Raw genomic sequence first — 230,686 nt, forward strand, 5'->3', positions numbered from 1 at the left:
CGAGTAGTACTAATAACCCATAGGCTTATGTACGTATCCCGGTCTTCGGACCGGGAGCAAACTCTTTTAGATAAAAAACTATGATGTAATTTAGGATATGATTTTACCAATATGTTAACTTATAAGTAGTATATAGCTTGTATTGAAATACAATACTTATTTAAGCTAGATACTATAAAAACTTAAGGTGATTATTGCAATGGGGCTCACCTCTTACCATTTCGAACAGAGAAGTTAAGCCCATTAGCGCTGATGGTACTGCCAATAGGTGGGAGAGTAAGTCGTTGCCTTTCTTTTAAACCTCATTACATCCGTAATGAGGTTTTTTGTTTTTTATAAACGTATAAAGATTAATTTTGTAAACAAGCTTCTTTATAAATTAATACTTATAAACAATCTAAAAAATTAGATGAAAAGCAAGTGTACTGCAGTACAAACGATATATTTTAGCATTATTAGTAATGCTGTTTTAGCTTTAATTAAAGGGCTTGCAGGCTTTTTTGGAAATTCGTATGCTTTAATTGCAGATGCTATTGAATCAATAACAGATATATTTTCGTCTATACTTGTTTTGTTTGGGTTAAAATATGCTAAACGACCAGCAGATAAAAATCATCCTTATGGACATGGTAAAGCAGAACCATTAATTACTTTTTTAGTTGTTGCCTTTCTTATAACTTCTGCAGTTGTTATTGCTTATGAAAGTATTAAAAATATTCAAACACCACATAAGGTTCCAGAACCATGGACTTTAATTGTTATAGGGGCTATTATTTTGTGGAAAGAAATATCTTTTAGAATAGTGATTAACAAAAGTAAAGAAACCGATAGTACGTCTCTTAAAGCTGATGCATGGCATCATAGAAGTGATGAGATAACTTCAGTAATGGTATTTATTGGAATTTCTATTGCATTGTTATTTGGTAAAGGATATGAAACAGCAGATGATTGGGCTGCTTTGTTTGCTGCAGCCTTTATTCTTTATAATAGTTATCTAATTTTTAGACCTGCGTTGGGAGAAATAATGGATGAACACTTATATGATGATTTATTGAAAGAAATTAGAGAAGAAGCTATAAAAGTTAAAGGAGTTATAGAAACAGAAAAGTGTTTTATTAGAAAAGCGGGAATGAAGTACCATGTTGATTTACATGCGGTGGTTGATGGAAAAATTTCGGTTAAAGAAGGTCATGACATTTCTCATCAGCTTAAAGATCATTTAAAAAATAAAATACCAAACCTAGAACATATACTAATTCATATTGAACCAGATGTTTAAATAGTGTGCTTGGGTTTAGTTATATAAATATTAATAACTATGCTACAAAAATTAACCTCTAATAAGACCTCTTGAAATAACAATTTTTTGTATTTCAGAAGTGCCTTCGTAAATTTGAGTAATTTTTGCATCACGCAGTAAGCGTTCTACATGATATTCTTTAACAAAACCATTACCTCCGTGTATTTGTACTGCTTCGACAGTTTGTTCCATGGCAACTTTAGAGGCATATAATTTTGCCATAGCGCTTGATTGGTCGTAATTTTTTCCTTCATCTTTATCGCAAGCAGCTTTTAACACTAACATTCTAGCGGCTTCAATTTCGGTAGCCATGTCGGCTAGTTTAAAAGCAATGGCTTGGTGGTTACAGATTTGTGTACCAAAAGCTTTCCGTTCTTTACTATATTTTAAGGCTAATTCGTATGCGCCAGAAGCAATTCCAAGAGCTTGAGAGGCAATACCAATACGTCCGCCAGAGAGTGTTTTCATAGCAAAAGTAAATCCAAAACCATCATCACCAATTCTGTTTTCTTTTGGCACTTTAACATCATTAAATTGTAAAGTATGCGTATCGCTACCACGAATACCTAGTTTGTCTTCTTTTGGTCCAATAAAAAAGCCTTCCATGCCTCTTTCTATAATAAAGGCATTAATGCCTTTGTGTTTTTTGGCTTTATCGGTTTGTGCTATTACCAAATAAATACCAGCACGTCCACCATTGGTAATCCAGTTTTTGGTACCGTTTAAAAGGTAATAATCGCCTTTATCTTCTGCAGTAGTAGTTTGTGAGGTAGCATCACTACCTGCTTCAGGCTCACTTAAACAGAAAGCGCCAAGTGTTTTGCCTGTTGCTAATTGGGTTAGGTATTTGTTTTTTTGGTCTTCATTTCCATATTTTTCTATTCCATAACAGACTAATGAATTATTAACAGAAACCATTACTGAAGCAGAAGCATCTATTTTAGATAATTCTTCCATAATTAATACATATGAAATAGTATCCATACCGCTTCCTCCATATTTTGGATCAACCATAACTCCCATGAAACCTAATTCACCCATTTTTTTAACCAGTTCGTCAGGAAAGGTCTGGGTATTATCGCGCTCAATAACTCCTGGTAATAATTCGTTTTGAGCAAAATCACGAGCGGCATCGCGAATTAAAATGTGTTCTTCGGTTAAATTAAAATTCATTTTTTATGTATTTTGTTATATCCGTAAAAAAGGAATTCAAATATACTCTTTAAACAGTAAATTTTCAATAAAGTTTTTTGTTTTTCAGTAATATGATATTAAATACAATGTTTAATGAATTATTTTTTTGCAAAATGAATTGAATGAAATACGATAAATATTCTTAGGAAATTTTATGTTTACATATTTTTAACAAGTGTTTAAAATTTTGATAATCAGAATGTAAACTGTAAAATGTTTTTCTTTTAATCTAATTTCACCTCTTCTAATTAAATAACTGTTTGAGCAATGATTTTTTTATGCTAAGTTTGTAGCAAACCAAATTAAAAACTGTCTAAAATGAATCAGCTTTAACGTTTCTATCTTTTTAATGTTATTTAAAAACTTATTTAATAAGTAAAAAATAAATTATTATAAAAATAGAAATGAAACAATTATTAAAAAAATACGAGGAAAAACAACCTGAAATAATTTTTAGCTGGAAAGACCCTGAAACAGAAGCTGAAGGTTGGACTGTGATTAACTCACTTAGAGGTGGTGCGGCAGGAGGCGGTACTAGAATGCGAAAAGGTTTAGATAAATACGAAGTGATTTCGTTGGCAAAAACCATGGAAGTAAAGTTTACGGTGTCAGGACCGGCTATTGGAGGTGCAAAATCTGGTATAAATTTCGACCCGTATGACTCTAGAAAAAGAGGGGTTTTAGAGCGTTGGTATAAAGCAGTAGCACCTTTATTAAAGAGTTATTATGGTACAGGAGGTGATTTAAATGTAGATGAGATTCATGAAGTCATTCCTATTACAGAAGATAGTGGTGTATGGCACCCTCAAGAAGGGGTTTTTAATGGTCATTTTAAACCTACCGAAGCTGATAAAATTAATAGAATAGGTCAATTAAGACATGGCGTTATTAAAGTTTTAGAAGATGCAAACCTGTCTCCAGATATAGCCAAAAAGTATACTGTTGCAGATATGATTACAGGCTTTGGAGTTGCTGAAGCAATTCGCCATTATTATACGATTTATGGTGGAACCGTTGTTGGTAAACGCGCTGTTGTTCAAGGTTTTGGTAATGTGGGTTCTGCAGCAGCTTATTATTTAGCGCAAATGGGCGCTAAAGTGGTAGGTATTATTGATATTGCAGGAGGTGTAATTAATAAAGAAGGGTTTTCTTTTAATCAAATAAAAGAATTTTTTATAAATAAAAAAGGGAATACATTAGCGTCAGAAAATTTAATTCCGTTTAATGAAATAAATCAGCAGATTTGGAATTTGCCTTGTGAAATTTTTGCTCCTTGTGCAGCTTCTAGGTTGATACAACAAGAACAAATAAATCAAATGATTGATGCGGGACTAGAAGTTGTTTCTTGTGGGGCAAACGTGCCTTTTGCTGATAAGGAAATTTTCTTTGGGTCAATTATGGAAGCCACGGATAAAAAAGTAAGTCTTATACCAGACTTTATATCTAATTGTGGCATGGCTCGGGTATTTGCTTATTTTATGGAACGTAGAGTAGAAATGTCTGATACGGCTATTTTTAACGATACCTCTGAGGTTATAAAAAAGGCAATTCAGAATGTGTATAACAAAAATAAATCAAAAACAAGAATAAGCGAAACTGCATTTGAAATCGCTTTAAGTCAACTAGTATAAAATTATGGAAACACTTATTATTATTGTATTTGTATTGGGCTATTTAGCTATTACTTTAGAACATAACCTGAAAATAGACAAACTTATTCCAGCTTTAGTTATGATGGCTATTTGTTGGGCTATTATTGCTTTAGGGATAGATTATTTTCCACACTGGTTCGATTCAGCAAAACACCACTTGGTAGAAACGTTTAGTTCGTTTAGTCACGATCAAAAAATTGAGTTGATGGAAGAAACTCTTTTACATCATCTTGGTAAAACAGCAGAAATTTTAGTGTTTCTTTTAGGTGCGATGACTATTGTTGAAATTATTGATTATTTCGATGGATTTTCAACAATTAAACAAGTGGTAAAAACTAAAAAGAAAACCAAAATTTTATGGTTATTTTCTTTTTTAGCCTTTTTTCTTTCATCAATAATAGATAACCTAACAGCAACAATTGTATTAATTTCAATACTACAAAAAATAGTAAAAGATAAAGAACTGAGAATGTGGTATGCAGGATTAATTATTATTGCAGCGAATGCAGGAGGTGCTTGGTCACCTATTGGAGATGTTACAACTACCATGCTTTGGATTGCTAAAAAGGTAACAACAGGTCATTTAATAGGGTATCTGTTTGTTCCTTCTCTTTTATGTATGCTTGTGCCTTCGTTTATAGCTTCGTTTTTACCTGTTTTTAAAGGCGATTTAGAAATCAAGGAAGATAATCAAGATAAACCGCCAGTTAAGTATAGTGGTACCATGTTGTTTTTAGGTTTGGGAGGTATTATTTCGGTTCCAATTTTTAAAACCATTACTCATTTACCACCTTATGTAGGTATGATGTTAGCTTTAGGGGTAGTTGCTACTTTTGCAGAAATATATAGTAGTGCGAAGTTTAGTATTACCAATGGAGATTCGGAAGAGAGTGATGAAAATGCACACCATAGTCCAGTACACAGTTCGTTATCTAAAATAGAATTACCGAGTATTTTATTCTTTTTAGGAATATTAATGGCGGTGGCTGCACTAGAATCTTTAGGTATTTTATTTGAATTTGCTTCGTATTTACAACACAATATGCCAATGTTAGGTACTGAAGTACACTATGCATATGAACCTGCAGGAGGTGTTTCTGATATAGTTGTACTATTAATAGGGGTAGGTTCTGCAGTTATAGATAATGTGCCTTTGGTGGCAGCTAGTTTAGGAATGTTTTCAGAGCCAATAGATAATGAATTATGGCATTTTGTAGCGTATTCGGCAGGTACTGGAGGTAGTATGCTTATTATAGGTTCGGCTGCAGGTGTTGTGGCTATGGGAATGGAAAAAATAGACTTTTTTTGGTACTTTAAAAAAATATCATGGTTGGCTTTAATAGGCTTTTTAGTTGGTGCTGTAGCTTTTATGATTACTAGAACTATATTTTAATTTTATCAAAAAATTATACGTAAATAAAAAATTATACGTTATTCGATTAGTCGGATTGGTTTGGTGCTTTTAAAAAATATAAAAAGTAAATCCAGTATTAAACTATTAACCCTAACTCAGTAAGCAAAAACAAATTATGATTAGTATTGCACCTCAACAGGCTTCAGATGCTATAGAGCAACTTACAGATCAACCTATAGAAAAAACACTATCTATTTTTCAATTAATAAAAGACGGTGGTTTAGGGGGGCAAATTATAATAGCCGTATTGTTTGTTTTATTAGCAGTAGCCTTGTATATTTATTTTGAACGTTTTTTTGCTATTAAAGCTGCTTCTAAAGTCAATAAAAACTTTATGAATCAAATTAAAGACTACGTAACTAATGGAAAAATAGAAGCTGCAAAAGATTTATGTACCAATACAAATTCGCCAACTGCCCGATTAATAGGAAAAGGCATTTCAAGAATAGGTAAACCTTTAGAAGATATTAATACAGCTATTGAAAATGCAGGCAAATTAGAAGTATATCAGTTAGAAAAAAACGTTTCAGTTTTAGCAACTATTGCTGGTGCGGCACCTATGATTGGATTTTTAGGAACAGTAATAGGTATGATTGTTGCTATTCATGAAATTGCTAATTCAGGAGGACAAATAGATATTAAATTATTATCTGGCGGATTATACACAGCAATGACAACTACGGTTGCTGGATTAATAGTGGGTATTATTGCTTATATAAGTTATAATCATTTAGTAGTTCGCACCGATAAAGTAATTTATCAAATGGAAGCAAAATCGGTAGAATTTTTAGACTTATTAAACGAACCTGCATAAACAAAATAATAAAGATTTGTTTATTTAACAATCAATCTTTTAGTCTTTTTAATTTCTAAATATAATATGAATCTAAGAGGAAGAAATACAGTAAATCCAAATTTCAATATGTCGTCGATGACTGATGTTGTTTTTTTGTTATTGATATTTTTTATGCTCACCTCTACTTTAGTAACGGTAAACGCTATTGATGTTTTGTTGCCTAAGGCAGGCGGAAAAACAGCAAATAACACTTCTGTTGCCGTAACTGTTACAGATAATAATACATATTACATTGGTAAAGATAAGGTTGCCGAAGAAAATTTGGAACAAGAATTGCTAAAACATATTGCAAACGACACAAAAAAAACAGTTGTTATACGAGGTGCTCAAAATGCAACTTATAAAAATGTAATGCGAGTTATTGATATTGCCAATAAAAACAAACTTAAAATGATTCTTGCTGTAAAAGGTAAATAGAGTAACTTCGGTAATTTGTTAGGTGATATTGGTGTTAATCATTGTTTAATGATGGGGATATTAGATACTAAATATAAACGAAAATCAGCTATTATAACCACAATTATTTTATTGTTGTTATTAGTGGCTATATTTCAATTTGGAATGAAGTATTTGGATCCTCCAGAAGAATATGGTTTGGCTATTAATTTAGGAAATTTTACTGTAGGTAGTGGTGAGCCAATTGAAAAAACAAAAATGGAACCTAAACCTCAAAACCAACAAAAAGCAGAAGAAAAACCAGTTCAACAAACGCCTAAAAAAATAGTAGATGAAAAAATTATTACTTCGTCTACAAGTAAGGAAGTTCCAGTAATAGAAAAAACAAAAACCCCTTCAGCAACTCCTGTTTCCGAAAAAATAACAGAGCCCGTTGTGAAAGAAAAACCAAAGCCTCAAAAGCCATCTAAAGAAACCCAAGATGCATTAAACAAACTATTAAATGGAAACACTTCTGATGGGCAACCACAAGGAGAAGGAGATGATGAGCAGCTTGGGGTAAAAGGAAATGAAAATGGTGATCCAAACACTAATAAATATTATGGAAATGCTAGAGATGGATTGGGGGGTAATTATAATCTTTCAGGAAGAAAAGCGGTTTCTAAACCTATTGAAAAACCTGACTGTCAAGAAGAAGGAACGGTGGTGGTTAGTATAGAAGTTAATAAAGATGGGCAAGTAGTTAAGGCAACTCCTGGGGTAAAAGGCTCTACCAATACAGCTCCTTGTTTGTTAAAGCCAGCTAAGGCAGCCGCTTTAAAAACAAAGTGGAATGCTGATTCTGATGCGCCAATAAAACAAAAAGGAACTATTATTTATCGGTTTTCACTATCTAAATAAATTTATTTTAGCCTTAACTTTTAAAATCAACTATATTTAAAGAAAACAGTTTTTTTGTTTACCATATCGACTATAAATAATGACCTATAAACAAGCTTTAGATTGGATGTTTTTGCAGTTGCCGATGTATCAAAGGCAAGGAGCAACAGCATTTAAAAAAGATTTAACAAACATTTTAGCATTTTTAAAACAGTTAGATTTTCCTGAAAAACAGTTTAAGTCAATACATGTTGGAGGAACAAACGGAAAAGGGTCTACCAGTCATATGATTGCTTCTATTTTGCAAGAAGCGGGCTATAAAGTAGGGCTTTATACCTCACCACATTTAAAAAATTTTACGGAGCGAATTCGTATAAATGGAAAAGAAATACCTAAAAGGAAAGTTTCTGAATTTATAACAACGCATAAAGATTTTTTAGAAAAACAACAGCTGTCTTTTTTTGAAATGACAGTAGGTATGGCTTTTTGGTTTTTTGCTAATGAAAAAGTAGATATTGCGGTTGTTGAAGTTGGTTTAGGTGGTCGATTAGATTCTACAAATACGATTACGCCAGAGGTAAGTGTGATTACGAATATAGGTTTAGACCACACCCAATTTTTAGGAAATACCTTGCCCGAAATAGCGTCAGAAAAAGCAGGAATTATAAAAAGAAATATTCCAGTAGTAATTGGAGAACGACAAATTGAAACCCAAGCGATTTTTATAGACAAGGCAAAAAGCTGTCAGTCTTCGATTGTTTTTGCTTCAGATTGTAACGAAAATTATACAACTGATTTGTTAGGAAGCTACCAACAAAATAATACTAAAACAGCCGTTACAGCAATAGAACAATTAACGGGGTTTTTAATTTCGAAAGAAAATATTAATAAGGGGTTGTTAAATGTTGTAAAGAATACTAATTTACAAGGACGTTGGCAAATTTTACAAAAAAAACCTAAGGTAATTTGTGATACAGCTCATAATAAAGAAGGGTTGTATTACGTGTTGAAACAACTTCAAAAAGAGGTCTACGAAAAATTGCACATTGTATTAGGAGTGGTTGCTGATAAAAATTTAGATGCTATTTTACCGATGTTTCCTAAAAACGCTCAGTATTATTTTTGCAAACCTAATATTCAAAGAGGCTTGGAAGCACTTATTCTACAAAAAGAAGCCTCGAAATACAAATTAGAAGGGATGGTATTTTCTAGTGTAAAAAGCGCTTTAAAGAATGCGAAAGCCCAAGCAAATCAAGACGATGTGGTTTATGTGGGCGGTAGTACTTTTGTGGTGGCAGAAATTTTATGAAAAAAAAACAAAAATTTATTGTTAGTTTTTAAAACTATCTTATATTTGCATCCGCAATTAAGAGTTACGGGCGCGTAGCTCAGTTGGTTCAGAGCACTTGGTTTACACCCAAGGGGTCAGGGGTTCGAATCCCTTCGCGCCCACAAAAATTAAAAGCCACCTAAAAAGGTGGCTTTTTTGTTTTTATAAAATTTTTAAGACTATTTTTTTGGGATCATTCCTAAAAGTTGTTGTTACGCAAAAATTTGAGTTAATCTATACAGGAAAAATTCTACATTTCTTACACCTCTAAATTGTGTTCTAAAAGCTTTTATCTTGGCGTTGAAAGATTCTGCTGATGCGTTTGTACTTCGATTATCAAAATAATTGAGTATAGATTGATAATTTAGGGCGATTGAGTTGGCTACAATATTAAAAGCTTTAAATCCTGATTGTTCTACTTCTTTAAACCAATGCGCTAATTTTGTGTAGGCTATTTCTTTCGAGATTGTTTTGTTGTTGAACAGATTTCTGAGCTTTTGGCAGATTCCATAAGCCTTTTTAATATCAGGATAATTTTTAAATAAAATTGCTGCTCTTTGCTGTTGTTTTTGTGTCCAATCATTTCTTGTCTTATATAGAAGATATCGACTTCTAGCTAATAATTGTTTTAAAGTGTCTCCATTCGTAAAAGTTTCAGCGGTATACGTTTTGTTATTGGTTTTAGCTTTCTTTATATCGTTATTTTCTTGGTCTATAGTTTCCCAGCGATATTTTATACGAATATCTTGTAATGCATCTAAAGCTAATTTCTGCACATGAAATCTATCGGTAACTTGTGTTGCTTTAGGGAAGCATTTTTTAGCAATTAATTTCATTGAATTAGCCATATCTAAAGTAATTTCTTTTACTGTATTTCGTTTTGAGTCTGAGATTTTAAGCAATTTGTCGATTGCATATTCAGCCTTAGTGGTTGCAATAATGGCTACTATACTACCCGCTTTACCTTTAGCTTTTTTATTGGTTACTATGGTGTATAATTTCCCTTTAGACAAGGCTACTTCGTCAATGGAAAGTTGTTTGCCTATGTTTTCTGGAAAGATGAGCCTGTCTTTAGCGTGTGGTTTTTCTTTCCATTGTTTAAAATCACTTAGATGCTTTTTAAATTGACGTTGTAGTTTTTTACCATCAAGTTTGTAAAATTTAGCAATAGTATGGCAATCATTAGAATGTGTACTGACCAAGTGCTTTTAAAAAAACAGCGAACTCAACGGTCATTCGAGTTCCCTGTGCTACTAAATTCCAATCTCTTTGAACCGCTTTTTGAGTGGTTTTATCTAGCCATCTACGACGTTTAATATGTAACAACACTGTTTTACCTCTTAGAGGAAAATCTTCAATAGTAACTTCATTATGAAAGCCATGGCAAATGATTAAATCTTTAGAAAATTCTTTAGGAATAGTAGGTTTTTCTTCAAAATATAAATGAAGCGTATCTTTAATTGTTTCGTGTTTTACAATATCAAAGTGTGTAATCAGTAATTCTGGTAATAAAACTTTCAGTAGGTCGATGTAAGAATCCAAATGTTTTTTTTACAAAAATCATCATTAAATGTGAATTCTCACACAACTTTTGAGATTGATCCTTTTTTAATATCAGGATAATTTTTAAATAAAATTGCTGCTCTTTGCTGTTGTTTTTGTGCCCAATCATTTCTTGTCTTATATAGAAGATATCGACTTCTAGCTAATAATTGTTTTAAAGTGTCTCCATTCGTAAAAGTTTCAGCGGTATACGTTTTGTTATTGGTTTTAGCTTTCTTTATATCATTATTTTGTATTTGATGTAGAAATGGTTTTTATTTAAATACTTAATCCATACCTTTGCGGACTAAAAAAACAATTTTAATTTTTATAAAATAAAATGGATATGAATCTTTCTGATAAGAAAATTTTGGTAACAGGGGGTGCTGGTTTTATTGGCTCAAATTTATGTGAAGTCTTATTGGAAAAAAAGAATCGAGTTGTATGTTTAGATAATTTTGCTACGGGGAAAAGAGAAAATGTTAAAGACTTACAAAGCAACCCTAACTTTAAACTAATCGAAGGGGACATAAGAAATCTTGAAGATTGTAAAGTTGCTGTTTCGAAAGTTGATTATGTTTTACATCAAGCCGCTTTGGGGTCAGTTCCTCGCTCTATTAAAGATCCTATTACTACGAACGATGTGAATGTTAGTGGTTTTTTAAATATGTTAGTTGCTTCACGTGATGCTGGGGTTAAACGTTTTGTATATGCTGCAAGTTCATCTACTTATGGCGACTCAGAATCTTTGCCTAAAGTAGAAGATGTAATAGGTAAACCTTTATCTCCATACGCAATTACCAAATATGTAAATGAGTTATATGCGGATGTATTTTCAAAAACGTATGGATTAGAAACTGTTGGGTTGCGTTATTTTAATGTGTTTGGAAGGAAACAAGATCCTAACGGAGCATATGCGGCTGTGATTCCAAAGTTTGTAAAACAGTTTATGAATGGGAAATCACCCGTGATAAACGGTGATGGAAATTATTCTAGAGATTTTACCTATATCGATAATGTAATTCAAGCAAATATACTTGCATTGGTTACGAATAATCCTAAAGCGGTAAATACTGTTTATAATGTTGCTTTTGGGGAGAGAAATACTTTAAATGAATTGGTCGGTTATTTGAGGGAAGTTTTGTCAAAACTAGATCCCTCTATAAACAATGTGAAAATAGAATATGGTCCAAATCGTCAAGGTGATATACCACATTCATTAGCAAGCATAAATAAAGCAGAAAAATTATTAAATTACAAGCCTCAGTTCTCTTTACAAAAAGGACTTAAAGAAGCGGTACAGTGGTATTGGGAAAATTTATAAAATAAAAAAATGAAACAACCAAAGATTGCAATTGTTGGGCTCGGTTATGTAGGGTTGCCATTAGCAAGGTTATTTGCTACAAAATATCCAGTAGTAGGATTTGACATTAACAAAGAAAGAGTGACGGAATTAATGTCGGGTATAGATACTACTTTAGAGGTTTCGGACAGCATTTTACAAGCTGTTTTAGTCGATGAATTATCTGATAAAAACGGGCTTTTTTGCACAACGTCTATAGAAGATTTAGAGAGATGTAATTATTATATAATAACGGTTCCCACACCTGTTGATAAAAATAATCGTCCAGTTTTAACTCCTTTGATAAAAGCAAGTGAAACAGTTGGTAAGGTGTTAAAAAAGGATGATGTTGTAGTATATGAATCTACGGTTTATCCTGGGGCGACAGAAGAAGAATGTATACCTGTGTTAGAAAAAGAATCTAGATTAGTATATAATAAAGATTTTTATGCAGGGTATTCTCCAGAGCGAATTAACCCAGGAGATAAAGAGCATACTGTAGAAAAAATTTTAAAAGTAACTTCAGGATCTACTCCTGAAATAGGTGAAAAAGTAGATGATTTATATAAATCGGTTATAATTGCGGGAACACATTTGGCTCCTTCAATTAAAGTTGCCGAAGCCGCAAAAGTTATAGAAAATTCACAAAGAGATATTAATATTGCATTTGTAAACGAATTGGCAAAAATTTTTGGTTTAATGAATATTAATACTCATGATGTACTAGAAGCAGCGGGGACAAAATGGAATTTTTTACCTTTTAAACCAGGTCTTGTTGGAGGACATTGTATTGGGGTGGACCCTTATTATTTAGCACAAAAAGCACAAGAATATGGCTATCATCCAGAAATTATTTTAGCAGGAAGAAGATTGAATGATAGTATGGGAGAGTATGTTGCTTCAGAGGTGATTAAGCTAATGATAAAAAAAGATGTTCGTATAAAAGAAGCTCAAGTTTTAGTGCTAGGAATTACTTTTAAAGAAAACTGCCCAGATGTTCGAAACACAAAAGTGGTAGATGTAATTAAGTCTTTAAAAGAGTATGGAATAAAAGTTGTTGTATATGATCCGTGGGCCAATGAAGATGAAGTAATGAGTGAATACCAATTAATTTCTACTCAAAAACTTCCAAATCAAAAATTTGATGCGATAGTGTTAACCGTTGCTCATGATGAGTTCAAAAATTTAGATTTCATCTCTTTACGAAAAGAAAAATCAGCAGTATATGATGTTAAAAACGCATTATCAAAAGTTATAAAAGATGAAACTTTATAATGAAAAATTTTGCCCTAATAGGAATAGCAGGATATGTAGCTCCACGTCATTTGAGAGCCATTAAAGATACAGGTAATACGTTGGTTGCAGCGTTAGATAAGTTTGATAGTGTTGGGGTGATAGACAGTTACTTTTCTAAGGCAGATTTTTTTGTTGAATTTGAGCGTTTTGATAGACATATCGAAAAATTAAAACGACAACAAAATATTCAGTTAGATTATGTGAGTATTTGTACACCTAATTATTTACACGATGCTCATATTAGAATGGCATTACGCAGAAATGCAGATGCTATTTGTGAAAAACCTTTGGTGTTAAATCCGTGGAATATTGATGCTTTAGAAGCTATTGAAAAAGAATCAAACAATAAAATAAACACGATTTTACAACTACGTCTTCATCCTAGTATTATTGCTTTGAAGCAAAAAATAGATTCAGAAAATAAAAAAGAAAAATACGATGTCGATTTAACCTATATTACTTCGAGAGGGAACTGGTATCATATTTCTTGGAAAGGCGATGAAAGTAAATCGGGCGGTATTGCAACGAATATTGGAGTACATTTTTACGATATGCTGTCGTGGATTTTTGGTGAAGTACAACAAAATAAGGTACATGTAAGGCAAAAAGATAAAGCATCAGGTTATTTAGAGTTTGAAAAAGCACGTGTGCGTTGGTATTTATCTATTGATGAAAATTCACTTCCAAAAGTAATTCAACAAAAACAACAAAGAACCTACCGCTCTATAACGATTGATGGAAAAGAAATAGAATTTAGTGATGGCTTTACTGATTTGCATACCAAAAGCTATCAAGAAATTTTAAAAGGGAAAGGTTTTGGTTTGGTTGATGTAAAACCGTCTATTGAAATTGTTCATGATATTAGAAATTTCGATTTAGTTACAGACGGAGAAAAACATCCTTTAATAAAATGAAAATAACAGTAATTGGTACGGGCTATGTTGGGTTGGTTAATGGCGCTTGTTTTGCTGCTATGGGAAACGAGGTGGTGTGCGTTGATAATGACGAAGTAAAAATTAATAATCTTAATCAAAACATCATTCCAATTTATGAGCCTGGATTAGAAGAATTGGTAACTCAACATCGAGAAAAAACTCTTTTTTTTACATCAGATGTTAAGTCGGCTATTCAAAAAGCAGACATTATTTTTATAGCTGTTGGTACCCCAATGTTATCAGATGGCAATGCTGATGTGAGTTCGGTGTTTAAAGTTGCAGAAATTATTGCAAATTCCATAACATCTTATAAAATTATAGTATCTAAATCTACGGTACCTGTAGGAACGACTTTTAAAATTAAAGAGCTTATTCAATCAAAAATAAAACAAAGAAATATTCAGGTTGAGTTTGATGTGGTTTCTAATCCCGAATTTTTAAAAGAAGGGGCTGCTGTTAATGATTTTATGAAGCCTGATAGGGTGGTTATAGGAGCTGAAAAAGAGGGGGTTTTTAGTAAAATGAAACAACTCTATAGCCCTTTTTTTAGAACACATGACCGATTTATAACGATGGATGTTTTGTCAGCAGAAATGACCAAATACGCTGCTAATGCCATGTTAGCTACTAAAATATCATTTATAAATGAAGTGGCAAATATTTGTGAAAAAGTAGGTGCCGATGTAAATAAAGTTAGGGTAGGTATAGGTTCAGACAGTAGAATTGGATATAATTTTATGTATCCAGGTATTGGTTATGGAGGTGTTTGTTTTCCAAAAGATATTGCCGCATTAATTCAATTAGGAGCGAAGAATGGGTACGAACCTCAATTAATAAAGGCTGTAGAGCAGATTAATCAGTATCAAAAAAAAATATTTTTAGATAAAATTTTATATCATTTTAATCAGGATGTATCATCTTTAACTTTTGGTGTTTGGGGCTTGTCTTTTAAACCTGAAACAAACGACATGCGTGAAGCTCCATCAGTCTATATAATTAAAGAGCTAGTAAAAAGAGGGGCAGAGGTAAAGGTGTATGATCCAAAAGCAATGGAAGAGGCAAAATCAATTCAATTAAACAAAGTTGATGTTTTTTACGGAGAAGATAAATATGAGGTGGTTGAAAATGTCGACGCATTGTTATTGTTAACAGAATGGAAAGAATTTCGTTCTCCAAATTTTGACAAACTTCGCGAATTGATGAAAAGGCATATAATTTTTGATGGGCGTAATCAGTATAAAGATTTTTCGTTACAAAAAAAAGGATTTGTGTATTATCAAATAGGGGCTGAAACAAAAATCAATTAATCCAATCCAAATTGGATTCAGTGAATATAATATAGTATATTTGCAGTCAAAAAATTAAAAGGCACTTATACTTATTAGTTTTTTATACTATTAGAATTTGTTTTTTATAAGGATAAAAGAGAATTAAAACTGAAAATGAACTATATAAAATTAACATTATTTACCCTGCTTTTTTCGCTTTTTTCACAGCAAATAACTTCGCAGAATATAAACGATATTAATCGTATTGACAATATGACCGATCAACAAGTCGCGTTGTATTGGAAAAAGGCACAAGAAAAAGGACTTACAATAGATCAATTAGAAATTGCAGCAAAGGCGAAAGGCATTTCAGACGCTCAAATTTTAAAGTTAAAACAACGAATAGCGAATTTAAATACAGCGACTTTTCAAGGTGAAGATACAACGGATAATCAAGCTAATCAAGAAGGGTTTTTTCAAGAAAAACAAGATTCTTTTGGTTTAGATGGAACAGAAAAAAAGAACGTCAAGAAAAGTGATTTATTTGGATTTGATTTTTTCTCTAACCCTAATATATCGTTTACGCCTAATTTAAATTTGGCCACTCCTGAAAGCTATCAATTAGGTCCTGGAGACGAAGTATTGATAGATGTTTGGGGAGCAGCAGAAAATAATTATACGAAAAAGATTGGACTTGATGGGGCTATACGAATTCCGAATGTAGGGCCTGTTTATGTTAGTGGATTATCTATTGCTGACGCAAAAGCTAAAATTAAAACCTATTTAAAAAAAATATATGGCGGTATAGGCGCTTCTAGTTCAAGCTACAATAAAGTAAATGTAGATATTTCGTTGGCAAATGTTAGAACGGTACAAGTTAATATTATTGGAGAGGTTAAAGTACCAGGAACCTATTCATTAAGTGCCTTGTCTTCTGTTTTAAATGCCTTATACGCTGCAGGAGGCCCTACTTCAAACGGAACGTTTAGAGAAATCAAAATATTTAGAGACGGTAATTTACTAAGTACATTTGATATATATAATTATTTAACCGAAGGTGATGAGAAAGGCAATGTGTCATTAAGAGATCAAGATGTAGTTATTGTAGAGCCTTATCAAAATAGAGTTACTGTAGAAGGAGAAGCAAAAAGACCAGGGTTGTATGAGGTAAAAGAAGGGGAAACATTACAAGATTTAATGGCTTATTTTGGCGGTTTTACATCTGATGCGTATAAAGAAATGGTTACCTTAGAAAGGGTAAATAAAGGGCAGAAAGAAATTAGCGAAGTACCATTAGCGCAACAAAGTAGTTTTAAATTAAAAGATGGTGATAAATTAACCATAGGTAAGATTATTAATCGCTTTCAAAATAGGGTGTCGATTGCAGGAGCGGTATATAGACCGGGTAATTTTGAATTAGTTAAAGGAATAACGGTTGGCAATCTTATAGAAAAAGCAGGCGGGGTTAAAGAAGATGCTTTTTTAGATAGAGGAATTATATATAGAACTCTAGACGAAGTAAATCAAGAAATAGTGCCTTTTTCTGTTAAGGATGTGTTACAAAACACTGAAAATATTCTATTAAAGAGAGAAGATAGTGTTCGGGTATTTAGCGTTAATGAATTAAAAGAAGAGTATACGGTGTCTATCAATGGTGCTGTAAATAAGCCACAAACCATTCCTTTTATAGAAAACATGCAAGTAGAAGATTTAATTGCAATTTCTGGAGGGTTTAAAGAAGGGGCAGATGTAAGTTCAATTAGTATTTCGAGAAGAGCTAATGATGGAACGTTTAAAACGGTTAGTAAAAATATACAATTAGCTACATCAAATAATTTAGAAGTTAAAAATAATGACGTAGTGTATTTGAAACCTTTTGATCGAGTTTCTGTTCGTTATATAAAAGGTTTTACGACTCAAAAAAGTGTTTCTGTTGAGGGGGAAGCCAATTATCCAGGAACCTATGCTATAGAGAATAAAGAAGATAGAATTTCTGATTTGTTAAAAAAAGCGGGCGGATTATCGCCTTATGCTTATATAAAAGGGGCGACTTTATTTAGAAAAAATAACACCAATGAAAGCGAAGGGCAAAATGATGCACTTAAGGCTATTACAAAAAAAATAGATACACTAAGTACTGTTAAAGGAGCTACTTCTGATCTAATAGAAAAAAAAGAAGATTTTCAAATCGGAATTGATTTGGCTAAAATTATGGCTCATAAGGGTTCAAAGTACGATTTGGTTTTAGAAAAAGGTGATCGGTTAGTCATTCCATCTGTAAAACAAACCGTACAAGTACAAGGAGAAGTATTATCTCCATCGATTGTTCGGTACGACAAATCAAAATCATTAAAAGATTACGTTAACAATGCGGGTGGTTTTTCAGAAAAAGCTAGAAGAGGTAAAGCTTATGTCGTATATGCAAATGGCGATATAAAGTCTACAAAACGATTTTTATTTTTTAAATCATATCCAAAACTAGAGCCAGGAGCTTTAATTTTAGTACCGAATAAAACAGTTGCTAGAGACCCATTAACAGCGCAAGAAGTTATTGGTATTACGACAAGTTTAGCTACTTTGGGGGTGTTAATTAATACCTTGGTAAAATAATTAGTTATGCAAGAGGAAAAACAACAAGAATTTGAAGATTCAGGGGAAATAGATTTTGTTAAGTTATTAAAAACAGTTGTTGAGAGTAAAAAAACAATTCTAAAAATAATTTTAATTTTTGCATTCATAGGGCTTTTTTTAGCTGTTTTTTCAGTTAATAAATATACCGCATCTACCGTTTTTTTGCCTCAAGTAGGAGGTGAAAAAGTAGGGGGAAGTTTAGGTGGTTTAGCAGCTTTGGCAGGGGTTAATATTAGTGGAGGTAGCGAAGGGTCAGAAATTGTTCCCTCGTTATACCCTCAAATAATTAACAGTATTCCTTTTCAAAGAGAATTATTGAATACCAAGCTGACCATTAAAGGACAAGAAAAGCAAGTTAGTTATGCTGAGTATTATACAGAGGTGTACAATCCAGGCTTTTTATCAACGGTTAAAAAATATACGATAGGCCTGCCTTCGTTACTATTAGCATCTGCTAAGAAAGAAAAGGGAAATAGGGTTTCATCAGATAGTATTATCGTTATTTCGAATAAAGAGAAAGGATTAATTAATAGGTTAAAAGAACAACTAAGCCTTTCGATTAATAATAAAGACAATTATGTAACCATATCTGTTGAAATGGAAGAGCCTATTGTGGCAGCAGAAATGACCTATCAAACTGAAAAATTATTAGAAAAATATGTGATAGCTTATAAAGTTAAAAAATCAAAACAGAAATTAGATTTTATAAAAAAACGCTATGATGAAAAAGAAAAGGAGTTTAAAATAGCACAAGAACAATTAGCCAGTTATCAAGATAGAAATCAATTTTCGAGTACCGCACGATCAAAAACCAGATTGTTGTCGTTACAGGCACAATATGACTTAGCATTTAATGTATATAACGATTTAGCCAAACAGCTAGAAGCACAAGAAATTCAAGTAAAAGAAAATACACCTATTTTTACGATTTTAAAACCAACATCTGTTCCAGTAAATAAATCGAATATGAGTAAAATGACGATACTTTTAGTTACTGTTTTTATAGGGTTTTTAATTGGTTTAGGAGTTGTTTTTGCAAAAAAATATTATAACGAGTTAAAATTTACTTGATGAACAATCTATTTTAGTGAAAAAGAAGAATTTAATAATTTTTGGAACAAGACCTAAAGCCATAAAATGGCGCTTTTAGTCAAAGAGTTTTTAAAGGGCTCCAAAGATTTTGAAACTAAAGTGTGTGTTGCCGAACAGCATTGTGAAATGTTAGACTAAGTATTGAGTTTTTTTGAAATGATTTATGATTATGATAAGAATTTAATGAAACTATATCTATGATGAGAACGATTATCTTAGGAATTATAATAAATTTCTAAAGGTACTTAGAAAAAAAAGGGATAGAATATTATTAGGATAGAGAAAGTATTATTTTTGTGATAGATGTGTTATTCATCTTTGAGGATTAAAAAATAAAGCGTTTTTGTACAATGAAAAAAAGTTTTTGAGATTATTTTTTAGAGAATTTTAATGATAGAAAAACAATAGATTAGTGAGGATTGACTTAAAAATAAAAAGAATTGCGGTAATCGGACAGGGTTATGTTGGATTGCCTTTGGTAATAGAATTAGGAAATTTTTATTCGGTAATAGGTTTTGATATTAACTCTAGCAAGACGAAGATTAAATGATAGTATGGGAGAATATGTGGCTTCTGGAGTGATAAAGTTAATGATAAAAGAAGATGCTCTTATAAAAAATGCTAATGTTCTGATTTTAGGAATAACATTAAAAGAAAATTGTCCAGATGTTAGAAATACTAAATTAGTTGATGTAATTAACGTACTGATTGATTATGGGACGAAGATTACTATTTATGACCCTTGGGCTAAGAAAGGGGGCGTTAAGCATGAATATGGATTAAAATCTTCAAAAAAAAACCTAATGAGAAGTTAGACGCTATTGTATTAACCGTTGCATATAATGAATTTAAACAATTAGATTTTTCAATTTTAAAGAATCAAAAGTCTGTTGTTTATGATGTGAATAATGTATTATCTAGTGAAATTACTAATAGTGTTTTGTAATACTTATTAAGATTCCACTTCAAATTTTATGAGCTTTTTGTTCGTTTTATTCTTGGCGTTTCAAGGAAAAATTAGCGTAAGACATACAATAAGCAAGTTGTTTTTTGTACGTATTAAAATCCATGACTTGATATGAAATTAGAATTTTCTTGGGTATTTGTGTCAAATTTGATAAAAGCTTTTTATCAGTGGAGTTTTGTTATTTTGCTAACTAAGTTTTTTTCTGCCCAAGAGGTAGGGCTTTATACGCTTACACTCGCAATACTATCGCCAATATTTATGCTAACAAATATGCAAACAAGGAGCGTTTTAGTAGTTGACATGGATGATAATGAGGGAGTTTTTCTCAATTACCTTCATATGAGGTTGATTACTGTCTTTTTGAGTATAATAGGTGTTTTTATCTTTTTTTTCAATAAAGAATTTGTAGGTTTATTAATGGGAGTAGCTCTTTTGAAGGGAGTTGAGGCAATTATGGATATATTTTATGGTTTTTTTCAGAGAAATAATCAGATGAAAACAATGTCTAAAAGTATTATAATTAAGAGTGTTTTATCTTTAGTAGCCTTATTGATTTGTTTGAGTTTATTTAAATCTTTGTTATTAGCATTAGGGGTTATAATTGCATTAAACATAGCTGTTTTTTTTGTGTATGATTATAAGTATATTAGAGAGAAGGTAAAACTTCATATAAGACATCTTAAAATTGATAAAATCAAAAATATCTTTTTAAATTCAATTTTTTTAGGAATAAGTGTTTTTATAATGTCTTTAATAACTAATTATCCTAGATTAAAGATTAACGAGATTTTAGGAACTAAAATGCTAGGAGTATTTGGAGTTTACGCTTTTTTTATGACAGGATTGTCTCAGGTAATTTCCCCAGTAGAGATTATACTTAGACCGAAATTTAGAGATGCCTTTAGAGAAAGAAGTTTAAAACTCTATAAAACCTATATTTTAAAAGCGTTTCTGTTTATTTTGATTATTGGATTGTTTACTTGTTTTCTTTTTTATTTTTTTGGAGATTTTTTAATATCGGTTCTTTACAGTAAAGAGTATAGTAAATATCTTAGTGTTATATTTTATTTAGTTGTAGCACAGGTTTTTATGTCTTTTTCGGGCTTGTGTAATATCATGTTACAAAGTATGCAGAAATTTAAATTTCAAGCTTTGGTTTCGAGTTTTATGCTATTATTAGTATTTCTTTCTTCTGATTTTTTAATATTAAAATATAATTTGATAGGAGCGGGATATTTAATTTTATTATACTCTGTTATTAATTTTTTATTGTATTTATCTATATTCTTAGTAAATGTTAGTTCTATCAAAAAATAATAATTACGTTTTAATTTTTCTTTCATTTGTTTTTGTAATGTTTGGATTTCTTTTTCAAGTGAATGAGAAGGTGTTATTTTTTTCCGTATTAATTTATGCAGTTTTTTTTACTATCTCCTTTAAATTTGAGTTTTTATATCCTCCTGTACTATTAATTCCAACAGTTTTTATATATAACTCATCTGTTATTATTCTTGATTTTTTAAATATAAGAGAGGCTTCCCATATAAGAGAAATTTTATTTTCTATTTTTTTGGCCATAACAGTAATTGGTTTTTATTCTGCTTTTTTTCTTAAAAATAGAGGAAGGGTTAATGTTGTAGAACTAAAATCGATGAAAATTACTACAGGGGTTTTGGGAGGTTTGTTGAATGTATTAATAATTATCCTAAGTTTGTATGTACTCAGATTTATAGTCTCAGGAGTAGCTTCGAAAGCTGAGTTGGCTATAAGTGGTAGTTTTTCAGGCTTTGGTATTATATCGAAGTTTTTTGTTTTTATTTTTTCTTTATATATCCTCAATTATTATTATGATTATCGTTCATTTCCTCGAATGAAGTTAATTATGTCATTAACAATTACTGTATTAATATCCTTAATAATTGGTGAGCGAGATGTTTTATTAACGATAGTTTTAATTTTAATGTTGATATTTTACTTTATTAAGAAACCTTCGAAAATAAGAGTAATTGTATATTTAGGAGTAGCGATTTTTTTAATTCCCATAACATCTCAATTAAAGGCTATTTTTACTAGGAATACAAAACCTAATTCAGAAAATGTTTTTATAAGAATCTTTTCTGGTGAATTTTTATCATCAGGAAGAAATTATGAGACTATTTTGAAGTATAGTAATGCATGGGATTATTTTTATGGAGAATCTTTATTGAATGATATCAAAAGATCGATTGTGCCTCCTTTTATTTACGAATTTAAAAATAGCGTACACTGGTTCAATAGTAATTTTTTTACTAACGGATTTAATTTAGGTTATGGCATAGGTTTTTCATATTTAGCTGAAGGTTATATTAATTTTGGGTATTTCGGTATTATTTTGTGGTACTTTTTTTTAATGATAGTTGTCACATATTTATATAATTCATCTTACAAATCCATATTGGGCTTGGCAATTTATCTACTAATGCTTCCCAATTTGATATATTTGCAGAGAGGGGACTTTTCATATTTGGTATCTCCTCTTTTCAAACAAGTTTTATTTTTTTATATACTATTAACATTAATAAACTCCCTTTACAGAAAAAAATGAATAGAAAAAAAAGAATCCTAGTAGTAAGTGAGCCTTATATAATAAAAGGAAAAGGAACAACTAATAATGCGTTAAATACGATTTTGGAGTATTATACAAATTATTTTGGAGAAGTTCATTGTTTAGCTCCTTCATCTGAGAATTATAATAAATTTGAATCTAACGGAGTTTTTTATCATTCAATTACGGGGTATGAAAAGAGGATTATTAAAAGATTATATTTTATTTTAGATAAAAAAACGAGATTTTATCAATTAGATAGTATTGTGAATACAATTAAACCAGACATTATTCAAATAAGAATTCCTTCTGTATTTTCACAGGTTATATTAAATTCTTTAAAAAGGTTTAAAATACCAATAACATCATATATCGCTGGTGAGTGGGATGAAGCTTTAAAGTTAAACTATAGTCACGTGCCATTAATAGGAATATTATCTAAGCTTTTATTTAAATCCCAAAATTTAATTGTTAGGAGCACAGTTCCTGTGTGTACGGGAGATAAATTAGCAGAGCGTTTCAAGTCGGTTAATCCTTTGATTCATGCATATTATTCCACAACCCATACGAGTATTCATCGTACAGATGAAAAATTAAAACAGGAGAGTAAGTTTAACTTATTAACAATTGGTAGGTTGGAAAAATTAAAAAGAGTAGATGATGTAATAAAAGCAATGAGTATTTTGATAAAGAAAGACTACAGATACAATCTGTCTATTTTAGGAGATGGTAACCAAAAAGAAAACTTGATGAATTTGGTTGAGAACTTAGGTTTATCTAAGCATGTTAAATTTCATGGTCACATATCAGGAAGAGATAATTTAGATATTTTATTCAAAGACCATGATATTTTGGTACACCCCTCGTTAACCGAAGGTACAAGTAAAGTATTACCTGAGGCGATGTCTTATGGTTTGATACCTATTGCTGTAGATAATGTTGGCAGTAATAACAATATTATAGAAAGAGGAAGCGGGTTTTTGGTAGAACCAAAATCTCCAAATAAAATAGCGAAAACTGTTTTAGATATTAATTCTATGGAAATTAACTTGCTGAGGGAGGAGTTGGAGAAAGGGTATAATTATGCTAAAAAGCATACAATTAATAAGGAGTTAGATAAAATGTGGTTATTTGTTTTTAATAGTTGTTTTTGATGAAAGTTCTACATGTTATTCCTACTCTTGAAATTGGTGGAGCAGAGACACTTCTTGTAAAAAGTATTCCATATTATTTAAAGAATAATATTAAGGTTGATATATTAGTCTTTAAGAGAACAGATAGTTTTTTATTGAAAGAATTGGAGACTAAGTATAATATTTTTGTACTGGGAATTTCTTCGGTTTATAGTCCTTTATGTGTTTTTAAAATGTTGAAATATATTAACAAATATGATATTGTTCATACTCACTTGAGTACCCCACTTTATTGGTCTTCGATAGCGAAAACAATTTTATTTTCTAGAACAAATTTAGTACATACTGAGCATAATACAGAAAATAAACGTAGAGGTAATTTTTTCTTAAAAATTATTGAATGTTTTATTTATTCAAAGTTTAAAAAAGTTATTTCAATTTCGAATCAAACAAATAAAAATTTGAAAAGGCATTTAAACCTTTTAAGAAAAAAATCTTTTTATGAAGTGGTATTAAATGGAGTTGATTTAATTGAAATAAAAAATAGTAGAACCAGTAATTTAAGAAATTTATTAAAACTTAAAAATAAGAAACTAATTATTCAAGTATCAAATTTTACTAAGCAAAAGGATCAAAAGACGGTTATAAAAGCTTTTAGTATATTGCCAAGTGACTATTACTTGGCTTTAGTTGGGGAAGGTCCAACTAAAACCGAATGTATTTCACTTGTGGAAAAACTTGATTTGCGCGATAGAGTTCGGTTTTTAGGAAAAAGATCTGATGTATATAAGTTATTTAAAGCTTGTGATTTATCAGTGCAAAGTTCTCATTACGAGGGTTTTGGTTTGGTGGCGGTAGAGGCTATGGCTTGTGGAAAGCCAGTTGTTGCAAGTAATGTAAAAGGACTATCAGATGTAGTCAATGGAGCTGGGATACTTTTTAAGAAAGGTGACTATAAAGAGTTAGCGTTCCATGTGCGGGAGCTTATAGAAAACCGTGAACATTACAGAAGTGTTTCCGAGGCATGTTTAGAAAGATCAAAAATGTTTTCAATCGAAAAAATGGTTAATGAATATGTAAAAATATATAAAGAAATATGATAAATACTAACTTATATATCGTATATACCGTAACTAGGTGGTTTTAGGATTTAGAAACTATGATAAGTTCCATTGCTAGTTCTAAAACTGATTCGTTATTTTTGTTAATTCTTTAATTTGGTTAATATTTTATCTATACTATGAAAATAGTCTTTTCTTCAAACGTCTCTTGGAGTGTTTATAATTTTAGAAGAGGATTGCTAAGTTCTCTTCAAGAAGATGGTCATGATATTTATACGGTAGCAAGTGAAGATGGTTATTCTGATAAGCTAAAAGATTTAGGATTCAATTATTATAAGGTCAACATTAATAATAATTCAAAAAATCCACTACAAGATTTGAAAACGCTATATCAATATTATAAAATATATAAACAAATCAAACCAGATGTAATTTGCCATAACGCAATTAAACCGAATATATATGGAACCTTAGCGGCAAAAATTTTAGGTATTCGTGTAATCAATAATATCTCAGGTTTAGGGACATTATTTATCAGACAAAGTTTTTCGACGAAAATTGCAAAGATTTTATATAAAATATCTCAAAATAAAGCATCTAGAGTTTTCTTTCAAAATAATGATGATTTAAATTTGTTCCTAAAAAATGGATTAGTAAAAGAGGAAATAACTAAAGTTATTCCGGGGTCAGGAGTTAACACTAATAAGTTTATACCTAATAAGAAAAAAGAAAGAAAAGGAATATTTATCTTTTTATTTGTTGGAAGATTAATTTATGATAAAGGAATTAGAGAGTTAATAGAAGCGTGTAAAATTTTAAAAAGAAGATATTCTAACTTTAAAGTTATGTTATTGGGGCCTATATACAAAAGTAATGAGACGGCAATTAATTATTATGAATTAAAGTTATGGATAGAACAAGGACTTGTTGAATATATAGGGGAATCTGATAACGTTATTAGTGAAATGCAAAAAGCGGATTGTTTAGTTTTACCTTCATATAGGGAAGGTTTGTCTAAAGTTTTAATAGAAGCATCTAGTGTTGGGCTACCTATTATTACGACAAATACACCTGGTTGTAAAGATGTTGTGATAGATCATAAAACTGGATATTTAGTAGAAGTTAAAAATGAAAAAGATTTGTTTTTAAAAATGGAAAAAATGCTTCTTTTATCTGAAAAACAAAGAGATAATATGGGAGCTGAGGCTAGAAAAAGGGCAATTGCAGTTTTTGATGAAAAAATAATTATACAACATTACAAAGATGAAATATATAGCTTATTTTAGTGTTTTAATGATTTTGGGAATTCTATCATTTATATATTTAAAAATTGCTGATAAGTTTAATATTATTGATAAACCCAACCATCGAAGTTCACATACGACGCCAACAATAAGAGGGGGAGGTATATTGTTTTTTTTGGCAATACTTATTTTTTTTATTATATCAGAGTTTAAGTATCCTTATTTTGTGCTGGGAGTTTCACTTATAGCTGTTATTAGTTTTATAGATGATATTATTACACTTAGTCCGGCTATCCGACTACCTTTTCAATTTCTAGCAGTTGGGCTGTGCTTCTTTGAGTCAGGTATTATACCAAATTCAGGTTTCTTAATCTTACCCGTTCTTTTAATAGGTGGAGTTGGACTGGTCAACGAATATAATTTTATGGATGGAATTAATGGAATTACAGGATTTTATAGTATTGTAAGTGTTTTAGGATTACTGATGATCAATTATCAAGAGAACCTTGTTGATTCAAGTCTGCTAAGTTACGTTTTAATATCAATTATAGTGTTTGGATTTTACAATTTCAGAAAAAAAGCAAGAATGTTTGCTGGTGATATAGGTAGTATTACCATTGCTGTTTTAATATGTTTTATTGGTTCTTTATTTATTTATAAGTTGAAATCACCAGTATTGTTATTACTAGTATCCGTTTATAGTGGCGATGCTATTTTAACGGTCTTTTATAGAAAATTAAATGGAGAAAAATTAACAGAGCCACACAGAAAACATATTTATCAAAAGTTAGTACATACATTAAAAATACCGCATTTAAAGGTGTCAATGTTTTATGCTTTTCTTCAATTAAGTATCAATATAATTGTTTTTTATTCTTATCGACTTAATTTTTCTACTCAACTTCTGATTTTAAGCCTTATATCATTAATTCTTATAATAACATATATTTATATCTTTAAATTAATTGCAAAGAAAGAAGTTAATTAAAATGAAAAAAATTGCAATAATAGGTACGGGAGGATTAGGGAGAGAAGTTTTAGAAATAATTCAAAGTATTAATAGGGGAAGAAAGGTCTGGGATATATTAGGTTTTTTTGATGATAATTTCTCTGATGACTTAGTTAATGATACCCTATAATTGGTACAGTAGATTCTATAAATCAAATTAAAGAAGATTTTGCAATTGTTGTAGGTATTGGAAATCCTAATGTAAAAGAAAAAATAATAGCCAGAATTAATAATCCCAAAATTACTTCCCCTTCAATTTTACATACAGCAGTAGAAATTTACGATGAAAAAACGGTAAATTTAGGAAAAGGAGTTGTAATAGGGGCTAATAGTGTTTTTAACAGTAGATATTCAACTAGATGATTTCGTTTATTTAAATACAGCGACAATTATTTCACATAATACAAAGATTGGTGAATACAGTATAATTATGCCAACTACGAGTATTTCTACTGGTGCTATAATTGGAAAGAGAGTATGTATAGGAAATGGAACAAAAATAGATATGCCTATGAGCATTAAAGATGATACAGTTATAAAAGCAGGAACAGTTCTTTCTAAGAATTGATTCTCTATTCAATATACTTTCATTACATTTACTTTCTTAAGTTATAAATTAACTCCCTAATGAAAGGCATCATACTAGCAGGCGGATCAGGTACACGTTTATACCCTATTACAAAAGGAGTATCTAAACAATTGCTCCCCGTATATGATAAGCCGATGGTATATTATCCCTTATCTGTATTGATGTTGGCAGGAATTAGAGAAATACTTATCATTTCAACTCCTGATGATTTATTTAATTTTAAAAAATTGTTGGGTACGGGTTCAAATTTAGGCATTTCGTTGTCTTATAAAGAACAACCTTCTCCTGACGGATTAGCACAAGCATTTATTATTGGAGAAGATTTTATAGGTAACGATGACGTTTGTTTAATTTTAGGCGATAATATTTTTTATGGTCACGGACTTCCAGAGATGCTTCAAAAAGCCAGAAAAAATACTCAGCAAAACCAAAAAGCAACCATATTTGGTTATACGGTAAAAGATGCACAACGTTATGGGGTGGTAGAATTTGATACCGATAAAAATGCAATTTCTATTGTTGAAAAACCCGCTAATCCTAAATCAAATTATGCAGTAGTAGGTTTGTATTTTTATCCGAATAATGTTGTTGACATTGCAAAAAACATAAAACCTTCAGAAAGAGGTGAGTTAGAAATTACGGATGTGAATCAAACCTATTTGCAAAAAAAAGCACTAAAAGTAGAACTGATGGGGCGCGGTTTTGCTTGGTTAGACACAGGTACAATTGATTCGCTAATGAGTGCTAGTCAGTTTATAGAAACAGTAGAAAAACGTCAAGGTCTAAAAGTAGCCTGTATAGAAGAAATAGCCTTGTATATGGGTTATATTAATAAAGAACAAGTAAAAGAAATAGCAAAATCGTTAAATAAAAACAGTTACGGAGACTATTTATTAAATTTAGTAAAAGACTAACATGCTTTTTACAAAAACAGATATTCCAGAAATTATTCTTATTGAACCGAAAGTTTTTCGAGATCAACGAGGTTATTTTTTCGAGTCATTTAACCAACGAGAATTTCAACAACAGGTTAAAGAAATAAATTTTGTTCAAGATAATGAATCAAAATCTATAAGAGGTGTTTTAAGAGGATTGCATTTTCAAAAGCCTCCTTTTGCACAAGCAAAGTTAGTTCGTTGTATTCAAGGAAAAGTGTTAGATGTTGTTGTTGACATCCGAAAAAACTCACCTACCTATGGTAAGCATATATCCGTAGAATTGTCAGAAGACAATAAAAAACAACTATTTATTCCTATAGGATTTGCGCATGGATTTGTCACCTTATCCGAAAAAGCTATAATTGCATATAAAGTTGATAATTGGTATGCTCCTAAATATGATTCAGGTATTATATGGAATGATGCTTGTCTAAATATAGATTGGAAAATTAGTTTAGAAGAAACGTTATTATCAAATAAAGATACAGCGCTATCAACTTTTAAAGATTTAGATACCCCATTTAATTACTAAAGATGAAAAACATTTTAATTACTGGAGGAGCTGGTTTTATAGGGTCTCATGTAGTACGATTATTTGTAAATAAATACCCTGATTATAAAATCATTAATCTTGATAAGCTTACTTATGCGGGTAATTTAGAAAATTTAAAAGACCTTGAAAGCAAGCCTAATTATACGTTTATAAAGGCGGATATTTGTGATTCTAAAACAATAGACAAAGTATTCAAAGAATATAAAATTGATAGCGTAATTCATTTAGCGGCAGAATCACATGTTGATCGATCGATAAAAGACCCTTTTTCGTTTGCAAAAACCAATGTTTTAGGAACTTTAAATTTATTACAAGCAGCTAAAAATAATTGGGTAGAAGATGTTAATAAATTATTTTATCATATTTCTACAGATGAGGTTTATGGCAGTTTAAATGATAGTGGTTTTTTTACAGAAAACACCCCTTACGACCCACATTCACCATATTCTGCTTCAAAAGCAGCTTCAGACCATTTTGTAAGAGCTTTTAGCAATACTTATAAGTTACCCATAGTTATTTCAAATTGCTCTAATAATTATGGGCCTAATCAATTTCCTGAAAAATTAATTCCGTTATTTATAAATAACATTTGTAACAATAAACCGTTGCCCATATATGGAAAAGGAGAAAATGTGAGAGATTGGTTATATGTAGAAGATCATGCTAAAGCAATTGACACGATTTTTCATAAAGGAAAATTCGGTGAAACCTACAATGTTGGCGGGTTTAATGAGTGGAAGAATATTGATTTAATAAAAGTCTTAATAAAAACAGTAGATAAATTGTTGGGGAGAAAAGAAGGAACATCTAAAAAATTAATAAGCTATGTTGCCGATAGAGCGGGGCATGATTATAGATACGCTATAGATGCCTCAAAATTAAAAAACGAATTAGGATGGCAACCGTCCTTACAATTTAAAGAAGGAATAGAAAAAACCGCGCAATGGTACTTAGATAATCAAGATTGGGTGAAAAACATTACTACTGGAGACTACCAAAAGTACTATCAAGAAATGTATAAGGAGTAATTGGGGAGATAATTACTTTAAAAAAAAGCAGGGTTAACTTTAAAATTAACCCTGCTTTTTTGTTTATAAGAAACTATAAATCTCGTTGGTTAATAATAAAACCAATTATAGTTCTAATGCTTTTGTAGGATTGTTATCCATTAATATTTCTATAGGGTTTTCTAAGGCTTCTTTAACAGCTACTAAAAATCCTACCGATTCACGACCATCAATAATTCGATGGTCATACGATAAAGCAACGTACATTATAGGTTGAATTACTACTTGACCGTCAACAGCCATCGGACGATTTACAATATTATGCATGCCTAGAATAGCACTTTGAGGTGGATTAATAATAGGCGTTGATAACATCGATCCAAATACACCTCCGTTGGTAATGGTAAAGGTTCCTCCAGTCATTTCATCAACAGTAATTTGACCATCTCGAGCTCTTAGTGCTAGACGTTTTACTTCGCTTTCAACACCTCTAAATGTTAAGTTTTCAGCATTTCTAATTACAGGCACCATTAATCCTTTTGGTCCTGAAACAGCAATTGAAATGTCTTGAAAATCGTAACTAACTTTATAATCGTCATCAATCATAGAGTTTACTTCGGGATACATTTGTAAAGCACGAACTACAGCTTTGGTAAAAAAGCTCATAAAGCCTAAACCAACTCCATGTTTTGTTTTAAAATCTTCTTTATATTGTTTACGTAAATCAAAAATAGGTTGCATGTTTACTTCGTTAAAAGTCGTTAACATGGCTGTTTCATTTTTAACAGAAACTAGTCGTTGAGCCACCTTTCTACGAAGCATCGATAATTTTTTTCGCTCACTACCTCGAGACCCAGCACCAGGTGTTCCCATAGAAGGCACAGCTTTTAAAGCATCTTCTTTGGTTATTCTACCGTCTTTTCCGGTGCCTTTAATTTCGCTAGCAGAAATACCTTTTTCAGCTAATACCTTTTTTGCTGCTGGTGATGCTGTTCCAGTTGCATAGGTTTCTTTTACAGCTTCTGCCTTTGGTGCTTCAGCTTCTTTGGCTTTAGTGGGTTGACTCTCTTTTTTGGGTGCACTAGAACCATCAGGTTTTGGTGCATCCATATCAATTAAACAAACTACAGCACCTACAGCAACAGCATCACCCTCTTCTGCTTTTAAAGTAATTACACCACTTTCTTCAGCAGGTAATTCTAAAGTTGCTTTATCAGAATCTACCTCGGCAATAGGCTGGTCTTTTTCTACATAATCACCATCCTCAACTAACCAAGTTGCTATTTCTACTTCTGTAATTGATTCTCCCGGAGAGGGAACTTTCATTTCTAAAATCATCAATTGTTTATTTTTGTTAAATGCTTTTTAGTATTATATTGGTTTTTATTTTGTTACACGACTTTTATAGAAATCGAGTAACAAAATTACTTATTTTAATCAAATACTTGATTTATTACTTTTTGATGTCGTTGTTTAAAACGAGTACTCGAACCTGCAGCAGGAGCAGAGTGATATTCTCTTGAGGCACATTCTAATTTTACCAAATCAAATCGCTCTAACATATAACTCCACGCCCCCATGTTTTTAGGCTCTTCTTGTGCCCAAACATATCGTTGTGCATTTTTATATTTTTTGAGTACAGCACTAATTTTTTTGGTGTGCAATGGAAATAACTGCTCAATTCGAATAAGGGCTACGTCATCACGATTTAATTTTTCGCGTTCAGCTAGCAAATCGTAATAAAATTTTCCCATGCATAACACCACTTTTTTTACCTTATCAGGATTAATAGTGTCATCAATTATTTCTTGAAAACCTCCTTGGGCTAATTCTTCAATAGTGTTTACTGCTTTTGGATGGCGTAGTAAACTTTTGGGTGTAAATACAATCAGAGGCTTTCTAAAATCGCGTTTTACTTGTCTGCGCAATAAGTGATACATGTTTGCAGGATTTGAACAGTTTGCAACAGTCATATTATCAATACCACATTGTTGTAAAAAACGTTCTATTCTTGCCGATGAGTGCTCAGGCCCTTGACCTTCATACCCATGAGGAAGTAATACGACTAATCCGTTTTGCAATTTCCATTTATCTTCGGCAGAGGTTATATATTGGTCAAATATAATTTGAGCACCATTGGCAAAATCACCAAATTGGGCTTCCCAAATCGTTAGGGTGTTTGGAGAAGCCATAGCGTAACCATAATCAAAACCTAACACTCCGTATTCGGATAAAAGTGAGTTGTATATGGTCATTACACCTTTATTTTTTTTGTTGGTATTTAAAAGGTTAACTCTTTCTTCTGAAACTTCATCACGTAAAATAGCGTGACGATGTGAAAAGGTTCCTCTTTCTACATCTTCACCAGAAATTCGCACATTATATCCTTCTTCTAACAGGGTGCCATAGGCTAAGGTTTCTGCTGTTCCCCAGTCTAATTGATTAGTTTCAAAAACCATTGTGGCACGTCCTTTTAAAATACGTTCTGCTTTACGAACAAATTTTACGCCTTCAGGTACAGTAGAAACAATTTTTGCAATATTTTTTAATGCTTTTATATCGTAGGTTGTGTCTACTGGTTTTAGCATATCTTCTAGTTGCTTACGCACAAAGTTTTTCCATACATTTGGCATAAACTCATGAATAGTAGAGGTAGTTTTTTTCTTAGATTCGGTAAATTCTGCTTCTAAGTATTCTTTATATTCGTCTGTAATTTCTTTTATGTAATCTTGAGATATACTTCCTTCTTCAATTAATTTAGTGGCATAAATTTCTTTGGCATTTTTATGCTTAGAAATGGCCTTATATAGCTTAGGTTGGGTAAAACGAGGTTCGTCTCCTTCGTTATGACCATATTTTCTATAGCCTAGTAAATCAATAAAAACATCACGTTTAAATTTCATTCTAAATTCTAATGCCATTTCCATAGCATGGCATACCGCTTCTGCATCATCGGCATTTACATGTAAGACGGGCGAAAGGGTAACTTTTGCAACATCGGTACAATAGGTGCTAGAACGAGCATCTAGATAATTGGTTGTAAAACCTATTTGATTATTAACTACAACATGAATGGTTCCGCCAGTTTTATAGCCGTTTAATTGCGCCATTTGTATTACTTCATATACAATACCTTGACCAGCAATTGCCGCATCGCCATGTACAACGATAGGAAGAATTTTGTTGTTGTTTCCGCTGTATTCTAAATCTATTTTGGCTCTAACAATACCTTCTGCAACAGCATCAACAGTTTCTAAGTGTGACGGATTAGGCACCAAATTCATTTTCATGTTTTGTCCGTCTTTGTAGGTTTTGCTAAGTGTTAAACCTAAGTGATATTTTACATCACCGTCTATAGATTGGTCTTCAAAATCTTTACCTTCAAACTCGCTAAATAATTCGCGAACAGGTTTTTTAAATATGTTTACTAAGGTGTTTAATCGCCCTCGGTGCGCCATTCCTATTACACACTCTTCAACATCATATAATTCGGCAGCGTTACGAAGTGCTACACTAATTCCCGGAATAAGAGTTTCACCTCCTTCTAACGAAAATCGTTTTTGCCCTACATATTTTGTCTGCAAAAAACCTTCAAAAGTGGCTGCTTGATTTAATTTGGTTAAAATATATTTTTTTGCATCTAAGCTGTAACTTGGATGGTTGTCGTTTTTATTTAATCGATTTTGCCACCATTTAAGCTCTTCTGGATTACGCAGGTACATATATTCTATACCAATACTATCGCAATAAATTTCGGTAAGGTGGGTAATTATTTCGGATAATTTTTTTGGACCGATGCCTAAAATTTCACCAGCACTAAAAACAGTAGATAAATCGTTTTTATTTAATCCGAAGTTTTCAATATCAAGTGTAGGAGAGTACTTTCGTCTATCACGAACAGGATTGGTTTTTGTAAACAAATGTCCACGTGTACGGTAACCATTAATTAAATCGATTACTAAAAATTCTTTACGAACTTCTTCTGGAATTTTAACCGATGTTTCGTCAAAACCATCATCTGTTAGTGAATAATTTTCATTAGCTAAATCGTAACCTTGGAAAAAACTTCTCCAACTGGGCTCTATTGAGTCAGGGTTTTTTTGATATTTTTCGTATAAATCTCCAATAAAACCAGTATGTGCGGCATTTAAAAATGAAAATTTGTCCATATATAATTCAATACGTTACTTGTAAAGTTTTAATTCGGACAAAAATACAACTTTTGCTAAAAATACCTTTGTTTTTTTAGTTTTAAATTAAGAATATAACAGTTAAGTTATAAAATTGATTTATAGTTGTTTTACATTTAGTCTATTTCTGAAATTCGCAAAGTATTAACCATTCCTTTTTCTTTAACGGGCATTGATGTTAAATTAATCATATAATCGCCAGTTTTTACAAAACCTTTGTTTTTAGCCATTTTGTTAATATCAGCAACGGTATCGTCTGTACTTACTTCTCGGTCGTAATAAAAAGCACGAACTCCCCAAAGTAAATTTAATTTTCCTAAAATTCTTTTTTCAGATGAAAAAGCTAATACATGCGATTTGGGTCGCCAAGCAGAAATTTGAAATGCGGTATAGCCACTATTGGTTAAGGTAGAAATAGCAGTAGCTTTTATGTCGTCGGCCATTTGAGCGGCATGATGACATACCGATTTGGATATAAATCGATTTGTGCGTATGTGAGGTGGTTTAACGGGTACTTTAATTAAAGGAGAGTATTCTACGCTTCTAATAATTTCAGTCATTTTTTTTATTACTTCTATAGGATGTTTACCAACTGAAGTTTCACCTGATAACATTACTGCATCAGCACCATCCATAATAGAGTTAGCCACATCATTTACTTCGGCTCTAGTTGGCACTGAATTTTCAATCATCGTTTCCATCATTTGGGTAGCAATGATTATTGGAATTCTAGCTAATTTAGCTTTTTGTACTAACATTTTTTGAATTAGAGGTACTTCTTGCATAGGTATTTCAACACCTAAATCACCTCGAGCAACCATTAATCCATCACAATATGGAATTAAGGCATCAATACTTTCTACGGCTTCAGGTTTTTCTATTTTAGCAATTACAGGAACTCGGTAAGTAGATTTTTGCGCTATTAAATCGCGAAGCATTCGTAAATCTTCAGGGTTTCTAACAAACGAAAGCGCTATCCAATCCACCTCTTGTTCTAAGGCAAAAATAGCGTCTTTTTTGTCTTTTTCTGTTAATGCGGGTAGCGATATGTTTGTGTTGGGTAAATTCACCCCTTTTTTAGATTTTAAAACACCGCCAACAATAACTTTGGTTTTTACTTCTTTATTTTTATCTGTGGCAATAACTTGAAACATTAATTTACCATCATCAACCAAAATGTTTTCTCCAGGTTTTACATCTTTTGGAAAACGTTGATAAGTCATATAGGCTTTTTCTTTTGTGCCTACACACTCTTCTGTTGTAAAAATAAATGTATCGCCAGCTTGCAACTCAACATTTTCTTCCATAAAACCTACCCGTAATTTTGGTCCTTGTAAATCTGCCAAAATAGCTAAATTATAACCATTTTCTTTGTTGATTTCGCGTATTTGTTTAATGCGTTGTTTAACAATGTCATAATCTGCGTGCGAAAAGTTTATTCTGAAAACATTTACTCCAGTCGCCGCCATTTTTTGTATAATCTCTTTCGTGTTCGTGGCTGGTCCTAAAGTGGCTACTATTTTAGTTTTTTTGTTATTTGGCATAGTTAAAAAATTAAAAAATCTTTCGATTTTAAGGTGTTAATGTCAATTGTATATGCAGTAATTATCTGTGCTATTTTATTTATTTTTTCTACCGATTCGGCTATGTATTGTTCGCTGTAATTTCCTTCGATTTTAATAAAATAATCTACCTTCTTTTTTTCAGGAATTAAATATGTGGTTATGGTATTTTCTTCAAATAAACTAGAATCTGTAGGTTTAAAAACAGCTTTGTGCACATTTGATAATAGGTGCCAGTGTGTATCTAGTTTTTTATCTTGATACTCGTAAAGTGCAAAAAAAGCATTATTATTTTTGTTTTCAAAATCTAAGTCTTTACTGGCTCGAGAAAATTTAACGTTTAATTGTTGATTTAACAGGTAGGTAAATTTATAATCTTTTATAGCAGTATGCACCCCTATTAAGGTGTAATCATTATTTGAAAACTCATCTATTTCTAAAGTGTATACTGGCATAAATAACACAAAATTAATTCAGGCTAAATTACGCATTGTATTGGTATTTTTCTGTAAAATTAACGAAAACGTTACCTTAACTATGAGTTTTCTATTTGATTTTGCAATGCGTAATAGGTGCGTTTTGCGGCCATTTCTTCTGCTTTCTTTTTAGAAGTTGCTCTGCCTTTGGCTATTTGCTGGCCATCAATGCTAATTTTTACGCTAAAATGTTTTTTGTTTTGGTTGCCAGTATCTTCGTAGGTTTCGAACTGATAAGTTCTTTTTTTCTTTTGACACCATTCAATAATTAACCCTTTGTAACTTGTAATTTTACCCTCTAAACGCTCTATATCTACATATGGTTTAATAAGGTTGTCGTAAATAAATTGCTTACAATAATTATAACCTCTGTCTAAATAAATGGCACCCACAAGAGCTTCAAATATATTACCGTAAATATTATTGCCAATATGTTCTTTTAAAACATTACTTTTTACATATTGTAGTAAATTCAATTCTTTACCTAACTCATTTAAATGTTCGCGACTTACTATTTTAGATCGCATTTGGGTTAAGTCGCCTTCACTGCCTTGAGGTATTTTTTTAAATAAATAGGAAGCAATAACGGCTCCAAGCATGGCGTCGCCTAAAAATTCTAACCGTTCGTAATTTATGGGGTTTCCTTTGGTGTCAACCTTTTTTAAAGAACGATGAATGAATGCCTTTTTATAAAGGCTAAGTGTTATAGGCTTAAAATTAAGCAGTTCTTTTAACTGGTAGTAAAATTCTTCGTCTTTTTTTGATTGTGGTTTTACTATTCTACGAAGAAAACTCATACATTAAATTATTCTATTTTTTTAAATGCTACACAAGCATTATGACCGCCAAAACCAAAGGTGTTACTCATAGCAACATTGATATTTCGTTTTTGAGCCTTGTTAAATGTTAAATTTAATTCTGGATTAATATTTTCATCTACAACGGTATGGTTAATTGTTGGAGGAATAATGCCATTTTCTATTGCTAAAATAGAGGCAATAGCTTCAATTGCTCCAGCAGCACCTAATAAGTGACCTGTCATTGACTTTGTAGAGTTAATATTAATGTTTTTAGCATGGTCGCCAAATACTTTTGAAATGGCTTTTAATTCGGCTACATCACCTAAAGGAGTAGAAGTTCCATGAGTGTTAATGTGATCTATATCTTCAGGTTTTAAACCAGCGTCTTCAAGGCAGTTTTTCATTACTGCTACAACTCCAATACCATCTGGATGTGGAGCTGTCATGTGGTAAGCATCTGATGATAATCCTCCACCAAGCACTTCAGCATAAATTTTAGCTCCACGTGCTTTTGCATGTTCGTATTCTTCTAAAACAATAGCACCAGCACCTTCTCCAAGAACAAAGCCGTCACGTTCTGCATCAAAAGGTCTTGATGCAGTTTTAGGGCTATCATTTCGAGTAGATAATGCCTGTAGGGCGTTAAATCCGCCAATACCTGCAATAGTAACTGCAGCTTCACTACCACCTGTAACAATTACATCGCAATGTCCTAAACGAATATAATTAAGGGCATCAATTAAAGCATTTGCCGATGATGCGCAAGCAGATACGGTAGTGTAGTTGGGGCCCATAAACCCATATTTAATAGAGATGTTGCCTGGGGCAATATCTGCAATCATTTTAGGGATGAAAAATGGATTGAATCTAGGCGTTCCGTCACCTTCTGCAAAGTTTAATACTTCGTTTTGAAAAGTTTCTAATCCACCAATACCCGCACCCCAAATAACGCCAACCTTGAATTTATTTATGGTGTCTAAATCTAGTTTGGCATTTGCAATAGCTTCATCAGAGGCAACCATTGCATATTGGGCAAACCTATCCATTTTACGCACCTCTTTTCTGTGGATAAAATCGGTAGGTTCAAAATCTTTCAATTCACATGCAAAACGAGTTTTGAACTTGGATGCATCAAAATAAGTTATCGGTGCTGCACCGCTAACGCCATTAATTAAACCATTCCAATAATCTTCAACGTTATTGCCAATTGGTGTTAATGCACCAAGTCCAGTTACTACAACTCGTTTTAATCGCATATAAATATTACTTTTTTGCCTCTTCTATATAACTAATAGCTTGACCAACTGTTCCAATATTTTCAGCTTGATCGTCTGGGATTTGAATATCAAATTCTTTTTCGAATTCCATAATTAGTTCAACGGTATCTAAAGAATCTGCTCCTAAATCGTTAGTGAAGCTTGCTTCGTTAGTTACTTCGTTATCGTCAACACCTAATTTGTCAACGATTATAGCTTTTACTCTTGATGCAATGTCTGACATAATCTTCTAATTTTAAAATTTAAATCGGGGCAAAAATACCATTTTTATCAATTCTAACTAATTTTTCCCCGAAAATGTGACACCTAAAATAAAAAAAAATGTTTAATCTTTTATAATAGATATCCTTATTTGTTAATATTTATTCTTTTTTTTGCACTTACAATAGAATTTAGCGAGTATGAAACGTCTAGTTATTTTTGCTTCTGGGTCTGGTACTAATGCAGAAAATATTATCCAGTACTTTCAAACCACCAAAACTGCTGCAGTTACACATGTGCTGTCTAACAATGAACATGCCAAAGTTTTTGAGCGTTGTGAACGCTTACAAGTGCCTGCAACTCTTTTCGATAAAAAAAGTCTTACAGTAGAAGATACAGTACTTCAATTTTTAAAACAAGAAGCTGATTATATTATTCTTGCAGGATTTTTATGGAAAATACCGTCAAGAATTGTAGCTGCTTTTCCTAATAAAATAATTAATATTCATCCTGCATTGTTGCCAAAATATGGAGGTAAAGGTATGTATGGTATGCATGTACATAAGGCGGTAAAAGAAAATAATGAACGTGAAACAGGAATTACCATTCATTATGTTAATGAGCAATATGATGAGGGAGCTATTATTTTTCAAGCAAAAACGGAGGTTTCTGCAGAAGATACACCTGAAGACATTGCGGATAAAGTACACAAATTAGAATACACGTTTTTTCCTAAAATAATTGAAGACGTTATTGGGCAAAATGACTAGGAAAAAACAAAAATATTATGTGGTTTGGAGGGGCGTAAAGACAGGGGTTTTCACGAGTTGGGAAGACTGTAAAAAACAAATAGAAAATTTTAAAGGAGCTCAATATAAGTCGTTTAATACTAAAGATGAAGCACTTGTGGCCTATAGCAAGAATTATGCTGACTATAGAAAATCAGCTAGTAAATTATTATCGTTAGCGGCAAAAGAAAAATATGGCAAACCTATTTTAAAAAGTTTATCGGTAGATGCGGCTTGCTCAGGAAATCCTGGACTATTAGAATATAGAGGGGTTTTAACAGATACAAAAAAGCAGATTTTTATTGAAGGCCCTTTTAAAAAAGGCACTAATAATATTGGTGAATTTTTGGCATTGGTACACGGTATAGCCTTGTTAAAGCGTAAAAATTTACCTGATTTCCCCATTTATTCTGATTCTAAAACCGCGATAAGTTGGGTGAAAAAAAGGCATTGTAAAACAACTCTTAAGTTTGACGCTGAAAATAGTGAGTTGTTAGCTATTATTAAGCGTGCCGAAAAATGGTTGCAAGAAAATACCTTTAAAAACCCTATTTTAAAATGGGAAACCAAAGCTTGGGGCGAAATACCCGCTGATTTTGGAAGAAAATAGTGATTTTAATATTCGTTGCTGTTATAAATAGATCTAAGAATATTTAAAAATAAAAGGCATCGGTGTTAAGTGATGCCTTTTTTAATAGGGTGTAAAATGCTATTTATGCTACTTTTAACAAAAAATAATTTTTTTTGCCTCGTTGCAATAATACATAATTGTTAGCGATAAGGTCGTTAGAAGTGATTATAAAATCTTCTTTTACCTTTTCTTTATTAACCGATATCGCATTTTCTTTTAATGCTCTACGCGCCTCTCCATTTGATTTTAAAAAGTTGGTTTTTGTAGCAAGAGCATCAATCATAGATAAACCATTTGCTATATCTTGGGTTAAAATCTCTGCTTGCGGAACACCGTTAAACACTTCTAAAAAGGTTTGTTCATCTAATACTTTTAAATCGTTAGCAGTTGATTTTCCAAATAAAATATTAGAGGCAATAATGGCTTTTTCTAATTCTTTTTTTGAGTGAACAAAAGTGGTGATTTCTTCAGCTAATTTTTTTTGCAATATTCTTAGGTGGGGGGCTGTGTTGTGTTCAGCAATTAACGACTCTATAGTTTTTTGATCTAAAAATGTAAATATCTTTATATATTTTTCAGCATCTTCATCAGAAGTGTTTACCCAAAATTGATAAAATTTATAAACCGATGTTTTATCGGCATCTAACCATATGTTACCGCCTTCTGATTTTCCAAATTTAGAACCGTCGGCTTTGGTAATTAATGGGCAGGTAGCAGCAAACGCTTTAGCGTCTTGTTCGGTAGTCATTCTACGAACTAGTTCGGTACCTGTTGTAATATTTCCCCATTGGTCAGAACCGCCCATTTGCAATTTGCAATTGTAGGTTTTGTAGAGATGATAAAAATCGTATCCTTGAATAAGTTGGTAGGTAAATTCAGTAAAACTCATTCCGCCACCACCTTCGCCTGAAATTCTTTTTTTTACAGAATCTTTTGCCATCATATAATTAACGGTAATACGTTTACCTACATCACGAGCAAAATTGATAAAAGAAAAGTCTTTCATCCAATCGTAATTGTTAACTAAAAGAGGTGCGTTTTTGGCAGGATTATCAAAATTTAAAAACCGAGCTAAGGTTTTTTTAATTCCCGCAACATTTTTGGCTAACGTTTCTTCATTTAATAAGTTTCGTTCGTCTGATTTTCCTGACGGGTCTCCAATCATACCTGTTGCTCCGCCGACTAAAGCAATTGGTCGATGCCCTGCTCTTTCTATATGCACCAATAAAATAATAGGTACTAAACTACCTATGTGTAAAGAATCTGATGTAGGGTCAAAACCAATATAAACCGATGTTGGTTCGTTTTGTAATTGTTCTTCGGTTCCTGGCATTATATCATGAATCATACCTCGCCAACGCAGTTCTGAAACTAAATTTTTGGTCATTTTTTTGTTTTTTTAAAGGCACAAAGATAAGTTTATAGAACAAAAAAAACTAAATTAGCTGTATGATTTTAGTTACTGGAGCAACAGGATTAGTGGGGTCGCATTTATTATGTTATCTAACGTTAAAAAACAATAAAGTTAGGGCAATATACAGAACAGAGAAAAAGCGTGAATATGTAAAAACAATTTTTTCGTATTATACTTCTGATGTACAAAAACAGTATGCTAAAATAGAATGGGTTAAAGCTGACATTACCGATATTTCTTCATTATACCCAGTATTTAAAGATGTTTGTGAAGTGTACCATTGTGCAGCGTTAATATCTTTTAGTTCAAGCAACTATGAAAAAATGCGTTTGATAAATATTGAAGGCACAGCAAATATTGTAAACTTTTCGATAGACGCTAAAGTTAAAAAATTATGTTTTGTAAGTTCAATAGCTACTTTAGGTGATAATGTAAAAAAAGAACCCATAACAGAAGAAAATGAGTGGAATGAAGAAAATAATGATTATGCCATTACCAAATATGGGGCAGAAATGGAAGTTTGGCGAGCCAGTCAAGAGGGGGTTGATGTGGTAGTTGTAAATCCAGGAGTTATTTTAGGAGGAGGTTTTTGGAATACTGGTTCAGGACAAATTTTTACTCAAATTTATAATGGTTTTAATTTTTATACTAAAGGTGTTACGGGGTTTGTTGGGGTTTATGATGTAGTTAAAGCAATGGTTTTGTTAATGGAGTCTTCTGTTAAAAATGAGCGATTTATTTTAGTTTCTGAAAACAAATCGTTTAAAGAAGTTATGTTTGCCATTGCTGATGGTTTAGATAAAAAACGCCCACACATAAAAATAGGGAAAATTGTAACTGCTCTTTTTTGGAGATTAAGTTGGGTAATATCTAAAGTTACAGGTAAAGAACCATTACTAACTAAAAATTCATCAGAATCATCGCACTCAAAGTCGTATTATTCGTCAGAAAAAATAAAAAAAGAAGCAAGTTTTACATTTGAATCTATAAAAGATGTAATAGCTAAAACTTGCGCTCAGTTTTTACTTGATAAGTAATTGTTTTAGTTGTTTAATGCTTCTGCACCACCAACAATTTCTAAAATTTCGTTAGTAATAGCTGCTTGACGAGCTTTATTATAAGTTAATAATAATTCGTCACGCAACTCGGTTGCATTATCGGTTGCTTTATGCATAGCAGTCATACGCGCACCATGTTCAGAAGCAAAACTATCTCTAATAGATTTGTATAATTGCATTTTTAATGATTTAGGAATCAATTCTAATACAATTTTTTCTTTAGAAGGCTCAAAAATATAATCTAAGTTTACTGAGGTGTCGCTTTCTACAGGTTTAATAGGCAAAAATTGTTCTACCATAGGTGTTTGAGTTGCCGCATTTTTAAATTGATTATAAATCAATTCTATTTTGTCATATTTTTCATCGGCATAAATACCCATTAATTTTTCAGCAATTACAGCAACGGAATCAAAAGAGAGGTTGTCAAAAACACTATTATTGTTTTCAATAACCGTGTAGCTTTTTGATAAGATATCGTTTCCTTTTTTTCCGATAGTTAATAAATCTACAGATGAGTTTGCGTATTTTTCATTAATTGTTTTTATAGTTTCTTTAATAATAGATGAATTAAAGCCACCACATAAACCTCGATTAGAAGTAATAACAACTAATAATACTTTTTTCACCTCTCTTTGAGTTGAATAAACGCCTCCAGCATCAGCATCTAATGTTGCACTTAAACTTTGTAACAGTTGAGTAAGCTTAGATGAATAAGGACGCATTGCCGTAATAGCATCTTGGGCTTTTTTCAACTTTGCAGCCGATACCATTTTCATGGCACTGGTAATTTGCATAGTTGACTTAATTGAGGTAATTCTGTTACGTATTTCTTTTAAGTTTGCCATACTTTGTAGTATTTACTATTTAATATTGAGTATTAAGAATAAATTTACCCTTAATACTCAATATAGAAGTCTTTTATTAAGCTGAAAATTTTGCTGAAATTTCTTTAGCAGCATCTGTTAAAACATCGATTACTTCGTCAGTTAATTTACCTGATTTTAAAGTATCTAATGAATCTCTATGTTTTGCATTTAAATAGGCTATATAGTCTTTTTCAAACTCTTTAACCTTTTCTACAGGTACTTCTTTTAACAAGTTTTTCGATCCAGCATAAATAATAGCAATTTGGTCTTCTACAGTAAATGGGTCGTTTTGTGCTTGTTTTAAAATTTCAACGTTTCGTTTCCCTTTTTCAATTACATTCATTGTAGCAGCATCTAAATCAGATCCAAATTTAGCAAAAGCTTCTAATTCACGATATTGAGCTTGGTCTAGTTTTAAAGTCCCAGATACTTTTTTCATCGATTTAATTTGAGCATTTCCTCCTACACGTGATACCGAAATACCTACGTTAATTGCAGGACGAACCCCAGAGTTAAATAAATCGGACTCTAAAAATATTTGACCATCTGTAATTGAAATAACATTGGTAGGAATATAAGCAGATACGTCACCCGCTTGTGTTTCGATAATAGGTAATGCTGTTAATGAACCTCCACCTTTTACTTTGCCCTTTAAGGCTTCAGGTAAATCATTCATTTCAGCGGCAATAGCATCATCGTTAATCACTTTTGCAGCGCGTTCTAATAATCTTGAGTGTAAATAAAATACGTCACCAGGATAAGCCTCACGTCCTGGAGGTCTTCTTAATAATAAAGAAACCTCTCTATAGGCAACAGCTTGTTTTGATAAATCATCATAAATAATTAAAGCAGGTCTACCTGTGTCTCTAAAAAACTCTCCAATAGCGGCTCCAGCAAAAGGAGCATATACTTGCATAGGAGCTGGGTCAGAGGCATTTGCAGCAACAATAGTGGTGTATGCTAAGGCTCCTTTTTCTTCTAACATGTTTGCTATAGCAGCTACTGTAGAAGCTTTTTGACCTACAGCTACGTAGATACAATATACTGGTTGACCAGCATCGTAAAATTCTTTTTGATTTAGAATGGTGTCAATGGCAACGGTAGATTTACCTGTTTGACGGTCACCAATAATTAGCTCACGTTGTCCACGACCAACCGGAATCATAGCATCAATAGATTTGATACCTGTTTGTAAGGGTTCTGTTACTGGTTCACGATAAATAACTCCAGGAGCCTTACGTTCTAGAGGCATTTCGTAGGTTTCACCTTCAATAGGTCCTTTACCATCTATAGGTTGTCCTAAAGTGTCTACAACACGACCAACAATACCTTCACCCGCTCTTAAAGAAGCAATTCTTTTTGTACGTTTTACCGTAGAACCTTCTTTTACGTCTGTAGAGGCACCTAATAATACTACCCCTGCATTGTCTTCTTCTAAATTTAATACAATACCTTCTAATCCGTTGTCAAATTCAACTAATTCTCCATATTGTACATTCGATAATCCAAATACACGAGCAATACCGTCACCTACTTGTAAAACGGTTCCTACTTCGTTTAAAGTAGCTGTTGCTTCAAAATTTGTTAATTGTTGCTTTAAAATTGCTGATACTTCAGCTGGTTTAATTGCTGCCATCTTTGTTTTTGTTTTGCTTTATAGGCTATATACTTTAAGCTTTTAGCTTTAATTAAATTTTTGAAATGTAATGACTGTTGTCAAACTCTTTTCTTAATTCGTTGAAATGGTTAGAAATACTTGCGTCGTATTGTATATCTCCAACGCGCAAAATAAATCCGCCTATTATTTTAGGGTCAACGATGTTTTCTATATTGGCTTTGTTGCCTGTTAAAGCAACTATTTTTGTTGCTATTTTTTCTTCGGTTTCTTTGTTTAAAGGAACAGCTGTAGTAACCTTGGCTACTTGTATGCTTTTTAAATGATCGTAAATAATGGTGTATTGTTTGGCAATAGGTAACAACATAACCATTCGCTTGTTTTCTTGTAATAAATTAAAAACACTTAAAGAAATAGCGTTTATTTTGTCAGAAAAAAGGGCCGTTAATACCTTTTTTTTGTCGGCCGCTTTTATAACAGGGCTTTTAAGCATTGTTTCTAAATCGGTACTATTAGAAATCGTTGCGGCTATTAATTGCATATCATTATTTACCTCACTTTCTAGACCTTGTTCTTTTGCAAGGTTTAGAATAGCTTTTGCGTAACGTAGTGCTGCTCTTGTTCCTTTCATCTACCTGCTTATTTTAAAGTAATGTTTTGTAACATATCTTCTACTAGTTTTGTTTGGTCACTAGAAGAAGCTAACTCTTTTTTCACTACTTTTTCTGCAATACCAATAGATAGTTCTGCTACTTGTTTTTTTATATCTGCAACAGCTGCTTGTTTTTCTTGGTTAATAGTCGCTTTTGCATTTACAATCATTTTAGCAGCTTCTTCTTTAGCTTCTTCTTTAGCCTCTGTAATGATATTGTCTTTTATTTCGCGAGCTTCTTTTAACATAGCATCTCTTTCAGCACGGGCTTCTTTTAGCAGTTTATCATTGTCTGCCTGTAAATTTTGCATTTCTTTTTTTGCTTCTTCTGCAGATGCTAAGGCATTTTTAATACCTTCTTCTCTGTCAGTTACAGCGTTTAAAATTGGTTTCCAAGCAAACTTTTTCAAAAATAAATAAAGTGCAATAAAAAGTATTAATTGCCAAAAAAATAAACCTACTGAAAACTGTTCAAATAATTTTTCCATAATCGTTTGTTATCTCAAAAATAATCTGTTTAATTTTAAAAGAACAGCTATAACCAACCGTTATAGCTGTTCTTTATTTGTTTTTAGTTTATACAGCAAATAATGCTGCGAAACCAATACCTTCAATTAACGCTGCAGCGATAAGCATAGCGGTTTGAATTTTTCCTGTAGCTTCAGGTTGGCGTGCAATTGCATCCATAGCAGAGCTACCGATTTTTCCGATTCCGAGACCTGCTCCGATTACTACTAAACCTGCTCCTACAATAGCTGGAATTTCCATAATATATATAATTAAAAATTAAACATTCAATTTATTAAACTAATGGTCGTCATGTTCTTCTACTGCCATGCCAAAATATAAGGCAGAAAGCACCGTAAAAATATAAGCTTGTAAAGCAGCTACTAATAATTCTAAAAGAGCTAATGCAAAAGCTAATAAAAAAGACAATGAACTACCTATCCAATTTTGGAATAAAAAAACCATCCCTATAATACTCATTAATACCACGTGCCCTGCCGTAATGTTAGCGTATAAACGAATCATTAAAGCAAAAGGTTTAATAAAGGTGCCTAATAACTCTATAGGGGCTAAAATTATTTTCATGGGAACAGGAACTCCTGGCATCCAAAAAATATGTTTCCAATAATTTTTATTACCTGAAAAAGTAGTAATAAAATAAGTTATTAAAGCCAAACATAGCGTTACCGCGATATTATTGGTAACATTCATGCCAATAGGAGTTAACCCAAATAAGTTTACAATCCATATAAAGAAAAATATGGTTAACAAATAAGGCATGTATTTTTTATAGTGTTTTTCTCCAATATTAGGACGTGCAATTTCATCACGAACATAAATTATAATGGGTTCTAAAAAACGTGCAATTCCTTTAGGTATTTTATTGTTTATTTTATATGATTTTGCCATACTACTAAACATGAAAAGCATTAAAGAAAAAACCATCAGTATCATCAATACATTTTTTGTGATAGAAAAATCTAATGGTTTTGTATTGGTAGGATGGTGCTCCTCGTTATAATTTATTGTTCCGTTAGCATCGGTTTTGTATATTTTACCATGGTTAATTTTGTAATAACTACCATCTACTTCAGCAACAGTTTCTCCATGGTTAAATTTTGAAGATAAAAACACTTTTAACCCATTATCCCAAAGAATTATAGGTAAAGGAAACCCTAAATATTTGTGTTCACCTGCATCTGTAGTATACGAATACAAACTAAAATCGTACGAATCTTTTAGGTGGTGCTGAATATATTCTTTTACCGCTGTTTTTTTATCGGCGCCCGAATTATCATGCTCTTTATTTGTTATACCAAACGTGGTTAAGGAGGTTAAAAGCAGTAATAATGTGATTTTTTTTACAGTTATTTTTCGATGCATATCACTTAAATATAGTGGCTTTAAAATTCCTGCAAAGGTAGCTTTTTATCTCAAAAATAAAAACTTTTTCTTCTTTTTATTTGGCTTTTTTTAGAGTGCGTTTTTTTTGGTTATTAATTAAATGAAAGTGGTTGTGGTTGGTTGTAAATTATCGTATTATTAGCTACTTATAATTGTGTAAAAACGCTTTATATCTGTATTTAAAAATGTTAGAATGGATCAATATAATTCTTTTATTCCGTTTCATTTTTATTGTTTATGTAACTTTAAGTTAAGTAAAGATTGGTTTTGTTTAAAAGAGGTGTTTATTAATGTTGTTATGTGTAAATATAAAAGATGTTTTTAAGGAATAAAAAATAAAAAAGGCTACTCATTTGAGTAGCCTTTTATTAATTTAATAGTTAAGCTATTAAATGATTATTTTGCTAATTTAATTTCTACACGTCTGTTTTGAGCTCTACCTTGCGCTGTGTTGTTGTCAGCAATTGGGTAGTTTTCACCGTATCCTATAGAAGATAATCTGTTAGCAGAAATTCCTTTACTTACTAAATAGTTTAATACTGCAGAAGCTCTTTTTTCTGATAATTTTTGGTTTAAGGTATTTGAACCTGTATTATCGGTGTGTCCTTCTATAACAAAATTAGCAGCAGGATAATCTTTCATAATTGAGCTGATTAAGTCTAATTTTTGAGTAACACCAGTTTTGAAAGAAGATCTACTTGTGTTGAAGTAAATTGCTCTTGCAAAATCGTTTAAGTTGCTGATTTGGTGAGCAGGAACTTCTTTTACTTCTGGGCATCCGTTATTTGAAGCTACACCAGGTACTTTAGGGCATTTGTCGTCTTTGTCTAAAACTCCGTCTTTGTCGCTATCTGGGTAAGGGCATCCACCATTTGCTGCAGGGCCAGCAACTTTAGGGCATTTATCTGATTTATCAGCTACGCCATCACCGTCTGTATCAGGGCAACCTTTCATAGCTCTAGAACCTTTTACGTTAGGACACATATCGTCTTTATCAGCAATACCGTCGCCGTCAGTATCAGGGCATCCGTTTAATGCCGCTATACCAGCAACTTCAGGACAAGCATCGTCAGAATCTTTAATGCCATCACCGTCTGTATCAGGACATCCGTTAAATTCTTTTAAACCAGCAACTTCAGGGCAAGCATCTTCTTTGTCGTAAATACCATCGTTGTCTGTGTCTTTTCCTCCAAATTTAAACACTAAACCAATAGAATGTTGGAAGTGATCTTGTATTTTGTTTCCAAATTCTTTTTTCCCTCCTGATTGAAAGTTTAAACCGATGTTGTCGTTAAACCAAACGTTAAATCCAAGACCAGCGTTTAATGTTCCTTCACCTTGATCATCTATAGAGGTGTAGCCTCCACCAAGATATACGTAAGGATCCCACCAGCCAGTTTGACCAAACAAATTGTTTAAGTCGTATTTTACATTAGCATCGATAGCCCAATAAAGTTCATCAACGTCATCTTTTGAATGAATAGTTTTGATCTTGTTTAAAGATCCTGCTAATTGTAAAGAGAAACCACTGTCTAAGTATCTGTCAACAGTTATTCTTGAAATTGATGGTAAGATATTCCAGTCTCCAAGACCGATATAATCTTCAGCATATTTTCCAAAGGTGTTGTTGTAGTCAGGTCTTATATCGACCGCATTAACCCCAAAACCAACCACCCACGGGTTGTCTGAATCTTGCGCGCTAACGTTTGCGACTGCAAGCATAAATAAAGCCATTACAGCTAATTTTAGTTGTTTCATTATCAATAAATTTAAATTAAAAGTTCGTTTTATTTAGAGCAAATGTAAGGTCTAAAAACCTATTTACAAAACCAAATCTACAAAAAAATATAATTTTTTTTAAGTTTTTTATAAAGATATTTATAGAATGTTTAATTCTGTCCCAACTTTCACAAATGCCTTTATAGCTTTATCTAAATGTTCTTTTTCGTGTGCAGCGGATAATTGTACGCGAATTCTCGCTTTTTCTTTAGGTACTACAGGGTAAAAGAAGCCAATTACATAAATTCCTTCGTCTAATAATTTATTAGCCATTTTTTGTGATAGTTTAGCATCATATAACATAACAGGTACTATGGCAGCATCGGCGCCTACTAAATCGAAACCTGCTTTTTCCATTTGGGTTCTGAAGTAATTAGTGTTCCATTCTAACTTGTCTCTAAGAGAGGTGTTGTTACTAATTAAATCAAAAACTTTTAGCGATGCTCCTACAATGGCAGGGGCTAATGAGTTTGAAAATAAATAAGGACGAGAACGTTGACGCAATATTTCAATAATTTCTTTTTTACCAGTAGTGTACCCTCCCATAGCACCTCCAAGAGCTTTTCCTAAAGTGCCAGTAACAATATCAACACGGTTCATTACATTTTTTAATTCTACGGTTCCTCTACCTGTTTTACCAATAAACCCAGCAGCATGACATTCGTCTACCATAACTAAAGCATCATATTTATCAGCTAAATCACAAATTTTGTCTAATTTAGCGACAATACCATCCATAGAAAAGACACCATCAGTAACAATAATTTTAAAGCGGTGATTTTTTTTGTTGGCTTCAATTAATTGTTCTTCTAAAGAAGTCATGTCATTATTATTGTAACGATAGCGTGCTGCTTTACATAAACGAACTCCGTCTATAATAGAAGCATGGTTTAAGCTGTCAGAAATAATGGCGTCTTCACTAGTTAGTAAAGGTTCAAAAACCCCGCCATTAGCGTCGAAAGCTGCGGCATATAATATGGTGTCTTCGGTAGTGTAAAAATCAGCAATCTTTTTTTCTAGTTGCTTATGAATGTCTTGGGTGCCGCAAATAAAGCGTACTGAAGACATGCCAAAACCGTGTGTGTCCATCGTGTCTTTTGCTGCTTGAATTACTTCGGGGTGATTTGATAGACCTAAATAATTGTTGGCGCAAAAATTAATTACTTCTTCACCTGTTGAAATTTTGATAACAGCATCTTGCGAAGAGGTAATAATACGTTCAGATTTATATAATCCAGCATTTTTAATGTCTTGAATTTCTTGTTGTAATTGTTCTTTAATTTTTCCGTACATAATTGTTAGTTGTATTAGATTAAAGGTTTGAAATGGAGGTGTTAAATTTTAAAGGGTGTAAAGTTACAAGTTTGAAATTTTTTAATGTACTTCTTCTACTAAAATTTCTTTACCTATATATATGAGTAGTTTTTTTTCTATTTCACAATTCATTTTTTTTAAAACTTGTTCGTACTTCAATAATTGCTGATGATAAGTGTTAGAAGGTTTACCTGTTTTGTAATCTATAATAGTTACTTGTTGTTTTTTGTTAAAAACTAATCTATCAGGAATTATAATTTGACCATCAATGGCTAAGATTTCTCTTTCATTAAATACGGTTACTTGATTAGAGAAGTAGTTTTTTAATTCGGGATGATTTACAATTTGATTAATATTTTTGGTTACGTCTATTGTTTTATCTTGTGAAAGTATGCCTTGTTGTTGGTAACGGTGTACTATAGTGTTCACATCATTTTTTGTAATAATTTTAGCCATCATTTCATGGATTAAAACACCAAAATCAATAGCTTTTTTTTGTTTTGTATTCCAAAGTTTAGAGGCGTTTGCCAACATGTAAATATTGTGTTCTTGCCAAGGAGACGAAATAAATTCTTGTTGTAAAGTAACAATTGATTTTTCTTTTTTTGGAATACTATTGCGATTTTGATTTCCAAATTTATACTCTAAAACATCTTCTTTCCAAAATTGCTTTTGCTTTAAAAAATTGATAAAAATACCTGAGTAAAAATTAGTATTTTCTTCTCCTTTAATAGTTGTCTTTTTTTCGGTAATAATGTGTAGCTGTTCTACAGCTCTTGTTAATGCCACATATAGAAGGTTAAAATTGTCTAATTCTAAAACAGCTCTTTGTTCGTGGTAAATTTCTAATCCTCTATCATTTATATAATTTATATCTTTATTGAAAGGAATTAATAATTCATTAAACGGACTAAAATTTTCGGGCAATTGGTTTAGCCAAACCTTAGGATTTATTTGTCTGTAGATATCTAAATCATACGGGAAAATAACGACAGGAAATTCTAATCCTTTTGATTTGTGTATTGTCATAACCTGTACGGCATTTGAATTTTCAGGCGCAACAATGCTTAAAACATGTTTTTTTTCTTCCCAAAAATCTAAAAACTCTTGAATACTAATTCCTTTTTGCTGTTGTTCTAATACAATGTCTAAAAAGAATTGGATGTAGGCATCAGAAGTTGTTGCCAATTTAAAAACTCGTACAATAGTTTCTATTTTTTCATAGAAAGGTAACTGCTCAAAAGCAGCTTGTGTAAACAAAATGCCGTATTCTTTTAATTGGTTAAAAATAGACCAAGGTAATTGTTTAGCAAACCGATGAAAAAAGAAATCTTTACTCTCGACTATGTTTAAATGATTGTGTAGAAAATATAAAATTTCAAATCGTGTTTCTTCATCATAGGGGTGTTGAATTATTTGTAAAACGTTTCGTATAAAATTTATTTTTGAATTATTTTTAAGTAACAGACTATCTGGCGAAACAACTCGAATTTCATTTTCCGATAAAAATTGAGCAATCTCTTGCCCTTCTTTCTTTTTTCTAGTTAAAACACAAATTTCGTTTGGTTGAAATTGGTTGAGTAAACTATGTATTTTTTCTAAAACCTTTTTAGGATATTTTATTAACTCTTCTGTTTTTTCTTCTTCTTTTTCTAAAAAAGTGAGCGATACAAATCCACCTTTTTTTTTGTTTTCGTATTGCTTGTTACCTTCTATATAAAGTTTTTTATAGCTTTCGTTTTCTAAAAAATTAGCAACATGCGTAAAAAAATGATTATTAAAATCAATAATTTCGCTATAACTACGATAATTTGTTTCTAAGGTTTTTGTTGTTTTTGCAACATGAAATGGATTTGTCGAATTTTGACCATCAGATCCTAAGTTAATAAACTGTTCTGCTTGCCCGCCTCGCCAACGATATATTGCTTGTTTACCGTCTCCTACCAATAATAAGCTACTGTTTTCTTGTGCTAAAGCATTATCGATTAACGGAACTAAGTTTTGCCACTGTAAAACCGATGTGTCTTGCATTTCATCAATAAAATAATGCATAAAACGTTGCCCAATACGTTCGTAAATAAATGGTGCAGGTTGATCTTTTATACTGTCGGAAATTAGTTGGTTAAATTCGGCGTTTAACCGTACGTTATTTTCTTGCTTTAGAGTAGTTAGCTCTAAATTTATATTATTTAAAACAGCTAATGGGATAAGACTTTTTAAAATTAATTTATTTAATGTGAATTGTTGAAAGAGTTGTTCTGATTCTTGATATAAATCTAACAATTGAGGTATAATACCTTCAATAGCTGTTTTTGTATCTTCTGATTTGCTTTTAGCGTAAAAATTGTTTTCTTCTATGCGCTCTCGAAGTTTATTTTGGTCGAAAAACTTAGCTTTTTCAATATTTTGAGTCAACGCAACAAAGTGGTTTGGTAGCATGGATCGATAAAAATCGTTATGCGCTAATCCCATTGTGTTTATTGCCTGTAGACCTTCTTCTCCGATTTTTTTTGCGTGATTTTTTATCTGTTTTTGATGTTGCGCTAGTTTTTGTCGCAGTAGGGTAAAATCAGCTATTTTTTTTTGCGTTAATTTATTAAAGTGATGGGCGTCGTTTTCGTTTAAAAGTATTTTAGAAAACTCGTATAATTCATTAGCGATATCCCATGATTTATCATCGTCTGCTTTATCAAGTGAAAAATCGATTAATGTTTTGGTAAGTTCTGGGTTGGTTCCTATTTTAGAGATAAGTAAATCAACGGCTTCATTTAGCAATAAATTAGCATCCATTTCTACTTCAAAGTTTAACGAAAGACCTAAGTCGTAGGCAAAACTTTTGATAATTTTATGGGTAAAGCTATCAATTGTGGTGATTGAAAAAGCTGAATAATTTTGTAAAATAGCGTCTATAATTTTTTTGCTTCGTTTTTTAATAACATCTCTATCTAAAGCTGTTTCTTCTAAAATTTTAGCGTGCAAATCTGTTTCAAAACCTTCGGCAAAGGCTTGTAGGTTTTTTAAGACGCGTTCTTTCATTTCGCCCGCTGCCTTATTGGTAAAGGTTATTGCTAATACTTTTTGAAATTGAAAAATATCGTTAGAGAGTAAAAGAATTTTTAAATATTCTTTAACCAGTGTAAATGTTTTTCCACTACCAGCAGAAGCATTGTACACTTGAAAAGTTGTTGAATTTTGCACAAAAATATTTTACTGCAAAATACAAAAAGGAATACAAAAATAGGTTTGCACTTTTTTATATTTTAAATCAACTAAAAATTCTCCAAATTTGGGCAACTATAAAGGTAACTATAAACCCTGCGATAAGAGGTAAAAAAGTGGCTATAAAAGTCCATTTTTTACTTTTTGTTTCTTTATATATGGTGTATATGGTAGTGCTGCACGGGTTGTGTAATAGGCTAAATAGCATTACGTTTATAGCGGTTAATAGGGTCCATCCTCCAGCTCTTAAAACTTCGGAAGTTTCTGTTATTGAGTCTAATTCAAACATTACGCCAGCACCAGCGCCAGCTGAAATTCCAGTTACAAGAACGGTTAGCATTAGTATGGTTGGAATTACAATTTCGTTTGCAGGAATTGCGATGATGTAAGCCAATATAATAACGCCGTTTAAGCCAAATAAAAATCCAAAATTATTAAAAGAATGTACCAACCAAGCTGCAATACTTTGGTTTTCAATGTTGATGTTAGAAATTAACCAAATAACGGCTCCAGCAGGAGCAGCAAATACAATAGCTCGCCATAAAACAATAAGAGTTCTATCAATTAAAGAAGTGTATATTGTTTTCCAAAAAACAGGAGGACGATAGGGGGGGAGTTCTAAATTAAATGTAGAAACTTCTCCTTTTAAAATGGTTTTTGACAGTATCCAAGAAAAGAAAAACATAAAGAATATTCCTAAAATGGCAATGCCAATTACAGCGACTAATGATAGTAGACTTGAGTATGATTTTGGTACAACAGCCCCAACAAATATGGTTGCCAGTAATATTTGTGTTGGCCAACGACCATTGCATAAAGAAAAATTATTAGTAATAATAGCAATTAAACGCTCTCTAGGGCTATCAATAATACGAGTGGCAACTACCCCTGCTGCATTACAACCAAAACCCATACTCATTGTTAAGGCTTGTTTACCATGAGCTCCTGCTTTTTTAAATAAATAATCCATATTAAAGGCGACTCTTGGCAAGTATCCGAAGTCTTCTAATAAGGTAAATAAAGGGAAAAATATTGCCATTGGGGGTAACATTACAGCAATTACCCATGCTACAGCTAAATATACACCATCGATTAAAAAACCACTTAGCCACCATGGCATAGCAATGCCATTAGCGGTCTTTTTTAAGAAAGGATGAACAGTGTCTAATAATACATTTGATAGCATAGAAGAAGGATAGTTGGCTCCAACAATAGTTATCCAAAGCACAATTGCTAAAAGAAGAATCATTATAGGGAAGCCCCATATTTTACTTGTAACAATTTTATCTATTTTAGCATCTAATCGCTCTTTGTTTTTTTTACCTTCCTTTTTTACGGCATCGTTTACAATTTTAGATGCATCGGCATAAATACTTTCTACCAAATTATCATGAAAATCATCTCCAATTTTCCATCGTAACTCTTCTGAAAGGTTAATTATATAATCTGCTGCCTTATTTGTGTTCATTGTGGTTAAATAAATTGTCCTTTTTTTAGTCTTTCAATTATTTGTGTGTCTCCTTCTAATAAGCGAAAAGCTAACCATCGGCTATTTGAAATGGTTGGAAATTCTTTTTTTATTTCGTTGCTTAACGTATTCACAATTTTTTCTACAGGAGCAGGAAGGTTTTTTATTTTTCGAGGTTTACATTGTATTTTGTTGTTTGCTAATTCGCTTATCGTTTTAATTAGTTCAGGAATGCCTTGATTAAATCTTGCGCTTGTTGGTACTACTGGTATTCCTAAGTCTTTTGCTAATGTTCGGGTGTCAATTGTTATGTTATTTCGTTTAGCTTCATCTATTAAGTTTAGACATAAAATAGCTTTGTCGGTTATTTCTAATATTTGTAGTACTAAATTTAAATTTCGTTCTAGTCTGCTGGCATCTACTACAATTACCGTAACTGTAGGTTTGCCAAAAAGAATAAAATTTCGAGCTATTTCTTCATCTTCAGAAGTAGAGAGTAATGAGTATGTTCCAGGTAAATCGATCAATTTAAATTTTTGATGGTTGTATTGAAAGGCTCCTTCTGCTCTAGTAACTGTTTTGCCCGACCAATTGCCAGTATGTTGTCTTAGCCCCGTTAGCGAATTAAAAACAGTGCTTTTACCCGTATTAGGGTTTCCTGCTAAGGCTACAACAAAGTCAAACTCATCGGTTTTTATTCCTAATTTTTTTAATCCTTCTGCCGTATGATGAATACAGTCGTTACACTGATTTTTTGTGTTGTTACTCATAGCTATACTTTTTTAATTAAAATTTTTTCTGCTTGATTATTTCTTAAAGCGATGCTTGTTCCTTTTATTAAAAATGCTTTTGGGTCTTTTAAAGGATTAAGTAAGTCGACACTTACTTTTGCATTTTTTACAAAGCCAAGGTCTAATAATCTACGTCTGTTTTCGCCTCTACATTCTTTAGAAATCCCTATTATTTCTGCAGTTTCGTTTAGTTTTAAGCTAGAAAGTCGCGCTATGTTTTCTTCATTAATTGTGTTTTTTTCTAAAACAACAACAGTAATGTTTTTAGCTACAATCGGAGCTAAGGTGAATTTTTCGCCTTCTGCATGAAAAACAATTCTTGTGTTGTTGTTTTCTACTATTCTTATTTGAGATCCTAAGTGGATGTTTTCTGCTAAAATTTGTTTGTAAATAATGTCTGGTTCATCTTCTATATGGATAATTTCGCCAATGCTATTTACGGTTAAGTTAGAAAGAGGTTTTCCTTTTTTTGAGGTTATTTTACCGGTGTTAGAGGGTATAGGGTCGCCATGTGGGTCAAATTTAGGGTTGCCCAAAATAGCAGCTAGTTTATCAGTTTCTTCTAAGCTTAATTCGTGTTCTTTTTTTTCAGCTCTTTGATGCCATTCTTCTTTTTTAAATCCTGTTTTTTCTGATAAAAATTTTTCCCAAAGGCGGTGAGCTCGTATAATTCTAAGGGCGTATTCATTGCCTGATTCGCTAAGTTTAAAGGTGTCTTTATCTTTATATATTAGTTTATTTTCAATCATTTTATCTATACTTTTAGTTAGTAAATGATTGTTGTGGGGTAGTTTTCTGGTTAAGTTGTTAAGAGTTATTTCATCACCATTTTCTTGGCTATGGTAAAGACTTTTTAAAATGTCTTCTACAGCAACTTTTAAGTTTGATTTAAGATTTTTTTTAAGTAAGTAAAACCACCCTTTAAACGGTCTAAATGTGTAATAGAGTAGTGTTGTTAAAATCAAAAACGACACGAGTAATAGGATTGGGTTTTTAGAACTCATTGTTTTTGAATATATAAATTAGCTGCTATTTTATTTGAAATAGATACTTTTTCGTGATTTATCTTGATTGATAATGAGTTGTCGAATGGCTCTTTTTCTAATACTTTTATAGTTTCTCCAAGTGTAATGCCTATTTTATCTAGGTATTGTAAAAATGTTGGCGAAGAATCGTTAACGCCTACAAAAACCCCGCTTTCATTTTTTACCAAAGTTGATAATAATGTTTTTTTTACAGAAAGCAAATCGCCTTGTTTGTTTGGTATAGGGTCCCCATGTGGGTCATATTTTGGAAACCCTAAAAAAGCATCTAATTCTTCAATTAATTTGGGAGATTTTATATGTTCTAACTGTTCAGCTACTTCGTGTACTTCATCCCAAGAAAAATTTAATTTTACAGCTAAAAACACTTCCCAAAGACGATGTCTTCTAACAATTGAAATGGCAGTTATTTTACCAAAATCAGTTAAAATAACTCCTTTATATTTTTTGTGAATAACTACATTTTTATCAGATAGTTTTTTAATCATGTCGGTAACCGAAGAAGCTTTTGTTTTTAGCTTTTTGGCAATTGCATTTGTGCTAACTCCTTTGTTTATGGTGTTCGCTAAGTGATAAATAGTTTTAATATAGTTTTCTTCAGATTGGCTAAACATAATAAAAAATAATTAACACAAAAGTACAAAATTTTTGGGTTACATAATTTATTTTTTAGAGGAGGCTAAAAATAAATTATTAAAAGTAAAAAAGTCACGGTTGTATTTTTTATAAGATAGATATTTATTTTTAAAAAAAAGAAAGATGGGTTTTTGTTTTTAGTTGATGCTTCAGTTGGTCTATTTTTTCATGCATACTGGTAAAGAATATACGTTTATCAATTTCAGCATCACCTGATATTTTTTTAGCAAATTGTAATTGGGTTTTTAAATAAGACTCAATTTCGACACATGTTTTTTTGTCATCAATAATTATTTCAGAGAGTGAGGTGTATGGTATTAAAGCAGCTTTTGTTTTAGAAGAGCTGAAAAACAATATATTGTTTAAGTTGATTAATTTATTTTGGTATATTGTATAATTTGTATGCTCTTGACTACACCAAAGCTCATTAGTTGCTTTTACCTCTATATCGTTTACTAAGGTGGTTATTTCATCGCAGAGTTGTATCGCTTCATTTTTTTGTATAAGCTTAGCCTTGTGAAAATAATAAATTTGATATAAAAAGCTGTCAATAGTGGTGGTACTCCATATTTCAGTAATATTCATTTTTTTGAAAAAACGTTTATAGTCTTTTAGGAGCTGAATTAATGAAGGTTTTACTGTAAACTTATTTAGTTCTATATTTTTTGTTTCTAAAGAATTTGAATGAATATTAGAAAAAGTGTATAGGTTAAATTTAGCTAGTAGCGTGTTGTTTGGAATGTGAAAGAGCGGTATATTTTTTAAGACAAGAAGGATATTTATATTTTCATGTTTTAAAAATTGTTTGATAAATAAATTTATATTTTCAAAATAAATTTCAATATCTTCTTGTGTGTTTTTATTTACAAAAATGGATTCGTTTTTTATAAAATCATAAAGGTTGTAAATAGGTATTTTATAATGTCGTATTAATTTTAATGCATCTTCAAAAGATAAGGCGGTTTTATTATTTATTCTTCTATAGGCGGCATCGTAACTGATGTCTAAAACATCTGATAATTCTTCAATTAAAGAGGTTTTTTTTGGCGTCTTTTGTTTAATATAGTTGAATAATTGGTCTTCTATTTTTAATTTCATATAATTTTTTTGCGTTTTTTGCAAATAAATATATAAAAAAAATGTAAAAAAAATAAAAACTTAAGTTTAAATCTTTTTACATTTGACCCAGCTTAATTGCTATAATAAAAGATGAATTGGGGGATACATCTTTATTATCCTAGAAGTCTTCTTAAGAAGACTTCTTTTTTTTATAGAGGAGTTTTGTTTGATTGTTTTTATTTAAACTTTCAAATCTTCTTAAGTTGTTCGTTTTGGAGACTCAGTATATATATTATTAAAAAGTTCTTATTTCTTTTGCTTGTGAAGCATAACATATTGATAATATATGAGTTATAATTATGTGAATTAACTTTTTTAATAGTAAACTTGTTTTTTTTTATAACTTTACAGATTAAAAAATGTTTAATTTAATTTATTTGCAGTGAATATTAAACTACACCCCTATAACCTTGAGTTAAAACATACTTTTACTATTTCTAGAGAGTCTCATAATTTTCAACCTTCGTTAATTGTTGAGTTAACAGGCAATGGCTTTTCAGGTTTGGGTGAAGCTACTTCAAACCCGTATTACAACATTACTGTTGAAAATATGACAGAAATTATTGCTAAGAATATAGATTTAATCACTTCGTTATCTCAAGAAACACCTTCTCGTTTTTGGGAAGTACTATATCCGTATTTTAAAGAAAATTTATTCGCTTTGTGTGCCTTAGATATGGCTTTTAATGATTGGTATGCGCAAAAAAAAGGAAAAAAATTATATGAGCTTTGGGGGTTAAAAACTAATAATAATCCAAAAACAGATTATACAATTGGTATAGACTCTATTGAAAAAATGGTTGCAAAAATGAAAGAATTGCCATGGCCGATATACAAAATAAAATTAGGAACTAAAGACGATATTCGTATAGTAACTGAGTTAAGAAAGCATAGTAAAGCTCTTTTTAGAATTGATGCAAATTGTGGTTGGACTACTGAACAAGCAATTCAAAATTCATTTAAACTTAAAGAGTTAGGAGTCGAGTTTTTAGAACAGCCCTTAAGAGCGGATAATACAGAAGGAGCACTTGAATTATATAAAAAAAGTGCTTTACCTATTATCGCGGATGAAAGTTGTATTATAGAGAGTGATGTAGATAAATGCTTGGGATTGTTTCATGGTATTAATGTGAAATTAACCAAGTGTGGGGGATTAACACCGGCCAAAAGAATGTTAGAAAAGGCGAAAAAATTAGGAATGAAAACAATGGTGGGGTGTATGACCGAGTCAACAGTTGGTATATCTGCTATTGCACACTTATTACCACTTTTAGATTATGTAGATATGGATGGCGGATTATTATTGAAAAAAGACATTGCAAAAGGAGTGGTTATAGAAAAAGGAACCGTTTATTATGCTAATAAAAATGGAATAGGAGCTACTTTGTTGTAATGATACAGTTAAATAAAATACCTAATACTAAAATTATTGTTAAAGATAAAGTGTATTTGTTTTTTAGTGGCACTTCGTATTTAGGTATTTCGTCACTTACAAAATTTCAAAAAATTGTTGCTAAAAAAACAAAAAAATGGGGCACAGCTTATGGTAGCTCTAGAAAAGCGAATATACAGTTAAATATATATAAAAAAGCAGAGTTGTTTTTTGCAAAATTTTTACAAAAGGAGCAGAGTGTAACCGTTTCTTCAGGTACTTTAGCAGGTATATTTTCTTTACGAGCACTAGCCAAACTAACTGATGTGTTTTTTTATATGCCTAAAACACATCCTGCTATTTTAAGAGATGGTGCAGTGCCTATTTATACGGTAAATAATGTGTTAAATACAGAATTGCTTAAACTGAAAAACAAAACAATTTGTATTTTATCAGATGCTATTGCTATGTTAGAAACAGCTCCATTTTCTTTTAATTTTTTAGATAAAATACATGCAAGCAATACTATTTATGTTTTATTAGATGAATCGCATAGTTTGGGGGTTTTAGGAGAAAATGGTTGTGGTATTTCAAATCAAATAACTAAAAATAAACGTGTAAAAATTATAATTACTTCTTCGTTGGGAAAAGCCTTTGGAATTAATGGAGGGGTTATCGCAGGAGATAAAAAAATTATTGAAATCATTAAAAAAGATTCGTTGTTTATTGGAAGTGCAGGTATGAGCGCTGCCTATTTAGATGCGTTTATGCAGGCGCAAAAAAAAGGAATATATAAAAAACAGCTGGTAAAACTAAAGAAAAATGTAGCCTATGTTTTTAGTAAATTAGAAGGTAATAATCAAATAAATGCAACCGAATCGTATCCTGTTTTTTTTCATAAAAATGAAGAGATAGGAGATAAATTAATGCTTAAAAACATAATTATAACCTCATTTTATTATCCTACAAGTAATAAAAAAATTAATAGAATTGTTATAAATGCGAATCATACCAAAGCTCAATTAAATTTATTAATAAAATCTTTGAGTAGCTAAAAATAGCTTGTTTGTTATTATAATTCTGGTATGTGTTATTTTTGTGCTTTTCAGTATCTTTGTTTTGATGTTTACACCCATTAATACGTTATCAGATCAAGCAAGGGTTTGGATTTACCCTTCGAGTAGAAAGTTTTATGCTGAAGAAATAACTTCGCTTACTAATAAATTACAAGATTTTGTAACATTTTGGAATAGTGATATTGCTAATTTTAAAGCATCTTTTGAATTAAAATACGATAGATTTATTATTTTTTATGTAGACGATGATGTCTCTGTTTCTCTTGCTGATATCAATCAACAAATTGCCTTTGTTTTAGAATTGGAACAGCAATACAGTATAACATTATTAGATAAAATGAATGTGTGTTTTAAGCAAGGAAAATATATTCAATATAAAGAGCTAAAAGACTTTAAAAAATTGATTAAAGATAGGGCTGTAACCGCTAAAACTATTGTTTTCGATAATTTAGTAAATACAAAGTTTGACTTAGAAAACTATTGGGAAACACCTCTTTCAGAAAGTTGGTATAATCGATTTTTATAAGCTGTTTACAAAATCTTCAATACTCAAGGCATTTTTAACTGAAAATTCACCAATTTTAGTACGTCGTAAAGCCGATAAGTGAGCTCCTGAATTTAGGGCTAATCCAAAATCATGAGCTAACGAACGAATATAGGTGCCTTTGCTGCAAACCACTTTAAAATCAACTTTTGGTAATGTAATATTGGTAATTGTAAAACTAGTAATTTCTATTTCGCGTGGCGTTATTGTAGTCGATTCGCCTTTTCTTGCTAATTCGTATAATCGCTTTCCGTCTTTTTTTATGGCAGAAAATATAGGGGGTTTTTGTAAAATTTTTCCTACGAACTGTTGGGTTGTTTGGTGTATTAAGTCGTCAGTAATATGGGCAGTAGAAAATGAGTTATTTACTTCGGTCTCTAAATCGTAACTAGGGGTTGTGGCACCCAAAACAAAAGTGCCAGTATATTCTTTTATTTGCCCTTGATAAGTTGTGATGTTTTTTGTTTCTTTTCCGGTACAAATTAACAATAAGCCCGTTGCTAATGGATCTAAAGTGCCAGCATGACCTACTTTAATTTTTTTAAGATTAAATTGTTTTTTTATATGCCAGCGTAATTTATTTACGGCTTGAAAAGAGGTCCACTCTAGAGGTTTATCAATTAATAAAACTTGTCCGTTTTCAAAATCTTTGACCGTTAGCATTTATTTAAATAATTAATTTACCAATAAAAAAGTGAATGATTAGTAATACAACACCTAATAAAATTCGATAATATCCAAAAATTTTAAACCCTTTTTTACTTAGATAGTCAATAAATGATTTAATAGCAAATAAGGCAACTATAAAAGCAATAATATTTCCGATAATTAAACAATTAACTTGAGTGTCATTTAATTCAAAACCAGCTTTGTAATAATCGTATAATTTTTTTGCAGTAGCACCAAACATGGTTGGTACGGCTAAGAAAAAAGAAAATTCAGCGGCTGTTTTACGGTTAATTCCTTGTGTCATGGCGCCTACTATACTGGCACCACTTCGCGATGTACCTGGTATCATGGCAATACATTGAAAAAAACCAATTTTTAAAGCTGTTAAATAACTAATTTTTGTGTGGGCTGTTGGGTTTTTAGGGTCTATTTTTTCATTTCCTTTAAACCAGTCGTCTACTTTTAGTAGTATAATTCCACCTAAAATTAAAGTAAAGGCAACAGTAATAGGACTTTCGAGTAGACTATCGATTATGTCATTTAATAAAAGACCTAAGAAAACAGCGGGTAAAAAAGCTACAAAAAGTTTTGCGTAAAAATCAAAACTTTGAAAAAATCGTTTCCAATATAGAATCACTACCGATAAAATGGCACCTAATTGAATAACGATGGTAAATAGTTTGGTAAAGTCATCTGAAGCAATTTTCATAAAAGAAGAGGCAATAATCATATGACCTGTAGAAGAAACAGGTAGGTATTCTGTAATTCCTTCAATAATTGCTAAAATAATAGCTTGTAAAATGCTCATGGTTATTTTTTAGGATTCAAAAGAATTGCATAAATTTCTAGACCAAGACCTAAAAGAACTAAAGTAGGGGCTAAACGTATTCTTCTCCAGCTATAAATAGCTTCGTTAAAAATTTTAGGGTCATCACTTCCGCCACCTGCCATTAATAAAAAACCTAATGCAATTATACCAATTCCAAACAGCATAAATTGGTAATTTTTTTTACCAAATACAAATTGGGGTTTTTCTATGTTTTTATTTTTTTTCATCTATTTTATTTTTTCGATAGGTTTTTATTTTTAAAATTTATTTGGCGAGTATTTGTTATTTATGCTCAATATTTTTAAGCATTTCATGCTAGTAATATAATTCGTCTGTTTGCAAGTTTAAAAACCGTTGAGTTGCAAAATAAGTACTTAACCAAGTAATTACAAAAGCTGTTACAATAATACCTCCAACTAGGTATGTGAGCGAAATATAATCTTTAACGAGTGCCAAAGAGGGCGCAAGTTTATTTAAATAATAAATAACAGTGCCTAGACCAATTAATGCAATTAAGGTGGCAATCATGCCTAATTTAATGCTTTGCCAAATAAACGGTCGACGAATAAAACCTTTAGTAGCACCTACCATTTGCATGGTTTTAATATTAAATCGCCGAGCATAGATAGATAGCCGAATAGAACTATTGATTAAAATAATAGCGATTAGCCCAAAAAAGCAGCTTAAAATTAATAGCCAAAAACTAATTCGTTTTATGTTTTTGGTAAGTAGTGTAATAAGTGGTTTATCGTATGAAACTTCTGCAATTAAATTGTTTTTGTCAAAGTTAACTTTGAGGTCTTCCATTTTTTCGGGAGTCACATAGTCGGCTTTTAAGTATAAGTCAATACCATCTTTTAGAGGGTTTGTGCCTAAAAATTGCAAAAAATCTTCTCCAATATCTTTGCTATAAGTTTTAGCGGCCTCTTCTTTGGTAACAAAAATAATTTTTTTGGTATAGGGTTGTGTTGATAAAAAAGTGCGTAAGTTTTGTATGCTATCTTTTTTCACATTATCTTTTAAAAACAATGTCATCGCTACTTTTTCTTTAAAATGATTGGCAACTTTAGTCGATTTTAGTAGTGTTAAGCCTAGTATTCCAATCATAAATAACACTAAAGCAATGCTAATTATAACCGAAATGTACGACGATTGTAAACGTCTTTTTTGATACGAATCGAAAGACTTAGTCATATAAAATTACGTTCTTTTTTTGCGTTGCAAGATACTAATTTAAAATAGTTGACCTTACTAGTTTATTATATTTTAACTATTCTATTTCTTGACACAATTCAATAAGCACACCGTTGGTTGATTTGGGGTGTAAAAAAGCAACCAATTTATTATCGGCTCCCCTTTTTGGAGTAGAATTTAAAATTGTAAATCCTTTTTTTTGTAGTCGTGTAATTTCTTGTTTTATGTCTTTTACAGCGAAAGCAATATGATGTATGCCTTCTCCCTTTTTTTCTATAAATTTTGCAATAGCACTGTTAGAATTAGTGGCTTCGAGTAATTCTATTTTGTTTGGACCACATTTAAAAAACGATGTTTTAACACCTTCGCTAATTACTTCCTCTATTTTATATTCATTTTTGCCAAATAAAGCAGAAAACAAGGTGTTAGATTTTTCTATATCTTTTACAGCAATGCCTATATGCTCTATTTTTTTCATAGGGATAAATTTAAATTAAATATTTTTTTGTTTGGCAAAAATTTATTTAGAGGTAAAGATATGTTATTCAAAAGTGTTTAAAAAGTAGTAATTAATAATTTTTTTAATAATTTGAACGTTTATTTTTTTATTTTAGTTCTGTAATAATAGAATTTGATTAGTTGTAAAAAAAAGCATCTAGTTAAACTAGATGCTTTGATTATACTCAAGCAATCTTCCCTGTTCTTTTACTTAAAAAAAACATAAAAAATATGTGTGTGCAAATATTTAAAAGCCATTATGCGTGTGCAACCGTTAATTGCTTGTTTTTTATACAGGAAAAACACCCTTTTAAAAAAAGCATAACCTCTTTTTTTTGTTAAAAAAATATTATAAAAAGCTGTAAATAAATTAATTAAATGTATTTTGGGAGAAATAGATTATTTGTGTTTTGGTTAAAACCGTAACTTGTGGTTTATTAACTTTAAATAATTGTGTTATGAAATCAATTAACAATTTTTTTTATCTGTTAGCTAGTTGCGTGTTTATTCTTACATCATGTGTTAATCAGCAAAATGCTGAAAATTTTGAAAAACCTAAAAATGCTATTTCATATGAAAAAGCTAAAGCATTGCAAAAAGAGTATTTAAACACTAGGGTAAAATCTATTCAAGAGGCTTATAAAGCTTTAGGGATAGAAAAGAAACCAGATGTTAGAGATGTTACCTATAGTCTTGAGGGCTTAAAGCAATATCTTGCTTATGTAGAAAAAGAGGCGGAAAAAAAAGGATTGAAAGGCTTGGGTATTCGAGTGTATTTAGGAGCTTATAAAGGGGGTGATGTAACGATGTTTTTTATGCCAACTCATCAAAAAACACCAAAAGCCAGTAATGTGAACAACTTTTTTTATGTGGCAGAAGATGAGGTTATAGAAGGAGTAGATGGCTATAATTTTGGTATAGGAGGTCAACCTCCGCGTGATATGAAATAGATAAAAATATAATGGCTTTTTCTGATTTAATTTATATAATATTAGTATTTGAAGTTTTAGCTGCAATTATAGCAACTATATATTATAAGAAATATAAAAACACTACTGAAAGGTATTTTTTGTATTATCTATGGGCTGTGTTTTTTGTTGAAATGGCAGGGTTGTCGTATTGGAAAATTTTAAAATCAGGCAATAATTACTGGATATACATTATCTACACCTACTTTAGTTTTTTATTTTTCTTTTATTGGTTTTATTCCATTTTAGAAAAAAAGAAATATAAAAAAATATTACTTTTTTTAGCTTTTATTTTTTCTGTGTATGGTATTTATAATTTTATGGTTTTAAGTTGGAATCAATATCAAATTCCTACTTTTGTTTGTGGGGCTATAATTACGATTATTTCGGCATTACTTTATTTTTCTGAATTATTAGATAGTGATAAGGTGCTTAATGTAAAAACAGAACTTCGTTTTTGGATTGCAACAGGTTTGTTGTTGTTTAATGTAGGAATGACTCCTTTTATGATTTTTTCTGATTATTTTAAGTCTGATAACCGATTATTTGTTATTATTTTAGTGTCGCTAAATTTTATTTTATATGGCTGTTATTCATTAGGTTTTATATGGTTGAAACCAAAGAACAAATAATATTTATAATTACTTCTGTATTAGTGCTATTAATGGCTTTTACAGTTATAGTTCTTTTTGTTGTTTTTCAGCGTAGAAAAAACAAATTATTAGAAGCGCAAAAAGAAGCAAAAAAACGTTTTGAAAATGAAATAGCAAAAACACAAATAGAAATTAGAGAAGAAACCTTACGTAATATTAGTTGGGAGTTGCACGATAATATAGGGCAGTTATTAACCTTGGCAAAAATTCAAATACAAACGGCTACCAAAGAAAATGTAAAAGAAGTGTCAGAAACGATTTCGAAAGGGTTAAATGAGGTTCGGTTATTGTCGAAATTAATTAATCCTGAAATAATCAAAAACATTCAGTTAAAAGAAGCAATTCAACTAGAGATTGATCGTTTTAACAGACTGAATTTTATAGCTTCTAATTTATATGTTATCGGAGAAGAACAACCGATTGATGAAAAAGCGGCAATTATTATTTTTAGAATTTTACAAGAGTTTTTTTCAAATACCATTAAACATTCTAAAGCCTCAAAATTAAATGTGATACTCGATTTTAAAAAAAATGAGTTAAATATTAAAGCAGAAGATGATGGGATTGGTTTTAATGCAGATACTATAAAAAGTAAAGGTATAGGCTTAAGTAATATTAAAAGCAGAGCAGCTTTAATTAAGGCTGAAATTAATTTAACCTCTAAAAATAATAAAGGCACAACTCTTATAATTAACTATCGTTTTTAATAGTAAAGATTTTAGAAAAGAAAGATTAAACAAATAAATAAAGTGCCAAAGAACAACGATTTAACTTAAAATTATTCTAATGACATATTCGGTTGTAATTGTAGACGATCATACATTATTATCACAAGCTATAGAAAGTATGGTTAATATGTTTGATAAATTTAAAGTTTTATATACCTGTAAAAATGGGAAAGAGGTGGTAGCAAAATTTTCTGCATCGCCTAAGAACATTCCAGATATTGTTTTGATGGATGTAAATATGCCTGTTATGAACGGTGTAGAAACTACACAATGGATTGTAGAAAACCATCCAAATGTATATGTTATGGCATTGTCGGTTGAAGATACAGATACTACTATTTTAAAAATGATACAAGCTGGTGCTGTTGGATATTTATTAAAAGATACCGAAAAAGAAGTGTTGTATAAAGCCCTGTCAGAAATTATTGATAATGGGTTTTATCATACAAAAAATGTAACTAATTTATTAATAAATACGGTTTCGGGTAAAGAAAATACAACACATCAGTTTAAAGAAAACGAGCTTACTTTTATGAAACTTTCTTGTACTGAACTTACCTATAAAGAAATTGCAGATAAAATGTGTTTAAGTCCTAAAACAATTGATGGTTATCGCGATAGCTTATTTGTTAAATTAAATGTTCGTAATAGAGTAGGGCTAGTAATGTATGCCATTAAAAATAAAATTTACACCCCATAAGTCAACTGATTTTATCCGTAATATGTAAAAGTAAAGAGCGTTATTAACTCTTTATATTTAAACATATTTTAATGCTTATTTTATTGTGTTAAAACAACTAAAATAATCATTAAATTTGCCGAATGGAAGAAACACACAGACAGCGCAAAATTGCAGGAGTATTGCAAAAAGATTTGGTAGCGATATTACAAAAAGCGGCTCAAGAAGGTATGAAAGGAGTAATTATATCTGTTTCTAAGGTTTCGGTTACTTCAGATTTAAGTATTGCTAAAGTATACTTAAGTATTTTTCCTTCTGAAAAGAGAGCGCAAATTGTTGAAGGAATAAAATCAAACACAGTACTTATTAGACATGAGTTGGCAAAACTTACTCGAAATCAATTACGAAAAATGCCAGAACTCTTATTTTTTGGAGACGACTCTTTAGATTATATTGAAAAAATAGACAAATCTTTAAAGGGAGATGATGAAAATCCAATAAAAAATCCAGAAATTTTACCCCGTCGTAAAAAAAAATAAGTATTGAACTTTCCGTTATACATAGCTAAAAGATACGTGTTTGCTAAAAGTGGTAACAATGCGATTAACATTATTACGATTATAGCCACTTTTGGTGTAATTGTAGGGTCTTTGGCTTTATTTATTATTCTTTCTGGTTTTACAGGGTTGCGAACATTTAGCTATTCGTTATTAGATGCTTCAGATCCAGATTTAAAAATTACGCCAGTAAAGGGAAAAATATTTGTGTTTACCGATAGTATTCAACACATTTTAGAAAATCATACCGATATTTCATCTTTTTCTAAGGTTGTTGAAGAGCGGGCATTGCTTCGTTATAAAGATAAAGAAGAGATTGCCTATATTAAAGGAGTAGATTCAACTTATAATAGAGTGGTTGAAATAGATTCAGCTATACAGGTAGGTACATGGCTCGATTTTGATTATAAAAATACCGCAGTTATTGGTAATGGAATTTCGTATAAACTTTCGCTTGGAATTTTAAATTTTGGCGAACCATTACAAATCTTAATGCCCAAATCAGGTAAAGGATTAATTAATCCGATGAACGCGTTTAGGAATGTTAAAACCCAAATTACGGGTATATACAGTGGTACAGAAGAATTTGAAAACAAGTTTGTATTTACCAATATTACTTTAGCGCAAGATTTATTACAATATCAAAAAAACCAAATAACAGCGATAGAAATTAAACTAAAAAACAAGGCTTTAGCTATTTCGTTAAAAAACGATTTACAAAAAGCTTTAGGTAATACTCTTAAAGTACAAACTCGGGCTGAGTTAAACGAATTGTTTTATAAAGTTATCAATTCAGAAAATGTTATTTCATACCTTATTTTTACACTTGTAATTATTATTGCGTTATTTAATGTAATTGGGGCTATTATTATGATGATAATTGATAAGCGTAGCAATTTAAAAACCTTGTTTAATTTAGGAACCACAGTAAAAGAAATTAAACAAATTTTTGTGTTTCAAGGGTTTTTACTTACGTTGTTTGGTACAGTTGTAGGGCTGTTTATAGGGGTGGTGTTAGTGCTTATACAAAAACAATTTGGGTTGTTTATGGTAACGCAAAATTTGCCTTATCCAGTAGAATTTCGTTGGACAAACTTATCAATTGTAATAGTAACGATTTCTATTCTTGGCTTTTTAGCCTCTAAAATTGCAAGCAATAGAATTACTAGTGATTTTATTACACAATAAGATTTTTAACGTAAGGATTGGGTGTGTGTTTAACTACTAAAATTCAGTAATAGTAGTATTTTTATATTTTTCTTGTACTTCATCAAAAACAGCAAACACCTCATTGGGGTGGTCTAAGGTTACCATTTTTAATCGATATTCTTTAAAATGTGGGATTCCTTTAAAATAGTTGGTGTAATGCCTTCTGGTTTCTACAACACCTAAGTGTTCGCCTTTCCAATCAATAGCCATTTGTAAATGTCTTCGAGCCATATTAGCACGCTCAGAAATAGTTGGTTTTGGCAAGTGTTTTTTAGTTTTAAAATAATGTTTTACTTCATTAAAAAACCAAGGATATCCAATAGAAGCACGTCCTATCATACAGCCATCTAGCCCAAATTTATCACGCATTTTCATCGCTTTTTCAGGTGAGTCAACATCGCCATTTCCAAAGATAGGAATATGCATGCGTGGGTTGTTTTTAACCTCGGCAATAGGCGCCCAGTCAGCATTACCCTTATACATTTGTGCTCGAGTTCTACCATGAATAGAAATAGCTTTACACCCTACATCTTGTAATCGTTCAGCTACTTCAACAATTTTAATAGAATCTTGATCCCACCCTAAACGGGTTTTTACAGTAATTGGTAAATTGGTGTGTTTTACCATGGCTTTGGTTAACGAAACCATTAAATCAATATCTTTTAAAATTCCTGCACCAGCACCACGCGAAACTACTTTTTTTACAGGGCATCCAAAATTAATATCAATAATATCAGGTTGGGTTTTTTCTACAATTTCTACTGAGCGTAACATTGAATCTAGATTTGCTCCAAAAATTTGAATTCCCACAGGGCGTTCTTTTTCGTATATATCTAGTTTCATCACGCTTTTTGCTGCATCACGAATTAATCCTTCCGAAGAAATAAATTCAGTATACACTACATCGGCACCATTTTCTTTGCACAAGGCTCTAAACGGTGGATCGCTTACATCTTCCATAGGCGCTAATAATAGCGGAAAATCAGGAAGTTCTATGTCGCCAATTTTTACCATAACTTTAATTGACTGCAAAGTTACTTTTTATTTTTTATTACGTAAATTTTTAATTGTACAGCGTTTTACAAAAAAGTATCTTTGTCGGTCACAAGAAGTTAGAATACGAAGTATGAAAAACATTAGAAACTTTTGCATTATCGCACATATTGATCATGGTAAAAGCACCTTGGCAGATCGTTTATTAGATTATACAGGGTCGGTTACTGAGCGAGAAAAGCAAAATCAATTATTAGATAATATGGATTTGGAGCGTGAACGGGGTATTACCATTAAATCACACGCTATTCAAATGGACTATATTTACAAAGGTGAAAGCTATATTTTAAATTTAATTGACACACCGGGTCACGTAGATTTTTCGTACGAAGTATCTCGCTCTATTGCAGCTTGCGAAGGCGCTTTGTTAATTGTTGATGCTGCGCAGAGTATTCAGGCACAAACCATTTCTAACTTGTATCTAGCATTAGAAAATGATTTAGAAATTATTCCAGTATTAAATAAAGTTGATTTACCATCTGCAAACCCAGAAGAGGTAACTGATGATATTGTTGATTTATTAGGTTGTACACCAGAAGAAGTTATTCATGCAAGTGGTAAAACAGGTTTTGGAGTTGAAAATGTTTTGGAGGCTATTATCGAAAAAATTCCTGCTCCAAGTGGTAATCCAGAAGCACCGTTAAAAGCCTTGATTTTTGATTCGGTTTATAATTCTTATAGAGGGGTAGAAACCTATTTTAGAGTGGTTGATGGTTCTATAAAAAAGAATCAACAAATAAAATTTATGGCTACAGGTAAACGATATGATGCAGATGAGGTAGGTACTTTAAAATTAAACCAAGTTGTAAAAAACGAAATTAAAACGGGTGATGTTGGGTATTTAATTACAGGCATAAAAGCTGCTAAAGAAGTAAAAGTAGGTGATACAATTACCGATTTTGCAAACCCAACGGCTAGCCGAATTGAAGGTTTTGAAAATGTAAAGCCAATGGTTTTTGCAGGAATTTATCCTGTAGATACAGAAGATTACGAAGAACTTCGTGCTTCGATGGAAAAATTGCAATTAAATGATGCTTCTTTGGTTTTTCAGCCCGAGAGTTCTGCTGCATTAGGTTTTGGTTTTCGATGTGGTTTTTTAGGAATGTTGCATATGGAGATTATTCAAGAGCGTTTAGAGCGTGAGTTTAACATGACTGTTATTACCACGGTGCCTAACGTTTCTTATCATGCTTATACAAAAAAACATATTGATGAGGCTATTATTGTAAATAATCCATCTGACTTGCCTGATCCGTCAAAATTAGATAGAGTAGAAGAGCCTTTTATTAAGGCATCTATTATTACAAAGGCTGATTTTGTTGGTCAAGTAATGAGTTTATGTATTGATAAGCGTGGTCAAATAGTAAACCAAACATATTTAACTCCTCAACGTGTCGAATTAATTTTTGATATGCCGTTGGCAGAAATTGTTTTTGATTTTTACGACCGATTAAAAACCGTGTCTAAAGGTTATGCTTCGTTTGATTACCATCCTATTGGTATGCGAACATCGAAACTAGTACGTGTTGATATGTTGTTAAATGGGCAGCCTGTAGATGCTCTTTCCGCTTTATTGCATGCCGATAATGCATACGCTATAGGTAAACGAATTTGCGAAAAATTGAAAGAATTAATTCCGCGCCAACAGTTTGATATTCCAATTCAGGCAGCTATTGGTGCAAAAATTATTGCTCGTGAAACGGTAAAAGCCCTACGTAAAGATGTAACCGCTAAATGTTATGGAGGTGATATTTCTAGAAAAAGAAAACTTCTTGAAAAACAAAAAAAAGGTAAAAAACGTATGCGACAAGTGGGTAATGTAGAAATTCCCCAACAAGCATTTATGGCGGTATTAAAATTAAACGATTAGTTTTATTGATAAATTAAGACTGTAAGAGCAAAGATAAAAGCATAAAAAAATCCCATTTTGATATACTAAAAATGGGATTTTTTTTATACGGTTAATTTAGATTAATCTCTGCTTGCCAGTAATCGTAATATCCAATAAGCTAACATGGCTAATGAACCTAAAGCAGATACTAAATATGTTCGAGCTGCCCACTTTAGTGCATCTTTAGAACCAGCTAATTCTTCACGAGTTACAATGTGTTTATTTTCTAACCAAGCGAGCGCTCTATTACTGGCATCATATTCTACAGGTAGTGTTATAAAGCTAAACAAAGTAGCTATTGCCATTAACACTACACCAGCAACAAGTACCCAATACCCCATTCCAGAAGCAGCTCCTAAAATTAAGCCACCCATAATCAGCCATTGTGAAAATTGAGAAGATACATTTACCATAGGCACTAATTGCGATCGCATGGTTAACCATTTATAAGCTTTAGCATGTTGTACGGCATGACCTACTTCGTGAGCAGCTACAGCTGCCGAAGCAGCGTTTCGTTCGTTATATACAGCTTCACTAAGGTTTACAGTTTTATTTTGAGGATTATAATGATCGGTTAATCTACCAGGGGTTGAAATTACTTTTACATCAGAAATACCATGGTCTGCCAACATTTTTTCAGCAATTTCAGCGCCACTTAACCCATTACGTAAATGAATTTTTGAATATTTTTCAAATTTTCTTTTTAAGGTATTGCTTACTAACCAGCTACATAAAGAAATAGCACCTATTATAATATAATATTCAAATCCTATAGCCATAATTTATATTGTTTAAAGTTTTGTTATCAATAATTGTTTGCTATGTTTACAACACAAATTATTCCAAATTGAAATTAACAATAAAAAATGACAAAATGACAAATAGACCTAATATTTTATTGCTTTATACTGGGGGTACTATTGGTATGGTAAAAGATTATAAAACGAATGCTTTAAAAGCGTTTGATTTTAATCAGCTTTTAGAAAAAATTCCAGAAATAGAGCAGTTAAATTGTAATATTATTCCTGTTTCTTTTGAAAAACCTATAGACTCATCAAATATGAATACAAGCTATTACATTAAAATAGCTGAAATTATTGAAAATAAATATCAAAATTTTGATGGTTTTGTAGTGTTAACAGGTTCTGATACCATGTCATATACATCATCTGCGATTAGTTTTATGTTTGAAAATTTGCAAAAACCAGTAATTTTTACAGGGTCGCAATTACCTATAGGTGATTTACGCACCGATGCTAAAGAAAATTTAATTACTTCAATAGAAATAGCCTCAACACGTAAAAATAATAAGCCAGTAATTAGAGAGGTGTGTTTGTATTTTGAGTACAAGTTATATAGAGCAAACAGAACTACTAAAATAAATGCCGAGCAGTTTGAAGCTTTTACGTCTATGAATTATCCTCCTTTGGCAGAAAGTGGGGTGCATTTACATTTTAATAATAATTTATTATTAAAACCGAAAAAAAATCAATCTAAATTAATTGTCAGAAAAAAATTAGACTCTCGTATTGTTATTTTGAAATTGTATCCTGGAATAACCGAAACGGTTGTAAAAAGCATCATTACTATTCCAAATTTAAAAGGAATAATTCTTGAAACATATGGTTCAGGTAATGCGCCTACAGAAAAAAGATTTATCGATTTGTTAAAACAAGCCATAAAAAATGATATCCGTATAGTAAATGTGACGCAATGTGCGGGAGGAAGTGTGTTAATGGGGCATTATGAAACGAGTGTTGCACTAAAAAAAATAGGTGTTGTTAACGGAAAAGACATTACTACCGAGACAGCTGTAGCTAAAATGATGTATTTATTAGGTGAAAATTTATCTAAGAAAGATTTTAAATATTATTTTGAACAATCTTTACGAGGTGAAATAGGGTAAAAAGTAATTGGTTTTTAGTCAGAGAAAAACAAAAATTCAGCTAAAAAGTACAATTTCAGCAATTTTTTTTTACTGTCCCAACATTTTTTTGTTACTTGGCAGTCTGAAAAAAACGAAAATAGTTTCTAATTAAGAACAGTTGTTCTTTTTTAGTAATCGTTTTCTTAACTTTTAGAATAAAATTATATCTTTAACCCGTTAACTATTAAAAATTAATTTATAACAAAGATGAAAAAAGTAGTAAATTTCCTAACTGTAACAGGATTTATGTTTTTTGGAGCAATTCAATCAACTTTTGCTCAAGAAGAGACCAAAACGTTTACCCAAGAGTTAAAACAACGTTTTATTGAAGGAGATCCTAAATTTATGGGGATTGTATTAGTGGCCTTAATTTTAGGTTTAGCAATCGTTATTGAAAGAATTATTTATTTAAATATGGCGACTACCAACACTAAAAAATTAGTAGCAAAAATAGATGATGCGCTAAGTTCTGGTGGTGTAGAAGCAGCTAAAGAAGTTTGTAGAAACACAAAAGGACCTGTTGCTTCAATCTTTTACCAAGGTTTAGAAAGAGCAGATGAAGGCTTAGATGCAGCTGAAAAAGCAGTAGTTGGTTATGGTGGTGTACAAATGGGGTTATTAGAGAAAAATGTTTCTTGGATTTCTTTATTTATTGCCTTAGCACCGATGCTAGGATTCATGGGTACGGTAATTGGTATGATTCAATCTTTTGACTCAATTGCTGTAGCAAATGATATTTCTCCTGCGGTAGTAGCAACAGGTATTAAAATTGCACTTTTAACAACAGTTTTTGGGTTAATAGTAGCTATTATTTTACAAATTTTTTATAACTATATCATCTCTAAAATAGATAGTATTGTTAATAATATGGAAAATGCTTCTATTACATTAATCGATTTGTTGGCTAAATACAAAAAATAAGAAGTCATATGAAAAATAATTTATCAAAAATATTGACTATTGTTATTTCTGCTATAGCTATTATTGGCGCCATCTTATTTGTAAGAGTAATGTCGGCTGGCGATGATGCACAAGCAGTAAGCGACTCAGTAGGTTCAATAGTAACTTTTTCGCAATGGTTATTTTACATTACGGTGTTAATAGCTGTAGTTTTGTCGATTTGGGGGATAATAAAAAACCCAGCCTCTTTAAAGAAAACCTTATTAGGTGTTGGTATTTTTATTGTTTTATTTTTTCTTTCATACTCTTTAGCTTCTGATGGAGCTGTTTCAGGTCCAGAAGGGATTATAGCTGCAGCAGGTAGTGCTACTTCTAAATGGACCAGTACAGGTATTTGGTTTAGCCTTATTTTAGGTGGTTTAGCAGGTATCTTTTTTATTGGAGATTTAATTAAAGGACTTATAAAATAAGAGATTATGGCAAGAAGAGAAAACCCCGAAATTAATGCAGGTTCGATGGCAGATATTGCTTTCTTGCTACTTATCTTTTTCCTTGTAACCACTACGATGGATGTAGACTCTGGTATTTCAAAAAAATTAGCAGAAAAGATACCGCCAAACGTAAAGCCACCAAAAATAAAGGATAAAAATCTTTTTGAAGTTAATATAAACCGTAATAACGAACTTTTTGTAGAGAATGAAGTTATGGATATAAAAGACTTAAAAGATGCAGCCTTGAAATTTATAGACAATGGTGGGGGTATAGGAAGTCCAAAAGAAGGTGAAAGTAAAGGTACACCATGCGATTATTGTAATGGTGATAAAGACCCTAGTTCGTCTGACCACCCTAATAAAGCAGTTATTTCAGTGCAAAGTGATAGAGCTACAGAATATGGTACATACATAGCAGTACAAAACCAATTGTTACAAGCTTACGCTGAATTACGAAATAAACTATCTCAAAAACGATATAATATGTCGTTTACCGAGTTAGAAGAAGCTTTTAAAGATAGCGGTCGTAAAGACGAATCGTTAAGAAAGAAAGTACAAGATATAAAAGATAGTTATCCTCTAATCATTACCGATCTTGATCCTGAGGGTACAAAATAATTTAAAAACAAATTTGTATGTCTAAATTTATAAAGAAGAAAAAAGAAATGCCAGCAGTATCTACGGCATCTTTACCTGATATTGTTTTTATGTTATTGTTCTTTTTTATGGTAACCACTACGATGAGAGAAACAGATTTAAAAATAGATAATCCGAGGTTACCCAGTGCTACAGAGGTTAAAAAGTTAGAGCATAAAAGTTTAGTAAGCACAATTTATGTTGGTAAAGCAAAAGAAACTAGTAAATATGGTTCGGGGTATAATAGAATTCAGTTAAATGATAAAATTTCTACTCCTGATGATGTGCCAGCTTTTATAATAAATGCGCGTTCTAAAGTATCAGAATCAGATATTCCTTTTATGACAACCTCTATTAAAGCAGATAAAGAATCTAGTGTGGGTACGTTAACCGATATTCGTTTAAAATTAAGAGATGTAAATGCTCTTAAGTTAAACTTATCTACACACACAGGAAGTGATATAGGTAAATAAAACCCTATCGTAATTTAAAATAATACTAAAAGAGCAACTTATCGGTTGCTCTTTTTTTATCTTTATAAATATTTTTTTAGTAGACTTAATTCCTAATTTTAGTAGCGGTAGTTATATTAGATAAATTACTAGAAGAAGAGGGCTTATTGAATTAAAAACATTAAAAAAACAAATATTTAATTTAAATTTATTTTGATGAAAAACATACTTCTTTTATGTCTTATATTATCTGCTAATTTTGCTTTTTCTCAAAAAGATTCTTTACAATTAGGCGATCATTATTTAGAAGATCAGTTGTATTTAAATATAACCTATAATGTTCTTAGAAATCAACCCTCAGATATTAATAATAGAAGTTTTCCTTATGGTTTTTCAATGGGGTTTATAAAAGATATACCGCTTAATAAAGGGGGTAATACGGCTTTAGGGATAGGTGTAGGTTATCGTTATGATTTATTTAACCATAATGTTAAAATAGTTGACAATAATGGCAACACAACTTTTCAGGTTGATAACGATTTGTCTAAACCTAATACGCTTAAATTACACGAAATAGTGTTTCCAATACAATTTAGGTGGCGTACATCTACGGCTCAAAATTATAGTTTTTGGCGAATATACACAGGTGTAAAAATTAGCTATAATATCAATAATAAGTTTCAAGAAGTAGCAACCAATACTGTATACACTAATGTTTTACAGTATCAAAAACTTCAAACAGGCTTAACCATGTCGTTAGGCTATGATATTTTTAATTTTTATGTTTATTATGGGTTAACACCTATTTTTAAAAAGAGTACCGAAACAACATCGGTTCTTTCAAAAAAAATGATGCATTTTGGTTTAATTTTTTACATTCTATAAATAAAGTATACTTACCAGATAAAAAAATCAAAAGCCAATATTAGTGTTTTAATATTGGCTTTTGATTTTTTTTTTTGATATGGTATTATTCTTCTTCCTCTTCTTTAGGAGGAATTATTTTAATTGTAGGCTCTTTAAATACTTTTTTGTTGGCGATTTTATTTTCAAAAGAAAGTAATAGCGACGGTAAGAGTAATAAATTAGATACCATTGCTAATAATAGGGTAATAGAAACTAAGCCTCCTAAAGCAATTGTGCCTCCAAAACTAGAAATCGTAAACACTAAAAAGCCAAAAAATAGAACAATTGAAGTATAAAACATACTTACTCCTGTTTCTCGCAAGGCAGTAAAAACTGATTTTCTAACTTTCCAATTATTATTCATTAATTCTTGCCTGTATTTAGCTAGAAAATGAATTGTGTCATCTACCGAAATTCCAAATGCAATACTAAAAACTAAAATAGTAGAAGGTTTTAGAGGGATACCAAAAAAGCCCATTAATCCAGCAGTTACCAATAACGGAAGTATATTCGGTATTAGAGAGATTAAAATCATTTGAGGTGATCGAAACATCCACGCCATAAAAAAAGCAATTAAAAATATAGCTAATGACAGAGAGATAATTAAATTTTTAATCAAGTAGTTGGTTCCTTTTAAAAAAACCAAAGGTTTACCTGTTAAAGATACTTCGTATCTATCGCTTGGAAATTGTTTCTTTACCACCGCATTTAAACGGTCTTGAATAATGTCCATTTTATTGGTACTAACGTCTTTCATAAACGTAGTTATTCGTGCGTAACGACCTGTGCTATCAACAAAGTTTTTAAGCATTCCTGTGTTTGTATTCGTGTTTTTTGTGTACGCAAAAATGTAACTTTTTTCTTGTGCAGTTGGTAATTGATAGTATTTAGGGTTTCCGTTATAATATGCTTGTTTAGAGTATTTTACTAAGTTTACTATTGAAATAGGTTTTGATAATTCTGGAAAAGTTTCAATAGTTTCATCGAGTTTATCCATTTTTTTCAAAGTAGATAAGTTCATAACTCCCTTATCTCGTTTTGTATCAATTAAAATTTCTAGCGGCATAATACCTCCAAATTCTCTCTCAAAAAACTTAATGTCTTTATAAAACTCCATGCCTTTAGGCATGTCGTCAATCATACTACCCGATACTTTTATTTGAAATAAACCGATTAAACCAAAAATAATAATACAAACAGTGGTAATATAAATTGTAATCCGTTTATTTTTCACCGTTCTTTCCATCCAATTTACCACGTTATTCATCCAACTTTTTTCAAGATGGTTTAAGTGTTTTTTTTGTGGAAGTGGCATAAAACTATATATAATTGGTATAATTAGTAATGCCAAAACAAAAATGCTAACAATGTTTACTGACGCCAAAATACCAAACTCTCGTAGTAACTGACTTTTAACAAAAATAAAAGTAGCAAAACCAGAAGCGGTAGTAACATTGGTCATTAAAGTAGCATTTCCAACCTTTGAAATAACACGTTGTAACGATTTAGCTTGATTACCATGTTTTTTAACTTCTTGTTGATATTTATTAATAAGAAAAATGGCGTTGGGTACTCCAATAACAATTATTAATGGAGGAATTAAAGCGGATAAAACCGTTATTTCGTAACGAAACAAGCCAATAAACCCAAAAGCCCAAATAACACCGATACTTACAACTAAAAGAGTAATAAAGGTAGCTCTATACGAACGAAAAAAGAAAAAGAAAATAAAGGCGGTAATAAATAGGGCTCCTAATACAAAAAAGCCCATTTCATCAATAATATTTTGAGAATTTACGGTTCGAACGTAGGGTAATCCTGAAATGTGAACATCTAAATTATATTTTTTTTCAAATTTAGAAATTGTAGGAATTAAGTAATCGGCAATAAAATTTCTCCTTTCTATAGTATTTACAATATCTTTTTTAATATAGATGGCTGTTTGTACAGTGCCATTTTTATTATAGAGTAAATTTTCATAAAATGGAAGTTTTTCAAATAACTGATTCTTTATTTTATCAATTTCTTCCTTTGTTTTCGGGTTTTTATTAAATAAAGGTTCAAGCACAAATTTTCGTTGTGCTCTATCAGCTTTTAATTTTTTAACATCATCAATAGATATTGTAAAATCTACCTGTTTTATGGTGTCAAAATTTTTGATTAGTTTATTCCAAGCATTAAACTTTTCAGGTGTAAATAGCGTACTATCTTTAACTCCAAGTATAACTAGGTTACCTTCTTCACCAAAAATTTTTAAGAATTTATTATAATCTATGTTTGCCTGATGGTCTTCGGGCAACAAATTTGCTTCGGTATATGAAAAACGCATGTATTTCATTTGTGAAGCTAATAATGCAGTTATTATTCCTATAATTACGAGAACGAAATATCTATTTCGTAAAATAATACTGGCAACTTTATTCCAAAAGTTCATTTGTAAAAAAATTTTCGCAAATGTAGTAAATTGTAAACGAACCCACAGTATAAAAAAGCAGTAGCGATAAATCTTTACAAAACAATATAAAAAAATGAATTACTTTTGTTTTATAATATAAAAAACAATGCAAGAAAGACCCTTAATTTTAGTAACTAATGACGATGGAATAACAGCTCCAGGAATTCGCTTTTTAATACAAATTATGAACACAATAGGTGATGTTGTAGTTGTGGCGCCCGATAGTCCGCAAAGTGGTATGGGGCACGCTATAACCGTTGATAGTGTACTGCACTGTAACCCTATTACAATTGATGAGGGCCCTCAGTTAGAATATACCTGTTCTGGCACACCTGCCGATTGTGTAAAAATGGCAATAAACGAAATTTTAAATCGCAAACCCGATTTATGTGTTTCAGGTATAAACCATGGAGCAAATTCATCAATCAATGTAATTTATTCAGGTACTATGAGTGCTGCGATAGAAGCAGGGATAGAAGGAGTTCCAGCAATTGGTTTTTCGTTGTTAGATTTTGATTGGCATGCTGATTTTAGAGCCTCGACAGCCTATGTTAAAAACATCACGTTAAATGCGCTACTTAATGGCATACCTGAAGATGTTGTGCTAAATGTTAATATTCCTAAATTAAAAGAAGACGAAATTAAGGGGGTAAAAATTTGCAGACAAGCAAATGGATATTGGAAAGAAAATTTTGACAAACGCAAAAGCCCTTTTGGGAAAGAATATTATTGGTTATCAGGTGAATTTATAAATAAAGATAAGGGCGAAGATACTGATATTTGGGCTTTAGAAAATGGATATATTTCCGTAGTACCTGTACAGTTTGATTTAACAGCTCACCATATGATTCAAAAATTAAACACATGGGATCTATAACTAAAGAAATTTGTATTGGTATATTAGTATCACTATTTGCTACTTTTGGCGGCTTGTTTTTATATTTAGAATATATTTCTCGTTATGGGTTTCATGAAACAATTAGTTTAATTAAAGAAGGTAAAATTTGGGGAGCGGTTATAGCTTTAGCGGCACTACCAAATTTGTTTGTTTTTTTTATTTTTTTAAAGAAAAACCAAGATTATCGAGCTAGAGGAGTGCTTTTAACAACCATATTTATTGCCTTATTTACACTTGTGTTAAAATTAATATAGCGAAATATTATCAAATAAATGAAATACTACATTATAGCAGGCGAAGCTTCGGGTGATTTACACGGTGCCAATTTAATGAAAGCATTGTATAAACAGGATACTGATGCAACCATACGGTTTTGGGGGGGTGATTTAATGAAGGCTGTTGGAGGTACTTTGGTTAAACATTATAACGAACGGGCCTTTATGGGGTTTTATGAGGTAATATCAAACCTCGGAAAGATTTTAAAAATGATTTCGTTCTGTAAAAAAGATATTGCAGAGTTTAACCCTGATGTAATTATTTTTATAGACAATTCAGGCTTTAATCTTCGTATTGCAAAATGGGCAAAACAACAAGGGTTTAGAACTAATTATTATATTTCTCCTCAGGTTTGGGCAAGTAGAGCAGGTCGTGTAAAAGATATCAAACGCGATATTGATGCCATGTTTGTAATTCTTCCTTTTGAAAAAGAATTTTATAAAAAGTATAATTACGAGGTGTATTTTGTTGGTCATCCGTTAATAGATGAAATCGCAGATAGAAATCAAGTAGATGAAGCCGATTTTAGAAATCAGCATAATTTAGGAACTAAAAATATTATAGCATTATTACCGGGTAGTAGAAAACAAGAAATTACCAAAATGGTAAAAATAATGCTCTCTGTTGTTGATGATTTTGAAGACTATCAATTTGTAATTGCTGGAGCACCGAGTCAAACACCACAGTTTTATAGTTCTTTTATTACAAATAAAAACGTAACATTTATTAATAACAAAACATACGATTTGTTGAGTATTTCATATGCGGCAATAGTTACTTCAGGAACTGCTACTTTAGAAACCGCTTTATATAAAGTGCCACAAGTGGTTTGTTATAAAACAAGTTTTATTTCGTATCAAATTGCTAAACGTATTATTACCTTAAAGTTTATTTCTTTGGTAAATTTGATAATGGATAAAGAGGTGGTTGTTGAGTTAATTCAAAATGATTTAACAAAAAACAATTTAAAAAAAGAACTTCACAAAATTTTAAACCCTTCATCTAGAGATAAAATTTTTAATAATTATTACGAGTTAGAACAAAAGCTTGGCGGTAAAGGGGCATCTTTAAAAACAGCTAAACTCATTGTAGAAAAATTAAAATAGATGAGGTGTTAAGAAAAATTAACTTCATATTTCTGGTCATTCCCTTTTTAATAGGTGCATGTTCATCGTCTAAAAAAGTAACCTCATCAATAAAAACAGCCTCTCCCACAATTGCAGATAAAATAGTTTGGACAGCCGTTTCGTATAAACGTACCCCGTATAAATATGGAGGAACAACTAAAAAAGGAATGGATTGTTCGGGTTTGTTGTATGTGGCTTTTAATTATCGAGGTGTTTCGCTTGAAAGAACTACCCATGAAATGTTTAAACAAGGTTATACCATTTCGTTAGGTCAAGTTCGTCGAGGCGATTTGTTATTTTTTAAAACAGTAGAAAAAAGTAATGCAAAAATTAACCATGTTGGCTTAGTAACATCGGTAAATAACGGAATACACTTTATACATTCTACAACTTCTAACGGAGTAATAGTTTCTTCGCTTTTAGAAAAGTATTGGAAGAGTAGTTTTGTAACAGCGAAACGAGTTTTATAATTTTCTTTCTCTTTTAAGGCACTTTGCAAGTTACATAAGTAAATATTAGTTATACATGTTTTAATGTAACTAGTTTTAAGATATCATTGCCCATTTTATATCAAAAAAGTATCTTTGCCCTCGTATTTTATATTTTTTTAAAATGAAGAGAAGCAGCATACAAGATTTATTACAAGCAACCCAGTTTTCACAAAAAGTACATATAAAAGGATGGGTAAGAACTTTTAGAAGTAATCGTTTTATTGCCTTAAACGATGGTTCTACAATTAATAACATTCAATGTGTAGTAGATTTTGAAAATACAGATCAAGATATTATAAAACGAATTACTACAGGAGCTGCAATTGCAATACAAGGCACTTTGGTAGAAAGCCAAGGTAAAGGACAAGCTGTTGAAATTCAAGTATCTGAAATTGAAATTTTAGGCGATAGTAATCCAGAAGAATATCCTATTCAACCCAAAAAACACAGTTTTGAATTTTTGCGTGAAAATGCTCATTTACGTATTCGTACCAACACGTTTAGCGCAGTAATGCGTGTGCGTTCGGCATTGTCGTTTGCGGTGCATACATATTTTCAAAAAAATGGGTTTTATTATGTAAACACACCTATTATCACAGGCTCTGATGCTGAAGGTGCAGGAGAAATGTTTCACGTAACTAATTTTAAAGCAAATCAAGCTCCGTTAAATGAAGCAGGAGCAGTAGATTACACAAAAGATTTTTTTGGAAAAGAAACCAATTTAACCGTTTCAGGGCAATTAGAAGCCGAAACCTATGCAATGGCATTAGGTAAAGTATATACTTTTGGACCAACTTTTAGAGCCGAAAACTCAAATACTACCCGCCATTTAGCAGAGTTTTGGATGATAGAACCCGAAGTTGCTTTTATGGATTTAGATGGCGATATGGATTTGGCAGAAGACTTTATTAAATACGTTTTAGGTTATGTTATTGAAAATTGTAAAGACGATTTAGATTTTCTAAATAATCGACTTTTACAAGAAGAAAAAACAAAGCCTCAGGCAGAACGTAGTGAAATGAGTTTGTTAGAAAAATTAAATTTTGTAGTGACTAACGATTTTAAACGTGTTTCTTATACCGAAGCTATTGATATTTTACGTAATTCAAAACCTAATAAAAAGAAAAAATTTCAATATATAATTGATCAATGGGGTGCCGATTTACAATCAGAACACGAACGATATTTAGTTGAAAAGCATTTTAAATGCCCCGTAATTTTATTTGATTACCCAGCTAATATTAAGGCTTTTTATATGCGATTAAATGAAGATCAAAAAACGGTTCGAGCTATGGATGTTCTATTTCCTGGAATTGGAGAAATTGTTGGAGGTAGCCAAAGAGAGGAGCGTTTAGATGTTTTAAAAGATAAAATGAAGGCTTTAGGAATTGAAGAAAAAGAATTATGGTGGTATTTAGACACACGTAAATTTGGTACAGCTGTACATGCTGGTTTTGGTCTTGGTTTTGAGCGTTTAGTTCAATTTACTACGGGTATGGGAAATATAAGAGATGTTATACCGTTTCCTAGAACCCCTCAAAATGCGGAGTTTTAAATATTTTTTTTGACTATAAAAGCAGTAAAGTAGTTATTTTTCTTATCTTACTTAAAATATTCTTATTCTGTAAGTGTTAAGGTTCATAAGTTAATAGTTTAACTTATCTAGTAGTTTTCACACGTTTAAGGTAGTCTGTTTTTTATTTTAGATGATTTTATATATTTGTTTTTATGCTTAAGCAAAATTTACAACAAAAATTACTTCAAAAACTATCACCGCAACAAATTCAATTAATGAAATTGATTCAATTGCCTACGCAAGCTTTTGAAGAACGTTTAAAACAAGAAATAGAAGAAAATCCTGCTTTAGAAACAGGTAAAGATGAGGCTGAAAATTTTGAAGACACCTTAACAAATGAATATGAAGATGATTTAGGTAATGAAAAAATAGATGCCGATGATATTAATATAGATGAATATTTAAGCGACGATGAATTTCCGAGCTATAAAACACAGACAAACAATTATTCTTCAGACGATGAAGAAAAACAAGTGCCTTATGCTGCTGGTACAACCTTTCACCAATCGTTATTAAATCAACTAAACACTTTTAGTATTAACGAACAAGAGCGGGGTATTGCTGAGTTTTTGGTGGGGAGTATTGATGATAGTGGTTACATTCGTAGAGAAATTAGTGACTTAGTTGACGATTTAGCTTTTACACAAAATATCTATACCACCGATCAAGAGGTAGAAAAGGTACTTACTAATGTGGTGCAAAAATTAGACCCTACAGGGGTTGGGGCTTTAGATTTAAAAGAATGTTTAATTATTCAATTAAAAGAAAAATCAGAAACACCAAGCAGGTTGCTGGCAATTAATATTCTTGAAAATGCCTTTGATCAATTTGTAAAAAAACATTATAAAAAACTCATTGAAAAATTTTCGATTACCGAAGAGCAGCTTAAAAATGCTATTACAGAAATTAGTAAGTTAAATCCAAAGCCTGGAAGTTCGTATGCAGGAAACAATAAGGTAGCTGAACAAATTATACCTGATTTTACTATAAAAATTATTGATGGTGAGTTAGATTTAACATTAAATGCACGAAATGCTCCTGAGTTACATATTTCACGTGAGTATAATGATATGTTGAAGGGTTATCAAGTTTCGAAAGAAAAAACAAAATCGCAAAAAGACACCGTACTATTTATTAAACAAAAATTAGATGCTGCCAAATGGTTTATAGATGCCATTAAACAACGCCAACAAACCTTATTGGTAACAATGAATGCAATTATGCAATATCAATACGATTATTTTTTAACAGGTGACGAACGAAAGTTAAAACCAATGATTCTAAAAGATATTGCAGATAAAATAAATATGGATGTTTCTACGGTTTCTAGAGTGGCAAATAGTAAATATGTTTCTACACCATACGGAACAAAATTAATTAAAGACTTCTTTTCTGAATCGATGAAAAATGATCAAGGAGAAGATGTGTCTACGAAAGAGATTAAAAAAATATTAGAAACGGTTATTAGTGAAGAAGATAAGCGCAAACCGCTTACCGATGAAAAACTTTCTAAAATTTTAAAAGAAAAAGGATATCCTATTGCTCGTAGAACGGTAGCTAAGTATCGAGAACAATTAGATATTTCTGTAGCACGACTTAGAAAAGAAATATAATAAACACATTTTTATTATGCGTTGGTGTAAGCTTATATCAATTTTATTACATCCATTGGTAATGCCAACTCTTGGTTTTTTACTTTATTTACTATATGTTCCAAATACGATAAGCTATCAACAAAAAGGGGTTGTGTTAATCATTATTATTATAGCAACATATGTAATTCCCTTTTTGTTATTAACGCTTTTAAAAGCATTAGGGTTTATAAAAAGTTTTAAAGTAGAAACAATCAAAGAACGTAAAATACCTCTGTTTTTTATGATTGTTTTATTTTTTGTTTTAGGTAAAATTTTTTACACTACTCCAAATTTTAGATTCTTAGGGTATCTTTTTTATGGTACAGATTTGGGTTTGTTGCTGATTTATATTTTTTACTTTTTTAATATAAAAGTAAGTTTTCACTTGCTGTCTATAGGTAGCGCTATTGGTTTTTTTCTAATTTTAAGTTACTGGGTGTCTTTTTCGGTATTGCCAATTGTTATTGTTTTAATTGGGTTGGCAGGTTTATTAGCTAGTGCTAGGTTAAATTTAAAAGCACATACCCCAAAAGAAGTGTATTTAGGTTTTTTTTTAGGGCTTAGCTGTCAGTTTATCATGTATTATTTATTAACTAACCAATTGTTATTTATATAACAATATATAGCACGTTTAATAATAAAGCCACCCTTTTACCTTTTACTCTTATTATTTAAGTCTTACCAAGCTTAGGTCTTTGTTGTATTTTACAATAAATACGCCATTGTTTTTAGTTGTGCCAAATAATGATTTATCGTAGTCAAATTTATTAGCCAAACGATAAGAGAATCCTTTATTAAAAGTTTCTTTTAAGTCATTGTCAGAAGAAACTAAACGAGCTAATACATCGTATGTTACATCAAATCCTTTAGTTGCATAACTAGAAGGGAGTGCATTGTTTTTAGCTTTGTATTTTCTATTAAAAGCTTTGGTAGAATAGGTGTTTTCATCTGTATACTCACTACTAACATAGGTTAAACCAATTGAAGCTAACATATTGTTGTCAATTTTATCATAAGCCTCGCTTTTTTCAGGAGTAAAAACTTTTACGGTAGCATTTTCTGGTAGAGAAACCATACTGTTTAAAGCATTGGCAACAATAACAGTATCATCAGAAATTATAATTAGCCAATTGTGCGAATTAGGTTTCATAATATCTGTAAAGCGCTCTTTTTTAATATAGCCGTTTTCAGGTTTTAAAACGTGAATGGTGGTGGTAATAGAGTCTTGTTTTTTTAAATATTTTACAAAACGGGTTATACTAGCATTTGAATTAGAATTGCCATCTCCTACAATAACAATGTTCTCTTTATTATAATTTTTTGATAAATAATTAATTAATGTTTCTTGGTAGGTATCTTTGTTTGGAGCTGTAGCTACTAATTTTGAAGAAGAAAATTCTGTTTGTTTGTCAGAAAAATGAGGGAAAATAACAGGAGCCTTTACTTTATTAGCTACTAATTTTGCTTTGTCAGAATAAAAAGGGCCAATAATAGCATCAACATCATTTAATAAACCGTTAGATAGTATTGTGCTCGTTTTAGCGCCTCTTTTACCTGTATCAAAAACATGTACATCTACATTTACACCTTGTTTTTTTATAGAGTCGATGGCTATTTCTGCACCCATATAAAAATCGGTAACCATATTGGCTAGTGTATTTCTTTCAAAAATATCGTCAGGGGAATCATTTGTGTATTCATTTGCTCTAAAAGGAAGTAATAAAGCTAGTTTTATACTTGCTCCGGGTTTTATATTGTCTTCAAAAACAAGGTTTTCTTTAGTGTCTTCATCGGTTTCTATAGGTTTAATTTTTATAATTTCTCCTGCCTTTAATCCGTTGCTTTTTAAGTTCGGGTTTAGGGCAAATAAATCATCTTCAGAAACATTATAAAAACGTTTTAAACTGTATATGGTTTCTTTGGGTTTTACCTTATGAACAATAAAATTCTTTTTTAAATTTTCTAACTCTTTGTTTGCTTTTTCGTTTTCTGTTACCTTATTATGCTTTGGGTTTTTTACATCGTCAGAGTTTTCGTTTTTTATAGAAACATTTTTACCAATTTGGTTTTCCTTATTTTTTAAATTAGGAACAATAATGGCTGTATTTGCATCAGGTCTTCTTCCTACATCAGGGTTTAAACGCAGTAAATCTTTTGTTTTTAAATTATAACGTTTTGCAATATCACGCATAGTTTCTCCTTCTTTTACCTTGTAACTTACGTACCGTTTTTGTTGGCCGCAAGAAACAGCAAAAGTCAAAACACTTAATAATATTAAAAACTTTAGTTTTTTCATAATTTCTTAATTTTTGAAAAAAGTTGAATCTAACCTGTAAGGATAAAAAACAAAATTTTTATTCTATTCCCATTCAATAGTTGCTGGTGGTTTTGAACTAATGTCGTATACCACTCTGTTAACACCTTTTACTTTATTTATAATTTCGTTTGATGTTTTTTGTAAAAACTCGTAGGGTAAATTTACCCAATCTGCAGTCATGCCATCAGTACTTTCTACGGCACGTAAAGCTACTACTTTTTCGTAAGTACGTTCGTCACCCATAACACCCACCGAATTTACGGGTAATAAAATAGCACCCGCTTGCCAAACCTTGTTGTATAGATTATATTTTTTTAAATTAGTAATAAAAATGGCGTCTACTTCTTGCAAAATACTAACTTTTTCAGCGGTGATATCTCCTAAAATTCGAATAGCTAAACCTGGTCCAGGAAATGGGTGGCGCCCTAATAATTCGGCGTCAATTCCCATAGATTTACCTACGCGGCGTACTTCATCTTTAAAAATCATTCGTAGTGGTTCAACTATTTTTAATTTCATAAAATCAGGTAGCCCACCTACGTTATGGTGACTTTTAATCGTTGCTGAAGGACCTCCGTTTACCGATACAGATTCAATTACATCTGGATAAATAGTACCTTGAGCTAACCATTTCGCGTCTTTTATTTGATGGGCTTCATCATCAAAAACATCAATAAAAATTTTACCAATTGCTTTACGTTTTGCCTCTGGCTCACTTAATCCTTTTAAAGCATCCAAAAAACGTGCCGAAGCATCAACGCCTTTTACATTTAAACCCATGCCTTCGTATTGTTGTAATACGCTAGTAAATTCATTTTTTCTTAGTAGCCCATTGTTAACGAAAATACAGTGTAAATTTTTACCAATGGCTTTGTGTAATAAAACCGCAGCTACGGTAGAATCTACTCCTCCAGATAAACCCAAAACAACTTTGTCGTCTTTTATTTTTTCTCTTAAGCTATTAACTGTTGACTCTACAAACGAATCTGGAGTCCAGCTTTGAGCAACACCAGCTATATTAACTAAAAAATTTTGTAATAATTGTTTTCCATCGGTAGAATGGTATACTTCTGGATGAAATTGAATAGCATACGTGTTTTCTCCGTCAATTTTATAGGCTGCATTTTCTACGTCATTAGTGCTAGCTAATAAAATAGCTTTTTCAGGTAATTCTTTTATCGTGTCTGAATGGCTCATCCAAACTTGACTACCCACAGAAATGTCTTTAAAAAATTTTTCGTTTTCTTTTATGTAAGATAAATTTGCACGCCCGTATTCTCTAGTGTTTGAGGGTGCTACTAACCCGCCTGAAAAATGAGCTAAATATTGTGCTCCATAACAAACAGCTAATAAAGGCTTTTTACCTCTTATTGCAGATAAATCTGGATGCGGAGCTTCCTTTGCACGTACCGATGAAGGGCTTCCTGAAAGTATTACCGCTTTAAAAGATTCTAAATTTTTTGGAATTTTGTTGTAAGGGTGAATTTCACAGTAAATGTTTAATTCTCTAACTCGGCGAGCAATTAACTGAGTATATTGCGAGCCAAAATCTAAAATAAGTACGTTGTTTTGTTGCATCCGCAAAAATAATAGTTTGATTTTATTTTTCGGTTTATTTTTTATAGATTTTAATATTTATATACAATAGCATTGATATTCATGCCAGCACCTACAGAAGCAAGTATAATTATATCTCCTTTTTGTATCTCTTGATTTTCAATTTTTCCTTTTATAACTAAGTCTAAAAGTGTTGGTACAGTAGCTACAGAACTATTGCCTAGTTTATGAATACTCATGGGCATAATGTTTTTTGGAACGGTTTTTTTGTACAAACGATAAAACCGTTTTATTATGGCCTCGTCCATTTTTTCATTTGCCTGATGAATAAATATTTTTTTAACTTGATCTATTGAAATGTTGCCTTTGTCAAGAGCCATTTTCATGGCATTAGGCACATTGTTTAGTGCAAATTCGTATATTTTTCTACCATGCATTTTTAAATACCGCACGTTTGGGTCTTTCTTTTTGTCAAAAGAACTTCCAAAAAACAAATAATAAGCTTCTTCTTCGGCAAATGTTTGCGATGCAAAACTTATTATACCAGATGTGTTTTTAGATGATGCTTCAACAATACATGCGCCAGCACCATCACTGTAAATCATTGAATCTCGGTCGTGTATATCAACAACTCTCGAAAGGGTTTCGGCACCAATTACTAAACATTTTTTAGCCATGCCAGCTTTGATGTATGCTTGTGCTTGTATAACACCTTGAATCCAACCAGGACATCCAAATAAAATGTCGTAAGCTACACAGTTAGGATTTTTAATTCCTAATAAGTGCTTTACTCGAGTAGCTAGACTAGGAATCATGTCACTTTGTATAGACTTCTTGTTTATGTCTCCAAAATTATGACCAAAAATAATATAATCGAGTTCTTCTTTGTTTACTTTGGCATCTTCAATTGCTTTTTGGGCAGCAAAATACCCTAAATCAGAGGTGTTGTATTTTGATTTTGCATACCTGCGTTCTTCAATACCTGTAATGCTTTTAAATTTTTCTATAATTACAGAATTGGTTGCCGAAAACAAACTACCATCTTCGTTTAAAAAGTGGCCTTTTATAAATTCGATATTTTCCTTTTTTATAGCGGGTATATAAGATCCTAACCCTGTGATTACCGATAAACTCATTTTAATAAAACTTTTTGGGTTGTATTATAAAATAAATGATTTGCTTAAAGGTTTAATTTTTAAGTGATAATAAACAATAACACAACGCATGTACCAAAGATAGTAAAATAAGTCGTTATTTTATGTAGAGAGTCAAATAGTTTGTTTGGTGTGTGTTTTACCTGTTAATTCCTATTTTATTTACCCAAAGTTGATACTTATAGGCATTTTTATTGTGTTGAGCAAGGGTTTTAGAAAATTCGTGAAAACCAATTTTATCAACGCTCGCACACATATAAAAATAGTTGTGTTTTGTAGGATTTAATACAGCATCTATAGACGAAATATCTGGCATAGCAATTAGGGTTGGAGGCAAACCGTTGTTTTTATAGGTGTTGTAAGGTGAGTTAATTTCTAAATCTTTGGTTAGTACGCGTTTGTATATTTTATCGTGACCTTTTTTTTCTTTTAAGGCAAAAATTATTGTAGGGTCTGCTTGCAAGGGCCATTTTTTTCTTAATCTATTTAAGTATAAACCCGCAACAATTGGGCGTTCACTTTTTTGTGAAGTTTCTTTTTGAACAATAGAGGCTAGGGTAATTACTTCGGATTGAGTTAAATGTAATTTTTTAGCTTTTTCTAGTCGAGAAGCATTCCAAAAATTATTGTATTCATGTAACATTCTGTCTCGAAATTTTGTTGCGGAGGTATTCCAATAAAATTCGTATTGATTAGGAATATATATTTGTAGAGCAGATTTTTTTGTTAAATGGTTTTTTGTTAAAAAATCACTATCTGTAAAAGCAGTAAGTAATGAAGTTGAGTCGGCTTCAATTTGTTGAGCAATTCTACCTGCTAATTTTTCTACAGTGTCTTGGTTGTTAAAAGTTACATTAATTGGCTTTTGGTTTCCACTACGTAGAAGGTTTACCACTTGGTTCATACTCATACCTTTTTTTAGCTCATATCTTCCGGCTTTAGGCTTAGTAAACTTTTTTTTATTAGCTACATAAGTAAAATTTTCAGGGTTTTTTACAAAGGGGCTAATACTATTTTTTATATCGGTAAATTGGCCGTTAGTTCGTACGTAAACTATGGCATTTTTAGTAACGGCACTACCAAATATTTTCAGGTAGTATTTTAATGTAATACCTAAAATAATAACCAAAACAGCTATTGCTATAATTTTGTACTTTTTTTTATTCATTTATCAATTGAAATAAAATTTCGTTTTTATAGGTATTGTTAGATACAATCCAATCTTTTTTTAACCCGACTTTTTTAAAATTATGTTTTGTAAAAAGTGATATGCTTTTGGTGTTTTCTTCTAAAATATTAGCATAAAGTTGGTGTACGTTTATATGTGTGAAACAATATTTAATTAATAATTGTAAGGCTTCAGAAGCATAACCTTTTTGTTGATGTTTGTCTATTAATAAAATGCCAATGCCTGCACGTTTGTGGTGAGGGTTAAAATCAAACAAATCAATTGTGCCAATAGTTTCTTGAGTATTAATTTCTTCAATAACTAGCCGTAGTTGTTTGGTTTCATAGATATCTAAATGAGCATTTTCAAGATACTGTTTTAAAATATATTTAGAAAAAGGTGTTTGGGTATGGCTAATTTCCCAAAAACCCTCATGATTTTCTAGTTCAAATAAAAACAATAAATCTTCGGGTTCTAAGGCTCGTAATTTTATATGGTTTCCAGTAAGGGTTTGCATTAAATTTTTATTTTTCCTTTAAAAACAAAGGTTGCTTTTCCTTGTAGAAAAATACGTTTGTATTGTTTATTTTCTTCGGTAAAAGATACAGTTAATTCGCCGCCTTCTACTAGTAATTTAACTAAATTACTATTGGTTTCGCCTATGGTGTGCATAGCAATAGCTACTGCAGTAACGCCAGTGCCACAGGCTAATGTTTCGTTTTCTACACCACGTTCATAAGTGCGCACTCTAAATGTAGTGTCATCAATTTTTTCTACAAAATTAACATTGCTCCCTTTAACGCCATAAATGGTATTTCTAATATGTTTTCCTTCAGAAAACACATCAAAATCTTTTAAATTTTCAACGAGTTGAACATGATGTGGTGACCCTGTATTTGTAAATAAATAACCATCTTTTACTTCTACAGTATCTACATCAATCATTTGTAAAGAAACAATGTCGTTTTTTATGGTTGCATGATGTAACCCGTCAGTGGCAGAAAAGGTGGTTTTTTCTTTAAATAAACCTAGTTTGTGGGCAAAAGCAACTATACATCGCCCGCCATTACCACACATAGAACTTTCGTTTCCATCTGCGTTGTAGTAAACCATTTTAAAATCGGTGATTTTGTCATTTTCTAGTAAAATTAGTCCATCTGCACCAATTCCAAAGTGTCTATCGCACAATTTAGCAACTAATTGCACATTATTTTTCGGAAAAGTTTTTGAGGTATTATCTATAATGATAAAATCATTTCCAGTTCCTTGATATTTATAAAAAGTGATTTTCATGGTTTGCAAATATAAAAATTAATTTAGGATAAATGCTAGTGTTAAAACAGGGTTAAAGTGCGTTAAAACAAGTTAAACAGATTTTTTGAAAATGTTTAAATTGTATCTTTGAGATATAAAAATTAGTATAAAATGAAAAAAATAATTGGAGTTTTAGCAGTAGCTATTCTAGGAGGGGTGGTTACTTTAATTGGGTACAAGTTTTTGATAGAAAAACCACAAGTTGTGGTAAAACAAACAACGCAGCCTACGCTGCAAACATTTAAAGCTAGTTATAGGCCTGAAGTTGTAAATACAACAAGTACTCCGACCGATTTTACAGAGGCGGCAGAAAAAACAGTACATGCCGTTGTTCATGTAAAAAACACCGCTATTAGAGAGGTGTTAAACCCATACGACTATTTTTTTGGAAGAGGTGATGGTACAGAAAAAAGAGAGGAAGTAGGAACGGGGAGTGGGGTTATTATTTCTTCGGATGGTTATATTGTTACAAATAACCATGTAATAGCTAATGCTACAGATTTAGAGGTTACACTTAATGATCATAAAAAATTAAAAGCTAAGGTAATAGGAGCCGATGAAAAAAATGACATTGCTCTTTTAAAGGTTGATGCGGGTGAAGATTTACCTTTTATTCCTTTTGGCAATTCTGATAATGTAAAAGTTGGTGAGTGGGTATTAGCTGTTGGAAATCCTTATAATTTAACCTCTACTGTTACAGCAGGTATTGTAAGTGCTAAAGGAAGAGACTTAGAAGGAAATGCGAATATTGATGCTTTTATTCAAACTGATGCCGCTGTAAATCCAGGAAATAGTGGGGGAGCTTTAGTAAATACTCGTGGAGAGCTTATAGGTATTAATACAGCAATTACTTCTCGTACAGGTTCGTTTATTGGGTACTCTTTTGCGGTGCCCTCTAATATTGCTAAAAAAGTTATTGATGATTTATTAGAATATGGTGATGTGCAAGAGGCTGTGTTGGGTGTTAATATTGATAATAGTGATGCTACAATTGACGGGGTTAAAATTTCTTCAGTTTCTGAAGGGGCTGCAGCTGATAAAGCAGGGTTAAAAGCAAATGATATTATTGTAAAAGTAAACGATGTTCCGATTACTCAATTTTCTGATTTAAAAGGACAATTAACAGCGAAACGCCCTGGAGAACAAATGGCTTTAACAATTACAAGAGATGGTAAAGAAATAGAAAAACTAGTAACTCTAGGTAAAAAAGATTATGAAGAAATACCCGCGTTAAACATTGTTTTAAAAGATTTGTCAAAACAAGAGTTAAAAAAGAACCATTTAAAAGGAGGGGCTAAAATTTTGCAAAATGCGAATAAATATTTAGAGGCTTACGGGGTAGAAAACGGATATATTATTGCTAAAATTAATAAAAAAGAAGTAGTAAATGCTGCGGATGCAAAACGTATGTTGATTGAAGCTGCCCAAAGTGATGAACCTTTATTTTTAGAAGTAATAAATTTAAAAGGAGAAAGAGAACGATACGGTTTTAGACAATAAAGTTTAATTAAATAAAAGAAAAAAAATAGGTTTTTTTATGCTCTAAAAAAACCTATTTTTTTTCTTTTAAAAGAATTTACGAAATCGATTGAAATTAATACTTTTGCAACGAATTTATAAAACATTTTAACATCCAACTATGTCAACTGTAGTTAATTACGAAAAAGAAGTAGTCTCTCAAGCAAAAACGCGAAGAACTACCACCGAGTTTATTAATATTGTAAACGATTTATGGTACGATAAATCTATCGAATTAGTGTTATTTAGAAATCCTTTGGTAGATAAAAGAGTTAGCGAAGTATTAAATTTAATTGATTATGCGCGAATATTTGTTGAAAAGCCCATTACAATTCAAGACGCTATAGAAATAGCAAAAGCTATTCAGTCAATTGATTTGCCAGCTTCAAAGCTAGATATTGGTAAATTGGCTTACGAATGGTATTTAAATCAAGATGCTTTTAAAGATAAAGTTACTTTTATAAAAAAGCAACTACAAGGCGCTACTAAAGCAGTAAGTTTTAAACCCAAAGATGTTGTTTTATACGGTTTTGGTAGAATTGGTCGTTTATTAGCTCGTGAGTTAATGTCTAAAATGGGTAAAGGGTCGCAATTGCGTTTAAGAGCTATTGTAACTCGAGGAGAAATTAATCAGTCAGTTTTAGAAAAAAGAGCATCATTATTGAGTATCGATTCTGTTCATGGTGATTTTTTAGGTACCGTGCAGATAGATGCAGAAAATAATGCATTAATTATTAACGGAACAACTGTATATATGATTGCTGCAGATAAACCTGAAGCTATCGATTATACAGCTTATGGAATTAATGATGCCTTAATTATTGACAACACAGGTGCTTTTAGAGATAAAGAAGCATTGAGTCGTCACTTAAGCGCTAAAGGAGCAAGTAAAGTGCTTTTAACAGCACCATGTGCAGGAGTACCTAATATTGTACATGGAGTAAATCATTTGGAAAATAACCCAGATACCATTGATATTTTTTCTGCAGCCTCATGCACAACTAATGCAATAACGCCAGTATTAAAGGTAATAGAAGAAAATTTTGGAATTAAAAAAGGGCATATAGAAACCATACATGCATATACCAATGATCAAAATTTAGTAGATAATATGCATAAAAAATACCGTCGAGGTAGATCTGCCGCTCTTAATATGGTAATTACTGAAACAGGAGCTGGAAAAGCAGTGGCTAAGGCATTGCCAGTTTTAGAAGGTAAATTAACTTCAAATGCTATTCGTGTGCCAGTACCTAATGGCTCGTTGGCTATTTTAAATTTACAGCTAAATACAGAAACTACGGTTGAAGTAATTAATGCAATAATGAAACAAAATGCTTTAGAAGGTAATTTGGTAGAACAAATTCGATACTCGTTAAATAATGAATTAGTATCTTCTGATATTATTGGAACAACAGCTCCATCTATTTTTGATAGTAAAGCAACAATTGCAGATGGTGATACGGTAGTGGTTTATGTGTGGTATGATAATGAATACGGATATTCACATCAAGTGATGCGGTTGGTAAAACATATTGCTAAAGTACGTCGTTATACATATTATTAACAGTAGTTTAACAGAAAGTACAAAAAAGCCGAAAAATTATTTCGGCTTTTTTGTTTATATTTAGCCTTTAAATATAAGATTATGAAACAGATACTATTAATTGTTTTTTTCTTTTTTTCGATAAAAGGATTTACTCAAAACGTCGATTCTCCTAAAAATGCAAAACCTGGTAAATGTTATGTTAGGTTTGATGCTTCAAAATTTGATTACAATAAAGTGTTTAAAGAAAAGCTATGGAGTGAAGTGTCGTGTGATAAAGCAAAAGAATTAAAAAAGTTAAATACTACCCAAAAAAATAAAGAAAGTGTTGAAGCTTTAAAAAAGTATCAAGAAGCTTTACAGCAATTGGGTTATGAGGTTGAGGTTTCAGGTTTAGTAGATGACCAATTTGTTAAAGCGCATAATCAATATCTTAAAGAGCAAAAAAAAGAAAACCAAAAAAGGCGTAAAATATTAGATCAACTCTAGTAGTTTAATTATAGGATTGTATAAAAAAACAAATGCAGCATGTTTTATGTGCTTGCCGTTTTTTAATTAGGTTTAAGGTTTGTTGTTACGTCTTCTTTTTAGATTAATAAAACTTCAAAAATATTTTCTATATAACGAAATTTGTATCATGCCAAATTTACAAGCTCATTAAAGTACGATTGTTGAGAAAACAATACAGGTTTTCCGTACCTTGGTGTAAGTAATTTAAGTAAAAAACCACTCCATAGGGAGTGGAGTGGCCAATTGCTATACAAAAATCAAATTGTTGGGCTGCTAACAATTCTTCTTTGCTAAAGTATAAATTATATAAGCTAAAAATAAGCATGAAGTGTATTTGTAGTAGTTATTTCTGTTTTAATGTAGAAATAGAGTTTAGAGTTTTTAAAACAGCTAGTAGATTAATAAAGTTTGATTTTAAATTTGATTTAAACCAAGGAAAATTTAGAAAAATAAGTAATCAACTTCTACAGTTTTTTTAATGCCTACTTATTTCAAAAGAATAAAAATTATTTAAATTTTTAAGTGAATCCAAAATATTAGATGCTAAAAAATCTATGCGGTTTTAAAAAAAGTGAAAGCCTTTTTAATTTAAATTAAAAACGGATAACTTAATAAAGCGGCAAAGTGTAGTGTTAATTTTATACTATATTGATGCTTTATTAAACTATCCGTTTTGGAATTCACTCCAAAATTAGTGGGGGAAAGGGAGTGTTTAATTGCCATAAAAAAAAGATCGAATTGTTGGGGGTGTTAAAAATCTTCTAGACTAAGGTATAAATTATATAGACCCAAAATACATATGAAGTATATTTGTAGTGGTTATTTGTAAATTATTTAAAATATAAAGTCTTTATTTCTAAAGCAAAGCATAAATAGATGACAGTTCAACAAAGAATAGAGCAATTAAGAGCAGTTTTAAGACAGCATAATTATAATTATTATGTGTTAGATAATTCAACAATTTCTGATTATGAGTTTGATTTAAAGCTCAAAGAATTAGAAAAATTAGAACAAGAAAACCCACAATTTTTCGATCCTAATTCACCTACTCAAAGAGTGGGAGGGGCGATTACTAAAAATTTTGAAACCGTACAACATAAAAACAGAATGTACTCGTTAGATAATTCGTATTCTGAAAATGATTTGTACGATTGGCAAAAACGTATTCAAAAAATATTGGGTACTGAAAATATAACCTATGTATGTGAGTTAAAATATGATGGAGCGTCGATAAACTTAACTTATAAAAATGGACAATTTGAAAAAGCGGTAACTCGAGGAGATGGTTTTCAAGGTGATGATGTTAGTGCAAACATTAAAACTATCCGTTCAATTCCATTAGTAGTGTCGTCTAATTTTGTTCAAAACTTTGAAATACGAGGCGAAATTATTTTGCCGATACAAGGTTTTGTTAAAATGAATAAAGAACGAGAAGCCAGTGGAGAAGACCCTTACAGAAATCCACGTAATACTGCAAGCGGGAGTTTAAAATTACAAGATAGTGCTGAAGTAGCTAAACGACCTCTAGATTGTTTATTGTATCAAGTAGTAACTGACGAACAAAACTATAAAACCCATTTTGAAAGCTTAGAAATGGCTAGAAAAGCAGGCTTTAAAGTGCCTGAAACGATAGTTTTAGCAAAATCAATTAAAGCGGTTTTAGCTTTTATCAATTTTTGGAGTACTAAACGACACGATTTGCCTTACGAAACAGATGGGGTTGTTATTAAAGTTAATGATATACATCAACAAGAAGAATTAGGGTATACGGCTAAATCACCACGTTGGGCAATTGCTTATAAATACAAAGCAGAACAAGTTTCGACTATTTTAAATGAAATTACCTATCAAGTTGGGCGTACAGGAGCGATTACTCCAGTAGCCAATTTAGAGCCAGTGCAATTGGCGGGTACCATTGTAAAAAGAGCATCATTACATAACGCCGACCAAATTAAAAAATTAGATGTTAGAGTAAATGACACTGTTTTTGTTGAAAAAGGAGGTGAAATTATTCCTAAAATAATGGGTGTCGATTTTTCTAAACGACCAACAAACTCTACCGTTACTACTTATATTAATCGCTGCCCAGAGTGTAATACTATATTGGTTAGAAAAGAAGGTGATGCTAAGCATTATTGTCCTAACGAGTTTGGTTGTCCGCCTCAGATTACAGGTAAAATTAAACATTTTATCAGCAGAAAGGCAATGAATATTGATGGTATAGGTTCAGAAACAATTGATTTATTATATAAAGAGGGGTTGATAAAAAATTATGCCGATTTATATCTGTTAACCGTAAATCAAATTATTCCGTTAGAACGAATGGCAGAAAAGTCTGCTCAAAATATAATTTCGGGTATAGAAAAATCAAAAGAAATTCCGTTTGAAAAAGTGCTTTTTGCGCTAGGTATTCGTTTTGTTGGTGAAACCGTAGCTAAAAAGTTAGCAAGGCATTTTAAGAATATTGATAATTTAATGGCTGCTGATTTTGAAACATTAATTGCAGTAGATGAAATTGGTGATACAATAGCAGAAAGTATTATCGATTTTTTTAATACACCTTTAAATAAAGACATTATTAATCGGCTAAAGAGTTATGGGGTTCAATTTGAAATTGCAGTAGAAGATATAAAAAACCAAACGGATAAATTATTAGAAAAGATAATTGTAGTGTCTGGAGTTTTTAGCAAAATGAGCAGAAATGAACTTAAAAAAATAATTGAAGATAATGGAGGAAAGGTAAGTTCCTCGATTTCTAAAAAAACGAGTTATGTAGTTGCGGGTGATAATATGGGACCTAGTAAATTAGAAAAAGCACAAAATTTAGGTGTTCCAATTATTTCAGAAGATGATTTTTTAAATTTAATAAAATAGCGCTTAAATTCTGTCTAAATATCAGGTCTAAAAATAAAAGGGATAAAATCTGTTTTTATAAAAAGATAATTTTGTGAAAATTAATAGGATGAAAAATTATTTACATTACATTATCTTAATATTGACTATTGTTGGCTGTAAAAGTACCACTCAGCTTTCGCTACGTTTTTTAGATGAATATATTGTATCTGACACTTTGCAATGTAAAAATACTCTTGTAGGAGGGCTTTCAGGTATAGATAAAGCAAATAAATTGTATTATTTAGTTGTTGATGATGATAAAGCTCCTAGAATTTTAAAGGCTAAAATAAAGATTGCTAAAGATACAATTTCTGCAGTAGATTTTTTAGATGTAATTCAATTAAATGACACTTCTACATTTTATAAAAATAATGTTCTTGATTTAGAGTCTATTTTTATAGGAGAAAACCACACGATTAATTTAGCAAGCGAAGGCAGTATATATTACGGTAAAAATCCATCACTTTTTAAAATAGATAGTTTAGGTAGGTTCATCGAAAAATATCAAATACCTTCAATTTTTCAAGCAAATTCTGTTGCAAAACCAAGGCATAATGGCACTTTTGAGGCAACATCAAAAAGTGTTGATAATAAGGGGTTTTGGATGGGTATGGAATTGCCCTTAGTAGCTGACGGAGATTTGCCTTCGGTAACAAAAACAAGTTCTCCTATAAGAATCACCTATTTTGATAATCAAACCAAAAAAGCAACTAAACAATTTGCATATCAATTAGAGCCTCTTAGCAAAACCATAAAAGGCAAAGTTAATACTAATGGTGTTTCAGCAATTTTAGAGTATAAAAAAAATCATTTTTTTGTAGTAGAAAGGGCTTACCAAAGTGGTTATGGTAGCTATGGAAATGTGATTAGAATTTTTGAAGCTAGCATAGGTCGTAACACTACCGATATATTGAATCAGCCCTCGCTAAAAACACGTCGGTTTGTTCCTTTAAAGAAACGATTGCTCATAGATTTTAAAGATTGTAAAAATAAATTAACAAAAGGCATTATAGATAATATTGAAGGGATAACCTATGGGCCAACATTAGCTAATGGTAAACAATCTTTACTGTTAATTTCTGATGATAATTTTCAAAAATACGGCAAGCAATTCAATCAATTTATTTTACTTGAAATTAACAGAAAATAATAACCCGAGTTTATTTAAATTTGCTTTTCATTTTACAGCAGCTATTAACGTATGATAATAAAAAAAATTAAGCAGAATATACTCGTAAACAAGTATAATAAATTACTTGCAGAAGCGGTAAAAAACAAGCAAATTTCTGCTAAAATTATTAATTCTGTAGCGATTTTAACAACTGAAGATATTTCGGATACATTTGATTTACAAAAGCAAATTGAACGACAGTTAAATTTAAGAAACCCTAAAATATATAGCTTTCGTGATAACGAAAAATATAAAAAGCCATCGTTTAAACATTTTTCTGAAAAAGCCTTTAATTGGAAAGGAAATATTATAGATAAAAGCCTTGAAAGTTTTTTAGAGCAACCTTTCGATTTATTAATTAACTATTACAATCAAAAAAATCAATACTTAGAGTATGTAACTCTGCAATCTAAAGCTGCATTTAAAGTAGGTTTTTCGGGTATTAATAAACAATTGTTTGATATGGAAATAATAGAAAAAATAGAAAACCCAGAGGTATTTATGTCTGAGTTAGCAAGGTATTTGAGAGTATTAAAAAAATTAACATAAAAAACAGATTTGTTAAAATACATTCGTAAACTCTTTTTTCTTTTACCACTATCATTTAAAAGTCTAAATTTGTACTCCTAATTATTCAAATTATGCAAAAATTTATTGGCACGGGTGTTGCTTTGATTACCCCTTTTAATCAAGACTTAACTGTTGATTTTGATGCCTTAAAAAAACTAGTACATTTCAATATTGATAATGGAACAAATTATTTAGTTATTAATGGTACTACTGCTGAAAGTGTTACAATTACTAAAGAAGAAAAAGCCCAGATTATTAAGGTAATTGTGCAAGAAAACAATCACCGTTTACCTTTAGTTTTAGGTATTGGTGGTAATAATACGCAAGCGGTTGTAGAAGAATTGCAAACTACAGATTTAACACATATAGATGCTGTTTTATCAGTTGCGCCATATTATAGTAAGCCTACACAAGAAGGGTTTTATCAACATTTTAAAGCGGTTTCATTAGCTAGTCCAAAACCAGTAATTTTGTATAATGTACCTGGCAGAACCGCTAAAAACATGTTGCCTGAAACAACCTTGCGACTAGCAAGAGATTTTGAGAATATAATTGCTGTTAAAGAGGCAGGTAATAACATTCAGCAATATTCAGAATTATTAAAAAATAAACCTAAAGACTTTTTAGTAATTTCTGGTGATGACGATTTAGCTTTAGGTGTTGTGTTGGCAGGTGGAGCAGGTGTAATTTCGGTAATAGGACAAGCCTTTCCTAAAGAATTTTCTAAAATGATACAACTTGGGTTAAAAGGTGAAAATAAAGAAGCGTATAAAATTCATTATAAATTAATGGATGTTGTTAATTATATTTTTGCAGAAAATAACCCAGCAGGAATAAAAGCTGTACTAAAAAAAATAGGGTTTTGTTCTGATGCTGTGCGTTTACCGTTAGTGCCAGCATCTAAAGATTTGCAACAAAAGATAGCAAATTTTGTAGATGCGTATTAATTTTTAGAAGCAGTTTTTAGTTAAGTTGTTATTAGTAATAATATAGATTTTATTGCCAGCGAGGTTCGTAAAGTTATATTTGTTGTGTCTCTTTAGTTGTACTGTTTGTAAACTATCTAAGTTAAATTAACAAACTTTTAGCAGAGCAAATCAGTAGGGTTCAGTAAATTGTGGTTTATTGTTGCTACATTTGTGATGTAAAAAACGTTTTAATAATCCATAATAATTTACTAATTTTGCCCGATGCAAAAAATTAAGCACATAGCCTGTACTTTTATAATGGTTTCACTACTAGTTTCGTGTGGTGAATATCAAAAGGTTCTTAATAAAGGTACTGTTCAAGAACAGTACAAAATGGCTGTTAAGTTATACGAAGCAAAAGATTTTGGTAAGGCACTGCGCCTATTTGAAAAAATAACACCTTCTTATAAAAACAAGCCACAAATGGAACGTATCCAGTTTATGGTGGCGCAATCAAATTTTAATCAAAAAAATTATTCTTATGCGGGATATTATTTTGATAGGTTTACCAAAAATTATCCAAAAAGTTCTAAAAAAGAAGAAGCTTCGTTTTTATCGGCTTTAAGCTATTACAACGCAGCTCCTAGATACAGCTTAGATCAAACCGATACTTACAAGGCTTTAGATGCTTTTCAAAGTTTTATAAACGAATATCCAGATTCTGATAGATTGGCAGAAGCTAATAAATACTATAAAGCATTGCGATATAAACTAGAGAAAAAAGATTTTGAAATAGCTAAAAACTATTATAAAACAGCTGATTTTGATTCTCGAAATTATAAAGCAGCAATGGTGGCTTTCGATAATTTATTGTCGGATTACTTAGGTACAGAATTTAAAGAAGAAGCGTTGTATTACAAATTTAAGGCAGCACATGATTATGCATTAAAAAGTACAGCACGTAGAAAACCGAAAAGGCTAGAAGAGGCCGTTAAGGTATACGAAAAATTAAAAAGAAATTTTCCAGAATCTAAATTTTTAGAGGATTCAAATAAAATGTTAGAAGAGATACAAAAACAACAAAAGCAATTGTTAAAAAGTTAATTTATGGACTATAAAGACACCAATGCAGCTGTAAGTACCATTACTTACAACAAAGAAGAAATAGAAAAGCCTACAGATAATATTTATGAGGCAATTTCAATTATTGCAAAAAGAGCTACGCAAATAAATTCAGATTTGAAAAAAGAATTGGTAGAAAAACTAGATGAATTTGCTACTTATAATGATAGTTTAGAAGAGGTTTTTGAAAATAAAGAGCAAATTGAGGTTTCTAAATTCTATGAGCGTTTACCTAAGCCAACAGCGATAGCAGTTGAAGAATGGTTAAACGATGAAGTATATTTTAGAATTCCAGACGAAGCGTAATGTCTGTTTTAAGCGGTAAAAAAGTATTACTGGGCATTACAGCTGGTATTGCCGCTTACAAAACGGCTAGTTTAGTTCGTTTACTTATAAAATTAGATGCAGAGGTTAAAGTAATAATGACCCCTGCATCTAAAGATTTTATAACTCCTCTCACCCTTTCCACCTTATCAAAAAATCCAGTTTATTCTACGTTTTACGATAAAGAAAACGATAATGAACTATGGAATAATCATGTAGAGTTAGCACTATGGGCTGATGTTATACTTATTGCACCCGCTACGGCTAATACTCTGTCGAAAATGGCAAACGGAGTGTGTGATAATTTATTATTGGCGGCTTACTTGTCTGCAAAATCGCCGGTGTATTTTGCCCCAGCAATGGATTTAGACATGTATAAACATCCCTCTACTAAAACTACTTTAAAGGTATTGCAAGGCTTTGGTAATATTTTAATTCCAGCAACTTCAGGTGAGCTAGCAAGTGGTTTAATTGGCGAAGGGCGTATGGCAGAACCTCAAGATATAGTTGCTTTTATAGAAAAAGATATACTATCAAAATTGCCATTACGAGGAAAAAAAGTGCTTATAACTGCAGGGCCAACTTACGAAGCTATTGATCCAGTTCGTTTTATAGGAAATCATTCTTCTGGAAAAATGGGATTCGAATTAGCAAAAACTGCAGCTAATTTAGGAGCAGAGGTTTTTTTAATTACGGGACCAACATATCAAAAAATAAATCATTCTTTTGTTCGTCGAATAAATGTTACTTCGGCAGAAGAAATGTATCAGGCATGTCATAAATACTTCAATACTATAGATATTGCTATTTTGTCTGCTGCAGTAGCAGATTACAAACCCAAAAAAGTAGCACTTAATAAAATAAAAAAGAACGATGCTTCGTTACAAATAGAGTTAACACCAACCAAAGATATTTTAGCTTCGTTAGGAAAAATAAAAAAGAAACAATTTTTGGTAGGGTTTGCTTTAGAAACCGATAATGAAATAACTAATGCCGAAGTAAAGTTGCAGCGTAAAAATTTAGATGCTATTGTATTAAATTCTTTACAAGATAAAGGGGCTGGTTTTGCAACAGATACAAATAAAATTACTATTATTGACAAATATTTAAGCAAAAAATCATTTGATTTAAAATCAAAAAAAGCAGTATCAAAAGATATTTTTAATGAAATTATAGCAAAAATTTCATAAAGTATTTGTTACTCTGAGTAGAATTTAAAGTTTTTTAATTGGTATTCATTTCATTTATTTTAAATAATAAGCTTTCGTTTAGCAAATAAACAATACAACCCATGCGTAAAGTAGTATTTTTAATAGTTTTTTTATCAATATATACATTAAGAGCCCAAGAATTAAAAGCCGTAGTAACGATTAATGCAGAAAAGGTTCAGGGTACTAATAAACAAGTGTATACTACTTTGCAAAAGGCGTTAACGGAGTTTATTAATCAAACACAATGGACAGATAAAAACATAAAGCCTCAAGAAAAAATTAACTGCTCTTTTGCCATAATCATAAATAAACAAAGTGCTAATTATTTTGAAGGCAGTTTGCAAGTGCAATCTACTCGACCAGTCTATGGTTCTACTTACGAAACGCCCATATTAAATATTAACGATACTGATTTTAATTTTAAATATAACGAGTTCGACCCATTACTTTACAATCCTACTAAATACGATTCTAATTTAGTTTCTACCCTTGTTTTTTATATTTATACTATTTTAGGTGTAGATGCTGATACCTTTGCTCCAAAAGGCGGAGAAGGGTATTTACGTATGGCAGAAAATGCTATGTTGCAAGCTCAACAAAGTGGTCTTTCAGCTTGGAGAAACGAAGTAGGTAAACAAAATCGTTTTGCGTTAATAGATAATTTATTGTCGTCAAAATATACCGCTTTACGCAATATTTATTATAACTATCATCGTAAAGGCTTAGATGTTTTTTATAAGAATACAGATAAAGCGAAACAAGAAATAGAAAAAGATGTTATTGAACTACAAAAAATGTTTAATATAACGGTAGGTAATTATATGATTCGAGGGTTTTTAGATGCTAAATCAGATGAAATTGTAAGTATTTTTTCTGACGGAAAACCCACTAAAAATCAGCAAAAAATGGTAAGTGTTTTGCAAAAAGTTTCGCCTGTTAATAGAGACAAGTGGCGAAAGATAAACTAATTTTAGTTTCAATTAATTCTTTTCTTATTTTAGTAATATAAAGATTTTTTTACTTTATATATTCCAATCAAAATCAGTACTTTTACTATTTATAACGTGTAAAATTTGTTAACACATTTATCCATACAAAACTATGCGCTAATCAATCAATTATCGATTGATTTTACAAAAGGCTTGTCTATTATTACAGGCGAAACAGGAGCTGGTAAATCTATTTTATTAGGGGCTTTAGGTTTAGTAATGGGTAATCGCGCCGATTTAACATCGTTAAAAAATACTGAAAAAAAATGTGTGGTTGAAGCTCATTTTTCGGTGGCAGATTACGATTTACAGCAATTGTTTCAAGAATTAGATGTTGATTATGAAACAGAAACAATTATTAGAAGAGAAATTTTACCTTCGGGTAAATCGCGAGCTTTTGTTAACGATACTCCAGTAACGCTATCGGTACTTTCTGCTTTAAAAACTAAGCTTGTTGATATTCATTCACAGCACCAAACGTTACAGTTGTCTGATGCGGCTTTTCAATTTTCGGTAATTGATGCCATGGCTAAAAATCAATCAAAAATAGCTTCGTATAAAAGAGGTTTATATACCTACAATAAGTTACAGAAAGAGTTAAAAAATCTTCAAGAAGAAACTGAAAAACTAAACGAGCAATACGAGTATAATTTGCATTTGTTTAATGAACTAGAAGAGGCAAAATTACAAGAAGGAGAGCAAGAAACGTTAGAAGAAAAACTTGATAAATTAAATCATATTGAAGAAATAAAACAAAATTTATCAGAATCGCTAGTAATTTCGATAAACGACGAAATAGGTTTGCAAACATTATTCTATTCGTTAGAAAATAAATTACAAAAAATTAGTTCGTATTCAAAGCAATATCAAGAATTAGCCACTCGTATTACCAGTATTAAAATTGAGTTAGACGATGTAGTTGCTGAGCTAGAAAACGCCAATGAAGAAGTAGAATTTAATCCAAATGAAATTGAAGAACTAAATGACAGGTTGCAATTAATTTACAACCTTCAAAAAAAACATTCTGTAAGCACAATATCAGCATTACAAAATATTTACGAAACGTTAGCAACAAAAGTAACTCAGGTTGAAGATGCGGGCGATTTAATAGCTAAAAAAGAAGCTGAGATTAAAGATGTGGCTGAAAAATTGGATGCCGTTGCTGCAATGATTACTCAGTCTAGAACCAATGCTATTCCAAAGTTACAGAAAGAAATAGCAAATCTTTTACTCGAATTAGGGATGCCCAATGCTAGATTTTTTATTGAATTGAAAGCTTCTGAAAATTATTTATCTAACGGAAAAGATAAATTAACTTTTTTATTTTCGGCAAATAAAGGAGGTAACTTTGGAGAGTTAAAAAAAGTAGTATCTGGTGGTGAGTTGTCAAGAATTATGTTAGCTATTAAAAAAATATTATCCGAAAACATACAATTACCAACTATAATTTTTGATGAAATAGATACTGGAGTTTCTGGAGAGATATCAAACAAAATAGCAAAAATAATGCAAGATATGGGAGCTAATATGCAGGTAATAACCATTACGCACTTGCCTCAGATAGCCTCGAAAGGAGCGCAACATTACAAAGTATTTAAAGAGGAGGTAGCAGGTGTTACCGAGTCAAATTTAAAATTATTAACCCAAGACGAACGAATAAATGAAATAGCAGAAATGTTGAGCGGAAAAGACATTTCTAAAAGTGCTTTAATTCATGCAAAAGAACTATTAAATTAAAGAGTATATTTGCAAACAAAACCAAACAACAAAAAATTAAAATATATAATCATGTATAATTTATTAAAAGGGAAAAAAGGAATAATCTTTGGGGCATTAGACGAAAACTCTATTGCTTGGAAAGTTGCTGAACGAGCTCATGAAGAAGGGGCTAAATTTGTATTAACCAATGCACCCATTGCTATGCGTATGGGAGGCATCAAAGATTTAGCATCTAAAACAAATTCAGAAATTATTCCTGCTGATGCTACCTCTATGGATGATTTAAACAACTTGGTTGAAAAATCTATGGAAATCTTAGGCGGTAAAATCGATTTTGTATTACACTCAATAGGTATGTCAGTAAACGTACGTAAAGGAAAACACTATACCGATTCTAACTACGAATTTACCACCAAAGGATGGGATGTTTCTGCGGTATCTTTTCATAAAGTAATGAATGTTTTATACAACAAACAAGCTATGAATGAATGGGGTAGTATAGTTGCTTTAACCTATATGGCAGCACAACGTGTGTTTCCAGATTATAACGACATGGCTGATAATAAAGCTTATTTAGAAAGTATTGCTCGTAGTTTTGGGTATTTCTTTGGTCGCGATCATAAAGTGCGTGTAAATACCATTTCGCAATCACCAACTCCAACAACAGCTGGTCAAGGGGTAAAAGGTTTTGATGGGTTTATTACCTATGCCGAAAAAATGTCGCCATTAGGAAATGCTACCGCTTTAGAATGTGCAGATTATACGATTTCATTGTTTTCTGATTTAACTAAAAAAGTAACACTTCAAAACTTATTTCATGATGGAGGGTTCTCTAACATGGGGGTAAGTGATTCGGTAATGGAAAGATTTGTTGAAGAATAGTTTAAAAAATGAATTAAATAAATAAAAATGCAAGTCGTTAGATTTGCATTTTTTATTGATAGCTATAATGAATATACAATTTTCAATAATAGTGCCTGTTTACAATCGTCCGAAAGAAGTTGATGAGTTGTTAGAAAGTTTAACAAAACAAACTTTTAAAGATAGTTTTGAGGTGTTAATTGTTGAAGATGGTTCGAAAAAATCATCTGAAGAAATTGTAAAAAACTATGTTTCAAAGCTCAATTTAAAGTATTTTTATAAAGAAAATAGTGGGGCAGGGGCAAGCCGTAATTATGGAATGGAAAAAGCCTCAGGAAATTATTTTATTATCTTAGATTCTGATGTTATTGTTCCGCCACAATATCTTTACGAAGTAAAAAAAACACTACAAGAAAATTATACAGATGCTTTTGGAGGCCCAGATGCCGCTCATTCTAGTTTTACAACCTTACAAAAAGCCATTAACTATTCAATGACTTCGGTATTAACTACAGGAGGAATTCGAGGGAAGAAAAAATCTGTAGGTAAATTTCAACCCCGAAGTTTTAATTTTGGTTTATCAAAAACTGCTTTTGAAAAAGTAAAGGGATTTTCTAACATGAAAACGGGTGAAGATATCGATTTAACCTTTCGATTAATTACTAATGGGTTTAAGACTCAGTTGATAGATAAGGCTTTTGTTTATCATAAGCGAAAAAGCACTCTTAAGCAGTTTTTCAAGCAAACTTTTTCTTTTGGCACAGCAAGACCTATTTTAAATAAAAAGTACCCTAAAACAGCTAAATTAACATATTGGTTTCCTAGTTTGTTTAGTATTGGGTTAGATATTGCAATTATTGCCGCTTTTTTTAGCTATTGGTATTTATTAGCTTTTTATGGAGTGTATTTTTTATGTGTTTTTTTTGATTCTTTATTTCAAAATAAAAATTTAAAAGTAGCTTTTTTATCAATAATTACCACACTTACACAATTTTATGGTTACGGGATAGGGTTTATACAATCGCAATGTAGTAAGTAGTTAAAAGAGTATGTTACGAGGCTTTACCTATAAAATAAGCCATTGTTTTTTTACTTTATTTTAAGAGTTTTTTTAAAAAATTAAAAAATAGATTCACCAGAATAAAATTTTAAAACTTTTGTTTTAAAAATATAGTCGTATTTTGCTCTAATCATTTCACTTTTAGCATTAGCTAATCGGTTACGCACTTGGTCAAAATCGAACTGAGTCATAGAACCATAATCATAACTTGCTTGCGCATTTTTAAAAGCCTCTTTTTGAGCGGTTAAAGAAACTTGGGCAGCTTCGTAAGTTTTTGCTGCTGATTTTACGTCTAAAAAGGCTTGCTCTATTGTTTGTTGTAGCTGTAGTTTTGTGTTTTCTAGTCGAAATTCGCTAATTTCTTTATTTATTTTAGATTTAGCAACGTTGTTTTTAGTTTGAAAACGATTAAAAATGGGTACATTAAGTGATAAGCCTAAGTTATACCCTAAATTGTTATTTAGCTGCGTAAAGTAAGGGTCGTTTATCAGTGATTTGTTAAATATGTATTGATACGAGCTTCCTGCTCCAGCAGAAAAAGAAAGGGTAGGGTAATAAGCTCCTTTAGATAGTTCAATGTTTAGGTTGGCATTTTCAACATTTAAATCAGCTCGTTTTATTTCAGGTCTTATATCAAGAGCTTTTTGGTATATAGTGTTTGAGTTACTGTACAACAGTTCTACAGAAGGGTCTGAAACATCCATAGCTTTTACATCAAATCCTTCTGAGGGTATTTGTAATAGCTGTGTTAATTGTAACAATGCTAAGTTTAATGCATTTTCTTGTGTTACTATTTTTTGTAAATCGTTAGACGATGTTGATTCGGCATTTAATAAACCTCCTTTAGGAATAGTGCCTGCATTGTATTGAATTTTTGCTCTTTCAACCTGTTTTTTACTTACTTCGGCTTGCATTTTAGCAACGGCTAAATTTTCTTTAGCAAATAATACATTTAGGTATGTGTTTACAATTTGTAATGAAATATTGTCTTCTACTTGAGCTAAATCTATTTTACTTCCTTCAACACTTAATTTAGATTGCTTTAAAGTGTTTTTATTTCTGTTGCCATTGTAAAGCGTTGTGTTAGAGTTTAAGCTAAACCCTGACCGAAAGTTGTCGGTAGAAATTCTTGAGCCATTTTGCCCGATTGACGAACCGAAATTAAGTCCAGGAGAAGTAGAACCACTCAAACTAGGCAAAAAATTACCTTTAGCTATTTCTATATCTTTTTCAGCTAACTGTACATTTAATTTATTTTGTTTAACGGTAATGTTGTTTTTTAGTGCATAATTTACACATTGTTCTAAATCCCACTTTTTTTGAGAAAAAGTACTCAGTGATGTTAATACTATTAGTAATAGTAGTATTTTGGTTTTTAGCATCAATAATTTTTTTATAAAGTTCAATGTTGTCATTAAAAGAAAAACAACACTTTAAAAAATAGATAATTAACTTATTAAGACTAATTATTTTTTTAAAGTGTTGTTATAAACGAACACTTTTAATATGTTTTTAAACAATGAGTCTTTATTTATTTCTAAATACGACGAATAAAGTTAGTGTATGTTACACTTTTTTAGTCTTATTAAAATGTTAATTTTTAATTTTTTCTTTATAACGCCATAAAAAATAAGCTAATAACGCAACTAATATATAAGGAAAAATCATTAAATAGGTGATTCCATGATTTACTCCTTGTGCCATTGATTTGTTACCGTTTTCTATAACGGCTTTACACATTGCGCATTGGGCAGATGTAATTTGTGATAGAAATAAACAAAAACTAAGTAAATATATTTTTTTCATTTTAACCTATTTATGTTTTTTGTATGCATACAATTTACGCAGTATAATACGGTGAAATTAGAAGGTATACAACTACTCCGGTAATAGCAACATATAACCATAGTGGGAAAGTTATTTTTGCTATTTTTCTATGAGCTGTAAATTTACCAAATTTTGCTCTTAAAAAAGTGATTAATACTAGCGGAATAATAGCTATTGACAATAAAATATGGGTAATTAAAATAAAATAATAGATATATTTTATTGTTCCGTCACCACCAAAAGGGGTTGAATTAGAAGTCATGTGGTAAGCAACATACATTACTAAAAATAATACCGAACACACTATTGCTAGGGTGTTAAGTTTTTCATGTAATTTTCTATGTCCTTTTTTTATGGCAATTACTGCAGCAATTAACAAAATAGCAGTTATAGCATTTATACTCGCATAAATTGGAGGTAAAAAAGAAAGCGGAGCTACATTGGGTATTTTAATAAGAAATAATGCGGCTACAGCTAATGGAATTGCAATAGAAAAAACGGTAATTAATTTTTTGTATTTTTTTTCTTCTAACTCGTTATTCATTTAATAATAATTTTATATCGTCTTTTAATTCACTTATTTGTTTCGAAAATCCTTTTTCGTTTAAGGCTCTGTAGTAAACAATAGGGTTTCCTAATTCATCGTAACGCGAACGGATGTATCCGTTTTTATCTACTAAAGCAAATAACCCAGAGTGTTCAAATCCATCAGGGTCGTTGTCGTTTTTACCAGCATATAATTTAAACCCTTTGTTGGCTAAATCATAAACTACTTGTTCGGGTTTTCCTGTAAGTAAATGCCAGTTTTTTAACTTAATATTGTTTCTTTTAGCGTATTCTTTTAATACCTCTGGAGTGTCAATATCAGGGGTAATTGAAAATGAAGCAATTCCAAAATTTGGATTTCCAAGAAAGGCATTTTGAATTTTAATCATTTCGGTATTCATTAACGGGCAAATAGATGTGCAAGTAGAAAAGAAAAATTCTACGACATATACTTTTCCTTCATAATCTTTATTGGTAATTGTTTTTCCGTTTTGGTCGGTAAATTCGAAATCGGGTACTTTGGTGTATTTATATAAGCTTTTTTTTTGAAAGTGGTCAACTATTTTTGGAATAGCGTAAATACCAAAAATCAAAATAATAAACGAAATGCCAACGTACGAATATTTTTTATTCATTTTTATTTAATTGGGTGGGTTTATGATAATAAACGATAAATCTAGTTTGTTAGATTTGATTAGTTATTTTCTCTGTCTGCATTATTTTTTTTCAATGCTAAACGATATTCGGCTAAAATAACCTTTACATCGTCTTTCATTTTATTATTTAATTCGGCTACTGACTGCATATTATAACCTAATAACAATCCGTTAGGGCTGTCTTTATCATCTGTTCGCCCTCTTAAATTTGTGTGCTTGTCTATGATAAAAGCTTTAGAACTGTGTAAGTTGCTATCTAGTGGTTCGTTGGTTTTAAAGCTATTATATATTGTTTTTATTTGATCGCTATTTGTAAAAACAAATCGCCATTTTTTCATGTTTGTATAGCCGTTTATTTGTTTTTTTAGATGTTCTATTTCAGTCTTATTGGTGTTAGGAACAATTACAATAAATTGAAAATGTTTAAACTCGTAAAAAGGCTTATATATTTTTTCGTTAAGATTAAAAATTTCTGCTTTTACTTTTTTATTGATATCGTTACCAATAAAAGTAACTATAGAAATATTGTTTTTAAATTGTTGTGTGCTATCTATTGTAGATATATCTATTACATCTTTATTTACAATAGGTAGTTTTGCAAAATTATGAATGCCTGAAGAAAGTATTATGTAGAATAATAAAGGCATAACAAAAAGAGCAAAAAGCACAATGAATTTAAGGGTTTTACGCATAACAGTATAGAACAAAAAAAGGTGGATACCCACCTTTTTTTTAATTTATATTTTTACCATTTTACTAAGGGCGATAGTACTCGGTGTAAATAATCCCCTTCGATTAATAGTAGTGTTACCAAATAAATAATTAAAAAAACGGCTGTCCAAACGACAGAGCGTCTAAACCATTTTTTTTCGCTTTCCATGTGCATGAAAGCCCATGTTATACCATAAGCTTTAAAAAGCGTTAAAATTATAAAAATAATATTTAAAGGGCTTGTGCCTAAAAATGTGGTAAGGTGTAATATATCGGGTTTGTCAATACCTAAAAATACTTCTACGATGGTGATTAAAGATAAAACACCAAATACAATCCATATTCTTTTTACGTTCGATTCTGCGTGTGCTGCCATTTTTTATTTTTTAAAGATTATACTAAGTAGAAGAATGTAAATACAAATACCCACACTAAATCTACAAAGTGCCAATATAAACCAACTTTTTCAACCATTTCGTAGTGCCCTCTTCGTTCGTAGGTGCCCAATACAACATTAAAGAAAATAATAATGTTAATAACTACCCCAGAAAACACGTGAAAACCATGAAACCCAGTAATAAAGAAAAAGAAATCAGCAAAAATAGGATTACCATATTCGTTTACATGTAAGTTGGCGCCCTCTACTACCTGATTTGCTTTTGCTAAATGAGCTAAGCTTTCTTGTCTAGAAAAAATAATTTTTTTCTTGGTTTTAGGGTCTATGCTTTCGCTACGTATTAATAAGTCAGGATTGTTTTTAAAAGCTTCTTGAATTTGTGCTACAGAGTATTTAGAAACCTTTTCTCCGCTTTCAAACCATAATCCGTTTTTACGGGTTTGCGTTACTCTTTCTTGTGCTTCATTAGGAACAAAGTCAGATAAGGCTATTTGATGCCCGTCTTTTACAAATTGTAATATTTTATGATCGGTTGTTTTTACAGCACCATATGAGCCGCTTATAAAGTGTTTCCATTCCCAAGCTTGTGACCCTAAGAAGATTAAACCACCAATAATGGTTAAAAACAAATATAGGGTTACTTTTTTCTTTTTCATTTGATGACCAGCATCTACAGCAAGTACCATTGTTACTGAAGAAAAAATAAGTATAAAGGTCATTAACGCTACATAATACATAGGTGCGTGTACACCATGTAAAAATGGAAAATGCGTAAAAACTTCATCGGCAATAGGCCAACTATCAATAAATTTAAAACGTGTTAAACCATAAGCTGCCAAAAAACCAGAAAATGTTAGTGCATCTGAAACAATAAAAAACCACATCATCATTTTACCGTAACTTGCGCCAAAAGGTTTTACGCCACCACCTCCCCAGGTTTCTTTGTTAGTAGCATCTATAGCTATATTTGCTTCCATATATATGTTTTAGTTATTTTTTTTTGTTAAAATGTTTGCCAAAATTAATAATTTTATATCATCTAATAAAATAGAAAAAGAAAAATAGATAAATCCAAAGTAAATCTACAAAATGCCAAAAGATTGCTCCTAGTTCAAAACCAAGCATATGAGTAGGTGAATACTTGTTTTTAAAATGATTATAAATTACAACTAACAATACAATAATGCCTGCAAATAGGTGTAAAACATGCATTAAAGTGATGCCGATAAGAAATGAGGTAGATACTGTACTGCCAGGGCCTGTAAAATATAAACCCAAATCTTTTAGTTGATTAAATCCTGTATATTGATAAAAAACAAATGCAATTCCAAGTATTACCGTTAATGTTATAAATATACGCGATATAGCTATTTTATTGTTTTTTAAATAGTATTTAGATATAAAAAGAGTAATACTGCTTAGTATAATTAAAACGGTACTAGTATAAAATGCTTGTGGTAAATCGAAAGTAACCCAATCTTCTCGGTTCATACTAACCACATAAGCACTTGTTAAACCTGCAAAAAACATGGTCATGCTAATCATAGCAATCCATAACATTGGTTTAGCCGATTTTTGTTTAGCTGATTTTAATTCTTTTTCTAAGGTTTGTGTTTGTTCGCTCATTAATGTAAAAATTTATCTACCACGTAAATAATAGGGATAAAAGTAATGTACGCAACACTTGCTAACATTAGTTTGCGTGCTACAATATTGGATTGAGTTTTGTATAGTTTAATTGCATAATATAGCATTGATATGCCTAATAAACTGACTATGATTGCTGTTGTTGGAAGTATGTAAAATGTTCCCGTTACTTTTAATACAGGTGTTATTGAAACTAAAATCATAACTATTGTATAAAAAATAATTTGTTTAACGGCTCCTTTATCCTTTTTATTCATAGGTAACATCTGTAGCCCTGCTTTATTATATTCTTCAAATTGTAACCAGCCAATAGCCCAAAAATGAGGGAATTGCCAAAAGAACTGAATCATAAATAAAAACCCAGCTTCAATGCCAAATTTATTGGTTGCTGCAACCCAGCCTAACATAAAGGGTATCGCACCAGGTATCGCACCTACAAATACAGCTAAAGGGGTAATTTGTTTTAAAGGGGTGTAAGCACTGGTATATAAAAAAATAGAGATTGCACCAAATAAAGCACATTTAGGGTTTATTGAATATAGTATGGCAATACCCAAAATAGTGAACATTGTTGCTATAGCAACCGCTGTGGTAGGTTTCATTCTACCTGCAGGAATTGGGCGGTCTTTAGTGCGTTTCATTAACGCATCGGTGTCTTTTTCTATAACTTGATTGTAGGCATTAGAGGCTCCAACCATTAAATATCCCCCAGTGGCAAGTAAAATTATAGTGGTTGTATTAATTTCTTCTACTCCAAGTAAATATCCAGCAATAGAAGTAAATACAACGCTTACAGAAAGTCCTACTTTTGTAAGTTGTTTAAAATCAGAAAAAATAGTTTTTATTGTTGTTTTATTTTTTATAACTGAAATGGAATACACCTTAAATTTGAAAAAAATTTTTGCAAAGATATTTTTTTATTAGGAACTACCATAATTTTTGAAATTTATTGTTCAAATATTTTTTACTTTTGCGCTCAACAATATAAATACATTATAATAAATTAATCGATGACAGCAAATGAATTAACTCCAAAAATTTTTGCTTGCTCACAAAGCGTAGAATTAGCTGAAGAGATTGCGAAACATTATGGGGTACCCCTAGGAAAAGTAAAAACAACCCATTTTAGCGATGGAGAATTTCAGCCAGCTTTTGAAGAATCTGTTCGTGGAAGGCGGGTTTTTATTATAGGATCTACTTTTCCGTCTGCGGATAATTTAATGGAAATGCTATTGATGCTAGATGCTTCAAAACGAGCTTCTGCACGACATATTACAGCTGTAATGCCTTATTTCGGTTGGGCGCGTCAAGACCGAAAAGACAAGCCCCGTGTAGCTATTGGAGCTAAATTAGTTGCTAATTTACTACAAGCTGCTGGTGCAACTAGAATTATGACGATGGATTTGCATGCTGATCAAATTCAAGGCTTTTTTGAAAAGCCAGTAGATCATTTGTTTGCTTCTACCATATTTCTACCATATGTAAAATCACTACAATTAGAAAATTTAACCGTAGCCTCTCCTGATATGGGAGGGTCTAAAAGAGCTTATGCTTACTCTAAATATTTACAAAGCGATGTGGTTATTTGCTATAAACAGCGCGAAAAAGCAAATGTAATTTCGCACATGGAGCTTATAGGTGAGGTAGCGGGTAAAAACGTTATTTTGGTAGATGATATGATTGATACTGGAGGCACACTTGCTAAAGCGGCAGATTTAATGATAGAAAGAGGAGCTAAAAGTGTTCGAGCTGTTTGTACACATCCTATACTATCAGGGGATGCATATGAAAGAATAGAAAAATCTAGCTTAAAAGAATTAATAGTGTCAGATACAATTCCGTTAAAAAAGCAGATATCTAAAATAAAAGTTGTATCTTGCGCCCCTTTATTTGCTGATGTGATGCATAAAGTACAAGATAATACATCGATTAGCGATCAATTTTTAATGTAATAAATATAAACAAAAGTAATGAAATCAATTACAATCAAAGGATCTCAAAGAGAAAGCGTGGGCAAAAAATCTACAAAAGCCTTACGTAATGCTGAAAAGGTTCCTTGCGTATTATACGGAGGAGATAAACCAATACATTTTTCAGCAGAAGAATTAGCGTTTAAAAAGTTAGTGTACACTCCAAATGTATATACTGCTACGATTGAACTAGATGGCACAAAATACAATGCTGTTTTACAAGATATTCAATTTCATCCAGTAACCGATAAAATTTTACATGTTGATTTTTATCAATTGTTTGAAGACAAAGAAATTACCATGAATATTCCTATTCGTTTAATTGGTAAATCTAAAGGAGTTATGATTGGTGGTGTTTTACGTCGTAATTTACGTAAGTTACGTGTAAAAGCGTTACCAGTAAATTTACCTGATTTTATCGAAGCAGATATTACCGAATTACAAATAGGTAATAAACTATATGTAACCGCTTTGCAAAATGATAATTACACCTTATTGCACCCTGATAATACTGTGGTTGCTCAAGTAAGAACGTCACGTAATGCAAGTAAGGTGGCTGCTGTAGCTGAAGAAGCTGCCAAATAAGAATTTTTATTGATTCAATTTACAAAAGCGTTACTTAGTGTAGCGCTTTTTTTATTTTTGAAAGATGAATTGTTTTGCATTTTTAAAAAATATTTTTAAATATAGTTCTCGAACTAAAAAAAACACGATGAAAAAATTTTTAATTGTTGGTTTAGGAAATATAGGGGTTAAATATGTTAATACTCGTCATAATATTGGTTTTAAAATAGCAGATGCTTTTGTAAAAGAAAACGAAGGTTCTTTTGAAACACTAAAGTTAGGTGATGTTGCAAAAATTAAAATTAAAGGAAAATCTATAGTTGTGTTAAAGCCTAATACTTACATGAATTTAAGTGGAAAGGCGGTGCTGTATTGGATGAAAAAAGAAAATATTAAAATAGAAAATGTATTCATTATTACCGATGATATAAATATTGATTTTGGTACTATTCGTATTAAGGCTAAAGGAAGTTCTGGAGGGCATAATGGGCTTAAGGATATTCAAGATAAACTTGCTACAACAGCTTACCCGCGTTTTCGGTTTGGTGTAGGTGCTGATTATGGTAGAGGAAAGCAAGTAGATTATGTTTTAGGTGAATGGAATGCAGATGAAGAGAGTAGTTTTATAGAGCGTATTCCTGTTGCTGTAGAGGCGGTAACATCTTTTATAACGGCAGGTTTAGATAATACAATGAATGTGTTTAACGGAAAGTAGTTAGTTTTTTTCTGATTTAGTCTAAGGAAAGGGGTGTTGGTTAATTGTCAGAAGCAAACCATTCGGCAAAACTACTTTCGGTTTCTTGTAGTTTTACAGCATGTAGTTTGATATTTTTAGGTAAGCGGTTATTTATTTTTTTAGCAAAATCAATTGTCATCATTTCGCTGGTGGGTTGGTAATCAACTAAAATAACGTGATGTCCGCGGTTTTTTAATTCTTCGGCTAGTTTAATGTGCGGTGTATTTTTGTTAAAAACAGTGGCGTGATCAAAAACATCTACAATTTCTTCTTTAACAATCTTTTTTAAATCGCTAAAGTCAATTACCATTCCGTATTTAACATTAGAAGTGTCTGAAATAGGAGAGCCAATAACGGTTACCGATAGTTTGTAGCTATGTCCGTGAATGTTTTTGCATTTTCCGTCATATCCGTATAAAGCATGACCTGTTTCAAAACTAAATTGTTTTGTAATTCTAATCGTATTCATGTTATTTTTAATCTTTTTGTAAGAAATTGATAGAATTGATAATTACCTTCTTCTACCTCTATTTTTATTGTATAGATATACTATTATTAATACGATTCCTAATATGGCATATAATCTGCTTCCTCCCATAATTATTGGTTGTTTTTAAGTTTTTCTAATGCTTTTTTAGTAAAGCTTGACACTGCTAATTTTCCTGATATTTCGGCTTGTTCTAGTAATAAATTATCCCAGTGTTCGGTGTTTTTCCACAAGTTTTTCTTTATTTCTGTTAAAGCTTCGGGATTGTATGAGGCTAGTTTTTCTGCTAAAATATCTACTTCTTTATTTAATTCGTTTTGTGTTTCAAAAACACGGGCATATAAGCCTTTTTCTTTTGCCCAATAAGCATTTTTCCATCGAGTGGCATCTAGGGTTAATTCGGCAAATCCACTAATGTTTATTTTTCGTTTAACAACAGGGGCAATTACAAATGGTCCAATACCAATGGTAAGCTCAGAAAGTTTAATGGCGGCTTGTTCTGTAGCTAATGCGTAATCACAAGCGGCTACTAAGCCTACGCCGCCGCCTACGGTTTTTCCTTGTACGCATCCTATAATTAATTTTGAACATCGACGCATTGCGTTGATAACATTTGCAAATCCAGAAAAAAATGCTTTTCCGTCAGACACATTGTCGATAGCTGCTAATTCGTGAAAAGAAGCGCCAGCACAAAAGGTGCGGTCTCCTTCCGATTTAAGTATAATTACCAAAACCTCATTGTTAACGGAAAGTTTATTTAATTCATTTGTTAAACGTTCTAGTAAAATTTTTGGAAAAGAATTACTGGCAGGGTGGCCGAATTCAATTGTTGCAATTTTATTTTGAATGTGGGTATATAAACTTCCGTCTTCTCTAGTTGTGGTCATTAGGTGTATATTTTTTTCAAATTTACTGAAATGTTATAAAAAAAAACGTTGAGGCTTATTTTTTTTGAGAAATAAGCGGATTGAATTTTTTTCTAAATTTTATAACTAATGGAACTCCTCTAGCAATTATCCAAAAGAAAAAGGCAATCCAAATAGCGTATAATTTCTGATTTAATGAGTCAAACAATAATAATGTAGGAATAAATACAAGGCCAGTTGCGAGTAGTAAAATGTTTCTTAAATATTTTGTTTCTCCTAGTCCTTTAAATATTCCGTCGTAAATAAAGGTTATGGCGCATGCGGGTTGCATTATTAAAATAATCCAAAACACATCGTAAAACCTTTGAAGAACTTCGGGTTCTTTAGTGAAAATTCTTCCGATGGGTTTGTAAAAGATAAATCCGATTAGGGTTAATAAGAGCCCGAATAAAAAGCCGTATTTAATTAATCGATTGCCTAAGGTAATTAAAGTTTGGTATGCTTTGGCTCCTAATAATTTTCCTGATAAAATATTTCCTGCCGATGAGTACCCGTCAATCATAAAAGCTCCCATAAGCCATAAATTAAATCCGATGGTATATGCGGCAATATATGCGTCGCCATAGTTAGTGGCATACGAGGTGCCAAAGTAGAGTGCGATGTTAAGTGCAAGTGTTCTTATAAAAAGATTAAGAACCATGGTTATAAATCTGGGTATTTCAGTGTTAAATGGGAGGGTAAATTTTAGCGGGATATCGGTTTTTTTTAAGAGTAAAACAGCGCTAATTGTAGCCATTAAAATTTGAGCAATAACGCTTGCGTAGGCAGCACCTTGTATGTGCATTGCAGGAATGTATCCTTCTATTCCGTAAACTAGTAAAAAATCTAATGCAATATTTGTAAAGGTGCCTATTAATGCAATAATCATTGGGTAATAGGTGTTTTGTAAGCCTCGAAATGTACCAAAAACAGCAATGGTAAAGAGGGTGAACGGAAACCCGAAAATACGTATTTTATAATATTTTATTGAATATTCTAAAATAGTTCCAGAGGCATTGTACATCTCAAAAATTTCTTTGGCAAAAGGGTAGGTAATGGTTAAAATTAATATGCTGACTCCTAGGCTAATTACAATAGCTTGTATGGGGAGGTTTTTAATTTCGTTAAGCTTGTTTGCGCCTAAGTATTGAGATATAATAGAAGAAATTCCGCTACGTATTTGCCCAAATACCCAAATTAGCATAGATAAAAAAGCGCCTACAATACCAATAGCAGCAATGCTTTCAGTAGCGTTTTGAGGTATGTTTCCTATAATTGCTAAATCGGTAGTAGAAAGTAAAGGTTCAGCAACGCCTGCTATTAGTGCGGGAAATGCTAATCTGTTAATATGCTTAAAGCTAATATCGTATTTCAAATTATTAAAATAAAATACAAAAATAGCGTTTGTTTTATAAAATAAGGTGTAAGGCTAAGAATAGATATGAGGGTGGTGTGTTTGATTGTGTTTGTATGTTTTAGCTTATAAATGCTAACAAAACAAAAAAGTTAAAATAAAAAACCCTCGAAAATCAAATGATTGACAAGGGTTTTAAGTGACCACGGCAGGATTCAAACCTGCAACCTTCTGAGCCGTAATCAGATGCGCTATTCAGTTGCGCCACGTGGCCTTTTTTGCGGATGCAAATATAGTTATGTTTTTTTAATAAGAAAAGCTATTCTGAAATTTCTTTTTTAAATTTTTCGGTTATTAAGGAAGCTTCTTTTAGGTTTTTATTAGAAACAAAAAGTTCAACCGAATTATTGGGAGCTCCAAAACCAGCTAATCGACCAGATTCTTCATGATTTTTTATAATAGAGGGTATTCCTGCTTCATTTAATAAAAAACGCAGTCGGTTCACTAAAATTTCAGATTCAGTAAAAATAAGGGTAAAATTATTCATACTGCAATATCGTTATTTTATAGGTTATAAGCAAGTGTTTACTTTTTTACAGGCTATCTTTTGCTGACTGTTATATTTTTTCGTCGTGTTGTGATTGGTCTAAACCTAGTCTTTCTGATTCTTCGGTCACCCTTAAAGGCGATATAATGTCGGTAACTTTGTACAAAAGTAATGCGCCAAAAAAGGTAAAAGCAGAAACCAAAACTAAGGCAATCATATGGTGGGTAAAAACGGTAAGCCCTCCGTGCAAAAGGCTTGCATTTTTGCCTTGAGCAAGAATAGCGGTAAGAATCATACCCATAATTCCGCCAACACCATGGCAGGCAAATACATCTAATGTGTCGTCTATTTTTTTTAATTTTTTCCAATTAACCATTGCGTTAGAAACTACTGCCGAAATAAATCCAATAAAAAGGCTTTCAGGAATAGTTACAAAACCACATCCGGGTGTAATAGCAACGAGCCCAACTACTGCGCCAATCGAGGCTCCTAAAGCAGAAACTTTTCTTCCGTTTATTCGATCAAATAAAACCCAGGTCATCATGGCAGATGCTGAAGCTATTGTTGTGGTGCCAAATGCCATGGCTGCAGTTGCGTTAGCGGCTAAGGCAGAACCAGCATTAAAACCAAACCACCCGAACCATAACATTCCGGTGCCTAATAACACGTAAGAAATATTAGAAGGTTCGTGGTGTGGTTTTTTTCTTTTTCCTAAAAATAACGCTCCCGCTAAAGCGGCAAAACCAGCGCTCATGTGTACAACCGTTCCTCCGGCAAAATCTCGAACGCCAAAATATTTATTTAAAAGTCCGTCTGGATACCAAACCATGTGGCAAAGTGGTGTGTAAATGATTAAACTGAATAAAATAATAAAGAGTAAATATGAAATAAAACGAACTCGTTCTGCAAAAGAGCCTGTTATTATTGCTGGGGTAATTACGGCAAATTTCATTTGAAAAAGAGCAAACAGTATAAAGGGTATTGTAGAAGCCATGTTTTTATGAGGAAGCATGCCTACTTGGTCGAAAAAAGGATATGAGAATGGGTTGCCTATAATTCCGTATTTAACACCATTGATTGTAAACCCAATAGAGTCTCCAAAAGAAAGAGAAAAACCAACGGTTACCCAAACTATAGAAATTACACCTAATGATATAAAACTTTGTAGCATGGTAGAAATTACATTTTTTTTACCTACCATTCCTCCGTAGAAAAAAGATAGCCCTGGTGTCATTAATAATACTAATCCAGAAGATGCTAAAATCCAAGCGACATCTGATTTTACAATTTTATCACCACTTAGAAATTCACTGCTAATTGGAAGTTTTGTATTCCAAAATAAACCTATTATAGATATAATAGCAATAACCCCAAAAGAAACAACCCATTTTAACTCTATTTTCATAATTTAATATATTTAACCCTTCAAATATATGGGTATGCTTATTTTAAAACAAATAAATTAAGTTAATACCCCTAATTTTTTAAGGCTAAATAAAAAATAATATAAAATAATAAAGTTTATGTAAAATGGTATTATTTAAAGGGGGGTGTTTTTTAGGTATTGATATTTCTAAAAAGTTAATATTTTAGGTTAGTAGGGTTAAATTCGGTTAAAACTTGTTTAAAATAACTAATTAAAAATTAGATTATTTTGGTTTTATCGGTTTTAAAATATGGTTTCTTTTGGGTTAAATTATTACAGTAGTCATTTTTAAATAGGGGTGCTGTTTTTTTAATCTTTTTTAAAAACCGTATCTTTGCGCAAAATTATTTTTATGAGTTTAGCTTACGTTATAGTGGGTTTGTTGTTATTGGTTTTTGGGGGTGAATTTTTAGTTCGCTCATCTGTAGCCTTGTCGTTTAAGCTTAATATTTCTAAAATGGTAATTGGTATGACGGTAGTTTCATTTGCTACCTCGGCACCTGAACTATTGGTGAGTTTACAGGCAGCTATAGATGGCTCGCCAGCTATAGCTATTAATAATGTAATAGGTTCTAATATTGCTAATATTGGTTTGGTTTTAGGGGTTACGGCAATTATAGCGCCAATTGCAGTAAGTAAAGATTTTTATAAATTAAACTGGCCAGTGATGATGCTGTTTTCGGTGGTGTTGTATTACTTTTTATGGAATGATGGCGTGCTTACCCGTAATGAAGGAATGATATTATTTTTAGGGCTAATTGTTTTTTTGGTGGTACTTATTAAAAGTGCTAAAAATACAAACGATAGTGATGAGGTTGATGAAAAATTGGCTGGTGCTAAGTATATTAATATTTTTATTTGGCTATTGTTGGGGGGGGCAGCTTTGTATTATGGTTCTGATTTATTGGTAGTTGGGGCTAAAGATTTTGCTCAAAAAATAGGGGTGAGCGAGGGGGTTATTTCTATAACCATGATAGCTATTGGAACGAGTGTTCCAGAATTGTCAGCGTCTATAATAGCAGCTGTTCGTGGAGAAAAAGCAATTTCTTTAGGAAATTTAATAGGTTCTAATATTTTTAATATATCTTCAGTTTTAGGTTTAACAAGTATAATAAAAGATATACCAGTTACCGAACAGCAAATATTAAACTACGATATTTTTTGGATGTTAGGTTTTACTTTTGCTATTTTACCCCTCGTGTTTCTGCCTAAAAAATATGAATTAAATAGGTTAAAAGGACTTGTTTTGTTTATTGGATACCTTATTTTTATCTATTCTATTTTTTAATTTAGGGGGTAAAATATTTATATAGAATCGCCTAATTCTTTTAGTTTAGAGGTGTTTTCTGCTAGCATTAACTCGTCGATGATTTTTTGTAAATCACCATTTACAATATTTTGCAAATCGTATAAAGTGAGTCCAATTCTGTGGTCAGTTACGCGACCTTGTGGATAATTATATGTTCTAATCTTAGCACTTCTATCACCTGAACTAACCATGCTGCCTCTTTTAGCGGCATCTTCGGCTTGTTTTTTTGCTAGCTCTAAGTCGTATAAGCGAGAGCGCAGTACTTTAAAAGCTTTTTCTTTGTTTTTATGTTGTGATTTTTGGTCTTGACATTGTGCCACTAAGCCTGTAGGAATGTGTGTTAAACGAACCGCAGAATAGGTTGTGTTTACAGATTGACCACCTGGACCTGAAGAACAGAAATAATCAATACGAACGTCTTTCGGGTTAATTTCTATATCAAACTCTTCGGCTTCTGGAAATACCATGCATGTTGCTGCCGAGGTATGTACTCGCCCTTGTGTTTCGGTTTGTGGTACACGTTGTACACGGTGTACACCCGCTTCAAATTTTAAGGTACCATAAACGTCTTCGCCAGAAACTTCAAATTGAATTTCTTTAAAACCGCCATTAGTGCCTTCGCTAAAGTCTACGATATCTACTTTCCATCCTTTACTTTCGCAATATTTACTGTACATTCTAAATAAATCTCCTGCAAAAATACTAGCTTCATCACCTCCTGTTCCAGCGCGTAATTCAACTACTGAATTTTTAGCGTCTTCTGGGTCTTTTGGAATTAATAAAAACTTAATTTCTTCTTCTAATGCAACCGTTCCTTTTTGAGCTTCTTCTAGCTCCATTTTTGCCATTTCTACCATTTCGGCATCGCTTCCGTCGCTAATAATTTCTTTTGCTTCATCAATATTATTTAATAAAGTTTCGTACTCATTGGCTTTTTTAACAATTTTGCCTAAATCTTTGTACTCTTTATTTAATTGTATGTAGCGTTTTTGGTCAGCGATAACATCGGGTTGAATTATTAAGTCTGAAACCTCGTCAAAACGTTGCTTTACTATCTGTAATTTATCTAACATGAAGTGTTTTTTCTGGGGGGCAAATTTACAATTTTTATCCGATTTTTTCTTGTCTATTTTTGAAAAACATGTATGCTGTATTTTATATAATGTATAATGTTGTTTTGTGAGGTAGGTTGTTAAAAGTAAAACAACATGGTTTAAAGGCTAAAAAACGAAGTTATTTTTAAAGGGTTGAAAATTAATGAATACCGTTTTTTAAGTTAAAAAAAACAGCGTTTTTAAACTTTTTTTCAAGAAAATTAATAGCGCGTTGGCTACGTATTCCTGATTTGCAATAAACCACTATGGGTTTGTCTATCGCTATTTCTTTACTCCGTTGTTGTAGCTCGTTTAACGGAATATGTTGCCCGCCAATATGATGTTGTTTCCGTTCTGAATATTCGCGAACATCTAATAAGTTGTAGTGATGTAAATTATTTTCTAACTGTTTTAAGGTTATTTCGTTTTGGGTAGTTTTAACCCCGCAAAAGAAATCATAATTGTCATTTAATTCGGTTATCTTAGCGTTATCGGTTTTTTCAAATTTTAATATTAATTGACGCATATTTAATACGTTATACATTAATAATTTGTTCGCTAAGACATCTCCAATTTCGCAAATAATTTTAATAGCTTCATTGGCTTGTAAACACCCTATAATTCCAGGTAACACCCCTATTACCCCTATTTCTGAGCAATTGGGTGACTCTTCAGGTTTAGGAGGTTTTGGATATAGACATCGGTAAGTAGCGCTTCCTTTATAATTAAATACGCTTACTTGTCCTTCAAATTTAAAAATAGCACCATATACCAATGGTTTTTGAGTTAATACCGCTGCATCATTAGTTAAATAACGAGTGGTAAAATTATCGCTTCCGTCTATAATAACATCGTATTTTTGAAATAATGAAATGGCATTTTCAGAAGTTAATTTTTCTTTATATACTTGGAATGTAACAAACGGATTTAATTTTGATAAACGATTTGCGGCAATTTCGGCTTTTGATTTTTCTATATCGTCTATTGTATACAAAATTTGACGTTGTAAGTTACTTTGGTCTACTACATCATGGTCTATAATTCCAATTGTGCCCACACCTGCTGCAGTTATATATTGTAACACAGGACACCCTAATCCGCCAGCACCTATTACTAGTACTTTAGCTTGTTTTAATTTTAGTTGCCCCTTTTCTCCTATTTTGTCGAGAATTAAATGGCGATTGTATTGTTTTTGTTCTTCGTTTGTTAGCATTTAATAATTTGCTTTTGCTTTACAATGTTGATTTTTTAGCTTGCGTATTTTTTAGTTAACTCACCTACTTTTTATGCTAACTTATGTGATTTTTTTTGATACTTCAAACTTTTGATAATGAAACTGTTCCCAATCTTTCCAAACAACTTCTAATCCTTGGTTTTTTAGCATTGTTACTATTTCTTCGGTACTTCGTTCATCTGAAATTTCGAATTGTTCTAACGACTGTGGTTCAACACTATATCCTCCAGGATTTGTTTTAGATTCAGCACTAATTGAAGTAGCTCCTAAATTAACAATATTATTTCTAAAAACTTCACTTTCTCTAGTAGACATTGATAGTTCTACATCTTCATCTAATATTCTAAATGCGCAGATTAATTGTACTAAATCCGTATCCGTCATGGTTACTTTAGGTTCTAGACCTCCAGAATAGGGTCTTAAGCGCGGAAATGATATAGAATACTTTGTTTTCCAATAGGTTTTTTGTAAGTATTTTAAGTGTAATGCAGTAAAAAAACTATCAGCACGCCAATCTTCTAAACCAAATAAAGCTCCTAAGCCAATTTTATGAATTCCTGCTTTGCCTAATCTGTCAGGAGTGTCTAAGCGATATTCAAAATTTGATTTTTTCCCTTTCGGATGGTGTTTTTTATATTCTTGTTGATGATAGGTTTCTTGATATACCAACACCGCATATAAACCATTTTTTATTAATAATTCGTATTCTTGTTGGTCTAAAGGTTGTACTTCAATGGTAATATTTGAAAAATGAGAACGTATAAGCGTAAGGGCATTTTTAATATAATTAACACCAACAGTTTTATTAGCCTCTCCAGTTACTAATAAAATATGATCGAAACCTTTCTTTTTTAAAAAAGCTACTTCTTTTAGTATTTCGTCGTCGGTTAATGTTTTTCTCGGAATTTTATTTGTAAAACTAAATCCGCAATAGGTACATATGTTTTGACATTCGTTGCTCAAATACATCGGGGCATACATTTGAATGGTGTTTCCAAATCGTTTTTTAGTTAGCATTCGGCTTTTTTGTGCCATTTGCTCTAAAAAGGGTTTTGCTGCGGGTGAAATGAGTGCTTTAAAATCTTCTAAATCGAGTTTGTTTTTTAGTAAAGCACGTTCTACATCAGCAGTTGTTTTATTAAAAATGCTTTGTAAGGTTTCATCCCAATTGTATTGATTAAATATTGTTTTAAAAGTGTTAGTTTTTAACTTTTCAATAGTACGCTTTGTTTTATTTGCCAACATCATGTTTGTTTCAAAATAAGTTAATGGTTAACAAACCAAAAGTTTTAATTTAAAAAACTTGTTAATGGACTGCTTGCAACAGCTTGTTTTTTTATGGGGGCTAGCTTTGCTTCGTATGCCATTCTACCTGCTTCTACAGCTTTTTTAAAAGCAAGAGCCATAGTTACGGGGTTTTCAGATACGGCTATGGCGGTATTTACTAAAACTGCATCGGCACCTAATTCTATTGCCTGTGCCGCATGAGAAGGCGAGCCAATTCCGGCATCAACAATTACAGGAACGTTAGCTTGCTCGATAATAATTTCTAAAAAATCTATTGTTTTTAACCCTTTGTTACTGCCAATAGGGGCCCCTAAGGGCATTACGCATTGTGTACCTACTTCTTCTAATCGTTTACACAACACAGGGTCGGCATGAATGTATGGCATAACCACAAAACCTTTTTTTACAAGTTTTTCGGCGGCTTTTAAGGTTTCGATAGGGTCGGGTAATAAGTATTTGGGGTCTGGATGTATTTCTAACTTTACCCAATTGGTTTCTAAAGCTTCTCTAGATAATTCTGCCGCAAACACAGCTTCTTTTGCTGTGCGAACTCCTGATGTGTTTGGGAGTAAATTAATTCTCGGGTGGTTTAAATGTGATAAAATATCATCATCTTCATTTTGTGTATCTACTCTTTTTAAAGCTACTGTTATTAATTCACTTTTTGAGGCTAACAAAGCTTCTTTCATTAGTTGTGAGGAACTGAATTTTCCTGTTCCTGTAAACAATCGAGAGGTAAATGTTTTGTTAGCTATTGTTAAGGATGTATTCATGTATTGCTAATTTATGGCACACTTAATTTTATATACTTGATCGTTGGTGCTTGAGGTTTTTAAAATTTTATGAAATGACGGTATCGATGTAAAATCTTGAGTTATTGCTCCAGAAATAGCAATGCCGTATACGCCTGTATTTATAATTTTAGACACTTCTTTTAAGGTAATTCCTCCGATAGCTATTATTGGAATGTTTGTTTTTAAGGTTTCTAATATTGCTTGGTATCCAGAGGTTCCTAAAACGGGACTCAAATTATTTTTAGTTTTGGTAAACTGGTAAGGTCCTAAACCGATATAATTTACCTTTTTTTCGATTAGTTTTTTACAATCATCTAAGGTATTGGCTGTTCCGCCAATAATGTATAAATCATCTAAATATGCTCGTGCTTTTAAGGGGCATGTGTCGGTTTTGCCCAAATGAACTCCGTCAGCATTAACCTGTTTGGCAATTTTGTAATAATCGTTTATAATTAAGCGAGTTTGAAAATGTTGGGTAATGGCTCTTGCTTTTTGAGCTGTTTCTAAAACTGTTTTTAAGGCTACGTCTTTCAATCTAAGCTGTATCCATTCTGCTCCAGAAACACAAGCTTTTTCGATGTTTTCTAGATGCTCTTCAGGTGTTTTTCCTTGTGAGATATAGTGTAATTTGTTTATCATTTTACTTTTGGCTAAACGAGGTGATTTGTATTAAAGACACCTTTATAATAGCGATTAATGTTTTTAAAGCTTTGAACGGGGTTTTCGGTATTCCAAACACTTCCTAAAACACCTATTCCTTGAAAACCTAATGCCATTGTTTTTTTAATAGTATTGGTGCTAATTCCCCCTAAACCAATAATGGTTTTATTGATATGATTTACATCAAAACCTCGGCCTTTATATGCTTTTTTTGAAATGGATGAAAAAACAGGGCTTAGCAAATGATAATCAAATTTAATAGGGCAATTTTCGATGTCTTTAGGCTCGTGAAAAGAACTGCTTATTGTTTTTTTTGCTAGAGATAATCCTCTAAAATAGGCACTTGTATTTTCTAAAATATCTTTTCTTTTTTGTTCTTGAAAATGAATTCCTTTTAAATTAAATTCGTTAATCAGCTCATGAAAATAATGTGTAACTATTTTGTTGTGATGTTCTTTAGCTATTTGATTCAAATAAGTGGCGTGTTCTTTGTAATTTTTGTTCGGTTTTCTCAAATGATAATATTCTAACCCTTCTTCAAACAATTGTTGAAGAATTTGAATTTCATTTGGAATATCTTTTTCGGGTGCTATTAATACAAACATCTAGTTTATAGATATACTTCTGAACCTTTGTTTTTAAACTCTTTTGATTTTTCTTCCATTCCTTTTGTAAAGATTTCATAGTCTTCTACTTGGTTTTCTGCAGCATAATCACGTACTTCTTGTGATATTTTCATAGAACAGAATTTGGGTCCACACATTGAGCAAAAGTGTGCAATTTTAGCGCCTTCTGCAGGTAAAGTTTCATCGTGATATTCTCTGGCTAATTCAGGATCTAAGCTTAAATTAAATTGGTCTTCCCATCGAAATTCAAAACGAGCTTTGCTTAAGGCATCATCTCGATGTTGTGCGCCTGGATGTCCTTTTGCTAAATCGGCTGCATGAGCGGCTAATTTATAAGTAACTACTCCTGTACGAACATCTTCTTTGTTTGGTAAACCTAAATGTTCTTTGGGTGTTACATAGCACAGCATTGCACAACCATACCAACCAATCATTGCGGCTCCAATTCCTGAAGTAATATGATCGTATCCAGGGGCAATATCGGTTGTTAAAGGGCCTAAGGTATAAAAAGGAGCTTCGTCGCATGCTTCTAATTGTTTGTCCATATTTGCTTTAATCATATGCATTGGCACATGGCCAGGGCCTTCAATAAAGCACTGTACGTCGTGTTTACGAGCTATTTTATTTAATTCTCCTAGGGTTTCTAATTCGGCAAATTGAGCGTTATCATTTGCATCGGCAATACAGCCTGGTCGTAGACCATCTCCTAATGAAAAAGCAACATCATAAGCTTTCATTATTTTGCAAATATCTTCGAAATGGGTATATAAAAAGTTTTCTTTATGATGCGCTAAACACCATTTTGCCATGATAGAGCCTCCTCGAGATACAATTCCTGTAATACGTTTTGCTGTCATGGGTATATAGGGTAAACGAACGCCTGCATGAATAGTAAAATAATCTACTCCTTGCTCTGCTTGTTCTATCAAAGTATCTCTAAATATTTCCCATGTTAAGTCTTCGGCAATACCATTTACTTTTTCTAAAGCTTGATAAATGGGTACTGTACCTACGGGTACAGGTGAGTTTCGAATAATCCACTCTCTGGTTTCGTGAATGTTTTTTCCAGTAGATAAATCCATAATGTTGTCGGCTCCCCAGCGACATGCCCAAACAGCTTTTTCTACTTCTTCTTCTATAGATGAGGTTGTTGCTGAATTTCCAATATTAGCATTAATTTTTACCAAGAAATTACGGCCTAAAATCATAGGTTCTGCCTCTGGATGATTAATGTTTGAAGGAATAACGGCACGCCCTCGTGCAATTTCTTCTCTTACAAATTCTGGTGTAATTTTGGCAGGAATATTTGCTCCGAAATTTTGCCCTGAGTGCTGTTCAGATAAGCGAGTTATTTCGTTTATTCGTTGGTTCTCACGAATGGCAACATACTCCATTTCAGGAGTAATAATTCCTTTTTTAGCATAATGTAATTGTGTTACATTATGTCCTTTTTTAGCTCGTTTGGGTTTATGTTTTAAATTAAACCGTAAGTGGTCTAAATCTTTATTATTTAATCGTTCGTTACAATAATTAGAGGTAAATTTATTAAGTTCTTCTACATCTGCTCGGTCTAAAATCCATTGTTCGCGAATACGCTCTAACCCATTATGGATATTTATTTTTTTGTTAGGGTCGGTATAAGAACCTGAGGTGTCATATACCGTTATGGGTCCGTTTGGTGTTCTTTTTTTTGTTATTGAATTAATCGTATCGTTCAATTCAATTTCACGCATTGCAACTTTTATTTTTGGATGAATTTTTCCTTGAACATATATTTTTTTTGAGTTAGGAAATGGTTGTCTTGTTACACCGTCTTGTTTTGGTGCAGTATCTTTTTTCTTCATTTTAGGACTGCTTGTTGTTGTTTGAATTTTGTTTTTTTAAAAATATTATCCTCCTTGAGTAGATTTAATGATTAAAACAGTATCATTATCTTGGAGTGTTTTCGAAGTCCAATCTGTTTTTTTTACCACAGTATTGTTTATGGCTATTGCAATTCCGTTTGGTTGAATTTGTAGTTTGTCTACTAATTCTTGTAGGGTTAATGTGGTTAAAAACGTTTGTTGGTTATCGTTTACTTTTATTGTTATCATATAGATAGATTTAAAGTAAACTGTAGAAGAAAAAGTATTGTATTATACAATACAAGATTAAGATGTTACAACTTTTTCCTACGCTGGTGTTAACCATATCAGGTTCAAAGGATGTTTCTCAAACTAGCGAACTAGCTACTCCTAAAGTTTACGGTACAAATATAGAGGTTTAGATGTATATATTTAGATTGGTAATTAAAAAATTATTTTTCTTCGTTAAAATAAACTTTATAATATTTCATTTTTTTGGTTTCGTCGTACCCTTTTTCTAGGTGTTCAGAGGCTGCGTCAGGGGCATCTACATCTATTTTAATTTGTATGTGAGTATCGAGTTTAATTTCGGTTTTAAATTTCGATTTTTCTTTTTTTAATACTGCATCGGCTACCTCAAAATTATTTCGAATTAATACGTCGTTTAAATTTTCGAAATGTTTTTTATAGTCTTCAAACAAATTTTTGCGGGTGTCGTCTTCGAAAATTTCGTCTTTAAAATCATGGTAGTCAACACTTTCGTGTTCTTTAAAATAATCGATTGTGTTAGCTAAAAAACTACTTTGTTGTTGTTTTCCAAATTCAGGTTTTAAAACTTCTTCTGAAAATTCATTGCAAAGCGTTAAATAATTTTGAGTGTGCAGGTTTCTATCATCTGCATACTTTACATGTAAAAAGTTTTTAATCCAATATTGAGCATCGTAGTTGTTGTTGTCTACTGATAAAACAATTGTTCCTTCGGTGTCTGATGTATTTAAAATTAAACAACCTTTGTCTAATTTTTTTGTAGAAATTCCTTTTTGAACTACCACATCAAAGCTATCGTCATCTAAGTAGGTTTGAAAAAAATCGACTTTATTTTCTATCTTGTAAACACCTATGGCATTTGTTAAAATGTCTTTGTATTCAATATCTTCAAAAAGAACAACCAATACATCGCCTGTTTTTATTTGTGCTGAATTTGACTGCTCGTATAAGTGATTTACTATATTTTTTGATTGTTCGATAAACGTATCTTCGTTTTTAAAAATATCGAAAGTATATTTATTAATTTCATTTAACTCAATATTAGCATGATGAGTAAATCGATAACTTTGTGTAACCGAGGTAAATGGTTTTAATAAAAAGGGAAGTAGTAGTTCGTAACTTTCTTCATCAAAACGCACTAAGTTTTCTGATAATGTATTGTTACCACTATTGTATTTATTGGCTACTTTATGAATAATGCACTTATTAATTTGCGCACGCGTTTTTCGTATCATTTTAATAAAAATTAGAAAGCAAAAATAGTAATTTTAGGATGTTTTAAGTTTTTTAAAAACCAAATGTAACTCCAATGCCAAGAAGTTGTTTCCATTGCGCTTTTGGACCTCTTGTTTCGTATATTTTTTCTTTTTCGTCGATTAATTTCTGAGAGTTAATATCGTTGTCGTAAACTAGGTTTGATTCTAAAGTTGCTCGAATATAATCGTTTACTTTAAATTTGAAGTTAACTTGCCAATCGACATCAATATTTCCAAAACTGTTTAGGTAGTCGGTGTATAACCTTAATAAATGCTTCATTTTTACATTTTCAAAAACATCGGCTTCGTAACTATTGGTTAATAAAACGCCAAATTCAACATTAGCATGTTCTCCATTTTTTATAATGTTTCCTTCTTCGTCTTTTACGGCAGGAGTAACCCCAAAAGCTCCTTTGTTAGCTAAATCGTTATCTAATACAAAGGTTGTTTTTAATGTTAGTGGAGATAGGTATAGTGAAAATTTTTCGATGTTTTCTCCAAATTCTACTCCAGTACCAAAAAACAAATAACCTGGAGCCATAAGTTTTGAAATGATTTGGTTAACTTTAGCGTATTTGTACCCGTTAGTAAATTGGGTTTTAAAGCTTAATTTTGCTGAATAAAACCAATTAGATAAGGGTTTTGTTCGGTAGCCTAAATTTGAATTAATCTCTAATACATCGTCTGTTTTTCGTATGTCTTGTTTTTCTTGTTTGTTAACTCCGTAACGAACACGTAGATTAGAAATCCAGACTAAATCTTTGTTTTTGTTTCGGTATATTATTTCGCTATTTAGTCCTAGCCGTCCTGCAATTGAGTTACTACCTCCTGAGCTCCAGTTTATAAATGAAACTTCACTAATGTCGATATTGGCTTTGTTGGTATTTATCCATCTTAATGAGTCTGTTTTTTGTAATTTTTTAAAAAATACAGACGAAGATTGTGCGTGTAGTATTGAAAAATAGCTTGTTAGTAAACTAAAAATAATTATTAAACAGGTTTTTTGTTTATTTTTAGTACTCAAATATGCCATATTCGCTAGAAATTGTAAGTTTTTTTGTTTTTGAAGCTTCTACGCGACCAATAATTTTTGCCTCTACATTAAACGACTTAGAAATGGCTATTATATCTTCAGCTATTTCTGGTGAAACATATAATTCCATTCTATGCCCGCAGTTAAAGACTTGGTACATTTCGCTCCAACTAGTTTTAGATTGTTCTTGAATTAGTTTAAATAACGGAGGTATGTTAAACATATTGTCTTTTACAACATGTAATTTGTCAATAAAGTGGAGAATTTTTGTTTGTGCGCCACCAGAGCAATGAATAATTCCGTGGATGCTGTCTGAAGAAAATTTAGATAACACTTTTTTAATAATAGGTGCGTATGTTCTAGTTGGTGATAACACTAATTTACCAGCGTCAACAGGAGTGTTTTTTATAGGGTCGGTTAGTTTTATATTTCCAGCATATACCAATTCTTCAGGAACAGCAGTGTCAAAACTTTCAGGATATTTTTTTGCTAGGTATTTGTTAAACACGTCGTGGCGAGCAGAGGTTAAACCATTACTTCCCATGCCTCCATTATATTCGGTTTCGTAGGTTGCTTGTCCAAACGAAGCTAAACCTACAATAACATCGCCAGCTTTTATGTTGGCGTTATCAATTACATTTTTTCGTTTTATACGTGCTGTAACTGTAGAGTCTACAATAATTGTTCTAACCAAATCGCCAACATCAGCGGTTTCGCCACCTGTTGAATGAATTGTTACTCCAAATTCTTTTAATTCGTTAATTAGTTCTTCTGTGCCATTAATAATTGCAGAAATAACTTCGCCAGGAATAATATTTTTATTTCGCCCGATAGTAGAAGAAAGCATAATGTTGTCGGTAGCTCCTACACATAACAAGTCATCTATATTCATTATTAAGGCGTCTTGAGCAATGCCTTTCCAAACAGAAATGTCGCCTGTTTCTTTCCAATACATATAGGCTAAAGACGACTTTGTTCCTGCGCCGTCGGCATGCATAACTAAACAGTAGTCATTATCGTTGGTTAAATAATCGGGCACTATTTTGCAAAATGCTTTTGGAAACAAACCTTTGTCTATATTTTTAATAGCATTATGTACGTCTTCTTTAGAGGCAGAAACACCTCTTTGTGCATATCGTTTAGAAACTTCTTGGCTCATTGTTGTAATTTAGTTCTAGTTTGCAAATTTACTTTTTTTGAAATTAATATGTCTTTATTTGCAAACTAGATTTTTTTTATCGAGTAAATAATAATTCTCTGTACTTGGTTAATGTCCATAAATTATCGTCTACCATTAGTTCTAATTTGTCGCAATGGTACCGTATTTGTTCGAAAAAAGGTTTTACCTTGTTGCAATATGCTTCTGCTTTTTTGGGTTCTTCAAGTTTGTTTGCACTTTTGCGTTCAGCTATCATTTGTTCTATTTTTGAGTTTATTTCTGCGATATGATTTGATATTTTTTGAATTAAATCGATTTGTTCTTTTGCGTATTTTTTGAAATCTTTTTCAAAAATTTCTTTTAATCCTTTTACATTTTCTATCAGCGTGTTTTGGTATTGTATTGCTGTGGGTATTACGTGATTTCTGGCAATGTCGCCTAAAACTCTACTTTCTATTTGAATACGCATGGTGTATTCTTCTAATTCAATTTCGTGTCGTGCTTCTACTTCTATCTTGTTCATTACTTGCATTTCTTCGAACAATGCAATAGCTTTTTTAGAAATTTTAGCTTTTAAGGCTTCGGGTGTTGTTTTATGGTTGCTTAAGCCTCGTTTTTTTGCTTCTTTTTCCCAAGCTTCGCCATAACCGTCTCCTTCAAAACGAATTTTTTTAGAAGCTTTAATATATTCTCTTAATACATTAAAAACAGCTTCATCTTTTTTTAAGTTTTTAGTTTCAATAAGGGCGTCAACTTCAATTTTAAACTCTTTTAATTGTTTTGCTATAATAGTGTTTAAAACAGTCATAGGGCCTGCGCAGTTTGCTGAAGAGCCTACGGCTCTTAATTCAAATTTATTACCTGTAAAGGCAAAAGGAGAAGTTCTATTTCTGTCAGTGTTGTCTAATAAAATTTCAGGAATTTTACCTACAATATTTAATTTTAAATCGGTTTTTTCTTGAGGTGATAATTTTCCTTTAGTAACGTTTTCAAGTTCGTCTAAAACCGATGATAATTGTGTGCCTATAAATACAGAAATAATAGCGGGTGGGGCTTCGTTTGCGCCTAGGCGATGGTCGTTGCTCGCACTAGCTATTGATGCTCTTATGAGCTCTTCGTAATCGTAAACAGCTTTTATGGTGTTTACGAAAAAAGTTAAAAATTGTAAATTTTTCATAGGAGTTTTTCCAGGGCGTAATAAATTAACGCCTGTATCGGTTGCTAAACTCCAGTTGTTGTGTTTGCCCGAACCGTTAATGCCAGCAAAAGGTTTTTCGTGAAATAATACTTTAAATTGATGGCGTTGCGATACTTTTTTCATTACATCCATTAATAAAGAGTTGTGGTCAACGGCTAAGTTGGCTTCTTCAAAAATAGGTGCAAGTTCAAACTGATTGGGAGCTACTTCGTTATGTCGTGTTTTTACGGGAATACCCAATAGCATACATTCGTGTTCTAAATCGCGCATAAAATTAACTACTCGGGTGGGTATTGAGCCAAAATAGTGATCGTCTAACTGTTGTCCTTTTGCAGAAGTATGTCCTAATAAGGTTCTTCCAGTCATTAAAATATCAGGTCGCGAAGCTGCTAAAGCACTATCGACTAAAAAATATTCTTGCTCCCAGCCTAAGGTAGCATTTACTTTACTTACGTTTTTATCAAAGTATTTGCAAACCGCAGTTGCGGCATTATCTACAGCTTGTAGAGCACGTAGTAGAGGAGCTTTATTGTCTAAAGCTTCGCCTGTATAAGACACAAATACTGTTGGAATACACAGTGTGGTGCCATAAACAAATGCGGGTGATGTGGGGTCCCAAGCGGTATATCCTCGTGCTTCAAATGTGTTTCGAATACCTCCGTTAGGAAAGCTAGAAGCATCGGGTTCTTGTTGTACGAGTTGTTTGCCATCAAATTTTTCCATAGCTAAGCCATTTTCTATGGTTTCGAAAAAAGCATCGTGTTTTTCGGCAGTAGTGCCCGTTAAGGGTTGAAACCAGTGAGTGTAGTGGGTGGCGCCCTTAGATAAAGCCCAGTCTTTCATGCTTGTGGCTATTTGATTAGCGACTTTTCTGTCGATTTTTGCTCCAAATTCAATAGCGTCAATAACGCTTTGGTATGCTTCTTTAGTCATGTGTTGCATCATGGCTTGTTTGTTAAATACATTTTCGGCAAATAACTTAGAGCGACGCTTATTTTCTTTTATAATTACAGGAGATCGATGTAAGGTTTCCTGTAAAGCTTTAAATCGGATAGTAGTCATACTTTGTATTTAAATAAATTGTTAGGTCAAAAATAATAAAATTTTATAGAATTGTAAATAATACCCCTTAAAAAATAGGGGTAAAATAATTTTTATATGCATATTAGTAAATAAGCCCCTTAAAATTTTGACTTAAACAAAAAAATATTCATTTTTGCATGGTAAATAAATTAGTAACAAAAATCAAAACACAAATTATGAGTAAGTCTAAATTAGAATACATTTGGTTAGATGGTCACGAGCCCACTCAAAACATGAGAAGTAAAACTAAAGTTGAAGATGATTTTAGTGGAAAATTAGAAGACTGTCCTATTTGGTCTTTTGATGGTAGTTCAACAGAACAAGCAGAGGGAGGTTCATCGGATTGTTTATTAAAACCAGTAGCTATTTATCCAGATCCAGTAAGAAAAAATGGGTATTTAGTAATGGCTGAAGTTTTAAATCCTGACGGAACACCACATCCATCTAATGCAAGAGCAACTATTGATGATGATAATAATGATTTTTGGTTTGGTTTTGAGCAAGAGTATTTTTTAATGGATACTAAAACAGACTTACCTTTAGGTTTTCCAAGAGGTGGTTTTCCTGGTCCGCAAGGAAAATATTACTGTTCGGTTGGTGGTAGATATACTTGGGGAAGAGATTTTGTTGAAGAACATGCCGATTTATGTATTGAAGCGGGGTTAAATTTTGAAGGAATTAATCAAGAAGTTGCTCCAGGGCAATGGGAGTTTCAATTATTTGCAAAAGGAGCTAAAAAAGCAGGTGATGAAATTTGGGTAGCTCGTTATTTATTAGATAGACTTTCTGAAAAATATGGTTATTATATTGAATATCACCCAAAACCTGTAAAAGGAGATTGGAATGGTTCAGGAATGCATGCAAACTTTTCGAATACTACTTTACGAACTTGTGGTTCTAAAGAGATTTATGAAAAAATTTGTGAAGCATTTAGACCTGTAACCGAAGAGCATATAGATGTATATGGAGCTCATAACGATGAGCGTTTAACAGGGTTGCACGAAACAGCTCACGTGTCTGACTTTAGTTATGGTGTTTCTGACCGTGGAGCTTCTATTCGTATACCTATTATAACGGTAGAAAAAGGATGGAAAGGATGGTTAGAAGATCGTAGACCAGCATCAAATGCAGACCCATATAAAGTAGCAGGTCGTATTATAGAAACAGTAAAAGGAGCTAAAATTTAGTAATTTGCCATAGTGTAAAAAGCTCAAAAAATAAAAATACCTCAAAAAAGTTCAGCAATTAGCTGAACTTTTTTACTTTTGCAATCCTTTTCGGGATGTAGCTTAGTCCGGTTAAAGTGCTGGTCTGGGGGACCAGAGATCGGAGGTTCGAATCCTCTCATCCCGACAAAGTAAAATTATGAAAACCTTGTATTCTTTTGTTTACAAGGTTTTTTTTATCAATGTCTATTTTTAGTAATTTGCTCTCCATTTTTGTTTCAAATGTTCTGTTATTAAAGCGGTTAATGAGTTTTTATGTAAGCAAGACTTATGGTTTAGAATATTTTAAGTTCTTTTGCTTATTAGGTCGCTATTCGTTTTAGAGAATGTTACTAAAAAAACAAAATTAAGACTTATTTTAAATAGTCTTATAATTTTATCAGTTTGTTTATTTGTTAAGCCTTTGGTGGCACAACAAATAACTTATACTAATGGTAATAATAGTTGGAACCCTGATGAGTTTGGAAATCATCGTGTTGTTACTTAGTATTCAGTAAAAGGTAATATTGCTAAAGCAATTATTGAATGGCGTAGAAGAGACCAACATCCTGAGCAGAAAAAAATAATTGTTCAAGATGCTCAAACGAGTAAAATTATTTCAAATGTAAAAACTATAGAAATTACTAGAGAAAAAGGTATTCTTTTGTTTGAGCCTATTTCTGGTAAAGGCACCTATTACGTTTATTATATGTCTTTATGGCAAAAAAAATACGGTAATTGCACCATATACACCTCTTGTGGTTGCCGATTCTGTTATTTCTTTATTAGGAAGAAAACTTATTTTAAAACAAGATGGGTTTCTTGCGTAGATACAAACTTTTTTTACTCCAGAAATGACCTCTATAGGTACACAGCCAAATAATTTGTTAGTGCAACCTTGTAATTTTTATTTTTTAGATGATACTGGAAAAGAAATTAAAGATTGGAAAACAACAGGCTTAAAATTTTTGAAAAAAGAAGCAGTAACCGTTACTTGGCAAAGCACAAGTAAATCTAGAGATATAGAAATGAACGTAAAGGCAACATTAGAATTTGACGGTTTTTTATCTTATACGGTAAAGGTGAAGGCTCTTAACGATGTTTCTTTTAACGATATTAAGTTTCATTTACCAATGCAACCCTCTGCTTCGAAATACCTAATGGACATAAATTTGAAGATAGAGAATACTTGTTTCCCATTCCAATAGAAGATTTAGTGTTAAATCCAAATTTAGAACAAAACTCTGGTTGGGAAACTAATTAAAGAGATTATTAACAAATGAAATAAAACTTGGGAACATAATATTTTAGTTAATTTTGTTGTTTAAGCAGTAAGTCCTAAAATTAGATTTGTTTAAATACTATAATAAAGAAAATGAATGTGAAAATTCCTTAAATAATTATAAATGAAAAAAATAATAATAATTCTAGTTTGTGGCATATTGCTTCATAGGATTCCTACAGTAATGGCCCAAGAAAACCATGTAATTGAAAAGCGAACCAACATATCCTTAAAGTATGGAGCCCATAGACTTGGTAAACGAACCGATAAGGCAATGGAAACATGGAGAAATTATGGTTTAGGGCAATTTATACATTGGGGTGTTTATTCCATTCCAGGAGGGTATTGGAATGGGAAATATTATCTTGGTGCGGCAGAATGGATAAGGTCATGGAAAGAAGTGCCCAATAAAGCCTATGATACTCTTTATAAAAAGTTCAATCCCAAAAATTTTGATGCAATGACTTGGGCCAAAAAAGCCCAAAACATGGGGGTCAAATATGTTATAATTACCACAAAGCACCATGACGGTTTCTGTATGTGGCCCAGTAAATATACCAATTATTCAATTGCCAACACCCCATACAAAAAAGATGTTATTGAAGCATTGGTAAACGCTTACAACCAAGTAGGGATTGATGTGTATTTGTATTTTTCAATTATTGATTGGAAACATAAAGGTTATAGAAGTAGTTTAAAAAATGATCAAGACAGAAAAGCTTACGAAAAGTTTAAACAATTCACCAAAAATCAATTAGTTGAACTTTTAAAAAGATACCCATCAACAAAAGGACTATGGTTTGATGGTACTTGGGATGATGCTTGGAAAGAGCAAGCTGCTTTTGTGGATAGCTTGGGTACAGAATTACGAACCCTTGTTCCCGGTTTGATTATTGGGAGTCGATTTAGACCGGACGACTTGGGTAATCGACATTTTGATGCCAATGGGAATATGATGGGCGATTACGAACAAGGCTGGGAACGTAAATTGCCTAAAAGCATTGAGGATGTTCATGGTAACGATTGGGACTGTGTCATGACTATACCTGAAAACCAATGGGGCTATCATTCAGATTGGCGAGGACATATAAAAACGGTCAACGAATTAATTGAAATGATGGTGAAATCAGTGTCGCTAGATGGAAATTTTGTTTTGAATTTTGGACCTAATTCCATGGGGGTGATACGTCCCGAGGAAACCAAGATAGCCTCCGAAATTGGAAAATGGATGCGGGTGAATAATCAAGCTATTTACAATTGCGGTTACTTGAACTGGGAAAAACAGGATTGGGGTTATTATACAACAAGCCGAAAAACAAATGAAAAATACATGGTTGTGTTTAATTTGCCTGTTTCTAGGATGCTAAAAGTTAGAACCCCGAATAGGGTGTCATTAAGCAATGCATATTTTAATGATACGCAAAAACAAGAGCTTACAATAGAGAAAATCCGTAATAATGAATATTACATTCATTTGCCAAAAGACATGGATTCTGATACACCTTTTGTCATTGTTATTAACGATTCCATTAGTAAAACTGATAGTGAAAATTATCAAAAAGCTAAAATCTAATTATTATTTAGCCAACACAAAAATTTAATATTTCATTAAATTTTTGTGTTATAATTGTTTTTATTAATTGGAATACTGAAATTATAAATAAACACATTATAGAAAATGAAATTTAAGAATTTATTGTTTATCATATTGATGCATTTCGGAATTGTATTTTCGTTGTTTTCACAAAATGGAAGGCATGTGGAGGCGTTCAATGATGGATGGAAGTTCAAAAAAGGGCCTTTCCCATCAAGTGAAATTGCATTTGTGAATTCCTGGGAGGACGAATGGAAAGAGGTTGCCATTCCTCATACTTGGAACGCTAGGGACATGCAATTCAACTATGGCAAATTTTATCAAGGGGATGCCTATTATAAGAAACGATTTGTGGTAGATGAAAAGTTAAGGGCCAAGCGTCTGTTTTTAAAGTTTGAGGCAGTTGGTCAAGTTGCCGACTTGTATATAAATGGAACCTTTATTGGAAATCATAAAGGAGGCTATTCGGCCTTCGTTTTCGAGATTACACATGTTGTTAAATATGGGGAAGAAAATGAGGTTATACTAAAGGTCAATAATACGGAACGCAACGATGTCATTCCAGTCAACCATAATTTATTTGGGATATATGGGGGGATTCACCGTCCCGTTTGGTTGATAACTACAGGAAAGATCAATATTGACGTTACCGATTATGCTTCTTCAGGTGTTTATATTTCGCAAGAATTAGAAAGCAACAAACGAGCTAATATATCGATAAAGGTCAAGTTGACCAATAAGTTTGACAAAACCAAACCGATAGAATTAGAGAACAGTATTTATAACCAAGAAGGGAAATTGGTAGCTAAAAAAAATAGTGTGGTTGAGTTGTCTCCACAGGGAATGCAATTTTTTTTGAACACCTTGGTACTCGAAAGGCCGCATTTATGGCAGGGAAGAAAAGATCCCTATTTGTACAAAGTGGTGACCGCAATCAAGGATGAGGGAAAATTATTGGATCAGATTATCCAGCCGTTAGGAGTTAGAAAAGTGGAAGTAATTGCCAACAAAGGTGTCTTCCTAAATGGAAAAAAATACCCTATGTACGGTGTGTGCCGACATGAGGACTGGTGGGGGGTAGGGAATGCCCTTAAGAAGAAAAACCACGACATCGATTTGAAATTGATAATGGAAATAGGGGCAACCACCATTCGTCTAGCACATTACCAACAGTCTGATTATTTTTATTCCAAATGTGATAGCCTGGGACTTTTGGTATGGGCAGAAGTTCCCTTTGTGAATAGGGTGAGTGGCAAAGAGGGGCCCAACGCAAAATCACAGTTGAGGGAATTGATTCGCCAAAATTATAACCATCCATCCATCTTTGTGTGGGGGTTGCATAACGAAGTCTATAAACCACACGATTATACGATCCAGTTAACTAAGGAGATGCACGATATTGCCAAGAGTGAGGATCCGAGAAGATATACGGTATCGGTCAATGGTTATGGACAAATGAACCATCCTGTAAATTTAAATGCCGATATACAAGGGATAAACCGCTATTTTGGTTGGTATGAAGGTAAAATGGGAGATTTAGGTAAATGGGCTAAAGGAATGGAAGAAAACTATCCAGGATATAGATTGATGCTTTCTGAATATGGGGCTGGGGGAAATCCAGACCATCAAACTGAGTTTATTGGTGATACCTGGGACTATACGAAAGCTTTTTACCCTGAGACCTATCAAACGAAAACACATGAAATACAATGGGGAATCATAAAGAACACCCCGAATATACTAAGCTCTTATGTATGGAATATGTTCGATTTTTGCGTGCCAAAATGGAATAACGGAGGGATTGAGGCCCGTAACCAAAAGGGACTGGTAACATTTGATAGAACCTTAAAGAAGGATGCATTTTATTGGTATAAAGCCAACTGGAGTGATGAACCGGTTCTTTACATAACCGAGAGGAGAATGGTGGAACGCGAAAAACAGATAACAAGTATTACGGTTTATTCAAATCTGGGAGAACCTCAGGTTTATCTAAATGACCAAAAGTTGCCAAGACCTAAAAAGGGCACGACCGATGTGCACTATATTTTTGAAAACGTAAAGCTCAAAAAAGGAGAGAATACTATTAAGGCAGTGGTAGAAAAGGATGGTAAGACGGTTCAGGACACTATTAAATGGAACTTTACTTCAGAAAAGACCAATCCTTATATAATAAAGGGAACCACTAAGGTTCATGCAGGTTTTTAATGAATATAATGAGCTTTTTTTGTTCTTGGATTGAATATTGTGCTTATACTGTTAAAATAGATTATCTAGATATTGAAGGGTTAAAATAATATCTTGAAAAGGAAAGGTTTTAACTGCATTATAAGATTTGGATCAGTTGTTAAAATCTTAGAGGTTGAATTACAACTAAATAAATATTACCATAAACTTAATTTGATAATTTGAATACACAATTGGGTATGTGATATAATTAAAATAAGGCGTAAATGGAGTGAAGTTTTGGGTTTTTTCAAACTCATAATCCAAAAGTAACTGGTTCGAGCACAGTTTTCCTTTTTTAAACAAGCCAGAAGTGAAAGTGTTTAGTTTTTTTGTGGACTAATATCTTTAGAAATTTGGTTTTAGATTGTTTGCAGCTTAGCATGTGGTCTTAATAAGGACATTAAAATAAGTAGCCCCAAATTTGGAATATGACTAAAAATAAGCAATTGGTATAGACTATCTCGAAGTGAAGTTAAAAAAGCAAATAGAAAATGATTGCTGGTAGATGCGAATAGAGGGGGTGATAAGGTAACTTATTGGAATTTAATGCAAAGTAATATTTTAATTATTTCACGAAATGATAAACGGCCAGTAAATAAGATAGAATAGAGTTAAATTTCGTTATTCTTTAATGTAAATTGTGTTTTAGTAAAATTTGAGACATTATATATTGTTTTGATACTAAATAATCTTTATTTTTATAAAACCAGTCAGTAAAGTAATTTATTTTAAGTTCATTTATAATCTCGTCAACAAACAGGATAACAGTTTGTTTTTAAAATTTATAAATAATTGATATATAATTCTTTATGGGGGAGGTGGGTGGTCTACCTCTCATCCCGACAAAGTAAAATTATGAAAACCTTGTATTCTTTTGTTTACAAGGTTTTTTTATCAATGTCTATTTTTAGTAATTTGCTCTCCATTTTTGTTTCAGATGTTCTGTTATTAAAATGGTTAATGAGTTTTTATGTAAGCAAGACTTATGGTTTAGAATATTTTAAGTTCTTTTGCTTATTAAGCCGCTATTCGTTTTAGAGAATGGTACTAAAAAAATTAAAAAATAAAATGATGTTTAAAAAAGCAAAATTAAGACTTGTTTTAAATAGTCTTATAATTATATCAGTTTGTTTATTTGTTAAGCCTTTGGTAGCACAACAAATAACTTATACTAATGGTAATAATAGTTGGAACCCTGATGAATTTGGAAATCATCGTGCTGTTATTCAGTATTCAGGAAAAGGTAATATTGCTAAAGCAATTATTGAATGGCGCAGAAGAGACCAGCATCCTGAGCAGAAAAAAATAATTGTTCAAGATGCTCAAACGGGTAAAATCATTTCAAATGTAAAAACTATAGAAATTACTAGAGAAAAAGGGATTCTTTTGTTTGAACCTATTTCTGGTAAAGGCACCTATTACGTTTATTATATGCCTTATATAGATGAGGGTTCTGCCAATTATCCAAAAGGAAACTACGTAAAATCCGAAAATACAGCTAATAAAAAATGGCTAAAAAAAACAAAAAGCAAAATAAAAGATAATTGTATTGTAAGTGAAATTCAAAGTGTTAATGCTTTTAATAGCTTTTACCCTATGGAAGTTATTGCTACAGCAGCAGAAACCAAAAATCTTATAGCAAAAAATGGTAACACTCCTTTTTTGGTGTTTCCAGAAGATAGGTTGCATTCTATTCGAATGAAATATGATTTACCACAGCGATGGATACTTAAAGGTGTGCAAACATCGTTTTCAGATACTGCTTTAAGAGGAGAATATTTAGCTTTTCAGTTGGGGGTTTATGCTTTACAAGATTTAAAGGATGTTAAAATTCAATTTTCAGATTTAAAAAATAATCAAGGTAATATTATTTCGAAAAAAACAATGTCTTGCCTTAATACAGATGGTGTAAAGTATGACGGCACTGTTTTTTCAAAACAAGTAGATGTTGCAAAAAGAGAAGTACAAGCGATGTGGTGCGGCATTGATGTGCCTCAAAAAACGGTTCAGGGTGTATACAGCGGAACGGTTAAAGTTAGTTCAAACGGGGTGACCAAAAACATTGCACTTCAAATTAAAGTAACTAATGAGGTAACTACAAATGGAGGCATTGATCATCCTGAAAAAATGACTCGTTTAAAATGGTTAAATTCAACCATGGCACAAAAAAATACGGTAATTGCACCATATACACCTCTTGTGGTTGCTGATTCTGTTATTTCTTTATTAGGAAGAAAACTTATTTTAAAACAAGATGGATTTCCTGAGCAGATACAAACTTTTTTTACTCCAGAAATGACCTCTATAGGTACACAGCCAAATAATTTGTTAGCGCAACCTTGTAATTTTTATTTTTTAGATGATACTGGAAAAGAAATTAAAGATTGGAAAACAACAGGCTTAAAATTTTTGAAAAAAGAAGCAGGAACCGTTACTTGGCAAAGTACAAGTAAATCTAAAGATATCGAAATGAACGTAAAGGCAACGTTAGAATTTGACGGATTTTTATCTTATACGGTAAAGGTGAAAGCTCTTAACGATGTTTCTTTTAACGATATTAAGTTTCATTTACCAATGCAACCCTCTGCTTCAAAATACCTAATGGGGCTTGGTCAAAAAGGAGGTTTTTGCCCTGAAGATTTTCGTTGGAAATGGGATGTTGCTCATAAAAATCAAGATGGTGCATGGATAGGAAATGTAAATGCAGGACTACAATTTTCGTTAAGAGATGAAAAATACAGTCGCCCATTAAATACAAATTTTTATTTAAATAAACCCTTATTATTGCCTACTTCGTGGGGTAATCAAAACAAAGGAGGAATTGATATTTTTCAAAAACAGAACGCGGTTTTAGTAAATGCTTATAGTGGAAGTCGTACCATGAAAAAAGGGGAAGCGCTTTATTATAATTTTAATTTGTTAATAACCCCTTTTCATGCTATAGATACCGATTTTCAATGGAATAGTAAGTTTTACCATAAATACGAAAATATTGATACTATTGTTAAAACGGGGGCTAAGATTGTTAATATTCATCATGCTACACCTATAAATCCATACATCAATTATCCGTTTATTGAGTTTAAAAAAATGAAAGATTATATTGATGAAGCTCATAATAAAGGGTTAAAAGTAAAAATTTATAATACAATTAGAGAACTCTCTAATAAAGCCTATGAAACTTTTGCGATGCGTAGCCTAGGGCACGAGATTTATTCTCTAGGTAAAGGAGGTGGTTTTAGTTGGTTGCAAGAGCATATAGGCGATGATTATATTGCGGCTTGGTTTGTGCCTAAAATTAAAGATGCGGCTATTGTAAACAGTGGTATGAATCGTTGGCATAATTATTATGTTGAAGGCATGAATTGGTTAACTCAAAATGTTGGTATTGATGGGGTGTATCTTGACGATGTTGCTTTTGATAGAGTAACCATGAAACGCATCAAAAGAGTACTTACTAAAGATGGGCATCCCGGTATTTTAGATTTACATTCGGCTAACCAATTTAATAAAAGAGACGGGTTTAATAACAGTGCCAATTTGTATATGGAGCATTTTCCTTATTTAAATAAACTTTGGTTTGGTGAATATTTTGATTACGAAAACAATCAACCAGATTTCTTTTTGACAGAAATAAGCGGTATTCCTTTTGGGTTAATGGGAGAAATGTTACAAGATGGTGGAAATCCATGGCGAGGGATGATTTATGGGATGACCAATAGAATGCCATGGAGTCATAATGCTGACCCTAGACCAATTTGGAAGGTATGGAACGATTTTGGTATCATAGGTTCTGAAATGATTGGTTATTGGAGTAACCGTTGCCCTGTAAAAACGAGTAATAAAAATGTTTTAGCAACGGTTTATAAAAAAAAGAAGGCGGTATTGGTTTCTATTGCAAGTTGGGCTAACGATGATGTAACAATACAACTCGATATTGACTGGAAAAAATTAGGAATTGATTCAAAAAAAGCTACCATAATAGCTCCTGAAGTTAAAAACTTTCAACCAGCACAACAATTTAAAGTTAATGAAGCTATTCCTATAAAAAAAGGTAAAGGTTGGTTGCTTATTATTAAATAAGTTAAAATTAATTACCTAATAATAGGTTTTAGAGCTTATTTTATAGCAAACAAACCTAGCTAAAAACTTGGTTTTTTATGTATCTTCGCCTTTTACAAAGTTAAAAGTTATGGAGCGTACGTTAAAAGATTATATCGTTATTGTTTTAAAAGGAATGTCAATGGGTGCTGCTGATGTAGTTCCGGGTGTTTCTGGTGGTACAATTGCTTTTATTTCAGGGGTTTACGAAGAACTTTTAAATAGTATAAGTAATATTAATTTAAAGTTACTTAAAACGTTAAAAAACGAGGGGTTTGCCGCTGCTTGGAAACAATTAAATGGTAATTTTTTACTAGCACTTTTAACGGGTATTTTCATCAGTATTTTATCATTGGCAAAATTGATAAAATGGATATTAGAAAACAAACCTGTTTTATTATGGTCCTTTTTTTTCGGATTAGTTTTAGCTAGTATTCTGTATATTGCTAAGCAAGTTACGAAATGGGACACTTTAGGTGTTTTTTTATTAATTATTAGTGCTGCTGTTGCGTATTTTATAACTACGTTAAATCCGTTAGTTTCAGAAAACTCGTCGTCAGTATTTTTGTTTTTTGCGGGTGCAATAGCAATTTGTGCCATGATTTTACCCGGTATATCAGGAGCTTTTATTTTAGTGCTGTTAGGGGCGTATAAACCTATTTTAACAGCGGTAAACAATAGAGATTTGGGTACTGTAGCGGTAGTAGGTTTAGGTGCAATTGTAGGTTTACTATCGTTTTCAAGAATTTTAAAATGGCTATTTGCTCATTATAAAAATTACACTTTAGTTTTTTTAACAGGATTTGTTGTAGGCTCTTTAAATAAAATTTGGCCTTGGAAAGAAACACTCACTTGGCGTATTAATTCGCACGGAATAAAAGTTCCATTAAAACAACAAAGTATTTCTCCGTTTTCATTTCAAGGAGATAATCAACTCTTCTTTTCTATTTTATTAGCAATACTAGGCTTTTGTTTAATACTCGTATTAGAAAAATTAGCTGTAGAAAAAAAATAGAAAATATGTAATTTTGTAATTGTAGCTAACCAAACTAAATGCAAAAAGAAAGAACCTTATCGCAAAAAATCAATCTGTTTTTAGAAGGATTGGTAATGGGAGGAGCCAATAAAATACCAGGGGTTTCTGGTGGTATGGTTGCTTTTGTTATGGGGTTTTATGAAGAGCTTGTTTATTCTTTTCAAAAAATAAATACAAAAGCATTTAAGTTGCTTATAAATGGTAGGTTTAAGAGTTTTTACCAATACTTAAATGGCGATTTTTTAGTATTGATAATGTTTGGTAGCTTATGCAGTTACTTTAGTGTTTCTCTAATTTTAGATTATTTTTTAAAAAACTATGAATTTTATGTTTGGGCATGGTTTTTTGGAATGATATTAGGTTCTATTTATTATATAGCTAAAGATTTTGACGATTGGAATGTTAAAACCATATTAGCTCTACTTGTAGGAATTATTGTAGGAGTAAGTATTAGTTTTATGTCACCAGCAAAAGAAAATGACAATCTTTGGTTTGTCTTTTTTTGTGGAATTATTGGTGTTTCTGGAATGATATTACCAGGGCTGTCGGGGTCGTTTATACTAATTTTATTAGGTAACTACGTTCTTTTATTGGTTGATAGCGTTAATGTTCTATTTAATGTAATTACCAGTTTATTTAGTGGAAATGTAGCGGTTTTAAACGATGCAAAAACAATTCATTATTTAAAAATAATAGGTGTATTTACCGCGGGTTCGGCTTTTGGATTGGTAACCATTTCTCACATATTAGCTTATGTTTTAAAACGGTGGAAACATACAGTAACGGCTTTAATTATTGGTTTTATTACAGGTTCGTTAGGTATTGTTTGGCCTTGGAAAACCACGGTATTTAAGCAAGAAAACGGATCGTTTTTATTAGATATAAATGGTAATAAAGTAATTGAAAATTACCAACGTTATATACCAGATTTATCTAGCCACCAAACCTGGTTAGGTGTATTTTTTATTGTTTTAGGAGTTGTATTGATATTAATTATAGATTATTATGGAAGAAAAAGAAAAAGATAAACACCTTTTTGCGCTTATAGGAAAAAATATTTCATATTCTTTTTCTAGAGAATATTTTTCAAAAAAATTTAAAAATTTATCCTTACATAATTACGAGTATATAAATTTTGACATTCAAGAAATTACTGAATTGCCTGAGGTAATAGCTGCTCATAAAAACCAGTTAAAAGGAATGAATGTTACTATTCCGTACAAACTGGCTATTTTTAAGTATTTAGATAAAATAGATAAAAAAGCATTAAAAATAGGAGCAGTAAATACTATTAAAATTACTAAAAAAGGTAAATTAAAAGGATATAATACCGATGTGTATGGGTTTGAAAATTCGTTAAAACCCTTACTAGAGCCTCAACATACACATGCATTAATTTTAGGTACAGGAGGTGCCTCTAAAGCAGTGGCTTATGCGTTAAAAAAAATAGGGATAAAGTATAAGTTTGTTTCAAGAACACCCGGTAAAAAACATACAATTTCGTATAACGATTTATCGCAAAAAACCCTAATAAAATACACCTTAATAATAAACTGTACACCTTTAGGCACTCATCCTAATACAAATCAATGTCCTACGATTCCGTATCAGTTTTTAACACCACAACACTTTTTATACGACTTAATTTATAATCCAGCAGAAACCCTTTTTTTAAAAAAAGGAAAACTGCAAGGAGCAACGATAAAAAATGGATTAGAAATGCTAGAATTACAAGCTGAAAAAGCTTGGAAAATATGGAATTCTGTTTCTTAATTAAGTTAAGGTATTTAAAAACAAATAACTAAAAATCAATAGCCTTGATAAGGCTAAAATTAGGCTTTTGTGGTTTTGTTATAATTAGTATCTTTATAGACCAAATATCTAGGAACTTTAAACATTGTAGACATGTTAGATAATACCGAAGAAAATATCGATAAAGTAGAAGGTGAGTTAGCTCAAAATAATGCAGAATCAAATAAAAATGATCAAGCGGTTGAAGAGGTAGAAAACAAAATGGCTGAAGATGCTGAAAAATCAGATGAAAGGCATGAAATACCCATGTTAGATTATAAATCTATGGAGTTAGAAGCCTTAGTTGATGAGTTACAAAAATTACTGCAAAAACACCCTGTTCAACAGCTTAAAGCAAATGTAGATGCTATTAAAAACGCTTTTAATAGTAAGTTTGGAAAATTGTTGGCGGCAAAAAAAGAAGCTTTTTTAGCAGAAGGTGGAGATTCAATCGATTTTCAATTTTCAAGCCCTATAAAAACAACGTATAATAAACTTCTTGGGCAATATAAAGTTAATAGAGAAACGTATTACTCGCAATTAGAAAAACAACTAAAAGAAAATTTAGAAAAAAGAAATCGAGTTATTAATGAGTTAAAAGATTTAATAGAAAAGGCTGATACCAAAACTATGTATAATGATTTTAAAGCATTACAAACTCGTTGGAGAGCTATTGGCGCTGTGCCTAGAACTAAATATAACGATACTTGGAAAACGTATCATCATCATGTAGAGCGATTTTATGATTTGTTGCATTTAAGTAAAGATTTTAGAGAACTTGATTTTAAACATAACTTAGAAGAAAAATTAAAGCTCATTAAACAAGCAGAAGACTTGGTAAATGAAGAAGATGTTAATGTGGCTTTTAAACAATTACAAGAATTACATCGTGTTTGGAAAGAAGATATAGGGCCTGTTGATAAAGAATATCGTGAAGATATTTGGAATAAATTTAGTGAAATAACCAAAAAAATTCATGATAGTCGTCACGATTATTTTCGGTCACTACGTTCTAAACATCAAGAAATTATTGATGCTAAATTAGCGGTGGTTGAAGAAATTAAAAACTATAATTATACAAGTAATAAAACCCATAGTGATTGGCAAAAAAGTATTAATGAGATAGAAAATTTACGCAAAAAATATTTTAATGCAGGTAAATTACCTCATCACAAAAGTGAAGCTGTTTGGCAAGAGTTTAAATCGGCTACGAATAAATTTAATTCAGCAAAAAATAACTTTTATAGAAACGAAAAAAATCAAAAAAATGATAATTTAAAGAAAAAGATGGAGTTAGTAGAATTGGCAGAAAGTTTAAAAGATAATGAAAACTGGGAAGAAACTACTAATGTAATGAAGCGTATTCAGGCTGATTGGAAAAGGATAGGGAACGTTCCGCGTAAATTTTCTGATGATATATGGAAACGATTTAAAGAGGCTTGTAATTTTTATTTTGATAGATTACATGCTCGTAAAGACGAGTTAAATCAAGAACAACAAGAAGTTGTAAATGCTAAGAAAGAATTTTTAGAGAAATTTAAAGCATCAGAAGGTAAAGCTACACTAGAACAAATAGAAGAAACAATAGCTCAGTGGAAAGAATTAGGTAAATTACCTCGAAATTCACGCCACATAGACGGTAAATTTAACAAAGAAGTTGAGGTAAAGTTAGAAGAGCTAAATCTTGGAAAAGAAGAAATAGCAATGATAAAGTTTAAAAATATAATAGATGCTTACGCAGCTGAAGAGGATTATAGAAAATTAGATAACGAGCAACAATTTATTCGTAAAAAAATTGATGAGGCTGTGCGAGAAATACAACAATTAGAAAATAATTTGAGTTTTATTTCAAATGCTTCAAAAGAAAATCCGTTAGTTAAAAATGTGCATGCAGATATTAATAGGTTTAAAGAAAGCTTAGACTTATGGCAACTAAAATTAGACTATTTAAAAAAGTTAGATTATTGATTGTAAACATTCATTTTTAATTGCATTACCGTTGCAATAGATTGTGCTCTAATTTTCATGTTTCTGGCATTGGCGCCTTCAAAAAAAGTATCTATAGTGTTGTTAAGGTATTTTAGCCAAATTGCAAAATGCTCTTTTTTAAAGCTAATAAAAGCACCTTTATCTATGTGCTTTTGCATTGTGTTATTTTTGTATGTATTGGTGTGAAATAGTATATCACACCAAAAATCCGTAATTATTTCGAAATGATTTTCAAGGGCGCTGTTTTCTACAATATCCTCAAAAAAAGGAAACATAAGTACATCATCTAATAATTTATCGTAAAACTTAATAATAATAAATTTTACATCTTCTCGAGTGGTAATGTCTGACTTCATTTTTTAAGATATTAACTAATAAACTAAGTTTAGTTTCTGTGAAACTTGGGTTTTATCTGATTATTAAAAATCATCATAAATTTGTCCTAAATCGAAGGCTAATGAGAAACGTAAGGTATTTTCTAGTGGGTTGTTAATATCTGAAGCATTAATTAAATACGATAAATCTAAAGAAAATGCCCGAGCTTCAAAACCTGCACCTAATGTAAAAAACTGACGATTTCCATAGTCTTTACTTTCGTTAAAATATCCTGTTCGAATAGAAAAAGCTTTGTTGTATTTGTATTCAGCACCTAATGCCCATGTAATTTCTTTTAGTTCTTGACTAAAACTACTATCGCCAAAAGAAGTAAAAATGCCTTCAAACCAACCGTCGGTAGAGTTTGGGTCAGACGGAACTAATAATTTAGTAAATTCTAAATTTACACCTAAGGTATTAAAATTATCTAAAATAAAATCAAAACCACCTCCAAGCTTTAAGTTTGTAGGGATAAAATTTTCGACACCAGGAGTATAAGAAATTTTTGGACCTATGTTAGCAATATTAAATCCTATTCGATATCTGCCGTCAAAATCACCATAACTTTCTTTAGGTGATTGGTAATACCCAGATATATCAACAGCGAAAGAGTTTGCTGCGTTTAAATTATCAGAAATATCTAAATTAGAATAAATGTATTTTAGACCAATTCCCATAGAAAAAGTTTCGCTTAATTTTAACGAGTACACTCCTGTAAGAGCAAATTCACTTGGGTTTTCGGTTCCTTCGCTCCCCCCTAAAGCATCAGTTAATTCTACTTCTCCTAAAGAAAAATATTTAAAATCTACAGCCCATGCTTGGTTTTCTTTAAATCGGTTAATGTAAGAGGCACCACCAATAAAAATATCGTTGGTTAAATTGCGTAGCCAAGGGGTATAATTTAAACCAATATTAATTTGATTTTCGCTAAAGGCAGTTTTTGCAGGGTTGTGAAAAACCGAAAATGCATCAGCAGAAGTTGCGGCACCTATATCTGCCATTCCACCAGCTCTAGCATCAGTGCTAATTAACAAAAAAGGGGCGGCAGTAGTAATTGTGTTTGAAGAGTTTTGCGCTTGAATTACTATAGTAACAAATGCAAAAAAGAATGTGAGTATTGTGTTTTTCATGTTTTTTGAATGATAAGTTTGTAAAGGTATAACTTTATTAAAGAATTACCAGTTTTTCATATTTTTCAGAAACTAGATTATTAGTGCTTGCGGTTACTTTTAATTTATATACGTAAACCCCTTTTGCTATTTTATTGCCAAAATCGTCTAAACCATTCCAGGTTATACTTCTAGATAAATTACCAGCAGTTTGTATGTTTTTATTAATTGTTTTTATCAGTTTTCCTGAAACGGTAAATATTTGTATTTGAACTTCTAAGGGTTCGTTAGGTTTGTTGTGATTAAACCAAAATTCGGTATAATTTACAAACGGGTTTGGATAATTTAACACGTTACTTAGGGTTATACTCGTATTACTAACAACCACAAAGTTTAACGTAGCTTCAGAAGAATTATTGTAGGTATCCCAAGCTTTTAGAGTAATTGTGTGTGGACCGACCGATAAATTTCGTAGGGGATATGAAATTTTTCCTTTGGTAAAATCGTTAAGTTCGGTTTTATAAAAATCGTTAAGTATAATAGGGTTTGTTTGATCGTTATCTATAATAGCAACAATATCATGATCAATTGCCGTTATAGAGGTGTTAATGCCGCTAGAGTCTGCTAAGCTTACAATTAAATTAGGCGATGTGTTTGTGTTGCCACCATCAATAAAAGATTCGTCATTCATAAATAATCTTATTTCAGGACCAATGTTATCTGTTGGTGCATTCGTGTTAATTCCGCCCACAATAATGTCTAAATTTGCTCCTGATTTATCTATTTTTTGATTTTCGGCATAAAAGCTTATTTTTCCTTTTCCGTAAGCTATTTTTATATCTTTAGGCACGATAAAATCAAAATTAAAAGAGCCATTTTTAACCGTTGCCTTTCCGTTAAATAATTTACTTTCTTGTGAGTCGAAAGTCATGTGATACCCTAAATTATTATTGTCTAAAGTTGTTTTATTAATCGGCTTATCGTAAACCGTTGTTGAGAGTGTGCCGTTAAAATTAGATAGCATAACATTGTTGCTGTTAGTGATAATTCCTTCAATACTAATTTTAGAAAGAGCTTTGAGAGTATCTAACGATTGGGTTATATCAACGTTGTTTATTTTTGTTATTTTAATATTTGGCTTTGGAATAGCCAGTTTCATTGCGGGGTCGCCAATATTGTAAATTAAAAATTTTTGTGATGTGTGTGTTTCGTTTTTGGTTTTTAATAAAATTTGAGCAATACTGTAATTTTCGTTGTTAACATCTAAAAGTAATTTAATTAGTTTTTGATTAAATGCTTGTCCTACAGAAATATAAACTTCTCTTGTAGTGGTGATTAAATTAGCAACACCGCCATTTTTTTTCCAAAAAATACGTTCCCCAGCAGTGGTTCTTAAAGGATTATCAAAACGTGTAAAATCGCATGTTACGGTTATAAAAAGTGGAAAGATAGTATTGTTTAAAGAGTTTATTTCATTAATACCTAAAATACGTTCAGCTGCAAGCCCATCTTCTCCACCATGCCCAAAATAATCAATAGCTAAAGTACCTTTTTCAAAAGCATTTAAAATAGCGGTATTAACTTCAGGATAACGCTCGCCACCAGAACTATTTTGTTGTACAAAAGCATCAGAATATATTTTTGAGATATTTAAAATGGGCTTATTTGCCTTAATAGAATCGGCAAGTTTTTCCATTCCTTCTTGTATAGTGTTTTCGCCATTAGTATCGGCATCGTCACTAATTAATGTAATGTTATTTCGCCAATCACCAAAAGAATTTGGATTGTAGTAGCTTAAAATTTTATCAACTACATCCGTTGCTTGTTGAATTGTGTTTACAGGAATTCTAGATGAGGCTACATCTATAGTGTGGTTTGTTTGCATATTTCCTTCGCCGTTTTCTAACATTACATAATAGTCGTCAGTAACATAAGATGAAGCGACAACAAAACTATTACCTTGATTTCTATTGGCAAGATATACAGGAACAATATTGGTGTTGTTGGTTATTCGATCTTTATAATCGTAAGACCCATCTCCAAAAAAACAAACATATTGTAATTTTTTATCAGGAGAAGTATTGGTGTCGTAAATAAATTTCAAAAAATCTCTTATTGCTGTAATATCAGGCGATCCAGAACCAAATTCATTATAAATTTGGTTAAGTAATACTACTTTTGTAGTAAGGTTTGAGTTTTTTTCATGATAGGCTGCTAATCGGGCTGCCTGTGAAGCAAATTTTTGGGTTGTGATAACAATATAATTTAAATCGCGTAATGCATGAAGGTTTTGATTTGAAATTGCCGAATTTTGAAGAACATTAGGCGTTAAAAAATCGTTTTTGCTTACTACAATGTATTCATTTAAATCTCCGCCATTTGCTTTAAATGTAAATAAATTTTGATCAGATTGATTTTGAATATTTTTAGGATTTATAAAATCGGTTATATCCCAAACTTGAAAAATATTATTTGCATTTTGCAAATCAAACTCAACAGTGCCCGAAGCCTCTTTTTGATTAAAACTTCTAAAAGAAAATTGATTATTGTTAACAATTAAGTTTTTTTTGCCAATTATTTCAATATAATCTAAATAGGCTTTTGCAGACGGATTTCCGTTGTTATTATAGTTTATACCAACTTCAATGTTATTAGTAGTGTTGTTAAAATTAGAAGATTGCTCAATAGCATATCCTTGAATTGAAGAACCTGTATCTATTTTTGGAAAAGAAATAGAAAAATTATTAGAACCATTAACCGTAATATTGAGTTTACTACCATAAGTAGAAGAAATTCCTGCCGCACGAACTCTAATTGTACTTGTGGTGTTTGGAGCGAAATTTGGGAATGGAATTTTAAAAACTTTATTGTTTTCAATACTAAAATCTTCACCAAACCAGTCTTGTCCGATAGCATTAATGTTTATAAGCTCTTTTTCGTGAAAAATAAAATCGTCAAATTGCGTAATTTTAGAAGATGCACCGGTGTTAATTACCGTAGCATTGCTAATTCTTTTTCCTACAGTATCGCCTACAGTAATAAAATAATAGGCTTCATCACTATAAATATTTTGTTGGTGGTGTGCGGTATTGTTGGCTGAGTCTATTTTCCAATCATGAGGGCCTTTTCCATAAAATAAAATATAATCGTTGGCGTTAAAAACACCATCATTTTCACCAGCAATATAAATGGCATTTTCTTCTAAATCTTCGTGTCTAAAATCGCTCACGTTATTGGGCAATAATGTCCCGCCATTACCGTATATTTTAATGTTTTTAGGATTAATAGTCGATGGGTCTATTCCTATTTTTTGTAATAAATTATAATCAATTTTAAAAACCCCGGTAGTATCAATAGAAAATTTATACCATTTCCCGCTAGCTAAAACAGATTTTGTAATTTGAGCATTTGCAAAAAAATAAAAAAATAAAAGGTTAAAAACTAAAATTTTTTTCATAATATTACTAAATAACGCCTTTAAAAACGTATTATTTTATTATTTATGGTATATAGTATAATAAAGAAATAAAATAATCGTTAATATTGTTGCGTTAGACTTGGGTACAAGTTTAATAAATTTTCTTGTTTGAAAAGAGAATTATTGTAAATTGCGAAACCTAAAATAGAAAGAAGTTTTTTTAGATAAAATAAAAGCATGAAAAACGTATTAAAATTAGTTTGTTTACTTATTGTTTCAAATGTTGTTTTCACAAGCTGCAAAATGAAAGATGCTAATGAGTCAGCTTTAACAGGATGGAGGTTTAACGATCCTAATTATGGAGGATATTTAAAAGGAGCATACAAAGGTAGTAATATGCCACCTCCTGGCATGGTTTACATTGAAGGAGGTACATTTACCATGGGCTCTGTACAAGATGATGTAATGTATGACTGGAATACTACCCCTAAACAAATGCACATTCGTTCTTTTTTTATGGATGAAACAGAAGTAACCAATGCCGAATATGGATTGTTTGTTCAATATACTAAAGATGTTTATCCACCTAGCGACCCTGCCTATGCACATATTTATGAATCGGTATTACCCGATACATTAGTTTGGCGTAAAGGTTTAGGAAACACTAATTTATTGTCAGAAAGCTATTTTCGTCATCCTGCCTATGCCGATTATCCAGTAGTAGGTGTAAGTTGGATACAAGCAAATAAATACTGTAAATGGCGTACTAATGCTGTTAATTTAAAAAGATTGATAGATAAAGGCGTTATGAAAAATATTTTTAGAGAAGATTCTGTTTCATTTAAAGGGAAAAATAGTTTTGATACCGATTCATATCTAGCCGATCCATATTATTTGTTTGATGGTGATACTTCTAAAGTATATAAAAGAGGATTACCTTCTGTAAGACAAGGAAAAGCAAAGAGAGTTAAAAGAGGTGGTTTTACAGGAAGACAAGTTTCGGAGTCAGATGGTATTTTAGCACAAAAATTTAGATTGCCAACCGAAGCGGAATGGGAGTATGCTGCTAAAGCATTTTTTGAAAATAGAGAATATAATAGTATTCGTGGGCGAAAAAAATACTCTTGGAACGGTAAATACACCCGTAATAGAAATGGGAAAAATAGAGGAGACCAGCTAGCAAACTTTAAGCAAGGAAAAGGAGATTATGCAGGAATAGCAGGTTGGAGTAGTGATGGTTCTGATATTCCAAATAAAGTAGGCTCGTACAAATCAAACGCATTTGGTTTATACGATATGTCAGGTAACGTTGCCGAATGGGTTGCTGATGTGTATAGACCCATAGTAGATTCTGATGCAAATGATTTTAATTATTTTAGAGGTAATGTCTTTACAAAAAAAATGATTAATGAAGATGGAAAAGTAGTTATAGTTGGTGATAATCAAGTGGAGTATGATACCCTAGTAAATGGTAAAATTGTACCAAAAGATTTACCAGGGAGTTTAAAATTTGTACCAGTAACTAAAGATCAAACATTTATGCGACGTAATTATTCAAGGGCAGATAATGTTGATTTGTATGATGGCGATCAAGAATCATCTAAATTTTATGGTGCAGATAAGGGACAACTAACGAGTAGTGAGTCTAGAATGTATAATTCTCCTGAAAGACCTCGTGATGAAGCCGATTCGTTAGGTAATGTAGATAGATATAAATATGATTCAAAAAGAAGAACAACTTTAATAAGTGATAAATCTAGAGTTTTTAAAGGAGGTTCTTGGGCAGATAGAGAGTATTGGTTAGACCCAGCGCAAAGAAGATATTATCCTGAATATATGGCCACTAATTATATTGGTTTTAGATGTGCAACTGATAAACTAGGTCCAATGACTTTTACAAGAGTTAAAAGAAGTACACCTAGATATTCAGTACGTGCTAGAAAATAAATTTTTAAAAATATAATAAAAACAAGTGTTATTTTAAAATAAATAACACTTGTTTTTATTTTTGTCTAAATAAGTTCTTTATATAATTTCTTTATCAACCAGAAAAGGTTTTACTTAACGTAGATTAATAGGGAATCGTGTGTAAATCACGAGCTGTCGCGCAACTGTAAGTAACATACCAAAGGTTTTGCCAAATTATGTAATCCACTATTTCATTTATTGAGATGGGAAGGAGTGGTAAAACTGTTACAAGCCAGGAGACCTGCCTATTCTGAATTGACGGTGCTTTCGCGATTTGAAGTTTATTTGTCAGTTTGATACACTTTTTACTTTCTTAACCTTATAAGGAAGTCTGTTCTTACCAGTGGTGTATTTCTTTCTAAAAACTCATTTCTACAGAGCATTGTGAAGTTGTGAAAAAGAGCTTTTAATTTTTGTTTAACGTGTTAAAATTAAAAGTAATGCAAACACACAATCTTGGCTATCCGCGTATTGGTAGCAACAGAGAGCTCAAAAAAGCCTGTGAGCAGTATTGGTTAGGTAAAATATCAGTAGCAGAACTGATAAAAACAGGAAAACGTATTCGTCAGTACAATTGGCAATTACAAAAAGATGCAGGGGTTGACTTGATTCCATCTAACGATTTTTCGTTCTACGACCAAGTATTAGACATGTCGTTAACTGTAGGAGCAATTCCAAAACGTTATCATGAAGTAATGCTCAATAAAACAAATAACGAACTTGACCTCTATTTTGCTATGGCGAGAGGTTATCAAAAACATGATTTGGATATTACCGCCATGAAAATGACCAAATGGTTTGATACCAATTACCATTATATCGTTCCAGAATTTGATAAAGAGCAAACTTTTAAGTTATTTTCTTCTAAAATTATAAATGAATTTATTGAAGCAAAAGAGGCAGGGTTTAAAACTAAACCAGTATTAATAGGTCCTGTTTCGTATTTACTTTTAGGAAAAGAAAAACAAGAGGGGTTTAATCGATTAGATCTAATCAAAAATCTTTTGCCAGTTTATCTAATCATTTTAAAAAAATTAAAAGAAGAAGGTGTTGAATGGGTTCAGTTTGATGAACCTTTTTTGGCTTTAGATTTAAGTGAAAAAGCAAAAGAAGCTTTTAGTTATGTTTATGCTGAAATTAAAAACACTTTTCCAGAGCTAAAAATTATAATTGCTAATTATTTTGATTCTTTTGGTAATAACTTAGATTTAGCACTTTCGCTTCCTGTAAATATGTTGCATATAGATTTGGTTCGATCTAATACGCAATTAGATGATATTTTAGAAAGCGATAAGTTATCATTAAAAATACAATTATCTCTTGGCGTTGTAGATGGTAGAAATATATGGAAAAATGATTTTAAGCACTCATTATACTTAATTAATAAAGCAATTAATAAAGTTGGAGAAGATAGAATATTTATAGCACCTTCTTGTTCATTACTACATTCTCCTTGCGATTTAGATTCTGAAACTACTTTAAATTCAGAGATAAAACAGTGGCTTGCCTTTGCAAAACAAAAAGTAGATGAAGTGGTAACGTTAAAGAAATTAGTAAATTTTAAAGAAAAAGAAAGTGTTTTAGAAAAATTTAAAGCAAATCAACTTGCTATTGAAAGTCGTAAAACCTCAAAACTTATACATAATAATAAGGTAAAAGAACGTGTGAAAACGATTACAGAGGCAGATATTAATCGAAAAAATGTTTTTAAAAAACGTAAAGAAAAACAGCAAGAAAGGTTGAAGCTTCCATTGTTTCCAACAACCACCATTGGATCATTTCCTCAAACAAAAGAAGTGCGAACATGGAGGTCAAAATTAAAAAAAGGAGAAATTAATAAACAAGAATATGATGAGTTTATAAAAGAGGAAACTAAAAAAGTTATTCGATGGCAAGAACAAATTGGCTTAGATGTTTTGGTACATGGTGAGTTTGAGCGTAATGACATGGTTGAGTATTTTGGAGAGCGATTAGATGGTTTTGTTTTCACAAAAAAAGGATGGGTGCAAAGCTATGGTAGTAGATGTGTAAAACCACCGATTATATATGGAGATATACAACGAACCAAACCAATAACTGTTTATTGGGCAAAATATGCTCAATCACTTACTAAAAAGCATCTAAAAGGTATGTTAACGGGGCCTGTTACTATTTTGCAGTGGTCGTTTGTACGTAACGATCAACCACGCTCAGAAACTTGTACTCAAATAGCTTTAGCAATTCGTGATGAGGTAGTTGATTTAGAGAAAGCAGGAATCAAAATTATTCAAATAGATGAAGCTGCATTACGTGAAGGACTGCCGTTAAGAAAAGCTGATTGGCAAAATTATTTAAATTGGGCAGTTAAAGCATTTCGAATAGCATCTTCAGGTGTTAAAGACGAAACACAAATTCATACGCATATGTGTTATTCTGAATTTAATGATATTATTCAAAATATCGCAAACATGGATGCTGATGTAATTACAATAGAATGTTCTCGTTCGCAAATGGAGTTGTTAGATGCATTTGCTGAATTTAATTATCCAAATGAAATTGGTCCAGGGGTATACGATATTCATTCGCCACGAGTACCGTCAAAAACGGAAATGTTAGCCCTGTTAGAAAAAGCGCAAGCGGTAATTTCTACAGATCAACTTTGGGTAAATCCTGATTGTGGATTAAAAACTCGTCATTGGGAAGAAACCAAAAAAGCATTGATAGAAATGGTAAATGCAGCTATAATATCACGCGAAGAGGCCTTAATAGTGTCATAAATAAGCTAGCCTTGGCAGGTTATCAATATTGAGGATGCCTGCTAAGGTTTGTTTTAAGTTTTTTACCTTTTTACTAATTTAAATAATTAAGATTCTATAAAAAAGTAGTAATTTTAATTTTGTAATCAAAGAGAAGGTTATAAAATAGTGTAATCTTTTTTAAACAATCTTATATTTCTACTTTAATGAATATTGCTGATTTATATAAATTATATAAAAAAAACTTTTTAGTTGATACTGATACGAGAAGCATACAAAAAAACACACTGTTTTTTGCTTTAAAAGGAGCTAATTTTAATGGAAATAAATTTGCCGAAGAAGCCTTAAAAAAAGGCGCTTTATATAGTATTGTTGATGAAAAAAAATATCAAACTTCTGATAACATTATTTTAGTAGATAATGTATTAGAAACTTTACAGCAATTAGCGTTGTATCATCGCCAACAGCTTACTATACCTATTATAGCTTTAACAGGAAGTAATGGCAAAACAACTACTAAAGAATTAATAAATAAGGTTTTAAGTGAAGGTTATAAGACGACTGCAACACAAGGAAATTTAAATAACCATATAGGAGTACCTTTAACATTGTTAACGATAACTCCTGAAACAGAAATAGCAATAATAGAAATGGGGGCAAACCATTTTAAAGAAATTGCTTTTTTATGTGAAATTGCACAACCCGATTATGGGTATATAACTAATTTTGGTAAGGCACACCTTGAAGGTTTTGGAAGTATTGAAGGTGTAATACAGGCTAAATCAGAGTTATATGATTATTTAAAAATAAATAATAAAACAGCTTTTGTAAATACAAACGACCCAATTCAGGTAGAAAAAACAAAAAATAGTACTCGAATTTTATTTGATAAAACAATTACTTTTTTAGAAGTTAATCCGTTCGTAAAACTATCTTTTCAAGATAAAATTATTCAAAGTAATTTAATAGGGAAGTATAATTACCCCAATATGGCAGCAGCTATTACTATTGGTAAGTATTTTAAAATTTCTGCTGAAAAAATAAAGCAGGCTATAGAAAGCTATACTCCGGATAATAATCGTTCACAAATTATAAAAACAAAACGGAATACAATTATTTTAGATGCGTACAATGCTAATCCAACAAGTATGGTAGCTGCGTTAGAAAACTTTAATATGGTATCATCAAAAAATAAAACGGTAATTTTAGGAGATATGTTTGAGCTAGGTGACACAAGCTTAGAAGAACATCAAAAAATAGCGGATTTAGCAAGCTCTTTTAATTTTAACAATCTATTTTTTGTTGGAGAAAATTTTTACAAAACAAAGACTGAAAAACATCAGTTTAAAACATTTGATTTATTGAAAAAGCATTTACAACTGTATCCTATAGAAAATAATCTAATATTAATTAAAGGTTCTAGAGGTATGGCTTTAGAGCGTGTTTTACCACAAATTAGTTAATGTGTTTTCTATGATAATCTAATAAATTATCTATCGGACGCTGTATGATATCTGTAATTTTTAAATTATTTTTTGTAGCTACATCATCTAAAATATCGCTAAAAAAATAGGCAATGGAACCAATGAAATAGATAGGTGTTTTAGCGTCTTTTTTGTAAGGTAAAATACGATATTTAAAAAAATCTTTAAATCCTTTTTTAATGAGTTTACGAATATATTTTTCGTCTTTATAAGCCAACATAAATTTGGCAAAACTTGCTAAATACATGTTGGGGTTTGGTTGTTTGTATAAATTAAATTTGATATTATCTGAGTCTAAATTATATTCTTCATTAAAAGTTTTAGCAATGTTTTTAGGCATTCTTTTATAATAGAAATCACGAATAAGAAGTTTTCCAAAATAATTGCCACTGGCTTCATCCATAATTATATACCCTAACGAAGGAGATATCATTTGCGTGGTTGTTCCGTCAAAATAACAACTGTTAGAGCCTGTTCCTAAGATGCATACAATAGCCGGTTTTTTTTGTGAAGCAGCATATACCGCAGCTAAAAGATCTTCGGCTATTTCTATTTTTGCATTAACAAAAACATCTTGCATTACTTTGTGTAGAATTTTTACGGGCTCAGGAGTGCCACAACCTGCTCCGTAAAAATAAATTTTACTAACCTCATCTTTAATATTGATGAGTTGAAACATATTTATGATTCTATTTTTTAGCTCTTCTTTACTAACTACAGCGGGGTTTAATCCTAATGTGCGGGTTCTAAAAACTTCTTTTTTATTCTTGTCTAAAGCAATCCAATCTACTTTAGTAGACCCTCCGTCTGCAATTAAAATCATAATTTATCAGTTTTAATTTAAGGGAGGCAATCTACATAAACTTTCTTAAAAAAAAGAAATATGTAAGGTTAAAAAACGAAAAGCTTATAAATTTTAAACGCTAATTTAGTTTGATTGTTTACGTGTAAAAACCAATTAAGCTTGTTCTTGTGTTGAGTAGTGTTTTTGATAAACAATATCTAATTCTTCATATTTGGAGTTGTTAGATTTGTATTCAGGCACTATTTCTTTAATTATAGTTACTGTTTTTTTGTTATTATGTTGTCTATTTTCTGCTAAAAGTTCTTCTATCTTAAGCAGTGTATGCTCAACATCAATAGGTTGAGTTTTAGCAATCATAATTTTTTCGTGGTAGGTAGGTTTAGTATTTTCTCCGTTAGCTAGTAATTCTTCGTATAATTTTTCTCCAGGTCTAAGTCCAGTAATTTTAATATTGATATCTTTTGGGTATTGAAGTCCTGATAGTTGAATCATTCTTTTAGCAACATTAAAAATCTTTACAGATTTACCCATGTCGAAAATGTAAATTTCACCACCAATCCCCATAGAACCTGCCTCAAGCGTTAATCTACAAGCTTCAGGTATTGTCATAAAATATCGAGTAATATCTTTGTGAGTAACAGTTAAAGGTCCTCCATTTTTAATTTGTTTTTTAAATAGAGGAATAACCGATCCATTAGATCCTAAAACATTACCAAAACGTGTAGTTGTAAATTTAGTTGATTTATTTTTTTTGCTTAAACAACTAATGTACATTTCGGCAACCCGTTTGGTAGCGCCCATAACATTAGTAGGGTTTACAGCCTTATCTGTTGAAACCATTACAAAGCGTTCTATATTGTATTTAACAGCTAGGTCTGCTATGGTTCTAGTACCGCCTATGTTTACTTTTACAGCTTCATAAGGGCTTTGTTCCATTAAGGGAACATGTTTGTATGCGGCAGCATGAAATACTTTATGAGGTTTAAAATGATTAAAAATCTTTTCCATTCGAACGTTGTCTCTGACGTCAGCAACAATAGAGGTAAAGTTTTTAGTGTTTTTTTGTAGTAATTCTTGCTGTAATTCATATAAATCAGATTCTGCCTGGTCTACTAAAATTAAGTGTTTATGATTGTATAAACTTAATTGCCTAGAAATTTCACTACCAATAGATCCTGCAGCTCCTGTTACTAAAATAACTTTATTATTTACATCTCTTTGTACAATAGGATTGTCAATAGAAATAGGTTCTCTGTCTAATAAATCTTCAATTTTAACCTGTTTTATTTGGTGTGCTTCTAAGTCTCCTTCAATCCATTTAGTAAGTGGAGGTACTATTTTAATTTTAATACCTAATTTCATTAAGTAATCGGTTATTTCTAAAAGCCTAGTAGGTTTTATTTTTTGAATAGAAATAACGACTTCATCAATCTGTTTTTGTTTAATAAATTTACGTGTAATTTGGCTTAATCCATATACCTTTGTTCGGTCAATTTTTTTTCCTATTTTATTTGTGTCATCGTCAATAAAACCGAGTACTTCAAAATTATTTTTAGTATCTCTATTAAGCGCCGCATAACAAATTAATCCTGACTCTCCAGCACCATATATTAAAACATTTGTAATTGCATCTAATTCTGATGAAATAATTTCGTAAAAGGCTTTAAAAATAAACCGACTAATGATTAGTACAAAAGTGGTTATTAAGTAGTGAATGATGATTATTGAAGTAGGAATGTTGATTGGCGGATAAATATGGAAAAATTTATTTAGAGAAACGATAATAAATGTAGAGGCAGAAAAAAGAGTAACCCCAACAAATACATTAAAGGCATCTCGAGTACCAGTATGCCGTATAATTCCTTTGTGAGAACCAACTAATAGAAAGCTAAGTCCTGAAATTAAAATAATAAAAGGGAGCTGATATTTTGCTCTGCTAAAATCGAAATCAAAACTTGCGTTAAATTTTATAGCATAAGCTATAATAAAAGAAAAACACACCAAAATAATATCAACAGATAAAACAGTCCATTTAGAAGCGTATTTGTCTAATGTTTTTAAAAGTAATTTTCTAACCATGTTTATTATAAAATGGTAACCGCTGTAAATCTACGATTTATATAGTGAAGTAGGGAGTGAAATTTAAAAAAATAGGGAAAATCCTCTTTTTTTAAATTTTTTTCATTTGTTGTTTCATCATTTGTATTTGATCTTTTAGCATGCCATGCTTGTCTAGCTTTTTGGCTTCACTAAGAAGATTTGTAGCTTCTCTTTTACGTCGTTTAGTCATGGCTATGCCCGCAAGTTGTAATTTAGCCATGGCTAAATCATGATTCATTGAAAGACCAAGCTTTAGAGCCTTTTTTAAATATTTTTCAGCTTGTGTAATATTAGTTTGCGACAGCATAATACCATGTAAATAGTTATAATAACCTTCTTGTTTTTTAGTTAAAGCTGCAGTAGGGTTTTTAATATAGCTTAACCATTTTTTTGCTCCTTCAAAGTTTTGTTTTCGTAATTGTAAAAAAGCGAGTAAAATAAATTCGTTTTTAAAATAAAAAAGTATAAAAATACCTGTTAGTAGTAAAATACTAATTCCATTTCCAATATGTCCTTTTGTGAATTCGTAAATAGCCCAAATTAAAGTTAAACCTGCTAAAATTAATTTTATATTTTTATTATACATAATTGTTGTTTTCTTTAGAAAGATTGACTGACAAATACAGTTTTATAGATTATATAATTTATAGTTTTTTATAATATTTATTATATTTATATTTTGCTAAAATGCTTAAAATTATCACAAAGGCAATAGAGTAGTAAACTGAGTTTGGTGTTATCACTTTGTCTCCACTTGCATACGAGTGCAACCCAGATAGGTAAAAATTAACGCCAAAATAAGTCATTAAAATAGAAGCATAAGCAATTACAGACCAGATATTAAAAGTAAGCCTTCCTCTTAATCCAGGAACCAAGCGCATGTGTAAAACAAATGCGTATACCATAATAGAAATTAGAGCCCAAGTTTCTTTTGGATCCCAACCCCAATAGCGCCCCCAACTTTCATTAGCCCACATACCACCTAAAAAATTACCTATAGTTAACATAACTAATCCAACGGTTAAAGCCATTTCGTTAATAAGGGTTAGCTCTTTAATATGCAAATCCATTTTTTGTTTATTTGTTTTGGTGGTGGTAATTATTAAAAATAATGACAAAACACCCAATATCATACCTAAACTGAAAGGGCCGTAGCTGGCTACTATAATTGATACATGTATTAATAACCATCCCGAATTTAGTACTGGTTGTAGATTTGCTATTTCTGGGTCTAACCAATTTTGGTGTGCAAAGGCTAAAATAACTGAAACCAAAAATGTAGTGGCTGCAATGGTTAGTGCTGATTTTCGACCTAAGATTAAACCAAATGTCATGGTTGCAAAAGCTACAAAAATAATTGATTCGTAAGCGTTACTCCAAGGGGCATTACCACTAATATACCAACGCATTATTAAACCAATAAAATGAAAAACATACAATATGCCTACGGCTCCAATTAAGGTTTTAATACTGTAGTTTAAAATTTTGTTATTGATGAATATTTGGGTAATTACTAAAATAATTAGCAACAAACCTACAATACCGTATCCGATTGATAAATTGCTAAAAATATTTAGCTTATTATAAGCAATTTCAAAGTCAATTTTTCTTTCAGAAGGAATAACAGCAGAACCAAATTTTCGTTGAAATTTTTTAATACCGTCTAAAACTTTATTGGTTTGTGTATAATCGCCAGATTTTTTTGAAGCATCTAATAATTGTAAATAAACAGGTAATGATTGACGAACAAACACAGAATCTGTTCCTTTAAAACCTGCATTTAAAGTTTCTGGTTGTGACACCCATTTATTGTTTTCGTTATTAGGGATAGGGTATATACGTAAAATACTGCCTCCAATAGCGCTATATAATAAACCAACTCTTCTGTCAATTTTTATAATGTCTTTTTGAAATTTATTTTTTATTTTGCTTTTTTGACCTTCATCAACTAATTCTTTAATCTTGTATACTCCTTCTGAGGTAAAAAAGTCTGATAGTCGAGCATACTTTGCTGTAACGGGTAAGTTAAGTGTTTCGCGAACTTTATCGTCGTTTCTTTCTAAATAGATTATTGGAACTTCAAACCAAACTCTTGGATATTCAACTATAGATAGGTAAACCTGACTAGGTTCCATGCCTTTAAAGTTTTCGGTATGTGCTACTTTTCTAACCAATTCAGAAGCAAAAGTATGGGCGGGTTTCATACGTCCACCAGCATCTTGAATAACTAATCGATTAAATGATTCGGCATGTTTTTTTTGTACAATATTAACCTTTAAAAAACTATCTATTTGTTTGTTAGTAATTTGTTCAAGAGAATGAAAGCTATGTTGTGCCACCCCTATTTTAAAGAAAAAGAAAATAAACACAATGGCAGTTGTAATTTTCTTTTTACGAATTTTTTTTAGTTGATTTTTTAAATCGCTAAAGCGTGTTCCGTTTATAAATAAAGAAACAATTAAACCCAAAAATAATAATCCGTATCCTAGATAGGTGATGGATGTTCCCCAAAAATCGTGATTTACTGATAAGTGTGTTTGTTCTACAGCTTGTCCAGCATTTTGATAACTCGATTGAAAAAATCGATAACCTTTGTAATTTAGAATGTGATTCATGTAAATTTTAAAGTCAAAAGTTTCTTTAGGGGCTATTACTGTAACTTTACTTGAGTATGATGCAGCACTTTCTGATCCTGGATATTTTTCTAATTGAAAATCGTTTAGTTTAATTTTAAAAGGTGTTTCTAGAACTTCAGAACCGTACCAACCTCTAAAATTTAAATTACCCACAGAAAAATATTGAATATTGCTGGTATTGTATTGTTTGCCCACAAAAGCTACTTGTTTGGTTTCTCCGCCAGTAGTAATATCAAAAACGACTACATCATTTTTTTGCTTCTGTTTTTTACCACGAACTGTTTTTAAAATTCCTTTTTCTGCCGGACGTGGAACAACAAATTGTAAGCCATCAATATTATGTAAGGTTAAAAATTGAAAATGTTGGGCAGAATCTTTAACTATTTCGCCTCGTTTTTGGTCAGCCATTCTAAACCAATTACCAGCTACTTTTGACCGTATTTTTAAGTCATTGTTTTCATAGAAAAAATTAATAGAGGCATTGTTGTTGGGTGCATCAAAACCTACTAATATATTATGAATGTTTTCTATTGTTCCTTTTTTTAGATAATGCTCATGTCGAGTTCCGCTAGAGCTTTCTACTAAAAATAAATATTCATCGCCATTTTCATTTTTTATTATTTTTTTTTCTGCCCAAGGAATATAGTCTACCAATTTAAAATCAACTTTTTGTTGTTTAAAGTTAGATGAAAAATTAACAGTGTTTTTTCCTAAGGCTGAAAGCAATAATTTTTGATGAATAGGATTTCGTTGTTCTTTATTATCGTCGATTATAATGTTTAAATAAGTTTTTTCTGATAAAAATTGATTACTAGTTTGCCCTTCGTCTAGAATCATAATTCCTTCGTAACTTATATATCGAGTAATTGCAGCACCTATTATAATTAATAAAAAAGCAATATGAAATAAAAAAACCGACCATTTTTCTTTTCTATACAAGCGGTATCTAAAAATATTGCCAAAAAAATTAATGGCAAAAACGAGTATAATTGCCTCGAACCACCAGGTGTTGTATATGAGTGCTTTTGCAGTTTGAGTGCCGTAATCATTTTCAATAAAAGTAGCAATGCCCATTGCAGCACCAAAAATAAGGAATAAAATAGCAGTTAATCGAGTTGAATATAGAACGTTAAAAACTTTTTTCATGAATACTTTGCATTGGTGAAAAATCTGCGCAAAGTTACAGATTAATAGTTGAATTTTTGAAGATAATATTGATTATTATTACCTAAAAAAGGGAGGTAGTATTAAACCCCTATTCTTTCACCCATTTTAACAGCAGTTTCTTTTTTGTTTTTAGTATTGGTTAAAATATCGCTATCAATTTTTATTTTGTTTTTATCGATGAGTATTACTATGGTTGAGCCTCCAAAAGCAAAATACCCCATTTCATCACCTTTTTTTACGGTTAAATTAGGGGTGTATGTTTCTATAATGCTACCCACCATAGTAGCACCTATAGCAGCAATAATAAGGTCTCCTTTTTCTTTGGTTGATAAAATACAATATTCACGTTTGTTTTCACAAAATACTTTGGTAAAGTTTGAAACTAAGGCATAAGGAGAAACTGAAAAATAGTCTCCTTTAATTTTTGTTATTTCAGAAGGTGTTCCATTGTAAGGAAAATGATAGCGATGGTAATCGTTTGGAGCTAATCGTAAAATGAGTAATGATGAGTGTTCGTGTTTTTTTGCCAGTTCTTTGTCTGCTAAAAATTCTTCAAGAGTAAATTTTCGTCCTTTGATATAAAAAAAATTAACTTCAGCTACATTTTCAAATGCTAATAATTTTCCGTCACCAGGTGAAACAAATCCGTTTTCGATTGGTCGGCTATTTGGTTTTAGTTTTCGATAAAAAAAATCGTTGAACGAGGTGAATTGAGAAATTGACTTGTAAGACTCATCCATGTTTATACCTAATTTATCTACAAATCCTTTAATTTTTTTTACAGATGAAGGCCTGTTCATCATTTTACCATATCGAGAAGATAATGCCTTACGCTTAGCCATTGGTAATAGTGCTATTTTACCAAATGGATTTTGATATAAGAGTTTTAAAAAGCCTTTTCCTGGGGGATTTTCTGTAATAATTTTACCTGATTTTCTATCGATAAATTGTATAACCATAGTGTTTTTTATTCTTCAATACTATCAATTAAAATAGTTAACATATCAATTGCGGCTTGAGCAATTTTGGTTCCTGGGCCATAAACTCCTGCCACGCCAGCATCAAATAAAAAATGATAGTCTTGTGTAGGAATTACACCACCTACAATAACCATAATATCTTCGCGTCCGTATTTTTTTAATTCAGAAATAACTTGCGGAATTAAAGTTTTATGACCCGCGGCTAGTGAAGAAACACCTAAAATATGAACATCGTTTTCTACAGCCTGTTTAGCGGCTTCTTGCGGGGTTTGAAAAAGAGGGCCTATATCTACATCAAAGCCTAAATCGGCATATCCAGTAGCTACTACTTTAGCGCCTCTGTCGTGTCCATCTTGCCCTAGTTTTGCAATCATAATACGAGGTCTTCGACCTTCTATAACTGAAAATTTATTGGCTAATTCGGTAGCTTTTTTAAATAATTTATCGTCTTTTATTTCTTTACTATACACGCCAGATATGGTTTTATGTACTGCTTTATGTCGTGTAAAAACGCTTTCTAAAGCACTAGAAATTTCGCCTAAGGTAGCTCTTTTTTTAGCAGCTTTTATAGCTAAATCTAATAAATTTCCACTACCTGATTTTGCGCACTTCGTTAAGTCGTTTAAAGCTTTATCAACTTCTGTTTGGTTTCGGTTTTCTTTTAAATTTTTTAATCGATTTATTTGCGATTGCCGAACAGCTTCGTTATCTACTTCTAAGATATGTAAAGGCTCTTGGGTGTCTAATTGATATTTATTAACGCCAACAATGATGTCTTGTCCGCTATCAATTCTTGCTTGCTTTATAGCAGCAGCCTCTTCAATTCGCATTTTTGGAATACCTTTTTCAATTGCTTTTGTCATTCCACCTAATTCGTCAATTTCTTGAATTAAATGCCATGCTTTGTTTGCGATGTCATCTGTTAATTTTTCTAAATAATAGCTTCCCGCCCAAGGATCAACGGTTTTGGTAATAAGGGTTTCTTGTTGCAAATATATTTGGGTGTTTCGAGCAATTCGAGCCGAAAAATCAGTAGGTAATGCAATTGCCTCATCTAATGCGTTAGTGTGTAAACTTTGTGTGCCTCCAAAAGCAGCAGACATGGCTTCAATGGTGGTTCGAGCAACATTATTAAAGGGATCTTGTTCGGTTAAGCTCCAACCGCTGGTTTGACAATGGGTGCGTAAGGCTAATGATTTCGGGTTTTTTGGATTAAATGGTTTAACAATTTTAGCCCACAACATTCTACCTGCGCGCATTTTAGCAATTTCGGTAAAGTGGTTCATGCCTATTGCCCAAAAGAAAGAAAGCCTTGGGGCAAAGCTGTCAATATCCATGCCTACTTCTAATCCTTTTTTAAGGTATTCTAATCCGTCAGCTAGGGTATAGGCTAATTCAATTTCGGGTGTGGCACCTGCTTCTTGCATATGATACCCAGAAATAGAAATTGAATTAAATTTAGGCATATTTATCGAAGTATATTTAAAAATGTCTGCAATAATTTTCATCGACGGAGTTGGGGGGTAGATGTAGGTATTACGCACCATAAATTCTTTTAAAATATCGTTTTGTATGGTGCCAGATAATAGTTTTTCAGAAACGCCTTGTTCTTGAGCAGTTACAATATAAAATGCTAAAATGGGTAAAACGGCTCCGTTCATTGTCATAGAAACCGATATTTTGTCTAAAGGTATTTGGTTGAATAAAATTTTCATGTCTTCAACCGAATCTATAGCTACACCTGCTTTACCCACATCGCCCTGTACTCGTTTATGGTCAGAGTCGTATCCGCGATGTGTGGCTAAATCAAAGGCTACAGATAATCCTTTTTGACCTGCGGCTAAATTTCTACGATAAAAAGCGTTACTTTTTTCGGCAGTAGAAAAACCTGCATATTGCCGAATAGTCCAAGGGCGACGAACATACATAGTCGAGTAAGGACCGCGTAAATAAGGAGCGATACCAGCAACAAAATCTTCATGTCTATAGCTCTTCGGTTTTTCTTTTGGGCTATTTAATATTTCGATATTAGATAAGTTCTTTCTACTCATTTTGTAAACGTTCTTGTTCTGTTTTTTCAGCCAATCGTTGTTCTATGATGGGTTGAATTAGTGTTTTTTGGTTTCGGGTTTTTACAAAAGGATACAACTCTAATTCGTCTTTCATTTTATCTGTTTCGTTTTTAGTTAGGTTTGTGCCTACTAAAATAAGCTCTTGATTGTCAAACTGGTTTTGTTCTTTAGAGGCGGTTTCTGTAATCTTTTTTTGTATTATTCCGCTTTTGAGTTGTTTTAAAAAGCCACCACCATTTTCTATAGATTTAAAAATGGTTAAGGCTTTTTCGGCTAGTTGTTGTGTAATACTTTCTATATAGTATGTTCCGTCAACTATGTATTGAGCATTTTTAAAATCGGTTTCTTCTTGTAAAATTAATAGTTGATTTCGAGCAATTCTTTCACCAAAATCCGATGATTTATGAAAAATGGTATCGTAAGAAAGGTTGCTAATGGTATTGGCTCCTCCTAAAACGGCACTCATACACTCTGTAGTGGTACGAAGCATATTTACGTTATAATCGTATAGGGTTTTGTTGCGTAAACTAGGTTGTGCAAAAATATGAGCCGTTGCCTCAATATTGTATTGGTTTAGTAAAGAGCTCCATAGTACTCTAAAAGCTCTTAGTTTTGCAATTTCAAAAAAATAATTGCTTCCTACAGAAAAATTAAAATAAATCTTATGAGCAACAGAGCTTTTAAAGTGGTTTAAGTATTCGTTGGCATGTGCTAGAGCGTAAGCTAATTGCTGGGTAATGTTTGCTCCTGCATTTTGATATAAATTGGCATTAACGCTAACTGAATTATTTGTTGAGGTTATTATTTTTTCAAGTTCAATATGATCTTCTTTAAGGTTTGTAAACCAGTTTCCTGTTTTTGCCAGATTGCCAATAATATCGATGTTTAAAAAACAGTTTTTTGACGAAATAAATTTTGATAATTCAATACTAAAATCGGCATTTAAAAATTGAAAGGTAAAGTATAGTGTTGTAGATTGTGTATTGATTTGTTTTAAAAGAATTTCAAACTTAAATGGTTTTTTAGCTATGAATTCAATAGCGTTAGCACCATTTTTTAAGGCATTTATGGCTAATGTGTTTGCAATTTTTTCATCATCTATAAAGATAGATTGACAAATGTTAAATGGTTTATTTGTCGAGTTTACAGTTATGTTTGTGCGGTTTTCTTTTGTGTAAAAAGGGTTAATGTCAATCCCTTCGTTAGTTGAGGTTACAAGTGTTTTATGGTAATCGGCACCATTTAAATCAGCTTGTATTTTTTGTTTCCAATGTTTAGGAGAAACAGCATCAAATTCTTCAAACAAATACATGTTTATTATTTTTTTATTGTGTCAAAATCTATTAGATATACATCTTCATTTTCTTTTTTCATTAAATATTTTTCTCGAGCATAGCGTTCTAGTTCTAGTGAATCTTGTAATTTTTTAATAGTTAAGTTGTCTTCGTTAATTTTTTTTTGATAAAATTCAATTGACTTTTCTAAATCGCTAATTTCAGTATTGTATTCTTGGTGTACTAAGTATGAATTTTTATCAATAAAAGTCATCCAAATTATAAATACAATTATAGAAACAATGTAAAAAGTACCAATGGTAACTCCGAAAATTTTTATTCTTTTTTTTAGTTTCATTTATAAGTGTTCGCTTATTACCGTTTTAACAAAATTAGTGGCAACAGTATTGGGTTGGTTGTTGGGTATAATAATATCGGCAAATTTTTTAGTAGGCTCTATAAATTGTTTATGCATAGGCTTTAAGGTTTCTTGATATCGTGTTAATATTTCGTTTAAATCACGTCCTCGCTCATTAATATCTCTACGGATACGTCTAATTAAGCGTTCATCAGCGTCAACATCAATAAATACTTTTATATCGCACAAATTACGTAATTCTTTGTTATTAAAAATTAAAATACCTTCGATTATAATTACTTTTTTAGGAGGTGTTTTAATCGTTTCTAAGGTGCGATTATGGGTAATAAACGAATATATAGGTTGCTCAATAGTGTTGCCTTTTTTTAGTTGTTTAATATGCTTGATAAGTAGTTCAAAATCGATAGCTTTCGGGTTGTCGAAATTAATTTTTGAACGTTCTTGATACGATAGGTTAGTATTGGCTTTGTAATACGAATCTTGAGAAATTACACACACCGTATCTGCAGGAAGTTGATTGATAATTTGATTTACCATTGTTGTTTTTCCGCTTCCTGTACCCCCCGTAATACCAATAAAAAGCCTATTTTTCATAAATCAGAATTAGCTAGCTAAACAGTAACAAATTTAATGAATTATCTGTCAATTTTAGCTATCTTTCTGAGGGTTGTTAAAAATAAAGTATTGGTGCAGAATTAACCAAAATAAAATCACAGATGAAGTGATTATAAAAAGTTAACCCTGTTTAAAAAACAGGGTGTATTTATGAATAGTTTAATAGGGTTATTTTTTGAAAATAATATAAGAAAAGCTAAGCCCTAAAGCGGGATAAAAATTATCTATTTTAGTTTCAAAATCTTTACCGTAACCAATTCCAAAATGAACATTAAATAACCAATTTCCTCCTAACGAACGTTGCATACCCCAACGCATCTCTGTTAATAACGTGTTGTCTGCAGAATTAGAGATATTAGATGCATTTTTTTGTTTAGTTGTGTATAATGTTTGAAATTCTAGGTAATTTCCAGCGTTGTTTTTATTGTTTTTGTTGTTTTGGGCTCTTTTAATTCGATTGTAAATATATTTTATCGAAGATTTAAATCGTAAGGAAGGAAAAGATTTAAAAGAAAGAGAAGTTCCAAAACTTTTGTTTAAAAAAGCATCTTTTTTTATATAGTTACCTGCACCAAAGCCTAAACCAAGGTCTAAAACGAATTCTTTGGCAATAGGTAATTCATAAATTCCTTCAAAGGCTACAATATTATAATTTATTTTAAATTGGTTTTGTAAATCTATTTGTGATTTGTCTTGAGCAGTTATACTACTAACTGCCATTACTATTAATAAAAATAGGAATACGTGTTTTTTCATGTAATTTTTGATTAAATTCGATTCTGATCCATTTTTTTAAACTTTTACTATCTATGAATACGATAGTGTTGTTAATAGAATCGAAAGAAGCGTTATTTTGTGATATTTGATTTGGCGTAACAGTAGCTATTAAACCTTTATTACAAGAAATAGTTAAAGATAGAATAGATAGACTTTTTCATTGTTTTTTATTATTAGTTGAAATTTTATTATGTTTTATTAAATCTAAAAATGCAATTTTTTTTAGAGCGGGAGACCGGGTTCGAACCGGCGACATTCAGCTTGGAAGGCTGACGCTCTACCAACTGAGCTACTCCCGCTAGTAGATAGTGCAAATATAACTGCATTTTTTGCTTTTACAAGTTTTTTTGAGAGGATATCTATAAAAATTAAGTATTTTTCTATTTAAAAAAAATTTAGTACCAAGTACTTTTAGGTAGTTGTATTTTATGTAAATTATCGTTCTTAAAAATTATTTTTTTGATGAGTTTAAAATGATGTAGTTATGATTATTTCAATTCAAAAAATAACAGCCGCACAAACCTATAGTATTCGTTTAAGCGTTTTACGAAATAAGATAGCTTTACCACATCAGTTTGAAGGTGATTTAGATTTAAACACATTTCATTTAGGAGCCTTTGTTGAAAATAAACTGGTAGGGATTGCTACTTTTATGCAACGCGATAACCCCTTGTTAAAAGGTAGGCAATATCAATTAAGAGGTATGGCAACCTTACCAGAATTTAGAGCGAAAGGGGTAGGGGCAAAATTGATACAGACCTCAATAAAAATTTTAAAAGAAAAAAATACGGAACTACTATGGTGCAATGCTCGTGAAGTAGCTTATCCATTTTATAAAAAACAAGGTTTTGTAGTACTAGGAAAACCGTATACTATAAACCTTATAGGTTTACATTATGTTATGTATAAAACCGTATAGATTTATTTTTTATATCGTAATTTTCCTAGTTCAATATTAATGGCAGTTCTTGCTATAATGGTAAATATAAAGGCTCCTAATGCCCAAATACCAAAGGTTACTCCTATTTCTATGCCTGTTGGGGTGTATTCTGCAATTTTACCATAGGGTCCAGGTATAAAACCAGGAACAATTAATCCAAATCCTTTTTCAATCCAAATAGCTATAAACAGTATAAAACAAGAAAAATATAAGATTTTAAAATTGTTTCTAAATCTATGAAAAGAAAGTAAAACTGTAGCAAGTACATTCATAGAAATAGATGTCCAAATCCAAGGTAGTAAAGCTGTTTTACCATCTAATCCAAAGAATAAATAATAAGCACTTTCGCTGTGGTGCGTTGGTGCATAAAATTCTTTAAACAATTCAGAAACTAACATGATAATGTTAATTTGAGCGGCAATGGTTACCACCAAGGCTATTTTTTTAATGGTTTTGTCTTCTATTTTAAAATCGCTATAGGTTCTAATAACGGCAAGTACTAGAATAATAAGGGCAGGACCAGCTGCAAAAGCAGAGGCTAAAAAACGAGGGCCTAATAAAGCGTTGTTCCAAAATGGGCGAGCTTGTAAACCTTGATATAAAAAGGCGGTTACTAAGTGAATACCTACTGCCCAAAACACAGATAATAAGGCGCCAGGAACATATACACTAGCTTTAGATTCTTTTCCTTGATAATGTCTAAATAAAATATAAAAAGGAATGGTGATGTTTAAAAATAGGTATCCGTTTAAAACAATAACATCCCATGTAAGCATAGAATTTGGAAAGTTAAATACGCCAATACCGGGTATCATGTGCCATAAAACAGAAGGGCCACCCATGTCGGCAATAACAAAAGCTAAACACATAATTAAGGCTGCTACCGCAAGCCCTTCGCCAATGAGTACTGCTTGTTTAAAGTCAATGTCTTTTAAAACATAGGTTGGCATTACCAATATTACTGCGGCGGCGGCAACACCTACCAAAAAAGTGAAATTAGAAATGTATAAGCCCCAGCTTACTCTATCAGTCATTCCTGTAACAGCTAAACCGTGTTTAATTTGGATAGAGTAACAGTACATGCCGATAAGCATAATAAAGGTTAAAAAAGCCATCCATAAATGGTATTTTTTAGAGCCTTTAGTAATTACATCGAAACTGTCTTTAACTAAACTTTTAAAAATTGTAAGTTGCTTCATAATACCATGCTTTAATCCATGAAGTACCAAAACTTTGGTTCGGTACCTAAATCTTCTTTTAATCTAAATACTTTTTTGTTTTCTAATACCCATCTAATTGTACTGTTGGGGTCTAAAAGGTTTCCGAAAATTCGAGCTCCTGTTGGGCATGCTTCTACACATGCAGGGTTTTTACCTGCTCTTGAACGTTGTACGCAAAAAGTGCATTTTTCCATTACTCCTTTTTTACGCATTCGATTACCTAAGTAATGCTGGTCTTTATTTACTTCATTTTCAGGTACGGTTGGTTTGCTCCAGTTAAATCTTCTGCCATCGTAAGGGCAAGCCGCCATACAATATCTACAGCCTACACACCAGTCGTAATCAATAACTACTAATCCGTCTTTTTCTTGCCAAGTGGCTTGTACGGGGCATACTTTTACACAGGGAGGGTTGTCGCAGTGAAAACATTGGGTACCCATATAAAAATGTCCTTCGGCAGGTACCTCATGGTAGTAATTGTCGTCAGCTTCGTTAAAATTTAAACCTTTTCCGTCTTTCATTTCGTGAATACGAATGTATTCCATTTGCGAACCTCTATCTTGGTTGTTTTCTTTTACACATGCGCTTACACAATCCATATAGCCTCTACATTTAGAAATATTAAAGGCGTAGCCAAACAACACATTATCTTCAGCATTTTTAGAAGACATATTAATGGTTTTTCCAGTGCGGAGTTCGTATGAGCGAACTAATCGTTTTACGGTAGCTTCTTTTTCTTCATCGGTCATCAATTTATAGTTTCCTTTAAATTGTTCTTCCCAATCTATTTGTGATTTTTCTTTACTTTCACTACTTGAAGTTACACTTGTACAAGAGGTTACCGCACCTGCTCCAATTAATAAACTGGCAGTTAATTTTCTAAAAGCAGTTCTTCGATTCATTGTTACATCAAACACTTGTTGAAAACCATCTTTATCTGCTGATTTTTGGTCTGTAGAATCTGTAATATTATTTAAAAGAGGTTGTTCACTTGTTGGTTGTTTGCTGTTACAAGTTTTTGAAGTTTTACCACAACCACACGAATCAGATGTTGATTTGTGTTGGCTACTTAAATTTAGCGTAAACCATTTTTTATTACGATTACTCATACGTTAATTTATTTACGTTCTTTAATTTTTTGGGTATTAAATCGAGCAGGCCATCTGCTTTCTAAGCTTGGTGAATGTGGATTGTGACAATTAACACAAGTCATTGAAATTCTAGGAGGCGCCCAGCTTCGTATGCGTTTACCATGTGCTCCTCCAAGCCAATCTTTATATTGTTTTTGATGGCATTGACTACATAGTTTATAACTGTTGTTGAAATCGATTGATTCTGCAGTTAAGCTTTTTAAATGGTTCATGTCTTGCCCGTTATGGCAGGTTAAACAATTCATGGTTAAGCTATCGGCATGCTTTAGTTCAATATTCCAATGTGCCTTTTTAAACTCTTTGCTTTGCATTTTAGCTAAAGGTTTTGTGTGGCAGTCAGTACAAGCATAAGACTCTATTTTGCTTTTTCTGTCTGGAATTAAAAAAGTATGTCCGCTTTCGTTTATTTCAACAGTTTTTAGGTCTTCTATATATTTTTTTGATGAAATAGAAGTGCCATGATAGTTTTTGCTTTCAGCATTAATTTTATCAGTAACACTATGATATTTTTCTTCATTGTGTTTGCATGATGCTAATAACACCGTAAGTACAAGACAATAACTTATTTTATAAATGTATTGGAAGTAGTTATTCATTTGTTATTATTTTTTCTGACAAAGTCTCCTATGTTTGCTGTTGTTTGATCGTTAGGTACGTGGCATTGGCGACAATTAATTCGTTCAGGATGAGTTACTCTAATTTCTTTCGGAGCACTGGGTCCTGCATGACAAGCTAAACAATTTTCGCGTAATTGTAATTCATGCGGAATTATTGGTGGGCTGCCAGGTAAAGCACTATTTACATTTACTAGAGGAATTTTTCCTTTTTTAAAGTTGGTTTGTTTAAATAAACCTTGTGTTTTTTGTGCTACGTGACATTGTCGGCAATTTACCATTTCAGGGTGTGGTGTTACAGGCGCATATGCATTAAATTTATCTACAAAACCACCATTTTCATGGCACTTTAAACAAGTGTTGCCTCCTATACTATGTTCATTTTCTACAGGATGAGGAATAGCAGGAGGAGCTCCGTAAAAAGCACGGTTATTATAGTATGTTTTTAAGCTGCGTTGATGATTTTTATCGACAGGCATATGCTGGTAGTCTAAAGCATATTTTGACCGCTTAAAAACACCACTTTCAGAAGGGATTATAGGGGTGGGCTTATCATTTTTAATAGGAATATAGGCTTCTTCTTGTCCTTGATAATAACTGTAATTCCAAATAGCAATAAAGGCTATAAATAGAATAACAAACAGCGATATAATTCCTAATCGGTTTTTCATTTTAGCTAAGGTTTTAAAATAACTTAGTATTTAATAATTTAATATATCTTAATTGATATTTATAATTGTTTTATGCTTTTTCAACTCTTACAGCACATTTTTTATAATCAGGTTCTTTTGAAATAGGACAAAAAGAATCTAATGTTAAGTCGTTGATTAACATGCTTTCGTCAAAAAAGGGAACAAATACTTGCATTGGTGCAGGTATACCTCTTTGGTTTATCGCAGCAGGTAAAATCATTTCGCCCCTACGAGTGGTTAATTTTACTTTGTCGCCTGTTTTTATTTGTAATCGCTTAGCATCGTCGGGGTTTAGTTCTACATAACCGTGAGGCATTGCTCTATTAAGTACGGGTATTCTACGAGTCATAGAACCTGTGTGCCAGTGTTCAATTACACGACCTGTACATAACCAATACGGATATTCTGCATCAGGTGATTCTGCTGCAGGTTCGTATGGGCGTTGCCAAATAACTGCTTTCCCGTCTTTTTTTCCATAAAAATGAAATTCTTCGCCATTGCTACATGCGGGGTCATATTTTGAGTTAAAACGCCATTTAGTAGGTTTGCCATCTACATAAGGCCATTGCATGCCTGGGTTTTCTTTTAGCACTTCTATTGGTGCCATATTGTGTTTTTTATTGGCGTGATGTTTACGGTACTCGGCGTAAATTTCTTCGATATGGGTTTCTTTTTTATAATAAAACTGTTTTTCAAAGCCTAATCGTTTGGCAACTTCAACTAATTGCCAAGTGTCGCTCATAGCTTCTCCAGGTGGTTCTACCATTTGTTCAAAATACTGTGTTCTTCTTTCTGAGTTACCATACATTCCTTCACGCTCTATCCACATAGCAGAAGGTAAAATAACATCGGCAATATCGGTTGTAGGGGTAGGGTATATATCAGAAACTACAATAAATCTTCCTTCTTTTTTTGTGGCATCTCGATAACGTTTAAGTTTAGGCATTGTTACCATTGGGTTGGTAACTTGTATCCACATAAATCGAATATCTCCACGATCTAAAGCTCTAAACATTTCTACGGTATGGTAAGTAGGTTTAGGGTCAATATTTTCTACAGGAACGTCCCAAATTTTAGCAGCAAATTCACGATGTTCTTTATTAGCAACTACACCATGAGGTAGTTTATGAGTTAACGTACCTACCTCACGAACAGTACCACAAGCAGAGGGCTGCCCTGTTAAAGAAAATGGACTATTACCTGGGCTTGAAATTTTACCAGTTAGTAAGTGAATATTGTATATTAAGTTATTCATCCACGTTCCTCTACTGTGTTGGTTAGGTCCCATACACCAAAGTGACATTACTTTTTTGTTAGGGTCGCCATAAAAAGAGGCTAAGTATTTAATGTCTTTAGCAGACACCCCTGATATTTTTTCAACTTTTTCTGGGGTATATTGTTCTAAAAACTTTTTAAAATCGTCAAAACTTATTTTTTCGGGCTTGTCTTTAAATGAATAATGGTCTTCTAAGCCATATCCCATATTGGTTAACCCCTTACTAAAATTGCAATGTTTTTCTACAAAGAGGTTATTAACCCATCCATTTTTAATAATTTCATAGCAGATGGCATTAGCAACGGCTAAATCGGTTTGAGGTAAAAATAAAATTGATTTATCTGCAGCCATACTTGTACGGGTAGTACGAGTGGCAAAGTCGATAATTTTAGCACCTCTTTTTAAGCGTTGGTCTAACAATCTTGAAAATAACACGGGGTGCATTTCTGCCATATTGTTACCCCATAATACAAATACGTCAGCATGATCAATGTCTTCATAGCATCCCATAGGTTCGTCTAAACCAAAAGAGGTTAAAAAACCTGTTACGGCACTAGCCATACATAAACGAGCATTTGCCTCTACATTATTTGTTCCAATACATCCTTTAAAAAGTTTTGAAGCTACATAGCCATCAGGAATAGTCCATTGACCAGAACCATAAATAGAAACCGAATCTTTTCCGTGATCTTTTATGGTTTCTTTCATTTTAGAAGCAATTAAATCAAGTGCTTCTTCCATTGAAGTTTCTACATAACGCCCATTTTTCTTTACTAAAGGTTTCGTAAAACGGTCTTTAGCGTACATTGCCATTACCGAATGGTATCCTTTTACACAGCACAAGCCTTTATTTACACTAGATTTCGGGTCGCCCTTTACGGCAACTGCTTTTCCGTTTTCTATACCTACTAACACTCCGCAACCAACACCACAAAATCTACAGGGTGTTTTTTTCCAATTTAGATTGTTATTTTTAGGTAAGTTTTCTTCTTGTTCGTTGGCAAATAAAATTCCAGGAAACATAGTTGCAGCAGCAGTCATGGCTGAAAGTGCTGCCATTTTTTTAATAAAACTTCGTCTGTTGGTTGTAGAAGTGTACATAATTAATTCTTTTTTGGAGAGTTAAATCCAGAAACCATTGCTAATAACTTTAAACAGTCTATAGCTTCTAATTGTTCTTGTAAAATATTTTCTTTTGCTTTGTCTTCTGTTTCTGTAATGAGTATCAGAATCTCTTTGTTTTCAGCAGGAATTACTTCACATTCTGGTATGTTAGAGAGTACTTGAATAAGTTCTTGTTTTTTACCTTCGTGGGGGTGTGCTAAATAACTTTTTATAGGCATAAATGAGTTAAATTTAATTGCAAACAAGTTACATAATTTTTTTATATTAAAATATAACTGTTGTTACAAAGTACTTATTTTTTTATTTAGTTTCTTTTTTTAATTGGGGGATAAGTGTTTGTGCGTCAGTTATATTGACGCGCAAACACTTTGTTTTTTTATAGATTTACTTGTTATTTTTTAGAGGTAAATAAGGTGGGTTTTATGGTTACCATAATCCAACCCCAATTGTTTGTGTTGCCATCTGTGTTGCCTTTTAAAGCTTCCATTCCTTCAGCGGCAAACATTTGCGAATAACCAGCATTAATTCCTATTTCTTTAGTAAATGTATACCCATATACTAAATCTACCTCAGTACCTAATTGTTTAGATACGGTGCTGTTAATATCAGCGGCGGCAGAGAAATTATGTACAGCGGCTGTTAAGCTTGATTTTGGGTTTAATCCAAAGTTAGCTTTTGCATAAACATCAAGTAACCCAACATTGTTGGCATGGTTTCCTACATAGAAATAATCCATCAAACCGTTAAATTTATGATTGGTTCCGTAAAGAGGTGAAAAGGCGTTGTTTTTATTAGCAGATGGCACTCCATTGTCGTTACCACTTTGTAACTCAGCACCTATACCAACTTTTGTAGAGCCAGATGCTTTAAGTGTTGCATCTAAACCAACTAAATAAGCGTTTAAGTCGTTGTCTGCTACATCTTTACCAAATTGGTAATATAAATTTGCCGCTACGTTAAAATTATTTTCTTTAGCATTTAAGTGTGTGCCTACTGTTTGGCTATAATTAACCCCTGTCGAAGTTTGCATTCCGTTATTTAAGAACAAAAAACTTCCAGAAAAATTACTCCAATCTTGATGTAACCATGCATATTGCATTGCTTTGTAGGTTTTAGTAGTAAGGTTTGTACTGGTTATATTTTCTGCATCTTGGTTAAAAGCTAAACCAATGTCGGCCTTAAAATTATTTTTTTTGTATTTAAGCATTGCTAAATCATGGCTTCGTGCTTGTTGTGCCCAACCTACATTTCCAAAAATTCGGCTGTCATCATAAATAATTTCTTGACGACCTAATTTTAAAGAAAAGTTAGAGTCGAATAACAATTCACCCCATGCTTGGTGAAGGCTTAATCCATTTTTATCTGCAGAATTTAATTGCGGTACATCACCCCATACTCGAATGTCTTGAAGGCTAACATATATGTTTAATTTTTCAGTAGAAAACGAAGTGTTTAAACGAGTTCTTTGAGAAATAAATAAGGCAGCATCTGTATTGTCAGGGAATAAGGTTTTGTAACCATGTCTGTATTCTGATCGAGGTCGTAAAACCGCATCAAGCTTTAATTGTTGTGCATAAAAAGCTGTGGTTAATAAACCAAAAAAAAGAAATAGTAAACCCTTTTTTAATTGTATCATAATCGTGTTTTTTTAATTATTTAAGAATATTTTAACTTTAAAACAGTTCAAAGGTATTAGAATAAGTGATAAAAAAACATGACTTTTGTCAACTTGTGTAGATTTAAATATTTTTAGGTTTAAATGTTTAAGAGCAACAACTTCATAATGTGTTGATAATAAAAACAATAAATCAAAAAAAACGAATTATTTTTATTAACTGTAAATAATGTAACCCAATGTATAAATTTATAATGAAAAACAAACTAAACAAAAGAGTTCTAAGTGTTTATTTTGTATTACTAGCTTTAACTACATTTTTTGTGTCGTGTAAAATTCAAAGTAATACTGAAAATACAACTCGTAGTACTGTTTCTGCAAAAACAGTTAAACAACAACCTAATATTATATATATTCTTACCGATGATTTAGGTTATGGAGACATAGGAGTATTTTTTCAAAATCAAAGAAAAAAAGAAAATGATCGTAGTGAACCTTGGTTAATGACTCCTAATCTTGATGAAATGGCAAAAGAAGGCGTTATGTTAACACATCATTATGCAGCTGCGCCAGTTTGTGCTCCATCGAGAGCTTCATTATTGTCAGGGTTAAGTCAAGGGCATGCCAATGTTAGAAATAATCAATTTGATAAAGCAATAGCAGATAATTATACTTTAGGTAATGTAATGCAACAAGCAGGGTATGCCACTGCTGCTATAGGTAAATGGGGGTTGCAAGGAAATGATAAGATGTCAAAAAATGGAGATTCATGGCCTGGAGCGCCCTTAAAAAGAGGGTTTGATTATTTTTATGGTTATATGCGTCATAGCGACGGGCATGAACACTATCCTGTAGAAGGGGTGTACCGTAAATCAAAAGAAGTGTACGAAAACAATAAGGTGGTAACTAAAGGTCTTGATAAATGTTATACTGGGGATCTTTGGACTTCTGTAGCTAAAAAATGGATAACAGAACAGGTGAAAAGTGATAAAAAGAAACCTTTTTTCATGTATTTAGCCTATGATACGCCTCATGCCGTAATAGAACTTCCTACGCAAGCCTACCCAAAAGGAGGAGGGCTTAATGGGGGGTTACAATGGATAGGTAAACCTGGTAATATGATTAATACAGCTTCAGGAAAGGTTGATTCTTGGGTTAATCCTAATTACGATAAAGCTACCTATGATGATGATAAAAACCCAAATACTCCAGAATTACCTTGGCCAGATGTGTATAAAAGATATGCTACTGTAGTACAAAGAATTGATAATCAAGTGGGTGATATTTTAAAGTTGTTAGCCGACTTAAAAATAGATGATAATACTTTGGTTGTTTTTTCTTCAGACAATGGGCCTTCAATAGAAAGTTATTTACCGAAAGAAAACATTAAGCCTACTTTTTTCAATAGTTTTGGACCTTTTGACGGAATAAAAAGAGATGTTTTAGAAGGAGGTGAACGTATGCCTACCATAGTTAGATGGCCAACAAAAATTAGCCCTAACCGTGTAGTTAAAACACCTAGCATTAGTTATGATTGGTTGCCTACTTTTACAGATGCTGCGGGGTTACCTGCTCCTGTTAATAGTGATGGGGTTTCGTTGTTGCCATCGTTAACCGAAAAAAGAAAACAACAAGAAAGCCTAATTTATGTAGAATACGATCAAAATCAAAGAACGCCTTCTTACGATGAGTTTGCTGAAAAAAATAGAGGTAGACTACGTAAGCAAATGCAAATGATTCGAATGGGAGACATTGTTGGGCTTCGTTATAATATTAAAAACCCTGAAGCTGATTTTGAGTTGTATAATATATTAGAAGATACGCATCAATCTAATGATTTGGCAAACCAACCAGGTATGGCTGAAATTCAGAAAAAAATGAAAGAGCGAGTATTACAAGTACGTATGCCTAATAGTACAGCTAAACGCCCTTATGATAATCTTGATGTTCCTTCAAATGATGTTTCGAATTTACATAAAGGTTTGCAATGGAAAGCTTATAAAAGCAATACAGCTTGGTTGTCAAAGGTTTCTGGGTTACAATTGTTAGAACAAGGAACCTCAGCATCTATAGACGTAGATAAAATAAAAACAGAAGAACCAGCAATTATTGTTTTTGAAGGGTATATTTATGCTAAAGAGGCGGGCACTTATACTTTTTATTTGTCGGCTGCTGATAAGGCTTTTATGCGAATTCACGATGCAAGTATTATTGATGCAGATTATGGTTATAAAGCTGGAAAAACGGTTGAAAACACTATAAAATTAGCTAAAGGCTATCATGCGATTCGTGTATATTATAGAAATGAGGCAAAAACAAATAAAATTGATTTACAATGGGAAGGGCCAGGATTTTCTAAAACCCCCATTTCAAAAGAGGTGCTATTTTCTAAATAAAGAAAATAGCGTAACAGGATAGAGAGTACAGAATTTAAAAAGCTCTTTGAAATAAAAACACTTTTTATTTCAAAGAGCTTTTTAAATTAAATAATCAGATTTAATTTCATTTTTAAATAGGCTTAAATCTAAAAAAAAAGGTGTTTTTTGTTTCAAATAAAAAGATATTTAAAAAAAGAATAAATTTGAGAACGACAAAAAACAAATTTTAAGAAAAGAGGCTTTAGTAACTATTTGAATCTATTTCTTTAAAACCACAAAACAATTCTAACTATGAAATTAAAATTACTTAAAAATGACCGTGCTGTTAATCTAAGTCATTTAATCAGTATAAAAGGCATAAGGTCGAACTCGAGGTTATTTATTTATTTGATGCCTTGCCTTGTATTTTTTTTTACACATAGTAAAGTTAATGCCCAAGAAATATTGACACAAAGAGAATCAACATCTTTCTATTTTAGTTCAACAGGAGATGATGCTAATGATGGCTCAGAATCTTCTCCGTTTCAAACCATAGATAAACTTAATCGTTTAAGTTTGGTTCCAGGAGATCATATATTTTTTAAAAAAGGCGATACTTTTATTGGAAAAGTAGTTGTAAACTATTCAGGTACCGAAACAGCCCCAATAGTATATGATAGCTACGGTAGCGGAGATTTGCCAATACTTTCTGCAAGTACAGGTGATGATGGTGTGCCAGACCCATTGACTACGATACAAATTACAGACAAGTCTTTTTTAGAGTTTAAAAACTTGCACATTAGAAACGAACGTTTTGATAGTATGGAAGGTGTTGATGATGATAAATCATTTGGCATATATTGTTATTCTGAACAAGAAGGTTTGGGTAGTCATAAAGCTGGGGTAAATCGTGATTTGCCAACAGGTATTAGTGATTATGAAGACTTGCAATTTTCAAAACATCTCTATTTTTCTAATCTCTATTTTGATAAAATATATGGTGTGGCAGCAGATGGTGTTGATTTTAATAAAGTAAGAACTTCTGCTATGTATTTAGAAGAGTCTGCCACTAAAGATATAGTTATTGAAAACTCATATTTTACTGATATGCAACGTACGGGTATTTGGTTGCGTCGATGGGCTACAGATGTTGTTATACGTAACAATACGTTTATTGCTATAGGAGGTTCAGGGGCTATACTTTCAAAAAGTAGACGTGTTTTATATGAAGGAAATATTATGCGTTTTTGTGGTTCTAAAGCAGATTCTAGAATGGCTGGCCGTGGTAGCGGTATGTGGGTTTTTGCAAGTGACGATGTGGTAGCTCAATATAATGTGTCGCAACATGCTAGAGGAAATGGAGACTCTTCAGGGATGCATGTAGATTATAATAATACTAATATACTATATCAGTATAACTATCTTGAAGATTCTTCTGGAGGGTTTTGCGAAACACTAGGTGCTAATAATAACGTGATTTGGAGGTATAATATAAGTGTTAATGATGGCGATAAAGCTTCGGGGGTGAATCGTTTAATTTGGCTGTCTGGTTTTGCGGGTAATAAAACCGTAAAAAGTGATAATGTATACATATATAATAACACCATTTATTCAGGGGTAAATTATAAAAACAAGGCAGAGAATACCAAAATTTTCATGAAAGTAAAGAATTTATATTTTTACAACAATTTAATAGCACTAGAACCAGCTGCTCAATTTGGTATTTTAGCGTATAGTGAAGCGATTAATTCACCTCATTTTGCTAAAAATATTATGCATGGAGGTACTATAAAAACTAATTTTAAAGATTTAGATGCTACACGTATAGAAGATGACCCACTTTTATATGCGCCAGGAACAAATGGAGGTTCAGGATATGCTTTGCTAACGGGAAGTTCAGCAATAGGAGCTGCTCTTAGTTTTACTGAGCCTGTATTTCCATTAGCAGGTCAAGGTGTTTTTGCTCATATTACTTCTAAGGCCATTAAAGATTTTTATGGAAACCCAGTAGATTTGTCAACTACAACAAATATTGGAGCCTTCAATGGAGCTAGTTTATCAGCCGCACCAACCGTAGATACTTATGAGGCAGAAGATGCTGTGCTTTCTGGAGGTACTCAAATTATAGATTGTGTCAATGCCTCTGGTACTAAAGCTGTAAATGCATCAGCTCTTGGAGAAAGTGTGACATTTAATAATATTAATGTTTCACAGACGGGTTTATATCTTATTAAAATATTTTATGCAAATCCGAATTTATCAGATTTGAAAATTGATGTTAATTCAGAAGGACAAGAAACATTAAAAGTTCCGGGTTCAGATGCGTTCTGTTTTAACGATGGAACCCCTACCAGTTTTCATATACTTAAAAAATTAAATTCAGGTTCTAACACCTTAGAAATAGAACAAAGCTCTATTGATAAAATTGAAGTATTAAATGTAGATAGCGCTACATTAGATATAGATGAAAATTTTTTAAGCAAAACAGAAGCTTCTCTTAATAAAACAATTATCTCTAATGGCGATTATTTAAGCTTACTTCTTAGTAATCCTGAAATGTTAGATAATCAAAGTAAGGTTTCAATTTTTGATTTGAGTGGAAGATTATTGGTTAACAAAACCTGTGACACTAGTGATATTCAAATTCCAATTAACAACTTTAGTTCAGGGTTAAAAATATTTGTAGCAACTATAGGTAATAAAACGGTTGTTAAAAAATTTATTGTTAAATAAATTTCGGAGTGAGCTTATAAGGTGTCGAGGTTTGAATAAATAATCTTGATTATCAAAATCGTAAAACTTAAAAATAAACAATACCTGTTTGGCATTATTTAAAATGCTAAACGGGTATTTAAAATTAAGTTAAGTAAGTATCAATTTTACGTTTTCTAAATTTAAAGTAAAAAGACGAGTTTTTTGCTTATAAAAAATGCGTCGTAAGACGCATTTTTATTGAGATTTGTATTTTTGTAGCGAAGACGGGAGTTGAACCCGTGACCTCAGGGTTATGAATCCTGCGCTCTAACCAACTGAGCTACCTCGCCGATTGCGGGTGCAAATATAGTTTAATTTTGTTTTTTTGCAAGACAACAAATACTATTTTTTTTAAAAAATAATTGCTTATATTGCCCAATTAAATAAAAAAGCTATAATGAGTAAGATTAAATATGAATTAGAAATTCCTATACACGCTTCGCCAAGTATGTTGTATCAGTATATTTCTTCACCTTCAAGTATGGAAGAGTGGTTTGCTGATAAAGTGAATTCTCGAGGAAAAATAATGACCTTTGAATGGGATGGTAACGAAGAAAAAGCCGAAGTGGTAATAAAAAAAGCCGATGAAAAAATAAAATACAAATGGTTAGAAAGTGATGATGATAGTTTTTTTGAAATTAAAATTCAAGTACATGCTCTTACTAAAGATGTTTCGTTAATTATTACTGATTTTGCCTATGAAGATGAAATACAAGAATCAAAACAATTATGGGAAAATCAAATAGAAGAATTAAAGCATACCATAGGAGCTTAATAATATTGTGACTAGTTCTAAAAAACCTCGACAATTGTCGAGGTTTTTTTATGTCTTTACTAGAGTAAAATATAGTAAGTTTGCAGTAGTAAAAAAATGAAGCGATGGTAAATTATAATGGCGATTTATTATTTGAAGAAAATATAAAGCTTTCACTCGAAAATAGAGCTTTTAAGTACGGTGATGCCCTTTTTGAAACGATTAAGGTTCAAAATAATAAGGTGGTGTTTTTAGAAGATCATTATTTTCGATTAATGGCATCGATGCGAATGTTACGAATGAAAGTACCTATGTTTTTTACTTTAGAGTTTATAGAACAAGAAATATTAAAAACGGTAGCACAACAAGCTGAGTATAGTTCGTACAGAGTTCGGTTAACGGTGTATAGAAAAGATGGCGGACTATATACCCCAAAAACAAACGAGGTTGCGTATTTAATCGAAGTGAAGCATAATACCTATCAAACTAAACTTGATTATACGATTGATTTATACAAAGATTTTTATAACTATAGCGGTTTATTATCTACAGTAAAAACAACGAATAGAATGCTTAATACCCTGGCTAGTATTTATGCTGAAGAAAACGATTTTAATAATTGTGTTTTGTTAAATGAACGCAAAGCGGTAGTTGAGGTAACCAATGGTAATATTTTTATAGTAAAAGGGTCGGTTATAAAAACGCCAGCTTTAACTGAAGGTTGTATTAAAGGGGTTGTTAGAAAAAAAATAATAGAGCTTGTCGAAAAAGATTCTAATTTAACATTAGAAGAAACCAGTATTTCGCCTTTTGAAATTCAAAAGGCAGATGAAGTTTTTATTACCAATTCAATAATAGGTGTACAGCCTATTACTCAATATCGAAAAAAACAATTTAAAGTAATTATAGGTACGGCGCTTCAAAATAAGCTACACCAGTTAACTATTGCCAATTAATTTAGTTGTACATTACTTGGGGCATTAGCCCAAATTAGATATTCGCCTCCTTTTTGAAGTAATTTTTCTTTCCAAATAGTATCGGTGTTTGAGCTAAGAATATGGTCATAATCGTTTTCGGTAACAAACCAAGAATGATTATTTATTTCATTTTCTAATTGCTGTGCTTCCCAGCCAGCATATCCTAGAAAAAAACGAATATCGGTGTTTTTAAGAATTTTTTGGTTTAGTAAAATTTTTAATATCTCAAAATTACCCCCCCAATAGATACCGTTACTAATTTCAATACTTCCAGGAATTTGCTCAGGTACGGTATGAATAAAATATAAATTATCTTGTTCAACAGGGCCACCTTGGTATATCGTAAAAGAACAGTCTAAATCGGGCAATAAATCATTTAAAGTATATTGTAGCGGTCTGTTAATTATAAAGCCAATAGTGTTTTGGGGAGTGTGTTCGGTTAATAATATAATAGACCGTTTAAACGAATTGTCGTTTAATATTGTTGGATCAGCAATTAATAACCTTCCTTTTTTTGGCTGTATTATGTCCATAATTTATCCTGTGAGTAAAAATTAAATATATCAAAATTTATTCTAAAAAAAAACTCTCTTAATAAAATTAAGAGAGTTTGACGTAAAAAACGTGTTGTTTTCTAGTTTACTGCATCAGCTAAAGTTGCTCCAGGCTTAAATTTAGCTACTGTTTTTGCAGCAATATTAATAGTTTTTCCAGTTTGTGGATTTCTACCAGTTCTTGCAGATCTTTGAGAAGTAGACCAAGTTCCCCAACCAACTAATGATACTTTACCACCTTTTTTTAAGGTTTTAGTTACATTACCAGTAAAAGAGTCTAATGCAGCTTTAGCCGCAGCTTTTGAAATTCCTGCATCGGCAGCCATTGCATCAATTAAATCTGATTTGTTCATAATTTTAATAGATTTTAAAAATTAATATTATTTCTTTTTGCTTAAAAGCATAACAAATATAGACGGAATAAGGGATTGCGCAAGTTTTGTTGCAATAAAATAGAGGTTTTGTTAATAAAAAAGATAAAATGTTAATAACCTTAATAAAAAACAGGTAAAAATGCTAAAAAAGTACCTGTTTAAGCGGGCTTAAGCCATTTTTGCATCGGAGCTAAATTGAAAGCCATTTAAAAAATCTTGAGCGTCCATTAATTTTTTTCCAGCAAGTTGTATTTGGTGTATAATGATATATCCTTTTGAAACAGCTACTTTAATTTCTTTTTTGGTTGTAATAATTGTTCCAACGGGTAAAGAATGTTGGGCTAATTCTTTACTAACGCGATAAATTTTAGCAGTTATTTCTTTTTCATTTGTATAAATAGTTGTCCAAGCTGCAGGAAAAGGATTTAATCCGCGAATTTTATTATAAATGATGTTTAGTGGAAGTGACCAATCAATTTTACAGTTATATGGGTATAATTTCGGGGCTAATTTTTTTTCTATCTCAGGCTGTTTGGTTGTTTTTACTTTGTTTGAGGCAATTAAATTAATGGTTTCAGCTACTAAATTTGCACCAAGATGCATTAATTTAGTATACAATTCACCAACAGTTTCATCATCTTTAATTTCAGTTTCTTTTTGAAGTATTATTTCGCCAGTATCAATTTTATCATCAATAAAAAAAGTAGTTACCCCAGTTTTGGTTTCGCCATTTATAATTGCCCAATGTATAGGTGCGGCTCCACGATATGCTGGTAAAAGTGATGCATGTAAATTAAAGGTGCCGTATTTAGGTGTTGCCCACACTATTTTGGGTAACATTCGAAAAGCAACAACAATATATAAATCTGCCTGTAAATTTTTTAATTGTTCTACAAAAACAGTACTTTTTAAATTTTTTGGTTGTAGAACAGGTATGTTTTCTGATAAAGCATATTTTTTTACTGCCGATTGGTTTAGTTTTCTGCCTCGACCGGCAGGTTTATCTACTGCAGTTACTACCGATACAATGTTATAATTGTTTTTTGTAAGATGAGCTAAAACACCCACAGCAAAATCAGGGGTTCCCATAAAAACAATACGTAAGTTTTTCATTTTATATAATATTTATTGTGCAGATTAATACCAATTTTTTCGTTTGCCAATAATTGCTGTAAATTTATTAAAATGTCTGTTTCTTTTTCATGAATTAGTAAATGTATTTCTTTAGAAGAAAGCTCTCCTTTTGTATGGATAAGTTGTATAATTTTTTCTGAAATATTTTTAATAAAATTCTGTTTGTTTTTTACGCAAATGTCACATATACCACAGTTTTCTGTATTTTTTTCATCGAAATAATGCAATATTTGAACACTTCTACACACCCTGTCGTTTTTGATAAAATTAATTAGGTCTGTTGTTTTTTGTTTTTTTTGACGTAAATATATTTCGATGTTTTTTGAAATTTGGTTAATGGTACGATCATCTTCTCTTGGGTGCAAAAATATTAAACTAGCATTTTTAGACGATTTTTTATAAGCCACCAATTCTTTTGAGGCTAAAGTTTCTAAATTTTTAATAACATGCCAAGAAGGTATTTCGGTTTTTTTAGCCATATAAAACTCATCTATTTTTATAGGCTGTTCAAAAATGCCAGTATATAAACGAAGTATTGAGTTAACAAACGTATATAATGTAGGGTTTGTTTTTACCAGATTTGTAACTTGTTTACTAGTTACTAAAAATTGTAAAGTAGATTTTTTCTGAAACCCTTGATTAAGCTCAATAACACCATTATTATGTAATATTTGTAAAGCGTTAAAAGTTTTATTAGGTATAAAATTATAGGTATTGCAAAAGGCAAAAAAATTAAAGTCGAACACTTGATGAGTTAGTTCACCTTTAGCAATAAAAAAATATTGATATAATTTTTGATGAATTTGTTTAATTTCTGCTAGAGAGGGAAAAGAATTATCAATTAAGCTTTTAAATGACAAGGTATCGTTTTCATTCCATAAAATTGTTGAAAAAGCTGCTTGTTGATTTCTGCCTGCACGACCAGCTTCTTGTATGTAATTTTCGATAGAAGAAGGTAAGTTTAAGTGTATAACTTGTTTTACGTTTGGTTTGTCAATACCCATTCCAAAGGCATTAGTGGCAACAATTATGGGTGTTTTTTCGACCATCCAATTATTAAAAGCGAGTTTTTTTTCAATATTAGTCAATCCGCCATGGTAGTAGCTACTTTTAAAACCGTTTGCATTTAAATAGTTGCTTATGCTTTTAGTTTTATTACGTGTGTTAACATATACAATGGTTGGCGATTTTGAGAGCTTACAAAGTCGTTGTAATTGTAGTAGCTTATCTTCTGTTTTAATTACTTGATAACTCAGGTTTTCTCTATAAAAAGATTTTTTAAATACTTGTACCTCTTTTAAGTGCAAGCAATTTATAATATCATCAATTACTATTTTTGTTGCTGAAGCTGTTAGGGCAATATAATTTGCTTGAGGTTTTAAAGAACGTAAAACCGTAATGTTTCGATATGAGGGTCTAAAATCGTGCCCCCATTCTGAAATACAATGTGCTTCGTCTATGGCAATTAAATTAACCTGTAACTGTTTAATTTTTTCTTGAATAAATTTAGATTGTAATCGTTCGGGTGATAGGTATAAAAATTTATAATTATTAAATTGTAAGTTGTCAAATAAAATAATTTGTTCGTTTTGAGAAATTCCAGAAGGAATACGCATAGCTTTAATCCCTTTTTTAGACAAGCTATTTATTTGGTCTTCTATTAATGCTAATAACGGAGAAATAACAATGCAAATTCCGTCTTTAATTAAAGCGGGGATTTGGTAACATACCGATTTTCCGCCTCCAGTTGGCAACAAGACAAGTGTGTCTTTGCCAGAAATAACTGAATTTATAATGGCTTCTTGCGTTGGTTTAAAACTAGAAAAACCCCAATATTGCTGTAGTATTTTTTTAGGGTTGTTCATATTTATTGTATTAGTTAAATAAAGGTGTTCTAATTTTTTTTAGAATTTTACACTTTATGGTTTAATGAGTGTAAAATGTAATCACAGCGGTCATCAACTGTTCCAAACGGAACGTCGTTAATTTTATAGCCAATTTCTAGATAGCTTTTTTTTAAAAAAGCATCAATTTTAACCATCTGTTCAAAAGTTTCGTAACGTTCGTTGTCAGAGGTGTAAATCATTTTCCAAGGGGCTAGTCGAAATATTTTATTGTATATAAATTGGCTACTTTTTTCTTTAAAAACACTAGGGTAATCGGTTTTTAAAAAATCCATATAGGCATAAGTGTCTGGAATTCCACGATCAAAAAAAATAAGATTTGCAGTAGTTTTTTCAGCATCTTTATACTGTTTAATTCTACCTTTTAAAACTAATTCGCTAAACAACAATGGGTTTTTTAAAAATAATTGGTCTATACCTTCTTTTTGAGCTTGTAGGGTTATGTCTCTAGAAATTTCGGGCATACAGGTATACCCTCTTTTTTTCAATTCATTTAATACCGATGATTTTCCAGTTCCAGGACCACCAATAAGTACAATTTTTTGCTGCATTAAGCAAAAATAAAATTTTCAACTTATAAAGTTAATATAATAGTGTAATTTTGTACCCTATTTATTAACGCAATGATTTTTTAGGTTTTAAATTAATGTTATTATGCAAGATAGAGAAGCGTTTTACAAAAAATTACAAAAACAACTAGACGATATTACTGATTTTCCATCAGATTATTTATACAAATTTATTGTACCCACTACAGGGAATCAAAAACAACAAGTAGAAGATTTATTTAATAAAGGAGGGGCTGTTATAACTACCAAAAAGTCAAAAACTGGAAAATATATTAGTGTTTCTATTGTTGTAAAAGTTAAAAGCTCTGATGAAGTAATAAACTGCTATAAAAAAGCAGAAAAAATTAAAGGAATTATATCGCTATAGATAAAAAATCTTGATAATTATTATTTAACTCAAACACACTTGTATGAGAATAAAACTACTTTTAGTTGCTTTTTGTATTGTCAATGTGCTTTTTGCTCAGAAACAAAATACGGTTTTATTAACCATAAATGATAAACCTATAACGGTTTCAGAATTTAAATATGTTTATGATAAAAATAAAGATATAATACTCGATAAAGCGTCTAAAAATATAGATAACTATTTAACTTTATTTATAGACTATAAATTAAAAGTAGCAGAAGCACATGAGTTAAATTTAGATAAATCTAAAGCGTATAATGATGTAATAGCAGATTATAAAAAACGACTATTAACCTCGTATTTACAAGATAAAGATTATTTAGATAAGTTAGTTAAACAAGCCTATTTTCGTATTAAAAATGAAGTTAAAGCAAAACATATTTTAGTTCGTTTTCACGATAATATGCAGCCTAGTGATACCCTAGCTTTATATAATAAAATTTTAGGGTATCGTAATAGAATTTTAGCAGGAGAATCTTTTGAAAAAGTGGCTAAAGAAGTGTCTGAAGACCCATCAGCGAAAGTAAATGGAGGAGATTTAGGATATTTTACCGCTTTTGAAATGGTGTATCCGTTTGAAAACGCAGCATATCAAACAAAAGTAGGACAGGTGTCGATGCCTTTTAAAACGCGTTTTGGTTATCATATTATTAAGGTAAATGATATGCGTCCTTCTAAAGGAGAATTTCAAGTAGCTCAAATTTTAGTGTCTGATAAAAGCAATACGGGTAAGGCCATAATAGATAGTGCATATGCTGCGTTACAAGCTGGAGAGCAATTTAAATCGGTTGTTTCAAAATTTTCAACCGATGAGGGTTCTATAAGTAAAGGAGGTATTTTGCCTCGTTTTAGAATAGGTACTATGGTTAAAGAGTTTGAAAATGCCGTGTTAACACTTGATAAAGAAGGAGCTTATTCTAAACCTTTTAAAACCAAATATGGTTGGCATATTGTAAAATTAGTTAAAAACTATCCTATTTTATCTTTTGATGAAATGAAAGATAAACTTATGCATCAGGTAAAAAATAGTGACCGATCAAAACTATATAGAAAAGAGGCATTAAAACGACTAAAAAAACAATACTCGATTAAGGTAAACAAAGAGGCGCTAGCTGAATTTAAAAATCCGTATAAAACTTTTTTAAAAGATAACTTACAAGCTACTTTGTTAACCATTAATAATAAAGAAATTAAGCAAGAAGCCTTTTACAATTATTATAAAGGAAGTCAAAAACCGATAGATTACTTATTTGAAAAATTTAAAGACAACCAAATTTTAGTTTATTTTGAAAATGATTTAGAAAATACCTCACCTACGTATAAACATGCTCTGCAAGAATTTAAAGATGGTTTGTTGTTGTTTGATTTAATGCAAAAAAAAGTATGGAATAAAGCGTTGCAAGACACCAAGGGGTTAGAAGATTTTTTTGCAAAACAAGCAAAGTTTAAAGGTGAAAAGTTAGCTGATGTAAAAGCAGAGGCTGTAAGTGAATATCAAACGTATTTAGAAAAAGAATGGGTAGCAGCACTGCAAAAAAATGCCCATATTACCATTAATAAAAAAGCTTTAAAAAAATTAAAAAAACAATATACCCTAATTAAATGAAATATTTTGCTTTTATACTTGTTTTATGGGTGTGCGTTTCGTGTAAATATATCGAAGTGCAATCTAAAGATAAGGAAAATACCAATGTGGTTGTAGCTAGTGTTTACGATGCCAAATTGTACAAAGAAGATATCGAAAAAATATTGCCCAAAAACATATCGAAAAGTGATAGTTTAATTATGGTGAAAGGGATTATAAATTCATGGGCAAAACAACAATTACTTCTCCAAAAAGCTGAAGAAAACATTTCAGAGGTTAATAATAATGAAATAAATAAATTGGTAAAAAATTATCGAGAAAGTTTGTTTGTAAATGGCTATAAAGAGCGTTTAATAAAACAGCAATTAGACACCATTATTTCTAATGAAGAAATAACTGCTTATTATAAAAAAAACAAAGATAATTTTAAGTTAAATGAAGAGTTAGTTCAGTATAAATACATTTTTTTTGGTAAAAAATACCTTGATAAAAACGATGCTATTAAAAAGTTTAAATCAACCAAAGAAGAAGATTTAGAAAGTTTAGAAGATCAGACCATTAATTTTAAATCGTATCGCTTAAGAGATTCAACTTGGGTTACGGTAGATGAGTTAATGTTAAAAATCCCTCCATTTCGAACTGAACCCCGAGAAAATTTGTTAAAAATATCCAAATTCATACAAAAAGAAGATAGTTTAGGAGTATATTTGGTGGCTGTAGACAAAGTTTTAAAGCGAAATGATATTGCTCCGTTAAGCTATATTACCCCGCAAATAAAACAGCTTATTTTACATAAAAGAAAATTAGAATTAATTAGAGAAATTGAAAAAACGTTGATAAACGATGCAATTGAAAATAAACATTTTAAAGAATATTAAAATAGTAACTTTTTTGTTTTTTATAGGTAGCTTAAGTATAAAAGCTCAAAAACAAAAAATAGATGGGGTAGCTGTTGTAGTTGGTAAAAATATTGTGTTAAACTCTGATATAGATAAGTTTAAACAAGAAGTAGAATTTCGTAGTGAAGGAAAAATTAAAATATCTGATTGCGAAATGTTAGAGCAGTTGATGGAGCAAAAATTGTTGGCGCATCATGCTGTAATAGATAGTGTTAGTGTAACACAAAGCGAAATTGACAATCGTGTTAACCGTAGTGTACAATATTTTACCCAACAATATGGTAGTGTAGATAAAGTAGTAAAAACCTATGGATTTAACAATATAGAAGATTTAAAAAAGGAACTTGCCAAAGTGCAAAAAGAAAATATACTTATAGAAAAAGAGCAGCAAAAAATTACAGAAAAAATAGACGTTACTCCAGAAGAAGTACGTATTTATTATAATGGACTTAAAGAGAAAAATGAATTGCCTGAGTTTCCTGCTGAAATAGAATTAGAACAATTGGTGTTAAATGCAGAGCCTACTAAAGAAGAAGAAACACGTGTTATAAACAAACTAAAAGAAATAAAAAAGCAAGTAGAAGAAGGCGAGAGTTTTAAATTAAAAGCCATTATAAATTCTGATGACCCAGCGGTATCGCAAAACGGCGGGCAATACACTATTAATAAAGATAGCCAGTTTATAAAAGAATTTAAAGAGGTAGCTTTTTCGTTAGATCCAGGGCAAATTTCAGAACCCTTTAAATCTGCTTTTGGATATCATATTATTCAATTAGATAAAATTAAAGGAAAAGAAAGAGTTGTTTCGCATATTTTAATGCAGCCTGAGATTTCGGATTCAACATTAGCAGAAAAAAAACAAGAAATAGAAAAAATACGAAAAGATATTGTTGATGGTAAAATTACTTTTGAACAAGCAGTTGCTAAATATTCAGAAGATTCAGATACAAAAAATAATGGAGGGTTAATAATAAATCCGCTTACAGGAGAAACGAAGTTTGATTTAACTCGTATGCCACCCGATTTGTATGCTCGTATTAACGATTTACAAAAAGGACAAATTACAGATGTTTTTTACGATGAAACTCGTGAAGGCAAAAAGATGTACAAAATCATTATAATGAAAGACCGTACAAACACACATAAGGCTGATTTTATTAAAGACTATGTGAGGATTAAAGATTTAGCTTTACAAAAGAAAAAAGAAGAAGAAATAGCTAGGTGGTCGAAAGAAAAAATAGTAGATACATATATTAAAATACACTCTGATTATAAAAAATGTACTTTTCAGAAAAACTGGAAAAAAGAAACAGAGTAACCTAAATAATTTTATTATATTTCGTTCCCGCAATAGCGGGAATATTTTTTTAAACATATAAAATATTTTTACATTAAAAAGGTAAACGTACAACCCTATGTCAGACGTAGCTGCAGTTAATAATTTAGTTGAAAAATATACACAAATAAAGCAAGAAATAAGTAAGGTAATTGTGGGGCAAGAAACCGCAGTAAATTTTACCCTGTTATCTGTTTTTTGCGGAGGACATTCACTGTTGATAGGAGTGCCTGGATTGGCAAAAACCTTATTAGTAAATACAATTTCTAACGCTTTAGGCCTACACTTTAAACGCATTCAATTTACCCCTGATTTAATGCCTTCTGATATTTTAGGAAGTGAAATTTTAGATGAAAACAGACAGTTTAAATTTATAAAAGGTCCTATATTTTCTAATATTATTTTAGCAGATGAAATAAATAGAACCCCTCCAAAAACTCAAGCAGCACTTTTAGAAGCTATGCAAGAACGGTCGGTTACTATTGCAGGACACCATTATAAGTTAGATTTACCTTTTTTTGTATTAGCCACCCAAAATCCAATAGAACAAGAAGGTACTTATCCGTTACCTGAGGCACAATTAGATCGTTTTATGTTTTCTATAAATTTAGAATATCCAACATTTAACGAAGAAGTACAGGTAGTAAAAAACACTACTTCAATTCTTGAGCAACAGGTAAAACCTCTTTTTTCAGCTCAAGAAATTATAGATATTCAAAAACTAATTCGTAAAGTACCCGTTGCTGACAATGTAGTTGAATATGCTGTGAAATTGGTTGGGAAAACTAGACCAAAATCAAACGAAGCAACCGATTTAGTACAAAAATATATCGATTGGGGAGCAGGTCCTAGAGCTTCTCAAAATTTAGTTTTAGCTGCTAAAGCACATGCCATTGTTAATGGTAAATATTCTCCTGATATTGAAGATGTACAGGCTGTTTCTGTGCCTATTCTATCACACAGAATTGTAAAAAATTATAAAGCCGAAGCAGAAAATATAACCACAAAAGAGCTTATAGAATCGTTATTTTAATAAGCTGTTTAAATTATTTAAATTAAATTTTTGTTTTTCATTAAACCGCTGTAACCCTTCTTGTAACCACTTATAATAGGTGTCTTTATCGGTGTATTGTTGTGCGGTATTTAGTATTTCTAATTCAGGACTCATTAAAACATAATAAGGCTGCGATGCATTTTTAAAGTTTATCGTTTGAAAAGTAGCCCATTTATCGCCCACAGTTTTAATTTTTTTAATTTTTCCGTTAGGTTTTAAAAAATTAAATTGTTCTTCTTTTGGCAGTTTTTTCTCATTATCATCTACATATAAAGAAATAAGGATAAAGTTTTTTTGCAAGGTTTTATAAATGTCTGGATTACTCCATACATTTTCTTCCATTTTACGGCAGTTTACACATGCCCACCCTGTAAAATCTAGCAAAATAGGTTTGTTGCTTGCTTTTGCATATTCTAAGCCTTCTTCAAAACTTTTGTAACAGTTTAGACCTAATGGGCAATTACTTTCTTGCTGATAAACACTATAAAACTGTGGAGGAGGAAAACCACTAATCAAACTTTGATGCCAAGTAGGTGTTTTTAAAACACCAGGAATTAAATACACAATAAAAAGTATAATTAAAGCCCCAAAAGTAATACGAGAAACAGGTAGTTTTTTAATGGGTAAATCGTGTGGAAATTTTATTTTACCAAATAAATATAAGGCTAAGCCTATAAAAATAACAACCCAAATAGCTATAAAAATTTCACGTTTTAAAAGTTCCCAATGCCCAACTAAATCAGCATTTGATAAAAATTTTAAAGCCAAAGCAAGTTCTAAAAAACCTAATACAACTTTGGTTGTATTAAGCCATCCGCCCGATTTTGGTAATGAATTTAACCAGCCTGGAAAAAGAGCAAATAAAGCAAAGGGGAGTGCAAGTGCTAAACCAAAACCACCCATTCCGGCAGTAAGTTGTATGGCACCTCCATCAGAGCTTAATGAGCCTGCTAGTAATGAGCCTAAAATAGGGCCTGTACAAGAAAATGATACAATGGCTAAGGTTAAAGCCATAAAAAAAATACCAATAATACCTCCTACATTAGAAGCAGAATCCATTTTGTTACCCCAAGAACTGGGTAACGTAATTTCGTAAAAACCAAAAAATGAGCCTGCAAAAAATACTAACACTACAAAAAAGAAAATATTTAGCCATACATTGGTAGAAATGGTATTTAAAATTTCAGGATCTAAACTGTCTAAAAAATGAAAAGGAAGGCTTAACAAAATATAAATTAATATGATGAAAAAGCCATATAAAATAGCATTGCTAATTCCCTTTGCTTTGTTTTTAGAGTGTTTGGTAAAAAATGATACTGTAAGCGGAATCATAGGAAAAACACAAGGTGTTAATAACGCTAATAAACCGCCAATAAATCCTAAAAAGAAAATATTAAATAAGCTATGATCTTCTTTTTGTTGGTTATTAGTGTTGTTGTTGTTTAAACGGTCTTTATTTTTTAAGTCAAGCAAGAGTGCTTTAGATAATTGAGTATCTTTTTTACTAATAGTTGCTAAAGCGGTTGCTTTTTTACCATCTAAAGAAAAAGTGTAGTTGTCTTTATATTGTATGCAGGCTTCTTTGCAAACCTGCCCAAAAAAGTTTAAAGTTACCTGTGTTATGGTTGGGTCGGTTACTTTGATGCGTTGCGTAATAGTTGCTGTTTTATCGAAAAAAACTTCATCTTTTTCCCATATTTCACTGTAGGCTTTATGGGTTTTACTTTCAGCAGCCTTACCTATCAATTCAAAACCTTTTTGCCCCTCTACAATAGTTATTTTTAATGGTAAAGAAGCCCCGTCAGGATTGTATTGTGAGTATAAATGCCAATTTTCAAACAGTTTAGCATTAAAAACTAAATCGTACTCGGCATCAGATATTTTTTTTACTTCAGTAGTTAGTTTTAAAGGGTCTTTTTCGGTTTGAGCATGTGCTAGGCTAAACCCCATTAATATGATTATTATCGAAAAAAGTTTCTTCATTTTAAAAGCGATATTTTTAAAATATTTTTAGATGATTTTGTGGCTAAAAAACGATTGTCTTGTCGTTTTTCAATTACCCAAACAATACAATTATTTGAGCAAAGTAACCAAGTGTTTTCTTTTTCGATAAGCGAAATTTTTTCGTCTTTAAAGTATTTGCTTAGTTTTTTTTTGCCTTGCATACCTTTTGGATAAAAATAGTCTCCTTTTTGCCATTTTCTAACAATTAATGGAAACTTTAACAAATCTTTATCAACATAAATAGTTTGTTGATTTTCAACATCTTTTATAGCGGTGTTTATTAATGATAAAGAAATGGGGGTAGTTACTTTTGTTTGACTGTCATTTATAGTGTATTTCGAGCTATCGGCAGTAGTTATTTTTGAGAGAAGTAGAAATTCACGGTCTTTTAAAAGGCGATGCGTTTTAGAAAATACTTGCTTTCCAGATTGTGCCGTAAGTAGCAAAAACACATCATCCCATTCGGTAAAACCATAAGGTTTTAGTATTTGATATAAATAAGCTTTTGGATTTGATAATTGCTGTATTTTATTAATAGAAAACTGTAAATAGTTTTTGTTAGGGTGTGTTGATTGAATTGTTTTAGTTACCTCTTTAATTCTATCCTCAATAATTTGCTGGCTTTCTTTTAAATAGGCTACGGTATTTTCAAAATTTTTAAGTAAGCTCGAATTAATTTCTTCTAATTTAGGTATTATATGGTGTCTTATTTTATTGCGAGTGTATTTTGTTTCTAAATTACTGCTATCTTCTCGCCATTCAATATTATTTTTTTTTGCAAAGTTAAAAATTTCTTTTCTTGAGAAAATTAATAATGGACGAACAACGGTATTAGCAATTTCAGGAATACCCGTTAAGCCATCTAAGCCTGTGCCACGAGTAAGGTTAATTAAAAAGGTTTCTAAGTTGTCATTGGCGTTATGTGCCGTTAATACATAATCAAAATTATGTTTTTCTATTAATTTTTGAAACCAATTGTAACGCAATTCTCTCGCTGCAACTTGTGTTGATAGCTTATTTTTTTTAGCAAATTCTTTTGTTTCAAAAAGTGTAGTAAAAATTTGGACGTTTAATTTTTTAGCTAAATTTTTTACAAATTGCTCATCTGAATCACTCTCTAAGCCTCGTAATTTAAAGTTGCAATGTGCCAAAGCTATATTTGAGGTGTTAAGACGAACCATAAGATGAGTTAGCACCACACTATCTATGCCAGATGAAACGGCTACTAATATTTTTTTTTGTTCTAAAAAATAAAAATGATTAGCAATATGTTTCTGAAATTTTTGAAGCATTTCGTGTTAAAATAAAAAAGACTGCTTAAAAAAGGTTTAGTTTGTTTCGACAGTCTTTAAGTATAAGATAGTTAAATAATAATATGTTAAATGATTAAATTTTTAAGTCATTAAATAAGTCAATAAGTTCTTTGTCTGAAGGTCTAGGTGCATCTGCGGTTATAATTTTTCCTTCAGGATCAATTAATATAAAACGAGGGATACCATTAATGCCGTAGTTCTTTATAAAATCAGAATCCCAATCATTATCAGCTATTAATTGAGTTCCTTTTAAATCTTTGTCAACAATCATTTTTTTCCATTTATCATGGGTTTTTTTAGTGTCAACAGAAATGCTTACAAACGCAATGTTTTTTTTGTGATATTTTTTTTCTACTTCTTTTAAAAACGGAATTTCTGCTTTGCAAGGCGCGCACCAAGTTGCCCAAACATCAATATATACATATTTTCCTTTAAAATCTTCTAACGAAGAGGTGCCTCCAGCATTATTTTCATAGTTTTTAAAAGTAGGGGAGTTGTTACCTTTAACTAGGCTTTTAATTATATTATATTTTTTGGTTAAATCTAATTTAAAATCTTCATCAGTAGAAAGGGCTATTATGTCGTTATATAGCTCTTTAGCATTTTTGTTGCTGGCAGATACTTCGTATGACAAATTATAAAGTAAGGTATTTTTAATTGTTTCTCCTTTTATGTTTTTTATTAATGCTATAGCAGCATCTGTAAAAGGAATATTTTCTGCTTTTGCTTTATTATCAGCTTTTTTGTAAAAATTGCGAACAACAATACCCTTGTAGGCACTTGAGTTTTTAAACTCTTCTTCATTTTCTAAATCTAAATTTTTAAGTGGATTAGGGAAAGCATTTGAAACAGTAAAGGTTGTGTCTTTAGTATAGTATTTGTGTGCGTTTTCGTAGTTAGCGAGTCTAGCTATATAATCGTAGTTGATTTCTTTTTTTTCGGTTGTAGCAAAGTCGGTGTCTAAGCCTTTTAAAGCGGTTTCTAGTGTGTCTTTTAAAGCGGTTGCCTTTTTTAAAAAAGTGGCTTCACCTAAAGAATATAAACTTTGGTTAGATCCTAAATTTTCGGTAATTAAATATTTTTGGGCTAAAAAGTTATTGACTTTACTCCCTTTTCCAGTATAAACTATCGATTCATCAAACTGTTTAGTGTCGATGGTTAGTTTTAAATCATCTCCATTTTTTAGGTAAATAGAAGAACTTTCTACACCGTCAGAAAACATATAAAAGCCCGTTACATTATGTAAGGTGTCTGCAAAAACACCTGTTTTTGAAACATTAATTTCTTTTATTTTTTCATTGTTAGCTCCAACAATTGTTAGTTTGGTACTGTTTGGGTTTTTTATGGTTCCTGAAAATAAAGCGTAGTCTTTTTTTTCAAGAGTAGAACATGAAACAAGGGTAAGTGTTAAGGCTGCGATAATTATTTTTTTCATTAGGGTAGATTTAAATTAAATGTATTGTTTTTAAAAGTTTGGTTGTTTTTTAAGAATTGTAGTAATTAAACTTTTTTATTTTTCTTAAAAAATTGTATAAAAACAAATTATTTATGGTGTTGCAAGATACTATTTATTTAGCATGTAAAAAAGCAGTCTTTTGATTAGGTATTTTATTGATTATCAAAAAATTAAGGAATGTTTGTTAAGGCGTGTTTCATTGCTTTTGCTTTAAGTAAACATTCTTCATATTCTTTTTGAGGTGTCGATTTTGCAGTTATAGCCCCACCAACCGAGTATGAAACGTATTTTTTTTGAGCGTTATACAAAATACTTCTGATAATTACATTAAAATCAAAGTCGCCATCAGGGGTAAAGTATCCTATGGTTCCAGAGTATAATCCACGTTTTGTTTCTTCTAGGGTTTCAATAATTTGCATTGCCGATATTTTGGGTGCTCCAGTCATACTGCCCATAGGAAAAGAGTCTTTGATAATGGTTATAGGGTTTGTGGTGTTTTCTACTTCAGATACTATTGTAGAGATTAATTGATGTACTTGTTTAAATGTATATACTTTGCATAATTCTTCTACTTCTACACTACCTTTTTTAGCCGTTTTAGATAAATCATTTCTAACCAAATCTACAATCATAATATTTTCTGATTGTTCTTTTGGGTTGTGTGCCAAGTCGTAGGCAATTTTAGAATCGTCAATAGGGTTAATTAGTCGTTTTGCAGTTCCTTTAATGGGTTGCGAAATAATTTTATTTCCTATTTTTTTTATATAACGTTCTGGAGAAGCAGAGAGTAAATAAAGCTGTTCGTTTCTAAAAAAAGTAGCAAACGGAGGTTCAGATATTTCATTTAAATGCTTATACACTTTATACGGATTTATACTTGTGTTTTCGGCATAAAATTCTTGACAAAAATTAGCTTCATAAATATCACCTCTATGTATATGTTCTAATACTTTTGATACTTTTTGGTGGTATTCATCTTTATGAATTCTTAATTTTATTTTAATATTGTTTTTAGTAGTATTGTGCTTGTCGTTTAAGGTATTTGATAAGTGGTTAGGTTTTAAATGAAATTGATTAATTTCTTTAAAATCTTTTTCTAATTCGTCTTCAACTATATGTAAATAATGAAATTCTACGGTATTTTTTTTTATAAAGATTAATTTTTTGGGTTGAAAAAAATATAAATCAGGAAAATGTAATCCATCAAAATTATTAGACGATAGGTTTTCAATATCATTTTTTACATCATACGAAATGTAGCCAAAAATGTAGTCTTTTGTGTGTGCTTGGTATTCTTTTAGAGTATTAAAAGCATTGTAACAGTCGGTTTGTATGGCGGTAAAGGCATCAACAGCTAAACAACAATCAAACGAAGAATATTTTTGTTTATAGTTGTTAGAATCTAACCAAACTATTGTTTCAAATTGTTGTGCCCACTGTAATAATCGAGTTTTAAAATCAGAAGGAAAATCAACGGTAAAAGTATGTTGAGTTCTTAAAGACATTATGCAAAAATAACAAAAGACTGTCTAAAAAGTTATTGGCTATATTATTTTAAGCCTTTTTGTTTTGCACAATATAAATGAGCGAAAAACTTTTTAGACAGTCTTTTTTATTTAAAAGTTAAAGATAAATTTAACTTTTTAACTAATTATAGATTATTCATTTTTTACGTCAATACTTGCTGTTTCATTTTCGTTTAACTTTTCAACGCTTTTTATAACTTCTTTTGAAGAACCTTTTATTATTTCAGTTTCGCTAATTTTTTTACCATTTTTAACCGTAGTTGTTGTAATAGTAGCTGTTGCTTCTTGGTTTTTAGGGGTTTCTATACGAATTTCTTTTGCTACATGACTTGTTTGTTCAGAAGAAGTGTGGTGACCTAAAATAGGTGCGATTACTAAACCTACTAAGCAAGTTAATTTAATTAAAATATTCATAGAAGGTCCAGAGGTATCTTTAAAAGGATCACCAACGGTATCACCTGTTACAGCAGCTTTGTGTGCGTCAGAACCTTTATAGGTCATTTCACCATTAATTTCTACTCCAGCTTCAAATGATTTTTTTGCATTATCCCAAGCACCACCAGCATTATTTTGAAAAATAGCCCACATAACACCCGATACACAAACTCCTGCCATGTAGCCGCCTAAAGGTTCAGCACCAAATAAAACACCAATAATTATAGGAGTAATAATTGTAATTAATCCAGGTAAAAGCATTTCTTTTAAAGCTGCTTTGGTAGAAATATCTACACATTTAGCATAGTCGGGTGTTCCTGTACCTTCCATAATACCAGGAATTTCTTTAAACTGACGACGAACTTCTTGCACCATTTCCATAGCCGCTTTTCCTACAGATTCCATGGCTAGAGCAGAAAATACTACGGGAATCATACCGCCAACAAATAGCATTGCTAATACATCGGCTTTAAAAATGTTAATTCCATCGATACCTGTAAAGGTTACATAAGCAGCAAATAAAGCTAAAGCAGTTAAAGCCGCTGAGGCAATAGCAAACCCTTTACCAACTGCCGCTGTTGTGTTTCCTACAGAGTCTAAAATATCTGTGCGTTCACGTACATGATCGTCTAATTCACTCATTTCTGCAACACCACCAGCATTATCAGCAATAGGACCAAAAGCATCAATAGCTAATTGCATTGCTGTTGTAGCCATCATTGCAGAAGCTGCTAAAGCAACACCATAAAATCCAGCAAAATAATATGATCCAAAAATTGCAGCAGCAAATAATAATACCGACCAGAATGTAGATTTCATACCCACTGATAAACCAGCAATAATATTAGTAGCAGCACCTGTTGAACTATTTTTTACAATTTCTAAAACAGGTTTTTTACCTAGGCTTGTATAGTGTGCGGTAACAAATGAAATAAGAGCACCAACAGCCAATCCGATGCAAGCGGCAAAAAATACATTTATAGAAGGAACTTCGCGTATACCTTCTCCAAAAAAGTGCATTTTCATTGTTTCAGGTAACATTGTACGAATTAAAAAGAAACTGGCTGCAAGAGTAATTAAAATAGCTGCCCAGTTGCCTAAATCTAAAGCTTTTTGTACTTGAGCTTCTTTTGCAGAATTGTTTTTAATACCTACTAAAAAAGTACCTATAATAGAAGCTATAATTCCAACCCCAGCAATAACCAAAGGTAATAAAATAGGACCCAATCCGCCAAAAGCATCACTAAATTGAGAGGTGGTAGACATATCTCTAATAACATAATTACCTAATACCATAGCGGCTAAAACGGTAGCTACATACGAGCCAAATAAATCGGCTCCCATACCAGCTACATCACCTACATTGTCACCCACGTTATCGGCAATAGTTGCTGGGTTACGAGGGTCGTCTTCTGGTATGCCTGCTTCTACTTTTCCAACTAAATCAGCACCTACATCAGCAGCTTTGGTATAAATACCACCGCCAACACGAGCAAATAAGGCTATAGATTCTGCCCCCAATGAAAAGCCAGCTAAGGTTTCTAAAACCATAGTCATTTCATTATAAAAATTACCGTTTCCAGTAACAAATTGATGTAAAAAAATGATAAAAAAACCAGTAAGCCCTAAAACGGCTAAACCAGCTACGCCTAATCCCATAACAGTTCCACCACCAAACGATACTTTTAAAGCTTGAGGTAAACTGGTTTTAGCAGCTTCGGCAGTTCTAGCATTGGCATCGGTTGCAATACGCATACCAATATTACCTGCTAATGCAGAAAATATGGCTCCGAAGATAAATGCAAATACAATCATAGGACTAGTTGTATCTACAAAATAAGAAATGGCATATAATGCTATAGAGGCAATTACCACAAAAATTAATAATAATCGGTATTCTGCTGCTAAAAATGCTAAAGCCCCTTCTTTTATGCTTTTAGAGATAGATTGCATTTTTTCATTTCCAGGGTTTTGCTTTTTTACCCAAATCATTTTTATAAACATAAAAACTAACCCTACTGCTGCTAAAAGAGCGGGGATATATACTATAGCTGATTTCATATGATAATTTGTTATTTTTTAAACGGCTGTAAAAGTAACAAAATCAGCGAGAAATAAAAAACCCTTTAAAATTAAATTAAAGGGTTTGTTTTATAAATGAGTTTAGATATTTTAAATAGTAAAATTTCCTTTGGTTTTATGACTGCTTTTTTCGTATCGGTCAATACAATCTTGAAGAATTTCATAGGCTTCATCAGCATTTCCCCAACCTCCTACGTCTACTTTTTTCTTTTCTAAATCTTTATAAACTTGAAAAAAGTGAGTAATTTCTTTTTTTCGATGCTCATTTAAATCAACTATATCGGTATATGAGTTCCAAATAGGGTCAGAAATAGGTACACAAACAATTTTTTCGTCAGGACCTTTTTCATCTGCCATATGAAATACACCAATTGGTCTTACTTCCATTACACACATAGGAAAAGTAGGTTCGGCACCTAAAACTAAAACATCTAACGGGTCTCCATCTAAGGCTAGAGTTTCAGGGATAAAACCATAATCGCCTGGATACATCATTGATGAAAATAACATTCTATCAAAACGAATTTTTTTTAGTTTAAAATCGTATTCGTATTTATTTCTGCTTCCTTTCGGAATTTCAATTAAAACATCTACAGTTTTTCTTTCTTTTGCGGTCATAATTTTTTTCCTTTTTATGGATTGCAAAAATACATATTTATTGTGTTTTAAAGAGTTAAAACAAGTGTATATTTTTAGAAAGTATTTAATGGATGTGTAACTATAAGGTTATAGGTGTATTTATAAAGGGTTCATTTTAATTATCCTAAGGTTTTTTGGTGCTAAATAAATTGTAGATTAGTGTCTTTTTTTAACGTAAAAAACCCTTATTTAAAAAAATAAGGGTTCCAATATATATGATATGTTGTTGTTTATTTTACGTAAAGCACCTCTTTTACAGCTTTTACTACATCATTGGCGTTAGGTAGCCATTTTTCTAATAAAACTGGAGAATAAGGGGCTGGTGTATCGGCTGTGGTAATTCTTTTTATCGGTGCATCTAAAAAGTCAAATGCTTGATCTTGCACTCTAAAGGTTATTTCTGAAGCAACACTTCCAAATGGCCACGCTTCTTCTAAAATTACTAATCTGTTCGTTTTTTTAACGGATGCTAATATGGTATTGTGATCCATTGGTCGAACTGTACGTAAATCAATAATTTCTATTGATATGTTTTCTTTCGCTAATTCGTCTGCCGCTTTATAGGCTTCTTTAATAATTTTACCAAAAGAAACGACAGTAACATCTGTACCTTCGCGTTTAATATCAGCAACACCAATAGGTAATACATATTCTCCTTCAGGAATTTCCATTTTATCGCCATACATTTGTTCTGACTCCATAAAAATAACGGGATCATCGTCGCGTATAGCTGCTTTTAATAAACCTTTGGCATCATAAGGATTTGAAGGTACAATCACTTTTAAACCAGGGCAATTTGCGTACCAACTTTCAAAAGCTTGTGAGTGTGTAGCTGCTAATTGACCTGCAGAAGCAGTAGGGCCTCTAAAAACAATTGGGCAGTTAAATTGCCCACCACTCATTTGTCTAATTTTTGCAGCATTATTTATAATTTGGTCAATACCAACTAAAGAGAAATTAAAAGTCATATATTCAACAATCGGACGATTACCATTCATTGCAGAACCAACAGCAATTCCACCAAAACCTAATTCTGCTATAGGAGTGTCAATTACTCGTTTTGCACCAAACTCATCCAACATGCCTTTACTAGCTTTATAAGCGCCATTATATTCTGCAACTTCTTCTCCCATTAAATAAATGCTTTCATCACGACGCATTTCTTCACTCATTGCTTCACAAATAGCTTCTCTAAATTGAACTGTTTTCATTGTTTTTTATGGGTTATTTATTTTACAACGGCAAAAGTAAGAAAATTAATAGCAAATTAGTCAACTACAAATTAGAAAAGAATGATATTTTTAAGAAAAAAAATGATTAATGTAAATTTATTATGCATGCATAGTAAATTTAAAAAAAATATCATAACTTCGTAGCCACTATAAAAATATAAATTTATCTAGAATGAAAATATTAGTTTGTATTAGCCATGTGCCTGATACCACTTCTAAAATTAATTTTACCGATGATAATACAAAATTTGACACTAATGGGGTGCAGTTTGTTATTAATCCGTATGACGAATTTTGTTTAACGCGAGCTATGTGGTTTAAAGAAAAACAAGGGGCAAGTGTAACCGTTGTAACTGTTGGTAATGCTACTACTGAACCAACGATAAGAAAAGCTTTAGCTATTGGGGCAGACGATGCTATTAGGGTAAATGTAGAACCTGCTGATGGTTTTTCTGTTGCTAAAGAACTGGCTGAGGTTGTGAAAAATGGAGGTTACGATTTGGTATTAGCAGGAAAAGAGTCGGTCGATTATAATGGGCAAATGGTTCCAGGATTGTTAGCCTCTTTGTTAGACTATAATTTTATAAATGGTTGTGAAGGGATAGAAGTAGATGGTACGGCTGTTTCAGCAACTCGTGAAATAGATGGAGGCGATGAAAAATTAACAACTTCGTTACCTTTAGTTGTTGGTGGGCAAAAAGGAATTGTTGAAGAAAAAGACTTACGAATACCGAATATGCGTGGAATAATGATGGCGCGTAAAAAACCATTAAATGTGGTGGAGCCTATTGGAGCAACAGCTGTTACCGCTATAAAATCGTTTGAAAAACCAGCGCCTAAAGGAGCTGTTAAATTGGTTGATAACGTAGATGATTTAATCGATTTATTACATAACGAAGCCAAAGTAATTTAAAATTAAAAATAAAAGAATTAGAGTTTTTTAATTCTAATTCGTTAAATAAAAATATTATGTCTGTATTAGTTTTTGCCGACTCATCGGAAGGAAAATTTAAAAAAACAGCGTTCGAAGTAGTTTCGTATGGGAAAAAACTTGCCGAACAATTAAGTACAACACTTACAGTACTAACCATTAATGCTTCAGATTCTTCAGTATTGTTTACTTATGGAGCTGAAAAAGTAATTGAGGTAAACGAAACAAAATTAACTACCTTTAATGCAAAAGCATATGCTTCAATAATTCAACAAGTAGCTGAAAAACAAGACTCTAAAACTATAGTAGTTGATTCTAGTATAGATGGTTTGTATATTGCACCAATGATTGCAGTTGCTTTAGACGCGGGGTATGTGTCGAATGTAGTTGAGCTACCCAGCAGTGTAGCACCTTTTACAGTAAAGCAAAAAGTGTTTTCGAACAAAGCTTTTGCTAACACGGTACTTTCTACCGATAAAAAGGTAATTGGAGTAGCTAAAAATTCGTATGGAAAACACGAAAATTTAGTTTCAGGAGCAACGGAAAGCTTTACAGCTACACTACCAGAAATAAAAGTAAAATCAGAAAAAATTGAAAAAACTACAGGTAAAGTTACCATTGCCGATGCAGATATAGTTGTTTCGGCAGGAAGAGGGTTAAAAGGACCTGAAAATTGGGGTATGATAGAAGAATTAGCTGACGTTTTAGGTGCTGCAACTGCTTGCTCTAAACCAGTGTCTGATTTAGGATGGCGTCCTCATAGCGAACATGTAGGGCAAACAGGTAAGCCTGTCGCAGCTAATTTGTATATTGCTATTGGAATTTCGGGAGCTATTCAACATTTAGCAGGAATTAATGCCTCTAAATATAAAGTGGTAATTAATATAGATCCTGATGCACCCTTTTTTAAAGTCGCTGATTATGGTATTGTGGGTGATGCCTTTGAAATAGTGCCTAAGTTGATAGAAAAATTAAAAATATTTAAACAGTCGTAATTATTTTTAATAATCTTATAAAACAGAAATATTTAAAATTAAAAGAACTAACTTTGTTTTTAGGTAAAATGCACTAGTTTAAAAGGGCTGCATTGCTGCAATTTGGACTTTTGTAAAATTTTTTCGGATTAAAATTAAAAAGATAATACTTTCTTAACCCGTAATTTTTTTTAAATTGTACAACAAAAGAAGAGATTGTTTATAGAGATAAAAGTATAGACAATCTTTTGTTATTTTTTTTTACAATATTTATGAGCTTAATAAAACTAACTATAAAAGGAATTTCGTACAGCCAAACACAAAGTGGAGCCTATGCGTTAGTGTTGAGTGAGGTTGATGGAACCCGTACACTACCCATAATTATTGGCGCTTTTGAAGCGCAATCAATTGCAATTGCTTTAGAAAAAGAAATTCGTCCGCCAAGACCTTTAACACACGATTTATTTAAAACGTTTTCTGATCGATTTTTAATAAAAATAAAACAAGTTGTGATTCATAAGTTGGTAGATGGTGTTTTTTTTTCAAGTTTAATATGTGAGCGAGAGGGCATAGAAGAGATAATAGATACCCGTACTTCAGATGCTATTGCTTTAGCTGTTCGATTTAATGCACCCATATATACTTACGAAAATATTTTAGATAAAGCAGGTATTTATTTAAAAATAGAAGAAGAATCATCTATTAAAGAGGAGGTAGAGCCTGAAGAAATTGAAGTAGAAATAGAAGAAAAATCTACTAAAAAAGATTATACGCGATTATCTTTAAAAGAATTACACATTAAATTAAATGAAGCTGTAGCTACAGAAAATTATGAATTAGCTGCAAGGTTACGTGACGAGATTGATAGGCGTTCTTAAGCTATCTTGGCTATGAAAAAAACAATTGGATTTGCTTTTTGTTTATTGCTGTCTATTGTAACATTTTCGCAAAACATAGAACAACAGTGGTGTTTTTCTACGATTGAGAAAATGGATGGAACACCTGTTGCTTTGAAAGGTAAAAACAATATACTAGAGCTAACCGATGGTCAATTTAAATATACATCTGATAGTTTAAATTACTCAGGTAGTTATATTCGTCAAAATAATTTATTGCTTTTAAAAAGTAGTCAGCCAAAAGACACGGTACGTTATTACAATATAGTTGCTTTAACCAATAATAGTCTCGTATTATCTGAAAATAACTTACTTTATAAATTTAAAATACAAAAAGAAGGGTTAACTAAAGCTAAAGTAAAAAATAGTGTAAATCAAACAACTACTAAATCTAGTAAAATAATTCCTAGTCAAGGATTTTCAATATATAGTCTTTGGAGAGGTGTGCTAGGTATGGTAGTTTTATTGTTACTAGCTTTTTTGTTTAGTGCAAATCGTAAATCAATTGATTGGAAAACGGTTATTTTAGGGTTAACTTTTCAAGTGTTAATAGCAATTGGGGTTTTAAAAGTCCCTTTTGTACAAAGAGCATTTGAATGGGTTGGAGGGTTGTTTGTAAGTGTGTTAGACTTTTCTAGAGCAGGGAGCGAATTTTTATTTGGTGGGTTGGTTAATAATATGGATTCTTTTGGGTTTATTTTTGCCTTTCAAGTATTGCCTACTATTATATTTTTTTCAGCCTTAACCTCGCTGTTGTTTTATCTCGGAATAATTCAAAAAGTTGTAAAATCTTTAGCATGGCTATTATCTAAATCATTAAAAATATCAGGAGCAGAAAGTTTGTCGGTTTCAGGAAATATCTTTTTAGGGCAAACAGAAGCTCCGTTATTAATTAAAGCCTATTTAGAAAAAATGAACCGATCTGAAATACTTCTGGTAATGATAGGAGGTATGGCAACAGTTGCGGGTGCAGTTCTAGCAGCTTATATAGGTTTTTTAGGAGGTAATGATGCGGCTTTACGGTTATTATATGCAAAACATTTATTAGCGGCATCTGTTATGGCGGCTTCTGGGGCTATTGTTATTTCTAAAATATTGTATCCGCAAACAGAAAAAATAAATACAGATGTAACTGTTTTATCAGAAAAAATAGGCTCTAATGTGTTGGATGCTATTGCTAATGGCACTACTGATGGATTACGATTAGCTATGAATGTTGCAGCAATGTTGCTTGTGTTTATTGCTTTTATAGCTATGCTAAACGGAATTTTAGATTGGTTTGGAGAGCTTACTTCTATAAATACTTGGATGGCACAAAACACCTCGTATGCAAAACTTTCGCTAGAAGCAATTTTAGGCTATCTTTTTGCCCCGTTAATGTGGCTAATAGGTGTAGCTAAACAAGATATTGCGTTGATGGGGCAATTATTAGGGGTTAAGTTGGTAGCAAGTGAATTTGTTGCATATATTCAGTTGGCCGAATTAAAAAACGTAGCTTCTGCCTCTCATTTATTATTTAATAAATCAATTATAATGGCAACTTATATGCTATGTGGGTTTGCTAATTTTGCTTCTATAGGTATTCAAATAGGAGGTATAGGCTCTTTAGCTCCGAAACAACGAAAAAATTTGTCAGAATTTGGCATGAAAGCTTTAATAGGAGGTACTATAGCCTCGTTAATGTCGGCTACCATTGCAGGGATAATTATTGGGTGATAAAATGAAGTTGTATAGTTTTTGTAGTTTTAAACAAACCCCGATAAGTTGTGTTTTTTATGTTTTTAACCTAAAAAAAGACGTTGAAAAAAGTTAATAACTTATTGATATAATTTATAAAAAAGCACTAAAAAACAATCGTTGCTTTTTTATTTTTATTACCTGTTTTACATCAGTAATTTTTAAACTAAAAAGAGTTAAAATAATGAAACAATATTTAGATTTGGTTGCACACGTTTTAGAAAATGGAAACGTAAAAGAAGATAGAACAGGCACGGGAACCAAAAGTGTTTTTGGTTATCAAATGCGATTTGATTTAAATGAAGGTTTTCCGATGGTAACCACTAAAAAATTACATTTAAAATCTATTATTTATGAGTTGTTATGGTTTATAAAAGGCGATACCAATATTAAATATTTACAAGAAAATGGTGTGCGAATTTGGAATGAATGGGCAGATGAAAATGGCGATTTAGGGCCTGTTTATGGTCATCAATGGCGTAACTGGAATAGTGATGAAATCGACCAGTTACAAGAGGTTATTGCAACGTTAAAAAACAACCCCAATAGTAGAAGAATGTTAGTTTCAGCATGGAACCCTTCAGTATTGCCAGATACTTCAAAATCATTTGCAGATAATGTTGCAAATGGTAAAGCTGCTTTACCTCCTTGCCATGCTTTTTTTCAATTTTATGTAGCCGATGGTAAATTGTCGTGCCAACTCTATCAACGAAGTGCTGATATTTTTTTAGGCGTACCTTTTAATATTGCTAGTTATGCACTTTTTACAATAATGGTAGCTCAGGTTTGTGGGTATCAACCAGGAGAGTTTATTCATACCTTTGGTGATGCTCATATATATAGTAATCATATGGAGCAATTGACATTACAATTATCTCGTGACCCGAGACCGCTTCCAAAAATAAAGATAAACCCTTTGGTGAAAAATATTGAAGATTTTACATTTGAAGATTTTGAACTAATTGATTACAATCCACATCCACATATAAAAGGAAGAGTTGCGGTGTAAACGGTGTTTTAATAGGGTTTGTTTAAATTTAAATACGATAAATAATAAAAAATAAGCCCCATAACAATAATTAAAACGAATCGTTAAAAAAGTTGCTTATATATTTGCATATATAAAATATATTTTCAAGATTTGCTGCCTGTAAAAAAGTCAATTATAATTATGTTGCAAAACGCTTATCAAGGTTTCTATTTTTTCTTTTATTTTTTTAATAAAGGGTAGAGACTTTGTATCGTATTGTAAGCTAGAAATACATTATTATAAAGTCTCGATTATCGAGACTTTTTTTTTTAAAACAAAAATGAAAAAAGTAGCCATACAAGGTATTCAAGGAAGTAATCATCATATTGTTGCGCAAAATTACTATGGCGCAGACATTGAGTTGTACGAATATTTGTCGTTTGATGCATTAGTAGATAGTCTAGTCAGGCATACAAGCGAACAAGCTATTATGGCTATTGAAAATACCATTGCGGGGTCTATTATACCTAATTATGCTTTAATAGATAAGTATAATTTATACATTTCGGGCGAGTATTATTTAAATATTCATCATCATTTAATGGCTCTTCCAGGTCAAACCATAGCCGATATTAAAGAGGTTTGTTCTCACCCAATGGCATTATTACAGTGTAAAGAATTTTTTAAACAATACGAGCATATAAAATTAATAGAAGATACCGATACAGCCGGTGTTGCAAAACGAATTAAAGAACAAAATTTAAAAGGTGTAGCGGCTATTGCTCCAAAAATAGCGGCTGATATTTTTGGCTTAGAAGTTCTAGAAGACGGAATTCAAACCATAAAAAATAATGCCACTCGTTTTGTTTTTTTGCAAACAAGCCAGCCCAAAAATGGTATTGATCAAATTGATAAAGCATCGTTAAAGTTTGAATTAGATCATAAAAGAGGTAGCTTGGCTGCGGTTTTAAATGTAATGAGTGATTGTAAATTGAACTTAACTAAAATACAATCGTTGCCTAAAATAGAAACCCCTTGGAAATATGCTTTTTTTGTAGATGTTACCTTTAATGCATACGAAGATTATGCTAAAGCAAAATCAATTGTAGCAATTATGGCAGAAGATTTTAAAATATTGGGAGAATATAAAAACGGAAGAATATGATACAATTTGCAAGTCGTTTACAGACGGTTGAAGAATACTATTTTTCAAAAAAATTACGAGAAGTTAGTGCGTTAGCGGTATCAGGAAAACCCATAATTAATATGGGTATTGGAAGCCCTGACTTATATCCTCCAACATCAGTAATTGATGCAATATCTAAGGGTTTAAATGCCCCTACGGCACATAAATACCAGAGCTATCAAGGATTGCCTGAGTTTAGAGAAGCTGTTGCTACATTTTACGATAATAATTTTAAAGTATCATTAAACGCAACCAACGAAATATTACCTTTAATGGGTAGTAAAGAGGGTATTATGCATATTTCGTTAGCATTGTTAAACGAAGGCGATAAAGCGTTAATTCCCAATCCAGGGTATCCAACGTATACCTCTGTAACCAAATTGGTAGGAGCAACCCCTGTATATTATAATTTACAGGAGTCAGAAAATTATCAACCTAATTTCTCTGAATTAGAGAAGCAAGATTTATCGAAAGTAAAATTAATGTGGGTAAATTATCCGCATATGCCAACTGGGGCAAAATCAACCCTAGAAACATATAAACAACTAATAGCCTTTGGTAAAAAACACCATATAATTATTGTAAATGATAATCCGTATAGTTTTATACTAAATAATGAGCCACAAAGTATTTTACAAATACAAGAAGCTAAAGATATTGCATTAGAGTTAAACTCGTTAAGCAAAACATTTAACATGGCTGGTTGGCGTGTGGGTATGTTATTAGGTAAAGCTGATTTTTTAAATCAAATTTTAAAAGTAAAAACGCAGATGGATTCAGGAATGTTTTACGGCATTCAAAAAGGGGCTATAGCTGCTTTACAAGAATCAAATGATTGGTTTAAAAAAATTAACACCGTATATCAGAAAAGAAGAGCGTTAGTGTGGCAGTTAGCCAAAAAGTTAAACTGTACGTTTAATGAAAATACAGCAGGAATGTTTGTTTGGGCAAAATTACCAGAGGGTAAAACATCAGAAAAAATGGTTGATGAATTACTGTATGATAAAAATATTTTTATCGCACCAGGAACTATTTTTGGTTCGAGAGGTGAAGGATATATTCGGTTTTCGTTATGTGTTCCTGAAGAAAAAATAGAAGAAGCAATAAGTAGAATATGAACGTATTTGTAGTTGGTTTAGGATTAATAGGAGGAAGTTTAGCTCTTGATATTCAAGAGCATTATCCTAAAGCGGTTGTATATGGTGTTGATAAAAATGAAGCACATTTACAAGAAGCGTTAGATTTAGGTATAATTAATCAAAAAGCAAGTTTTACCGATATAGAAAAGGCAGATATAGTTATTGTAGCTATTCCAGTAGATGTGCAGCTAACGGTAATTCCTGAAATTTTAGATCTTGTTAAAGAACATGCCGTAGTTATTGATGTGGGCTCTACAAAATTTAAAATATGCGATGTGCTTAAAAATCATCCAAAACGCAGAAATTTTTTAGCAACGCATCCAATAGCAGGAACCGAGTTTTCAGGGCCTAAAGCCGCTTTAAAAGGATTGTTTAAAAAGAAAACCAATATTATTTGCGAGGTAGAAAAAACAGCTTTTAAGCTGCAAGAAAAAGCCCTTGATATATTTATAAAAATAGGAATGCGTATTCGATATATGGATCCAAAAATGCATGACGAGCATATTGCTTATGTGTCACATTTATCGCATATCAGCTCATTTATGTTGGGTAAAACAGTTATTGAAAAAGAAAAAAATGAACGTGATATTTTTGATATGGCGGGTAGTGGTTTTTCTTCGACCGTTCGATTAGCAAAAAGTTCACCAGCTATGTGGACACCTATTTTTAAACAAAATAAAGAAAACGTAATAAAAACTTTAGAAGAGTATATTAATAATCTAACTTCTTTTAAAGAGTTAATGCAACAAGATAATTTCTTAGAAATTTATAATGAAATGCAAAATACCAATTATATAAAACAAATCTTAAACGGCATACATTAATGCCATAATAATTATTAAAATGGAGAATACAAAAGAATTAAGAACATGGTTGGATGATATGAATTTGCCACATCCACTAGTAATAGCAGGGCCTTGTAGTGCAGAAACCGAAGAGCAGGTTTTAAAAATTGCACACGAATTAAAAGATTCTGATGTAAACTATTATCGTGCGGGAATTTGGAAACCTAGAACGCGTCCAGGTAATTTTGAAGGTGTAGGCACACTTGGGTTAAAATGGTTGAAAAAAGTAAAAGAAGAAACAGGTATGAAAACCTGTACTGAGGTTGCTAATAAAAATCATGTAGAATTAGCAATGGAGAACGATGTTGATTTGTTATGGATTGGTGCGCGATCTACTGTATCACCATTTATTATGCAAGAAATTGCTGATGCGTTAAAAGGAACTGATAAAATAGTATTAGTAAAAAACCCAGTAAACCCTGATTTAGCCCTTTGGCTTGGAGGTATAGAGCGTTTATATACCGCAGGAGTTAAAAATTTGGGAGCTATTCATAGAGGATTTTCTACCTACGAAAAATCGAAATATAGAAATATACCTGAATGGCAATTAGCAATTGAATTTCAAAACAAATTTCCAGACTTACCATTAATATGCGATCCTTCTCACATAACAGGTAATAGAAATATGATTTTTGATGTATCTCAAACCGCTTTAGATTTAAATTTTGATGGATTAATGATTGAAACTCACATTGATCCAGATAACGCATGGAGTGATGCAGCACAGCAAGTTACGCCAAATATGTTAAAGCAAATTATGAAAGATTTAAGGGTTAGAAAAGCTACCGATAGTGAAGCAAATTACACAGAATCTTTAGATAATTTAAGAGCGCAAATTAATGTTGTTGACAATCAGTTGATAGAAGTTTTAGGTAAACGAATGAAGGTGGCTGATAAAATAGGTGAATTAAAAAAAGATAAAAATGTTGCTGTCTTACAATCGAAACGTTGGAATGAAATTTTAGGAAACATGATTTTAGAAGGTGAAAGTAGAGGTTTAAGCGAAGAATTTGTATTAAAAATGTTTAAAGCAATTCACCAAGAAAGTATTAATCACCAAGAAAAAATTATTAAAGGATAATTTTTTTACCAAATAAATAAACCTTTCGGGTTTTTTAACTCGAAAGGTTTATTAAAACAAAATTCAATAATTTTTTAGCTACTCCTGTAATACAGAAATGTATAAATAGGGATACTAATTTTGTTATATTTTTTTAAGTGTTTTACTTAAAAAAATATTTTAAACAATGCAGTTAAAAAACTAAACCTAGTTTTTGTTTATCTACACATAACTGCATTTCAACTACAAATAAATAGGCTTTTATAGAAGTGATTTAAGTTTTTTTTAAAAAACAATTAATTTTCCGTTTAAATTATTGCACCTCTAATGATTTTAGATAGAATAAAAAAAATTGGAAAGTTAGAAGATTTTGAAATTAAAAATGCAGGTATAATATGTCTTTTAATAAGTCCAGGATTAATAATTTATTCCATGATAATACATGGAATAAACCCTGCTATAAAAGAAGTTGGTGGTGCTAGAGAATTTTTTGGACTTTTATTTTTTATCGTTGGTATATTGCCATTTATTATCGATAAAAAAAAACTAAGTAATTATGGTTGGTTTGTATTTGCAGTTATGTTTTTGTTTACACATTACTTAATTCATACAACAGCCAGTAATTATTTTAGTTTAGATTATTTATTAGGTACATATGTTACTGTTTTTGGTTCTATTTTATTATTAAAAGATCGGTTTTTAATTATACTATTTAGCGCTTCTTCTTTGATACATGTTTTTTTAAGGTTAAATATACCTGAATTAAATTATATAGATAAAGAAGCTATATTAGTTTCAATGTCAACTATTTTTCTTTTTTCTTTTATTATTATAAATAGTTCTATTCGATATCAAAAATCACTACTTCAAAATAACTTAGATTTAGAAAAAAAAATAAAGTTAAGAACTAAAGATTTAGAAGTTAGAACAAATGTTTTAACAAAAAAAAATAATGAGCTAGAAGAGTATGCTTATGTTATTTCACACGATTTAAAAAGTCCGATACGAAATATTTATGCCATAACCCAGTGGTTAATAGAGGATAACGACACTACTTTTTCTAAAAGCATTCACGATAATTTAGATTTAATAAAAGAACAGACCTCGCATATGGAATTGTTGGTGAATGGTATTTTAAACTATTCACTTCAAGATAAACAAGAAAGCCCTAAAGAAAAAGTTGATTTAAACCAAATAGTATGTAGTTTGGTTAAATCAAATTCGCATAATAAATGTATAGTTACAAAACATGGTGTTTTTCCTGCAGTTGAAGGACATAAATTTCAACTCATACAAGTATTTCAAAATTTAATACAAAATGCTATCAAATACAATAATAAAGAAAAAATATTTATTGATATAAAGTATAATTTAATTGATGGTTTTCACCAGTTTTCGGTTAAAGATAATGGTATTGGTATTGAAGAAAAATATTTCGAAAAAATTTTTAAACTATTTCAAAAATTAGAAAAAAAAGATAAAAAAGACTCAATGGGGGTGGGGTTAGCTTTGGTAAAAAAAATAATAAACACTATGGATGGAGAGGTATGGTTAAAAAGTGAAATTGATAAAGGAACCACTTTTTATTTTACCATACCTGTTTAAAACGTAATTTATATAGAGTTTTTGTTTATAGTGCTGTAATGGTTTTTCTAATGGCGACCAAGTTAGTAAGTAAAGATTCTAAATAATCAAGATGAAGCATGTTAGCGCCGTCACTTTTAGCTTTAGCGGGGTTAAAATGCGTTTCAATAAACAAGCCATCAACATTATTTACCACTCCAGCACGAGCAATAGTTTCAATCATATCGGGGCGTCCGCCAGTAACTCCGCTAGATTGATTAGGTTGTTGTAGCGAGTGGGTAACATCTAAAATAGTAGGGGCAAATTTGCGCATGGTAGGAATTCCACGAAAATCAACAATCATATCTTGATAGCCAAACATAGTACCTCTATCAGTTATCCATGCCTTATTATTGCCTGCATCATGTACCTTTTGCACGGCATGTTGCATTGACTCTGGGCTCATAAATTGTCCTTTTTTTAAGTTAATCACTTTTCCTGTTTTAGCAGCGGCAACTACCAAATCAGTTTGACGTACTAAAAACGCAGGAATTTGTAATACATCTACATATTCTGCTGCTTTTTCAGCATCTGAAGCCTCATGTATGTCGGTTACTGTAGGCACTTTAAAAGTTTCAGAAACCTTACGTAAAATTTTTAAAGCCTTCTCATCACCAATACCCGTAAAACTATCAATTCTACTACGATTTGCTTTTTTAAAACTACCTTTAAAAATATATGGAATTTCTAATTTATCAGTGATAGAAATTACTTTTTCAGCAATTCGCATTGCCATATCTTCTCCTTCAATAGCACAAGGACCTGCTAGTAAAAAAAAGTTATTAGAATTAGTGTGTTTTATGTTTTTAATATCGGTTAAGCTCATCGTGTAAGAAAATTTCAACAAAATTACGAAATTAAATTAGCTATATTTAGCTTTTTAAAAACAGATAATAAAAATGAAGGGATATATATTATTTTTTGGTGTATTATTAATGCTTTTTTCATGTAAAGAAACACAAAAAGCAAGTAGTAAGAGCAATAGTATAAAGAGTACGATTGATTCAACTGTTGTAAAAAAACACTTATATACTTTAGCTTCAGATAAAATGCAAGGTAGAAAGCCTGGTACAGAAGGTATTGAAAAAGCAGCTCAGTATATTGAAAATGAATATAAAAAAATAGGGTTGTTACCCTATGAAAATTTACCTACGTATCGTCAAAATTTCGAATATAATGGTATCAAAATGAGTAATATCATTGGTGTTTTAGAAGGCACATCAAAAAAAAATGAGTATGTAGTTATTTCAGCTCATTACGATCATTTAGGAATGAAAAAAGATGGCGAAGGTGATCGCATTTTTAATGGAGCTAATGATGATGCTTCTGGTGTAACAGGTGTATTAGCGCTAGCCGATTATTTTGCTAAAAATAAGCTAAACCAACGCACTATTTTATTTGTGTGTTTTACTGCAGAAGAAATGGGATTGATTGGGTCTAAATATTTTGGAAAAGGAATTGATGCTGCTAAGTTTGTTGCAGGTATTAATTTAGAAATGATTGGTAAAACCCCTACTTTTGGTCCTAAAACAGCTTGGTTAACAGGTTTTAACAGGTCTACTTTTGGTAAAATAATTCAAAAAAATTTAAAAGGAACAGGATATCAACTTTTTCCAGATCCGTACCCTAATTATAGGTTGTTTTTTAGGTCAGATAATGCTTCTTTAGCTCGTTTAGGGGTGCCGTCGCACACTTTTTCTACTTCGCCTATTGATACAGATAAAGATTATCATAAGGTTTCAGATGAAGCTGAAACATTAAATATAACCGTAATTACTCAAACCATACAAGCGGTGGCTAAGGGTATTGAAAGTATTGTTAGCGGTGTAGATACGCCTACTAGAATTACGATGGAAAAATAACATCGTCCATTAAAAAAGGAATAGTTTTTGTTGTTTAAGAAAGTTAAAATAGAATAATGTGAAGTATATAAAATATTTTTTATTGTTATTTGTTGTAGCATGTTCGTCGCCTAAAATTTTTTATGATTACGATACTGAAGCCAATTTTAATCAATATAAAACTTTCGATTTTTTTCAAGATGCAGGTAAAGAGTTGAATGAGTTTGATAAAAAACGTATAGCATCGTCTATAGTAACTAATTTGTTGGGTAAAGGCATTAAAAGAGATGCTGAAAACCCTGATTTTTATGTTAATTTTCTTACGAAATCATTTAAAGAAGAAAGTAGAAATACTGTAGGGATTGGAGTTGGAGGAGGTGGAGGTAATGTTGGTTTTGGTATTTCTGGCGGTATACCTATTGGAGGTAAACAAATAACTCAATCTTTAACGATAGATTTTGTGACAAACAAAACGGATCAGCTTTTTTGGCAAAGTGTATCAAAAACAGAGATAAATTCTGAAGCCAGCCCTGAAGAAAAAACAGCGTTTTATCAAAATCTTATTTCTAAAATGATAATGGGGTATCCGCCCAAAAAGACTTCTAAATAAAGTTTGTTTTTATAAAATAGCAGCCACTTTTTGGCAAACGTACTCTAATAGTTCTTCGTCTTGTTTTGTAAACGGATTAGCGGTATGCGAGTCAATATCAATTTGTCCAACGTTTTTACCATTAATAAAAATAGGAACTACAATTTCACTTTTTACTTTCCAACCACAAGAAATATAATTGTCTTGTTTGCTAACGTCTTGTACTACAAAATTTTTGTTACTAACAGCTACTTGCCCACAAATACCTTTACCAAACGGAATAATAACGTGTTCAGTTTCTTCACCAGCATACTGCGCTAGTTTTAATTCTTTTTTGTCTCCATTTTTAAAATAAAAACCTACCCAATCGTAATACGGTACTTCTGTTTTTAAGTAATTACAAATAGCTTGTAGTTTTTCTTCGGTAGAAGTAGTAGAATTAAAAATAGTATTTAAATATGCTTTAATCTGTTTCAAGTATATTGTTTATATTAATTCTACAAATAAACCTTCGTTTGTTTTGTTAACTTTTGCTAGATTATTTTTGGTAAGTCCTTTAATTGTTTTATCCCATTTTTTATTAGATAACCCACTTTGTAATTTTAGTTCGTTTAAATCTATTTTTTCAGCTTTTTGAACAATAGCATAAACTGCTTTTTCATCGTTATTTAACGTTACTGAAGCCGTCTTTTTTTCTGGGCGCATTTGCGGGAAAAACAATACTTCTTGTATAGATTGATTGTTGGTTAAAAACATGATTAATCTATCCATGCCTATACCTAGTCCAGAGGTTGGAGGCATTCCGTATTCTAGAGCGCGTAAAAAATCATAATCAATAAATTTGCTAGCTTCATCATCACCTCGTTCAGCCAATTTAAGCTGAGCCTCAAAGCGTTCGCGTTGGTCTATAGGGTCGTTTAATTCAGAATAAGCATTAGCAATTTCTTTACCACAAACCATTAATTCAAAACGTTCGGTAAGTTCAGGATTATTTCTGTGCTCTTTACATAAGGGGCTCATTTCTTTTGGGTAATCGGTAATAAAAGTTGGTTGAATGTAATTTCCTTCACATTTTTCACCGAAAATTTCATCGATTAATTTTCCTTTCCCCATTGTAGAATCTACCTCGATTCCCATTTTTTTGGCTGCTTCAAATAGTTCACTTTCTGTTTTTCCGTTAATGTCAAAACCAGTAAAGTGTTTTATAGAGTCTGCCATAGTTACTCGAGCGTATGGAGCTTTAAAGTCAATTTCATGTTCGCCAAAGGTTGCTTTGGTTGTGCCATTTACCGCTATAGCGCAATGTTCGAGTAGCTTTTCAGTAAATGCCATCATCCAGTTATAATCTTTGTACGCCACATAGATTTCCATGGCTGTAAATTCTGGATTATGGGTTCTGTCCATACCTTCATTACGAAAATTTTTAGAAAATTCGTAAACACCGTCAAATCCGCCAACAATTAAACGTTTTAGATATAATTCATTGGCAATACGCATATATAGAGGAATATCTAACGAATTGTGATGGGTAATAAAAGGTCGTGCCGATGCCCCACCAGCAATAGGTTGTAAAACAGGAGTTTCTACTTCAATATACCCAGCGTTATTAAAAAAAGATCGCATGGCATTAAACAATTTGGTTCGTTTAATAAAAACTTCTTTTACTTGTGGGTTTACTACTAAATCGGCATAGCGTTGTCTATAACGCATTTCTGGGTCAGTAAACGCATCATAAGTTACACCGTCTTTTTCTTTTGAAATGGGTAATGGCTTTAATGACTTGCTTAATAAGGTGAAATTTTTTACCCGCACACTTTTTTCACCAACTTTGGTTTTAAATAATTCTCCTTCAACACCAATAAAATCTCCTAAATCGAGTAATTTTTTAAATACCTCGTTGTATAATGTTTTATCTTCAGTAGGGCATATTTCGTCACGGTTAAAATATACTTGAATACGACCATTACTGTCTTGTAGCTGTGCAAATGAAGCTTTACCTTGTACATTAATAGCCATTAATCTACCAGCTATTATTACTTGTTTTCCTTCAATAAAATGCTCTTTGATTTCTTTAGAATTACTATTTACAGGAAATAAATTTGCTGGGTAGGGATTAATACCTAACGCACGTAGTTTTGTTAACTTTTCTCTTCGTACAATTTCTTGTTCTGATAATTGCATTTGCTATGAAATATAAATTACTGAAAATAAAAACCGCAAAGATACAAACCCTAGCAGAATTAGACAATTCAAAAAAAACGATTTTTTTGATGATAGAAAATTAAAAATAATTACATTTGTGTGTTGTTTGTAATAAAGCAACAATCAGTTGTGTTGTTTTGGTACTTTCGTAAAAGTACCGTGGTTTTGTTAACCAATGGAAAGCTTCCCCTAAAACGGGTTGCTTTTTTTATGTCTTTTATTTGTATAATTACGCTAATTTTTTGTTCTAGACTTTTTAACTATTAAATTATTATTCTTCGGTAAACCAACTGGCATATTTTATATAGTTTTCGGCAATTCTATCAATTTCACCAGAAATTAATTCTTCGGATATG

204 protein-coding genes, 5 tRNA genes, 1 rRNA gene, 2 pseudogenes and 2 riboswitches (1 of these 214 cut by a window edge) are annotated in these 230,686 nt (G+C 31.6%); of the genes and pseudogenes, 109 read left to right on the top strand and 103 right to left on the bottom strand.

Annotation, left to right across the window (positions count from 1 at the left end; all coding sequences use genetic code 11):
• Nucleotides 1-183 precede the first annotated feature (183 nt).
• Both rrf and AB2B44_RS06505 read left to right on the top strand, forming a co-directional pair.
• Nucleotides 184-293, top strand: a 5S ribosomal RNA gene (rrf, locus tag AB2B44_RS06500).
• Between the two features lie 116 nt (nucleotides 294-409).
• Nucleotides 410-1,279, top strand: coding sequence for a cation diffusion facilitator family transporter (locus AB2B44_RS06505; RefSeq protein ID WP_369048766.1), 870 nt, complete (start codon nucleotides 410-412; stop codon nucleotides 1,277-1,279).
• Between the two features lie 51 nt (nucleotides 1,280-1,330).
• Here AB2B44_RS06505 and AB2B44_RS06510 read toward each other — a convergent pair whose 3' ends face one another.
• Nucleotides 1,331-2,473, bottom strand: coding sequence for an acyl-CoA dehydrogenase (locus AB2B44_RS06510; protein ID WP_369048767.1), 1,143 nt, complete (start codon nucleotides 2,471-2,473; stop codon nucleotides 1,331-1,333).
• A 425-nt stretch (nucleotides 2,474-2,898) separates the two neighbouring features.
• On the opposite strand from AB2B44_RS06510, the gene AB2B44_RS06515 reads away from it, so the two are divergent.
• The 7 genes from AB2B44_RS06515 (at nucleotide 2,899) to AB2B44_RS06545 (ending at nucleotide 9,143) form a co-directional block, all read left to right on the top strand.
• Nucleotides 2,899-4,125 (top strand): Glu/Leu/Phe/Val dehydrogenase dimerization domain-containing protein, encoded by a 1,227-nt coding sequence (locus AB2B44_RS06515; protein ID WP_369048768.1) that lies wholly within the window; start codon nucleotides 2,899-2,901, stop codon nucleotides 4,123-4,125.
• Between the two features lie 4 nt (nucleotides 4,126-4,129).
• Nucleotides 4,130-5,539: a sodium:proton antiporter NhaD gene (gene nhaD / locus AB2B44_RS06520; protein ID WP_369048769.1), complete on the top strand. Its 1,410-nt coding sequence runs from the start codon at nucleotides 4,130-4,132 to the stop codon at nucleotides 5,537-5,539.
• 136 nt (nucleotides 5,540-5,675) lie between these two features.
• A complete protein-coding gene (locus tag AB2B44_RS06525; protein ID WP_369048770.1) occupies nucleotides 5,676-6,374 on the top strand; it encodes a MotA/TolQ/ExbB proton channel family protein in 699 nt (232 codons plus the stop codon).
• Nucleotides 6,375-6,440: 66 nt separating this feature from the next.
• Nucleotides 6,441-6,833, top strand: coding sequence for an ExbD/TolR family protein (locus tag AB2B44_RS06530; protein WP_369048771.1), 393 nt, complete (start codon nucleotides 6,441-6,443; stop codon nucleotides 6,831-6,833).
• A gap of 48 nt (nucleotides 6,834-6,881) precedes the next feature.
• Nucleotides 6,882-7,712: an energy transducer TonB gene (locus tag AB2B44_RS06535; protein WP_369048772.1), complete on the top strand. Its 831-nt coding sequence runs from the start codon at nucleotides 6,882-6,884 to the stop codon at nucleotides 7,710-7,712.
• A gap of 79 nt (nucleotides 7,713-7,791) precedes the next feature.
• Complete coding sequence (locus tag AB2B44_RS06540; RefSeq protein ID WP_369048773.1) at nucleotides 7,792-9,000, top strand: folylpolyglutamate synthase/dihydrofolate synthase family protein; 1,209 nt, start codon at nucleotides 7,792-7,794, stop codon at nucleotides 8,998-9,000.
• A 68-nt stretch (nucleotides 9,001-9,068) separates the two neighbouring features.
• Nucleotides 9,069-9,143 (top strand) — tRNA-Val (locus AB2B44_RS06545).
• Between the two features lie 90 nt (nucleotides 9,144-9,233).
• Here AB2B44_RS06545 and AB2B44_RS06550 read toward each other — a convergent pair.
• Together AB2B44_RS06550 and AB2B44_RS06555 are read right to left on the bottom strand one after the other, a co-directional pair.
• The gene (locus AB2B44_RS06550) at nucleotides 9,234-10,223 is read right to left on the bottom strand and encodes a transposase (RefSeq protein WP_369048774.1); all 990 of its coding nucleotides are present in this window, start codon (nucleotides 10,221-10,223) and stop codon (nucleotides 9,234-9,236) included.
• On the bottom strand, nucleotides 10,204-10,563 hold the full coding sequence (locus tag AB2B44_RS06555) for a transposase (RefSeq protein ID WP_369048775.1): 360 nt from the start codon (nucleotides 10,561-10,563) through the stop codon (nucleotides 10,204-10,206). The genes AB2B44_RS06550 and AB2B44_RS06555 overlap by 20 nt, the downstream gene beginning before the upstream one ends.
• A 346-nt stretch (nucleotides 10,564-10,909) precedes the next feature.
• Here AB2B44_RS06555 and AB2B44_RS06560 point away from each other — a divergent pair, with 346 nt between their 5' ends.
• The 19 genes and pseudogenes from AB2B44_RS06560 to rfbB all read left to right on the top strand — a co-directional run bounded on the left by AB2B44_RS06560 (nucleotide 10,910) and on the right by rfbB (nucleotide 30,233).
• Nucleotides 10,910-11,887, top strand: a complete 978-nt coding sequence (locus tag AB2B44_RS06560; protein WP_369048776.1) for an SDR family oxidoreductase — start codon at nucleotides 10,910-10,912, stop codon at nucleotides 11,885-11,887.
• Between the two features lie 9 nt (nucleotides 11,888-11,896).
• The gene (locus AB2B44_RS06565; RefSeq protein ID WP_369048777.1) at nucleotides 11,897-13,180 is read left to right on the top strand and encodes a nucleotide sugar dehydrogenase; all 1,284 of its coding nucleotides are present in this window, start codon (nucleotides 11,897-11,899) and stop codon (nucleotides 13,178-13,180) included.
• Nucleotides 13,180-14,115, top strand: a complete 936-nt coding sequence (locus AB2B44_RS06570) for a Gfo/Idh/MocA family protein (protein WP_369048778.1) — start codon at nucleotides 13,180-13,182, stop codon at nucleotides 14,113-14,115. The genes AB2B44_RS06565 and AB2B44_RS06570 overlap by 1 nt, the downstream gene beginning before the upstream one ends.
• On the top strand, nucleotides 14,112-15,443 hold the full coding sequence (locus AB2B44_RS06575; protein WP_369048779.1) for a UDP-glucose/GDP-mannose dehydrogenase family protein: 1,332 nt from the start codon (nucleotides 14,112-14,114) through the stop codon (nucleotides 15,441-15,443). Before AB2B44_RS06570 ends, AB2B44_RS06575 begins: the two co-directional genes overlap by 4 nt.
• Before the next feature lie 135 nt (nucleotides 15,444-15,578).
• Complete coding sequence (locus AB2B44_RS06580) at nucleotides 15,579-18,014, top strand: SLBB domain-containing protein (RefSeq protein ID WP_369048780.1); 2,436 nt, start codon at nucleotides 15,579-15,581, stop codon at nucleotides 18,012-18,014.
• A gap of 6 nt (nucleotides 18,015-18,020) precedes the next feature.
• On the top strand, nucleotides 18,021-19,106 hold the full coding sequence (locus tag AB2B44_RS06585; protein WP_369048781.1) for a Wzz/FepE/Etk N-terminal domain-containing protein: 1,086 nt from the start codon (nucleotides 18,021-18,023) through the stop codon (nucleotides 19,104-19,106).
• A gap of 16 nt (nucleotides 19,107-19,122) precedes the next feature.
• Nucleotides 19,123-19,262: pseudogene (locus AB2B44_RS06590) on the top strand (UDP-N-acetylglucosamine 2-epimerase (non-hydrolyzing)); the annotation flags it as partial.
• A gap of 419 nt (nucleotides 19,263-19,681) precedes the next feature.
• Nucleotides 19,682-19,942 (top strand): UDP binding domain-containing protein, encoded by a 261-nt coding sequence (locus tag AB2B44_RS06595; protein WP_369048782.1) that lies wholly within the window; start codon nucleotides 19,682-19,684, stop codon nucleotides 19,940-19,942.
• A 263-nt stretch (nucleotides 19,943-20,205) separates the two neighbouring features.
• Nucleotides 20,206-21,411, top strand: a complete 1,206-nt coding sequence (locus AB2B44_RS06600) for an oligosaccharide flippase family protein (RefSeq protein WP_369048783.1) — start codon at nucleotides 20,206-20,208, stop codon at nucleotides 21,409-21,411.
• Complete coding sequence (locus AB2B44_RS06605) at nucleotides 21,389-22,678, top strand: O-antigen polymerase (protein WP_369048784.1); 1,290 nt, start codon at nucleotides 21,389-21,391, stop codon at nucleotides 22,676-22,678. The genes AB2B44_RS06600 and AB2B44_RS06605 overlap by 23 nt, the downstream gene beginning before the upstream one ends.
• Entirely contained in the window at nucleotides 22,675-23,832 is a 1,158-nt protein-coding gene (locus tag AB2B44_RS06610) for a glycosyltransferase (RefSeq protein WP_369048785.1), read from the top strand. Before AB2B44_RS06605 ends, AB2B44_RS06610 begins: the two co-directional genes overlap by 4 nt.
• Nucleotides 23,832-24,911 (top strand): glycosyltransferase, encoded by a 1,080-nt coding sequence (locus AB2B44_RS06615; RefSeq protein ID WP_369048786.1) that lies wholly within the window; start codon nucleotides 23,832-23,834, stop codon nucleotides 24,909-24,911. The genes AB2B44_RS06610 and AB2B44_RS06615 overlap by 1 nt, the downstream gene beginning before the upstream one ends.
• A 140-nt stretch (nucleotides 24,912-25,051) precedes the next feature.
• Nucleotides 25,052-26,158, top strand: coding sequence for a glycosyltransferase family 4 protein (locus AB2B44_RS06620; protein ID WP_369048787.1), 1,107 nt, complete (start codon nucleotides 25,052-25,054; stop codon nucleotides 26,156-26,158).
• Nucleotides 26,136-27,104, top strand: a complete 969-nt coding sequence (locus AB2B44_RS06625; RefSeq protein WP_369048788.1) for a glycosyltransferase family 4 protein — start codon at nucleotides 26,136-26,138, stop codon at nucleotides 27,102-27,104. The genes AB2B44_RS06620 and AB2B44_RS06625 overlap by 23 nt, the downstream gene beginning before the upstream one ends.
• A 1-nt stretch (nucleotide 27,105) precedes the next feature.
• A complete protein-coding gene (locus AB2B44_RS06630) occupies nucleotides 27,106-27,255 on the top strand; it encodes a hypothetical protein (RefSeq protein ID WP_369048789.1) in 150 nt (49 codons plus the stop codon).
• 201 nt (nucleotides 27,256-27,456) lie between these two features.
• On the top strand, nucleotides 27,457-27,693 hold the full coding sequence (locus AB2B44_RS06635) for a hypothetical protein (protein ID WP_369048790.1): 237 nt from the start codon (nucleotides 27,457-27,459) through the stop codon (nucleotides 27,691-27,693).
• 59 nt (nucleotides 27,694-27,752) lie between these two features.
• The gene (gene rfbA, locus AB2B44_RS06640) at nucleotides 27,753-28,628 is read left to right on the top strand and encodes a glucose-1-phosphate thymidylyltransferase RfbA (protein WP_369048791.1); all 876 of its coding nucleotides are present in this window, start codon (nucleotides 27,753-27,755) and stop codon (nucleotides 28,626-28,628) included.
• Between the two features lies 1 nt (nucleotide 28,629).
• Complete coding sequence (gene rfbC / locus AB2B44_RS06645) at nucleotides 28,630-29,184, top strand: dTDP-4-dehydrorhamnose 3,5-epimerase (RefSeq protein ID WP_369048792.1); 555 nt, start codon at nucleotides 28,630-28,632, stop codon at nucleotides 29,182-29,184.
• Between the two features lie 2 nt (nucleotides 29,185-29,186).
• Nucleotides 29,187-30,233, top strand: a complete 1,047-nt coding sequence (gene rfbB / locus AB2B44_RS06650) for a dTDP-glucose 4,6-dehydratase (RefSeq protein WP_369048793.1) — start codon at nucleotides 29,187-29,189, stop codon at nucleotides 30,231-30,233.
• Between the two features lie 105 nt (nucleotides 30,234-30,338).
• On the opposite strand, the gene odhB is transcribed toward rfbB, so the two are convergent.
• From odhB to AB2B44_RS06685, 7 genes are all read right to left on the bottom strand, one after another.
• Nucleotides 30,339-31,550: a 2-oxoglutarate dehydrogenase complex dihydrolipoyllysine-residue succinyltransferase gene (gene odhB, locus AB2B44_RS06655; protein WP_369048794.1), complete on the bottom strand. Its 1,212-nt coding sequence runs from the start codon at nucleotides 31,548-31,550 to the stop codon at nucleotides 30,339-30,341.
• A gap of 95 nt (nucleotides 31,551-31,645) precedes the next feature.
• Entirely contained in the window at nucleotides 31,646-34,381 is a 2,736-nt protein-coding gene (locus tag AB2B44_RS06660; RefSeq protein ID WP_369048795.1) for a 2-oxoglutarate dehydrogenase E1 component, read from the bottom strand.
• Between the two features lie 137 nt (nucleotides 34,382-34,518).
• Nucleotides 34,519-35,946 carry a pyruvate kinase gene (gene pyk, locus AB2B44_RS06665; protein ID WP_369048796.1) on the bottom strand — a complete coding sequence of 476 codons (1,428 nt, stop codon included), beginning with the start codon at nucleotides 35,944-35,946 and terminating at the stop codon, nucleotides 34,519-34,521.
• 2 nt (nucleotides 35,947-35,948) lie between these two features.
• Nucleotides 35,949-36,419: an IPExxxVDY family protein gene (locus AB2B44_RS06670; RefSeq protein WP_369048797.1), complete on the bottom strand. Its 471-nt coding sequence runs from the start codon at nucleotides 36,417-36,419 to the stop codon at nucleotides 35,949-35,951.
• 80 nt (nucleotides 36,420-36,499) lie between these two features.
• Nucleotides 36,500-37,237, bottom strand: a complete 738-nt coding sequence (gene rnc, locus AB2B44_RS06675; protein ID WP_369048798.1) for a ribonuclease III — start codon at nucleotides 37,235-37,237, stop codon at nucleotides 36,500-36,502.
• Between the two features lie 8 nt (nucleotides 37,238-37,245).
• On the bottom strand, nucleotides 37,246-38,496 hold the full coding sequence (gene fabF, locus AB2B44_RS06680; RefSeq protein ID WP_369048799.1) for a beta-ketoacyl-ACP synthase II: 1,251 nt from the start codon (nucleotides 38,494-38,496) through the stop codon (nucleotides 37,246-37,248).
• A gap of 7 nt (nucleotides 38,497-38,503) precedes the next feature.
• Entirely contained in the window at nucleotides 38,504-38,740 is a 237-nt protein-coding gene (locus AB2B44_RS06685; protein WP_320419046.1) for an acyl carrier protein, read from the bottom strand.
• Nucleotides 38,741-38,918: 178 nt separating this feature from the next.
• Between AB2B44_RS06685 and AB2B44_RS06690 the strand changes: the two genes are divergently transcribed.
• Together AB2B44_RS06690 and AB2B44_RS06695 are read left to right on the top strand one after the other, a co-directional pair.
• Nucleotides 38,919-39,488, top strand: a complete 570-nt coding sequence (locus AB2B44_RS06690; protein ID WP_369048800.1) for a phosphoribosylglycinamide formyltransferase — start codon at nucleotides 38,919-38,921, stop codon at nucleotides 39,486-39,488.
• Nucleotides 39,481-40,116, top strand: a complete 636-nt coding sequence (locus AB2B44_RS06695; protein ID WP_369048801.1) for a viroplasmin family protein — start codon at nucleotides 39,481-39,483, stop codon at nucleotides 40,114-40,116. Before AB2B44_RS06690 ends, AB2B44_RS06695 begins: the two co-directional genes overlap by 8 nt.
• Nucleotides 40,117-40,219: 103 nt before the next feature.
• Here the strand turns inward: AB2B44_RS06695 and tyrS are convergent, their stop codons facing one another.
• Complete coding sequence (gene tyrS / locus AB2B44_RS06700) at nucleotides 40,220-41,524, bottom strand: tyrosine--tRNA ligase (protein WP_369048802.1); 1,305 nt, start codon at nucleotides 41,522-41,524, stop codon at nucleotides 40,220-40,222.
• Between the two features lie 62 nt (nucleotides 41,525-41,586).
• Between tyrS and AB2B44_RS06705 the strand changes: the two genes are divergently transcribed.
• The gene (locus AB2B44_RS06705; RefSeq protein ID WP_369048803.1) at nucleotides 41,587-42,588 is read left to right on the top strand and encodes an NAD-dependent epimerase/dehydratase family protein; all 1,002 of its coding nucleotides are present in this window, start codon (nucleotides 41,587-41,589) and stop codon (nucleotides 42,586-42,588) included.
• 5 nt (nucleotides 42,589-42,593) lie between these two features.
• Here AB2B44_RS06705 and atpG read toward each other — a convergent pair whose 3' ends face one another.
• The 13 genes and pseudogenes from atpG to AB2B44_RS06770 all read right to left on the bottom strand — a co-directional run bounded on the left by atpG (nucleotide 42,594) and on the right by AB2B44_RS06770 (nucleotide 59,001).
• A complete protein-coding gene (gene atpG, locus AB2B44_RS06710) occupies nucleotides 42,594-43,454 on the bottom strand; it encodes an ATP synthase F1 subunit gamma (protein WP_369048804.1) in 861 nt (286 codons plus the stop codon).
• Between the two features lie 76 nt (nucleotides 43,455-43,530).
• Nucleotides 43,531-45,111 carry a F0F1 ATP synthase subunit alpha gene (atpA, locus tag AB2B44_RS06715; RefSeq protein ID WP_369048805.1) on the bottom strand — a complete coding sequence of 527 codons (1,581 nt, stop codon included), beginning with the start codon at nucleotides 45,109-45,111 and terminating at the stop codon, nucleotides 43,531-43,533.
• A gap of 52 nt (nucleotides 45,112-45,163) precedes the next feature.
• The gene (atpH, locus tag AB2B44_RS06720) at nucleotides 45,164-45,721 is read right to left on the bottom strand and encodes an ATP synthase F1 subunit delta (protein ID WP_369048806.1); all 558 of its coding nucleotides are present in this window, start codon (nucleotides 45,719-45,721) and stop codon (nucleotides 45,164-45,166) included.
• An 8-nt stretch (nucleotides 45,722-45,729) separates the two neighbouring features.
• Nucleotides 45,730-46,230 carry a F0F1 ATP synthase subunit B gene (locus tag AB2B44_RS06725; protein WP_369048807.1) on the bottom strand — a complete coding sequence of 167 codons (501 nt, stop codon included), beginning with the start codon at nucleotides 46,228-46,230 and terminating at the stop codon, nucleotides 45,730-45,732.
• A gap of 88 nt (nucleotides 46,231-46,318) precedes the next feature.
• Nucleotides 46,319-46,510, bottom strand: a complete 192-nt coding sequence (gene atpE, locus AB2B44_RS06730) for an ATP synthase F0 subunit C (protein ID WP_369048808.1) — start codon at nucleotides 46,508-46,510, stop codon at nucleotides 46,319-46,321.
• Nucleotides 46,511-46,549: 39 nt separating this feature from the next.
• Nucleotides 46,550-47,632 carry a F0F1 ATP synthase subunit A gene (gene atpB, locus AB2B44_RS06735; protein ID WP_369048809.1) on the bottom strand — a complete coding sequence of 361 codons (1,083 nt, stop codon included), beginning with the start codon at nucleotides 47,630-47,632 and terminating at the stop codon, nucleotides 46,550-46,552.
• Nucleotides 47,633-48,049: 417 nt separating this feature from the next.
• Nucleotides 48,050-49,411, bottom strand: coding sequence for an OmpA family protein (locus tag AB2B44_RS06740; RefSeq protein WP_369048810.1), 1,362 nt, complete (start codon nucleotides 49,409-49,411; stop codon nucleotides 48,050-48,052).
• A 120-nt stretch (nucleotides 49,412-49,531) separates the two neighbouring features.
• Nucleotides 49,532-50,725: a glycine C-acetyltransferase gene (gene kbl, locus AB2B44_RS06745; protein ID WP_369048811.1), complete on the bottom strand. Its 1,194-nt coding sequence runs from the start codon at nucleotides 50,723-50,725 to the stop codon at nucleotides 49,532-49,534.
• 81 nt (nucleotides 50,726-50,806) lie between these two features.
• A complete protein-coding gene (locus AB2B44_RS06750; RefSeq protein ID WP_369048812.1) occupies nucleotides 50,807-53,944 on the bottom strand; it encodes a UvrD-helicase domain-containing protein in 3,138 nt (1,045 codons plus the stop codon).
• A gap of 67 nt (nucleotides 53,945-54,011) precedes the next feature.
• Nucleotides 54,012-56,203: pseudogene (gene feoB / locus AB2B44_RS06755) on the bottom strand (ferrous iron transport protein B).
• Nucleotides 56,204-56,205: 2 nt separating this feature from the next.
• Nucleotides 56,206-57,228, bottom strand: coding sequence for an iron dependent repressor, metal binding and dimerization domain protein (locus tag AB2B44_RS06760; protein WP_369048813.1), 1,023 nt, complete (start codon nucleotides 57,226-57,228; stop codon nucleotides 56,206-56,208).
• Nucleotides 57,225-57,881 (bottom strand): metal-dependent transcriptional regulator, encoded by a 657-nt coding sequence (locus AB2B44_RS06765; protein ID WP_369048814.1) that lies wholly within the window; start codon nucleotides 57,879-57,881, stop codon nucleotides 57,225-57,227. The genes AB2B44_RS06760 and AB2B44_RS06765 overlap by 4 nt, the downstream gene beginning before the upstream one ends.
• Before the next feature lie 130 nt (nucleotides 57,882-58,011).
• The gene (locus tag AB2B44_RS06770) at nucleotides 58,012-59,001 is read right to left on the bottom strand and encodes a hypothetical protein (protein WP_369048815.1); all 990 of its coding nucleotides are present in this window, start codon (nucleotides 58,999-59,001) and stop codon (nucleotides 58,012-58,014) included.
• A gap of 403 nt (nucleotides 59,002-59,404) precedes the next feature.
• Here AB2B44_RS06770 and AB2B44_RS06775 point away from each other — a divergent pair, with 403 nt between their 5' ends.
• The 3 genes from AB2B44_RS06775 to AB2B44_RS06785 all read left to right on the top strand — a co-directional run bounded on the left by AB2B44_RS06775 (nucleotide 59,405) and on the right by AB2B44_RS06785 (nucleotide 61,996).
• A complete protein-coding gene (locus AB2B44_RS06775) occupies nucleotides 59,405-60,415 on the top strand; it encodes a dipeptide epimerase (protein WP_369048816.1) in 1,011 nt (336 codons plus the stop codon).
• Nucleotides 60,415-61,449: an aminotransferase class I/II-fold pyridoxal phosphate-dependent enzyme gene (locus AB2B44_RS06780; RefSeq protein ID WP_369048817.1), complete on the top strand. Its 1,035-nt coding sequence runs from the start codon at nucleotides 60,415-60,417 to the stop codon at nucleotides 61,447-61,449. The genes AB2B44_RS06775 and AB2B44_RS06780 overlap by 1 nt, the downstream gene beginning before the upstream one ends.
• Nucleotides 61,450-61,516: 67 nt before the next feature.
• Nucleotides 61,517-61,996, top strand: a complete 480-nt coding sequence (locus AB2B44_RS06785; protein WP_369048818.1) for an ABC transporter ATPase — start codon at nucleotides 61,517-61,519, stop codon at nucleotides 61,994-61,996.
• Here AB2B44_RS06785 and truB read toward each other — a convergent pair.
• The 5 genes from truB to mce all read right to left on the bottom strand — a co-directional run bounded on the left by truB (nucleotide 61,991) and on the right by mce (nucleotide 65,184).
• The gene (gene truB / locus AB2B44_RS06790; protein ID WP_369048819.1) at nucleotides 61,991-62,677 is read right to left on the bottom strand and encodes a tRNA pseudouridine(55) synthase TruB; all 687 of its coding nucleotides are present in this window, start codon (nucleotides 62,675-62,677) and stop codon (nucleotides 61,991-61,993) included. The genes AB2B44_RS06785 and truB overlap by 6 nt on opposite strands.
• Nucleotides 62,678-62,681: 4 nt before the next feature.
• A complete protein-coding gene (locus AB2B44_RS06795; RefSeq protein WP_369048820.1) occupies nucleotides 62,682-63,491 on the bottom strand; it encodes an undecaprenyl-diphosphate phosphatase in 810 nt (269 codons plus the stop codon).
• 2 nt (nucleotides 63,492-63,493) lie between these two features.
• Complete coding sequence (locus AB2B44_RS06800; protein WP_369048821.1) at nucleotides 63,494-63,739, bottom strand: DUF3098 domain-containing protein; 246 nt, start codon at nucleotides 63,737-63,739, stop codon at nucleotides 63,494-63,496.
• A gap of 88 nt (nucleotides 63,740-63,827) precedes the next feature.
• Nucleotides 63,828-64,706, bottom strand: a complete 879-nt coding sequence (locus tag AB2B44_RS06805) for a cell division protein FtsX (RefSeq protein ID WP_369048822.1) — start codon at nucleotides 64,704-64,706, stop codon at nucleotides 63,828-63,830.
• Nucleotides 64,707-64,782: 76 nt separating this feature from the next.
• Nucleotides 64,783-65,184 (bottom strand): methylmalonyl-CoA epimerase, encoded by a 402-nt coding sequence (mce, locus tag AB2B44_RS06810; RefSeq protein WP_369048823.1) that lies wholly within the window; start codon nucleotides 65,182-65,184, stop codon nucleotides 64,783-64,785.
• Nucleotides 65,185-65,662: 478 nt separating this feature from the next.
• Here mce and AB2B44_RS06815 point away from each other — a divergent pair, with 478 nt between their 5' ends.
• From AB2B44_RS06815 to AB2B44_RS06840, 6 genes are all read left to right on the top strand, one after another.
• Nucleotides 65,663-66,154, top strand: coding sequence for a hypothetical protein (locus AB2B44_RS06815; RefSeq protein ID WP_369048824.1), 492 nt, complete (start codon nucleotides 65,663-65,665; stop codon nucleotides 66,152-66,154).
• A gap of 11 nt (nucleotides 66,155-66,165) precedes the next feature.
• A complete protein-coding gene (locus AB2B44_RS06820) occupies nucleotides 66,166-66,804 on the top strand; it encodes a hypothetical protein (protein ID WP_369048825.1) in 639 nt (212 codons plus the stop codon).
• Nucleotides 66,780-67,532, top strand: a complete 753-nt coding sequence (locus AB2B44_RS06825; protein WP_369048826.1) for a sensor histidine kinase — start codon at nucleotides 66,780-66,782, stop codon at nucleotides 67,530-67,532. The genes AB2B44_RS06820 and AB2B44_RS06825 overlap by 25 nt, the downstream gene beginning before the upstream one ends.
• Before the next feature lie 79 nt (nucleotides 67,533-67,611).
• A complete protein-coding gene (locus AB2B44_RS06830; RefSeq protein WP_369048827.1) occupies nucleotides 67,612-68,253 on the top strand; it encodes a response regulator in 642 nt (213 codons plus the stop codon).
• A gap of 122 nt (nucleotides 68,254-68,375) precedes the next feature.
• A complete protein-coding gene (gene rbfA, locus AB2B44_RS06835) occupies nucleotides 68,376-68,771 on the top strand; it encodes a 30S ribosome-binding factor RbfA (protein WP_369048828.1) in 396 nt (131 codons plus the stop codon).
• 3 nt (nucleotides 68,772-68,774) lie between these two features.
• Nucleotides 68,775-69,977: an ABC transporter permease gene (locus AB2B44_RS06840; RefSeq protein ID WP_369048829.1), complete on the top strand. Its 1,203-nt coding sequence runs from the start codon at nucleotides 68,775-68,777 to the stop codon at nucleotides 69,975-69,977.
• 36 nt (nucleotides 69,978-70,013) lie between these two features.
• On the opposite strand, the gene dusB is transcribed toward AB2B44_RS06840, so the two are convergent.
• Nucleotides 70,014-71,012 (bottom strand): tRNA dihydrouridine synthase DusB, encoded by a 999-nt coding sequence (dusB, locus tag AB2B44_RS06845; RefSeq protein ID WP_369048988.1) that lies wholly within the window; start codon nucleotides 71,010-71,012, stop codon nucleotides 70,014-70,016.
• 112 nt (nucleotides 71,013-71,124) lie between these two features.
• On the opposite strand from dusB, the gene lepA reads away from it, so the two are divergent.
• Nucleotides 71,125-72,921 carry a translation elongation factor 4 gene (lepA, locus tag AB2B44_RS06850; RefSeq protein ID WP_369048830.1) on the top strand — a complete coding sequence of 599 codons (1,797 nt, stop codon included), beginning with the start codon at nucleotides 71,125-71,127 and terminating at the stop codon, nucleotides 72,919-72,921.
• Nucleotides 72,922-73,022: 101 nt separating this feature from the next.
• Here lepA and AB2B44_RS06855 read toward each other — a convergent pair whose 3' ends face one another.
• Complete coding sequence (locus AB2B44_RS06855) at nucleotides 73,023-73,721, bottom strand: zinc metallopeptidase (RefSeq protein WP_369048831.1); 699 nt, start codon at nucleotides 73,719-73,721, stop codon at nucleotides 73,023-73,025.
• 95 nt (nucleotides 73,722-73,816) lie between these two features.
• Between AB2B44_RS06855 and AB2B44_RS06860 the strand changes: the two genes are divergently transcribed.
• From AB2B44_RS06860 to AB2B44_RS06885, 6 genes are all read left to right on the top strand, one after another.
• Nucleotides 73,817-74,848 (top strand): asparaginase, encoded by a 1,032-nt coding sequence (locus AB2B44_RS06860; RefSeq protein ID WP_369048832.1) that lies wholly within the window; start codon nucleotides 73,817-73,819, stop codon nucleotides 74,846-74,848.
• Between the two features lie 228 nt (nucleotides 74,849-75,076).
• A complete protein-coding gene (locus AB2B44_RS06865; protein ID WP_369048833.1) occupies nucleotides 75,077-75,790 on the top strand; it encodes a MotA/TolQ/ExbB proton channel family protein in 714 nt (237 codons plus the stop codon).
• Between the two features lie 8 nt (nucleotides 75,791-75,798).
• Nucleotides 75,799-76,239 carry a hypothetical protein gene (locus tag AB2B44_RS06870; protein ID WP_369048834.1) on the top strand — a complete coding sequence of 147 codons (441 nt, stop codon included), beginning with the start codon at nucleotides 75,799-75,801 and terminating at the stop codon, nucleotides 76,237-76,239.
• A 6-nt stretch (nucleotides 76,240-76,245) separates the two neighbouring features.
• Nucleotides 76,246-76,878, top strand: coding sequence for an ExbD/TolR family protein (locus AB2B44_RS06875; protein WP_369048835.1), 633 nt, complete (start codon nucleotides 76,246-76,248; stop codon nucleotides 76,876-76,878).
• A 17-nt stretch (nucleotides 76,879-76,895) separates the two neighbouring features.
• Complete coding sequence (locus AB2B44_RS06880) at nucleotides 76,896-77,369, top strand: ExbD/TolR family protein (protein ID WP_369048836.1); 474 nt, start codon at nucleotides 76,896-76,898, stop codon at nucleotides 77,367-77,369.
• 195 nt (nucleotides 77,370-77,564) lie between these two features.
• Nucleotides 77,565-78,233: a porin family protein gene (locus AB2B44_RS06885; RefSeq protein ID WP_369048837.1), complete on the top strand. Its 669-nt coding sequence runs from the start codon at nucleotides 77,565-77,567 to the stop codon at nucleotides 78,231-78,233.
• A gap of 85 nt (nucleotides 78,234-78,318) precedes the next feature.
• Here the strand turns inward: AB2B44_RS06885 and AB2B44_RS06890 are convergent, their stop codons facing one another.
• The gene (locus AB2B44_RS06890) at nucleotides 78,319-80,688 is read right to left on the bottom strand and encodes an RND family transporter (protein ID WP_369048838.1); all 2,370 of its coding nucleotides are present in this window, start codon (nucleotides 80,686-80,688) and stop codon (nucleotides 78,319-78,321) included.
• 127 nt (nucleotides 80,689-80,815) lie between these two features.
• Here AB2B44_RS06890 and surE point away from each other — a divergent pair, with 127 nt between their 5' ends.
• The 7 genes from surE (at nucleotide 80,816) to AB2B44_RS06925 (ending at nucleotide 87,327) form a co-directional block, all read left to right on the top strand.
• Nucleotides 80,816-81,586, top strand: a complete 771-nt coding sequence (gene surE, locus AB2B44_RS06895; RefSeq protein WP_369048839.1) for a 5'/3'-nucleotidase SurE — start codon at nucleotides 80,816-80,818, stop codon at nucleotides 81,584-81,586.
• Nucleotides 81,574-81,861 carry a hypothetical protein gene (locus AB2B44_RS06900; RefSeq protein WP_369048840.1) on the top strand — a complete coding sequence of 96 codons (288 nt, stop codon included), beginning with the start codon at nucleotides 81,574-81,576 and terminating at the stop codon, nucleotides 81,859-81,861. Before surE ends, AB2B44_RS06900 begins: the two co-directional genes overlap by 13 nt.
• A gap of 18 nt (nucleotides 81,862-81,879) precedes the next feature.
• Nucleotides 81,880-82,989: a lipid-A-disaccharide synthase gene (gene lpxB, locus AB2B44_RS06905; RefSeq protein WP_369048841.1), complete on the top strand. Its 1,110-nt coding sequence runs from the start codon at nucleotides 81,880-81,882 to the stop codon at nucleotides 82,987-82,989.
• Between the two features lie 5 nt (nucleotides 82,990-82,994).
• Nucleotides 82,995-83,480 carry a C40 family peptidase gene (locus tag AB2B44_RS06910; RefSeq protein ID WP_369048842.1) on the top strand — a complete coding sequence of 162 codons (486 nt, stop codon included), beginning with the start codon at nucleotides 82,995-82,997 and terminating at the stop codon, nucleotides 83,478-83,480.
• Nucleotides 83,481-83,622: 142 nt separating this feature from the next.
• Nucleotides 83,623-85,056 carry an asparagine--tRNA ligase gene (asnS, locus tag AB2B44_RS06915; RefSeq protein ID WP_369048843.1) on the top strand — a complete coding sequence of 478 codons (1,434 nt, stop codon included), beginning with the start codon at nucleotides 83,623-83,625 and terminating at the stop codon, nucleotides 85,054-85,056.
• A gap of 173 nt (nucleotides 85,057-85,229) precedes the next feature.
• A complete protein-coding gene (gene rpoN / locus AB2B44_RS06920) occupies nucleotides 85,230-86,690 on the top strand; it encodes an RNA polymerase factor sigma-54 (protein WP_369048844.1) in 1,461 nt (486 codons plus the stop codon).
• Between the two features lie 16 nt (nucleotides 86,691-86,706).
• Nucleotides 86,707-87,327: a hypothetical protein gene (locus tag AB2B44_RS06925; RefSeq protein ID WP_369048845.1), complete on the top strand. Its 621-nt coding sequence runs from the start codon at nucleotides 86,707-86,709 to the stop codon at nucleotides 87,325-87,327.
• 51 nt (nucleotides 87,328-87,378) lie between these two features.
• Here the strand turns inward: AB2B44_RS06925 and AB2B44_RS06930 are convergent, their stop codons facing one another.
• The 6 genes from AB2B44_RS06930 to dapF all read right to left on the bottom strand — a co-directional run bounded on the left by AB2B44_RS06930 (nucleotide 87,379) and on the right by dapF (nucleotide 94,200).
• A complete protein-coding gene (locus tag AB2B44_RS06930; RefSeq protein ID WP_369048846.1) occupies nucleotides 87,379-89,007 on the bottom strand; it encodes a LysM peptidoglycan-binding domain-containing protein in 1,629 nt (542 codons plus the stop codon).
• A 63-nt stretch (nucleotides 89,008-89,070) separates the two neighbouring features.
• Nucleotides 89,071-90,606: a glutamine-hydrolyzing GMP synthase gene (guaA, locus tag AB2B44_RS06935; protein ID WP_369048847.1), complete on the bottom strand. Its 1,536-nt coding sequence runs from the start codon at nucleotides 90,604-90,606 to the stop codon at nucleotides 89,071-89,073.
• A gap of 50 nt (nucleotides 90,607-90,656) precedes the next feature.
• The gene (locus AB2B44_RS06940) at nucleotides 90,657-91,721 is read right to left on the bottom strand and encodes a 3-oxoacyl-ACP synthase III family protein (protein ID WP_369048848.1); all 1,065 of its coding nucleotides are present in this window, start codon (nucleotides 91,719-91,721) and stop codon (nucleotides 90,657-90,659) included.
• Between the two features lie 157 nt (nucleotides 91,722-91,878).
• Nucleotides 91,879-92,907: an endolytic transglycosylase MltG gene (mltG, locus tag AB2B44_RS06945; protein WP_369048849.1), complete on the bottom strand. Its 1,029-nt coding sequence runs from the start codon at nucleotides 92,905-92,907 to the stop codon at nucleotides 91,879-91,881.
• The gene (locus AB2B44_RS06950; protein ID WP_369048850.1) at nucleotides 92,900-93,424 is read right to left on the bottom strand and encodes a GNAT family N-acetyltransferase; all 525 of its coding nucleotides are present in this window, start codon (nucleotides 93,422-93,424) and stop codon (nucleotides 92,900-92,902) included. The genes mltG and AB2B44_RS06950 overlap by 8 nt, the downstream gene beginning before the upstream one ends.
• On the bottom strand, nucleotides 93,424-94,200 hold the full coding sequence (gene dapF, locus AB2B44_RS06955) for a diaminopimelate epimerase (RefSeq protein ID WP_369048851.1): 777 nt from the start codon (nucleotides 94,198-94,200) through the stop codon (nucleotides 93,424-93,426). Before dapF ends, AB2B44_RS06950 begins: the two co-directional genes overlap by 1 nt.
• A gap of 132 nt (nucleotides 94,201-94,332) precedes the next feature.
• Between dapF and AB2B44_RS06960 the strand changes: the two genes are divergently transcribed.
• The 14 genes from AB2B44_RS06960 to AB2B44_RS07025 all read left to right on the top strand — a co-directional run bounded on the left by AB2B44_RS06960 (nucleotide 94,333) and on the right by AB2B44_RS07025 (nucleotide 110,601).
• The gene (locus tag AB2B44_RS06960; RefSeq protein ID WP_369048852.1) at nucleotides 94,333-95,721 is read left to right on the top strand and encodes a trypsin-like peptidase domain-containing protein; all 1,389 of its coding nucleotides are present in this window, start codon (nucleotides 94,333-94,335) and stop codon (nucleotides 95,719-95,721) included.
• Nucleotides 95,722-95,860: 139 nt separating this feature from the next.
• Nucleotides 95,861-97,303: a glyceraldehyde-3-phosphate dehydrogenase gene (locus AB2B44_RS06965; protein WP_369048853.1), complete on the top strand. Its 1,443-nt coding sequence runs from the start codon at nucleotides 95,861-95,863 to the stop codon at nucleotides 97,301-97,303.
• Between the two features lie 81 nt (nucleotides 97,304-97,384).
• Nucleotides 97,385-97,771 carry a hypothetical protein gene (locus tag AB2B44_RS06970; RefSeq protein ID WP_369048854.1) on the top strand — a complete coding sequence of 129 codons (387 nt, stop codon included), beginning with the start codon at nucleotides 97,385-97,387 and terminating at the stop codon, nucleotides 97,769-97,771.
• Nucleotides 97,772-98,668: 897 nt separating this feature from the next.
• The gene (ligA, locus tag AB2B44_RS06975) at nucleotides 98,669-100,666 is read left to right on the top strand and encodes an NAD-dependent DNA ligase LigA (RefSeq protein ID WP_369048855.1); all 1,998 of its coding nucleotides are present in this window, start codon (nucleotides 98,669-98,671) and stop codon (nucleotides 100,664-100,666) included.
• Between the two features lie 88 nt (nucleotides 100,667-100,754).
• Complete coding sequence (locus AB2B44_RS06980) at nucleotides 100,755-101,837, top strand: esterase-like activity of phytase family protein (protein ID WP_369048856.1); 1,083 nt, start codon at nucleotides 100,755-100,757, stop codon at nucleotides 101,835-101,837.
• Between the two features lie 51 nt (nucleotides 101,838-101,888).
• Nucleotides 101,889-102,407, top strand: a complete 519-nt coding sequence (locus AB2B44_RS06985; protein ID WP_369048857.1) for a hypothetical protein — start codon at nucleotides 101,889-101,891, stop codon at nucleotides 102,405-102,407.
• 92 nt (nucleotides 102,408-102,499) lie between these two features.
• The gene (gene dapA, locus AB2B44_RS06990) at nucleotides 102,500-103,375 is read left to right on the top strand and encodes a 4-hydroxy-tetrahydrodipicolinate synthase (protein WP_369048858.1); all 876 of its coding nucleotides are present in this window, start codon (nucleotides 102,500-102,502) and stop codon (nucleotides 103,373-103,375) included.
• A gap of 243 nt (nucleotides 103,376-103,618) precedes the next feature.
• Nucleotides 103,619-104,440, top strand: coding sequence for an outer membrane protein assembly factor BamD (locus AB2B44_RS06995; RefSeq protein ID WP_369048859.1), 822 nt, complete (start codon nucleotides 103,619-103,621; stop codon nucleotides 104,438-104,440).
• Between the two features lie 3 nt (nucleotides 104,441-104,443).
• Nucleotides 104,444-104,764 carry a DNA-directed RNA polymerase subunit omega gene (locus AB2B44_RS07000; protein WP_369048860.1) on the top strand — a complete coding sequence of 107 codons (321 nt, stop codon included), beginning with the start codon at nucleotides 104,444-104,446 and terminating at the stop codon, nucleotides 104,762-104,764.
• Complete coding sequence (coaBC, locus tag AB2B44_RS07005; protein ID WP_369048861.1) at nucleotides 104,764-105,972, top strand: bifunctional phosphopantothenoylcysteine decarboxylase/phosphopantothenate--cysteine ligase CoaBC; 1,209 nt, start codon at nucleotides 104,764-104,766, stop codon at nucleotides 105,970-105,972. The genes AB2B44_RS07000 and coaBC overlap by 1 nt, the downstream gene beginning before the upstream one ends.
• Nucleotides 105,973-106,073: 101 nt before the next feature.
• Complete coding sequence (locus AB2B44_RS07010) at nucleotides 106,074-106,961, top strand: DUF4835 family protein (protein ID WP_369048862.1); 888 nt, start codon at nucleotides 106,074-106,076, stop codon at nucleotides 106,959-106,961.
• Nucleotides 106,962-107,066: 105 nt separating this feature from the next.
• Nucleotides 107,067-108,719, top strand: coding sequence for a DNA repair protein RecN (gene recN, locus AB2B44_RS07015; protein ID WP_369048863.1), 1,653 nt, complete (start codon nucleotides 107,067-107,069; stop codon nucleotides 108,717-108,719).
• A 51-nt stretch (nucleotides 108,720-108,770) separates the two neighbouring features.
• Nucleotides 108,771-109,583: an enoyl-ACP reductase gene (locus tag AB2B44_RS07020; protein WP_369048864.1), complete on the top strand. Its 813-nt coding sequence runs from the start codon at nucleotides 108,771-108,773 to the stop codon at nucleotides 109,581-109,583.
• A gap of 67 nt (nucleotides 109,584-109,650) precedes the next feature.
• Nucleotides 109,651-110,601: a glycosyltransferase family 2 protein gene (locus AB2B44_RS07025; protein WP_369048865.1), complete on the top strand. Its 951-nt coding sequence runs from the start codon at nucleotides 109,651-109,653 to the stop codon at nucleotides 110,599-110,601.
• An 80-nt stretch (nucleotides 110,602-110,681) separates the two neighbouring features.
• Here AB2B44_RS07025 and AB2B44_RS07030 read toward each other — a convergent pair whose 3' ends face one another.
• The 9 genes from AB2B44_RS07030 to cyoE form a co-directional block, all read right to left on the bottom strand.
• A complete protein-coding gene (locus tag AB2B44_RS07030; protein ID WP_369048866.1) occupies nucleotides 110,682-112,004 on the bottom strand; it encodes a TolC family protein in 1,323 nt (440 codons plus the stop codon).
• Nucleotides 112,005-112,215: 211 nt separating this feature from the next.
• Complete coding sequence (locus AB2B44_RS07035) at nucleotides 112,216-112,428, bottom strand: hypothetical protein (protein ID WP_369048867.1); 213 nt, start codon at nucleotides 112,426-112,428, stop codon at nucleotides 112,216-112,218.
• Nucleotides 112,429-112,462: 34 nt separating this feature from the next.
• Nucleotides 112,463-112,993 (bottom strand): DUF420 domain-containing protein, encoded by a 531-nt coding sequence (locus AB2B44_RS07040; protein ID WP_369048868.1) that lies wholly within the window; start codon nucleotides 112,991-112,993, stop codon nucleotides 112,463-112,465.
• Nucleotides 112,986-113,630: an SCO family protein gene (locus AB2B44_RS07045; protein ID WP_369048869.1), complete on the bottom strand. Its 645-nt coding sequence runs from the start codon at nucleotides 113,628-113,630 to the stop codon at nucleotides 112,986-112,988. Before AB2B44_RS07045 ends, AB2B44_RS07040 begins: the two co-directional genes overlap by 8 nt.
• Before the next feature lie 59 nt (nucleotides 113,631-113,689).
• Entirely contained in the window at nucleotides 113,690-114,298 is a 609-nt protein-coding gene (locus tag AB2B44_RS07050) for a hypothetical protein (RefSeq protein ID WP_369048870.1), read from the bottom strand.
• A 98-nt stretch (nucleotides 114,299-114,396) separates the two neighbouring features.
• Nucleotides 114,397-114,738 carry a cytochrome C oxidase subunit IV family protein gene (locus tag AB2B44_RS07055; RefSeq protein WP_369048871.1) on the bottom strand — a complete coding sequence of 114 codons (342 nt, stop codon included), beginning with the start codon at nucleotides 114,736-114,738 and terminating at the stop codon, nucleotides 114,397-114,399.
• Nucleotides 114,739-114,755: 17 nt separating this feature from the next.
• Nucleotides 114,756-115,736 carry a cytochrome c oxidase subunit 3 gene (locus AB2B44_RS07060; protein WP_369048872.1) on the bottom strand — a complete coding sequence of 327 codons (981 nt, stop codon included), beginning with the start codon at nucleotides 115,734-115,736 and terminating at the stop codon, nucleotides 114,756-114,758.
• Nucleotides 115,737-115,794: 58 nt separating this feature from the next.
• A complete protein-coding gene (locus AB2B44_RS07065; RefSeq protein WP_369048873.1) occupies nucleotides 115,795-116,385 on the bottom strand; it encodes a heme-copper oxidase subunit III in 591 nt (196 codons plus the stop codon).
• Nucleotides 116,385-117,287: a heme o synthase gene (gene cyoE, locus AB2B44_RS07070; RefSeq protein WP_369048874.1), complete on the bottom strand. Its 903-nt coding sequence runs from the start codon at nucleotides 117,285-117,287 to the stop codon at nucleotides 116,385-116,387. Before cyoE ends, AB2B44_RS07065 begins: the two co-directional genes overlap by 1 nt.
• A gap of 129 nt (nucleotides 117,288-117,416) precedes the next feature.
• On the opposite strand from cyoE, the gene AB2B44_RS07075 reads away from it, so the two are divergent.
• The 3 genes from AB2B44_RS07075 to pth all read left to right on the top strand — a co-directional run bounded on the left by AB2B44_RS07075 (nucleotide 117,417) and on the right by pth (nucleotide 119,655).
• Nucleotides 117,417-118,358, top strand: a complete 942-nt coding sequence (locus tag AB2B44_RS07075) for a ribose-phosphate pyrophosphokinase (protein ID WP_369048875.1) — start codon at nucleotides 117,417-117,419, stop codon at nucleotides 118,356-118,358.
• 18 nt (nucleotides 118,359-118,376) lie between these two features.
• Nucleotides 118,377-118,961 (top strand): 50S ribosomal protein L25/general stress protein Ctc, encoded by a 585-nt coding sequence (locus AB2B44_RS07080; RefSeq protein WP_369048876.1) that lies wholly within the window; start codon nucleotides 118,377-118,379, stop codon nucleotides 118,959-118,961.
• 127 nt (nucleotides 118,962-119,088) lie between these two features.
• The gene (gene pth / locus AB2B44_RS07085) at nucleotides 119,089-119,655 is read left to right on the top strand and encodes an aminoacyl-tRNA hydrolase (RefSeq protein WP_369048877.1); all 567 of its coding nucleotides are present in this window, start codon (nucleotides 119,089-119,091) and stop codon (nucleotides 119,653-119,655) included.
• Nucleotides 119,656-119,695: 40 nt separating this feature from the next.
• Here the strand turns inward: pth and AB2B44_RS07090 are convergent, their stop codons facing one another.
• The 6 genes from AB2B44_RS07090 to AB2B44_RS07115 all read right to left on the bottom strand — a co-directional run bounded on the left by AB2B44_RS07090 (nucleotide 119,696) and on the right by AB2B44_RS07115 (nucleotide 124,374).
• On the bottom strand, nucleotides 119,696-120,145 hold the full coding sequence (locus AB2B44_RS07090; protein ID WP_369048878.1) for a 6-pyruvoyl tetrahydropterin synthase family protein: 450 nt from the start codon (nucleotides 120,143-120,145) through the stop codon (nucleotides 119,696-119,698).
• A gap of 131 nt (nucleotides 120,146-120,276) precedes the next feature.
• Nucleotides 120,277-121,050: an enoyl-CoA hydratase/isomerase family protein gene (locus AB2B44_RS07095; protein WP_369048879.1), complete on the bottom strand. Its 774-nt coding sequence runs from the start codon at nucleotides 121,048-121,050 to the stop codon at nucleotides 120,277-120,279.
• 55 nt (nucleotides 121,051-121,105) lie between these two features.
• Complete coding sequence (locus tag AB2B44_RS07100; RefSeq protein ID WP_369048880.1) at nucleotides 121,106-122,443, bottom strand: MATE family efflux transporter; 1,338 nt, start codon at nucleotides 122,441-122,443, stop codon at nucleotides 121,106-121,108.
• Nucleotides 122,444-122,622: 179 nt separating this feature from the next.
• A tRNA-Arg gene (locus AB2B44_RS07105) sits at nucleotides 122,623-122,696 on the bottom strand.
• Nucleotides 122,697-122,741: 45 nt separating this feature from the next.
• Nucleotides 122,742-122,969 (bottom strand): DUF2007 domain-containing protein, encoded by a 228-nt coding sequence (locus tag AB2B44_RS07110; RefSeq protein ID WP_369048881.1) that lies wholly within the window; start codon nucleotides 122,967-122,969, stop codon nucleotides 122,742-122,744.
• A 70-nt stretch (nucleotides 122,970-123,039) separates the two neighbouring features.
• A complete protein-coding gene (locus AB2B44_RS07115; protein WP_369048882.1) occupies nucleotides 123,040-124,374 on the bottom strand; it encodes an ammonium transporter in 1,335 nt (444 codons plus the stop codon).
• A 373-nt stretch (nucleotides 124,375-124,747) separates the two neighbouring features.
• On the opposite strand from AB2B44_RS07115, the gene AB2B44_RS07120 reads away from it, so the two are divergent.
• Nucleotides 124,748-125,683, top strand: coding sequence for a calcium/sodium antiporter (locus AB2B44_RS07120; RefSeq protein ID WP_369048883.1), 936 nt, complete (start codon nucleotides 124,748-124,750; stop codon nucleotides 125,681-125,683).
• Between the two features lie 17 nt (nucleotides 125,684-125,700).
• On the opposite strand, the gene prfA is transcribed toward AB2B44_RS07120, so the two are convergent.
• The 12 genes from prfA to AB2B44_RS07180 form a co-directional block, all read right to left on the bottom strand.
• Complete coding sequence (gene prfA, locus AB2B44_RS07125; protein ID WP_369048884.1) at nucleotides 125,701-126,777, bottom strand: peptide chain release factor 1; 1,077 nt, start codon at nucleotides 126,775-126,777, stop codon at nucleotides 125,701-125,703.
• 181 nt (nucleotides 126,778-126,958) lie between these two features.
• Nucleotides 126,959-128,011, bottom strand: a complete 1,053-nt coding sequence (moeB, locus tag AB2B44_RS07130) for a molybdopterin-synthase adenylyltransferase MoeB (RefSeq protein ID WP_369048885.1) — start codon at nucleotides 128,009-128,011, stop codon at nucleotides 126,959-126,961.
• A gap of 81 nt (nucleotides 128,012-128,092) precedes the next feature.
• Complete coding sequence (thiH, locus tag AB2B44_RS07135; protein ID WP_369048886.1) at nucleotides 128,093-129,280, bottom strand: 2-iminoacetate synthase ThiH; 1,188 nt, start codon at nucleotides 129,278-129,280, stop codon at nucleotides 128,093-128,095.
• Between the two features lie 41 nt (nucleotides 129,281-129,321).
• Nucleotides 129,322-130,092: a thiazole synthase gene (locus AB2B44_RS07140; protein WP_369048887.1), complete on the bottom strand. Its 771-nt coding sequence runs from the start codon at nucleotides 130,090-130,092 to the stop codon at nucleotides 129,322-129,324.
• Nucleotides 130,093-130,098: 6 nt separating this feature from the next.
• Entirely contained in the window at nucleotides 130,099-130,752 is a 654-nt protein-coding gene (gene thiE / locus AB2B44_RS07145) for a thiamine phosphate synthase (RefSeq protein WP_369048888.1), read from the bottom strand.
• An 11-nt stretch (nucleotides 130,753-130,763) separates the two neighbouring features.
• Nucleotides 130,764-131,378, bottom strand: coding sequence for a thiamine phosphate synthase (locus AB2B44_RS07150; RefSeq protein WP_369048889.1), 615 nt, complete (start codon nucleotides 131,376-131,378; stop codon nucleotides 130,764-130,766).
• 5 nt (nucleotides 131,379-131,383) lie between these two features.
• Entirely contained in the window at nucleotides 131,384-133,243 is a 1,860-nt protein-coding gene (gene thiC, locus AB2B44_RS07155) for a phosphomethylpyrimidine synthase ThiC (protein WP_369048890.1), read from the bottom strand.
• 45 nt (nucleotides 133,244-133,288) lie between these two features.
• Nucleotides 133,289-133,492, bottom strand: a complete 204-nt coding sequence (gene thiS, locus AB2B44_RS07160; RefSeq protein ID WP_369048891.1) for a sulfur carrier protein ThiS — start codon at nucleotides 133,490-133,492, stop codon at nucleotides 133,289-133,291.
• 58 nt (nucleotides 133,493-133,550) lie between these two features.
• Nucleotides 133,551-133,645, bottom strand: a riboswitch (TPP riboswitch).
• Between the two features lie 50 nt (nucleotides 133,646-133,695).
• Entirely contained in the window at nucleotides 133,696-134,745 is a 1,050-nt protein-coding gene (locus AB2B44_RS07165; protein ID WP_369048892.1) for a nucleoid-associated protein, read from the bottom strand.
• 52 nt (nucleotides 134,746-134,797) lie between these two features.
• Nucleotides 134,798-135,799 (bottom strand): DUF3078 domain-containing protein, encoded by a 1,002-nt coding sequence (locus AB2B44_RS07170; RefSeq protein ID WP_369048893.1) that lies wholly within the window; start codon nucleotides 135,797-135,799, stop codon nucleotides 134,798-134,800.
• A complete protein-coding gene (locus tag AB2B44_RS07175) occupies nucleotides 135,780-136,958 on the bottom strand; it encodes an AIR synthase related protein (RefSeq protein ID WP_369048894.1) in 1,179 nt (392 codons plus the stop codon). Before AB2B44_RS07175 ends, AB2B44_RS07170 begins: the two co-directional genes overlap by 20 nt.
• Before the next feature lie 76 nt (nucleotides 136,959-137,034).
• The gene (locus AB2B44_RS07180; RefSeq protein WP_369048895.1) at nucleotides 137,035-139,218 is read right to left on the bottom strand and encodes a glutamine synthetase III; all 2,184 of its coding nucleotides are present in this window, start codon (nucleotides 139,216-139,218) and stop codon (nucleotides 137,035-137,037) included.
• Nucleotides 139,219-139,415: 197 nt separating this feature from the next.
• Between AB2B44_RS07180 and AB2B44_RS07185 the strand changes: the two genes are divergently transcribed.
• The 12 genes from AB2B44_RS07185 to AB2B44_RS07240 all read left to right on the top strand — a co-directional run bounded on the left by AB2B44_RS07185 (nucleotide 139,416) and on the right by AB2B44_RS07240 (nucleotide 154,442).
• Nucleotides 139,416-140,426 (top strand): glutamine synthetase beta-grasp domain-containing protein, encoded by a 1,011-nt coding sequence (locus AB2B44_RS07185; RefSeq protein ID WP_369048896.1) that lies wholly within the window; start codon nucleotides 139,416-139,418, stop codon nucleotides 140,424-140,426.
• A gap of 91 nt (nucleotides 140,427-140,517) precedes the next feature.
• Nucleotides 140,518-140,592 (top strand) — tRNA-Pro (locus AB2B44_RS07190).
• A gap of 393 nt (nucleotides 140,593-140,985) precedes the next feature.
• On the top strand, nucleotides 140,986-141,327 hold the full coding sequence (locus AB2B44_RS07195) for a glycoside hydrolase domain-containing protein (RefSeq protein WP_369048989.1): 342 nt from the start codon (nucleotides 140,986-140,988) through the stop codon (nucleotides 141,325-141,327).
• On the top strand, nucleotides 141,299-141,652 hold the full coding sequence (locus AB2B44_RS07200) for a glycoside hydrolase domain-containing protein (RefSeq protein ID WP_369048897.1): 354 nt from the start codon (nucleotides 141,299-141,301) through the stop codon (nucleotides 141,650-141,652). Before AB2B44_RS07195 ends, AB2B44_RS07200 begins: the two co-directional genes overlap by 29 nt.
• Nucleotides 141,634-141,708, top strand: coding sequence for a hypothetical protein (locus AB2B44_RS07205; RefSeq protein ID WP_369048990.1), 75 nt, complete (start codon nucleotides 141,634-141,636; stop codon nucleotides 141,706-141,708). The genes AB2B44_RS07200 and AB2B44_RS07205 overlap by 19 nt, the downstream gene beginning before the upstream one ends.
• 178 nt (nucleotides 141,709-141,886) lie before the next feature.
• Nucleotides 141,887-143,299, top strand: a complete 1,413-nt coding sequence (locus tag AB2B44_RS07210; RefSeq protein WP_369048898.1) for an alpha-L-fucosidase — start codon at nucleotides 141,887-141,889, stop codon at nucleotides 143,297-143,299.
• 105 nt (nucleotides 143,300-143,404) lie between these two features.
• The gene (locus tag AB2B44_RS07215) at nucleotides 143,405-145,525 is read left to right on the top strand and encodes a glycoside hydrolase family 2 TIM barrel-domain containing protein (protein WP_369048899.1); all 2,121 of its coding nucleotides are present in this window, start codon (nucleotides 143,405-143,407) and stop codon (nucleotides 145,523-145,525) included.
• Between the two features lie 1,089 nt (nucleotides 145,526-146,614).
• The gene (locus AB2B44_RS07220; RefSeq protein ID WP_369048900.1) at nucleotides 146,615-149,629 is read left to right on the top strand and encodes a glycoside hydrolase domain-containing protein; all 3,015 of its coding nucleotides are present in this window, start codon (nucleotides 146,615-146,617) and stop codon (nucleotides 149,627-149,629) included.
• A 109-nt stretch (nucleotides 149,630-149,738) separates the two neighbouring features.
• Nucleotides 149,739-150,662, top strand: a complete 924-nt coding sequence (locus tag AB2B44_RS07225; RefSeq protein ID WP_369048901.1) for a DUF368 domain-containing protein — start codon at nucleotides 149,739-149,741, stop codon at nucleotides 150,660-150,662.
• A gap of 38 nt (nucleotides 150,663-150,700) precedes the next feature.
• Nucleotides 150,701-151,711 (top strand): DUF368 domain-containing protein, encoded by a 1,011-nt coding sequence (locus tag AB2B44_RS07230; protein ID WP_369048902.1) that lies wholly within the window; start codon nucleotides 150,701-150,703, stop codon nucleotides 151,709-151,711.
• Nucleotides 151,689-152,456, top strand: a complete 768-nt coding sequence (locus tag AB2B44_RS07235) for a shikimate dehydrogenase (RefSeq protein ID WP_369048903.1) — start codon at nucleotides 151,689-151,691, stop codon at nucleotides 152,454-152,456. The genes AB2B44_RS07230 and AB2B44_RS07235 overlap by 23 nt, the downstream gene beginning before the upstream one ends.
• 132 nt (nucleotides 152,457-152,588) lie before the next feature.
• The gene (locus AB2B44_RS07240) at nucleotides 152,589-154,442 is read left to right on the top strand and encodes a DUF349 domain-containing protein (RefSeq protein WP_369048904.1); all 1,854 of its coding nucleotides are present in this window, start codon (nucleotides 152,589-152,591) and stop codon (nucleotides 154,440-154,442) included.
• Here the strand turns inward: AB2B44_RS07240 and AB2B44_RS07245 are convergent.
• The 3 genes from AB2B44_RS07245 to porU form a co-directional block, all read right to left on the bottom strand.
• Nucleotides 154,436-154,819, bottom strand: a complete 384-nt coding sequence (locus AB2B44_RS07245) for a group III truncated hemoglobin (protein WP_369048905.1) — start codon at nucleotides 154,817-154,819, stop codon at nucleotides 154,436-154,438. The two genes, AB2B44_RS07240 and AB2B44_RS07245, sit on opposite strands and share 7 nt — an antisense overlap.
• A gap of 63 nt (nucleotides 154,820-154,882) precedes the next feature.
• Nucleotides 154,883-155,968, bottom strand: coding sequence for a type IX secretion system outer membrane channel protein PorV (gene porV, locus AB2B44_RS07250; RefSeq protein ID WP_369048906.1), 1,086 nt, complete (start codon nucleotides 155,966-155,968; stop codon nucleotides 154,883-154,885).
• A gap of 37 nt (nucleotides 155,969-156,005) precedes the next feature.
• Entirely contained in the window at nucleotides 156,006-159,404 is a 3,399-nt protein-coding gene (gene porU / locus AB2B44_RS07255) for a type IX secretion system sortase PorU (protein ID WP_369048907.1), read from the bottom strand.
• Between the two features lie 198 nt (nucleotides 159,405-159,602).
• On the opposite strand from porU, the gene gldJ reads away from it, so the two are divergent.
• The 3 genes from gldJ to murF all read left to right on the top strand — a co-directional run bounded on the left by gldJ (nucleotide 159,603) and on the right by murF (nucleotide 165,531).
• Complete coding sequence (gldJ, locus tag AB2B44_RS07260) at nucleotides 159,603-161,312, top strand: gliding motility lipoprotein GldJ (protein ID WP_369048908.1); 1,710 nt, start codon at nucleotides 159,603-159,605, stop codon at nucleotides 161,310-161,312.
• An 88-nt stretch (nucleotides 161,313-161,400) separates the two neighbouring features.
• A riboswitch (cobalamin riboswitch) is annotated at nucleotides 161,401-161,597 on the top strand.
• Nucleotides 161,598-161,773: 176 nt separating this feature from the next.
• Nucleotides 161,774-164,089 (top strand): 5-methyltetrahydropteroyltriglutamate--homocysteine S-methyltransferase, encoded by a 2,316-nt coding sequence (metE, locus tag AB2B44_RS07265; protein ID WP_369048909.1) that lies wholly within the window; start codon nucleotides 161,774-161,776, stop codon nucleotides 164,087-164,089.
• A gap of 185 nt (nucleotides 164,090-164,274) precedes the next feature.
• Complete coding sequence (gene murF, locus AB2B44_RS07270) at nucleotides 164,275-165,531, top strand: UDP-N-acetylmuramoyl-tripeptide--D-alanyl-D-alanine ligase (RefSeq protein ID WP_369048910.1); 1,257 nt, start codon at nucleotides 164,275-164,277, stop codon at nucleotides 165,529-165,531.
• On the opposite strand, the gene AB2B44_RS07275 is transcribed toward murF, so the two are convergent.
• The 11 genes from AB2B44_RS07275 to AB2B44_RS07325 form a co-directional block, all read right to left on the bottom strand.
• Nucleotides 165,524-166,375: an N-acetylglucosamine kinase gene (locus AB2B44_RS07275; protein ID WP_369048911.1), complete on the bottom strand. Its 852-nt coding sequence runs from the start codon at nucleotides 166,373-166,375 to the stop codon at nucleotides 165,524-165,526. The genes murF and AB2B44_RS07275 overlap by 8 nt on opposite strands.
• 135 nt (nucleotides 166,376-166,510) lie before the next feature.
• Nucleotides 166,511-168,436 (bottom strand): polysaccharide biosynthesis protein, encoded by a 1,926-nt coding sequence (locus AB2B44_RS07280; RefSeq protein ID WP_369048912.1) that lies wholly within the window; start codon nucleotides 168,434-168,436, stop codon nucleotides 166,511-166,513.
• Between the two features lie 91 nt (nucleotides 168,437-168,527).
• Nucleotides 168,528-169,043 carry a DUF2892 domain-containing protein gene (locus AB2B44_RS07285; RefSeq protein WP_369048913.1) on the bottom strand — a complete coding sequence of 172 codons (516 nt, stop codon included), beginning with the start codon at nucleotides 169,041-169,043 and terminating at the stop codon, nucleotides 168,528-168,530.
• A 58-nt stretch (nucleotides 169,044-169,101) separates the two neighbouring features.
• A complete protein-coding gene (gene ccsA / locus AB2B44_RS07290) occupies nucleotides 169,102-172,239 on the bottom strand; it encodes a cytochrome c biogenesis protein CcsA (RefSeq protein WP_369048914.1) in 3,138 nt (1,045 codons plus the stop codon).
• 101 nt (nucleotides 172,240-172,340) lie between these two features.
• Nucleotides 172,341-173,219: an archaetidylserine decarboxylase gene (gene asd, locus AB2B44_RS07295; RefSeq protein WP_369048915.1), complete on the bottom strand. Its 879-nt coding sequence runs from the start codon at nucleotides 173,217-173,219 to the stop codon at nucleotides 172,341-172,343.
• 8 nt (nucleotides 173,220-173,227) lie between these two features.
• A complete protein-coding gene (scpA, locus tag AB2B44_RS07300; RefSeq protein ID WP_369048916.1) occupies nucleotides 173,228-175,291 on the bottom strand; it encodes a methylmalonyl-CoA mutase in 2,064 nt (687 codons plus the stop codon).
• Nucleotides 175,284-176,624, bottom strand: coding sequence for a methylmalonyl-CoA mutase subunit beta (locus AB2B44_RS07305; protein ID WP_369048917.1), 1,341 nt, complete (start codon nucleotides 176,622-176,624; stop codon nucleotides 175,284-175,286). The genes scpA and AB2B44_RS07305 overlap by 8 nt, the downstream gene beginning before the upstream one ends.
• Before the next feature lie 5 nt (nucleotides 176,625-176,629).
• Complete coding sequence (locus AB2B44_RS07310; RefSeq protein ID WP_369048918.1) at nucleotides 176,630-176,944, bottom strand: septum formation initiator family protein; 315 nt, start codon at nucleotides 176,942-176,944, stop codon at nucleotides 176,630-176,632.
• The gene (udk, locus tag AB2B44_RS07315; RefSeq protein WP_369048919.1) at nucleotides 176,945-177,559 is read right to left on the bottom strand and encodes a uridine kinase; all 615 of its coding nucleotides are present in this window, start codon (nucleotides 177,557-177,559) and stop codon (nucleotides 176,945-176,947) included.
• 189 nt (nucleotides 177,560-177,748) lie between these two features.
• Nucleotides 177,749-178,336 carry a hypothetical protein gene (locus AB2B44_RS07320; protein ID WP_369048920.1) on the bottom strand — a complete coding sequence of 196 codons (588 nt, stop codon included), beginning with the start codon at nucleotides 178,334-178,336 and terminating at the stop codon, nucleotides 177,749-177,751.
• Between the two features lie 247 nt (nucleotides 178,337-178,583).
• Nucleotides 178,584-178,656 (bottom strand) — tRNA-Gly (locus AB2B44_RS07325).
• 185 nt (nucleotides 178,657-178,841) lie between these two features.
• On the opposite strand from AB2B44_RS07325, the gene AB2B44_RS07330 reads away from it, so the two are divergent.
• Entirely contained in the window at nucleotides 178,842-179,276 is a 435-nt protein-coding gene (locus AB2B44_RS07330; protein WP_369048921.1) for a GNAT family N-acetyltransferase, read from the top strand.
• 2 nt (nucleotides 179,277-179,278) lie between these two features.
• Here the strand turns inward: AB2B44_RS07330 and dsrP are convergent, their stop codons facing one another.
• The 7 genes from dsrP to AB2B44_RS07365 form a co-directional block, all read right to left on the bottom strand.
• On the bottom strand, nucleotides 179,279-180,496 hold the full coding sequence (dsrP, locus tag AB2B44_RS07335) for a sulfate reduction electron transfer complex DsrMKJOP subunit DsrP (protein WP_369048922.1): 1,218 nt from the start codon (nucleotides 180,494-180,496) through the stop codon (nucleotides 179,279-179,281).
• A gap of 11 nt (nucleotides 180,497-180,507) precedes the next feature.
• Nucleotides 180,508-181,626: a 4Fe-4S dicluster domain-containing protein gene (locus AB2B44_RS07340; RefSeq protein ID WP_369048923.1), complete on the bottom strand. Its 1,119-nt coding sequence runs from the start codon at nucleotides 181,624-181,626 to the stop codon at nucleotides 180,508-180,510.
• A gap of 8 nt (nucleotides 181,627-181,634) precedes the next feature.
• The gene (locus tag AB2B44_RS07345; protein WP_369048924.1) at nucleotides 181,635-182,264 is read right to left on the bottom strand and encodes a cytochrome C; all 630 of its coding nucleotides are present in this window, start codon (nucleotides 182,262-182,264) and stop codon (nucleotides 181,635-181,637) included.
• Nucleotides 182,261-182,953, bottom strand: a complete 693-nt coding sequence (locus tag AB2B44_RS07350; RefSeq protein WP_369048925.1) for a cytochrome C — start codon at nucleotides 182,951-182,953, stop codon at nucleotides 182,261-182,263. Before AB2B44_RS07350 ends, AB2B44_RS07345 begins: the two co-directional genes overlap by 4 nt.
• Before the next feature lie 70 nt (nucleotides 182,954-183,023).
• Nucleotides 183,024-185,351: a molybdopterin-dependent oxidoreductase gene (locus AB2B44_RS07355; protein WP_369048926.1), complete on the bottom strand. Its 2,328-nt coding sequence runs from the start codon at nucleotides 185,349-185,351 to the stop codon at nucleotides 183,024-183,026.
• 2 nt (nucleotides 185,352-185,353) lie between these two features.
• Nucleotides 185,354-185,620, bottom strand: a complete 267-nt coding sequence (locus AB2B44_RS07360) for a hypothetical protein (protein ID WP_369048927.1) — start codon at nucleotides 185,618-185,620, stop codon at nucleotides 185,354-185,356.
• Nucleotides 185,621-185,766: 146 nt separating this feature from the next.
• A complete protein-coding gene (locus AB2B44_RS07365; RefSeq protein ID WP_369048928.1) occupies nucleotides 185,767-187,011 on the bottom strand; it encodes an alginate export family protein in 1,245 nt (414 codons plus the stop codon).
• Nucleotides 187,012-187,229: 218 nt separating this feature from the next.
• Here AB2B44_RS07365 and AB2B44_RS07370 point away from each other — a divergent pair, with 218 nt between their 5' ends.
• Both AB2B44_RS07370 and AB2B44_RS07375 read left to right on the top strand, forming a co-directional pair.
• On the top strand, nucleotides 187,230-189,386 hold the full coding sequence (locus AB2B44_RS07370; RefSeq protein ID WP_369048929.1) for a sulfatase-like hydrolase/transferase: 2,157 nt from the start codon (nucleotides 187,230-187,232) through the stop codon (nucleotides 189,384-189,386).
• A 426-nt stretch (nucleotides 189,387-189,812) separates the two neighbouring features.
• Nucleotides 189,813-192,080 (top strand): right-handed parallel beta-helix repeat-containing protein, encoded by a 2,268-nt coding sequence (locus tag AB2B44_RS07375; RefSeq protein WP_369048930.1) that lies wholly within the window; start codon nucleotides 189,813-189,815, stop codon nucleotides 192,078-192,080.
• 237 nt (nucleotides 192,081-192,317) lie between these two features.
• Here the strand turns inward: AB2B44_RS07375 and AB2B44_RS07380 are convergent.
• Nucleotides 192,318-192,391: transfer RNA gene (locus AB2B44_RS07380), tRNA-Met, on the bottom strand.
• Nucleotides 192,392-192,498: 107 nt separating this feature from the next.
• Between AB2B44_RS07380 and AB2B44_RS07385 the strand changes: the two genes are divergently transcribed.
• Nucleotides 192,499-192,876, top strand: a complete 378-nt coding sequence (locus AB2B44_RS07385) for an START-like domain-containing protein (RefSeq protein WP_369048931.1) — start codon at nucleotides 192,499-192,501, stop codon at nucleotides 192,874-192,876.
• Between the two features lie 104 nt (nucleotides 192,877-192,980).
• Nucleotides 192,981-193,811, top strand: a complete 831-nt coding sequence (locus AB2B44_RS07390) for an aminotransferase class IV (RefSeq protein ID WP_369048932.1) — start codon at nucleotides 192,981-192,983, stop codon at nucleotides 193,809-193,811.
• On the opposite strand, the gene AB2B44_RS07395 is transcribed toward AB2B44_RS07390, so the two are convergent.
• The 5 genes from AB2B44_RS07395 to AB2B44_RS07415 form a co-directional block, all read right to left on the bottom strand.
• Nucleotides 193,808-194,365: a YqgE/AlgH family protein gene (locus tag AB2B44_RS07395; protein ID WP_369048933.1), complete on the bottom strand. Its 558-nt coding sequence runs from the start codon at nucleotides 194,363-194,365 to the stop codon at nucleotides 193,808-193,810. The two genes, AB2B44_RS07390 and AB2B44_RS07395, sit on opposite strands and share 4 nt — an antisense overlap.
• A gap of 101 nt (nucleotides 194,366-194,466) precedes the next feature.
• Nucleotides 194,467-194,739 carry an HU family DNA-binding protein gene (locus tag AB2B44_RS07400; RefSeq protein WP_369048934.1) on the bottom strand — a complete coding sequence of 91 codons (273 nt, stop codon included), beginning with the start codon at nucleotides 194,737-194,739 and terminating at the stop codon, nucleotides 194,467-194,469.
• A gap of 189 nt (nucleotides 194,740-194,928) precedes the next feature.
• Nucleotides 194,929-195,873 carry a methionyl-tRNA formyltransferase gene (fmt, locus tag AB2B44_RS07405; protein WP_369048935.1) on the bottom strand — a complete coding sequence of 315 codons (945 nt, stop codon included), beginning with the start codon at nucleotides 195,871-195,873 and terminating at the stop codon, nucleotides 194,929-194,931.
• Nucleotides 195,870-197,759, bottom strand: coding sequence for an ATP-dependent DNA helicase RecQ (locus AB2B44_RS07410; RefSeq protein WP_369048936.1), 1,890 nt, complete (start codon nucleotides 197,757-197,759; stop codon nucleotides 195,870-195,872). The genes fmt and AB2B44_RS07410 overlap by 4 nt, the downstream gene beginning before the upstream one ends.
• 47 nt (nucleotides 197,760-197,806) lie before the next feature.
• The gene (locus AB2B44_RS07415; RefSeq protein WP_369048937.1) at nucleotides 197,807-198,349 is read right to left on the bottom strand and encodes an AAA family ATPase; all 543 of its coding nucleotides are present in this window, start codon (nucleotides 198,347-198,349) and stop codon (nucleotides 197,807-197,809) included.
• Nucleotides 198,350-198,452: 103 nt separating this feature from the next.
• Between AB2B44_RS07415 and AB2B44_RS07420 the strand changes: the two genes are divergently transcribed.
• The 5 genes from AB2B44_RS07420 (at nucleotide 198,453) to AB2B44_RS07440 (ending at nucleotide 203,629) form a co-directional block, all read left to right on the top strand.
• A complete protein-coding gene (locus tag AB2B44_RS07420; RefSeq protein ID WP_369048938.1) occupies nucleotides 198,453-198,734 on the top strand; it encodes a DUF493 family protein in 282 nt (93 codons plus the stop codon).
• Nucleotides 198,735-198,777: 43 nt separating this feature from the next.
• Nucleotides 198,778-200,382 carry a peptidylprolyl isomerase gene (locus AB2B44_RS07425; protein ID WP_369048939.1) on the top strand — a complete coding sequence of 535 codons (1,605 nt, stop codon included), beginning with the start codon at nucleotides 198,778-198,780 and terminating at the stop codon, nucleotides 200,380-200,382.
• On the top strand, nucleotides 200,379-201,239 hold the full coding sequence (locus AB2B44_RS07430; protein ID WP_369048940.1) for a hypothetical protein: 861 nt from the start codon (nucleotides 200,379-200,381) through the stop codon (nucleotides 201,237-201,239). The genes AB2B44_RS07425 and AB2B44_RS07430 overlap by 4 nt, the downstream gene beginning before the upstream one ends.
• A complete protein-coding gene (locus AB2B44_RS07435) occupies nucleotides 201,205-202,578 on the top strand; it encodes a peptidylprolyl isomerase (RefSeq protein ID WP_369048941.1) in 1,374 nt (457 codons plus the stop codon). The genes AB2B44_RS07430 and AB2B44_RS07435 overlap by 35 nt, the downstream gene beginning before the upstream one ends.
• Before the next feature lie 97 nt (nucleotides 202,579-202,675).
• Complete coding sequence (locus AB2B44_RS07440) at nucleotides 202,676-203,629, top strand: AAA family ATPase (protein ID WP_369048942.1); 954 nt, start codon at nucleotides 202,676-202,678, stop codon at nucleotides 203,627-203,629.
• Here AB2B44_RS07440 and AB2B44_RS07445 read toward each other — a convergent pair.
• The 7 genes from AB2B44_RS07445 to AB2B44_RS07475 form a co-directional block, all read right to left on the bottom strand.
• Complete coding sequence (locus AB2B44_RS07445; protein ID WP_369048943.1) at nucleotides 203,621-205,633, bottom strand: protein-disulfide reductase DsbD family protein; 2,013 nt, start codon at nucleotides 205,631-205,633, stop codon at nucleotides 203,621-203,623. The genes AB2B44_RS07440 and AB2B44_RS07445 overlap by 9 nt on opposite strands.
• On the bottom strand, nucleotides 205,630-206,946 hold the full coding sequence (gene tilS, locus AB2B44_RS07450) for a tRNA lysidine(34) synthetase TilS (RefSeq protein WP_369048944.1): 1,317 nt from the start codon (nucleotides 206,944-206,946) through the stop codon (nucleotides 205,630-205,632). Before tilS ends, AB2B44_RS07445 begins: the two co-directional genes overlap by 4 nt.
• Before the next feature lie 94 nt (nucleotides 206,947-207,040).
• Nucleotides 207,041-208,402 (bottom strand): TlpA family protein disulfide reductase, encoded by a 1,362-nt coding sequence (locus AB2B44_RS07455; protein WP_369048945.1) that lies wholly within the window; start codon nucleotides 208,400-208,402, stop codon nucleotides 207,041-207,043.
• Between the two features lie 191 nt (nucleotides 208,403-208,593).
• On the bottom strand, nucleotides 208,594-209,928 hold the full coding sequence (locus tag AB2B44_RS07460; protein ID WP_369048946.1) for an anthranilate synthase component I family protein: 1,335 nt from the start codon (nucleotides 209,926-209,928) through the stop codon (nucleotides 208,594-208,596).
• 153 nt (nucleotides 209,929-210,081) lie between these two features.
• Complete coding sequence (locus AB2B44_RS07465; RefSeq protein WP_369048947.1) at nucleotides 210,082-212,445, bottom strand: sodium-translocating pyrophosphatase; 2,364 nt, start codon at nucleotides 212,443-212,445, stop codon at nucleotides 210,082-210,084.
• Between the two features lie 111 nt (nucleotides 212,446-212,556).
• Complete coding sequence (locus AB2B44_RS07470) at nucleotides 212,557-213,084, bottom strand: inorganic diphosphatase (RefSeq protein ID WP_369048948.1); 528 nt, start codon at nucleotides 213,082-213,084, stop codon at nucleotides 212,557-212,559.
• Between the two features lie 251 nt (nucleotides 213,085-213,335).
• Nucleotides 213,336-214,316 carry a pyruvate dehydrogenase complex E1 component subunit beta gene (locus AB2B44_RS07475; protein ID WP_369048949.1) on the bottom strand — a complete coding sequence of 327 codons (981 nt, stop codon included), beginning with the start codon at nucleotides 214,314-214,316 and terminating at the stop codon, nucleotides 213,336-213,338.
• A gap of 193 nt (nucleotides 214,317-214,509) precedes the next feature.
• Between AB2B44_RS07475 and AB2B44_RS07480 the strand changes: the two genes are divergently transcribed.
• The 10 genes from AB2B44_RS07480 (at nucleotide 214,510) to AB2B44_RS07525 (ending at nucleotide 225,680) form a co-directional block, all read left to right on the top strand.
• Nucleotides 214,510-215,250, top strand: coding sequence for an electron transfer flavoprotein beta subunit/FixA family protein (locus AB2B44_RS07480; protein ID WP_369048950.1), 741 nt, complete (start codon nucleotides 214,510-214,512; stop codon nucleotides 215,248-215,250).
• A 56-nt stretch (nucleotides 215,251-215,306) separates the two neighbouring features.
• Nucleotides 215,307-216,263: an electron transfer flavoprotein subunit alpha/FixB family protein gene (locus AB2B44_RS07485; protein WP_369048951.1), complete on the top strand. Its 957-nt coding sequence runs from the start codon at nucleotides 215,307-215,309 to the stop codon at nucleotides 216,261-216,263.
• 251 nt (nucleotides 216,264-216,514) lie between these two features.
• Complete coding sequence (locus AB2B44_RS07490) at nucleotides 216,515-217,120, top strand: bifunctional nuclease domain-containing protein (RefSeq protein WP_369048952.1); 606 nt, start codon at nucleotides 216,515-216,517, stop codon at nucleotides 217,118-217,120.
• Nucleotides 217,121-217,132: 12 nt separating this feature from the next.
• A complete protein-coding gene (locus AB2B44_RS07495; RefSeq protein WP_369048953.1) occupies nucleotides 217,133-218,854 on the top strand; it encodes a NupC/NupG family nucleoside CNT transporter in 1,722 nt (573 codons plus the stop codon).
• Between the two features lie 205 nt (nucleotides 218,855-219,059).
• Entirely contained in the window at nucleotides 219,060-219,884 is an 825-nt protein-coding gene (locus AB2B44_RS07500; protein WP_369048954.1) for a thymidylate synthase, read from the top strand.
• Nucleotides 219,885-220,185: 301 nt separating this feature from the next.
• Nucleotides 220,186-221,010, top strand: a complete 825-nt coding sequence (locus tag AB2B44_RS07505; RefSeq protein ID WP_369048955.1) for a prephenate dehydratase — start codon at nucleotides 220,186-220,188, stop codon at nucleotides 221,008-221,010.
• A complete protein-coding gene (locus AB2B44_RS07510) occupies nucleotides 221,007-222,149 on the top strand; it encodes a pyridoxal phosphate-dependent aminotransferase (RefSeq protein WP_369048956.1) in 1,143 nt (380 codons plus the stop codon). Before AB2B44_RS07505 ends, AB2B44_RS07510 begins: the two co-directional genes overlap by 4 nt.
• The gene (locus AB2B44_RS07515) at nucleotides 222,146-222,994 is read left to right on the top strand and encodes a prephenate dehydrogenase (protein WP_369048957.1); all 849 of its coding nucleotides are present in this window, start codon (nucleotides 222,146-222,148) and stop codon (nucleotides 222,992-222,994) included. The genes AB2B44_RS07510 and AB2B44_RS07515 overlap by 4 nt, the downstream gene beginning before the upstream one ends.
• A 19-nt stretch (nucleotides 222,995-223,013) precedes the next feature.
• A complete protein-coding gene (locus AB2B44_RS07520) occupies nucleotides 223,014-224,096 on the top strand; it encodes a chorismate mutase (protein ID WP_369048958.1) in 1,083 nt (360 codons plus the stop codon).
• 306 nt (nucleotides 224,097-224,402) lie between these two features.
• A complete protein-coding gene (locus AB2B44_RS07525) occupies nucleotides 224,403-225,680 on the top strand; it encodes an ATP-binding protein (RefSeq protein WP_369048959.1) in 1,278 nt (425 codons plus the stop codon).
• 25 nt (nucleotides 225,681-225,705) lie between these two features.
• On the opposite strand, the gene kdsA is transcribed toward AB2B44_RS07525, so the two are convergent.
• A complete protein-coding gene (gene kdsA / locus AB2B44_RS07530) occupies nucleotides 225,706-226,524 on the bottom strand; it encodes a 3-deoxy-8-phosphooctulonate synthase (RefSeq protein ID WP_369048991.1) in 819 nt (272 codons plus the stop codon).
• 73 nt (nucleotides 226,525-226,597) lie between these two features.
• Between kdsA and AB2B44_RS07535 the strand changes: the two genes are divergently transcribed.
• Together AB2B44_RS07535 and AB2B44_RS07540 are read left to right on the top strand one after the other, a co-directional pair.
• Nucleotides 226,598-227,560 carry a M28 family peptidase gene (locus AB2B44_RS07535; RefSeq protein ID WP_369048960.1) on the top strand — a complete coding sequence of 321 codons (963 nt, stop codon included), beginning with the start codon at nucleotides 226,598-226,600 and terminating at the stop codon, nucleotides 227,558-227,560.
• Between the two features lie 58 nt (nucleotides 227,561-227,618).
• The gene (locus AB2B44_RS07540; RefSeq protein WP_369048961.1) at nucleotides 227,619-228,149 is read left to right on the top strand and encodes a DUF4136 domain-containing protein; all 531 of its coding nucleotides are present in this window, start codon (nucleotides 227,619-227,621) and stop codon (nucleotides 228,147-228,149) included.
• Nucleotides 228,150-228,158: 9 nt separating this feature from the next.
• On the opposite strand, the gene AB2B44_RS07545 is transcribed toward AB2B44_RS07540, so the two are convergent.
• The 3 genes from AB2B44_RS07545 to AB2B44_RS07555 all read right to left on the bottom strand — a co-directional run.
• Nucleotides 228,159-228,611 carry a GAF domain-containing protein gene (locus AB2B44_RS07545; RefSeq protein ID WP_369048992.1) on the bottom strand — a complete coding sequence of 151 codons (453 nt, stop codon included), beginning with the start codon at nucleotides 228,609-228,611 and terminating at the stop codon, nucleotides 228,159-228,161.
• A gap of 3 nt (nucleotides 228,612-228,614) precedes the next feature.
• Nucleotides 228,615-230,309 carry a lysine--tRNA ligase gene (gene lysS, locus AB2B44_RS07550; protein ID WP_369048962.1) on the bottom strand — a complete coding sequence of 565 codons (1,695 nt, stop codon included), beginning with the start codon at nucleotides 230,307-230,309 and terminating at the stop codon, nucleotides 228,615-228,617.
• Between the two features lie 292 nt (nucleotides 230,310-230,601).
• Nucleotides 230,602-230,686, bottom strand: the end of a protein-coding gene (locus AB2B44_RS07555) for a gamma carbonic anhydrase family protein (RefSeq protein ID WP_369048963.1). Its footprint extends 434 nt past the window's final position; only the last 85 of its 519 coding nucleotides appear in the window; its start codon lies beyond the right edge, outside the window; its stop codon occupies nucleotides 230,602-230,604.

It is taken from the genome of Tenacibaculum sp. UWU-22, from assembly GCF_041021355.1.
Lineage (GTDB): Bacteria > Bacteroidota > Bacteroidia > Flavobacteriales > Flavobacteriaceae > Polaribacter.

Coding starts and splice junctions, on each gene's coding strand:
- AB2B44_RS06505 (WP_369048766.1), top strand. CDS start 410: ATGAAAAGCAAGTGTACTGCAGTACAAACGATATATTTTAGCATTATT.
- AB2B44_RS06510 (WP_369048767.1), bottom strand. CDS start 2,473: ATGAATTTTAATTTAACCGAAGAACACATTTTAATTCGCGATGCCGCT.
- AB2B44_RS06515 (WP_369048768.1), top strand. CDS start 2,899: ATGAAACAATTATTAAAAAAATACGAGGAAAAACAACCTGAAATAATT.
- nhaD (WP_369048769.1), top strand. CDS start 4,130: ATGGAAACACTTATTATTATTGTATTTGTATTGGGCTATTTAGCTATT.
- AB2B44_RS06525 (WP_369048770.1), top strand. CDS start 5,676: ATGATTAGTATTGCACCTCAACAGGCTTCAGATGCTATAGAGCAACTT.
- AB2B44_RS06530 (WP_369048771.1), top strand. CDS start 6,441: ATGAATCTAAGAGGAAGAAATACAGTAAATCCAAATTTCAATATGTCG.
- AB2B44_RS06535 (WP_369048772.1), top strand. CDS start 6,882: ATGATGGGGATATTAGATACTAAATATAAACGAAAATCAGCTATTATA.
- AB2B44_RS06540 (WP_369048773.1), top strand. CDS start 7,792: ATGACCTATAAACAAGCTTTAGATTGGATGTTTTTGCAGTTGCCGATG.
- AB2B44_RS06560 (WP_369048776.1), top strand. CDS start 10,910: ATGAATCTTTCTGATAAGAAAATTTTGGTAACAGGGGGTGCTGGTTTT.
- AB2B44_RS06565 (WP_369048777.1), top strand. CDS start 11,897: ATGAAACAACCAAAGATTGCAATTGTTGGGCTCGGTTATGTAGGGTTG.
- AB2B44_RS06570 (WP_369048778.1), top strand. CDS start 13,180: ATGAAAAATTTTGCCCTAATAGGAATAGCAGGATATGTAGCTCCACGT.
- AB2B44_RS06575 (WP_369048779.1), top strand. CDS start 14,112: ATGAAAATAACAGTAATTGGTACGGGCTATGTTGGGTTGGTTAATGGC.
- AB2B44_RS06580 (WP_369048780.1), top strand. CDS start 15,579: ATGAACTATATAAAATTAACATTATTTACCCTGCTTTTTTCGCTTTTT.
- AB2B44_RS06585 (WP_369048781.1), top strand. CDS start 18,021: ATGCAAGAGGAAAAACAACAAGAATTTGAAGATTCAGGGGAAATAGAT.
- AB2B44_RS06595 (WP_369048782.1), top strand. CDS start 19,682: ATGGGAGAATATGTGGCTTCTGGAGTGATAAAGTTAATGATAAAAGAA.
- AB2B44_RS06600 (WP_369048783.1), top strand. CDS start 20,206: ATGAAATTAGAATTTTCTTGGGTATTTGTGTCAAATTTGATAAAAGCT.
- AB2B44_RS06605 (WP_369048784.1), top strand. CDS start 21,389: ATGTTAGTTCTATCAAAAAATAATAATTACGTTTTAATTTTTCTTTCA.
- AB2B44_RS06610 (WP_369048785.1), top strand. CDS start 22,675: ATGAATAGAAAAAAAAGAATCCTAGTAGTAAGTGAGCCTTATATAATA.
- AB2B44_RS06615 (WP_369048786.1), top strand. CDS start 23,832: ATGAAAGTTCTACATGTTATTCCTACTCTTGAAATTGGTGGAGCAGAG.
- AB2B44_RS06620 (WP_369048787.1), top strand. CDS start 25,052: ATGAAAATAGTCTTTTCTTCAAACGTCTCTTGGAGTGTTTATAATTTT.
- AB2B44_RS06625 (WP_369048788.1), top strand. CDS start 26,136: ATGAAATATATAGCTTATTTTAGTGTTTTAATGATTTTGGGAATTCTA.
- AB2B44_RS06630 (WP_369048789.1), top strand. CDS start 27,106: ATGAAAAAAATTGCAATAATAGGTACGGGAGGATTAGGGAGAGAAGTT.
- rfbA (WP_369048791.1), top strand. CDS start 27,753: ATGAAAGGCATCATACTAGCAGGCGGATCAGGTACACGTTTATACCCT.
- rfbC (WP_369048792.1), top strand. CDS start 28,630: ATGCTTTTTACAAAAACAGATATTCCAGAAATTATTCTTATTGAACCG.
- rfbB (WP_369048793.1), top strand. CDS start 29,187: ATGAAAAACATTTTAATTACTGGAGGAGCTGGTTTTATAGGGTCTCAT.
- odhB (WP_369048794.1), bottom strand. CDS start 31,550: ATGATTTTAGAAATGAAAGTTCCCTCTCCGGGAGAATCAATTACAGAA.
- AB2B44_RS06660 (WP_369048795.1), bottom strand. CDS start 34,381: ATGGACAAATTTTCATTTTTAAATGCCGCACATACTGGTTTTATTGGA.
- pyk (WP_369048796.1), bottom strand. CDS start 35,946: ATGCCAAATAACAAAAAAACTAAAATAGTAGCCACTTTAGGACCAGCC.
- AB2B44_RS06670 (WP_369048797.1), bottom strand. CDS start 36,419: ATGCCAGTATACACTTTAGAAATAGATGAGTTTTCAAATAATGATTAC.
- rnc (WP_369048798.1), bottom strand. CDS start 37,237: ATGAGTTTTCTTCGTAGAATAGTAAAACCACAATCAAAAAAAGACGAA.
- fabF (WP_369048799.1), bottom strand. CDS start 38,496: ATGCGATTAAAACGAGTTGTAGTAACTGGACTTGGTGCATTAACACCA.
- AB2B44_RS06685 (WP_320419046.1), bottom strand. CDS start 38,740: ATGTCAGACATTGCATCAAGAGTAAAAGCTATAATCGTTGACAAATTA.
- AB2B44_RS06690 (WP_369048800.1), top strand. CDS start 38,919: ATGAAACGTCTAGTTATTTTTGCTTCTGGGTCTGGTACTAATGCAGAA.
- AB2B44_RS06695 (WP_369048801.1), top strand. CDS start 39,481: ATGACTAGGAAAAAACAAAAATATTATGTGGTTTGGAGGGGCGTAAAG.
- tyrS (WP_369048802.1), bottom strand. CDS start 41,524: ATGACCAAAAATTTAGTTTCAGAACTGCGTTGGCGAGGTATGATTCAT.
- AB2B44_RS06705 (WP_369048803.1), top strand. CDS start 41,587: ATGATTTTAGTTACTGGAGCAACAGGATTAGTGGGGTCGCATTTATTA.
- atpG (WP_369048804.1), bottom strand. CDS start 43,454: ATGGCAAACTTAAAAGAAATACGTAACAGAATTACCTCAATTAAGTCA.
- atpA (WP_369048805.1), bottom strand. CDS start 45,111: ATGGCAGCAATTAAACCAGCTGAAGTATCAGCAATTTTAAAGCAACAA.
- atpH (WP_369048806.1), bottom strand. CDS start 45,721: ATGAAAGGAACAAGAGCAGCACTACGTTACGCAAAAGCTATTCTAAAC.
- AB2B44_RS06725 (WP_369048807.1), bottom strand. CDS start 46,230: ATGGAAAAATTATTTGAACAGTTTTCAGTAGGTTTATTTTTTTGGCAA.
- atpE (WP_369048808.1), bottom strand. CDS start 46,510: ATGGAAATTCCAGCTATTGTAGGAGCAGGTTTAGTAGTAATCGGAGCA.
- atpB (WP_369048809.1), bottom strand. CDS start 47,632: ATGCATCGAAAAATAACTGTAAAAAAAATCACATTATTACTGCTTTTA.
- AB2B44_RS06740 (WP_369048810.1), bottom strand. CDS start 49,411: ATGAAACAACTAAAATTAGCTGTAATGGCTTTATTTATGCTTGCAGTC.
- kbl (WP_369048811.1), bottom strand. CDS start 50,725: ATGTACGGAAAAATTAAAGAACAATTACAACAAGAAATTCAAGACATT.
- AB2B44_RS06760 (WP_369048813.1), bottom strand. CDS start 57,228: ATGAGTTCTAAAAACCCAATCCTATTACTCGTGTCGTTTTTGATTTTA.
- AB2B44_RS06765 (WP_369048814.1), bottom strand. CDS start 57,881: ATGTTTAGCCAATCTGAAGAAAACTATATTAAAACTATTTATCACTTA.
- AB2B44_RS06770 (WP_369048815.1), bottom strand. CDS start 59,001: ATGAAATTAAAAATAGAAGACCAATTATTCAACTATATTAAACAAAAG.
- AB2B44_RS06780 (WP_369048817.1), top strand. CDS start 60,415: ATGATACAGTTAAATAAAATACCTAATACTAAAATTATTGTTAAAGAT.
- AB2B44_RS06785 (WP_369048818.1), top strand. CDS start 61,517: ATGTTTACACCCATTAATACGTTATCAGATCAAGCAAGGGTTTGGATT.
- truB (WP_369048819.1), bottom strand. CDS start 62,677: ATGCTAACGGTCAAAGATTTTGAAAACGGACAAGTTTTATTAATTGAT.
- AB2B44_RS06795 (WP_369048820.1), bottom strand. CDS start 63,491: ATGAGCATTTTACAAGCTATTATTTTAGCAATTATTGAAGGAATTACA.
- AB2B44_RS06800 (WP_369048821.1), bottom strand. CDS start 63,739: ATGAAAAAAAATAAAAACATAGAAAAACCCCAATTTGTATTTGGTAAA.
- AB2B44_RS06805 (WP_369048822.1), bottom strand. CDS start 64,706: ATGACTAAGTCTTTCGATTCGTATCAAAAAAGACGTTTACAATCGTCG.
- mce (WP_369048823.1), bottom strand. CDS start 65,184: ATGAAAAAAATAGAGCATATAGGCATTGCTGTAAAAGATATAGAAAAA.
- AB2B44_RS06815 (WP_369048824.1), top strand. CDS start 65,663: ATGAAATCAATTAACAATTTTTTTTATCTGTTAGCTAGTTGCGTGTTT.
- AB2B44_RS06820 (WP_369048825.1), top strand. CDS start 66,166: ATGGCTTTTTCTGATTTAATTTATATAATATTAGTATTTGAAGTTTTA.
- AB2B44_RS06825 (WP_369048826.1), top strand. CDS start 66,780: ATGGTTGAAACCAAAGAACAAATAATATTTATAATTACTTCTGTATTA.
- AB2B44_RS06830 (WP_369048827.1), top strand. CDS start 67,612: ATGACATATTCGGTTGTAATTGTAGACGATCATACATTATTATCACAA.
- rbfA (WP_369048828.1), top strand. CDS start 68,376: ATGGAAGAAACACACAGACAGCGCAAAATTGCAGGAGTATTGCAAAAA.
- dusB (WP_369048988.1), bottom strand. CDS start 71,012: ATGGTAAAAATTGGCGACATAGAACTTCCTGATTTTCCGCTATTATTA.
- lepA (WP_369048830.1), top strand. CDS start 71,125: ATGAAAAACATTAGAAACTTTTGCATTATCGCACATATTGATCATGGT.
- AB2B44_RS06855 (WP_369048831.1), bottom strand. CDS start 73,721: ATGGCTATAGGATTTGAATATTATATTATAATAGGTGCTATTTCTTTA.
- AB2B44_RS06860 (WP_369048832.1), top strand. CDS start 73,817: ATGACAAATAGACCTAATATTTTATTGCTTTATACTGGGGGTACTATT.
- AB2B44_RS06865 (WP_369048833.1), top strand. CDS start 75,077: ATGAAAAAAGTAGTAAATTTCCTAACTGTAACAGGATTTATGTTTTTT.
- AB2B44_RS06870 (WP_369048834.1), top strand. CDS start 75,799: ATGAAAAATAATTTATCAAAAATATTGACTATTGTTATTTCTGCTATA.
- AB2B44_RS06875 (WP_369048835.1), top strand. CDS start 76,246: ATGGCAAGAAGAGAAAACCCCGAAATTAATGCAGGTTCGATGGCAGAT.
- AB2B44_RS06880 (WP_369048836.1), top strand. CDS start 76,896: ATGTCTAAATTTATAAAGAAGAAAAAAGAAATGCCAGCAGTATCTACG.
- AB2B44_RS06885 (WP_369048837.1), top strand. CDS start 77,565: ATGAAAAACATACTTCTTTTATGTCTTATATTATCTGCTAATTTTGCT.
- AB2B44_RS06890 (WP_369048838.1), bottom strand. CDS start 80,688: ATGAACTTTTGGAATAAAGTTGCCAGTATTATTTTACGAAATAGATAT.
- surE (WP_369048839.1), top strand. CDS start 80,816: ATGCAAGAAAGACCCTTAATTTTAGTAACTAATGACGATGGAATAACA.
- AB2B44_RS06900 (WP_369048840.1), top strand. CDS start 81,574: ATGGGATCTATAACTAAAGAAATTTGTATTGGTATATTAGTATCACTA.
- lpxB (WP_369048841.1), top strand. CDS start 81,880: ATGAAATACTACATTATAGCAGGCGAAGCTTCGGGTGATTTACACGGT.
- asnS (WP_369048843.1), top strand. CDS start 83,623: ATGAAGAGAAGCAGCATACAAGATTTATTACAAGCAACCCAGTTTTCA.
- rpoN (WP_369048844.1), top strand. CDS start 85,230: ATGCTTAAGCAAAATTTACAACAAAAATTACTTCAAAAACTATCACCG.
- AB2B44_RS06925 (WP_369048845.1), top strand. CDS start 86,707: ATGCGTTGGTGTAAGCTTATATCAATTTTATTACATCCATTGGTAATG.
- AB2B44_RS06930 (WP_369048846.1), bottom strand. CDS start 89,007: ATGAAAAAACTAAAGTTTTTAATATTATTAAGTGTTTTGACTTTTGCT.
- guaA (WP_369048847.1), bottom strand. CDS start 90,606: ATGCAACAAAACAACGTACTTATTTTAGATTTTGGCTCGCAATATACT.
- AB2B44_RS06940 (WP_369048848.1), bottom strand. CDS start 91,721: ATGAGTTTATCGGTAATCACAGGGTTAGGATCTTATATACCCGCTATA.
- mltG (WP_369048849.1), bottom strand. CDS start 92,907: ATGAATAAAAAAAAGTACAAAATTATAGCAATAGCTGTTTTGGTTATT.
- AB2B44_RS06950 (WP_369048850.1), bottom strand. CDS start 93,424: ATGCAAACCCTTACTGGAAACCATATAAAATTACGAGCCTTAGAACCC.
- dapF (WP_369048851.1), bottom strand. CDS start 94,200: ATGAAAATCACTTTTTATAAATATCAAGGAACTGGAAATGATTTTATC.
- AB2B44_RS06960 (WP_369048852.1), top strand. CDS start 94,333: ATGAAAAAAATAATTGGAGTTTTAGCAGTAGCTATTCTAGGAGGGGTG.
- AB2B44_RS06965 (WP_369048853.1), top strand. CDS start 95,861: ATGTCAACTGTAGTTAATTACGAAAAAGAAGTAGTCTCTCAAGCAAAA.
- AB2B44_RS06970 (WP_369048854.1), top strand. CDS start 97,385: ATGAAACAGATACTATTAATTGTTTTTTTCTTTTTTTCGATAAAAGGA.
- ligA (WP_369048855.1), top strand. CDS start 98,669: ATGACAGTTCAACAAAGAATAGAGCAATTAAGAGCAGTTTTAAGACAG.
- AB2B44_RS06980 (WP_369048856.1), top strand. CDS start 100,755: ATGAAAAATTATTTACATTACATTATCTTAATATTGACTATTGTTGGC.
- AB2B44_RS06985 (WP_369048857.1), top strand. CDS start 101,889: ATGATAATAAAAAAAATTAAGCAGAATATACTCGTAAACAAGTATAAT.
- dapA (WP_369048858.1), top strand. CDS start 102,500: ATGCAAAAATTTATTGGCACGGGTGTTGCTTTGATTACCCCTTTTAAT.
- AB2B44_RS06995 (WP_369048859.1), top strand. CDS start 103,619: ATGCAAAAAATTAAGCACATAGCCTGTACTTTTATAATGGTTTCACTA.
- AB2B44_RS07000 (WP_369048860.1), top strand. CDS start 104,444: ATGGACTATAAAGACACCAATGCAGCTGTAAGTACCATTACTTACAAC.
- coaBC (WP_369048861.1), top strand. CDS start 104,764: ATGTCTGTTTTAAGCGGTAAAAAAGTATTACTGGGCATTACAGCTGGT.
- AB2B44_RS07010 (WP_369048862.1), top strand. CDS start 106,074: ATGCGTAAAGTAGTATTTTTAATAGTTTTTTTATCAATATATACATTA.
- AB2B44_RS07020 (WP_369048864.1), top strand. CDS start 108,771: ATGTATAATTTATTAAAAGGGAAAAAAGGAATAATCTTTGGGGCATTA.
- AB2B44_RS07025 (WP_369048865.1), top strand. CDS start 109,651: ATGAATATACAATTTTCAATAATAGTGCCTGTTTACAATCGTCCGAAA.
- AB2B44_RS07030 (WP_369048866.1), bottom strand. CDS start 112,004: ATGCTAAAAACCAAAATACTACTATTACTAATAGTATTAACATCACTG.
- AB2B44_RS07035 (WP_369048867.1), bottom strand. CDS start 112,428: ATGAAAAAAATATATTTACTTAGTTTTTGTTTATTTCTATCACAAATT.
- AB2B44_RS07040 (WP_369048868.1), bottom strand. CDS start 112,993: ATGAATAACGAGTTAGAAGAAAAAAAATACAAAAAATTAATTACCGTT.
- AB2B44_RS07045 (WP_369048869.1), bottom strand. CDS start 113,630: ATGAATAAAAAATATTCGTACGTTGGCATTTCGTTTATTATTTTGATT.
- AB2B44_RS07050 (WP_369048870.1), bottom strand. CDS start 114,298: ATGCCTTTATTATTCTACATAATACTTTCTTCAGGCATTCATAATTTT.
- AB2B44_RS07055 (WP_369048871.1), bottom strand. CDS start 114,738: ATGGCAGCACACGCAGAATCGAACGTAAAAAGAATATGGATTGTATTT.
- AB2B44_RS07060 (WP_369048872.1), bottom strand. CDS start 115,736: ATGGAAGCAAATATAGCTATAGATGCTACTAACAAAGAAACCTGGGGA.
- AB2B44_RS07065 (WP_369048873.1), bottom strand. CDS start 116,385: ATGAGCGAACAAACACAAACCTTAGAAAAAGAATTAAAATCAGCTAAA.
- AB2B44_RS07075 (WP_369048875.1), top strand. CDS start 117,417: ATGACAGCAAATGAATTAACTCCAAAAATTTTTGCTTGCTCACAAAGC.
- AB2B44_RS07080 (WP_369048876.1), top strand. CDS start 118,377: ATGAAATCAATTACAATCAAAGGATCTCAAAGAGAAAGCGTGGGCAAA.
- pth (WP_369048877.1), top strand. CDS start 119,089: ATGAAAAAATTTTTAATTGTTGGTTTAGGAAATATAGGGGTTAAATAT.
- AB2B44_RS07090 (WP_369048878.1), bottom strand. CDS start 120,145: ATGAATACGATTAGAATTACAAAACAATTTAGTTTTGAAACAGGTCAT.
- AB2B44_RS07095 (WP_369048879.1), bottom strand. CDS start 121,050: ATGACCACAACTAGAGAAGACGGAAGTTTATATACCCACATTCAAAAT.
- AB2B44_RS07110 (WP_369048881.1), bottom strand. CDS start 122,969: ATGAATAATTTTACCCTTATTTTTACTGAATCTGAAATTTTAGTGAAC.
- AB2B44_RS07115 (WP_369048882.1), bottom strand. CDS start 124,374: ATGAAAATAGAGTTAAAATGGGTTGTTTCTTTTGGGGTTATTGCTATT.
- AB2B44_RS07120 (WP_369048883.1), top strand. CDS start 124,748: ATGAGTTTAGCTTACGTTATAGTGGGTTTGTTGTTATTGGTTTTTGGG.
- prfA (WP_369048884.1), bottom strand. CDS start 126,777: ATGTTAGATAAATTACAGATAGTAAAGCAACGTTTTGACGAGGTTTCA.
- moeB (WP_369048885.1), bottom strand. CDS start 128,011: ATGCTAACAAACGAAGAACAAAAACAATACAATCGCCATTTAATTCTC.
- thiH (WP_369048886.1), bottom strand. CDS start 129,280: ATGATGTTGGCAAATAAAACAAAGCGTACTATTGAAAAGTTAAAAACT.
- AB2B44_RS07140 (WP_369048887.1), bottom strand. CDS start 130,092: ATGAATACATCCTTAACAATAGCTAACAAAACATTTACCTCTCGATTG.
- thiE (WP_369048888.1), bottom strand. CDS start 130,752: ATGATAAACAAATTACACTATATCTCACAAGGAAAAACACCTGAAGAG.
- AB2B44_RS07150 (WP_369048889.1), bottom strand. CDS start 131,378: ATGTTTGTATTAATAGCACCCGAAAAAGATATTCCAAATGAAATTCAA.
- thiC (WP_369048890.1), bottom strand. CDS start 133,243: ATGAAGAAAAAAGATACTGCACCAAAACAAGACGGTGTAACAAGACAA.
- thiS (WP_369048891.1), bottom strand. CDS start 133,492: ATGATAACAATAAAAGTAAACGATAACCAACAAACGTTTTTAACCACA.
- AB2B44_RS07165 (WP_369048892.1), bottom strand. CDS start 134,745: ATGATACGAAAAACGCGTGCGCAAATTAATAAGTGCATTATTCATAAA.
- AB2B44_RS07170 (WP_369048893.1), bottom strand. CDS start 135,799: ATGGCATATTTGAGTACTAAAAATAAACAAAAAACCTGTTTAATAATT.
- AB2B44_RS07175 (WP_369048894.1), bottom strand. CDS start 136,958: ATGAGCCAAGAAGTTTCTAAACGATATGCACAAAGAGGTGTTTCTGCC.
- AB2B44_RS07180 (WP_369048895.1), bottom strand. CDS start 139,218: ATGACTACTATCCGATTTAAAGCTTTACAGGAAACCTTACATCGATCT.
- AB2B44_RS07185 (WP_369048896.1), top strand. CDS start 139,416: ATGAGTAAGTCTAAATTAGAATACATTTGGTTAGATGGTCACGAGCCC.
- AB2B44_RS07200 (WP_369048897.1), top strand. CDS start 141,299: ATGACCTCTATAGGTACACAGCCAAATAATTTGTTAGTGCAACCTTGT.
- AB2B44_RS07215 (WP_369048899.1), top strand. CDS start 143,405: ATGAAATTTAAGAATTTATTGTTTATCATATTGATGCATTTCGGAATT.
- AB2B44_RS07220 (WP_369048900.1), top strand. CDS start 146,615: ATGATGTTTAAAAAAGCAAAATTAAGACTTGTTTTAAATAGTCTTATA.
- AB2B44_RS07225 (WP_369048901.1), top strand. CDS start 149,739: ATGGAGCGTACGTTAAAAGATTATATCGTTATTGTTTTAAAAGGAATG.
- AB2B44_RS07230 (WP_369048902.1), top strand. CDS start 150,701: ATGCAAAAAGAAAGAACCTTATCGCAAAAAATCAATCTGTTTTTAGAA.
- AB2B44_RS07235 (WP_369048903.1), top strand. CDS start 151,689: ATGGAAGAAAAAGAAAAAGATAAACACCTTTTTGCGCTTATAGGAAAA.
- AB2B44_RS07240 (WP_369048904.1), top strand. CDS start 152,589: ATGTTAGATAATACCGAAGAAAATATCGATAAAGTAGAAGGTGAGTTA.
- AB2B44_RS07245 (WP_369048905.1), bottom strand. CDS start 154,819: ATGAAGTCAGACATTACCACTCGAGAAGATGTAAAATTTATTATTATT.
- porV (WP_369048906.1), bottom strand. CDS start 155,968: ATGAAAAACACAATACTCACATTCTTTTTTGCATTTGTTACTATAGTA.
- porU (WP_369048907.1), bottom strand. CDS start 159,404: ATGAAAAAAATTTTAGTTTTTAACCTTTTATTTTTTTATTTTTTTGCA.
- gldJ (WP_369048908.1), top strand. CDS start 159,603: ATGAAAAACGTATTAAAATTAGTTTGTTTACTTATTGTTTCAAATGTT.
- metE (WP_369048909.1), top strand. CDS start 161,774: ATGCAAACACACAATCTTGGCTATCCGCGTATTGGTAGCAACAGAGAG.
- murF (WP_369048910.1), top strand. CDS start 164,275: ATGAATATTGCTGATTTATATAAATTATATAAAAAAAACTTTTTAGTT.
- AB2B44_RS07275 (WP_369048911.1), bottom strand. CDS start 166,375: ATGATTTTAATTGCAGACGGAGGGTCTACTAAAGTAGATTGGATTGCT.
- AB2B44_RS07280 (WP_369048912.1), bottom strand. CDS start 168,436: ATGGTTAGAAAATTACTTTTAAAAACATTAGACAAATACGCTTCTAAA.
- AB2B44_RS07285 (WP_369048913.1), bottom strand. CDS start 169,043: ATGTATAATAAAAATATAAAATTAATTTTAGCAGGTTTAACTTTAATT.
- ccsA (WP_369048914.1), bottom strand. CDS start 172,239: ATGAAAAAAGTTTTTAACGTTCTATATTCAACTCGATTAACTGCTATT.
- asd (WP_369048915.1), bottom strand. CDS start 173,219: ATGGTTATACAATTTATCGATAGAAAATCAGGTAAAATTATTACAGAA.
- scpA (WP_369048916.1), bottom strand. CDS start 175,291: ATGAGTAGAAAGAACTTATCTAATATCGAAATATTAAATAGCCCAAAA.
- AB2B44_RS07305 (WP_369048917.1), bottom strand. CDS start 176,624: ATGTATTTGTTTGAAGAATTTGATGCTGTTTCTCCTAAACATTGGAAA.
- AB2B44_RS07310 (WP_369048918.1), bottom strand. CDS start 176,944: ATGAAACTAAAAAAAAGAATAAAAATTTTCGGAGTTACCATTGGTACT.
- udk (WP_369048919.1), bottom strand. CDS start 177,559: ATGAAAAATAGGCTTTTTATTGGTATTACGGGGGGTACAGGAAGCGGA.
- AB2B44_RS07320 (WP_369048920.1), bottom strand. CDS start 178,336: ATGAAAAAACACGTATTCCTATTTTTATTAATAGTAATGGCAGTTAGT.
- AB2B44_RS07330 (WP_369048921.1), top strand. CDS start 178,842: ATGATTATTTCAATTCAAAAAATAACAGCCGCACAAACCTATAGTATT.
- dsrP (WP_369048922.1), bottom strand. CDS start 180,496: ATGAAGCAACTTACAATTTTTAAAAGTTTAGTTAAAGACAGTTTCGAT.
- AB2B44_RS07340 (WP_369048923.1), bottom strand. CDS start 181,626: ATGAGTAATCGTAATAAAAAATGGTTTACGCTAAATTTAAGTAGCCAA.
- AB2B44_RS07345 (WP_369048924.1), bottom strand. CDS start 182,264: ATGAATAACTACTTCCAATACATTTATAAAATAAGTTATTGTCTTGTA.
- AB2B44_RS07350 (WP_369048925.1), bottom strand. CDS start 182,953: ATGAAAAACCGATTAGGAATTATATCGCTGTTTGTTATTCTATTTATA.
- AB2B44_RS07355 (WP_369048926.1), bottom strand. CDS start 185,351: ATGTACACTTCTACAACCAACAGACGAAGTTTTATTAAAAAAATGGCA.
- AB2B44_RS07365 (WP_369048928.1), bottom strand. CDS start 187,011: ATGATACAATTAAAAAAGGGTTTACTATTTCTTTTTTTTGGTTTATTA.
- AB2B44_RS07370 (WP_369048929.1), top strand. CDS start 187,230: ATGTATAAATTTATAATGAAAAACAAACTAAACAAAAGAGTTCTAAGT.
- AB2B44_RS07385 (WP_369048931.1), top strand. CDS start 192,499: ATGAGTAAGATTAAATATGAATTAGAAATTCCTATACACGCTTCGCCA.
- AB2B44_RS07390 (WP_369048932.1), top strand. CDS start 192,981: ATGGTAAATTATAATGGCGATTTATTATTTGAAGAAAATATAAAGCTT.
- AB2B44_RS07395 (WP_369048933.1), bottom strand. CDS start 194,365: ATGGACATAATACAGCCAAAAAAAGGAAGGTTATTAATTGCTGATCCA.
- AB2B44_RS07400 (WP_369048934.1), bottom strand. CDS start 194,739: ATGAACAAATCAGATTTAATTGATGCAATGGCTGCCGATGCAGGAATT.
- fmt (WP_369048935.1), bottom strand. CDS start 195,873: ATGAAAAACTTACGTATTGTTTTTATGGGAACCCCTGATTTTGCTGTG.
- AB2B44_RS07410 (WP_369048936.1), bottom strand. CDS start 197,759: ATGAACAACCCTAAAAAAATACTACAGCAATATTGGGGTTTTTCTAGT.
- AB2B44_RS07415 (WP_369048937.1), bottom strand. CDS start 198,349: ATGCAGCAAAAAATTGTACTTATTGGTGGTCCTGGAACTGGAAAATCA.
- AB2B44_RS07420 (WP_369048938.1), top strand. CDS start 198,453: ATGCAAGATAGAGAAGCGTTTTACAAAAAATTACAAAAACAACTAGAC.
- AB2B44_RS07425 (WP_369048939.1), top strand. CDS start 198,778: ATGAGAATAAAACTACTTTTAGTTGCTTTTTGTATTGTCAATGTGCTT.
- AB2B44_RS07430 (WP_369048940.1), top strand. CDS start 200,379: ATGAAATATTTTGCTTTTATACTTGTTTTATGGGTGTGCGTTTCGTGT.
- AB2B44_RS07435 (WP_369048941.1), top strand. CDS start 201,205: ATGCAATTGAAAATAAACATTTTAAAGAATATTAAAATAGTAACTTTT.
- AB2B44_RS07440 (WP_369048942.1), top strand. CDS start 202,676: ATGTCAGACGTAGCTGCAGTTAATAATTTAGTTGAAAAATATACACAA.
- AB2B44_RS07445 (WP_369048943.1), bottom strand. CDS start 205,633: ATGAAGAAACTTTTTTCGATAATAATCATATTAATGGGGTTTAGCCTA.
- tilS (WP_369048944.1), bottom strand. CDS start 206,946: ATGCTTCAAAAATTTCAGAAACATATTGCTAATCATTTTTATTTTTTA.
- AB2B44_RS07455 (WP_369048945.1), bottom strand. CDS start 208,402: ATGAAAAAAATAATTATCGCAGCCTTAACACTTACCCTTGTTTCATGT.
- AB2B44_RS07460 (WP_369048946.1), bottom strand. CDS start 209,928: ATGTCTTTAAGAACTCAACATACTTTTACCGTTGATTTTCCTTCTGAT.
- AB2B44_RS07465 (WP_369048947.1), bottom strand. CDS start 212,445: ATGAAATCAGCTATAGTATATATCCCCGCTCTTTTAGCAGCAGTAGGG.
- AB2B44_RS07470 (WP_369048948.1), bottom strand. CDS start 213,084: ATGACCGCAAAAGAAAGAAAAACTGTAGATGTTTTAATTGAAATTCCG.
- AB2B44_RS07475 (WP_369048949.1), bottom strand. CDS start 214,316: ATGAAAACAGTTCAATTTAGAGAAGCTATTTGTGAAGCAATGAGTGAA.
- AB2B44_RS07480 (WP_369048950.1), top strand. CDS start 214,510: ATGAAAATATTAGTTTGTATTAGCCATGTGCCTGATACCACTTCTAAA.
- AB2B44_RS07485 (WP_369048951.1), top strand. CDS start 215,307: ATGTCTGTATTAGTTTTTGCCGACTCATCGGAAGGAAAATTTAAAAAA.
- AB2B44_RS07490 (WP_369048952.1), top strand. CDS start 216,515: ATGAGCTTAATAAAACTAACTATAAAAGGAATTTCGTACAGCCAAACA.
- AB2B44_RS07495 (WP_369048953.1), top strand. CDS start 217,133: ATGAAAAAAACAATTGGATTTGCTTTTTGTTTATTGCTGTCTATTGTA.
- AB2B44_RS07500 (WP_369048954.1), top strand. CDS start 219,060: ATGAAACAATATTTAGATTTGGTTGCACACGTTTTAGAAAATGGAAAC.
- AB2B44_RS07505 (WP_369048955.1), top strand. CDS start 220,186: ATGAAAAAAGTAGCCATACAAGGTATTCAAGGAAGTAATCATCATATT.
- AB2B44_RS07510 (WP_369048956.1), top strand. CDS start 221,007: ATGATACAATTTGCAAGTCGTTTACAGACGGTTGAAGAATACTATTTT.
- AB2B44_RS07515 (WP_369048957.1), top strand. CDS start 222,146: ATGAACGTATTTGTAGTTGGTTTAGGATTAATAGGAGGAAGTTTAGCT.
- AB2B44_RS07520 (WP_369048958.1), top strand. CDS start 223,014: ATGGAGAATACAAAAGAATTAAGAACATGGTTGGATGATATGAATTTG.
- AB2B44_RS07525 (WP_369048959.1), top strand. CDS start 224,403: ATGATTTTAGATAGAATAAAAAAAATTGGAAAGTTAGAAGATTTTGAA.
- kdsA (WP_369048991.1), bottom strand. CDS start 226,524: ATGAGCTTAACCGATATTAAAAACATAAAACACACTAATTCTAATAAC.
- AB2B44_RS07535 (WP_369048960.1), top strand. CDS start 226,598: ATGAAGGGATATATATTATTTTTTGGTGTATTATTAATGCTTTTTTCA.
- lysS (WP_369048962.1), bottom strand. CDS start 230,309: ATGCAATTATCAGAACAAGAAATTGTACGAAGAGAAAAGTTAACAAAA.